Genomic DNA, 171580 nt, shown 5'->3' on the forward strand with positions numbered 1-171580 from the left:
GGTGCGGTAACCGGCCTCGGCCACGAAGGCGAAGATGCCGGCGATGACGATGGCGATCATCATCGTGCGCACGTCGTCGTTGCGGATGTGGGTGAGCTCGTGGCCGAGCACCGCCTGCATCTCGCGCGGGGTCAGCGCGTCCCTCAGGCCCGTCGTCACGGTGATCGCGTATTGCTCGGGGTTGAGCCCGGTGGCGTAGGCGTTGAGCGCCGGATCGTCGGCGATCAGCAGGGCCGGCATCGCCATGCCGCGAGAGATGCAGAGCGGTTCCAGCAGCCGGTAGAGATCGGGTGCCTCCTCACGCGCCACGGGATGCGCGCCGACTGTCGCCGAGATCATGGTGCGGTGTGCGTGATAGGCGACGAACAGCCAGACGAAGGTCACCGCGAAGGAGAGCGGGCCGATCCAGAGCAGATCGTGGAAGGCCGCGTGCAGATAGGCGGAAAAGCCCGGCCGCGCCCCGGCCGGCAGGTTCGCGCTCATGCCCCGCAGGATCAGGGCAATGCCGTAGGCGAGGACGAGGTTCAGCCCGAACAGCCCCGCCACGAGGATACGGGAGCGAACCTCGTTCTGGCGGATATGCGTGTAGAGGCCGAAGGCAGGCAGCATCGAACTGCCCTGGCTCGCGTCAGAACTTCACCGAAGGCGCCGTGTCGAGTTGGGCTCGGGCGCCCTCGCCGACATCGAAGAAGGTCTGCGGACGGAAGCCGAGCGCGCCCGCGAAGAGCACGGCCGGGATCGAACCGATGGCGGCATTGTATTCGGCCACCGCGTTGTTGAAGAAGCGCCGCGCCGCCGCCAGCTTGTCCTCGATCGAGGAGAGCTCGCCCTGCAGCGCCTGGAAGTTCGTGTTGGCCTTGAGGTCGGGATAAGCCTCGCTCAGGGCGATCAGCCGGCCGAGCGTGCCCTGAAGCTGCGCCTCGTTCTGGGCCATCTGGGCCGGGTCCCGCGCCGCGACGGCGGCATTGCGCGCCTGGACCACCGCCTCGAGCGTGCCCTTCTCGTGCGCGGCATAGCCTTTGACCGTCTCGACCAGGTTCGGGATCAGATCGTGCCGCTGCTTCAGCTGGACGTCGATGTCGCCGAAGGCCTGGGCCGCTCGCTGCCGCAGCGTCGCCAGCCCGTTATAGGTGACGACGAACCAGACCAGCACGACGGCCAGGACGATCACAACGATCCACGTGCTCGACATGGCTCACCAAGAGAAAGAGAGGTTCGGCAAAAGACGTCCGAAGGACAGCCGAATCGATGGCGCTTGGCCAACCGCCGGCTTCTTTACAGGCTGTCATGAAATTCCGACAGCGGCGCTGAAATGCTCGACTTCCCTTGCCAGTCGAGCGGAGACACCGGCCAAATTCAATATCCGCAAGACATTCGCCGAGCGCTCGGCCACTATCCCGGTGCGACGTGAGGCGTCCGACGAAAACGCGCGCGCTCCCCAAAAAAGCCCCAGGCTCATGGCTCCTGCCCTGCGCTTGCTAATCCCCGAGACCGGGTCCATCCCAACCTCATGCTGAAGACCGCCTTCGTCGCCGCGCGCGACCGTCAGCGCCTCTCGGAGATCGCCTCGGTCCTGATCGGCTTCGGCCTGAACAAGGCCGTGGACCGCCTGGGCCTGCGCAACATCCCGCTGATCCCGCGGCGAACGCCGCGGGTCGACGTGACGCGGCTGTCTCAGCCCGAGCGCCTGCGCCGGGCCATCGAGACTCTCGGTCCGACCTTCATCAAGTTCGGGCAGATCCTGGCGAGCCGGCCCGACCTGCTCTCGCCGATCTGGACCGACGAGCTCGAGAAGCTCCATAGCCAGGTCAAGCCGATCCCGTGGGAGATGATCGGGCCGCAGCTCGAATCCGATCTTGGCGCGCCGCCACAGGAGGTCTTTGCCGAATTCGACGTGAACCCGATCGCCTCGGCCTCGATCGCCCAGGTCTACCGGGCACGGCTGAAGACCGGCGAGGAGGTCGTGGTCAAGGTGCTGCGGCCGGGCCTCAAGAAGGTCATCGAGGCCGACCTGCGCCTGATGGGTCACGGCGCGCGCATCGTCGAGAGCGAGTGGCCGGAAATGGCCCGCTACCAGCCCCAGGAGCAGATGAAGCACCTCGCGGCGGGTATCAACGGCGAGCTCGACCTGCTGAACGAAGCCCGTAACTGCGAGATGATCGCCGGGATCTTCGAGGGCCGCGACGACATCCTGATCCCGAAGATCCATTGGGAATGGTGCTCCGAGCGGGTGCTGGTGCAGGAATTCGTGCACGGCGTCTCACCGAACGACGCCGCGGCACTCCGCGCCATGGGCGCCGACAAGAAGGTCCTGGCCCAAAAGGGCTGCGACGCCTTCCTGCGCATGGCGCTGATCGAGGGCGTGTTCCACGCCGACCCGCATCCCGGCAACCTGTTGATCCTGCCCGGCAACCGCATCGGCTTCATCGATTTCGGCATCGTCGGACGGCTCTCGCAGAAGCGCCGCCAGCAGCTCCTCGTGCTGATCGGCGCCATGCTGAAACAGGACGTCGACGGCCTGATGGCGACGCTGCTCGACTGGACCGGCCCCACCGCGCCGGACCTGACCAAGCTCGAGCAGAGCGCCCAGAACTTCGTGCAGACCCACTCGTCGATCCCGCTCAATCTCGGGTTGGTGCTCACCGACTTCATGACCATGGCCCGCGAGAACGATCTCGCGATGCCGACCGACCTCGCCATCCTGTTTAAGGGCCTCGTCACGGCCGATGGCGTGATGCGCCAGCTCGACCCGAACTTCGACCTGTTTTCCGCCGCCGGCCCGACCGTGCGCGCTTCCATGCGGAGCGTGTTCTCGGCGCGCGCCCTCCTGAAGAAGGCCGAGGCACTCGGAACCGGCCTCTACGGCGCGGCTTCCGAGCTGCCGACGCTGATCCACCTGCTGCTGGTGCGGCTCAAGCAGGGCAAGGTCACGGTCGAGATCGAGCTGAAGGGCATGGACAAGCTCGTGCGCGGCATCGAGCGGGGCGCTGCGCGCGTGGCCGTCGGTCTCGTCGTCGCCGCCTTCGCCACGCAGCTCGCGCCGCGGCTGATCGACCTCGGCACGCCGGTCTTCGTCCTGATCGCGCTGGCCGTGTCGGTGGTGGGCATCGGCTGGCTCGTGTTGCTTGGCCGCAACCGATAGGGCGTCAGGATCGTCACCCGAGCCGTGCAGGCACATGGAGCCGCATGATGTCGTGCGGCCGCTTTCGAAATCGATTCGGCAAGTTTGCGCTACAACAATGCCGACGAGAGTCGAGTCCTCACTCTACAGTATCCAACGGCAACCTTGGCTGCGGATAAGGCTTTTTTGCATTTACGAAAACTTTAGACATCACTTGCCGAGTCACAGCATCGTGATATGGTCACTTATCAACCGACTCGCGGGATGCAATAGGTAGCGCGACGGGGTGAGAAGCGGGCGTCAAGCCGTCAGTCCCCTCGAAGCTAGGTGAGCAGATCCCCATCCGCCCGTCGGCGCGTGATGCGCTGCGGCCGATCGATTCCATCGTAGGCCAATGCGCCGAACCCGGGGGGCTTCGGTGCTCGAGACAACGATCGTGTCGACGGGCATGTCCCGTACCAGTCGAAGAGCCATTCTCGAGGCCGAGAATGCGTATCTTCGCAAGCTGCTCGCACAGCGGCCTCTCAGCGCAAACGACATCTACGTGAATGCGGAGCGGCGCCATGCGGATGAGCTCGGCGTGGGCCGGTCCACCATGGCACTCCGGAGCGGGTCGGAGGCCGAGGTGATGCGTGCTGCGGAATCCGACGAAATCAATGCCGAGCTGCGCGCGACCGAGGAGTTCAACCGCCGCATCCTGGCCTCGACGACGGATTCCATCAGCGTGCTCGACATCGATGGCCGTCTGATCTCGATGAACGAGGTGGCGATCCCGATTTTCGCCAAGGCCGGCTTCGCGCACGCCGTCGGACGCCCCTGGTCGGACGCCTGGAACCTGCCGGAGAGCCGCGACGCCGTGCTCGCCGCGCTGGAGGACGCCCGCGCCGGCCGCACCTGCCGCTTCCAGGCCGCGCTCGACATGGGCGGCGCTGCCGACGCGCCGCTATGGTGGGACATCGTCGTCGCGCCGATGAATGGCGATGACGGCCGCCCCGAGCGGCTACTCGCGGTCTCGCGCGACATCACCGAGTTGAAGCAGACCGAGAACCGGCAGACCGTGCTGATGCACGAGATGGCGCATCGGGTGAAGAACACGCTCGCCATGGTGCAGGCGGTGGCGACACAGACTTTGCGCAACGCGCATTCGCTCGAAGACGCCGGCGACGCACTCGGCGCACGCCTGCTGGCACTGGCTCAGGCTCACGACGTGCTGATGCAGGGCTCTTGGTCGAGCGCAGACTTGCGCGGCCTCGTCGATACCGCGGTCGCGCTTCATGGCGACGGCGAGCCGGGCCGCTTCGTGGTCTCCGGCCCCGACGTGACGCTCGGGCCGCGTCCGGGGCTCACGCTCGCGCTGATCCTGCACGAACTCGGCACCAACGCCACGAAATACGGCGCGCTCTCCAAGTCCGAGGGTCATGTCGAGATCCACTGGGACATCGTAACGGTCGAAGGCGAGGAACGCCTCAGCTTCCGCTGGGAGGAGATCGGCGGCCCGGCGGTGAAGCCACCGACGCGCATCGGCTTCGGCAGCCGGTTGATCGAGCGCAGCCTGGTTCACAGCTTCGGCGGCAGCGCCAAGCTGGACTTTCCGGAAGCCGGCGTCGTGCTGACGATGCAGGCCCCTGCCGCCAACGTCGTCGTGGCAGTGCCGCTCAATCTGATGGGCTGACGCCGGGACACCGGGCGCCGCGGCCATCAGGGCGCGGCGCCGCCGTCCTTCCGCGCTCACGGCGCAGGATTCAGCGGCGGATCAGCACGACCCCGCTCATCAACAACACGACGCCGAGGAGCCGCGGCAGGTCGACCGAGCGTTGCTCCAGGCCGAGCACGCCGAAATGGTCGAAGGCCACCGAGGCGATCATCTGACCCGAGACGAGGAGCACGATGAAGGTCGCAGCGCCGATCTGCGGCACGAGGAAGACGGCGAGCACGATGAAGATCGCGCCGAACAGACCGCCAAACCAGCCCCACCAGGGAATGCGCGACGCAATCGCCGCCGACGGCAGCGGATCGCGCAACGCCAGTGCCAGAACGGCCATGCAAGCCAGGCCGACCAAGTAGCTGGCAAAGCCCGACCACGCCGCCGAGTTCAGCGCGATGCGCAGGTTCGCATTCAGCGCCTGCTGCACGACGATACTGACGCCGGCGAGCGCGGCCAGAGCCGAGGGAAGCAGGATCGGCAGCATCGTCCGGTCGCCCAAGCTGTAATCGCGGCCACGCGCCGCCTCTCACCACTTGACACCACGGCCGCCGCCATGCCGTCAAATGCCGCATGATGCCCTGTCCATGCGAATGAGGCATGATGAATCCGACGCATGTCGACCTGTTTCGCGCCGTTCTCCGCCACGGCGGCATGACGCGCGCGGCCGTCGCCCTCGGCATCGGCCAGCCGCATATCAGCCGGGCCATCGCGCAGCTCGAGGCCGATATCGGCTTTCCGCTGTTCTTGCGCGGGCATGGCAGCGCGCGCCCAACCCCGGAGGGCGAGGCCTTCGGCCACGAGGTCGAGCAGACCTATGCCGGGTTCGATCACCTGCGCCATGCCGCCCGGCAGATCCGTGAGCGCGGCACCGGCACCCTACGCGTCGCCTGCCAGCCGTCCCTGGCCTCCCGACTTCTGCCGCGCGCGATCAGGCGCCTCAACGAAGAGCTGCCAACGGCCCGCGTGTCGATCCACGTGCCGAGCCCGGATACAATCTGGTCCTGTGCCTCGTCGGGCCAGTGCGATATCGGCCTGGCACGCCCGCGGACGGGCTACAACGACGTCGAGGCCGAACCGTTCATGACGGTGAAGGCCGTCTGCGCGATCCCGCGAAAGCACCCGCTGGCGCGCAAACGCACGCTCTCGGTGCAAGACCTCGCGGCCGAGCCGATGATCTCGGGAGGCGCCGGCGTCTTTCAGCAGTCGGTCGAGGCGATCTTCGCGGCTGCGGGCGTCGCGCCACGCTTCGTCTTCATGGCGGAGTACACGGCGGCGCGCTGCGGTCTCGTCGCCGAGGGGATGGGGCTTGCCATCGTCGATCCGGTGCCGGCCCGCGAATTTTCGGGCGCCGCCCTCACCCTGCGGCCGTTCCAGCCCGAGTTACCGATCGAGACGATGCTGCTTCGTCCGGCGGGACGGCCGGTGAGCCAGCTTGCCGAGCGGCTGATCGGTCTTCTGAAGCAGGAGCGCGACGCGCTGGGGTAACGCCTGCCTTCCGACCCATGCCGGAAGGCAGGCGCGGTCACTCCGTCATCGCAGCAACTGCGCAGCCTCGGTCGCACCGCGCTTGGTGATGCGCCACTTGATCGGGCCGGGCTGCTCCTGGTCCTCTCGATCGACGAGGCCCTGCATCCAGAGCTGAAGCATGGCGAGATGCTCGTCCTGCGGCTCTTGCCCCGTGAAGATCACGGGGCTGCGCCGCAACGCCAACAACAGAAACCGCTGTTTCTCGCTCAGGTCCATATCGCTAGGACGAGCGGGACCGGGCCGGATTTAGAGCCGAGAGCGATCGTCGGATGATCGATTCCGGCGTCCGAACGGTTAGCGCCCGGCATCAATCATCCGCGACCGGCGCGCCGCCAGGTGCAGCTCGCGGCCAGACGGAAGCTCGATGTCGCCGACCAGCCATCTCGCCCTGATCAACCTGTTCATCGGAGACATCCAGGGCGGCCTCGGACCGTTTCTCGGAACCTGGCTCGCCGAGACGGCGCATTGGAGCCCGACTCGCATCGGGTTGGTGACCACGCTGTCGGGCATCGGCGTGTTGCTGCTCAGCGGGCCGTTCGGTGCCCTGGTGGACCAGTTCGGCCGGCCGCGTCTGCTGATTGCGGCATCCTGCGCCGCGATCCTCGGAGGCACGTTGCTGCTGCTGCCAGCCCAGGGATTCTGGCTGGTGCTCGCGGCGCAGTCGCTGGCGGCGGCGGGAGGCACGTTGCTGCTCCTCGCCGTGAACGCACTGACGCTGGGGCTCGTCGGCAAGAAGGCCTATCCCCTCCAACAGGGGCGCAACCAAGCTTTCAACCATGTCGGCATCCTCGCAGCGGCGGGGATCATCGCCATCGGCACGCCCTATTGGGGCGCGGCGATCTCGCTCTGGGTGCTCGGCGCCATGGCCGCGGCAGCGATCATCGCGACGGCGACGATGCCGGGCGGCGCCTGGGAATCGCGACGGGCGGTCGGCTGGGAGGATCACGAAGGCGAGGACAAGCCCCGGCGCTCCTCAACGGCGGAGGCGCTCCGCAATCGCCGGCTGCTGATCCTGGCCGTGGCCCTGGCGCTGTTCCAGCTCGGCAATGGCGGCATGCTGAGCCTGCTCGGCCAGAAGCTGGTCTCGGTCTCGCCCTACGGCACCGGCTGGACAGCGACCTACGTGATGGTGGCGCAACTGGTCATGGTGCCGGTGGCCTACCTCGCCGGGACCTTTGCCGACCGGAAGGGGCGGCGATGGATCCTCATCATCGCCTGTCTCGCGCTGCCTCTGCGTGCCGTCCTCTGCGCCTTCATCGACGATCCCCTGTGGCTGATCGCGGCCGAAGTGCTCGACGGCATCGCATCCGGGATCGTCGGCGTGGCAGTGCCGGTGGTGGTCGCTGACCTGACATGGAAATCCGGCCGCACGCAGACGGCGCTCGGCACCCTCAACGCGATCCAGGGCGCCGGAGGGGCGCTGTCGGCCTGGTATGGCGGCCTCGTGCAGGGCTGGCTCGGCTGGCCGGGAGCGTTCCTGGCGCTCGGCCTCGCGGGCGTCGCCTCGGCCGTGATGGTGATCTGGCTCAATGCGACGGCGGAAGAGAACCCGCGGCGCAAGCGAAAGAGAGCGGCGGCCGAGGGTCGAGCGCAGGAGGGGTGACGATCAGGGCTGGGCGTGACGGATGAGAGAAACTCTCCGCGAAAATCCACTCCGAACAGTACGTAGATCGTGAATTCGACTTGGACCACGATACTCTGTTTGGTAGGCCCACACCGAAGTCGTTTTTTATTCGAGGAATCCAATCATGATGAAGGCGATCACGGCAATTTGCGTCGCTTTGATTGCGGCCGTGGCCTTCGTCGGGACCTCGGACGAAGCAAAGGCCGGTTGCAGGAAGTGTGGGCCGGTCTCTCCCGTGTATCACTACAAGACCGTCAACAAGGTCTCGAACCGGACGCAGTATCGGGACGTCAACCGCACGCATTACGATCACAAGACGCGCTACATTTACAACGTCACGCGTGTGCGCCCGATCGTGCAGATCCATACCGTGACGCGCGTTCACCATCACACTGTGCCGGTGATCCACAACGTGAACGTCTCCAGCGTGCAACGCCTGCCGGCTCAGTACTACCGCACCAATAGCGTGCAGAATTACTATCACGGTTGCGGCTGCCGCTGAGGCCAGCTCGAGCTGATCGTCGTCTGTCCGGGCGCATACCCTCCCTCCGCTCACGGAACGATGGGGACACGCGCCGACGGGCCGATCGAGCGGCGCCGTCAGTCGCGGCTGGTGGTTCTCGGGACGGCGGACAGACAAGCCTTCGGGCAGACCGGCGCACGCCCGAGCAGGCGCTCGAGCGCAGCTTGCGGTTTCTTCGCGCAGAGCCGGGTGAGGAAGCCCTTGTCCTCCGTGCCGATATCCGGAATGCGGCAGGACGAGGCCATGGTCCGCTCCGCCTGACCCCATAGGGTCAAAATGGCGGCGGCGGTGTCGGGACGTGTCAGCCCGTCCCACGCTGCCGGATCGTTCTCCGCCGCCTCGATGTAGAGCGCGACGAAGCTCATCAGCGCCGCGAGGCCGTCGCGGTGCGAGAGCTGGACGTCCGGGTCGCGGCGTCTATCGAGCGCGATCGCAGCGTCGAGGTCGTGCGTGTAGGCGTTGAGCTCGTCGAGCAGATAGCGAAAATCCGTCGCCGAACTCGCGCTATCCTTGCGCAGATAGGTGTCGACGAAAAGACTCGGCTGGAACTGCCGTGCGATCCGGGCGGGCGCGAACAGAGCGCTGCTCTCGCGCGGGCGCTTCACCGCCCCACCCCCGATCAGCGGATAGGCATCGGTGTCGCCGGTGATCATGTGCACGGACTCGTGCACGGCCGTCGCCAGCGCATACTGCGCGTCACTGCAATCGAGCCACGCCCGGAAGAAGGCCTTGTCCTTGACCTGCCGAAAGATCGCGTAGCCGTTCGACGAACCAGCCTTCAGCACCTCGACGGCCTGGGCCGTGCAATCGCCGGCCGCCACGGGACCGGCGCAGAGCAGCGGCATCGCGAGAAAGGCTGTTCCGCCGAGAAGCGCACGAACGGTCTTCAGCATCGGCCCGCATCCCGAGAGATGCGGATCTTGTCGTGCCTATGGTTAAAGAACCGTCCCGACGCGGCACCGTCGCGGCAGCACACGTCCCGGTCGCGAGTGGCCCGGATGCCCGAAACGCGGCTGCCGGTTCCCCGAGACCTCGGGGAGGATCAGGCGATCTGCGTCGTCATGTCGACGACCTTCGCCTCGCCAGCCTGCTTCACCAGCGCGATGGCGTGCTCGCAATCCTCGCGACGGACATAGCCCTCGCCGGAATCGGCGATCACGTTGCCGTTCTGAACCCGCAGTCGCCAGCGCCACTCGCCGCCGGCATCCCGATACAGTTCGAAGCGCATGAGCCGTCTCTCCCGGCCGATAAGGCCTGAGCAAAAACATGGGGCCGCCGAGCCCGAGCGGCAACGCTCGGACCCGACGGCCCCTGATTGATTTGTCAGACCGGATCAGGAGCGCGGGGAGCGGTCCAGCCAGCCGATGTTGCGGCCTTCGCCTCCACCACCGCCACCGGCGGGACGCGGGTTACGGCCCTGCGCCGGACGGGCATCGCCCCGGCGATCGTTGCGGCTGTCGGTGCGCTGGCCCTGGTGACCGGCGGGACGGCCGGAGCGCTGGTCCTGACGTTCGCCGGGACGCGCAGGACGCTGATCCTGACGCTCGCCCTGGCGTCCATCCGGACGCGGACCGCGGGCCTGCTGGCCACCGGCATCGGGGCGAGCCTGGCGACCGGGCTCCTGGCGCTGGCCGGGACGGCCGTTGCGGCCGCCGGGAGCACCACCGCCGGGACGGCCCTGGCGCTGGCCGGGACGACCCTGCGGCTGGCGGGGCGGACGGCGTGCCTCTTCGGCCGCCGTCTCGCTGGCTTCCTGACGCGACGGAGCGGTGAAGCCCTCTGGGAAGGCGCCGACCGTAATCTTCTGGCGGGTGGTGCGCTCGATGTCGCGCAGGTAGGCCTTCTCCTCGTCGTTGCAGAACGAGACGGCGAGGCCGGCCTTGCCGGCGCGGGCCGTGCGGCCGATGCGGTGGACGTAGCTCTCCGGCACGTTCGGCAGGTCGTAATTCACGACATGGCTGACCGCCTCGACGTCGATGCCGCGGGCGGCGATGTCGGTGGCGACGAGAACGCGGCACGAGCCGGCCTTGAAGGCGGCGAGCGCCCGCTCGCGCTGCGGCTGCGACTTGTTGCCGTGGATGGCCGAGGCGTTGACGCTGGCCTTCTCCAGCCCGCGCACGACACGGTCGGCGCCGTGCTTGGTGCGGGTGAAGACGAGCACGCGCTCGTAATCCGGGTCACGCAGGATGTGGTTGAGCAGCGCCTGCTTCGCACCGGTATGGACGAAGATCACCTGCTGATCGACGCGCTCCGCCGTCGTCGCCACCGGAGTGACGGCGACCTGGATCGGATCGCGCAGATACTGCTCGGCGAGGCCGGCGATATTCTTCGGCATGGTGGCCGAGAAGAATAGGCTTTGGCGCTCCTTGGGCAGCATCTTCACGATGCGCTTGAGGGCGTGGATGAAGCCGAGGTCGAGCATCTGGTCGGCCTCGTCGAGGACGAGGATCTCGACGCCTTCGAGCGTCAGCGAACGCCGCTCGATCAGGTCGATCAGGCGGCCCGGCGTGGCGACGAGGATGTCGACGCCGTTGGCGAGCGCTCGCTCCTGGCGGCTGATGGTGACGCCGCCGAACACGACGGTGCTGGTCAGCGGCAGGTGCCGGCCATACTCGGCGAAGTTCTCGGCGATCTGGTTGGCGAGCTCGCGGGTCGGCGAGAGCACCAGCACGCGGCAGCCCTTGCGCACGGCACGGGTGCGCTTCAGCGAGAGGCGGTGCAGGATCGGCAGCGCGAAGGCCGCAGTCTTGCCGGTGCCGGTCTGCGCGATGCCGCAGATGTCGCGGCCAGCCATGGCGGGCGCGATGGTCTGCGCCTGAATCGGCGTCGGCGTGGTGTAGCCGACCTCTTCCAGCGCCTTCAGAACGGGCTGGGACAGGCCGAAATCGATGAATTGGGTCAAGGGTGGTCTTTCGGGCAGCAGGACCGCATCTCGGCAGCCGTCATCGGCGCGAGGGTTCGTTCGGTCCGTTGTCGGGGACAGCCCGCGTGATGGGGCAGTCAGGTGCATGCACGTTATGAAGAGAGGGGCCGGAACGCGTCCGACGCGATGCGCGGACATGGACCGTCACGCAGCCCTCTCAAGCGGACCCCATTCGGCCGCTGACGCTGCGCTTGCGATATGCGCATGTTGCAACGCAAAGTCAATGGAACTCATGCGGTACTCGCGAGGCGACCTGTCGAAGCGGCACAGCGACTGCAACGGCGTGGTTGCAGGAGCCCTGATGCAAAGTTCATGTCCGGAAACGGCACGGTCGCGACCGATCGGCCTCCGCATGGCAGTCGCCGCGTTTCGAAGCGGGATTGATCACGAGCCCGTGCTACACGGTCGGGTGACGAACCTACGCGGCGGATCTCCACCGCACCGGCACGTCGCCGCCCGAGGACGCGGATGATCGCGCGCCATACCCTGACCTATGTCGGCTCGCGGGCCGTCGCGGCGGCGCTCAACATGGCCTCGCTGGCCGCTTTCACGCGGCTGGCGCCCGTCGACATCTTTGGCACCTATCTCCTAATCCTGTCCTGGTCGATCGTGCTCTACGGCGCGACCTGCCAATGGCCGAAATTCGCTTTCTTCGCGCTGTACGACGAGGCGCGCGGGCCGACCCAGATCGCCACGCTGGTGCGGATGCTCGCGATCCTGCTCGTGCTGACGGCACTGGCGATGGGCATGGCCGCCGTGCTCGGCTTCATCGACCCTCGTTTTGCCGCCGCCATCGTCGCGGCCACGGTCGGCATCACACTCTTCGAGGGCATGAACGAGATCGCGCGCACACGGCTCGCCGCAGAGGCCGTCGCGATGTCGGTGGTATCCCGCGGCGTGCTGGTCCTGGCGCTTGGCAGCGCGGCCCTCGCCTATACCGGCGACGCCCTCGACCTCGTCCTGGCTTTCGGGCTCGCCAACGCGCTGGCAGCCATACCGGCGGCCCTGTCGGTCTGGCCCCAGATCCGCGGGGGACGGGGCAGCCTGACCGAGGCGCGACGGCTGCTCGCCTATGGCTGGCCGCTGGTGATCTCCTTCGGCATCGCCGCGCTGGCGCAGACGATCGACCGGCTCATCATCGGCAAGACGATTGGCACCGAGGATCTCGGCGCCTACGGCGCGATCGGCGACTTCCTGCGCCAGAGCTTCGTCGTTTTCGGCGAGAGCATCGCCCTGTCGATGATCTCCATCGCCAAGCGGGACGCCCGCGGCGGCGGCATGGAGGCTGCCAATCCGGTCCTGCGCGATGCGGCGCGCGCGCTCACGCTGATCGGCGCCTTCGGTGCGGTGTTCTTCCTGACCTTCGACGACGTTGTGGTGTCGATCCTGCTCGGCCCGAGCTACCGCGCCTCGGCGATGGCGGTGGCGCCCTACCTGATCGTGGCGAGCATCTGCATGATGTTCCGCGCCTATTATTTCGGGCAGGTGATCTACTTCAACGGATCGAGCACGCTGGACGCGGTCGCCTCCGGGGCGCTTCTCGCCACGACCGGCGGACTGTCGCTGCTGCTGATCCCGCATTACGGGGTGAAGGGCGCCGCCATCGCGCTCGCTGCCGGGCAGGCGGTGGCCTGCCTCGTCTACATCGTCGCGGGGAAAGGGCGGATCCAGATGCCGGTGCCGGTCCTCGACATCGTCACGATCGTCGCCTGCGCGCTTCTGGCCTATGCCGCGACTGCGGCGCTCGATCTCGTCGCGGGCGGCCGCACGCCGGTCCTGCTCGTGCTCAAGGCCGCCATGATCGGCGTAGCCGCCGCTGGCGCGGCCTGGCACTTCAACATCATCGGCCTCGCGGAGATCCTCACGCGCCGGGCGCGGCGCCCCGCCTGATGGCGCACGCGGCGCGAACCGCCGAGGGCCTCGTCGTCGCAGCGCTTCCGCTCGACGCGGCGTCGCCCCTTCTGCCGGCCTGGCGCGAGCTCGCCCGCGATCCGCTGGTCGAGAACCTGTTCTTCGAAGCGGAGTTCGCCCTGGCGGCGGCGGATGCCTTCGGCGGCGGCATCCGGCTCCTGACCGTCAGCGACCAGCCGCCGGAAGCGCCGGGCGCCCGCCTCCTCGCGCTCTGGCCCTGCCGTGTCGTCCGCCGGTGGGGCGTGCCGATCCCCGCTCTAATGGGCTGGACGCACGGCTTCTCGATCTTCGGGCCGCCGCTCCTCGCGCGGGACGAGGCCGCTCCGGCGCTGCGAGCCCTGTTCGACGCGCCGGGCCATCTCGGTCTGCCACGCCGCTTGCTGATGCCGTACCTGCCGCTCGACGGCCCGTTTGCGACGCTGCTCAACGACACCTTGGCCCGGACCGGAAGCCGCCGCGCCGACTTCTGGGCGCACGAGCGCGGCTTCCTCGACCCGGCCGCGGGACGGGGTGGGACGCGGGACGCCTATCTCGGCGCCCAGCTCTCGGAGCGCAAGGCGCGCCAGCTCGGCCGCCTCTTCCGGCGAATCTCGGCAGAGGCGCAGGCTGAGCACGAGATCATCCGCGACCCCAACGGGCTGGCGGAGGCGCTCGACGACTACGTCGCCCTCGAATCCGCCGGCTGGAAGGGACGGGCCGGCACTGCGGTCGCGAAACGGCCGCGCGAGGCGGCCTTTCTCGCCGGCCTCGTCCGATCCTACGGCGCCGGCGGCCGCATGCGCATCGACCGGCTGCGCCGCGGTGGCCGCAGCCTCGCGGTCTCGCTCTCGCTGGAGACGGGCTCGACCTTCTGGTTCCTCAAGATCGCCCACGACGAGACCGAGGCGAAGAACTCGCCGGGCGCGCTGCTCGTCGAGCGCGTGACCCGCTCGCTGCTCGCGGATCCGCGCATCATCGAGGCCGATTCCTGCGCGCCCCCGAATTTCTCGCTGATCGAGACCTTCTGGGGCGAGCGCCGGCGGCTGGCCCATGGCCTGATCGAGGCCAGCGGCGGAGACCCGCTGTTTCGGCCGGCCGTCGCGCTGGAGGGTTTGCGGGCTCAGGCTGTCCGGGTGCGGACCTCCAGGTCCAAGCCGTGATCGCCGCTTCGGCGCGAGAAGCGGTCAGCCCCCGGGTTCGTCGAACCGGCTCCAGCGGAAGACCTCGCGGCCGGCGCCATCGATGACGCGCACGGCCTCGGGGCGCTGCTCGCTGCGCTGAGGCGCGCGGGCTCGGGCGAACAGCCGTAGGGCGCGCTCGGTGGCACCGTCGAGACTGCTCGTGCGCATGCTGACGCGCTGCTGGACGGGTGCCGCAGCGGCGCCGTCGTCGAGCCCCAGGAGCTCGATGTGGAAGGTTTCGCGGACGGTCAAAGGCCGGGCGGCTCCGGATCGGGGTGGGATCGGATCACCACATAGGACGTCGAGGCGGCCGGCGGCAGGGCCGATCGCGCCGGCATCCACGGCCCGTATCCGATCACCGGCATGTGAAGTGAATGGTGGCACGCGGGGGCCGGAACGCGATATGGGGCTCGACAGCCTGCGTCCAAGCGCGGCGTGCATGCCCATCCCGGATGTGGTTGATTGCGCTGGACAAGGAGCCGAACGAGAGCAACCATGGCGACACCGCCTTTCGTCACCCCAGAATGGCTTGCGGCGCGCCTCTCAGCGCCGGACATCGTGGTGCTCGACGCCTCCTGGTACCTGCCGGCACAGGGGCGCGATGCCGAGGCCGAGTTCCGCGCCGCGCATGTCCCGGGGGCGATCCGCTTCGACCTCGATGCGATGAGCGACGAGACTTCGCCGCTGCCCCACATGCTGCAGCGTCCCGACGTGTTCTCCTCGCGCATGCGTGCCCTCGGCGTCGGCGATGGCGCGCAGATCGTCGTCTATGACGGCATGGGCCTATTCTCGGCGCCGCGCGTCTGGTGGATGCTGCGCACCTATGGCGTGCGCGACGCCGTCATCCTCGAAGGCGGCCTGCCGGCCTGGCTGGCGGCCGGCCATCCGACCGAGGACGGGCCCGGCCGAACGCGCGAGCGCCGCCACTTCACCGCCCGGCTCGATCACACTGCGGTGGCCAACGCGAACGACGTCGCGCGCGCCCTCGACCGGAACTCGGCCCAGGTGGTCGACGCCCGCTCGGGACCGCGTTTCCGTGGCGAGGAAGCCGAGCCGCGCCCGGGCGTGCGCCCCGGCCACATGCCCGGCGCCCGCAACGTGCACTACGCGGCCCTGCAGGCGAATGGCCGGCTCAAGGACGAGGCCTCGCTGCGCGCGGCCTTCGCCGAAGCCGGGGTGGATCTCGACCAGCCGATCGTCACCACATGCGGCTCGGGGGTCACCGCCGCGATCGTCGCCCTGGCTCTCGAAACCCTCGGGCGGCCCCCGAAGGCACTCTACGACGGGTCGTGGGCCGATTGGGGCTCGGACCAGGCACGGCCCGTGGCTACCGGGCCAGTCTGAGGCTTCCAAGCGCGCCACCACGCCCGGAACACGTGGCACGACGCTCCCGAACTGCTGCGAGACCTTCGCTCTAGACGTGGCTGACCTTCCGCGTCGCTCAGGGCATCAGAGAGGGGGCAGAGCGTCGCGTCGATGCGCTTCTGCAACACCGGGCAGGCCTCGTCCGAACGCCCGCGATTTGCGCTTGTAACATTATCACATTCGCATGATGAAACATTGTAACGTTTTATCGGCGAGGCGTGATGCGTGGTGCTTTTTGGTCGGAAGGACGGCGTGCAACCCTCCTCTATGGAACGGCCCTTGCCACCGCCCTGCTTCCGCTCGGAGCCGTCGCGGCACCGCAGGCGGAGGTGTTGGATGAGATCAGCGTCACCTCGGTGAGCCCGGTCCAAGCCAGGACGACACCGATCGCCAATCCCGGCTTCGGCGTATTGCCGGTAGCCACCGACACCTTCTCGCCAGTCACGGTGGTCACGCAGGACCAAATCGCTCGCAACCAGCCGACCACGCTCGGCGATGCGCTGGCCGACCGCCCCGGCCTGTCCTCATCGAGCTACGCGCCAGGCGCCGCCTCGCGGCCGATCATCCGTGGCCTCGACAATGCGCGGGTGCGCATCCAGGAGAACGGCGTCATCACCGGCGACGTGTCCGACCTCGGCGAGGATCACGGCGTGCCGATGAACCCGCTGGTCGATCAGCGCATCGAGGTCATCCGCGGCCCCGCGACGTTGCGCTACGGCTCGGGCTCGATCGGCGGGGTGGTCTCGTCTGAAAACAACCGGGTGCCGACCTTCATTCCGGCCAAGGGCTATTCCGGACAGGTCACCACCGGCTTCTCGAGCGTCGACGCTGGCCGGCTCGGCGCCGCAACGGTCGATGCCGGCGGCGACGGCATCGCGGTCCACGCAGACGGTTTCGCCAGCGCAACCGACAGCTACGCCATCCCCGGCGGCATCCAGCGCAACTCGGCGACGCAGTCGCAGGGCGGCTCGGTCGGCATTTCGGCGATCGGCGATCGCGGCTTCGTCGGCATCGCCTTCAGCCACTACGACGCGCTCTACCAGATCCCCGGCGGCGAGGCCGAACAGGCGCGCACCCGCCTCGACCCGCGCCAGGACAAGGTGACCTCGCGCGGCGAGTACCGGCCGACGGAAGGGCCGTTCGAGGTGATCCGCTACTGGGCCGGCGGCTCGGTCTATCGTCACGACGAGATCGGGATCGGCGAGAACGGCATCGACGGACTCCAGGCGACCTTCAAGAATCGCGAGGTCGAGGCACGCGTCGAACTGCAGCACGTGCCCGTCACGCTGCCCTTCGGCACGCTCACCGGCGCCCTCGGCCTGCAGAGCGGGCGCCGTGTCCTGAACTCGGCACTGGAATCCTTCCTGCCGCCGACGGATTCGCGCAGCAACGCCGCCTACCTTTTCGAGGAGCTGAACGTCGGCAACGGTCTGCGCTTCCAGGCAGCCGGCCGCATCGAGGGCGATCGGATCGCCAGCACCGCAACGCTGTTTCCGTCGGATTACCTACCGGTGCCCGGCGAAGACCCGGAGCAATTTCGCCTGACCCGGCGCTTCGCTCCGAAGAGCGCCAGCGTGGGCGCGCTGCAGGATCTGCCCTACGGTTTCGTCGCGAGCCTGAACGGCTCCTATGTCGAGCGCGCACCGACTGGCTACGAGCTGTTTTCGCAAGGCCCGCACGACGCCACCGCGACCTTCGAGATCGGCAATCCGAACCTAAAGCTCGAGCGTGCCCGCACTGCCGAGATCAGCATTCGCCGCGCCGAAGGGCCGTTCCGCCTCGACGCGACAGGTTATTACACGCGCTATACCGGCTTCATCTACCGCAACTACACCGGCGCCCTCTGCGACGACGACTTCGCCTCCTGCGGCAGCGGCAGCGAGCTGCGCCAGATCGTCTACCGGCAACAGAACGCGACATTCTACGGCGCCGAAATCGGTGCTCAGATCGATCTGCTTCCCGTCGGCAATGGCTGGGCGGGCATCGAGGCGCAATACGACTTCGTCCACGCTCAGTTCGATGACGGCAGCTACGTGCCGCGCATTCCCCCGCACCGGCTCGGCGGCGGCGTCTTCGTCAGGGCGGACGGCTGGTACGCGCGGGTGAACCTACTCCACGCCTTCGATCACACCGAAATCGCGGCCTTCGAGACCACGACCGCCGGTTGGAACGACCTGCGCGCCGAGGTCAGCTACACGAAGTCGCTCGACCCGGCCCTCTACGGCGCGAGCGAGGTCACGCTCGGCCTCCAGGGCCGCAACCTGCTCGACGACGACATCCGCAACTCGGCCTCCTTCAAAAAGGACGAGATCCTGCTGCAGGGCCGAAACGTGCGGCTGTTCATGACCGCACGCTTCTGAGGCTCAGCCGTGGCAGCTGCAGCCGGCGTGGTTGCAGCCGTCATGGTCGGGATGCCCCTTCGCGCATTCGTCGCAGCAGAAGGCCTTGCCCTCGTGCTGCACCGCCTTCGCGACCGAGACCACACAGACGCAGTCCGGGCAGGCACATTTCACCATCTCGACGTCGACGCTGGCCATGTCGGTCTCCTCGAGTGCAGATCCGCGGCGGAAACGGCGCAGATCGAACAGCCAGCGTAGAACGAAAAAGCCGGACCCGCGAGGAGCCCGGCTCGATCGATATTTCGTTTCGAGGGGGGGGCTGCGCCGACGTGTCGGCGCGCGTCCAATCAGCGCTTGATCTTTACGCGAGCCTTGCGGGCGGCGTAGCGCGCGTCACGTGCGGCCTTGCGTTCCTCGGTCTCCTGGGCCTTGCGGGCGGCGAGTGCGGCGGCTTCCGCCTCTTCGCGCTCGATCTGGGCCTTGAGCTCGGCTTCCTCGCGAAGCCGCTTCTCCTCGGCCGCCTTGCGCTCGGCCTCGACGCGGGCGCGCTCGCGCTCGCGGGTTCGGTCCTCACGCGCTTTGGAGACCTCGGCGCGAGCCTTGGCCTTCGCGATCATCTCGGGATCGTCGAGGGCCGGCCGGGACTTGAACTTCTCAAGCAGGGCCGCCTTGGCATTCTGCGAATTCTGGCGGCGGTCGTCGAAATTACGATAGTCGAATGCGCCCATCTGACCTTTCTCGTGTGATGACCTGAAACCCCGCCGGGGTCTGAGCAGATTTCCACGGCAGGAGGGACCCGGATCGGAGCCGGGCTACGCAACGGCGCAGCCGATGCACGTTTGCGCCGCAACAATCAACGTGAGACTCGCGCCTCGCATGCGCGCCGTGGACAAATTTCCGCAAGCGTTGCGCGAAATCTTCAAAGACGCCTAACGCCGACCTTCGCCGGCGTCAGCCGGCCTGCAGGTTCACGGCAGCGGCCTTGCCGCTACGCTTGTCGTTCTCGACGTCGAAGCTCACCTTCTGACCCTCGGCGAGGCCGCGTAGGCCAGCTGCCTGGACGGCGGAGACGTGAACGAACACGTCCTTGCCGCCGGTATCGGGCTGGATGAAGCCGTAACCCTTGATCTCATCGAACCATTTCACGGTGCCCGTCTGCATTCGGTCATCTCCGTTTGGCCGACCCTTTCCGCGAACGGTGTCGAGCCTCGATCGAGGCCGATGCATCCGTCGCGGCGGAAGTCGTCATTCGGCCGCTGCACTCAGTCTCGTGGACGTTTTCTGGCGAGGTGGCCGTGGGTCGCGCAATGGCCTTGAGTTAGGTCGCGCCCGCCGGAGCGGCAAGAGTCCACAACCTGTTGGAATCTCGCCCCACGCTCTCGTCAACCGTAGGGAAGGGAGGGCGAAAAGGCAGCCAAGGTTGCCCCGACCCCCACCTTGCGGCTAGGCTTGGGCATAACGAAAGCCGCAGAACAGCGTCCGGTCCGAGCCTTTCGACGGCTCGTCCCGACGCCCCGAGCGGCATATCCGTCGAGGGGTGAGCAGATGGCAGACGGTTCGTTGGACATTCGCGGGCAAAGCTCCGGTGCGCTGACGCACACGACTGGATGACCATCGCGATCCAGTGCTTGTCCTGACCCCGTCGTGGGCCCCCAATTTCCCTAGCCACCGTTTCAGCCGCCAGTCCGTCTGGGCGCTGGCGATTGCGTGCATAGCCGCCTTGGCCGTGCCGCAGCCGGCGTGCGCCTTCGATTTCTTCGGCCTTTTCGGCGGCGAGGAAGAGCCCCCGCCGCCGAGCGCGACGGCTCTGCCCTACACGGTCCGCATCACCGGCGTCGACGACAACGACGTGGTCCAGGCGCTCCAGGACACGTCGACCCTCTACCGCCTGCGCCAGGAGCCGCCGCCCGATGGCGAGGGGCTGGTGCGCCGTGCCGAGGCCGACCAACGCCGTCTCAACGAAGTCCTGTCGGGATACGGCTACTACCAGGGTACGGTGTCGATCCGCGTCGATGGCGTGACCGTGACCGGCGAGTCCTCGCTGGCGGCCGCGGCGCGCACGGCGGAAGGATCTCGCAGCCGCGCGCTGGTGCCGGTGAAGATCGTCGTCGATCTCGGGCCGGCCTACACGGTGCGCTCCGTGACCGTGCGCGATCGGGCCGGGCGCAGCTTCCCCGGCGAGGTCCTCCCGGAAAAATTCGTCCGCACCGACGACGACGCGCCGGCACGCTCGGCCACCGTGCTCGCCCGCGAAGCCCGGATCGTCGATCGCTTTCGTGCCCTCGGCCATCCCTTCGCGAAGGTGGTCTCGCGCGATCCCGTCGTGGACGATGCCGCCCATGTCATGGACGTCGCCTTCACGGTCGATCCCGGACCGAAGGCAGGCATCGGAGAGGTCACGGTCTCCGGCGGCGAGGGCATCGACCCGGCCGTCGTGCGGTCCTTCATCTATGCGGAGCCCGGCGATCCCTATTCGCCGAAGGCGATCTCGGATATCCGCCGGACGGTCGCCAAGGTCGAGGGCGTCGGCTCGATCCGAGTGCGAGAGGGCGAGACCCTCGACGCCAACGGCAACCTCCCGGTCTTCGTCGAGATCGGCGAGCGAGAGCGCAACCTGCTCGGCGTCTCCGCTCGCTATTCCACAGTCGATGGGCCGGGCGTGCGGGCCTACTACGCCAACCGCAACCTGTTCGGCGGCGGCGAGACCTTCCGCATCGATGCCGACCTCTACTATCTCGGCCTCGGCTACGACCCATTCGCGCAGCAGCGCAAGTTCGCCGGCATCGACACGACAGGGCTCGGCGGCCGGCTCTCCGCGACGTTCGTGAAGCCCGCGCTCGAAGGCACGCGCAACGACCTTCTCGCCAACGTCTTCGTCACCCGCGAGGTGCAGCAGAGCTACCTCGTCGACGCGGCCGGCGCCTCGGTCGGCCTGCGCCACCGCTTCTCGGACAGCTTCTCGGCCCAAATCGGTCTCGACGGTCAGGTCGGCCGGTCGCAAGATGCGCTCGGCAAGGTCGATTACCGCCTGTTCGGCGTGCCCCTCTCGGTGAATTACGATTCGACCGACAGCCTGCTCGATCCGACCAAGGGCGTGCGCCTGTCGGCCTCGGCGACGCCCTATCCGAGCTTCCTCGGCTCCGATCCGGGCATCTTCGTCGCGAAGGCGCAGGGATCGACCTATTACGCCCTCGATGAGGACGCGAACTACATCCTCGCCGGCCGCATCGGCTTCGGCTCGGTCTCTGGGGCCTCGCTCGCGGAGATCCCGGACAATTTCCGCTTCTTCGGCGGCGGCGGCGGATCGGTGCGCGGCTTCGCCTACCGGACGCTGGGCCCGCGCGGACCGTTCAACCTGCCGATCGGCGGCCGCAGCCTGCTGGAGGCCTCGATCGAAGCCCGCATCAAGGTCACCGACACGATCGGCGTAGTGCCGTTCTTCGATGCCGGAACGGCCTTCGCCTCGTCCCTGCCCGATTTCGATGAGCGTATCCGCAAGGCGGTCGGCATCGGCCTCCGCTACTACACGGGCATCGGCCCGATCCGTGTCGACCTCGCTTTCCCGCTCGACACGATCAAGGGTTACCACGAGCGCCCGGTCGCCCTGTATATCAGCTTAGGGCAAGCGTTTTGATGGTGGTTGCCGGAACGGCACGAAGCCGCGCGATCGCGGCGTTTCTCATCCTGCTGCTCCTCGCAGTCGCGCTCCCGGTCGGCCTGTCTCGTGCCGCCGACGGCGAGAAGACGATGCTCGGGGGTCTCCTCTCGAAAACGCTCTCGACGCCCGCCTCCAAGGTGACGATCGGCGGTGTCGACGGCGCGCTTTCCTCCGATTCCACCATCCGCGACGTCACGATCAGCGATCGCGACGGGGTCTGGCTGAAGCTCGACCGCGCCCGCCTCGTCTGGAGCCGTCTCGCGCTTCTGTCCGGCCGCCTCCAGGTCGACAGCCTGGAGATCGGCCGGCTCGAGGTCATGAGGAAGCCGCTTCCCGATCCGAACGCCGTGCCGGCCGAAGCACCCGACGGCAAGCTGCTGCCGGACCTGCCGGTGAAGGTCGAGGTGAAGGGCTTCAAGCTCGGCGAACTGGTCCTCGGCGAGCCCATCGCAGGCCAGCCTGCGCGGCTTACGGCCGAAGGCAAGGTCAAGCTCGGCAACCCCTCCGAGGGCCTCGACCTCGACGTCGACGCCCGCCGCCTCGACGCCACAGGGCGCTTCCTCGCCAAGCTGCTGTTCGTGCCCAAGGGCGAGACGCTGGAACTGAAGACGAGCCTCGTCGAGGAGGCGCATGGCCTGCTCTCGAAGGCTGGCGGCCTGCCCGGCGAGCCGCCGATCAACCTGAACCTCGAAGGCCACGGCACCCTCGATGCCTGGAACGCCCGGCTCGATTTCGACGCCGGCCCCGACATCGGCGCCAAGGGCACTGCCCGCATCTCCCGCATCGGCAAGGAAAGGCGGATGAGCCTCGACCTCGCCTCGCGGATCGAGGGGCTGGTGCCGGGTCCGGCCGCGGCGATTCTCTCTGGCACCACGAAGCTCGAAGGCAGCCTCGGCTTCGCCGATAGCGGCGCCTTCCGCATCGACCGGCTGGAGCTGACCTCGCGCACGGCCCGGCTGGCGGCCACCGGCGGCATCACCGCCGACCGCGTTGCCGACTTGGCGATCCAGGCCCGCGCCGTCCCGACCGAGGGCGGCGTCACCAAAGCGAACGAGACCGAGCTGCAGACCCTCGTCTTCGACGGCAGCCTCAAAGGCCCCCTCGCCTCCCCCGTGGTGAAGGGCGCACTCAATGCCGCCGGCCTGCGCACCAGGGAATCGTCCCTCGACCGGATCGAGGCGAAGATCGGCGCGGAGCCGATCGGCAACGATCCCAAGGCTTCCCGCTTCGGATTGATGGCGGATGCCAAGATCGACGGCCTGCGCCTCGCCGATCCCGCCCTGCGCCGGGCCATCGGTTCGCGCGCCACCCTGACGCTGCGCGCCGCTTCTACAGCCGACGGCAATCTCGACGTCTCGACCCTGACCCTCGACGCCGACACGGCCCGGCTGACCTATGCCGGCCGCATCGGCCAGAACACGCTGACCGGCACCATCGAAGCCGCGCTCGCCGATATCGGTGCCTTCTCGGGCGTCGCCGGCCGCACGCTTGCCGGTCGTCTCGACGCCAAGGCCGCGCTCAGCGGCGACCCCGCCCGGAAATCGGTCGCGGCCGATCTCGACCTGCGCGGCCAGGGCCTCGTGCTCGGCATCGACGCCGCCGACCGTCTGCTCGGCCGCGAGCCCACGCTCACTGGCCGCGTCTCGCAGGCCTTCGACGGCTACGGCTTCGACCGGCTGAAGCTCACCGGCGCCACGATCGCCGCGACCCTGCAGGGTCAGGCGACGCAGTCCCAGGCCGACGTCACCGGCCGCATCGATCTCAGCGACCTCTCCGCCCTCGACGAGCGTCTGAAGGGCCACGCGGGTCTCGACGCCCACCTCACGGGTTCGCTCCTGTCGCCGGCTCTGACCGCGACCATCGCCGTGCCGGAGGGTTCGGCGAATGCGAAGCCGATCAGGAACATGCGCATCGACGCAGCCCTCGCCGACCTGACGAACGCGCTCAACGGCACCGTGCGGCTCAGCGGCAGCGTCGCCGAAAAACCGCTGACCGGAGAGGCGCGGATCGCGAGGCCCGCTCCGAAGGAATTCTCGCTCGATCAACTCGCCTTCGCGCTCGGCTCCGTCACGGTGGACGGCCGCGCGGCCGTGAACATCGGCACGCTGCTGAGCGAGGGCCGCATCGCGCTCCGCGCCGGCAATCTCGGCGACCTCTCGCCCCTGGCGCTCGCGCCGATGGGCGGCAATCTCGACGCGGCGATCACGCTTTCCCGCGAGGGCGGCCGCCAGGACGCCGCGATCCGCGCCACGGGCGCCTCGCTGCGCTACGACCGCTACGGCCTCGCGCGGCTCGACGCCGACCTGACGGCGCGGGACGTCCGCGCTCACCCCTCGCTCGATGGCAGACTCAATGCGGACCGGCTCGTCGCCGCGGGCCAGACCATCGACACCGTGCGGCTCGCCGCGACCGGCTCCCAGGCGGCGAGCGACGTGACCCTCACCGCCCAGGCCCGTGGCTTCGCCCTCGACGGGGCCGCCCGGCTGGTCCCGGGCGACGCGACACGGATCGAGCTGCAGCGCTTCTCGGCCATCCGCGGTGGCGACAAGGTCACGCTCGCAGGTCCCGCCAGCGTGACCATCGAGGACGGCGCGGCCGTGATCGATGGCTTGAGCATCGCAGCGGGCTCGGGCCGCGTCAGCGTGCAGGGCCGCGCCGGCAAGACCCTCGACCTGAAAGTCGGCATCCGTGCCCTGCCATTGGCCATGGCCCGCATCGCCTCGCCGAGCCTCGCGCTCTCGGGCACCGTCGAGGGCGATGCCGACATTCACGGCTCGGCGCAGCGCCCCGAAGGCCACTATGCGCTCACCGTCTCGCGCCTCGTCGCGCCGGAGACCCGCAAGGCCGGCTTGCCGCCGATCGACGCCAAGGCGAGCGGCACGCTGACCGACGGCGCTGCGAGCATCGACGGCCGCATCTCGGCCGGGCGTGGCGCCGAGGTCACGATCGCCGGCTCGATCCCGATCGAGCCCGGCGGCGCGCTCGCGCTGAAGGCGCGCGGCAGCCTCGATGCGGCGATGGCCAATTCCATGCTCAGCACGGGCGGCCAGCGCGTCGGCGGCCGCGTCGCCCTCGATGCGGGCGTGACCGGCACCATTGCCGCACCGCGCGTCGAAGGCTCGGCCACGCTGACGGGCGGCAGCATCACCGATCCGCTGAACGGCATCCGCCTTACCGACATCCAGGGCCGCGTCACCGGCCAGGGCGAGACCATCGTGCTCGAACGCCTGACCGCCGCGACCCGCAACGGCGGCCGCCTCTCGGTGGATGGCCGCGTCGCGATGCAGCCGGCCTCGGGCTTCCCCGGCTCGCTGCGCATCACCGCCGACAAGGCCGAGCTGGTCTCGAGCCCGCTGATGACGGCGGTGACGAACCTCAACCTCGCGCTGAGCGGTCCCCTCGCCCAGAAACCCAAGATCGGCGGGCGCGTCGACGTCGTCTCGATCGACGTCTCGGTGCCGGATCGGCTCCCCGCCACGGTGCAGCCGCTGCCGGGCATCCGGCACGTCAATGCGACGCCGGAGATCCGCGCCCGCCTCGCCAAGCGGGCCGACCGCAAGGCGCAGATCGCCGCCGCCGGCCGCAAGGGCAAGCCCGCCGCGCCGTTCGACGCCGCGCTCGACCTCGTGATCAGCGCGCCCAACCGCATCTTCGTGCGCGGACGCGGCATCGATGCCGAACTCGGCGGCGAACTGCGCGTGACCGGTTCGTCCCGCGATCCGCGCGCCAACGGCGATTTCGAGATGCGCCGCGGCAAGATCAGCATCGTCGGCCAGCGCCTCGACTTCACCCGCGGGCGCCTCAACTTTGCGGGCGACATCACCGCGCCCGACCTCGACTTCATCGCCGAGACCAAGGCGTCCGACGTCACCGCCCGCGTCGCCGTCAGCGGTCCGGCGAACCAGCCTGTCTTCGCACTGAGCTCCGACCCGGCCCTACCGCAGGACGAGGTGCTCTCGCGCATCCTGTTCAAGAAGGCCTCGGGAAGTCTCTCGCCGTTCCAGGCGCTGCAGCTCGCCCAAGCCGCCGCCCAGCTCTCGGGCGCTGCCGGCGGACCCGACGCGTTCGAGGCGGCCCGCAAGGGACTTGGGCTCGACAGCCTCGACGTCTCCACCGGTGCCAGCGGAGGTCCGGCGGTCGGCGCCTCACGGTACATTGCCAAGGATCTCAGCGTCGGTGTGAAGGCGGGCGCCAAGCCCGCCGACACCGCGGCGACGGTCAATTACGACCTCACCCGCCGGATCAAGCTCAACGGCGAGGCCGGCAGCGATGGCCGTACGTCGCTGGGCGTAGGCGCAGAGTGGGAGTGGTAGCGGGCCACGCCCCAATTCGGATCGAAGCAAGGCCGAGAGGTTCGAGGCCACATCTCCTCGCCGGCAAGGCAGATGCGCGTCACATCACAGCGTTCGCGAGGCCCTCTCGGGGAGCCGAGCCGTATCTCGTCGGTATCGGCACGACGTGTTCCGCGGCGAGGCTCGACTCGCGACGCCTTTCGCGCGAATGCGCGGGCAACGGTCCGAGCCGCTGAGTCGCCTGCATCGGGTCGGAAGCGCCGAATGGTGGAAACCATGCCCTTCGTCAGTGTCACGCGGTTGAAGCTGCGCTCGCTGCGTTTCCTGCCCAGGTTCGCGTGGATGGCGTTCCGCACGTCTCGCCAGGCACGAGGCGCACAGGGTTTCCGGGCCGGCTCGGTGCTGAGGGATCGCGCCCTGACATTTTGGACCCTGACGCTCTGGGACCAAGAGGAGAGCATGCGCCGATACATGACGGCTGGGGCGCACCGCGCCGCGATGCCCCGTCTCATCACGTGGTGCGATGAGGCCTCGGTCGTGCACTGGACCCAGGCCGAGGAATCGGTGCCGTCTTGGCAGGAGGCGGATCGGCGAATGCGCGCGGAGGGGCGGCCGTCGAAAGTCCGCCATCCGAGTCCCGATCACGCCTCCCTCGCCTACCGACCGCCTCGGACGGACCGAGGTAATTCGATCTGAGAGATCCGCGCACGAAAAAGGGGCCGGTTTCCCGGCCCCTCGACAGCAAGACTGTCTTCGAACTCAGTAATCGTAGCCGCGGCGATAGCCACGATCGTGGTCGCGGAACCGCTGCTGACGATAATAGCTGTCCTCGCGGTCGCGGCGGGCGTACTCACGGTCGCGCTCGCGCTGGCTGCGATTGCGCAGATCCACGCCCGGTCCATCGGGACCAATGGTGATGCGTTGCGCGGAGGCCGGAACGGTGGCGCCCATGGTGGCAGCGAGAACGGCGCCGGCGAAAATGATTTTCATGGTCTTCACGATAAGACCTCCTTTCTCATGCTGTAGGTTGTGAGGCCAACACATCGCAGCCGGCTTCGTTCCGAAAAAACTCGATCAGGCAATTTCGGCACATCATTCCACGCAAAATGCCAATATGCCGAACGGCATGCACAATCGAAAATCTTTCCGGATCTGAGATCGATTGTGCCGCCACCGGCGTGGCGGTCTCCATCCCCCACGAATAGTGAACGGCTTCCGCAAGACATGCCTGCACGCGATCTGATCATCTTTCCCGATGCTCGATTGAGCACCGTCGCAGCAGAGGTGGCCACGTGGGATGACGCGCTGCGCGCGCTCGCCGAGGATCTGCTCGACACGCTGCGCGGCGTCGGCGCGCTCGGGCTCACGGCCCCGCATATCGGGGTGCCAGCCCGCCTAGCCGTGATCCGCCTGCAGCCCGATCTCCCGCACACCATCTACGTCAACCCGGAGGTCGTCGAGGCGTCACCGGAGCGGGCGCCGCAGCGCGAGGGCAGCGTGTCGATGCCCGGCATCATCGAGCCGGTGGAGAGGGCGGTGCGCATCCGGGTGCGCTATCGCGACCTCGATGGTGCCCCGCATGAAGAGGAAGCCGAGGGCTTTGCCGCCGCCTGCCTCCAGCACGAGATCGACCAGCTCGACGGCATCTTCTGGACTGAGCGGCTGACGCGGTTGAGGCGCGAACGCGCGATGAAGCGCTACGCGAAGCTACGGCGCACGGGTGGGTGAGCGCATAGGTCGTCTCGCTCCCCGTGCGGACGCCGTGCTAAGGCCCAGGCAGCATCTCTCGGACAGGCCGATGCGCGCCTCTTTCGCGACCGCTTTTCTGCTTCTCGCCGCCTCGGCCCTGCCGAGCACGGCGCAAGCGCCCTCCCGACCGGGCGACGTCCCGGCCACCACCGGGACGGCCGCCGCGCCGCCTGTCATCGCCTGCGCCTCGCTCGCCAACCTGCGCTCGGTCCTGCGCGGCGCGAAGGACGACGCCAAAGCGGCGATTCAGCTCGTGACCGATCCGAAATCCGACCTCGGATGCTCCGTCCTCGACAGGAAGGCCGTGACGGGGATCGCCGATCACGTCGCCTTGAACGGTCGTGCCTACGAATGCCTCGGCCTGCAGAGCACCAGCATCTGCCAATGGACCGTGGCCGGCTCGGCGGCTCCGCCCGCTGCCGCCTCGACGCCAACGCGAGGTGCAGGGGCCTCGCCGGCTCAGCCGAAAACCAAACGCTGAAACCGGCCGCGGCCGCCAGACTGGGCAAGACCGGCAATCGGCCTAGTTTGAGCGGTCGTGCCGACACTCCGGAGATGCTGTCTTGCGGCCGTTCCTGATCCTATGCCTGTTGCTCACCTCCGCCAGCGCCTTCGCCGAACCGTCCGCCACGGTCGTCGGCTGCGACAACCTCGTGACCCTACGCCGCCTGAGCATGCAGAGCCCCGACGGAACCGACATCCCGGCCGAGTTCGGCGGATGCCATGCGATCCCCGCCGACCGGGTTGGCGAGGTCGAGAAGCGCTCGATGATCGGCGACGTCCCCTACGAGTGCAGAAGCGTCAAGGAGGCGTCCTGCCTCTGGCTTCGACCGTAAGTAGACGGACATGCACGGTGCGCTCAGACGTCACGCGGCTTCGGCCGCCGGGATGACCGTCTTCGATTCGTTCGTCCCCCCCCCGAGCATCAGCCCAAAGATGAACCGTTCGAGGACGATGCAGGCCTCCAGAGGAATCATCGCGGACGGCGATGCCGTTCAGTCTTCCGCCCCTCTTGCGGAGTCGCCGCCGCATCGTTCAGACGGTGACGTCGCGCCTTGCCACGAGCTGGGCGCGAGAAGCGGACCCAGTTCCGCAGATCGAGAGAGCGAGGGAGCCGTCCTGATGCAGCGTCACGCCGCCCGCCTGCGAGGGCCGCTTTTGCCCGACCGGTTCCGTTGTCTCGGTGCGATGCTGTTCCTGGCCGTCGTGGGTCTCTCCGGCGCGGCGCAGGCCGAGGAACCGCCGATCACGAGTCTGCAGGATGCCGCCTGCCGTGCCGAGGCGAAGGCCAAGGTGTTCGCAGTGCCCGATCCGCTCAATCTCGGCCTGCGCGAAATCGGAAAGCAGCTCTATTTCGGCTGCATGAAGCGCTCGCCGCACGCCGCCCATCACAGCAAGAAGAAGCGCCGGCATCGCCGGCGCTGAGGCCGGTCAGTTCGCGAGAGGCGCCCCGATCCGGGCGCGGAGCTGAACCCGCAGGCTCTCGCTGACCGGGCTGGCTTCGGCCTCGATCGCCCACATCAGGCGCAGCAGCTTGCTGATCGGGAGAGCCTGATTGCGCAGCGCGTCCGCGACCTGCTGCTGGAGCGCTCCGTTCGCCTTGATCGAAGTCGGCTCGGCTGTCGTCTGCATGCTCGGTCCCGCTCGGACGTGTCTCGCCGCGGGCCTTTAAGGCCATCTGCCGCATCGCGCCATAGCTTTGCCGACTATCCCCAGGCCTTGCACAGCCTGGAATGCTTCCATGCAACACCGCCATGCAAGGAGCGATGGGCGGCACCGCATTTCAACCGACCTCGGAAACGCGCGAGGCCCGCCGCACGGGAGCCGAGCGGCGGGCCTCGAAAGTCTCATGCGGCGCGTGTCAGTGGAGGGCGATGCCGGCCTCTGACGAGCGGGGGGCCTTCTTCGGCTTGGCGGGGGCCTTCGCGGCGGCGGCCTTCGGAGCCGACTTGGCTGCGGCAGCCTTGGCCGGGGCCTTTGCGCGAGCAGGCGCCTTCTTGACGCTCGCCTCGGCGGCGGCAGCGGTCTCGACGCCGGCAGCGGCGATCTCGATCTCGGCCTGGATCCAGTGGGCCTCCGCCCGGCCCACGACGCGGCCTTCGCCTTCCCAGATGTAGTAGGCGCGCTCACGCACGCGGTGCTCGATGGTGTCCATGACGCTCTCCTGTTGTCCGTGCGAGTCGAACGATGGGAGGGCATGGTTAAGAGAGTGTTAAACGGCGTGCGCCGCAATATTCGCGTGGCGGCACAGCCGCGGCGCGTCACTTTCGGGCCACGGGGCCGCCGCGGCTCAGCGCGAGCGCGACAGCCGGCGCTGGTTCGCGCGGACCTTGCGGCGATAGCCGGAGACGATGCTCTGGGTCGAACCGCCCGTCGCCATCGTCATCGCGGCCTCGCCGGCCGCGAACATCTTCTCGCTGACCATGCGCTGCGCCTCGGCCTGTGCGCCCGCACCGCCCGCGGCGAGCTTCGCCAGCCGCAGGCCGATCACCGCCTGTGATTCGAGGGCGAGCATCGCGGTGTCCATGCCGAGCTTCCACCACGGTCCGAACATGCAAAAGGGCTCCTGAGTTGAGGCTCTCGTAAAGCCCCGCTTGCTCGAAACGTTCCCGTCCAGCGCCCGGATCGCGCGCCGGCAGGCTCAATCGAAGTCGAAATTGCGACCCTTGGCCTGCGATCCGCCGAGGCTGATCTTCTTGGCCGGAGGCTTCGCCTGCGCGCCGCCGAGGCTGACCTTCTTCGGCGCGGGGGCCGCGGCCTTGGGGTCCTCGACGACGGGGGCCGGCTTGAGCGAGGCCTGGCCGTGGATCACCGAGCCGATCTCGCCGACGGCGCGGATCAGGTCGTCGCGTTCGCAGGCGCGCGCCACCTTGAGACCAAGCTGGTGCATGTGGCTCTTGCTGTAGAGGTAGCCCGCGAGCCGTGCCCGCGTCAGCGGCGGGATCTCCTCGAGGATGTAGGGCAGGTCGTAGTCGTCGGCGCGATAGACCTCCCCCAGCAGCTCCATCGAGACGGGGCATTCCTTGTCGGGTTCGGCGCCGGTCGTCGGATGGGCCTGGCTCATGGATCACCTGCTGGGACGGTGGACGGGTCTGGGATCGCTCCGGTGGCGGAGACATCGGACGCCGAGCCTCGAACGCCGTCCGGAGGGGCGGGAGCGAGCGGCTTCATGCATCCGGTGCATACCGAAGCGATGGCGATGCGTGCCCGACGGTCGCTACGCGCCCACACCGACTCCCGCAAGGCCCTTGCCCGCGCCGCCACGGCCGCATCGTCGTTCGGGCGGATGCGCAGGAACAGCGGCTCCTCGGCGGAAGCCGGCGACGCGGCAAGGACCGCGCCGGCGAGTAGGACGGGGAGGAGGCTTCGCACGCGGCGCCCTCGCTGCTGTGTCCGGAAGCGGGCAGGATCGGCCGCCATGGTTAAACACGGCTTAACCATACACGACCGGAAGCGATGACGCAGCGACCGAACGCCTGATCGACCCGGGCCGCCGTCGCGGTTCAAGCAGGCGCATGGAGATGCTGCCGCTCGGATTCGCGCCCCTGTCGCTCATGGCGGCCGCCCTCGCCTATTCCGGCTTGATGATCTTCGCCATGCGGCGGTGACGGGTGCGCGCCCTCTGCTTGCCGCCGGACCGGACCCTGCGATAGAGCCGGGGACCACTCCCCGGGCTCCAGAACGATCGACATCCCCATGACGGGCGACAAACCCAAGGCGCGGCTGCCCCGCGGCTTCCTCGACCGCAGCGAGAGCGACCTCGCCGCGCAGGGACGGATGCTGGAGACGATCAAGCAGGCCTTCGAGCTCTACGGGTTCGAGGCGCTTGAGACGCCGTTCATCGAGTACACCGAGGCGCTCGGAAAGTTCCTGCCCGACCTCGACCGTCCGAACGAGGGCGTCTTTTCGTTCCAGGACGACGACGAGCAGTGGCTCTCGCTGCGCTACGACCTGACCGCGCCGCTTGCCCGTCACGTCGCCGAACACTTCGATGCGATCCCGAAGCCCTATCGCAGCTACCGGAACGGCTACGTCTTCCGCAACGAGAAGCCGGGTCCGGGCCGCTTCCGCCAGTTCATGCAGTTCGATGCCGACATCGTCGGCGCCGGCAGCGTGGCGGCGGATGCCGAGGTCTGCATGCTGATGGCCGACACCCTCGACCGGCTCGGCCTCGCCGGCCAATACGTGGTGAAGGTCAACAACCGGAAGGTGCTCGACGGCGTCATGGAGGCCTGCGGGCTCGCGGGCGAAGACAAGGCCGGCCAGCGCCTCACCGTGCTGCGCGCCATCGACAAGCTCGACCGGCTTGGCGCCGACGGCGTGCGCCTCCTGCTCGGCGCCGGACGCAAGGACGAGAGCGGCGACTTCACGAAGGGCGCGGGGCTCTCGGCCGACGCGATCGATCGCATCCTCGCCTACGTCTCCTTCGAAGCCGCGCCGCACCAGGGCGGCGACCGCATGGCCTTCTGGGAGAAGCTGTTCGGCACCTGGCACGACGTCGTCGGCGAATCCGAGACCGGCCGCGAGGGCATCGCCGAGCTGCACGCCATCATGCGGCTCTGCACGGCCGCCGGATACGGCCATGACCGCGTCCGGGCCGATCCAAGCGTGGTGCGCGGCCTCGAATACTATACCGGTCCGGTCTACGAGGCCGAGTTGACCTTCCCCGTGCAGAACGAGGATGGCCAGACGGTGCGCTTCGGCTCGGTCGCGGGCGGCGGGCGCTATGACGGCCTCGTCGGCCGCTTCCGCTCGGAGCCGGTGCCGGCCACCGGCTTCTCGATCGGTGTCTCCAGGCTGTTTTCGGCGCTGCAGCTCACGAACAGTCCCTTGCTCCAGGGCACCGCCAAGCCCGGCCCCGTCGTCGTGCTTGTCCTCGACCGCGAGAACATCGCCGAGTACCAGGCCCACGTTGCGGCGCTCCGCAATGCCGGCATCCGGGCCGAGCTCTATCTCGGGTCATCGGGCATGAAGGCGCAGATGAAATACGCCGACCGTCGGCGCTCGCCCGTCGCCCTGATCCAGGGCTCCAACGAGCGCGAAGCCGGGGAGATCCAGATCAAGGACCTGATCGAGGGCGCGAAGGCCGCCGAGGACATCACCAGCAACGCCGAATGGAAGGCCTCGCGGCCCGCCCAGTTCTCCGTGCCGGTCGCCGAGATGGTCGAGCGCGTCCGCGAGGTGCTGGCGCGGCATTTCGGATAGGGCGCGGCCAATTCCCCTCCTCCGTCATTCCGGGGCCGCGGAGCGGAAACCGGAATGACGGTGCGTGGTTAAGCCGTCGTTTACCATACACTCCGACAGTCCTTCCGCGTGTCGCGGGAGAGGACGATGGATCGAGAGCGGTGGGAGGCCGCGTTCCGGGCGCTGGCGCTGCTGTGCCTCGGCCTCTCGCTCGGCTTCAGCGCGACCGTCTTCGCCGCCGACTACCCCGAGATCATCGACGAGCCGGCAGCGGCTTCGGGCCCCCGCTACTTCCCCCGTGGCGACGTCGACACCGCGCTGGTTGCCCCGTTGCCTGCCCGGCGCCGCATCGCCGGCTGCACGCCCTGGCGCGTTCCGGTTCCGACCGATGCCCTGGACGATCCGAGCTATGTCGGCTCCGCCTTCGGCCTCGGAAAACCGAGCTACTACGGCAACCCGCCGGCTTTGGGCCGTGACGACCCGTTCGGCCGGCCGCTGCGCTATTGTCGCTGAGCCTTCGCCGTCTTTGCGAGAGCAGCGGCTCAGTCCTCGCCCAGCACGAACGGAAAGGCCGCTTCCACCACATAGGGGCCGCCGCCGCGCGAGGCCCGCGCGGAAAACAGCGCGACCCGCATTGCGGTGAAGCCGAACCGGGAGAAGATGCCGGTCTGGGACATGTAATGCGCGACGGATTCCGCGCCGATTCCGCGGCCGAGCCGGGCCAGCGTGACGTGTGGCGTGAATTTTCGCGGTTCGGGCTCCAGCCGCGCATGACGGGCGATCCGCTCGTGCTCGGCATGGAGATCGTCGAGTTCGGCACTCGCCGCGACGGCGGCATAGACGGCACGCGGCTTGTCGCCACCGAAAGTGGCCAGCGCGTCGAGCACGATCTCGATCGGCGCACGCGGCCGTGCCTCCTCCAGCATCGCGTGCACCTCGTTCGCCGTCGCGATGTCGACGTCGCCGAGAAAGCGCAGGGTGATGTGGAGGTCGCCATCATCGACCCCAGCGCGCACCGGGCAGGCCGCCGCCGTAAGAGCCGAGGTGCTCCGCCACTTCGGCCGGAATCTCCAACCCCGTGAACAGGCGCGGCATTCAGCGCCCGCCGCCCTGAAGCCGTCCGAGGAAAGTCTCCGCCGATGGCAGGATCTCCTCGACGATCCGCTGGACGCCCTTGGGGTTGGGATGCAGCTTGTCGGCGAGGTTGAAAGCAGGGTCCCCCGCGATGCCCGTCAGGAAGAACGGGTAGAGCACCAAGCCGTATTGCTTGGCGAGATCGGGATAGATCGCATCGAACTTGGCGATGTAGTCCGGCCCGAGATTGGTCGAGGCGCGCATCCCGGCGAGCAGCACGGGGATGCCACGCGCCTTCAGGCGCGAAACGATCGAGTCGAGCGCCTTGCGCGTCACGGCCGGATCGGTCCCGCGTAGCATGTCATTGGCGCCGAGTTCGAGGATGACCCCATCGGTCCCGTCCGGCACCGACCAGTCGAGCCGGTCGAGGCCGCCGGTCGAGGTGTCGCCCGAGACGCCGGCATTGCTGATCGCGACGTCGTGCCCTTTGGCCTTGAGCGCCTTCTCGAGTACGGCCGGAAAGGCGGCGTCGGCCGGCAGCATGTAGCCGGCGGTCAGGCTGTCCCCGAAGGCAACGAGCTTGAGAGGCGTGGCGGCACGGGGCGCGCTCATGGGCGCGGCCAAGGTGACTGCGGCAAAGAGGAGCACGAGCGTGGCCATGCGTGAGGCCCGCCGCCACCCCACATGCCGACCGCGACGAAGCCACGAGGCCTCGCGCGCGAATCCGATGCGTGACACAAGGCGCGCGACGATTCCCGCTTCAACCCGCACTGGACCAGTCCTTCCGCCGATGACACTTCATCCATCCGCGCACAGATCGGTCGCCCAGTCGTGAGCGACAAGGCCGTCTCCCTTTCCGAAATCGATCTCAGCCTCGGCCGCGGCCCATCGCGGGTCCATGTGCTGCGCGGCATCTCCCTCGACGTCGAGAAGGGCGAGGCCGTCGGCCTCGTCGGACCGTCGGGCTCCGGCAAGTCGACGCTGCTCATGGTGATGGCCGGTCTGGAGCGGCCGGATTCCGGGCGGATCACCGTGGCCGGCACCGATCTGGGGAGACTCGACGAGGACGCGCTCGCCCGGTTCCGTGGCCGCAGCATCGGTATCGTCTTCCAGGCCTTCCATCTGGTGCCGACGATGACGGCGCTGGAGAACGTGGCGCTGCCGCTCGAACTCGCCGATGCGCCGGATGCCCAGGCCCGCGCCGCGGCGGAACTGGAAGCCGTCGGGCTCGGGCATCGGCTCAACCACTACCCGGCCCAGCTCTCGGGCGGCGAGCAGCAGCGTGTCGCCGTCGCTCGCGCCCTGGCGCCGAACCCGGCGATCCTCGTCGCCGACGAGCCGACCGGCAATCTCGACGAAGCGACCGGCCGCGGCATCGTCGACCTGCTGTTCCGGCTGAAGCGCGAGCGCGGCGCGACACTGGTGCTCGTCACGCACGACCCCGGCCTCGCGCAGCTCTGCGACCGCACGGTGCGGCTGCGCGCCGGCCTCGTCGAGGAGCCGGTGGCGGCGTGAGCGCGACTCTGTCACCCACCGATGCCTCTCCCAAAATTCCACCTCATCCTGAGGTGCGAAGCGAAGCGAAGCCTCGAAGGAGGGTTCCAGATGCCTCCCGATCCCTGGAGCCCTTCGTCGAGGCTGCTTCGCAGCGCCTCAGGACGAGGGGGATGGGTGGGATCGCGCGGCGTGGCATGGTGGAGCGCTGAGCCCGTGCACGGCACACTCCCATCCTCTCTTCCGGGCCGTCGCCGCGGCTTCGGCCTGCCTCTGACGGTGCGCCTCGCCCTGCGTGAACTGCGCGGCGGTCTGTCGGGCTTCGTCGTGTTCATCGCCTGCATCGCCATCGGTGTCGCCGCGATCGCGGGCGTCACCTCGATCTCGCGCTCGCTCGGCGACGGGCTCGGCCGCGAGGGCCGGCGCATCCTCGGCGGTGACCTGACCTACAGCCTGATCAACCGCGAGGCGACGCCGGCGGAAACCGCGATCCTCGCCGAGCACGGTCGGCTTTCGGTCATCGCGCGGCTGCGGGCGATGGCGGTCGCCGCGGATGGCGGCGCGACGCTCGTCGAATTGAAGGCCGTCGACGGGACTTACCCGGCAGTGGGTCATTTCGCGACGGACCCGCAGGCGCCGGCAGCCGATCTGCTCGCGACGAAGGACGGTGCGTTCGGTGCCGTGGCCGATCCGGCCCTGCTGATCCGCCTCGGCCTCAAGGTGGGCGACCGTCTCACGGTTGCGGGAAAGCCACTGGTGATCCGGGCCTCGCTGGTCAGTGAACCCGACCTCATTTCGGCCGGGATCGGCTTCGGCCCACGCCTGATCGTCTCGATGGAGGCCTTGCGCGCCACGGGCCTGGGCGAGCTGGGCAGCCTCAACCGCTGGATCTACCGGCTCCAGCTCCCCGGCTCCTCCGACGCCGACCTCGAGACCGCAAGCCACGCCATCGGCAAGGCGCTGCCGGATGCCGGCTGGGAAACCCGCTCGCGTCTCAATGCCGATCCGCGCTTCGCCAAGAGCGTCGAGCGCTTCACGCAATTCCTGACGCTGGTCGGGCTGACGGCGCTGATCGTCGGCGGCGTCGGTGTGGCGAACGCCGTGAACGCCTTCGTCGAGCGCAAGCGCGGTTCGATCGCAACGCTGAAGAGCGTCGGCGCGCCGGGATCGCAGGTGGTGGTGCTTTACCTGACGCAGGTGATGATGATCGCCGGTTTCAGCATCGCGATCGGGCTGACCGTCGGCGGCGCCCTGCCCTTCCTGATCGATGCGGTGTTCCACGAGCAGCTCCCGCTTCCGCTCGAGCCGACGCTCGCACCGGGCGAACTCGCACTCGCGGCCGCCTACGGCCTGCTCACGGCGCTCGCCTTCGCGATCCTGCCGCTCGGGCGAGCCCACGACATCCCGGTCTCCGGGCTGTTTCGCGATACGGTCGACCCGTCGGCCCAGCGGACGCGGCTGCGCTACAAGGCCATCCTCGTCCTGACGCTGCTGGCGCTCGCCGGGCTCGCCCTAGCGACGGCCTTCGACCGGCGCGTGGCGCTGATCTTCATGGCGGCCGCGGCCGTGTCGTTCGGGTTGCTGCGCCTCGTCGCATCCGGGCTGATGGCGGCCGCGCGCCGACTGCCGCATCCGCGCGCGGCAGCCCCCCGCATGGCGCTGGCGAACCTCCACCGCCCCGGCGCGCTGACGCCGGCCTTCACGCTGTCCTTGGGCCTCGGGGTGACGCTGCTCGTGACGCTCAGCGTGATCGACGCGAACATCACCCAGGCGCTCACCCGCTCGCTGCCGGCGAAGGCGCCGAACCTGTTCTTCCTCGACATCCCCTCACGCGAGTCCGACGCCTTCACCACCTTCCTCGGCGGCAAGGCGCCGACAGCCAAGCTCGAACGGGTGCCGATGCTGCGCGGGCGGATCATCGCCCTCGACGGCGTCCCCGTCGAGGCGATCAAGCCGCCGGAGGAAGCGGCCTGGGTGCTCGACGGCGACCGCGGCATCACCACCGCGGACGCCGTCCCGGACGGATCGACGCTCACCGAGGGCAAGTGGTGGACCGAGGAGGAGGGCCGCATGCCGAAACTCTCCTTCGAGGCCGATCTCGGCAAGGCGCTCGGCCTGCACATCGGCAGCACCGTGACCGTCAACGTCCTCGGTCGGACCCTCACCACGAGCATCGCGAATTTCCGCAAGGTCGAGTGGCGCTCGCTCGGCATCAATTTCGTGATGGTGTTCTCGCCCGGCACCTTCCGCGGGGCGCCGCATTCGGACCTCGCCACGCTGACCCTGCCGAACGGCGTCGATCCGGCCGCCGAGGCTGCGATCCTGCGCGACGTGGCCAAGGCCTTCCCGTCGGTGACGAGCGTCCGGGTGAAGGATGCGCTGGAGACCGTCGACAATCTCGTCCGCAAGCTCACCCTGGCGATCCGGGGCGCGAGCGCGGTGGCCGTGGTCGCAAGCCTGCTGGTCCTGGCCGGTGCCGTCGCGGCAGGGCACCGGGCACGGCTCTACGATGCCGTGGTGTTGAAGGTGCTCGGCGCGACGCGGCGCCGACTGATGCTGGCCTACGGCCTGGAATACGGCGCCCTCGGTCTCGCCGCGGCCCTGTTCGGGCTTCTCGCCGGCACGCTGGCGGGCTGGGCGATCGTCACCCGGGTGATGCGGCTCGACTTCGCCCTCGATCTCGGAGGAGCCTCGCTGGCCGCAGGAGGCGCGGTCGTACTGGCGTTGCTGATAGGGCTCGGAGGCACCTGGCGCATCCTCGGCCAGAAACCGGCTCCCTACCTGCGTCAGGTTTGAGGGCTCGGACCAACGCAGATCACGGCGACAACTTGATCAACTTCGGCACTGACGAAGTTTTAATCCCGTTTTCAGGGATGAAATCGATGCATGAACCGTAACTCGATTTCGTACCGGCAAGCTCGACGGGGCTCTTGTTTATGACGCGCCGACCGAACATATTTCGGCATGAGGCGCCGTCCGCGGCCGCCGAAGGTATCGCGTGAGCCTACTCAACCCACGCTGAGAGAGCTTCCGAGGGAAACTTTCATGGCATTCGAAAACAGTCCGTTCCGACAGACCGCACAGCCTCAGGGCTACGCGGCTCCTCAGGTCGAGGTCGACCAGGGCCTGCGATCCTTCATGCTCGGCGTCTACAACAACATGGTCGTCGGCCTCGGGATCTCCGGTCTCGTCGCCCTCGGCATCAACATGGCCGTGACCTCGGGTACGGCTGTGCTGAACTATAAGGGCGTGCCGCTGAACCAGCTCGGCGTGGCCCTGTACATGGGTTGGTTCAAGTGGGTTCTGATGTTCGCCCCGCTGGCCTTCATCTTCGTCTTCTCCTTCCGGATGGACCGGATGTCGGCCGCGTCGGCGCGATCGATGTTCTGGGCCTTCGCTGCGGTGATGGGCGCCTCGATGTCGGTGCTGCTGATCGCGTTCACCGGCGCCAGCGTCGTACGGGTGTTCTTCATCACCTCGGCGACCTTCGGCGGACTCAGCCTCTACGGCTACACGACCAAACGTAGCCTGTCGGGTATGGGCTCGTTCCTGATCATGGGCCTGATCGGCATCATCATCGCCTCGCTGGTGAACCTGTTCCTGGCCTCTTCGGCCCTGCAGTTCGCCATCTCGGTGCTCGGCGTGCTGATCTTCGCCGGCCTCACTGCCTACGATACGCAGAAGCTGAAGGAGATGTATCTCTACAGCGGCTTCGACGGCGAGGCAGCCGCCAAGATGTCCATCAACGGCGCGCTGACGCTGTACCTGGACTTCATCAACATGTTCCAGTTCCTGCTTCAGCTCTTCGGCGATCGCCGCTGAGCGAACGGAACGGACCAGACGAAAGAGGCCCCGACAGCGATGCCGGGGCCTTCTTCGTTTGTGGGATCGGCTTGTCCGCCGTCATTGCGAGCGCAGGGAAGCAATGACGGAACTCGCTCACCCTACCGTCCGCCCTTCTCCATCAGCGCGGCGCGGGCGCGGGCGGCGTCGATGTAGCGGCCGATCATGTCTGCGTAGGCTTGCGCCTTCAGACCGCGCGCGCCCATCGTGTTGAGGCTGAGGATGCGCCTGCGCCGGTCGAGGCTCGCCCGCAGGCGGGCTGCGGGCACCGGCAGGGGTGCCTCGTCGAGCAGCTTCAGGGCGAGCGTCAGACTGCGCCCGGCCGTCACGCGATAGGCCTCGATATCCGTCCAGGCGACGGGATCGCGCAGGTAGGGAGACGCGAAGCCGTCCGGCGTCAGGGTCAGGAACGGCGAGGTGCTCCGGCGCAGCATCCACCAGCCATACAGCGCCGCAAGCACGATGATGGCCGCGAGGACGGCCAGGATGATCGCCTGCGCGTTCGGGTCGTGACCGATTCCGATCTGCCGGGCGAAGAGCACGATGCAGGCCCCGAAGGCGGCCATGATCACGATCAGCGCGCCCATGGTCCAGGCGATGACGCGCCCGTTCTCGTGGAGTTGCGTCGTCTCCGTCGAGATCGCTGCGGCCGTCTCCTTCAGGAACGCGGTCTCGGCCGCGAGATGGCGCTCGGCGTTGACGAGGAACGCGGAGCTGAGCTGTCGGCACAGGCGCGGCCAGTCGGCGAAGAACGAGACCGGCAGATCTCGCTCGGCCTGCCCTGGCTGGCGGGAGGCATGGGCCAGCAAGGTGCCGTCGACCGTGACGCCGAGCGCCTCGATGCGCATCCGGTCGGGCGGATGGCTGTCGGTGGGGTGCGGCTGCCGGTCGTCGAGATGGGCACTCGCCTCGCCGAATCCGCGCGCATCGGCGAGCCGGCCGATTTCGGCGACGATGTCGGGATGGGCCTGCGCCGCGCCCTCGAAGGCCTGCTGGAGCCCGGCGCCGATGACCGGAGCGACGACGCTCGTGCGCAGCAGCGCGCTCGCCGCGGCATCCACCCCCGGAACGGTCGCTCCGAGCCGGTCCGCCTCCAGCTCGCGCAGACGGCTCCACCGGCCGACCGCCGCATCGAAGGTCTCGAGCGCATGGAAGCCGAGCCTTACCGCGGGGAACAGGATGAAGGTGTCGGTCTTGTCGCGCTGCAGAGCCATCATGGCCCGGCGCAGCCCCCTGTAGATCGGCGAGAAGCGGCGGCTGTAGACCGTGTCCTGTCCGGAGAAATGCGCGAGCTCGTGCCCGATGATGGCAGCGAATTCCCGGCCATCCAGCAACCCGAAAAACGGCGCCGGCAGGTAGAGGGTCCGGCCTTCGAGCAACCTGTCCTCCGGCAGCAGGCGAACGGGCGCCTCGGTCACGAAGAATCCCTCGGTGAGCCCGACGGCGATGACGTCGGGAGCAAGACTGTCCTGTCGGCGCGCCAGCTCCCGCACGAAACGCCAGAGGCCCGGCGCCTCGGCTTGGGTGACCAGGCGACCGTTCACGTCGATCGGATCGGGCGTCTGCAGCGCGAAGACTTGCCGCAGACCACGCACGGCGAGCAGGGCACCATAGGCCGCGATGCCGGCGAGGATGATGCCGGCGCCGGCGAGCTTGATGGCGTTGCCGGACAGGTGGTCCATGAACCACAGGCCCGAGGCCTCGAACGCCGTCGCCGCGAGGGCGCAGACGGCCAGGCCGAGCAGCTGGAAACCGAGCAGGAAAGGCAGCAGGCCGCGGATGGCGGCGAAGCCCCAAACCAGCCAGTCGCGTGATCGCCGGGCCGCGATCCCCGCGCAGGTGCTCAGCACCAGACCGACGAGCCCCGCGACGAGCGCCAGTGCGGCACCGAGAACGACCGCCCAGGCCATTGCCGGCCGCGCCCGCGCGATGGCCTCGTCCCGATTCACGGACGGCAGGGCCTCCTCGAAGCGTTTGAGATCGAGCCGGGCCGAGAGCATCGGCGCATCGACGAAACCGGGTCTGGAGCCCGGCTTCGGCGCTGCGGCCTGCCTCGCCCGCTCGATGGCGGTCGGCAGCGTGGCCTTCAATTGGGAATATTCGGACGCGGTCTCGGCGCCGCGCTGCTGCTCCCACAGCCCCAATCCGATGAGGCAGAGCGGCAGGAGGACGACCCAGGCGATCAGGCCGAGGGCAGGAGGATATCCGCGACGGCGATGGCCCGCTTCGGCATTGGCCTGCATCCGATCTCCCTTCGCCATCCGTCCGCCCGATCCGCGTGCCGCGGATCGCCGGCAGATCCGGACGGCGCACGAAGCGTCATCGCCGGTTGTTCGGGCGGATCGGGAAAGTCAATCGCGCCAGCGATCACGTTAGACGGAGCGAGACCGCAAGACTGCTCGTGTCAGGGCTGCCAAGCCGGGGCCGGCGCCGCCTCTTCCTGTTCCGCGATATCCGTGCCGATCGCGGCCTGGATTGCCCGAAGAGCCTCCGGCACGCCCTGGCCCGAAACCGAGGAGAGCACCAGCGGCGTGCACTTGGCCGCGCGCTTCAGCCGGTCCTTCTGCTTCTTGAGCGTCTCGGGATCGAGGGCATCGGCCTTCGAGAGCGCGACGATCTCGGGCTTGTCGGCCAGGCCGTGGCCATAGGCTTCGATCTCGCCGCGGACCATCTTGTAGGCCTTGCCGGCATGCTCGGACGTACCCTCGACGAGGTGCAGCAGCACGCGGCAGCGCTCGACATGCGCCAGGAACCGGTCGCCGAGCCCGACGCCCTCATGCGCGCCCTCGATCAGTCCCGGAATATCGGCGAGCACGAATTCACGCTCGTCGGAACGCACCACACCGAGGCCCGGATGGAGCGTGGTGAAGGGGTAGTCGGCGATCTTGGGCTTGGCGGCGGTGACGCTGGCCAGAAAGGTCGACTTGCCGGCATTGGGCAGACCGACAAGGCCGGCATCGGCGATGAGCTTGAGGCGCAGCCAGATCCACATCTCCGTGCCTTCGAGGCCCGGATTGGCGTGCTTTGGCGCGCGGTTGGTCGAGGTCGTGAAATAGGCGTTGCCGAAGCCGCCATTGCCGCCCTTGGCGAGGCGCACCTTCTGGCCGACTTCAGTCAGGTCGGCGATCAAGGTCTCGCCGTCCTCGGCAATGATCTGCGTGCCCTCGGGCACCTTGAGCAGCACGTCGTCGCCCTTGGCTCCATGGCAGTTCGAGCCCATGCCGTGCTCGCCCTTCTTGGCCTTGAAGTGCTGCTGGTAGCGGTAGTCGATCAGGGTATTGAGCCCCTGCACGCATTCCACCCAGACATCGCCGCCACGGCCGCCGTCGCCGCCGTTCGGGCCGCCGAATTCGATGAACTTTTCGCGGCGGAACGCGACGCAGCCGCGCCCGCCGTCGCCGGAGCGGACATAGACCTTGGCTTCGTCGAGGAATTTCACGGCTGTCTCGTTTCAGGCTGCGCTGTGGCGGCATTTGCCGCCGAGGTTACGGTAGCGCACGCTGCGCAGGCCCGCCTCAAACCAGTTCGAGCCGGGCTTCTTCGGATCATACTCGTAGAGATTGATCTGCATGGAATCGTCCGGCGAATGCAGGATGGCCGGACTCTCCCCGCCATTGAACGACCATTGCGGGCGAGGCGCGGCCGGCCCACCGAAATCGTCGGTGGTGCCGTCCTGCTCGCGCTGGAAGATCTGCGAATAATCCGGCTTCGCCGCATCTCCATCGATCGTGAAGTAGAAGCCGACCAGTGGCGTGCGGTCGGCGAAGTTCGTGAACTCGCAATAAAGCGTCGGGACCGCAGCCTTCGCTGCAGCCTCGGATTTGGCGGTCTCCGCGCGATCGCCCTGGTTCGGCTGGTCACGATGCGGGCGCAGCGCGAACGTCGTCGCCACGATGGCCGCGATGGCCGCCGTCCCGATCACCGTGAGCCCGCGCCGCTTCATTCGATCACCCGTCGCTCCGATTGGCCGACCACTCGGCGCGCTTGAGCCGAAACACATCGACCTCGCGCTCGCCGCCGCGCGCGGGAAAGGCGTGTCGCTCCGAACCCTGCCGCACGAACCCGCATTTCTCCAGTACCCGGCGCGAGCCGCCGTTCTCGGTCATCGCCGACGAGCACAGCACATCGCCGCCCGCATAGGCGAAATAGGCATCCACCATCGTCGCGGCCGCCTCGCTCATCAGGCCCGCACCCCAATGGGGCATGCCGAGCCAATAGCCGAGATGCGCACCCGGTCCCGCCGGATGGGGACCGATCGAGACCACGCCGATCAGGGTGGCGGGAGCCGAGCGAAGCGCCAGCGCCATCACGAGCCCCTCTCCCTCCGCATTGCCGCGCCGCGCATCGATGACGAAGGCGTCGGTGCCGACGGGATCGATCGGGTGCGGGATCTGCGAGGTCATCTCGGCGACCGCGCGCTCACCGGCGAGCCGTACGATCGCCTCGGCGTCGCGGGCCTGCGGCCAGCGCAGCCAGAGCCGGCGGGTCTCGATGCGGAAGACGTCGTCTCGGGTCAGATCGGGGAACATCGCGTCCTCTCCTCGGGCGCCTCCTCGCGGAGCACGACCCCCTGGAATGACGAAGGGGAGGATGGTGCCCATCCTCCCCGGCGTTCCGATCTGCGCGTCTCGCGTGCTGCGCCGGTCCGCCGGTTCGGTGTGGGACACCGGCGGGACGCGCTGTCGAGGCGTCCGCCGTTACTCTGCGGCTTCTTGTACCGGTACCACGGCCACGAAGGCGCGGCCGCGTTTCGTCTGGAAGTCCACGCGGCCGTCGACGAGGGCGAAGAGCGTGTGGTCCTTGCCGATGCCGACATTGGTACCGGGATGCCACTTCGTGCCGCGCTGGCGCACGATGATGTTGCCGGCGATCACGGCTTCGGAGCCGAACTTCTTGACGCCAAGGCGCTGGCCGGCGGAGTCGCGGCCGTTGCGGGACGAGCCGCCTGCTTTTTTGTGAGCCATTGGGCTACTCCAGGATCTCTAAGGGTTCTGCGGGCGGACGGATCAGGCTTCGGCGGAGGCGACCGCAGGGGTCTCTGCCTTCGCAGCCTTCGCCTTCTTCGGCGCGGACTTCGAAGACTTGCCGCCGGCGCTGATCTCGGTGATCCGCACGGTGGTGAAGTGCTGGCGGTGCCCGCGCTTGCGGCGCGAGTTCTGGCGGCGGCGCTTCTTGAAGGCGATGACCTTCTTGGTGCGGCCGTGATCGACGATCTCGCCGGTGACCGTGATGCCCTCGAGGAGCGGAGCACCGACCTGAATGGCGTCGCCATCCGTGAGCAGCAGGACCTCGCCGAAGGTCACGGCCGAACCGGCCTCACCCTCGATCGTGGCAACGGAAATGACGTCGTCGGCGGCAACGCGATATTGCTTGCCGCCCGTCTTGATGACTGCGAACATCGTTTGTCTCTCGTGTTCTCTGCCGGCCTCCCGCACCGCAAAGCGCATGGGCCGTCTTCTTGTTCAGGTCATCCGCGCCGTGATCGGCGCGAACGCGAAACGCGCGGACTTCGTCGAGGAAGCCGCGCGTTGTGCAGGCCGATAGTGGCTTGGCCAGCGGATGTCAATGAACGGCGCGCCTGGGGCAGCCTACGGGCGCGAGTTTCCGCAGAGCTAGTCGATCTGCGCGTTCCTGTCGGCCTCGTCCCGCGGGTGGGCCACGTGACCGATCTGCCCAAAGAAGAGATTCTTGTTCCCAGGCAGATCGCCATCTCTCTTCTCAAGATATGCGATTCGCCGCAACAGATTAGTTCGGCGATACATGGTTAATGATATTAGGAACTCGCTATTATTTTATTGAAAGCGATTGTTAACATCTTGAGATCAACAGTGTGAGGCGCCCCATCCCTCCTCCTCACGGGGCTTAACGGCCGCCTTGATGCGACACCTCGCCCTGTCTCGCGCGATCTGCGGGCGCCTCCAGCGCTTCCGATCAGCCTCGTCCGGCGCGACCGCCGTCGAGTTCGCCCTGGTCAGCATCCCCTTCTTCGGCATGCTGGCTGCCATCATCCAATGGGGCTTCATCATCTGGGCCCAGATGAATCTCGACACGGTAGTCGAGAACGCCACCCGGAGCCTGTTCACCGGCAGCTTTCAGACGGCCAATCCCGGCGTCATAGACCCGGCAACGGCCCTCGCGAAGCTGAAGAGCTCGCTCTGCGGGTCAGGCGCAACGGCCACCCCGACGCTCTTCAGCTGCGGCAGCATCAAGATCAACGTCGCGCCGTCGACGAACTTCAGCAGCGGCTCCTATGCCAATGCCTACAATTCCTCGACGAAGACGATCGACCCGAACTTCGAGGGCTACACCTGCGCGAAGCCGCGCCAGATCGTCGTGGTAACGGCCGCGGTGACCGTGCCGGTATTCTTCGGAAAACTCCTGCCGGGGCTGACCGGCATGGCGGACGGCTCATACCTGCTGCGCTCGACCAACGTGTTCCGCACCGAGCCCTACTCGACCTCGAGCAACGGGGCCTGCTGAGAACAGCCATGGACCGCACAGCCCTCCCTCACCTCCGGTCGAAGTTCTGCCGCGATGCGACCGGTGTGTCGGCGGTCGAATTCGCCCTGATCCTGCCTCTGATGCTGGCACTGTTCATCGGCGGCTCCGAACTGGCGCGCGCCATCGACAATTCGCGCAAGGTCACACTCGTTTCCCGAGTTCTCGCCGACCTCACGTCGCAGGGCGATACCGTTAATCCCATGGCGGCAGCGACGATGCAGGACATCCTGTCGTCGGCCTCACTGGTTCTCGCGCCGTATAACAGCAACAGCACCAGCATCGTCATCAGCGCCGTCGGCGTCTACGCGACGAATCTGACCCGCCCCTACATCTGCTCGAGCACGACCCTCAACGGCGTCGCACGAACGGCCAAAGCCAACGCGACAGACATCACGGTGCCGCCGACCTTCCAGCTCCCGGGCATGCGCTACGTCCTGGCCGAGGTCAGCATGCCCTACCAGCCGATCTTCGGCTCCGCCGTCATGAAGACCTTTACCGGCGCTGCGGGCCTCACCTTCAAGGTCGGAATGCCGTGGCCGGTCCGCGCCGGCAAGGTCGTCAACAGCACCTACTCCGAAGTCATCTTGCCAAGCGGCGTCGCATGCCCCCTGACACCCTGAGAACCCGCTCACCGCACTAATTCTTTCGCTGCACGAGCAGCACGGATACTCACCATGCGCCTCGAAAATCTTCGCAAATTCTGGTCGAACCGCGAGGGCAACGTCGCGATCATTTTCGCCGTCGCCAGCATTCCGCTGATCGGCTTTGCCGGGGCTGCGGTGGATTACGGGAGCGCCACGCGCTTGAGGACCAAATTGCAGGCGGCCGCGGACGCCTCGGCGCTCATGCTGTGCCAGACGCCGTCTGCAACAACGGCCGTTCTCCTCAATCAGCAGGCCCAGCAGTCCATGTCGAGCTACATGGGCACCAGCGTCGGCCTCTCGGTCGACTCGCTGGTGATCACGAGTTCGCCGCGCAAGATCACCCTCTCGGCAAACGCGAAGTCGACCATGGCCTTCGGGAGATTCCTCGGCTGGACGAACATGTCGGTCGGGGCAAAGGCGCAGTGCGCGACCCCGCTGCCGAAGACCTTCGAGATCGCCCTCGTCCTCGACACGACGGGCTCGATGGCGAATTCGGGCGGCGGCGGATCGAAACTGTCGGCCGCACAGACCGCAGCGAACAACTTCATCGACTACGTCAAAGGCAACGATGCCTTCGCCGCGGATACGCGGATCTCGATCGTTCCATTCGCCGCATCGGTGAATGTCGGGTCTGCCTACGCCGCCGCGAGCTGGGTCGATACGCTGGGCAAGTCCAGCTACCACTGGACCAACGTCGATAAAACGCAGGCTAAGGCCGCCGGCTTTACGAGCCGATTCAACATATTCACCCAATTGGCGACGAAATATTCAGCTTGGGCTTGGGGCGGTTGCTTCGAAGGACTTCCGTATCCGTACAACACCCAGGACGGCACGCCGACCGGCGACGATACTCTCTACGTGCCGATGTTCGCGCCGGACGAGCCCGGTAACGGCACGACCGGCACCGCGACATTCAGCGGGAATTACAGCTACAACAGCTACATCGACGACAAGACGAGCGCCGGCAACTGCAACACCACTCCTTCGAGCTTCACGGCCGCGGAAAGCCGTGCCTGCAAATACGTCGCGGCCAGCGGAGCCTCGTATTCGACGAGTGCCGGCGTGGGCATTCCCAACGGACCGAACTTCCTCTGCACGAGCAAGCCGCTTCAGCGGCTGACAACCAACACTGCGACGCTGAAATCGCTTGTGAACTCGCTGACCGCCGTCGGCTCCACGAACATCCACGAGGGGTTCATGTGGGGTTGGCGCACGATCTCGCCGAAGAGTGTCTTCGCCGATGGAGCCTCCTACGACTCGACCACGACGAACAAGGTCATCATCCTGATGACGGACGGCGCCAATAGCTGGAACGACAACTCTTCGAGTTACAATAAGTCGCTGTATTTCCCGATGGGATATTTCGTCAACGCCGATGGCTCGACAGCGAATGGCCGTCTTCCCTCGGGATATCAGAACCTCGGCAACTCGACCGACGCGCGGAATGCACTCGATCAATTGACCCTTCAAACCTGCAAGAACGCACAATCGACCGGCATCTCCATCTATACGATCGGCTTCAGCGTCAGCTCCGATCCGATCGACGCCCAGGGCAAGACCCTGCTCTCGAACTGCGCCTCGGCGCCAGGACAGGCCTACGTCGCCAATACCTCGGCAGACCTGATCCAAGCCTTCGACAACATCGCAAAAAGCATCGGAGCCCTGCGGCTCAGCCAGTAAGAGCCGCAGAGACCGCGCCGACAGCTACCCGCGCTGGCGAAACGTCAGCGCTTGGTCAGCCCACCCAGCACGTTGCGCAGGATCGCGTGGCCGATCTGGGTGCCGACGCTGCGGGCCATCGAGCGGGCGGCATTGGTGATGACCTGCTCGGTGAGGCTCGGCTTGGCGCGGCCTCGGGCCTTTCCGGCGGGTGCCGGGGTCGAGCCGCCGCCGAACATGCCGCCGATGCTGTTGAGCAAGCCGCCGAGTCCGCCCTCGGATTGGTTGGCGGCCTCAGCGGTATCACTGTCGAGGTTCTTGCGCTTGGCCAGGATCTCGTAGGCGCTCTCGGCGTCGATTGGCTCGTCGTACTTGCCCTTGAGAGAACTCTTGGCGATCAGCTCGGCCCGCTCGGCGGGCGTCAGCGGCCCGACCCGGCCCTGCGGCGGGGCGATCAGCGCGCGCTCCACCAGGGACGGCGTGCCCTTCTCCTCCAGGAACGAGACCAGCGCCTCGCCGACGGCGAGTTCGGTGATCGCCTTCGAGACGTCGAAATCCGGGTTCTGCCGGAAGGTCGCGGCGGCGGCGCGCACGGCCTTCTGGTCGCGGGGGGTGAAAGCGCGCAGGGCGTGCTGGACGCGATTGCCGAGCTGGCCGAGCACCGTCTCCGGCACGTCGAGGGGGTTCTGCGTCACGAAATAGACGCCGACGCCCTTGGAGCGGATCAGGCGCACAACCTGCTCGATCGCGTCGAGGAGGGCTTTGGGCGCGCCGTCGAAGAGCAGATGCGCCTCGTCGAAGAAGAAGACCAGCTTCGGCTTGTCGAGGTCGCCGACTTCGGGAAGCTGCTCGAATAATTCGGAGAGCATCCACAGCAGGAACGAGGCGTAGAGCCGCGGCTTCTGCATCAGCTTGTCGGCGGCGAGGATGTTGACCATGCCGCGCCCGTCACGGTCGGTGCGGATGAAATCGTGCAGGTCGAGCGCGGGCTCGCCGAGGAACTTGTCGGCGCCCTGCGTCTCCAGGACGAGCAGCCCGCGCTGGATCGCGCCGATCGAGGCGGCGGCAATGTTGCCGTATTTCGCGCCGAGTTCCTTGGCGTTCTCCGACAGGAAGGTCAGGACCGCGCGCAGGTCCTTGAGGTCGATGATCGGCCACTGATTCTCGTCGGCGACGCGGAAGGCGATGTTGAGCACACCTTCCTGCGTGTCGTTGAGTTCGAGCAGCCGCCCGAGCAGCAGCGGCCCCATCTCGGTGACCGTGCAGCGGATCGGGTGCCCCTGCTCGCCGAAAATGTCCCAGAAGGTCACCGGGAAACGGTCGGGCTCGTAGGTGATCCCGAGGTCCTGGGCGCGCTTCACGAAGGCCGGCTTCGACTCGCCGGCCGCCGCGATCCCCGAGAGGTCACCCTTGATGTCGGCGGCGAAGACCGGAACGCCGGCATTGGAGAACCCCTCGGCCATCACCTGCAGGGTCACCGTCTTGCCGGTGCCGGTCGCGCCGGCGACGAGTCCGTGCCGGTTGGCGAGCTTCAGCGCCAGCACCTCCGGCTTCGGGTTCTTACCCGTGCTCTTGCCGACCAGGATCGTGCCGTCGCCCGCCATGCCGTGTCTTCCTCTCGCAATGCGCCCACTCTAGGCCGGAAGCGCGACGGTTTTCCAGGCGGCCGCAGGGGCGCACCGGCTCCCGGACTCTTGATTTCGGCACCCACCCGTCGGAAGGACGTCCGAACCGAGGAGAGGACACCCCATGGAAGAGCTGATCGCCCGCATCACCAACCGCACGGGCGTCGATGCCGAGACGGCGAAGACCGCGATCGGGCACATCCTCGCCTTCCTGCAGAAGGAGGGCCCGCCCGAGGACGTGGCACAGCTCCTGGCGAAACTGCCCGGTGCTGACGCGGCCATCGCCGAGTCGAATGCCGAAGAGGGTGGCGGCGGCCTGATGGGCATGCTCGGCGGCCTGGGCGGCGGTGTCATGGCGCTCGGCCAGAAGCTGATGTCGGCCGGCGTCTCGATGGGCCAGATGCAGCCCCTCGGCCAGGAACTCTTCGCCTATGGCCGCGAAAAGGCCGGCGAGGACACGATGGGCCGGATCATCGGCGCGATCCCGGGCATCAGCCAGTTCGTCTGAGGCTCGACGGCTTCTCCCCTCTCCCCTCTGCGGGGGAGGGTATGCCCGGCGGCCAAATCCTTAGCCGGTTTCATTCGGCGGCTATGATTGTGACTGTTCCCGGCGCAGCCGATTTTGCCGGGCAAGCAAGCGCCTAAGCCACTGTCCTTACTCGCTTTCCTATGTCATAAAAGCGTGCGCCCTTCGTGGTGATGTGCGCGGATCAAGGCCGGATCGGCCTCGTGGGGCGGACAGGGACATGGTGCCGAATTTCTCCGGGCGTGATGCCTCGGCGGCGTGGAAGACGGGTTGGGAAACGCACGTCCAGGCGCCCTTCGCCGGCGGCATTCCGGGCCTCGCGCTGCCGGGCAACGCGCCGATCCTGCTCAAGCCCTGCATGCCGAAGCCGGAGCCCGGCCTCGGCCCGACACTCGGCCGCATCGGCAATCTCGAAGTGCGGCTCGCGACGAAGAAGTCCGAGGTCCGACGCGCCCAGCGCCTGCGCTACAAGGTGTTCTACGAGGAGATGTCGGCGATCCCCTCGGCTATGGCGATGCTGAAGCGCCGCGACATCGACGTCTACGACACGCTCTGCGACCACATCCTCGTCATCGACCACGCCGCCGTGAAGGCGAAGCCATTCCGTAAGCCGCGTCCGAAAGTCGTCGGCACCTACCGGCTGCTGCGCGGCGACCGGGTCGATGGCGGCGCCGGCTTCTACTCCGCAGGCGAGTTCGACATCGGGCCGCTGCTCGACCGTCATCCCGGCAAGCGTTTCCTCGAGCTCGGCCGCTCCTGCGTGCTGAAGCCCTACCGCACCAAGCGCACCGTCGAACTGCTCTGGCACGGCATCTGGACCTACGTGCTGCATCATCGCATCGACGCGATGATCGGCTGCGCCAGCCTGGAGGGCACCGATCCGGACCGGCTTGCCCTGCAGCTGAGCTTCCTCCACCAGCACGCCCGCGCCCCCGAGGCCTGGCGGGCCAAGGCACTGTCCGACCGGTTCGTGGCGATGGACCGGCTCGCGCCCGAAGCCGTGAACCCGAAGCTCGCGCTGCAGAGCCTGCCGCCCTTGATGAAGGGCTACCTGCGCATCGGCGCGACCTTCGGCGACGGCGCGGTGATCGACCATCAGTTCGGCACCACCGACGTCTTCGTCGTTCTGCCGGTCGAGGCGATTGCGGCCCGCTATATCGGGCATTTCGGCGCCGAGGCCGACCGGCACGCCGCTTGAGCGATGAATCCCCGCCGCGCTTGGCGCTCGGGTGGGGGTTGCAAGGCCCGATCGAGGCCTCGACAGCCGGCGCATTCGTGACGATGTGACGGCTCTGCCCATCCGCGCCTGCAGCGCCCCCTCAGCCCCACCGTGTCGATGCTCGCCCCCGCCCCGTCCGCTCACCGCGACCGCCTCATGGCGATCGCCGCGGCGATCACCTGCGTCGCCGTGGTCGGCATTGGTCTCAGCCTCTCGATCCCGCTGCTCTCGCTGGAGATGGAGCGGATGGGGGCCTCGAGCTTCCTGATCGGCCTGAACACGGCCGTCGGCGGCTTCGCCAGCATCATCACCGTGCCCTTCGTGCCTAGGCTCGCCGCGCGCGTCGGTGTTCTGCGGCTGCTCCTGCTCTCGATCGGGCTCGGAGCGGTGCTGCTCGTCGGGTTCCGGGTCTTCTATGACCTCACTTGGTGGTTCCCGCTGCGCTTCCTGTTCTCGGTGACGCTCGGCGCCCTGTTCGTGCTGTCCGAGTTCTGGATCACCCAGGCCGCGCCGCCCGAGCGCCGCGGGCTGGTGATGGGCATCTACGCCACTGTGCTGGCCGTCGGGTTCGCAGTCGGACCCGGGCTGCTGGTGATCCTCGGGACGGACGGGTTCGCCCCGTATCTCGCCGGCGCAGGCCTGTTCATCCTGGCCGCCATCCCGATCGCCCTAGCGCGCGGCGTGTCACCGAGCATTCCGCACGAAGGCCAGAGCCTGAATTTCTTCAGCTATCTCCGCGTGGCGCCGATCGCGACCTTCGCCGCCCTGCTCTACGGCGCCGTCGAGACGGGAGGCTTTGCGATCCTGCCGCTTTACGGCTTGCGGCTCGGCTTCGACAGCCAGACGGCGGCCGGCCTCGTCAGCGTGGTCGCCCTCGGCAACGTGCTGTTCCAGATCCCGGTCGGATGGCTCGCGGACCGGACCGATCGCGGGCTGGTGCTCCTGGCGAGCGCCGTCGCAGGGGCGATCGGAGCGGCGCTGATGCCCATGGCGAGCGGCTCGCTGACGACGCTCTCCATCCTGCTCTTCGTCTGGGGGGGCGTGGCGGGCACGCTCTATACGGTAGGCCTCGCCCATCTCGGCGCGAGCGTGCGCGGTCCCGATCTCGCCGGCGCCAACGCTGCCTTCATCGCGCTCTATGGCGTCGGCCTGATGCTCGGGCCGGCGATGATCGGCGGCGGCATGGATCTCGTCGTGCCGCAGGGCTTCGCCTGGACGCTCGCAGGGATGTTCGCGGTCTATGCGGCCATCGTCGTCTTCGTTATCATGAAGGGTGTTCCTGCGTCGGAACAGGCGGAGCGGCTTCTCCGTTGACGGACGAGAAGCTGCGCTGCTTTCGGCAGCACGTCGCAGAACGGAGCATCGTCATGAGCTTGATCGGACGCATCGTCACGAAGATCCTCGGCAACGAGGACCGCCCCGTGGTCCGCGACGACCGCAATTCCGGTTCGAGCACGCCGATCGGGCGCCTCGTCACAAAGATCCTCGGCAAATAAGCGTCGGATAACCGATCTCGATCGATCGGTTAGTCCGCTTCGCCGTCATTGCGAGCGCAGCGAAGCAATGACGGCTGAAAGCATTTCTGTCCGGTCGTCGGATCAGCCCGTTCGGCCGCCCCGATTGCTTCCCGGCCTCAGCGTCCGGCCGCCGCTTCCATGAGCGTGGTGGTCGGCGATCCCGAGACGCTGTGCTGCCAGAAATGGCCGGTGCGGCCCTTCTCGTATCCGGCATTGTAGAGGTTGCGCATGTAGGCGGTGTCGAAGCCGCGCGCCGCCGTCGTGCTCGGCCCGCTCTCGTCGATATAGGTCAAGTTGAAGCCGATGCCGCTGCGGCGGCTGATGGCCTCCGTCGCAGTGAGCGTGGCGCGGGTGCGCGCGCGGCTCGCGGTGGTGAAGGAGCGGCCGGCGATCGCCAAGGCGTTGTTCTGCGTCACCGCGAAGTCCGGATCCAGGCGTCCGTTGATCACGACGAAGATGTCCGCCTTGCCCTTGCTGCGCAGGCGCTCGTCGCGGGCCAGGAAGCCCTGCGGCAGGGTGAAGACCGGGATCACCACCGATCCGTCGACATGCATCTCCTGGAAGGCGTGACCCTCGGCCTGCACGTCGACGAGTTGCGGCGGGAACACCGCCGGGACGCTGGCCGACGCGGTCAGCACGTCGCGGAACAGGTTCGCAGCGTTGGGGGCACCGCTCGCGGCGATGGCGCCCATGTTCCAGATCACGGCGCGCTGCTGGTCGAGATTCGTCGTCACGACGTAGAGGCGCTTGCCCTTGGCGTGCTCCTCCGCGATCGCGGCGAGCAGGTCCGGCGTGACGTAGCGGCCGATGATCTCACGCAGCTTGCCGTCGCCGAACAGGCCGGAGCCGAACAGCACGTTGGTGATGCTCGGCGCCTGCACCAGCGATTCGGCGATGCCGCTCGTGTAGAAGTCGGTCAGGTAGGCGTCGTAGCCGGAGCCGAGGAAGGCGAAGGGCGCGATCAGGGCTCCCGTCGACACGCCGGAGACGACGGTGAAATCGGGCCGGGAGCCCGAGGCGCTCCAGCCGTTGAGGATACCGGCGCCATAGGCGCCATCGCCGCCGCCGCCCGAGAGGGCAAGATAGCTGAAGCCATTGCGCCGTCCCTCGGGCCGGGCCGCGACGGCCGCGATCTCGGTCGCCGTGGCATCCGCATAGGCCCGCACCGGACCCATGCCGGGCACGGTGGCGAGCGACGCCTCCTGCGCAGTGTAGGGCGCGCGCGGCAGCGAGGAGCAGGCCGCAAGGCCGCCCGCCAGCAGCAGGCCGGACAGGGCGCGCGCGATGCGCGGGCAGGACAGGAACGACATCACGACGAGGCCCGGACCAATGGCTAAGCTTGTACCGAACGAGCTTGGCCGTCTCTCGTTCCCGCTGAAGCTTGGCTATTTCGAGGCCATGAGGCCGCTTGGCCCGGACTGTGTCATCCCGGTCTCACCGGTTTCAGTGCACTGCCCTCGACCGAACACACTGAAAACGCGTGTCTTCCGCCGAAGACAACACATGTTTGCCACGGTTGCGCGCCAACGGATTGCGCATGGTACGGTGGCGGACGAGGGACGCCCGAAACCTGGGCGGAAAGGCCCTCTGATGCTCAACGGACCGGCGCTTCTGCGCGTCTTCCTGGTTGTGATCGCCGCTGCTGTCCTGACCGCGCTCGTCCAGCACTACTGGATCTTCGACAGCAGCGCGCCGGAACCTTCGAAGCCGGTGCTGCGCCCGACGGCGCAGAACACTCCCGCCATCCGCCAGCCGGAGCCGCCTCGCGTCGCCGCAGCGCCGGCCCCGGCCTCGCAGCCTGCCCCGACCCCGCAACCGGCTCAGCCCTCCACATCGCAGCCGAAGGAAGCGCCGAAGCCACCACCGCAGGCGCAGATCCCTGCCCCGGCTACGACACCGGAGAACAGCAGCGCAGAGCCGCCGAGCCCGCCGCCTGTCGCCGCCGATCCCGTCGTCACGCAGCCGGCGCCCGCTGCGCGGTCGACGCCGCCGTCCCCAGCCGCACCGATGGCCGAGCAAGCCGAGCCCCCCCCCGACGATCCCGTCGAGCCGGCGGATGCGCGGGCGGTCGATCTCGTCGATCTCAATACCGGCTCGCTGACGGAGCTCAACGCGCTCAAAGGCGGCGGGACGATCGGGCGCGCCATCATCCAGCACAGGCCCTACACGTCGACGGACCAGTTGCTCTCGAAGCGCGTGCTCAGCCGGACCACCTATCAGCGCATCAAGGGTCAAATCACGGTCCGCTGATCGGATCTCGCGGTCCGACGCTCTGGTGCCCGGCCTCCCGACTTCGTAAGAAGGGTCGGGCAAAAGACCTGAGAGCCGAGGCATCCCATGCAAACCACTGCCGGCGCGCCGATCCTGCGCTCGGAACTGGGCGTCGAGGAAACGAGCGAGTCCGACAACGTCGTCCGCTGGGACGGGGAGCGGCTCTACGTGGAGCACGACGTCTACCACAACGGACAGCTCGTCCACCGCAAGTACCGCCGCACGGTCACCGAGCCCGTCGCCCGGGCGCTGCAGGCGATCATCAACCGCGCGCAGCAATGACGCGGAGCGGATCGTGACGGCCCGCGCCGCGGTCGTCCTGGCGGCGGGGCTCATCCTGCCGCTGCCGGCTGCAGCCCAAATCAGCGTCGCCTTCGTCGCGCCCGAGCGTTTCACCGACGCCGAGAACCGCTTCGGATCCGGTCCCACTCTGCGCGTGACCCTGGCGGAGATTCGGCGCCTCTTCACGGAACTCGGCGACCGCGTGCTCCGACCCGGCGAAAGCCTGGCGGTCACCGTGCTCGACATCGACCTCGCCGGCGACGAGCGGGCCGCCGGATTGCCGACGAGCCCGCGCATCGTCTCCGACATCTCGCCACCGCGCCTGCGCCTGCGCTATGTCCTGAAGGAGCGCGGTCGGACCGTGCTCGCCGCCGAGGAAGTGGTGACTGACATCACCTTTCTGTCGCGCCATGCCCGCAGCTTTGCCGGCGGCAGCTTCACCTACGAGCGCGAGCTGATACGGGACTGGCTCCAGGCGCGGATCGTGCGGCGAGAGCCGGCGCGTGGCTGACCCACGGCTCGATCCCGGACAATCGCTTGCGACGCATCGCGCATATCTCGGACCTGCATTTCGGCTGCACGAATCCCGACGTGGTCGAGGGGCTGATCGCCGAACTGAACGCCGACCGGCCCGACCTGATCGTGGCCTCGGGCGACTTCACCATGCGTTCGCGCCGGGCGGAATATCGGCAGGCCCGTGACTTCCTCGACCGGCTGACCTCCCCTTGGATCGGGGTGCCCGGCAACCACGACATCGCCTATTTCCTGCTGCCGACACGCTTCATCCGGCCGTTCCGGCGCTATCGCCGCTTCATCGCCGACGAGACCGAGCCGACCTTCGTCGACGACGAGATCGGCGTCGTCTGCCTCAACACGGTGCGGACCTGGGCACCGGATCCGGACTGGTCGCAGGGACGGATCGGCCGCGATCAGATCCGGCGGGCGGAGGCCCGGCTCGCCGCTCTGCCGCCGCAGGTCTTCCGCATCGTCGTCGGCCACCATCCCTTCGCGCCGCCGCCCTGGAATGAGAAGGCGCGCCTGGTGGGGCGGGCAGCGGCGGCGCTCGACGCCTTCCGCCAGCATCGCGTCGGCCTCACGCTCGCCGGCCATCTCCACCGGCACTATTCCCGATTCGTCGAGCCGGACGGCGCCCGAGAGGATGCGGCTTCGGCGGCCGGCGGGCAGCGGCTGCTCGCGGTTCAGGCCGGCACGGCCACCTCGACGCGCCTCCGCGGTAGGGAGCCGAACGCCTATAACCGCATCACCGTCGAGAACGGCGCGGCGACGGTGACGGTGCGGCTGTGGAACGGGACCGCCTGGGAGGATGCAGCGCGCCCAACTTGAGTTATTCCAATTGTCGGAGGATCGGCCGGGCCCGTGGAATGCGCCATAAGCGATGAAACGGGCTGCGCCATGAAGTCTTCTCTTGGATCGATCAGATCGATTCGTTCGTACCGCGGCGGGGCCGAGATGTCGGCACCCAGGTTCTTTTCAACCTGAAGTTTCAACGCGCAGTCAGGCGACGCAAAGCCCAAAAACCATGAACCCCGTCGCCCTCTTCGTCATGGCCGCGATCACCATCGGCTACGTCGCGGCCATGCTCGTCGCGTTGAATACCGGCACCGGCTGGGTCGTGGCGCTGCTCGCGATCCTCGGGGTCGCCCTCTTCGTGCGCTGGCGCTGACGGGCGCGGCCCGGTTCCACCTGCGAACAGGCCGGATTTCACAGCCACCGGCTCCGGCAGCCTTGACAAGACCGGACCGATTGGCCCGTCCTGCAGCCGCTTCTCGCAGCCGCCAGGCTGGCCGGATGCAGCGTCGCTCCTGCTCGTAAGCGGTATGATCGCCGGACCCTTCCCGATCCTCACGTGCATCCCGGCCCCGAGCGGCCGGCGTGGAGCACATCCGTGAAGCGGACCATCGCGGCGATCCTGGCGGCCGACGTCGCCGGCTTCTCGCGTCTCGTCGCGGAGGACGAGGACGACACGCTGCGCCGCCTGCAGGACTACTCGCGGGTGTATCGCGACGAGGTCACGCGTGTCGGCGGCCGCGTCTTCAACACGGCGGGGGATGCGATCCTCGCCGAGTTTCCGAGCGCGGTCGAAGCCCTGCGCGCCGGCATCGCCATCCAGGAGCAGCTTCGCAGCGCCAACGCGGATCACCCGCCTGAGCGCCGCATCCTGTTCAGGATGGGCCTGAACATCGGCGACGTCGTCGAGACGGATCGCGGGGACATGCTCGGCGACGGCGTCAACATCGCCGCGCGGCTCGAAGGCCTCGCCGAGCCCGGCGGCATCTGCCTGTCGCGCTCCGTCCACGAGGCGATCGCGGCACGGGTTGCCGTCGCCTTTCGCGACATCGGCCCCCAGACCCTCAAGAACATCCCGCGCCCGATCCACGCCTTCCGCGTCGTGCTGCCCTGGGACGGCCCGGGCGAGACGGAGAAGGCCCGGCGGCGTTGGCCGCGCCTCGTCGCCGTCGCCGCGGCGATCCTGCTGCTCCTGGCCGGCGGCGTTGCCCTGGCGGTCAAAGGCGACCTGTTCAGCAAGGCGGAAAGCACGGCCGAGGCGGAGCCGCTGTCGCCGGTCGCGGCGCGCGAAGCCCTGGAACGGGCAGATCTCCTCTCCGTCGCCGTGGTCCAGCCGCAGCGTGCCTGCTTCAAGGAACAGGTCTGGCTGTCCGGCACCGTCGTGCCGCGAAACGAGGTCGAGGTCGGCCCCGACGAGGATGGCCTGCGGATCCTGCGCGTGCTCGCCAAGCCGCTGGACAAGGTCGCGCAGGGCCAGGTCCTCGCCGAGCTCGCGCGCCCGGACCAGCCGGGCCAGGTCGCCGCGACGCTCCGCGCGCCCGTCGCCGGCTCGGTCGGCCAGAGCCAGGCCCATGTCGGCGCGCTCACCGGGCGAGCCCAGACCCTGTTCAAGATCGTGCCGCAGGGCACCTTCGAACTCTCCGCCGAGGTGCCCGTCAAAAGCCTTGGGATGCTCGCGGCAGGTCAGAGCGTCTCGGTAAGCCCGCTCGGATTGCCAGAGGTCGCCGGCCGTGTGCGCAGCGTCTCGACCGACATTGATGGCGCCACGCAACTCGGACGCGCCCGCGTGTCCCTGGTCGGCAATGCCGACCTTCGGCAGGGACAGTTCGCGCGCGGTGTGGCAACGGTCGGCGAACGGTGCGGCATCGGCCTGCCGGAATCTGCGATCCTGCGCAGCGCCGAGGGCAGCGTCGTTTTCGTGAGCAATCGCGGCCACGTCGAAGGACGCCTCGTCACGACGGGCCTCAGCTCGCACGATGCCGTCGAGATCCGCAGCGGGCTCGACGGCGACGAGGCGGTTCTCCTGCGCGCCGGCCCGTTCGTCAGGGAAGGCGATCTGGTCAACGCCCTGCCGGCTTCCGAACGAGCGTCGAACTGATCGGCGGCTTTCCGTTCGGGCGACGGGCTGCCGGTATCGCGATCCCCGGGCGCTGGAAGCGGAAGGACGGCGCCCGGAGCCGGTGCGACTCGTCTCCGCACGCGGCTTTGAGGCGCTTCGGCGCTGTGTTAACGAGACGCCGATTTTAACCCGAGGCGATCCCGCATGGGGCTCGATCGGGTCGGACGACCCTCGACACAGGACACGAAATTCAGCCGATGCCGCCTGACGCGCCTACCGCCTCGGATCACGACAGCTCTTCCGCCGAGGGAGCAAACACGCCGGTGCGCGCATCGAGCTATTCCTACGAAGAGTTGCTGGCCTGCGGCCGTGGCGAACTCTTCGGTGCAGGCAACGCCCAGCTGCCGATGCCGCCTATGCTAATGTTCGACCGCATCACCTCGATCGGCAAGGAAGGCGGTCTCCACGGCAAAGGCCATGTCCTCGCCGAGTTCGACATCCGGCCTGACCTCTGGTTCTTCCCCTGCCATTTCAAGGGCGACCCTGTCATGCCGGGCTGCCTCGGACTCGATGCGCTCTGGCAGCTCGTCGGCTTCCATCTCGGCTGGCTCGGCGCTCCGGGACGCGGCCGGGCTCTCGGCGTCGGCGAGGTGAAGTTCTCCGATCAGGTGCTGCCCACCGTGAAGCAGGTCGTTTACGGCATCGACATCAAGCGGGTTCGCACCGGAAAGCTCGTGCTCGGCATCGCCGACGGCTGGCTCGAAGCCGACGGACGGCGTATCTATGAGGCGAAGGATCTGCGCGTCGCCCTGTTCCAGGCTTGAGCGGCTGAGCCGTATCGAGATCCTGCTGTTGAGATTGGACGCGCATCATCCTAGGTGACGTCACGCGGCGCGGTTCGGGGCGTCGCGGCGGAGAAGCCAGGCCATCATGCGGCGCGTCGTGATCACCGGGATGGGCATCGTCTCGTCCATCGGCAACAACACCCAGGAGGTCTTGGCCTCCCTGCGCGAGGCGCGCTCCGGCATCGACCGCGACGCCTCGTACGCCGAACACGGATTCCGCAGCCAGGTCTCGGGTGCCCCTGACCTCGACGTCGAGTCCGCCGTCGATCGCCGCGCCATGCGCTTCCATGGCGGCGGCACCGCCTGGAACCACGTCGCCATGGATCAGGCGATCCGCGACGCCGGGCTTGAGGCGAACGACGTTTCGAACGACCGCACCGGCATCATCATGGGCTCGGGTGGCCCCTCGACGCGCACCATCGTCGAATCCGCCGCCATCGCGCGTGAAAAGGGTCCGAAGCGCGTCGGTCCCTTCGCCGTGCCGAAGGCGATGTCTTCGACCGCGTCGGCGACGCTCGCGACCTGGTTCAAGATCCGCGGCGTGAACTATTCGATCTCCTCGGCCTGCGCGACCTCGAACCACTGCATCGGCAACGCCGCCGAGATCATCCAGGCCGGACGTCAGGACGTGATCTTTGCGGGCGGCTGCGAGGATCTCGACTGGACCCTTTCGGTGCTGTTCGACGCGATGGGCGCGATGTCCTCCAAGTACAACGATACTCCGTCTCGCGCCTCGCGCGCCTATGACGCCAACCGCGACGGCTTCGTCATCGCCGGGGGTGCCGGCGTTCTGGTCCTGGAAGAGCTGGAGCACGCCAAGGCCCGTGGCGCCCGCATCTACGGCGAAGTCGCCGGCTACGGCGCCACCTCGGACGGGCACGACATGGTCGCTCCTTCGGGCGAAGGCGCAGTGCGCTGCATGCGCCAGTCGCTGGAGGGCCTGAAGGGCGTCAAGATCGACTACATCAACCCGCACGCCACCTCGACGCCCGTCGGCGACGACAAGGAGATCGAGGCGATCCGCGAGGTGTTCGGCCGCGGTGACGCCTGCCCGCCAATCTCGGCGACGAAGTCGCTCACCGGCCACTCGCTCGGCGCGACCGGCGTGCAGGAAGCGATCTACTCGCTCCTGATGATGAACAACGGCTTCATCTGCGAGAGCGCGCATATCGACGAGATCGACCCGGCCTTCGCCGACATGCCGATCCTGCGCGAGCGGCGCGACGGGGCGAAGCTCGGGCACGTCATGTCGAACTCGTTCGGCTTCGGCGGCACCAACGCGACGCTGGTCCTCAAGAACGTCGACGCCTGAACGGCCAAGCTAAGGCCCGGTCAAAGACGGCAGAGCAGCGGTCCGAGCAAGCTTTGCCGCAACTGCAAAAGCATAGCTTCGCAGTTGCGAACGTTGCGGCCAAGCTAGATCCAGAGCAGCCCGAACTCTTGGTTTGACCTCAGGTTGGGAACCAGACGATCCAAAAGGCGTTTGTCATTCGATCCGCAGGACAGATGCTGCCATGCTCGTAATGACCATCATTGTTCTGGGAGGTTTGGCGCTCACGGCAGGCGTTGCGGCTTTCGCGAAGCAGAGCCTCATCGAGGATGCCCGGTCGGCCACGAAGGGCTATTTCTGACGCCTCGCAACATTTCATCGCCCAGTCTTTCTGAGCCCCGTTTTCGGCCAACGTCGAAACGGGGCTTTCGTTTGTCGGCGAGCCTGTTTGCGCCCTCTTGCGTGGACAGGGCCGCCGCTCGCACGCTAAGCGTCCCCTTCGAGACCGGGGCTCCGAGACCCGGCGCGGGTTTATCGGTCGGGCGAGGCGGCGCTGCATGACGGGTCTGATGACGGGTAAGCGCGGCCTCATCATGGGCGTCGCGAACAACCATTCCATCGCCTGGGGCATCGCCCAGGCTCTGCATGTCCAAGGGGCCGAACTCGCCTTCACCTACCAGGGCGATGCTCTCGGCAAACGGGTCGCTCCGCTTGCCGCCTCGATCGGCTCGGATCTGGTGCTGCCCTGCGACGTCGAGGACCTCGCTTCGGTCGATGCCACCTTCGCAGCCCTGGACGAACGCTTCGACGGCCGGCTCGACTTCGTGGTTCACGCCATCGGCTTCTCCGACAAGGCGCAGCTCAAGGGTCGCTACGTCGACGTCACCACGCGAGACAACTTCGCGCGCACGATGACGATCTCGTGCTTCTCCTTCACCGAGATCGCCCAGCGCGCCGCCAAGCGCATGCCGGAGGGCGGTTCGCTCCTGACGCTAACCTATGGCGGCTCGACCCGCGTCATGCCGAACTACAACGTCATGGGCGTCGCCAAGGCGGCGCTCGAGGCCTCCGTGCGCTACCTTGCCATGGATCTCGGGCCGGACCGTATCCGCGTGAACGCCCTCTCCGCCGGCCCGATGCGGACGCTGGCAGGTGCCGGCATCGCCGACGCCCGGCTGATGTTCAACCACCAGAAGGCCCACGCCCCCCTGCGTCGCACGGTGACGCTCGACGACATCGGCGGCTCGGCGCTCTACCTGCTCTCGGACCTGTCGAGCGGGGTGACCGGCGAGGTGCACTTCGTCGATTCCGGCTACAACATCATCTCGATGCCGAGGCCCGACGTGCTTCAGGCGCAGGACGAGGCCGGGGTCGTTGGCGACGCGTAGCGCGCCGGACGCTCAGCGATTGTCTTCGCTCTCGTAACTTTCGAGGGTCGCCGTCCTCTGCGCGATGATGCCGGCGCGGCAAACCGGGTAGGACAGGACCTGTCCCTCGGGGCCGAACGAGCCGGACGCGTAGAAGGTGCAGCTCGTATCCTTGAAGCGGATCCATGCCCGCTGCTCTTCGAGCAGATCCTGCAGCTTGGTTTCGCGGTCGAGTGCATAGACGCGCTTCCAAGCCGCATTCAGCCGCACGTCCTCACGCGCGATGAGAGCGCCTCCGCAGGCCCCGAACGCCATGTTGGTCCCGTCGGATTGGTCGACGCAACGCCGGTACTCGGCATCCCCGTCATAATTCCACTCGGCCACCTTGGGTGCCGCCACGTGGACGACGCCCTTTTCGACGGGGATACGAACGGTCTGGACACGCTTCGGTGCGCCGAGGGCACTCGGCGCCGGCCCGACGATTTCGGGGGTCGCGGTCCCGGCTTCGGCGCTCCTGGCGGGCACGCTCGACAGATAGGCGCCGATCATGATGCCGAAGGCGAGCGCCAGAAGGGCTGCCGGGTGGGCCCTGGCGCCGCCCCGGCCGGCCGGGATGTCGTCGATCCGCTGCATTGTGGTCTCCCCATCGCAATGCGCCCTGCGGCGCGGCGTCTGATGATGAGGTTGTCGCCTGCCATACGCTCGGAGGCGACGAGCAAGTTCGGCCTGTTTCGGCCAATCGCGAGTCCGGTCGCCGCCTTCTGTGCGGATTTGTGCGGAAGACGGCCGGCTCAGTTGTACTCGTAGGCGCGCTCGCCGTGCGACGCGATGTCGAGGCCCTCGTATTCGGCCTCGGCATCCACGCGCACCGGCGTGACCAGGCCGATCAGCTTGGTCAGGCCGTAGGTCACGGCGCCCGACCAGACGAGCGTCACGGCGATCGCGAGCAACTGGACGCCAAACTGACGCACGGCGCTGCCGGTCTCGCCGAAGCCGATGCCGCCGAGAGCCGGCAGCGCGAAGACCGCGAGCAGCAGCGAGCCGAGCATGCCGCCGACGCCGTGCACGGCGAAGACGTCGAGGGAATCGTCGATCTGCAGACGCTGCTTCACGTAGAGCGTCGCGTAGAAGCAGACGATGCCGCCGGCGAAGCCGATCATCAGCCCGGCGCCCGGAGCCACCATGCCGGCGGCCGGCGTGATGGTGGCGAGCCCGGCCACGGCGCCGGTGACGATGCCGATCGAGGTCGGCTTGCGGATCTTGATCCATTCGGCCGCCGTCCAGGCGATGGCGCCGGCCGCCGCCGAGAGATGCGTCGCGATGATCGCGTTGGCGGCGCTGGCATCGGACGCCAGCGCGCTGCCGCCATTGAAGCCGAACCAGCCGACCCAGAGCATCCCGGCGCCGGCCATGGTCATGCCCGGGCTGTGCGGCGGCGTCATCTGCGCCGGGAAGCCGCGGCGCCGGCCGATCATCACGGCGAGAACCAGGGCCGCGATGCCGGCTGTGGTGTGCACGACGATGCCGCCGGCGAAATCGAGCACACCGAGGCCGAACATCCAGCCGCCGCCCCAGATCCAGTGCGCCACCGGCACGTAGACCAGCATCAGCCAGAAGGCGGAGAACAGCACGACGAAGGGGAACGTCACCCGCTCGGGGAAGGCGCCGATGATGAGTGCCGGCGTGATCACCGCGAACGTCATCTGGTACAGCGCGAAGGCGCTCTCGGGCAGCAGCGTGGGTGCGCGCACCGCGTCGAGCCCCGCCAGGAACGCCTTGCCGAGGCCCCCGATCACGGGAGCATTGCCGTCGAAGACGAGGCTGTAGCCGCAGATCGCCCAGAGAACCGAGGCCACGCAGCAGATCGCGAAGCACTGCATCAGCACCGAGAGCACGTTCCGCGCATGCACGAGGCCGCCGTAGAACAAGGCGAGGCCGGGCAGCGTCATGAACAGCACGAGCGCCGAGGCGGTGAGAATCCAGGCGGTATGTCCGGGATCAGTTGCCGTCGCCGCGAAGGCGGGCGTGACCAGCAACGCCAGGGTGAGACCGGCGGAGCCGCACAGAGCGAGACAGCGCATCGCGGAAACTTTCGAAACGGCCAAGATCGATCGACTGCTCAATACGCAGTCATTCCGCCGATTCAAGTGACGTTTCTGCCTAATTTGTGGTCAGTTCGCCTGAAACGTCGCCGGCCGGTCGCGGATCAGGGCGACCACGTCCTCCCAGCGGGAGACGAAAGCGGCGACGCAGGCCGGATCGAAATGCGTGCCGGCCTGCTCCTCGAGATGCTCGCGCGCCTTCTCTGGCGTCCAGGCCGGCTTGTAGACCCGAGCCGAGATCAGCGCGTCGAACACGTCGGCCACGGCGACGATGCGGCCGGGAAGCGGAATCTCGTCGCCCTTGAGCCCCTGCGGATAGCCTTTGCCGTCCCAACGCTCATGATGCGTCAGGGCGATCTCCGAGGCGAGCTGGAGCAGGCGCGACGGGCTGTCGTGCAACATGCGGTAGCCGCGAAGCGCGTGCTGCTTCATCTCCTCGCGCTCGGCATCGGTCAGCGGGCCTGGCTTCAGCAGGATGCCGTCGGGAATGCCGATCTTGCCGATGTCGTGCATCGTGGAGGCGAGCGCGATGTCGTTGGCTTCGGTCTCCGACAGTCCCAGCCCCTCGGCGACCGCGATGGTGCAGCCGGCAACGCGCGTCAGGTGATCGCCAGCCTGGTCATCGCGGAACTCAGCGGCCAGCATCAGGCGGCGCACGATCTCGCGCTCGCGGGCGGAGACTTCCGCGACGGCGCGCTCGACCTGCTCGTTCATGACCAGCGCCTGCCGGTCGCGGTCCCGTCGGGCGGCGGCGAGTTCGATGAGGGTCCTCAGGCGGATCTGGAGATCGAGGGTGTCGATCGGCTTCAGCATCACATCCGTCGCCCCAGCTTGGAGCGCGGCGCGCCGCTCGGTACGACCCTCGCCCGCGGCAACGATCAGAATGGGGGTGTGCGCCAGGACGGGGACGGCTCGCAGCGACCGGGTGAGCGCGAAGGAGTCCATCACCGCATCGTGCTCGATCACGATCACGTCGGGCGGCTGCGCGGAAAGGTCGGCGAGCGCGGCATGGGCGGTCTCGATGACCCGCGTCGTGCAATCGAAGGCGCGAAGCGCGAGGACGAGCTGGATCGGGGTCTTGGCCGCAACGACCGCCACGAGGGCGTTGCCACTCTTCGCACTCAGCATATCCGAGTTCCCGTCGGCCGATACCTGCCGAGCCAATGCCCCCCGCATCGCAACGACTGGCGAAATCTAGCCGAGAGCCGTTAACCGTGATTGAAGCCGCGGCGATCGGAACCTCCGCGGTGCGGGCGAGGTCAGCCTCGCGCGATGGTCAGCGGCGCCCGCTCGAGCCAAAACCTCCGCCGCCCCGCGCGCCCTCGTCGCCGGGCCGAGCCTCTTCGACGATCTCGAATTCCGGCTGCGCCACCCGCACCACGACGAGTTGGGCGATCCGGTCCCCGGGCTCGATCACGATGTTGGCCGGCCGCCGACCAGGCGCGGCGGCGGGGTTGCGGTTCCAGACCGAGATCAGCAGCGGCCCCTCGTAATCGGCATCGATCACACCGGTGCCGTTGCCGAGTACGAGTCCCTCACGATGGCCGAGGCCGGAGCGCGGCAGAACGAACCCGCACCAGTTGGGATCACGGATCATCACCGAGATGCCCGAGGGGATCAGCACGGCCGGCACCTGCGGCTCCAACAGGAGCGGCGCGTCGTGGCAGGCGAACAGATCGAGGCCGGCGGAGTGGACCGAGCCACGGCGCGGGAAGCCCCAGGCCGTGACACGCGGATCGAGCACACGGACGGCGATCCGCATCATGCCGCCGGGGTGTCGTGCGGAAACCCGGTCACCGTCATGGTCCATCTCTTCGTTTCCACGAAGCGTGCCGATACCGGCGTCCGTCGCGTGCCACAACCATGCACGGTCGACGGAATCGCGCGACCCGCCCTAATCTCCGCGCCGTACAGGCGCGTCACGAACCACGGAGCGGTCCATGCCCAAGATCGATCTCGATACGGTGCCCGCGCCCAAGGGCTCGGGCTATCCGGCCCCGTTCGACGCGCCTTGCGCCATGCGCATTCGGCGGCGTCTCGGGGATGCCGGCGGCCTGCGGGATTTCGGGATCAACCTGATGCACCTGCCTTCCGGCGGATGGTCCAGCCAGCGCCACTGGCACACCTACGAAGACGAGTTCGTCTATGTGATCGGGGGCGAGTTGGTCCTCGTCGAGGATGGCGGCGAGACGATACTGCGAGCCGGCGATTGCGCGGCTTTCCCAAGAACAGCGGCAATGGGCATCACATGATCAACCAGTCGTCGGCGGAAGCGGTCTATCTCGAAATCGGCTCTCGCGACATTGAGGATGTCACCACCTGCTCGGACGTCGACATGAAGAGCGCCAACAAGGACGGACGCTTCGTGCGGAAGGATGGCACACCGTATCCGTTGCCAGAAGTGGCACGCAGCTGACGGAACCGCCCGATGCCGCGCTGGATCGCTGGTCTCGATGGATGCCGCGGCGCCTGGGCCGGCGTACGGCTCGACCTCGATGAGCCCGAACGATTCCGCGCCAAACGCTTCGTGACGGTCGCAGATCTGCTCGACGCGCCGGAGGCACCGGCCGTCGTCGGCATCGACGTGCCGATCGGCTTGCTCGACAGAGTGATCGGCAGCGGGCGGACGGCGGATCGAGCCGCACGCCTATTTCTCGGAGCACAGCGTTCCAGCGTCTTCCCGGTGCCGCCGCGATCGGCGGTCCATGCCCCGGATTACGAGGCAGCCAAGGCGCTCTCACGGGCCCATTCGGATCCGCCCTTCGCGCCGTCGATCCAATGCTGGAACATCCTGCGATACGTGCGCGAGGTCGATGCGCTGCTGCTCCGGCGTCCGGAGATCCGCGCGCGACTGTACGAAGTCCACCCGGAGGTGGCCTTCTTCCGCCTCAACCGTGACCGCCGGCTGCAAGCCGGCAAGAAGGGGCCTCGCCGACAGGAGGGGCTCGAAGAGCGGCGCAGGCTCCTGATCGGTGCCGGTCTTCCCGACGTCCTGGTACGGTCGGACCCGCCGCGCGGTATCGGCCGGGACGACCATATCGATGCCATGGCGGCATTGATCGTCGCCCGTGACATCGCTTCTGGGCATGCATTGCCGCTGCCGCCGACGATCGAGCGGGATGCGCACGGCCTGCCCATCGTGATCTGGGCGCCGGGCGATCTTTCCTGATAGGGCTCGACCATGACCTCCGATTCCCCGCTCGCCATCCGCCACATCGCGCGCGCCCTCGTATTCGATCCGGCCGACCGGCTTCTGTTGATCGAGTACAAGGCCGTGCGGCCGGCGCCCTCGAACCCGGATTCGAAGAACTTCTGGTTCATGCCGGGCGGCGGGTTGGAGCCGGGTGAGAGCCACGAAGAAGCCTGCCGGCGCGAACTCGGTGAGGAGATCGGGGTCCACGACGTCGCGCTCGGTCCCCAGGTCGCGCTCTGCGACGGACCGTTCCTGCTGTTCGACAAATCCCGCGATGCCCGCGAGCGCTATTTCCTGGTCCGCCTGCCCGACGACCGCGTCGACACCAGCCGCCTCGCCGAAACGGAGGACAATCCGGTCGTCGGCACTCGCTGGTGGCCGCTCGACGAACTCGCTTCGGCAGAGGTGCGGGTCGAGCCGGCCGGCCTCGCCGATCTCGCGCGACGGATCGTGCGGGGCGAAGTGCCGATCACGCCAACGGTCTTGCACTGGCACGGAGCCTGAGTGATCTCTCGTCACGTGATCGGCTCAGAATAAAGAAAGCCGAGAGGAGAGAGCGACGATGTTTCCGGCCGTACTGACAGAAGGTTACCGTAGCTTCCTGGGCGAGCGCCTTCCCCAGGAACGCAAGAAATACCAGCGCCTCGCCGAAGGCCAGAACCCGGACGTTCTGTTGATCGGCTGCTGCGACAGCCGGGTCGCGCCCGAAGTGATCTTCGATGTTGGCCCCGGTGAGATCTTCACGATCCGTAACGTCGCCAACATCGTCCCGCCCTTCGAGGAGGGCGGCGGGTATCACGGCACGTCTTCGGCGATCGAGTTCGCCGTGCAGGGGCTGAACGTGAAGCACATCGTCGTTCTCGGGCACGCGACCTGCGGCGGCATCAAAGCTTTTGCGAAGGGTGCGAAGCCGCTTTCGCCGGGGGACTTCATCGGCAAGTGGGTCAGCCTGGTCGAACCGGCCGCCAAGGCTCTCGAAGCGCGGGGAGCCTCCGCCGACGCCCCGGACTACCTGACTCGCCTGGAATTCGCATCGATCGCTCAGAGCCTGGAAAATCTGCTGACCTTCGGCTTCGTGCGCGAGCGGGTCGAGCGCGGTGAGCTGCACCTGCACGGCGCCCATTTCGGGATCGAGAAGGGCGAGTTGCTGATCCGCGATCCGGAGACCGGCGAATTTCAGTCCGTCGTGGAGCGCGACGGCAAGAGCTTGAGGCCATCGGCGTTGATCGGCTGCTCGGAGCCCTGATGGTTCGGTTTGGCCGGGCCTGACCGGATACGGTCAGGCCGCCCGGTCATCGGTGCGCTGTGCGAGATCCTTGTTGAGTTCGAGCAGAGTCATGTCGAGCAACACCCGCAGGCGAAAGGATGCGTTCGACGGCAGCTGCTTCTTCGCTCTGCGGCAGAGTTCAATGACAGACTCGATCCTTTCTCGTTCTTTTGTATCCAGAATAACCTCCTCAGTCGTCCGACCTTACCGTACGATAAGATGATTTTTGACAACTCGTTCACTCTCCACAACGATCAAATTTTTGGCTTAAAATCGACATTCGTCAAAAATATTAACTAAAGTTATTTTGCTCGTCACTCCTCAATGGCTTCTCACGGCGTCGAGCCGCTGAAAGTTGTAGAAACATTCTTTCTCGTTGCCAAGACGTGCACGCAATACTCGCATATGCACCTGTCTCGTCTGCAATGATCCAGAAATACGGCTTCAGCTTCATCGTCTTGTTCAGAGCTTGCGAAGCCGTCGGTCCGAGAGAAAAAACTCGGAGAAGTACGTGCTCGCGTTCCCCCGCGCCCGAAACCGATCTAGCCTCTACGACGTCTCATGGAGGGTTTCGTGTCTTGAAGACTCTGCTGGTTCCGATCGCCCTGCATGATGCGCTGCCCTCGGTGTTCGAGACGGCACTTCTCGTCGCCCAGCGCTTCGGCAGCCTGATCGAGGGCGTGTCGCTGCGGCCGGCCCTCGCGGAATACGTGCCCGTCGACATGGTCGGAGGCATGACCTGGCTGAGGGACGAGGAAGCCGACCGGGCCGAGGCCGAATCCGCAGGCCAGCGCTTCGCCGCCTTCATGGAGGCCGCCGGATTGCCACGCCGCGATCCCATAGGCTCCTGCACGCCCGAGGCGGCCGCGAGCGCCGGCCCCCGCTTTCGCTGGCGGACCGATGCGCCGCCTGGCGACGCCTTCCTCGGCCAGTACGCCCGTCTGTTCGCGGCCACCATCGTCGGCAGGCCCGGCACGGACGACGCGGCACCGCGCATGACCACCGTCGAGACGGCCTTGTTCGAGAGCGGCCGCCCGATCCTGCTGGCGCCGCCGCGGCCGCCCTCGTCACTCGGCGAGACGATCATCATTGCCTGGAACGGCTCGACCGAGACCGCGCGAGCCGTCGCGTTCGCCATGCCGTTTCTGCGGCGCGCCCGGCGCGTCATGGTGCTCAGCGCCGAGGGCGGCATGGTGCCCGGCCCCAGCGCGGAGGAAGTGGCACGGTCGCTCGCGTGCGAAGGAATCGAAGCCGTCCACAAGGCGTTGCCCGCCGGCCGCCTCACCCCCGGAGAGGTGTTTCTCGACGAGGCTGCGAGCTTCGGCTGCGACCTGCTGATCAAGGGCGCCTACACCCAGAGCCGACTGCGCCAGATGATCTTCGGCGGCCCGACCAGCCACATCCTGTCGCATGCCCAGATTCCGGTGCTGATGGCGCATTGAAGCGAGACATGCCTGCCGAACGCTCGGCATGCGCGCGGCGTGAGGCTGCCCCACGATTGCAAACGGGCTCTCCGCGATCTAAACTCCTGATAGAGCTGAACTTTTTAAATATTCTAAACTGCAGTCGAGATGCTGCGCCGGCTTGGAATCGCCATGAAGTCGAGACATCTCGGCGCCAAGGCCTTCCCGGCGAGCACAACTCGATCGCCCCCCTGTCCGACGAGCCCGCGACTGACCGCATGATCGTCTGTTCCTGCAATATCCTCTCGGATGGCCAAGTCCGCGGCTGTATCACGCCGGGTCCGGGCTGCCCGCGAACGCCTGCCCAGGTTTATGCCTGCCTGGGATGCAGCGCGAAATGCGGGCGCTGCGCGCGCACGATCCGCTCCATCATGCAGACGGCCCTGATGGAGGCGGGCGGTGATGCACACGCGTCATGCGCAACCGCCTGCTCCGCCCCTTGCAGTTTGGGACAATTCCAAACTACAGAGGGCCTGGAAGAGGTCGCAGCTTAGGACGTCCCGTCGATCCAGCTACGGCCCTCGCATAAAAGAGGAGAGTAGCGGATGAAGGGCGATGCCAAGGTCATCGAGTATCTCAACAGGGGCCTGCGCAGCGAGCTGACCGCCGTGAGCCAGTACTGGCTCCATTTCCGCATGCTCAACGACTGGGGCTACGTCGACCTCGCCAAGTTCTGGCGCAAGGAATCGATCGAGGAGATGAACCACGCCGACAAGTTCATCGACCGGATCCTGTTCCTCGACGGCTTCCCGAACCTGCAGGAGCTCGATCCGCTGCGGATCGGCCAGAACGTTCAGGAGATCATCGAGAGCGATCTCGCTGCCGAGAACGAGGCGCGAGCCCTCTATCTCGAAGCCGCGCAGTACTGCGAGTCGATCAACGACCGTGTCTCGAAGAACCTGTTCGAGTTGCTCGCGACCGATGAGGAAGGCCACATCGACTTCCTCGAGACCCAGCTCGACCTGATCGGCCAGATCGGCCTGCCGCTCTACGCGCAGAAGCATGTCGGCGGCCTGGAGCAGCTCCAGCCGGAGGCGTGAGGAGAGGGCGTGCGGGTGGTCCATTCCGCCCGCACATCATTCCGCCAGGACGCGCCGGCCCGATCCCTCGTGTTTGGCGGATGCTCTTCCCGTCGCGGGACCTCGTCGGCGACGGAGGAGGGCCGCCCGGTCGCGATGTAGCGCGAGCGGCCCCGGTATGCGACATCGGGCCGGTGCTTCCCGGTGCAGGGGGGCCTTTCGCCGTCATGCCTCTGAGATCCCGAGCGAGCCCCGTGTGAGCAAGCGCAAGCCTGCGTCGAAACCGTCGAGGACGCCCGCGCCTTTCGAGGATGACGACGCGGCCCCGTCGAGCAATCCCCTGCTCACGCCCGAGCAGCGCTCTGACGACATCGACCAGTCAATCCGCCCGCTCAGCCTATCCGAGTTCATCGGGCAACGGGCTGGCCGGGCTCAGCTCAAATTGGCAATCGACTCGGCGAAGGCGCGCAAGGACGCCCTCGACCACGTGCTCTTCGTCGGCCCCCCGGGCCTCGGCAAGACGACGCTGGCGCAGATTGTCGCGCGCGAACTCGGGGTCAACTTCCGCTCGACCTCCGGCCCGGTCATCGCCAAGGCGGGCGACCTCGCCGCGCAGCTCACCAATCTCGAAGAGGGTGACGTCCTCTTCATCGACGAGATCCACCGCCTGAACCCGGCGGTAGAGGAAATCCTCTATCCGGCGATGGAGGATTACCAGCTCGACCTGATCATCGGCGAGGGCCCGGCGGCCCGCTCGGTGAAGATCGAGCTCCCGAAATTCACCCTCGTCGGCGCTACGACCCGGGCGGGTCTGTTGACCACGCCGCTGCGCGATCGCTTCGGCATCCCGATCCGGCTCGAATTCTACGACATCGACGAGTTGGAGCAGATCGTGGCCCGCGGCGCGCGGGTGCTCGGCCTGCCGATGACGGCGGAGGGCGCCAACGAAATCGCCAAGCGCGCCCGCGGCACCCCACGCATCGCCGGCCGCCTGCTGCGCCGGGTGCGCGATTTTGCCGTCGTCTCAGAGGCCGAGAGCGTCACGCGCGCCATCGCCGACAGAGCGCTCAAGCTCCTCGACGTCGACCCGGCCGGGCTCGACGTGATGGACCGCAAGTACCTGACCATGATCGCGACGTCCTTCGGCGGAGGCCCGGTCGGGATCGAGACCATCGCCGCGGCGCTCTCCGAGCCGCGCGACGCCATAGAGGACATCATCGAGCCCTATCTGATCCAAAAGGGCTTCGTGCAGCGCACGCCCCGCGGCCGTGTGCTCACTGCGCATTCCTTCCGTCATCTCGGATTGGCAGAACCGAAGCGCGATCCCGGCACGCAGTTTGGGCTGTTCGGCGGCAGCGACGACCCCGACGCCTGAACTGGCTCTTCACGGCTCCATGCAAAGTATCACGGTCGCAAGGACCGGATTGCGCTTAGTCGGCGAATTTCCAATATAGCGCCCGATAATACAGTTCAAATCCAACAATACGTGATCAATATAGATTTAAAATCTACTGATATTCAATACTATGAATCAGAAATTAATATAATAGCGGGTGATTAGCGGATTTTTCAGTATTTGACTCGAAAAATGGGCCGTCGTCTCCAGTTACGGTCCCGCGATGAAGCGTCCCGACATCCGTCTCGGCCTGCGTCTACAGATCGCACTGTTGGGCATGGGCGGTGTCCTGCTCCTCGGGCTCGTCTACATGATCGGGTTGAGCCGGCAGGAAGCGCTTCAGGAAAAGCCCGATGCCGGAGCGCGCCTGCGTTCGGCCATCGTCGCGATCCACGGCGATCTCGGCTCAGCGCGGCAGGTGGAAACCGAGTTCCTCCTCAAGCGGCGGGAAAGCCTGATCGGCAAGCGCGAAACGCTCGTCGCCCGGATTGCGGAACAGCTGAAGCAAGTCGAGCAGGCCGTCGCAGAGCTTCCGGCCGACGCGCCTCTGAAGCGCGCCGAGGCGATCAGGGCCGGGCTGAACCTCTACATGACCCGGTTCCAGAACGTCGCCGCCGCACAGCGCACCCTCGGCCTGACCGAGAAGGACGGCGTCCAGGGCTCCCTGCGGGAGGCTGTCCACGCCGTCGAGAAGAGACTGTTCTCCTTCGACGAGCCGAGGCTGTCGGTGCTGATGCTGATGATGCGGCGCCACGAGAAGGACTTCATCCTGCGCGGCGAGGACAAGTATGTCGACGAGCTGCGCGACCGCGTCCGCGAATTCAAACCGGCACTGACCGCATCTGCTCTGTCGCAAGAGGTCAAAACCGAGCTCGGCACGCTCATAGGATCCTACGAGGCCCGCTTCATGGCCTATGCGGCGGGTGCCTCGACTCTCAAGGAAGAGGCGGACGACCTCGCCTCCATCTTCGGCCGGCTCGATCCGCTGGTGGCGGAGGTGGAGACGGCGGTCGAGCAGGAGGATGCCGCGATGCAGGCCGAGATCGCCGCCACCCGCAGCCACACGACGCTGGCCATGTGGGCGATCATCGCCGCGACCGTGCTCTGCGCCGGCGCGCTTTCGCTCTAGGTCGGCCAGCGCCTGTCGGGGCCGCTCACAGCGATGGCCGAGACGATGACGCGGCTCGCCTCCGGCGACCTGCAGACGCGGCTGCCCGCGCTGACGCGCCGGGATGAGATCGGCTCGATCGCCCGCGCCATCGGCGTCTTCCACGCCAAGCTCGTCGAGAACCGCGAGCTCGTGGGCGAACAACAGGCCACCCGCGAACGCAGCGAAGCCGAACGGCGCAGCGCCATCCTTCAGCTCGCCGATCAGCTCGAAGACGAGATCGGGCGAGCCGCGCGGGATCTCTCGAGCGCCGCCGACGCCATGAGCGAGACCGCCGGCACCGTCTCCCATGTCGTCGACGAGACCCGCAGTCGCGCCTTCACCGTCGCCGCCGCCTCCGAGCAGGCCTCGATCAACGTCCGCATGGTCGCCTCGGCGGCGGAAGAACTCACGGCGTCCCTCAGCGAGATCAGCGCACAGGTCGTCCGCTCCACCGATATCGCCCGGCATGCCGCCTCCGACGTTGCCCGGACCGACGAGACCGTCCGAGCGCTCGAAGCCGCAGCCTCACGGATCGGCGACGTCGTCGGCCTGATCGCGAGCATCGCGGGGCAGACCAATCTGCTCGCTCTCAACGCCACGATCGAGGCGGCCCGCGCCGGAGAAGCGGGCCGCGGCTTTGCCGTCGTCGCCGGAGAGGTGAAGGCACTCGCCGCTCAGACCGCGAAGGCGACCGACGAGATCCGCTCGCAGATCGATGGCGTCCGCGACGTGGCCGGTCGAACCGTGCACGGATTGGCCGAGATCGGCGCGACCGTCCGCGAGATGGACGCCATCGCCTCCTCCATCGCGGCGACCGTCGAACAGCAGCGCGCGGCCACGCAGGAAATCGCGGCCAACGTTCTCGAAGCCGCACACGGCACGGAGGACGTGACGCAGACGATCACGGTCGTCGGTCAGGATGCGGAACGCGCGGCCGGAGCCGCCCAGGACGCCCTCGGCGTCGCGCGGCGCGTCGCCGGCCAGTCAAGCGAACTCGAGACGATCGTCGGCCGCTTCCTTGCACAGGTTCGGTAAGGCTCAGCCCTGCCGCTGCGCCTGCGTCACCGCCACGTGGATCAACTCGGCCAGGGTGCGCACGCCGAGCTTCTGGCGCATTTGCGAGCAGGCATTGGTGACGGTCTTGTAGCTGACCGACAATTCCGAGGCGATCGTGCCGTAGGACTTGCCCTGAGCCAGGCGCGACAGGATCTGCTGCTCACGCGGCGTCAGCTGCGTCTCCGGCGTGCGGCGCGGATCGGCCCTGAGCATCGCCACTTCGGTAGCGAGCCGGCGGTCGAGATAGACCTCACCGATGCGCACCGATTCGAAGGCCTGGAACAGCTCGTTCGAGGCGTGGTCCTTCAGCACGTAGCCGAGCGCCCCGGCTTCCAAAGCCCGCGAGACGATGACCGGATCGTTGTGCATCGAGAAGACCAGGATGCGCGTGCTCGGCTCGACGGCTCGCATGCGCCGGATCAGGCCGAGCCCTGCGAGGCCGTTGCCCTGGAAGGTCAGGTCGCAGATCACCACCGGCGGTCGTAGCCGGAAGAAGGCGCGATAGCCCGAGACGACGCCGGTCGCCTCGGCGACGGTCTCGATACCGGCATCCTCCAGCACGCGCCGGCATCCTTGCAGCACGATCGGATGGTCGTCGATGACAAGCACCGGAAGGACGGCGCGGCTACGGCTCGGGTCGGGACGGGTCAGGGCGTTCATGATGCTGGCGCGTTCAGGACGAGGGCGGGGCTGGCGGATGCTCGGACCGGACATCCTCGGCTACCTCGGGCTCGATGGGGATGACAATCCGCACAACCGCTCCGGGAGCCGCATTGTCAAGCGCGAAGGTGCCGTCGAGGGCCTCGACGCGCTCGCGCATCCCGGACAGTCCGAGCCCGGTGCCGTGTCCGGGCGTCAGTCCGGCACCGTCGTCGCGGATCTCGACATGCAGGGTCGCGGCGCTTCGACCCGGTTCCCGGCTCTCGCGAGCCTGCGCCGAGACCCGAGTCGCGCTCCCGTGGCGCACGGCGTTGGTCATGCTTTCCTGGATGCAGCGGAACACGGTGAGGTCGACGAGATCGCTGTAGCCCCGGGCCAGCCCGTCGAAACGGCCCTCGAACACCGTGCCGGGATGCCGGCGCCCGAAATCAGCGAGCAGGAGGTAGAGGCAGTCGGCCAGCGGCACCTGACCGAGCGCATGCGGGCGAAGCCGGTTCAGCAATTCGCGGTTGCGCGCCTGGACCTGACCGACGATGCCACCGATCTCGGCCGCGCGCGACGCGAGCTTGCCTCGGTCCGGGGCGCTCTCGCCTTCCGCGATCCGTGCGACGGAAGCCGCGTTCGCCTCAAGCGCGAACAGGCACGGACCGAACTCGTCGTGCAGTTCCAGCGCGATGCGCCGTCCCTCGTCGTCCTGCGCCGTCAGCAATTGCCGGTTGAGGCGGCCGTTGGCGTCGCGAGCCTCGCTGAGGGCTCCGGCCACGCTGTTGAAACGCTCGGCGATCACCGCGAGCTCGCGCGAGGCGGGCGGGTCGAGATGGGCGGTGTAATCGTGGCGCTCCAGCCGGGTCAGGCCGTCGGCGAGGCGTTCGAGGGGCTTCAGCACGCGACCGAAGGCGATGGTGAGCGCGGCGAGCACCGCGAGGTTGAGGATCAGGCTCGCCAGCGAGAGCGAGACGGCATAGCCCCAGACCTCGTCGATCTCATCCAATGGCTCCGCGGTGACCACCGCCTTGCCGATCGGATTGCCGTTCACGACGATCGGCAATTCGTGCTGCTCGGGTGGAGGCGCGATCAACGCCACGAACCAGGCCGGCGCGGTGTGGTCGTCGCGCCGCAGGTTTGGCAGCACGAAGCCGATGCGCTCGCCTTGCGCGTCGAACACCGCGACACGCACGTGCCGCAGGGTCTGGAAGCGTAGATCGAGAGTGTGGAGCAGGGTCTCCGGCGACGGGTTGCGCGCCATGCGGATGGTGTCGGCGACGAGCGGCTCGACGGTCGCCCGCGTCGCGTTCATCTCCACTTTCACGGCGGAGCGCGCGTTCAGCACCATCACCGCGCAGCAGACGATCGCGGCGATCAGATCGATGGCGAGCACCACGACCACGAGCCGCGTGCGCGTCGGCAGGCTCGCCCAGATCGAAGCGCGGCGGTGCATCGCATCCCGCTCCGTGGCCCGCAGCTCGAACTCCGCGCTCTTCGGCATCATGTTCATCGGCGCGGCAATTAGATGGTCGTCCCGTCCATCCGCGCAGACCAGCCGCTCGGGATTTTTCGGCAATAGATCATCGAATAAGTCACTCGAACTTTTGCTGTTTCCGCTCCTTCTGCAACCTCGCCGATCATTTGGGGGATGTCTATGTCGTGGGTCGCCCGCACGCACTAATGATTCTCTTAAAATCACCCGCGAGGCGGTCGGGCCGGCCATCGGCATCGAGACCGGCACGGAGTCGAGGCCGGCACTCTGCACGCTGCCGAGAGTCTCGCTGCGCCCCATCTCGGGATCACCCAAGTGCTGGCCGGTGACCCTTCCTTAATTGTGACGGCCTAGATCAGTTTTTGTGTAAATGCTGAGCCGCGACGACTTCGCTCGGCGCTTCAGACATCTTGTAGCCGCAATGTCGGGGTCGGGTCGTTGCCATCATACAACGTTCGAGAGTCCGATCTGATGACGGTGAACATCGATCCGTCCGAGGTCCGAGCCGGCACCTCCGCCAAGCCGACCACCAGCATGCCGGCCACCGCCAAGGGCCGGCTTCGACTTCCGCTACGCACGATCCTGATCGGCGGCATCGGCGGCATCGGACTGGTCGCCTTCACCGCCGGGGCCTTCTCGTTCTTCTCGACGCTCGCCGATCCGCGCACTCGCCTGCCGAAGCCGATGCAGGCGGCGGCCTCCATGCCCGACCTGAAGGACGGGTTGCCGGCACTGGTCGACGACGCCGGCCGGACAAAGGCGACGACCTTCAATCTGCCGCGCCCGCAGGCGACGGAGCCTGCCGAGCAATCGCAGCCGCCCGTCCAGCAGGCCGGCGTCGCGCCCCCCGTTAGCGAACCGGCGCCCGCGCCGGCCGCCAAGACGGAGGCCGTCGCCAGCGCCGCGACCTTCGACCCGCAGGCGCCGGCGCTTCGCACCGGACCGAACCCGCCTCAGATCCAGAACGCGGCGACGGTTCCCGCCGCACGGACGGCCGCGATCGTCGCGCCGCCGGCCCGTGCCGTCGCCACCATCGCACCGGCTCGCACCGAGACGGTGAAGGCAAAGCCCGTGCAGGCCGCTGCCATCGCGGCCCCGAGCCGCGAGCTGGACGCGCAGTCCGAGCCGACATCCACCGCGACCGTGACGGCCCCTCCCCCCGCGCAGCCGGCGCATAAGCCTGTCGCCGCCAAGCCTGCGGTGCAGAAGGCCGCCGCGCGCAAGGCCACTGCGAAAACCGCCTCGGCCGAGCCGGACGAACCTGCCGTGGCGACGCCTGCTGCCGCGAGCAGCGACGATTCCGATATTCCGGGCGCCCGTCAGTTCCGTGCCGGCGTCAAGGCGATCACCGGTATCTTTGGCGACAACAAGGAAGACTGAGCCGGCCCTGACGGCTCAGTCTCACCGGACGCGCTCAGCCGTGCTGGCGCTTCGGTTTTCCGACCTCGCGGCGGTGCTTGCTGGCACGAGGACTTTGCTTCTTCGGCGGCGGAGCCCCCTCGCCCGCCAATCTCTCAATGGCGACGTCGGGCGAACCGCGCTCGAAGGCGGCCGCGAAGTCGGCAGCGGCCGTGCCGCGGATTTCGAACTTGGTCTCGCGCTCGAAGATCCGGATCGCGCCGATGTCACCGCGCCCGATCTTGCCGCGACGGGTCAGCATCGGCAGCAGCCGGCGCGGATCGGCGGAGTCCCGGCGGCCGAGATTAAGCCGGAACCAGACCGAGGGGCCGTCGTCGCCGACGCGGGGCGCACCGACCGGCACGGCGCCACGCTCGTCCGCGGCGGCCTTGCGCTGGCTCTGGCGTGACTCCGTGGAAAAATTCGGATCGCCGACCTCCTCGGGGGCCGGGATTCGGGCGCGGTAGGCGCGGGCGAGCGCGGCGGCCAGCTTTTCGGGGGGGAGCTTGGCGAGCAGGGCATCGGCCCACTCCCGGTCCTCCTCGTTCGGCTCCTCGCTGAAGGAGGGGTCGTCCAGCATGCGATCGCGGTCGAGGACGCGGACTTCCTCCGCGGTGGGCGGCCCGCTCCACTCGTAGCTGACGCCGGCAATGGCCAGCATCTGCTCGGCGCGGCGGCGCCGCGAGCCCGCGACCAGCAGGACGCTGGTGCCCTTGCGGCCGGCGCGGCCGGTGCGGCCGCTCCGGTGCTGCATCACCTCGGCATCGTGCGGCAGGTCGGCATGGATGACGAGGTCGAGCCCCGGCAGATCGATGCCGCGGGCGGCGACGTCGGTGGCGACGCAGACCCGCGCGCGGCCATCGCGCAGGGCCTGGAGCGCCGCATTGCGCTCGCCCTGGCCGAGTTCGCCCGACAGCGCCACGGCAGTGAAGCCGCGCTCGATCAGCGAGGCCTGAAGATGGCGCACGCCCTCGCGGGTATTGCAGAACACGATCGAGGTCGGCGCATCGACGTAGCGCAGCACGTTGACGACGGCGTGCTCAATCTCGCGCGGATAGACCCGTACCGCCCGGTACTGGATGTCCGCATGCCCGCGCGAGGCGCCGGCCACGGCCAGCCGCAGGGCGTCGCGCTGGTAGCGCTCGGCGAGGGCGGTGATGAGCTTCGGCAGCGTGGCGGAGAAGAGCAACGTGCGTCGCGTCGGAGGCGCCGCGGAGAGAATGAACTCAAGGTCGTCGCGAAATCCGAGATCGAGCATCTCGTCGGCCTCGTCGAGCACGACGGCCGCGAGCGTCTCGGTCTTGAGGCGGCCGCGCTCGATATGGTCGCGCAGGCGGCCGGGGGTGCCGACGACGATGTGCACGCCGGCATCGAGCGCCCTCGCCTCGCGGCGCGGATCCATACCGCCGACGCAGGGCACGACGCGGGCACCCGTCTCGGCGTAGAGCCAAGACAACTCCCGCTCGACCTGCAGCGCCAGCTCGCGCGTCGGCGCGATCACCAATGCGAGCGGGGCACCGGGAGGGGGCAGCGTCTCGTCGTCCCCGAGCAGGCGCTCGGCGACGGCGATGCCGAAGGCCACGGTCTTGCCCGAGCCGGTCTGAGCCGAGACGAGCAGGTCGCGCCCCTGGGAGGCGGGATCGAGCACGGCCTCCTGAACCGGCGTCGGCTCTTCGTAGCCGCGTGCGGCGAGCGTCCGCGCGAGCGGGGCTGGGAGTATCGGAAACGGCACGGCAATCGACCTTGGAGTCTTGGGGCGGGCTACGCTGGGCGGCCCGCGATCCGTCCGGCGGCAGGCCGGTCTCGGATGAGAAGCAGACATGCTTCCTACGCTCACCGGGACCGGAAGGCCACGGCCCGCGACGCATGCCGCTCGTGCGATGCGGCACGTCCCGGACAGCAATGGAAAATCGCCCGTGGCTTCATCGGGTTGTCGCGCCGACCGACGCATGCCACGAGACGCTGTCGCTAAGGGGAAGGGAGAGGATGGGAACGGTTCTGCGCTTGGTGGTTGCCTGGGCGAGCGTCGCGGCCTTCGCGATGTTCGGTGCCGGCTGGCTCGGCGATCTGTCCTCGCCTCTCTGGGCTACCGGAATCTTTCTCTGGCTGTTTCTCGTGATCATGTGGTCGGCTTTCGGCGTCGTGCATGAAGCCGAGGACCTCGCGCACCGTCTCGGCGAGCCGCTCGGCACGCTGATCCTGACGCTCTCGATCGTCATCATCGAGGTGGTGCTGGTCTCCGCCGTGATGCTCTCGGCCAAGGATGCGCCGACTCTCGGCCGCGACACAATGTTCGCCGTGCTGATGATTGTGCTGAATGGCGTGGTCGGCCTCGGCCTGCTGATCGGCGGCCTGCGCCATCACCAGCAGCGCTACAACCTGAAGGGCGCCGCTGCCTTCCTGTCGGTGATCATCCCGCTCACGGTGATCGCGCTGATCATCCCCAACTTCACGACCTCGACGACGAACGGCTCACTGACCAAGTTCCAGGCAATCTCGTTCTCGATCTTCACGATCGCGCTCTACGGCGTCTTCCTGCTGATCCAGACCAACCGGCACAAGAGCTTCTTCCTGGAAGCCGAGGCCGAGGAGAGCGATGCCGCGGCCGAGGGCCAAAAGGGCGAGGCCTCCGCCAAGGCCGTGCTGATCCATACGGCACTGCTGCTGGCCAACATTTTGCCCATCGTCCTGCTCGCCAAAAGCCTCGCCAAAGTGCTCGATCACGGGATCGCCGCGCTCGGTGCGCCTCACGCCCTCGGCGGCGTGCTCATCGCCGGCATCGTGTTCACGCCCGAGGGCATCAGTGCGCTCAAAGCCGTCTCGCGCAACGAGCTGCAACGAGCGATCAATCTTTGCCTGGGCGCGGCCACCTCGACGGTGGGCCTCACCGTGCCGGCGATCCTCGCCGTAGGGCTCATCACGAACCAGACCGTCATCCTCGGCCTCGCTCCGACCGAGATGACGCTGCTTGCGGTCACGCTGATCCTGAGCACGCTGACCTTCTCGGGCACACGCACGACGGTGCTCGAAGGGGCCGTGCATCTGGTGCTGTTCTTCGTCTACCTAACGCTGATCTTCTCGCCGTAAGTCGACGGGAGAACGCACCGTTTCGTCATTGCAAGCGAAAGCGAAGCAATGACGGTAGCGACGGCGTCAGCCGCCGAATCGCTCCGTCCGGATGACGCCAGGCTTCACCCCCGCATCGACAAGGAGATCCGAGACAGTGCCGACGAAGGCATTGCCGCCGCAGACGAAGACGTGGCGGGGCTTGCCGATATGGTCGAGGGCGGTCTCGATCATCACCCGGTCGATGCGGCGCCCGGCCGTGGCGCCCGCTCGGGTCGTCAGCAAGGTGAGATCGAAGCCCGGTTCGTCGCGCGCACGCGCCTCGAGCTCCTCGCGCAGGATCGCCTCCGCCGCCTCGCGCACGGAATAGATCAGCAGCATCGGCGCCTCGCTGCCGGTCTCGGCGCGTGCGCGCAGCATCGACAGCAGCGGCACCACACCGGACCCTCCACCGATCAGGAGGACGGGGCCGCCATCCTCGGGCGACCAGACGAAGGACCCGCCGATCGGCCCGCGCAGCTCGACCTCGTCGCCAACTTCGGCGACGTCGGCGAAGTAGCTCGACACTTCGCCGCCCGAGAGCCCCTCGATCATCAGCTCGAGCCCGTTGGCGTCACCCGGGGCGGAGGCGATCGAATAGCTGCGCTGCGCCTGATAGCCATCTGGCGCGGTGAGCCGGAGCTCGACGTGCTGGCCTGCCCGATGCGCCCCATCGAGCCCCATGAAACGCACGCTTTTCACGCGCGGTGTCACGGGCGTGATCGCGCCAATCCTGGCTTTGCGCCAGGCTACCCTGTCTGCGGCCACGTCAGTCTCCGGTGAAGCGCTGCTCGCGCCAAGGGTCGCCATACATGTGATAGCCGCGCAGCTCCCAAAAACCGCCCTCGTCCTTCCGGGTGAAGCGCAAGCCCTTCACCCATTTCGGGCTCTTCCAGAAATAGAGATGCGGCACGAGGAGGCGGGCAGGACCGCCATGGTCAGCCGGGATCGGCTTGCCCTCGTAGGAGGTGGCCACCATCGCCTTGCCGCCGCGCAGATCGGCGACCGGAACGTTGGTGGTGTAGTCGTCGAAACCTTCGAACAGCGTGTAGTTCGTCGGCGGCTCGATCCCGACATCGGCCAGGATATCGTCGAAGCTCACGCCCTCCCACGCGGTGTCGAACTTCGACCACTTGGTGACGCAGTGGATGTCGCCCTTCCAGCGGGTGTGCGGCAGCCGCGCGAACTCGGCCCAGCTCCAGCTCTTCAACGGCCGAGGCCCGTCACGTAGGGTGAAGCTCCAGGTCTCCTCCGTCACCCGGGGCGTCGGCCCGAGCTGAAGCACGGGGAAATCCTCAGTGAGGTACTGGCCCGGCGGCAGACGCTCGGCGACGTCGGCCTTCGGCGGGCGGCCCGTAAAGCCCCGTGTCACCATCGGTCTCTCCCCTCGCTTGCGACGCCCAGCATCAGCGCCCCGGTATGCGCTCGGGGCTCGCGGAGTTCAAAGGCCGCATTCGCGAACCCGACTACTTGGTTACGGGAGGACCATAGGGCGGACGCGGGATCGCACGATGCGCGGCGCGCAGAGCGGCGGACCAGCGCTCGCGCAGGTCATGGAAGTACGGCTCGCCGGCCTCGATGCGGTGGTCGACTTCGAGGGTCAGGGCATTGCGGCGCAGGACGGCGATGTCGATCGGCAGGCCTACGCCGAGATTCGAGCGCATCGTCGAATCCATCGAGACCAGCGCGACCTTCAGCGCATCGTAGAGGTCGAGCTTGGACGTCACGGCCCGGTCGAGGATCGGCTTGCCGTATTTGTGCTCGCCGATTTGCAGGAACGGCGAGTCCCGCCCGCATTCGATGAAGTTGCCGGCGGAGTAGATCATGAACAACCGCATTTCGCCGGTGCCGATCTGCCCACCGAGCAGGAAGGAAACCTCGAAGCGAAGGTTGGCGCGCTCGAAGCCGTCGCGCTCGATCTTGTGGACCTGGCGGATCGCGCGTCCGACGAGTTGCGCCGCCTTGAACATGCTGGGCATGTCGGCGAGCTTCTCAGGCTCCTCACCCTCGACGTCGTCGACGCCCTCGCGGAGCAGACTAAGGACGGACTGCGTCACCGAGAGATTGCCGGCGGAAGCCAGCATGATCACGCGCTCGCCGGGCGCGTTAAACATCTGCAGCTTGCGAAAGGTCGAGATGTCGTCGAGCCCCGCATTGGTGCGGGTGTCGGCGATCATCACCAGACCGTCCTCGACCAGAACTCCGACGCAGTAGGTCATCGCGGCAGAGGCCTCGTCACGGGGAAGATCGGGCGCCCCGATCGCATATCGGGCCGTCGCCGCGCAAGACCGTCGATCGGCGCGGGCTCCTCAGCCCTGCGACTGGCTCTGCCGGCCTTGGCTCTGGCTTTGGCTGTGCGACTCGATCCCCCCTTCGACGCGCAGGCGGACCTCCAGACCTTCCTTGCCGCCGCCGATGCGGCTGCCACGGATCGGCGCCGCACCGAGATAGTCGAGGCCGATCGCCACGCGGATATGCGCCTCGGTCGTCGAGATGCCGTTGGCGGCATCGAAGCCGACCCAGCCGAGACCCGGAACCAGCGCCTCGGCCCAGGCATGTCCGGCGTGCTGATCATCGACCCCGTCGTCGCGCCGGAAATAGCCGGAGACGTAGCGGGTCGGGATTTCGAGGTGGCGCGCCGCGGCGATGAAGATATGTGACATGTCCTGGCAGACGCCCTTGCCCGCTTCGAACGACGCCGCAGCCGTCGTGCTGGCGCTGGTCGGCCCCGGCTCGAACACCACACGCTCGGGGACCGCAGTGAGCAGCTGGTGCAGCACCGAGAGGCGCTCTCCCACGCCGCCCGAGGTCGCCTCCTCCGCGAAAGCCTGGATCTCGGGGCTCGGCTCGGTCAGCGGAGTCTCGCGCAGGTAGAACGGCTCGGGCAGCCGTTCCATGGCGCCGCGCACGATGCCGGCGGTGTCGAAGGTCTCGACCTCGCCGGTGACGCGCACGGTGAGAGCGTCGGCCGCCTCGTCGGCGGTGAACCAGTGGACGATGTTGCCGAAGCCGTCCTCGCGCGCCGTTAGCCGTCCGTCGGCCGAGGGTTCGATCCGCCACTCGCGCACATGCTGCCCGTCATGGTCGCGTGGGGTCAGGCGAAGCACCTGGATCAGGCCGCGGGCGGCCTGCTCGTAGGTGTAGATCGTGTCGTGAACGACGCGGATGCGCATACCTCGGTCCCGGATGCGTGCGTGAGCGGAGAGCGATTGGGGCGAGCCTATACCAGATACTGGTCGCTGATCGCCGCCCCGAGCTTGTTGTTCTCGCCGATGAAGGCCTCGATGAACTCGTGAAGCCCCGAGGCGAAGATCCGGTCAATGTCGGCGTTGTGCAGGTAGCTGCGCAGGTTGCTCGCCAGCCGCTGGCTCTCGCCGCGGCGACCGTAGGAATCCGCGATCAGGTCGAGGTGTTCCATCAATATGCCGACGCAGTTGGTCAGCGAGCGCGGCATCTGGCGATTGAAGATCAGCAGGTCGGCGACGAGCACCGGCTTGATGCTCTCGCGGTAGACCCAGTGATAGGCATTGAAGGCGGAGACCTCGCGCAGGATCGTGGTCCACTGGAAGTAGTCGAGGCTGCCGCCGACCTTCTCAGAGGCCGGCAGGAGGATCTGGTACTTCACGTCGAGGATGCGGGCCGTGTTGTCGGCCCGCTCGATCGCCATGCCGAGCCGGGTGAACCAGTAGCCGTCGTTGCGCAGCATGGTGCGGTAGGCCGAGCCGTCGAAGGCCAGCGAGACCTGCTTCACCCAATCGAGGAACTGCGAGAACTCGTCCCGCGAGAGCTCGCGCCCTTCGTAGCTGCGCAGCTCCAGCCACGCGCCGTTGATGGCATCCCACATCTCGGTCGTGAGCGCCGTGCGGATCGAGCGGGCATTCTCGCGCGCCGTCTCGATGCAGGAGCGGATCGAGGATGGGTTATGGCGCGAGAAAGCCAGGAAGTCGCAGACCGTGTGCTCGTTGACCGCGTCGTAGTGCTTTTTGAATTCGTCGGTATCGCCGGTGGATTCGAGCGCGGACGCCCATTCGTTGCTAGCCCGGCCGCCATAGCTCGACGGCAGGGCGGCTAGGCGATGCGCGGCGTCGAGGATGCGGGCCACGAAGTCGGCACGCTCCGCGTAGCGAGAGAGCCAGTAGAGGTTGTCGGCGGTACGGGACAGCATGGCTCAGATCACGGCTGTGTCGGGCCAAGAAAGGCCGATCTCGGGAAAAGGGCGGCGGTGTCGTCGCAAGATGCGGCCGGAACCGCCACCCCGCAACGCGCAATTGCTTGCGAAACGGGCATCTGCCGGACGAGCGCGCATCCGCATCGGCGCGCACAGCCGGCATGTGCCCGGAAAATATGCAGTCCGGTCAAGCGTCGAGCACCCAGGTGTCTTTGGTGCCTCCGCCCTGGCTGGAATTGACGACGAGCGAGCCCTCTTTGAGCGCGACGCGGGTCAGGCCGCCCGGTACGATGCGGATCTCATCCGCGCCGGCGAGGACGAAGGGCCGAAGATCGACGTGGCGCGGCGCAACGCCCGAGGCGACGAAGGTCGGGCAGGTCGAGAGCGACAGCGTCGGCTGGGCGATGAAGCCATCCGGGGCGTGGCGCAGCCGCTTGCCGAATTCCTCGATCTCGCGGCGCGTCGCATGCGGGCCGACGAGCATGCCGTAGCCGCCGGAGCCGTTGACCTCCTTCACCACAAGATCCTTGAGGTTGTCCATCACGTACGAGAAGGACTCCTTCTCGCGGCAGCGATAGGTCGGCACGTTATGTAGAATCGGCTCCTCGCCCGTGAAGAACTTCACGATTTCCGGCATGTAGCTGTAGACGGCCTTGTCGTCTGAGATGCCTGTGCCGACGGCGTTCGACAACGTGACGTTGCCGCGCTCGTAGGCGTTCATCAGACCAGGCACGCCGAGGACGCTGTCGGGCCGAAAGACCAGCGGGTCGAGGAAGGCGTCATCGAGGCGGCGATAGATCACGTCGACCCGGCGCGGCCCCTCGGTAGTGCGCATGTAGACGACGTCGTCCTTGGTGAAGAGGTCGCCCGCCTCCACCAGTTCGACGCCGAGTTTGTCGGCCAGGAACGAGTGCTCGTAGAAGGCCGAGTTGTAGCGGCCGGGCGTGAGCAGCACGACGGTCGGGTCGCGGCTGGCCGATTGCGGCGCAAGGCTGCGCAGGGTCGCGAGCAGCGCATCCGGATAGTTCTCGACCGGCGCGACGCGGTGGCGCGAAAACAGCTCCGGAAAGAGCCGCAGCATCACCTCGCGGTTCTCCAGCATGTAGGAGACGCCCGACGGGGTGCGCGCATTGTCCTCGAGGACGAAGAAATCCTTCTCGCCGGTGCGGACGATGTCGATGCCGGCAATGTGGACATAGAGGTCGTGCGGCACCCGGAAGGAGCGCATCTCCATCTGGTAGTGCTGGTTGCGATAGACGAGATCGGCCGGGATCACGCCCGCCTTGATGCACTCCTCCGCCCCATAGATGTCGTTGAGGAACATGTTGAGCGCGGTAACGCGCTGCTTCAGTCCCCGCTCCAGAAAATCCCATTCCGGCTTGGTGAGCACGCGCGGAATGATGTCGAACGGGATCAGCCGCTCGGTGGAATCATTGGAGCCGTAGACGGCGAAGGTGATGCCGATGCGCCGAAACAGCATTTCGGCCTGGCTGCGGCGGGTGTTGAAATGTTCGGGCGGGGTCTTGTCGAGCCAAGCCTTCAGAGTGTCGTAGGCGTCGCGGACCGGCCCTCCCGCCGGCAGATCTCCCGGTCCCGTCATTTCATCGAAGGCTTTCGCCAGCGCCATCCGAAACTCCCCTTGCTCCCAGTTCACCTAGGCAAGAGGCAGGCCATGGGAAGACCTGAGGTTCACGACGATCTCAGATCAGCTTCAATCCCTTGAAGCTCGCATGGCCGTCGCGGCCGAGGATGACGTGGTCGTGCACGACGATCCCGAGGGGGGCGAGCACGGAGACGATCTCGCGGGTCATCTTGATGTCTGCGCTGGAGGGCTTGGGGTCGCCCGATGGGTGGTTGTGGGCGAGGATGATCGCGGTGGCGCCGAGTTCGAGGGCGCGCTTGGCCACCTCGCGGGGATAGGCTGGCGTGTGGTCGACGGTGCCGCGTCCCTGCACCTCGTCGCGGATGAGCTGGTTGCGCTTGTTGAGGAACAGCAGGCGGAACTCCTCACGACCTGAGAAAGCCATGGCCGAGCGGAGATATTCGACGAGCGCACTCCAAGACGACATCACCGGGATCTCTTCGATCACGCTGCGGGCAATGCGCTGCCCGGCAACGGCGACGAGCTTCAGATCGGCGGCGACGTTGTCTCCAATACCTTTGATCTCCGCCAATTGGCTCGGTTCGGCTGAAAGAACCGCGGCATACGACCCGAAGCGGTCGACCAACTTCTTGGCGAGCGGCTTCACATCCTTGCGGGGTATCGAACGAAAAAGAACGAGTTCGAGCAACTCGTAGTCAGGCAGCGCTTCAGCGTTCTTGAGGAAACGCTCACGCAGGCGGTCACGGTGCCCGATGTAGTGCGGCTGTTCCGGCTTGGCCGCCGGCTCGGCGCCGAGCAGATCGGGCGTCGAGGACGACGGCACTCGGCTCTTCATCGGCGCGGGCCTTCGCTCAACCCTGGGGCTGCGGCTGGTCGAGCCCCTTGGGCGACAACGTGAAGATCTCGTAGCCGGTCTCGGTCACCCCGACGGTGTGCTCGAACTGCGCCGAAAGCGAGCGGTCGCGGGTCACCGCGGTCCATCCGTCGGAGAGCACCTTCACCAGGGGCCGGCCGAGATTGATCATCGGCTCGACGGTGAAGAACTGGCCCGGCCTGAAGGGCACATCGTAGCTCGCCTCGACGTAATGCAGGATGGTCGGCGCGTCGTGATAGACCCGGCCGAGGCCGTGGCCGCAGAAATCGCGTACCACCGAGCAGCGCTCGGCCTCGGCGTAGCTCTGGATGGCATGGCCGATATCGGTGGTCGAGCCGCCGGGCTTGATCGCCTGGATGCCGCGCATCAGCGATTCGTAGGTGATCTCGCAGAGGCGCTGAGCCTTGCGCGGCACCTCGCCGACATAGGCCATGCGGCTCGAATCCCCGTGCCAGCCGTCGACGATCAGGCAGATGTCGAGATTGACGATGTCGCCCTCGCGCAGGGGCTTGTCGTTGGGGATGCCGTGGCAGACGACATGGTTGATCGAGGTGCAGATCGACTTCGGATAGCCGCGATACATCAGCGAGGCCGGATAGGCGCCGTGATCCATCGCGAAGGTGAAGGCGAGCCTGTCGAGATACTCGGTGGTGACGCCGGGATGCGTCGCCTCGACGAGGAGGTCGAGCGCCTCGGCCGTGAGACGGCCGGCCCGGCGCATTCCCTCGAAACCCTCCGGCCCGTGGATCGGCGGCTCGGGCGAGCGCCGGCTGCTGGCGGCGACGGCCTGGTCTTCTCGGCTCATGGATCTTTGCTTGGAAGCGTCTGGTCGAGTGTCTGTCTACGCCCGGTTACAGGTGCCGCCAACCCTGCCGAACTTCAATAGAGCGGCGGCAGTGCGACGTTCGGAATCGCGAAAGGTCCGAGCATCAAACGGCCTCCGGCGAGCTTCACGGTCGGGATCGGCTGCAGGGCCGGATCGCCCGCGGCCGTGCCAGCCCCGGCCTCGGGCTCCCGCTTCTTCATGCCGCCGAGGAACTGGCCGACGAGGTTGCCGATCAGCGCGCCGCGGTCGTTGCCGAGCCGCTTGCCCATAATCTGACCGACCAGGTCGCCGAGGCCGGCCGCGCGCACGTCGAACTGCCCCTCCGGCCGGTGCGCTTCGTCGAGCCCGACCTCACCCTTGGCCTGGACGCGGCGATTGCCCTTGATCAGCGAGAGCGAGGTCACGTCGAGCTGGCCCTCTGCCAATCTCCAAGCCTCCAGCTCACGCTCGATGGCGCGCGTGCGCAGCACGGTGGCCCGTTCCAGGGTGGCATCGAGGGCCGCATCCATCGGTTCGGCATTGCCGAGGAGCGGATCGAGCAACGGAAACACCCCGTCGGACAGGCGCAGGTTGAGATCGACCGCGCCGTCCGACTCGAAGCGGCCCGGCGTCGGCCGGGCATGCATCTCGAGGTGCTTGGCCGAAAAGTCGACCTGGCCGGGCAACCCGCCGCGCACGCTGCCCTTCGGCCCGTCTACGACGAGGGAAACCCTCTGGAATCCGTCGGAGGCGCCGTGGAAGCTGCCCTCGAGCGACGCCCAATTGACGTCGCCAGAGAGATCTCCCTGATCGACATGGAACGGTCCCGTCGCCTCCAGGATGGCGTGCCGCGGCTGGTAGACCTGCACCAACACCGTCAGCGGTCCGAGCGTGAACCCGCCATCCGAGCGTGCGAATTTCAAGGACGCGCAGCGCAGCTCGATCCGGAACGGAAAGCCGGTGATCGTGCGGTCGGCGCAAGTCCAGTTGCGCCCGGCCGCCGCCTCGCGGCCGAGCCAGGCATCCATCTCGGACGCGGCCTTGCCGCGAATCCAGAACCAGCCGGCCGACCAGAGCAGCGCCAGCACGAGCAGCAGGACGTAAGGAAGGAACAGCCCGAGCCGCGAGCGGCGGCGCCCCGGCGCCGGTTCGGTCTTCGGCTCGGATCCCTGCGCCATCACCGTCCCTCGGCTCTGCCCGGACATCGCGGGCGGGCCGTCTTTGACGACAGGAGCTCGGCCGGCGCAAGGCCGGCGCAACGATCGCCGTCCTTGAGCAAATTCGCCCCGATCAGTTCAGGGCCGAAGCCGGGATGTCCAGATCCTGCAGCACGGCGCGGCGTTCGTCCTCGGTTTGGGCGAGGCGGTGGACGTGCATCTCGGTCGCGCCGCGCCGGGCGACATGCGCCAACCAGCCGCGCTTCAGGCGCTCGCGCGGGCTCTCGCCGGAGGTCGCCACGCAGACGGGCTGCGCGATGCCGGCCCCGTCGCGCCGCACGGCGATCACCACGGCATCGCGCATCTCCGCGAGATCCGGCTCCCCCATGTCGTGCACGCCGACGACGTAGCGCCGCCCCGATCGGCCACGCCAGGCGCTCAGGGTCAGGGCCGGCGTGCCGCGAAGACTCGCCACGGTTCTCAGTCGCTCCTCGGCCATGCGCGCTCTCCCTGATCCGCACCCTGCATCCGGTCGGCCCATCGACACGACCCGAAGCAATGTTCCTGTTATGTTCTTTTTAGCGAGAGCCGCGAGGCGGCGTCAAGCCGATCACGAAACGAGGCCTTTCCCTGGATCATCGGGTCGTCGCTCTTCGGCGATCTCCGGGGCCTGCCGCCCCTCTTACTGCAGGTCCGTACGGACGCGTGTCTCGTCGACGACTCCCGGCGCTCCGCCGCGGAGGCCGGCGTGACGGTCCGGCTCGAAATCTGGCAAGGCATGCATCACGTCCTTGAGCTCGACGGCGCGCATATCGAGAGCAGCCGCCGGGCGCTCGATCGGGTCGGCACCTTCCCGCGCCGCGCCTTCTGCCGCTGACACGCGACGGCCGGAGTCCAAAAAAAATACCGCGCTCCGCGGCGTCGACGCGGGCGCGCGGATATCGACGAACGATCCGCCTATCTGTGCTGCTTGCTCTTGTCGGCCGAGGCCGCGTTTTCCTGCATGGACTTGTCGGTCTTGTCGCCGCTGCTGCCGGAATTCGCGAAGGTGCCGCCCGCGCTCGTCTTGCCTTCCTCGGCGAAGGCGGCGGGCGCCGCGATCACGCCCGGTGCGAGTGACCCGATCCGATCACGCGGGCGAAACGGCCAGCCGGCACAACACGGCGATCTGGGCAGGTCCGAACAGAACGCCGTCGGCCTCGATCCAGGGGCGGGCGTTGCCGTGGGGCGAGGAGACTTTCGCCTTGTCCAGCGCGTCGGAGAACGACGCGCAGGACGTCGTATCGAGAAGCCGGAGGCTCGCCCGGCTGGGCTGGTCCGCCTCCGTCATCCAGAAGAGGCTGATGTCCGAGGATTCGGTGGCTGTCGTCACGGCGCGTCGCTCTCTGCTTCGCGGCGAGGGTAGGCCGACAACTGCTACGGTGGGAGAGTCCCGACCGGAATCAACGAAGTCTGTGGACGAAATCAGATTTCACGAGCCGGAACGAAGCTTCGGTTCGGGTCACGGGCGCGCGTCGCTCCAGCGACGACAGCAGGGCTATCGGCTGCTCGCCTCGATATTGCCCGGCGGACCGCGCCAACCGGTCTCGACCGCAAAATCCGCGCCCTTCGCCGCATCGGAATCCTCGCCGACGAAGACGCGGTAATCGCCCGCCTCCACCACCAGCGTGCCGTCCGCCTCGTGGAAGCCGAAATCGCGGGACGGGATGCGGAAACGCGCGACCCCCGTCTCGCCCGGCGCCAGGGTCAGAGGAACGGCACCCTTGAGCAAGCGCAGGGGGCGGCTGCGGCTGGCCACGGGTTGGCTGAGATAAAGCTGCGCCACCGTGCGGCCGGCCAGCGTGCCGGTGTTGGTGACAGTGGTCCTGACCTCCAGCGTCGCCTCGTGGCGGTCTCCGACGCCCACTTTCGGCGTCAGCACCTCCGGCTCGCCATAGGCGAAGTGGGTATAGGTGAGGCCATAGCCGAACGGGAACAGCGGCGAGATGGTCTCGTCGGTATAGCCGAGCGTCCAGCGCGCGCCGTCGATATGCGGCCGGCCGCCGGGGCGGCGGTCGTAAGTCAGCGGCATCTGGCCGACGGTGCGCGGCCAGCTCAGCGGCATCTTGCCGGAGGGCGCGGCGTCGCCGAACAAAGTCTCGGCCACCGCCGGGCCGCCCTCTGTCCCGGGGATCCAGATCATCATCGCGGCCTGCGCACGGTCGATCGCCTCGTGCAGTTCGACGGGACGGCCGCCGAAGACCAGTATCACCAACGGCTTGCCGGTGGCGGCGACCTCCCTGATCAGATCCTGCTGCACGCCCCGCATGCCGAGGAAGGCGCGCGAGGAACCCTCGCCGGACTGGTCGCGTCCTTCGCCCACCACCGCGATAACGAGATCGGCCGCCTTGGCCGCCTCCACCGCCTTCGCGATGTCGCCGCGGTCGGCACACATGCGGTCGCAGCCGGGGGCGAAGTCGAGGGTGACGCCGGCCTTCTCGGCCCGCTCGGCGAGGCCGGCGCGGATCGAGATCACGTCGTCGACCTGGCCGTTGCCTTCGTGCGGGCCGACCTGATCCCATTTGGACTCGGCGAAGGGGCCGACCAGTGCGATCCGCTTGACCTTGGTCGGGTCGATCGGCAGCAGGTCGCCCTGGTTCTTGAGCAGCACGAAGCTCGCTCGCGCCACTTCGCGGGCGACGGCGCGGGTCTCACGCGTCAGCAGCTTGCCATCCGCCGTCGCCGGGTCGAGGAGCGGCCGGTCGAACAGCCCGAGGCCGAATTTCAGCCGCAGCACCCGGCGCACGGATTCGTCGAGGGAGGATTGCGAGATCCGCCCCGCTCTGACCTCCTCCGGTAGGTGCTTCACGAACAGCCCGCTGGTCATGTCCATGTCGACGCCGGCCGCGAAGGCCTTTCGGGTCGCCTCGGCACCATCCTTGGCGACGCCGTGCTTGATCAGGCTGGCCACCGCCTCCCAATCGGCGACCAGCACGCCCTTGAAGTTCAATTCGCGCCGCAGGATCTGCGTCATGAGATGCGGGTCGGCGGTGGTCGGCAGACCGTTGAGCGCGGTCAGCGCGGTCATCACAGAATCCGCGCCTGCTCGGATGCCGTCGCGGAACGGGGGCAGGTAGGTGTCGTAGAGCTCGGTCGGGGGCACCCAGGTCACGTCGTAGTCCCGGCCGCCGAGCACGGCGCTGTAGCCGGCAAAGTGCTTCAGGGTGGACGCGATGCCGCCATCGCGAAATCCCTCGACCTGCGCAGCGGTGAGCTGGCCGGTCAGCCAGGGATCTTCGCCAAGCCCCTCGACCACCCGACCCCAGCGCAGATCGCGGGCGACGTCGGCCATCGGCGCGAAGGACCAGTTGACCCCGACGGCGAGGCTCTCGCGCGCCGCAGCCGCGGTGGCGCGCCGTACGAGGCCTGGATCGAAGCTCGCCGCCATGCCGATCGGCAAGGGCAGCACCGTGCGGTAGCCGTGAACGATGTCGAGGCTGACCAGCAGCGGGATGCCGAGCCGCGATGAGCGGGCAAAGGAATCGATGTTGGAGGAGAGGTGCTGGTTCGAGAAGTTGATGACGGCGCCGACCTCGCCGCGCCGGACGCTCTCAGGGTCGAAGCCCGGCTCAAGTGAAACGAGATTGAGCTGGCCGGCCTTCTCCTCCAGCGTCATCCTGGCGAGCAGCGCCTCGACGCGCTCGTCGACGGTCTCGGCCCGCACGAGCGATGCAGCGCAGACGAACGCCGTAGCCGCGAACAACCCTGCGCCGATCCGAAAAGCCTTCGCCCGCATCATCCCCTCCCCGGTCGACGGCCACAGCTCGAGGCGGTGTTTCGATCGACGCGGGCAGACAACTCGCTGATCAGGATGGCTTAATTGCGCCGAACCGGGTCGAGGGCATCAGGCCGCGACCGTGCGGCGTCCGCGCAGCACCATCCAGGCGATGCCAAGGATCGCGAACCAGACCGGCGAGGCCATCAGCGCGAGCCGCGTATCGGCCTCGAAGGTCAGCAGCACGATGATGAAGGCGAAGAAGGCCAAGCACACCCAACACATCAGCACGCCGGCCGGCATCTTGTAGGCCGAGCGGACGTGCAGCTCGGGCCTGTTCTTCCGGTAGGCGAGATACGAGAACAGGATCATCGCCCAGACGAACATGAACAGCACCGCCGACAACGTCGTCACCAGCGTGAAGGCCTCGCCGAGATCAGGCACGAGGTAGACGAGCAGCACGCCACCGAGCAGGCAGAACCCGGTGAAGTAGAGTCCGATCGAGGGCACCCGTTGCGCCGAGAGGCGGCCGAAGGCGGCCGGCGCATCGCCCTTGTCGGCGAGGCCGTAGAGCATGCGGCTCGTCGAGAAGATGCCGCTATTGGCCGAGGAGGCCGCCGACGACATCACCACGAGGTTCACGAAGGCCGCCGCCGCCGGCAGGCCCGCGAGCACGAACAGCTCGACGAACGGGCTCTTGTCGGCGCTCAGCGTCTTCCAGGGCGTCACCGCCATGATGACGGCGAGCGCGCCGAGATAGAACAGCAGGATGCGGATCGGGATCGCATTGATGGCGCGCGGCAGGGTCTTCTCCGGGTCGCGCGTCTCGGCCGCCGTAGTGCCGACGAGCTCGATCCCGACGAAGGCGAAAACCGCGATCTGGAAACCGGCGAAAAAGCCCCACAAACCCGTCGGAAACAACCCGTCGCGGGCGATGTTGGCGAGGTCCGCCTTCGCGCCCGAGGGCGCGGTGAAGCCGGTAGCGACCAGCGCGATGCCGACGAAGATCAGCGCCAGGATCGCGACGATCTTGATCATCGCGAACCAGAATTCGAGCTCGCCGAAGGCCCGCACGTTGACGAGGTTCAGTCCGAGCAGCAGTCCGACGCAGGCGAGCGCCGGAATCCAGCTCGGCATGAGTGGAAAGAAGAACTTGGCATAGGCCGCGATGGCGACGACCTCGGCGATGGCGGTGACGATCCAGCAGAACCAGTAGGTCCAGCCGACGAAGAAGCCGGCCCAGGGACCGAGCAGGTCGTCGGCGAAATCGGTGAAGGACTTGTAGGCGAGGTTCGAGAGCAGCAGCTCGCCGAGCGCCCGCATCACGAAGAACAGCATCACGCCGATGATCAGGTAGACCAGCAGAATCGAGGGGCCGGCGACCGAGATGGTCTTGCCCGAGCCCATGAACAGTCCGGTGCCGATGGCGCCACCGAGCGCCATCATCTGGATGTGACGATTCTCGAGACTGCGCTCGAGACCCCGACCCGTTCCCGCCATCGCTGCACCCCCGCCCAAGCTTGGCTCTGCAACACCTTGTAGACGAGGGAGCCTCGCCGCAGGAAGCACATCGCTCGTGCATCCGGCCTAAATCTTGGGACGGCCGTCCCTTTCAGGCGGCGAGCCGGTGCGGCGAGGGATCGGCGACGACGACGCGGCCGCGACCGGCTCGTTTCGCGGCATAGAGCGCGGCGTCGGCCCGGCGCATCAGGTCGTCGAACGCGGTGGTCTCGCCGGGGCTCGTCGCGGCGACGCCGACGCTCACCCCGATGCGCAGCCGCGGATAGGCGGCCACCGAGACCCCGGCCACGGCATGGCGGACCCGCTCGGCGATGCGCGCCGCCTCGCCGGCGCCGCAGCCTGACAGGGTACAGGCGAATTCCTCGCCGCCCAGGCGTCCGAGCACGGCGTCCGGCGGCAGCAGGGCCCCTGCCAGATGACTGAAGGCCACGAGCGCGCCGTCGCCGACGGCATGCCCGTAAGTGTCGTTGACCGCCTTGAAGTGATCGAGGTCGAACAGCAGCAGCGCGACGGGCTGGCCGCCTGCCAGCTGCCGCTGTGTCCGCCGGACGAAGGCGCGGCGGTTGGCGAGCCCGGTGAGCGAATCCGTTTCAGCGGCGAGCCGCTGCTGCAACTCGGCGCGCTCCTTGGTCATCGCGATCAGGACGAAGGCGATCGCCACCGTGAAAAGAACGCCGGCGAAGCAGAGGATGGCGATCCAGGGCGATTCCGGGATGCGGGCCGCCGGCATCGACGGCACGAATACCGCGAGCGGCACGCGGATCCAGTACAGGCCCGCATAGAGCGACATCAGGATGATGGCCGACCAGCGCGAGGCCAGGGGCTCGGGGCGCCCCCGCAGGATCTCTCGGGCGCACAACGCGCAGAACAGCCCCGCGATCGACGAAGCGAGCGCGATGCGCGCGGGCAGCGACGCGTAGAACTGAGGCACCAGGCAGGCGAGAAGCCAAAGCAGGCCGCCGGATACGGCGAGGCGGTAGGACGGCGCCCGGCCTTCGAACGCGCGCACGCCACTCCAGATCAGCCCGTAGGCCGCGAGCATCAGCGCGTTGGCGGCGCCGATGGAGAGGGGGTTCGGAATGGACCCGCGCAGGCACAACAGCGCAGAGGCGACCGCTCCGATGATGTGGGCGATCCCCCAGATCGCCAGCGGGCGCGACGTCCGGTCCTGACTCCAGGACAGCAGGAAGAGCACGCCGACCATGAAGGTGACGACGACCGTCATCAGGAAGAGGGTCGGCGTATCGAGGCGCATCCGTCGCGGTCTATCCCTCGCCGCCGTCTCCCGGGGCGGCACGATGACGGGATTGTTGACCCGCAACCGCCAAAATTGCGTTTACGCAACGTGAGGTCTTCTCGCCGCACCCGTGCCCGTCGAAGCACGGCGACGAGGTTGCGCGACGATCGGCCCGAAGGAACGATTCCGGTGGTCGATGCGGCGCTACTGGGGAGGTGACGGCGATGCCGGGCTCCGCGCCCTTCGGCCAGGCTCATTGAAGAGCAGTCCGCGATCACGCGGGACTGCGTCTCGACAGGTCGACGACGTCACGTTCGGCCAGACACGAGCCTCAAGTCACCCCATAATATCTGCAAGTCTGGCGCTTGCAGCAGACCAAGCCCTAACCCATGATTTCTCGTCAGCTTCCGTGAATATTGTGTGATTCGTCAGCACCACCGGGAGGCAAAGATGGGGTATGTTACATTTTTCTCGGAAAAGGGAATACCTCACGCAGGCATCCTGATCGAATACAACAGTGGCTCGTCAGAATGGCTGGGATTTTTCCCCAACCCATACAAGGGCCGCAGTGGCGCTGTCATGCTGGACGATCGAGAAAGTGAAGTCGATTGGTATGTCAGATATCCCGGCGTAGATAATTTTATTTCCAAAGTGCGGAATTTCGTCGTCGCGGATTATTATTCGGAGATCTATCAAATGCTGACATCAGATTGCGTCACATTTGCCATGGATTTCGCCGAACAATTCGGGCTGGCCGTTCCGCCTCGACCTCATTTTTTCCCATCGACGTTGGTATACGGCATATACAGAGACAACGGCCATATTGGTGAATACGGCCAAGCTCCCTTCCCATGGAAGGTCAAAAGAAAATGATGATTTAGCGGGACTTCACCGGGCCCTCGGAACCGAAGCCATGCATGGGCGAGGAGGCCGAACCTCGGAGACTGCCGTCCAAGCGCTCTCACACATCTGGACCGAGCGTCGGATTTCCAACACGAGGCCGGTTTGTCTCGGGCCGCCGGCTCGGTCTATCTTGGCCGTATGAGCCTGCTTCGCCATTCTCGCCGCGTGATCTGCTGGGCCGTCTGCGTCGTGGCCGGCAGTTGCGCAGCCTGGGCCAACCCTGCCGCTGCGCAAGGCTACTCGCCCTTCATCGGCTTCGGATCGCTGCCGGCTTTCGCCTGGCCGCAGCCGGCCACGGTCGACGACAGCCGCTGGGCCGGCTCCTATGCGGCCATGTCGGCGGGCTACCAGGTCTCCTCCTCGAAGCATTTCGGCAGCTATTCCGGCCCGACGATCGGGTTCGAGGGCGGCCGGATGTGGCAGGAGGGCCGCTTCGTATACGGCATCGTCGGCGGCTTCGATTATCTCTCGGCGGTCGGCGGAAGCCTGAACCCAGGCTTCGGGCGCCTCGCCTATTCGCGCGACTTCGCCGGCGCCCTTCAGGTCAAGGTCGGCGCGCTCGTGACGCCCGACGTGCTGGTCTACACCAAGGTGGGCGCCCTGGCCGTGCACGAGCAATGGCGCGTCGGAGCGACCTCGGTGTCGCAGCCCTTCTCGCGCGACGACATCGCGATCCGGCCGGATGCGCGTGTCGGCGTCGAATGGGCCGTCACCGATCGCCTCTCGCTAGCGGTCGAAGCCGGCGTGACCGGAAGCGGGATCCGCTGAGCGACCGGTCTAATCCGCTCGCCTGATCATGCAGTTGGCGACGGCGTAGGTCACGGTCGCACCCCGTGCATCGAAGGCGTGCAGCGCGCGTCTGAGCTGCCCCACGGAGCCGGTCGCCGCTTGGTCGGAGGGCGTGTGCGCCCCGATCGCCTTGAGCGCGCGCAAGAACGTGGCTGCGTCGGCATGGGACTCGCGTACATCCTCCAGCCCGATCTCGGTGCTGCAGCCCTCGAAGCGCATAACCCGGAGGGTCTCGATCGACGGATAGGCCGGCGTCGCCGAGATCCGTCCCACCGAGTCCTGCGCCGCGTCCCACTCGCGGAACGTGCCGGCGGCGAGAGTGGTGACGGCGAGCAGGCCGCCGGGACGCAACAGGGCGGCGAGCTCGGCCAAAGCGCTCGGCAGATCCGCGAACCATTGCGCGGCGAGGCTCGACGCGATGAGGTCGAACCCGGCTGCCGCGGCGGGACGCTCGGCATCCATGACGGCGAAGTGGAGATCGGGAGCCTCCCCGATCCGCTTCCGGCACCGCGCGATCATCGCCGGGGCGATGTCGCTGGCGAGCATCGGCCCGACCGAGACTCGGCTCCGCAACGCCTGCGTCAGGAACCCGGTGCCGCAGCCGATCTCCAGGACACGCGGCGACGGCGCGAGCGGCTCGGCGGCAATCGCGGCTGCGAGACCTTCGGCCACCACCGCCTGGATGCGGGCAGCGCCGTCGTACTCGTCCGCGCGATCGAAGGCCCGCGCGACAGCCTGTTTCCACGCGGTCATTCTTGTTCGAGATGCGATCGTCCAGCGGCTCGCGCCCGCCCTAACCTGCCGGGGTCACTCTCTCAAGCCGGCGCGATGCAGGCTTGAGAGAGTGACCCCGAGGATCCATTCTGATCGGCAGTGCCGCTTCCGAGCCAATCTTGTCGTAGACGCCTGATCGCGCGGTTCCCGAAAGCGGACGGACCTTCCGCCATCATTTCGGCGGTAGTGCGCGCAAACCGATCATCTGGAGTTGTCCGCTACGCTCACGAAAGCGGACACGCTTCAAAACGTCAAGGGAATGGTTCAGATCGCGCTAAGCGGCTCGCCGAAAGAGCCTTCCGCCACGGCGCGATACTCCGATTCCCCGATGAGTGTCGCACTTTGGCCCGTGGCTGTGCCATCCTTGACGAGCGCTGGACTGCCAAGCTTGATGGCAACCATGAGCGGTTGCCGCATTGCTCCACGTTGCCGCGATCAGTCCAAGACACAGAAACACGAAGCGCAATGTTCGACTCCGGCGAAGCGTTGCAATGATGAGAGTTCGGATTTAGTTCGAGCGTATTCGGAAATCGCAAGTCATCAAACTCGACGCTTTTAGATAATCTAAGTTATGACGGGATACTTCCGATGAAACGTTGCAGACTCGTAGTCGTTGGCCATAGCTAAAAGATCAGATTCGCTCCAGAGCCGCCCGACGAATATGAGATTGAACGGCGATCCGGAGGCGTAGGCGCCTGCAGGCACTGTAACGCCCGGCAGGCCGGCAATGTTGATTTCACAAACCGTCGTCTCGAGCACCGTTCCCGGTCCTTGTAGGGGCGGCAATTCGGCCCGCATCTGCGGGAAGACGAGAGCATCGAGCCGGTGAGCCGCCATGACCTCTTCGAACTTCGCGAGATAGGCCTCGCGAACGGCCAGGAATTCGGACAGGTCCGGCGGCGACGTCGGATCGGCCACGCAGGCCGCGAAAGGCCGGATATGCTTCATGAACGACAACACGCCGCTTGGGCCGAAGGCGTCCTCGCTCTTCGTCCGCTCCGCAAATTCCGCAAAGCTTTTGACGGTCGCGTCAGGCCCCATTCTTTCGAGATACTGGTGCGTATCGTAGAGGATCGACTCGAGCCCCCGGGCATCGAAATAGGCCAGTCCAGGCGTCGGTTCGGCAAGGTCGGCAAAGCCCGAGCCCGCGAAGGGATCTCCGACGAGCGTTGCCCGCCTCGACTCGAGCTCGCCCTGAGCGCGCTCGTAGAGCGCAGCCGCTTCGGCCGACAGAGGCAGGTCGCGCCAGCCCGGACCGTAGAGACCAAGCCGCTTGCCTCTGAGCGCCGTCGTGCTCAGGGCTGCCGTGTAGCCTTTGCTTGGCAGCTTGCCGATGGCCGCAACCGTCTTTGGGTCTTCGGACCCGTAGCCAGCCAACGCGTCGAGAACCAGGGCCGCATCCCGAACGCAGCGCGCAATCGGACCCATGACGTCGCGCGTGCTTCCGGCCAGCGGCATCACACCGGTATTTGGCACGAGACCGAAGGTTGGCTTCACGCCCACGAGACCTTGCGCGGAGGCGGGGTTCTGGATCGATCCGCCGGTTTCCTCGGCGAGCCCCAGGACAGCGTAGCTCGCCGCGACGGCCGAAGCCGTGCCCGCACTGCTGCCGCCCGGCATGCGATCGGGCACCACGACGTTCAGTGTCGGGCCCGCCCAGCTGTCATTCGCATGGCTTCCCGTGTGGCTCAGGATCGGAACGTTGGTCTTTCCGAGGATGACGCAACCGGCAGCTCGCATCCGGGCGACCACCGCGCAATCGGTTGTCGGGATGAGATCCGTGCCACCTGCCTTGGAGCTGAAAAAGTGCCAGCCGCCGGTGCTCGGCGCTCCGGCCATGTCCATCGTGTCCTTGATCACGATGGGCACGCCTGCGAGGGCTCCGAGCGTCTCGCCAGCTGCTCGGCGTTGATCGATCGCACGCGCGTCGTCGAGTGCATCCGGGTTCAGCGCGACGATCGCGTTGTAACGCCCATCGAGACGCGCGATGCGCTCGAGGCAGGCCGCTGCCATCGCCTCGGCGGTCACGCCGCGAGCGAACGCTCCCTGCACGTCCGCTACGGTCATTTCAGCCACGTCGACCGATTCCTGCGTCATGATCGCTCCCATCGGGATGACGGTGATGGAGACGGCGTCGATCCGGTCCGCCGTCTCGATGCCGCGTGCTGGAGTGGGCCGCGCGACCTGCGCGGCCCGGCTCTTTGCCTTTGTGTCGTCCTCAGCCTGGTGCGAGGCCGAGGAGGGTTCCGATCGGGACGATGAGGGTGAAGCCGCCGTACCAGCCGTCCTTGGGGCGGCGCGCGGTATAGGGATCGAAGAAGCTGTTGCCGTTGACGAGGTACTGGACGGCCGGCTCGAGGGCGATGCCGCGGCCGAAGTCGAAGTGGGCATTGGCCTCGAAGATGAACTTGTCGCGAGAGAAGCCCCGGCCGGTGCCGCCTGCGGTGAGGTTGGCCTGGGACAGGAAGGTCGCGTAGTCGTCGGCGATCCGCTGGTAGTTCATCTTCAGGCCGTAGGTGTCGTTCGGCCGGCTCTGGTCGGGCGCCTGCAGCATGACGCCGAAGAACGAGTTGAACTGGATCGGGATCGTCGAGTCGAGAGCGCCGCCGGTCCCGGTATAGAGCACCAGCGCCGTGGGATGCGGGTTGAGCTCGAGGCCGCCATCGGCGCGCCAGACCGTCTGGCTGGCGGTGAGCACGATGCCCGAGGTGCCCTGCCTCTGCAGCACCGGGGCACCGGGGTTGAGGCCCTTGGCCGTGCCGAAGATCGTGCGGAAGTTATCGTCGTGATCGGCGGTGTTGTAGAAGCCGGTCAGCGAGATCCGGGTCGGATAGGCCTCCTGGGTGTAGTCGGTCTTGTAGCCGATCTCGGACATGACCAGCGCACCGGCGATCTGCTCGTAGCCCCAGTCATAGCCGGACAGGAAGTTGGTGCCCGGGTTCACGGTGAAGGCGCCGGCCTGGATGTAGGTGTTCTCCGAGAGCTTGTAGGAGACGTTGCCGCCCCAGACGCCGAACAGCGGCGAGGTGAATCCGGCATTGAAGTAGAACAGGTCCTGGAAGCAGGTATTGATCGAGTTGCAGTTCGGGAGCCCGTAATAGCGACCCGGATGGGTGCGGCCGAACTCGACCACGAGGCGGTCGTCGAGCAGCTTCTGCTGGTAGGTCAGCAGCGACAGGCGGGTGTCGTTGGGGGTGAAGGGCGGCTGGTAGCCCATCGTGGTGTCGCCGATCGCGCCGGCGAGGTTGGTGTTGCGCACCAGGCCGAAGAAGGTCTCGGTGAAGTTGATCGAACCGCCCGCGATGCCGGCGAGCTTCTGCATGTCGGCGGTCATGCTCAGCACGAAATAGGCCGAGTTGGACTGGTTTCCGGTTCTCAGGCCGGCCGAGGGATTGGCCTGGTAGAAGTCGTACATGTTGACGTCGAAGGTGAAGCCGGCCGCGGCCATGCCGTTGGCCCAGTCGGCCAGAGGACCGACCCGGACCGGAGCCGCCGCCTTCTGAACCTTCGCCGGAGACGTCCGAGGCGCCGTCTGCCTGCTCGCTTTCTCAACAGCAGATGCCGTTTGGGCGTGGGCTCCCGGGGCCAACAGGCCCAAGGCGGCAGCGGCAACGAACCCAATCAGGCGCTTCCTTATCGGCGAGCGCGTTGAGCCGTGATCGATTTTTCGACAAATCTTCATTGTGCCAAACCCTCCAGAAGATCGACCAGACAGCCGTGATCATTGCCCGATGCTGCAGAGCGCAGCGCCGGATCGATCCGTCTCCCTTTTGGTCGTTTGGTGCTTCTCTGGATGGCTGCCCCGTCACGCCTGCTTTCGCGGTTTGCGCGAATTCAAGAATGAACACACATCCGAGTTTATTCCACCTGTGGCTGCACAGCCTAGGTACACATTGCATCAAGCAATGCGCTGATTGGCCAGCATGACTTCAAAGTTCGCACCGCAAGGTTTGAACGGTCAACTGCCTACTTCTGCGCGCGCTGTGGCAAAGCTCATCTCTTGCAAATATGCCACGCTATATTTGCAGGTGCCTGTTTTTCGCGCAGCGAAAGCATAGCGTTTCTCCAGGCTGCGCGTTGACGGGTTGCCCCCCTCATGTCAGCTTTTCTCATCAAGACAAAATAGTGCCGGAGACGCAACGCCTGTTGGCTCGCATTGCGCGGGCTGCTGCCGGCTGTCTTGCAGGAGACGAAGATGGACATCACGCGTCGTAGAATATTGAAAGGGTCGACGCTGGCTGCGGCAGCGGTCGCCGCCCCGCATCTGTGGCTTCCGACATCTCGCGAAGCCTGGGGTGCGACACTCAAGAAGGGCGAACCGATCAAGGTCGGCCTGCTGTTCTCTCTGACCGGTCAGCTCGCGGTGCCGGAGGAAGATTCGACCCTCGTGATGCAATACGCGATTGAGGAGATCAACAAGAACGGTGGCATTGCCGGCCACGAGATCAAGCCGATCATCATCGACGCGAAATCAGACTTTAACGTCTACTCGGAGAAGGCGAAAGAGCTCATCCTGCGGGAGAAAGTGATCGCGCTGTTCGGCTGCTACACCTCGGCCAGCCGCAAGGCGATCCTGCCGATCGTCATGCAGCAGAACAACCTGCTCTACTACCCGACCTGCTACGAGGGTGCCGAATGCACCCAGAACACGATCTGCACGGGTCCGCTGGCAAACCAGCATTCGAAGGACCTGATCCCGTTCATGGTCAAGAACTTCGGCAAGAAGTGCTTCTTCGTCGGCTCGAACTATGTCTGGCCGAAGGAGTCCAACAAGAACGCCAAGATCTGGCTTCAGAATGCCGGCGGCGAGCTGCTCGGCGAAGAGTACATTCCCCTCGGCAGCTCCGAGTTCGGTCCCGTCCTGAACAAAATCCGCGACGCCAAGCCGAACTTCATCTTCTCGACCGTCGTCGGCGCCTCTGACATCGCATTCCACAAGCAGTTCAAGCAGGAGGGTTTCAAGGTCGACTCGATGCCGATCGCCTCGCTCACCACCGGTGAGATCGAAACCAAGGCGATGGGGGCCGATGTCGGCGCGGGTCACTTCCTCTCGGCGCCGTACTTCCAAACGCTCGAAAATCCGACGAACGTGAAGTTCGTCGAGAACTTCCTCAAGAGCAAATACGGGAAAAACGGCAGCACGCACTACAACATGGAAGAGACCTACCTCTCGGCCTACGTCTTCAAGTATGGCCTCGAGAAGGCTCTCAAGAAGACCGGCAACATCGAGGAGGTCACGTCTCGTATGATCCGCGACGTGAGCGGCGGTATCCGGGTCGAGGACGACATCTCGCCGGAAGGTCTGATCTGGATCGACGGTGACAACTTCAACACCTGGCTGAAGCCCAAGATCGGCCAGTGCCAGGCCGACGGCAGCTTCAAGACCGTCTACCAGGCTGCCGAGCACGTCGCCCCGGACCCGTATTCGATCTACCCGAATTCCGGAAAGTGCACGGCCGACGGCCTCGTCGCCCCCGACGGCAAGGCACGCAAGAACGTCATCTGACCATCAAAAGCACAGCCGCCAGCCTCGCGGGAAACCCTCCTGCGAGGCTGGCGCAGGCCTGATCGGCATCGTTCTTGCCGGTCGAATTCAAGATACAATTGCGGAGGCAGCGTGCCCCACATCGAATTCGCGTCCGTCGTGAATGCGCTGATCCTCGGTTTGAGCATCGCCAGCATTTGGCTGATCGCGGCGATCGGACTGACGATCATTTACGGAACCGTCGGCGTCATCAACATGGCCCACGGCGAATTTCTCATGCTTGGCGCCTATACGTCGTACGTGCTGCAAAGCTTCTTTGGGCTGCCCTTCCTTCTGTGCATCCCGGCCTCCTTCATCGTCGTGGGGGCAATCGGGTTGGTGATCGAAAGAGGCTTGATCCGATATCTCTACCATCGCCCGCTCGACACGCTTCTCGCGACATGGGGCGTGTCTCTGGTCCTGATGCAGGGCGTGCGCATCCTCTTCGGCAGTGACCCGAAATACGTCTCCGTCCCGGAGATCTTCCAGAGCAACGTCGAGATCGGCTTCGTGAGCCTCTCGGTCTTCCGGATCTTCGTCTTCGGTTTCACGGCGGCAGTCGTCGCCGGCACCGTCTACCTCTTCTACCGGACACGGTTCGGCATGCAGGTGCGTGCCGTGATGCAGAACAAGGAGATGGCGGCCTCCTTCGGCATCAACGCGGATCGCGTCTACATGACGACCTTCGCCATAGGGGCCGGCCTCGCCGGCATGGCCGGGTGCCTGTTCGGCGTGCTGGCGATCGTCCTCCCGACGATGGGCACGGCCTATGTGGTTCAGGCCTTCCTCGTGGTCGTCGTCGGCGGCGGAACTCTGCTCGGAAGTGTCGCCGCCTCGGGCCTCACCGGTGAGTTGCACTCCATCTTCGCGATGGTCTCGAACGACACCTTCGCACGCTTCCTTCTCTACGTGCTCATCGTCGTCTTCCTGCGGTTTCGGCCGCGCGGTCTCTTCGCCGTCGCCAAGGCGCGTCGTTGAGTTCTCCGAAAGATCAGTACAGATCGATGACCAACAACCTCTTCCACAACAGGACGGCTCAGTGGGCGGTCTACGCCGCCTTCTTCCTTGGCCTCGCAGCCATTCCGACCTTCGTCAGCGATGGCTTTCTCCTCAATCAGTTCGCTACCTACGGCGTCTACGCGATGCTGGCTCTGTCGATCAGCCTGTCCTGGGGCTTCGGTGGCATCCTGAACCTCGGTCAGGGTATCGCCTTCGGGTTGGCCGCTTACGGCATGGCCATGACGATGCAGATGCAGTCTCAGGACGCATCGAACCCGCTGCCGCCCTTCATGGCGAATAACAGCCTCGAACATCTGCCGTTCTTCTGGGAGCCCTTCTGGAACACGGGCTTCGGCATCTTCCTGGCGCTGTTCGTGCCGACGCTGTTCTACGTGATCTTCGGAAGCCTGATGTTTCGCGCCCGCGTCTCGGGACCGTTCATCGCGATCATGACGCTCGCGATGCTTAGCGCTCTCAACACGCTGATCCTCGACATGCAGCCCTACACCAACGGCGTCAACGGGATCTCGCCGCCGGCCGCCCTGCAGATCTTCGGAACCGAGATCGATCCGTACAGCTCCAAGGCGTACTGGACCGTCCTCATCCTGCTCATCCTGACGACCGTCGCCTCGAAGTTGCTGACGCACAGCAAGTTCGGGCTCGTCGTCCAGGCACTCCGCGGTGACCCGGAGCGCGTGCGCTTCCTCGGCTACAACGTCGCCCTCTACGAGACGGTCATCTACACCATCTCAGGGCTGATTGCGGCGATTGCCGGCTGCCTCTGGGTGATGCTGGTGCAGTACGTGTCGCCCGCCCAGCTCGACGTCACCTTCAGCATCACCATGGTGATCTGGGCCGGGATCGGCGGACGATTGTCGTTGCTCGGCGCCATCCTCGGCGCGCTGATGATCCAGGGAGGCCAGAGCTATCTGGGCGACCAGTTCCTCAACACCTGGCTCCTGCTGCTCGGCGGCTTCTTCATCCTCGTCGTGCGTTTCCTGCCGCGCGGCTTGGCGGGGCTGCTCGAAAAGATCCTCGGCATGGCGGCAAGCCGCCAACCGCGGCAACCCGATCCCATTGCGCCCCCCCACGCCGTCGGCGCTCCGGCCAAGTGAGGACAAGACGATGGGTGTTCTCGAAATCCACAACCTTCACAAGAGCTTCGGCGGCACGCACGTCATCAACGACTTCAGCCTCGACGTGACGGAGCTCACCTTGTGCTGCCTCGTCGGACCGAACGGCGCCGGCAAGACCACGACGATGGACCTGATCACCGGGCGTCAGAAGCCCACCTCGGGCAAGATCGTCCTGCGCAACGACGACATCACCGGACTGGGCGAGCACGAAATCGCCCAGCGCGGCATCGGCAGAAAGTTCCAGGTTCCGGCGGTCTTCCGGGAACTGAGTGTGCGCCAGAACTTCGAGGTCTCGTATTCGCAGGAGGTCAATCCCTTCCGGAACATGTTCCGGCGACAGCCGGCGGGCTTCAAGTCGCGGCTCGACGAGGTCGCGACGTTGACCGGGCTGAAGGACCGGCTCGACGTTGAGGCGGGCTTTCTTTCCCATGGCGAGACGCAGTGGCTCGAGATCGGCATGGTCCTAATGCAGAACCCGGCCATCCTCCTGCTCGACGAACCCGTTGCCGGGATGACCGAGTCCGAAATCGAGAAGACGATCGTTTTCCTCAATCAGCTCAAGAAGAACCACACCCTCATCGTCGTCGAGCACGACATGAGCTTCGTGCGCGAGATCGCGGACGTGGTGACCGTGATGCACATGGGGAGCTTTCTCGCCCAGGGGAAGCTCAGTGAAATCGAGAACAACCCGAAGGTGCGGGAAGTCTATCTCGGCGAACCGGAGATCTGACCGTGCTGCTTTCGCTCGGAAACGTCACGTCCTATTACGGCAAGACGCCGATCCTGAAGGATATCGGCTTCGATCTGCCGGAAGGCGAGTGCCTCTGCGTCCTCGGCCGCAACGGCGTCGGCAAGACGACGCTCTTGCGCACCATCATGGGCCTCACGGACCGCTCGAACGGCGAGATCCGTATCTCGGGCGATGCGATCGGCCAGGCCCCGACCTACAAGCGCGCGAAATACGGCCTCGGCTACATCCCGCAGGGGCGCCAGATCCTGCCGCACTTCACGGTGAAGGAGAACATCCTGCTCGGGACGTTCGCGCGTACCGACGGCAAGGAGGAGGTGCCCGAACTCTGCCTGAGCCTCTTTCCCTATCTCGCCCAGAACCTGCACCGGAAGGCAGGTCTGCTCTCGGGCGGCCAGCAGCAGCAATTGGCGATCGCACGGGCGCTCGCGACCAACCCGCGGATTCTCCTGCTGGACGAGCCGACGGAAGGCATTCAGCCGAACATCGTCGCCGAGATCGGCCAGACGCTCGGCCGCCTGAACAAGGAATTCGGCATCACGCTGATCCTGACCGAGCAGCACATCAAGGTGGCGCGCAAGCTCGGCGATGCCTTCCTGATGATGGAGAACGGCCGCATCGTCGCGCGTGGTCCCATCGGCGACATGACGGACGAGCTCATCAACCGGCACATGACGATCTGACCGAGATTGCCGTCCTTCTGGGGACGGCAGCCACGGTCACATGCGGTCGGTCGGCCGTCCCGGCCTCGGGCTGCTCACGGCGGCCGGCCGCGGGACGCCACCGCGCCGGCTCATCCATGGCGGCAGGATGAAGCGCTCGGTGTTGTAGGGCTCCGGCGCGATCATCGAGAGCGGCTTCCGGTGGTCGTGGATCTGGTAGAAAATGTGCGGCATCCCGAGTGACGGGTCGTGTGTCACGACCGGGTATGGCACGGCGGCCTGCCAGTCGGGATGATACCGGATCGTGCCGTGCACGCTCCGGTAGATCATGCCCTTGAGTGCCCGCGCGACCTTGCGGTTCTGCTCGAAATGGCCGGGAGCCCCCGAACCTCCGGCCATGGCGGCGGCGACCGCATAGTGGTGCATGTTGCTGTAGGATTGGCAGCCGATCGTCGCGCTCGCGCCTTCGCCGAAGCGGGCATTGTAGCGGGCCTCGAAACTCTTCCCGACCTCGTCGCGGAGGAGACCGATCACGGACGACACGATGATGCCGACGCTCGCTTCCTGGGCGATGTCCGCGAAGGTCCGGTGCATCGCTCCGTATTGCAGGTAGACGAGGCAGTCGATCGGGTTGTCCATGAACTGCCGTTGGAAATACGCGAGATCGCCGGCGTAGAAATGCGTGTTCGCGACGACGGCCGGGTTGGTGGCGCGAACCTCCTCGATGATCTCCCGCCACTGCGTCGTCGGCGTCTGCACGATCTTCGGGCCGAAGCAGAGCCGCCAGCCGTAATCGGCCGCCGCGGCCGCCATCGATTGCGCAATGACGATACTGTACGGCTTCGACCCGGCAATGATGGCCAGTCGGTCGGAACTCGGCGTCCATTGCCCGGTATCGCGAAGCCACGAAATGAACTTGATGAAGCCGGGCCCGTACCAATAGTCGGCCGGGTCGGCCATGAAACACCCGAAGTAGCGCTCCGGATCGCTCATCACCGTGTCGTGGTGCTGCAGCAGCGTGTTGGCGTGGACGTAGATGATCCCGGCGTCGGCGATCGGTTCGTATTCGGAATTCTGGGGGCCGATATTGTAGCCGCAGATGATCGCATGCACCCGATGCTTCTCGATCAGCATGCGTGCCGCCCCGACGACCTCCTCGGCGGTCTGCCGGCAGGTATCGACGAAAATCGGCTGGAACTTGCGCCCGAGCAGGCCGCCTTGGGCGTTCAGTTCCTCGACGGCAAGGATCATCCCATTCCGGAACTCCGCGCCGTCGGCGGCGGAGGGCCCGGTCAGTGGGATCATGCTCCCGATCGGGATGGGCGGCAGTTCGACGGACACTCGCTTGGCCCCACGCTCATCGATCAGTCCGGCCGGCGGACTTGTCCCGGCTCGAACAGGAGATTGTGCATCAGAACGCGCAGACGTGGCGGGCTCGCCGGCTTGATCAGAACCGGCAGTCCAGCCTCGCGGATACCCTCGAGCACTTTCGGTTCGGCATCGGCGGTGACGATGAAGGCTGGCGTCTCCGCGCCGAACGCCTTTCGCAACTCGCGCACCACCTCGACACCCGTCCGGCTGGTCAGGTTGTAGTCGGCGACGATCAGGCGAACCCGCGTGCCGCCGCGCGCCAATCGCAACGCCTCGTCCTCGGTCGCGGCGGCGTGAACCTCGATTCCCCATCGCTGGAGCAACTGCGTCATGCTCCGGCGCAAGATGTCGTCATCCTCGACGAGCAGCACCGGAACGCCGACGAACTCGCCGGCCACGGCCTCGCTGATCTCGGCATCCCCGCCTTCGCTGTGCCAGATGTTGCCGAAGGGCACGGTGACCGAGAAGATCGAGCCGTGGCCCGGGCGGGATCTCAGCCGCACGCGCAGTTCTAGCAGGTCGGCAAGCCGCTTGACGATGTTCAAGCCGAGGCCGAGCCCCGTCTTCTCGCCGCGCCGCTCGTCCGTGACGCGATAAAACTCGTCGAAGACGCGCTCACGATCCGCGTCCTTGATGCCGCGCCCGGTATCGACGACCTCGATGCGCAGGAGCTTTCCCTCCTTGCGGCAACCGATCAGGACACCGCCGACATCGGTGAAGCGGATGGCGTTGGCGACGAAATTGCTGAGAATTCGTTCGAGCAGGGCCCGGTCGGTGGCGATCGTGTCGCGCGGCGTGACGAAGCGCAGCCGCAGGCCCTTCTCCTCGGCCTGGTGCCGGAACGGGATGTCGAGCCGCTCGAAGAGCTGGGAGAGCTGGAAGCTCGTGATGCGCGGCTTGATCCGACCTGCATCGAGCTGCCCGATCTGGAGGAGCGCACCGAGCAGGTCCTCCATGATCAGCGCCGCGACGCTCATCGCGTGCAGCATCTCGGCGCGGGCGTCCTGGTCGGCTTCGCGGATGCAGCTGTAGATGAGGATCTTGAGGGAGGCGAGCGGCTGGCGAAGGTCGTGGTTGGCGGCTCTCAGGAAGCGCGACTTCGCCTCGTCTGTCGCCTCCGCGGCTTCCTTCGCTTCGCGCAGAGCCTGCTCGTTGCGCTTCATCGCGGTGACGTCGGAATAGGTCGCCGATAGGCCGCCGTCGCGCGTCGGACGCTGCGTCACGTTCATGACGAGTCCGGCGGCGAGGATGTAGTCAGCAGACTTCTCGATCCCGAAATCCGCGATCTCCTCCCGTACCCAGAGATCCGGATCCGCGAGCACGACCTCCCGGGAATGGGCGAGGCGACCCATGAAGTCTTCGAAGAGTTCGCCTGCCGTCGGTGTGATGCCGAGCGTGCGCCGCAGCGTTTCGTTGGCATAGGCCAGACGTCGATCGGGCCGCCAGATGGCGATGCCGCTCGGCAGCGCATCCAGTCCCGCCAGAACAGTCGGGTCCAGGGCGAGGCGGCGATCCGTTGCGAGATCCGGCTCGTCAGCCACGTTCCGTCGCCGCCAGCGGGCCGAAATGCCTGATCGCGTAATGCACGGCTTCCGCGCGATCCCGCATGTTCAGGCTCTTCATGACGTTACCGAGATGGACGCGGACCGTATGGCTGCTGAGATCGAGTTCCGACGCAATCCGCTTCACGGAGTAGCCTTGGCCCAACAACAGGAGAATGTCCCTCTGACGCTCGGTCAGCATGCCCATGTCGCGCTCGACCGTTTGCCCCTCCGATAAATGCTGGCCGTTCTGCGGCGTAGCCGAAGGTGCGGCGGCGCCGCCAGACCGCTCGATGATGCGTCGGGGAAATGAAACCTCGCCCTCCAACACCCGTTCGAGCGCGCGCTCGATCTCCTGGCCCCCGGACGATTTCGGGATGTAGCCGATCACACCGTGCCCGAGCGACCTCATGACGTGGTCGACGTCCTCGTGAACGGAGATCACGACGACGGGAACGTCGGGAAACGAAGCGCGCAGCCGGCGCAAGCCGTCGAAATCCGAGAAGCCGGGCATGACGAGATCGACGAGCATCAAGTCGACATCGGGATGCGCTTCGAGGAGCGCCTGGGTCTCGTCGAACGTCTCTGCCTCAAACAGTTCGAGCGATTGTCGCAGGCCTCGCAATACTTGCTTCAGGGATTCTCGCACGACCCAGTGATCGTCGGCGATGAGGATCTTCATGCGAGCAGGACCGCCCCTGTCATACGCTGTGCCCTAAGCGACGGCGGCACCTCCCCGGGACCGCCAATCCAACAGCCTTACCCGCCATGACAGTTTGCTGCCAAGGGGTGATGGACAGCTTGAGCGACCATCCGGATGAGTTGGCTCGCAAAATGCACGCCAGACCGTCAATACATCTAGACGATTCGGCCAGATGGCTAGTGGAACAGCGGCAAGGTTGATGATGGCCGACAAAGCCTTGGCCGAAGCGCGGCATACCGGGACGACATTGAGCGAAACGCGATCGGTTACCTTTGGGACGCTGGGCTCGGCGCTCGGCAACGTCGGGGAGAGGATGTCAGCCAAGCCCAAAGACCTGGAGGTGATGAGCGCGGTCGAGCCTCACCGCCCCACTGCACACTCTCAAGCCTCAATGCACAGATCCTGAGCATAAACTGCCTGCCAAAATGTCTAGACGAAATAGCTAGATGGATTGACGATACGTCTAAACCGAGCGTAGTTTAGAATTCGCAGAGATAAACAGAAGGAATCACCTCCTCTGCAAGCAACGGCCGCGCTTTGCCCGGTCGTCCCATGACCGCGCCTCGTCTTCGAGGCGCCTCAGCCAAGAGGATTGCAATGGAACCGATTCCGAAGAAGGGCACTCCGGAGCGCCAGCGTCTGATCGACGAGCACAAGGCGTGCATGGATTCCATGAAGGGCGTGGCGGGCAACTCCGTCCTGCTGTGTGGAACTCCCGGCGACACAACAGTGGTGACCGGCGGTGTGCACGCGGACCCGGTTCTCAAGCGGGTTCTGCTCCGTATGCGTGGCGAAAGCCCGAAGGGAAAACTGATCGTCATCTGCACGAAGATCGAAGCGGAGTGGCGGATTGGCCGGTTGTCGGGGGTTCGGGGCGTTCCGCCCGAGTTCGTCAACGACAAGATCTACACCGACGAGCAGGAGATCCAGCACGAGATCTTCCTGATGCGTCTGGATGAGCTCTCGGACAGCTACGGCTTCCCGGAAGATTTCCACGAAGGCTGGAAGCGCAAGGACGACAACTGGCCGATCACCTGATTTGCCGCCCGTCTTCTCTCCGCCACCATAACCGAATTTGGCCGCGCTCAAGGCCGGCGAAGGCGCGCCCGCAAGGCAAGTCCGCGCTTCATCGAGGATTGGTCCGATGAGTTACATGAGGTTGACCGGATACGCCGACAAATTCGGTGTTCATCCCGGTGATACGATCAAGTTCTACGTCAACTGCGATGGTCCGGCCGAGTACAAGGTCGAGATCGTCCAGATCATCAACGGCGACACCAACCCGCGCGGCCCCGGCTACATCGACAAGCCGATCGAGGCGTCGGTGAACGGCACCTACAAGGGCCAGAAGCAGATCATCCACGGCGGCTCCTACGGCTATGTGCCGGATGCGAAGGCCTTCAACGTCGAGAGCTTCACGCTCCAGTGCTGGGTCTGGCCGACGGCTCCCAAGACCCATCCGCGCTACTGGAAGCACGGCGCCCAAGGCCTCGTCACCAAGTGGTCGGACGATTGCGGCTACGGCCTCTTCATCAACGAGGAGGGCTGCCTCGAACTCCGAATCAACGAGCACCGGATCACCACCGGCGTGCCGATCCGCGATCACGCCTGGCACTTCTGCGCGGCCACCTTCGATGCCGCGACGGGCGACGTCGTCCTCTACCACGAGCCTCAGGTGGTCTACGCGCTCGACCCGGAGATCGCGCCGGTCGAGACGAACTTGAAGCTCGCCATTGCCCACGCTCCGGTCCCGGTCGCCCTGGCGGCCTATGTCGAGGAGCTGGCGCCGGAAGATCCGCTCGCCCAGTCCTCGAAGCCGGCCGGCGTGGTCTTCGCCGGCAAGTATAACGGCAAGATCGACAGCCCGCGCATCTGCAATCGTGCGCTTTCGCGCGCCGAGATCGAGATGATGAAGGCCGGTGCGCAGCCGGGCCTCACCGAGCGCCGCAACAGCGGTCCGACCGGCAAGCTCTCCGAGTGCATCGTCGCCGCCTGGAACTTTTCTGCCGGCATCGACACGCTGTTCTGCAAGGACGAGGGCCCGTATCGCTTCGACGCGACCCTGGTGAACTGCCCGAACCGGGCCATGACCGGCTACAATTGGTCGGGCCAGAACTTCGATTGGAAGCACGCTCCGCAGGAATACGGCGCGATCAGCTTCCATGACGACGACGTCGACGACGCACGCTGGGTGTCCGGCTTCGAATGGACGGTGCCCGAGACCGGCGTGAAGAGCCGCTTCTACGGCGCCAAGCTGACGACGGCCGACGGTGACGAGGACTTCATCCCGTTCTGGGTGGTGCCGCGCGTGGGTCAGGAGACGGCCAAGATCGCCGTCATGGTCCCGACCATCAGCTACATGGCCTATGCGAACGAGCACGTGGCCTGCAATGCCGGCGGCGCCGAGCTGTTCATCTATCGTGTGCCGATCATGCAGGAGCAGAACATGTTCCTGTCCGAGCACCGCGAATACGGCGGCTCGATCTACGACACCCACACCGACGGCACCGGTATCTCGATCTCGTCGCGCCTGCGGCCGATCCTGTCGATCCGGCCGAAATACGATCACTTCCTCGCACAGGCGCCGTGGCAATACCCGGCCGATCTCCACCTCATCTGCTGGCTGGAGACGATGGGCTACGACTACGACGTCTTCACAGACGAAGACATCACCTATGACGGGCTCGCACGGATCGAGAACTACAACGTCATCATCACGGGCTCGCATCCCGAGCACAATTCCGGGCCGCAGCTCGACGCGCTCCACAACTATACGCAGCGCGGCGGTCGCCTGATGTATATGGGCGCGGACGCTTGGTACTGGGTCCACTCCTACCATCCCGGCTATGCCGAGAAGGGCCGCGGCATCGTCACGGAGATGCGCCGCTGCGAATCCGGCATCCGGACTTGGCGCGCGGATCCCGGCGAGTATTACCACCAGGGTACCGGTGAACTCGGCGGCATGTGGCGCTTCCGCGGCCGCTACCTGCACTCCGTCGCGGGTGTCGGCATGTCCTCGGAAGGCTTCGACGTCTCGTCCTACTTCTCGCGGACACCGGACAGCCTCGATGAGCGCGTGGCCTGGGCCTTCGAAGGCATCGGCTACGACGAGAAGCTCGGCAATTTCGGTCTCGTCGGCGGCGGCGCCGCCGGTCTCGAGCTCGACATCGTCGATACCATGCTCGGCTCGCCGCCCCATACCCTGGCAGTGGCGACTTCAGCAGGGCGGCACACCGAGGCCTACCTCCTCGTCATGGAGGATTTCGGCTTCAACCAGCAGGGCCTCGACGGCACGACACATCCGCGTGTGCGGGGCGACATCGCCTTCCACGAGACGCCGAACGGCGGTGGCTGCTTCGCCTTCTCGTCGATCGCGTTCTGCGGCTCGCTGCCCTGGAACAACTGCGAAAACAACATCTCGCGGCTCGTGAAGAACGTGCTCGATCGCTTCTCGACGGATGGGCCGCTGCCCGCTCCGCCGGCGAGCTCCATCAAGCATCGGGGCCGCGCGGATTACGATCCGAACCCGGTCGAGCACCAGAGCCGCAAGGCTCGCGGCGAGCCTCTCCCGGCCTGATCCTCACGATCGATCTCCGCGCTCTCCCGGGAGGGCGCGGGGTGAGGACGGGAGGGGTGCAAGCCCCGCACGCCTCTCGTCCAATTTCTCTTCGCCTGCGCTGTCCTTTGGATGCCCTTCCAGGAACGCCGATGTCTGTCAGATCGCACCCGGCTGCCCCCCAAACCATGCCCGCGGCCGGCTTCATCGCGGACCGGCCTGATCTCGGCCACGCCGCTGATGGATGGGATCTCTCCGATGCCTCCTTCTTCGCCGCGGCGCTGAATCCCACCGAGCCGCGGCATCTTCCGCCCACGGCCTATCGCTCCCTCGCCTTCGCCAACCTCGAGGACGATGCCGTCTGGACGCGGAACTGGGTGTGCATCGGGACGCTGGAGGAAATCCCGAGGACGAACGACCTTCTGCCCTTCACCGTCGGGCATCATGGCATCCACGTCCAAAAGCGAGCCGATGGTGGCCTCGTCGGACGCTTCAACAAGGCCCAGCACGGTGGCTGCCGAGCGGTGCCGCTTCAGTGCCAGACGGGCACAAAGACGCGCTGCTCCTTCACCGCCTGCGGCTACAGCCGCGACGGCCTGCCCATCGCGGCCACGTCGGATGGTGGCCCGACGCCCGCCATGCACCAGTATCTCGGTTTGCGCCCGGAACGGCTGCTGCCGGTCGCGGTGCGGACTTCGGGGTCGATGATCTTCGTCAACCTGGACGTCGGCGCGACCTCCGAGCCGCTCCAGAACCTCGCCTTCGAAGACGAGAGCTCCGGCCCCATCGGGACGATTCAGACCATTCGCCGCGAATATCCGATCAACTGGAAACTGCTCCTTGGAGCGTTCGCAGCCGGCGACGTCGCCCTGCCGACGAGCGACAGCCTCTGGCTGACGACGCGGTTGAAGGATGGCACGGCAGCCGAAGCGCGGGTCCTGTTTCCGAACCTGATCCTGTTTTCGGCGCGCGGCGAGACCTGCGCCGTCATCGTCCAGCCGACTGCCCTCGGTGAGACCCTGTGCCGGATTGCCCTGTTCGGGAGCAGGGCACGCAGTGCGGTCGACTGGCTTGCCGAACTCGACTCGCGCTCTCGCCAGGCGACCGAGCTTCAAAGAGATCTGCTGGACTCTCCGGAGACCAGCGTGGCGCCCCATCATCCGTTTCCGAACGCGGCCGAGCGCTGGCTCCATCGGCGGCTCGCTGCCGCGGTCCGAGCACGGCCGCAGATCGACACGACCGAACCTCTTTACGCGACAGCTTTAGGCAGGAGACGCTGAACCCATGAGCATGTCATCCGCACGGGCATGTCCGACGCCATCCGTCGACGAAAATCTCGCAAAGGCCATCGAGGCATTTCGCGCCGGCGATTACGCCCAGTCGCTCGCGCAATTGCGACCTCTCGCCGAGGCCGGAGCGGCCGAAGCACAAGCATGGCTCGGAGCGCACTACGCCAACGGCTTCGGCGTCGAGTCGTCCCTGACCGAGGCATTCGGCTGGTATCGGCGCGCTGCCGAGCAGGGCAACGTAGCGGCCGCAACCAATGTCGGTGCCATGCTGGCCATGGGCCAGGGCGTCGCGCAGGATCGCGGCGAAGGCGCGCGCTGGCTCGAACAGGCGGCAGCGGGCGGCGACGTGATGGCGCAATACAACCTCGCAACGATGCTGACGAAGGGCGACGGCCTGCTGGCAGATCCGGCACGCGCCGCCTCGCTTTACCGATCCGCGGCCGAGGCCGGACATTACCCCGCACAGGCGCGTCTCGGGCATCTCTACGCGAACGGCATCGGTGTCGAGAAGGACCGGATCGAAGCCTTTGCCTGGCTTTCGCTGGCCGCGCAGCACGGCGTCGGCACGGCGCTCAACGCCCTCGAAGCCGTCATCAAGGAGATGTCGGCGGAAGAGAAGCGCGCTGGCATGACGCGTGCACAGAGCCGCCGCATCGGTCCAGCCGATGCCCGCATCAACCCGATCCCGGGCTGAGCCGATGGTCTACAGCGTCCAGCAGATCAAGTTCGAATTCATCAGCTACGTCAAAGAGTTCGGCGCGGATTTTCGCGAATGGTCGGTCGGCGTCGCGGACGATGCCCGTCGGGCGCTCTTTCTGGAGAACGGTGTCGACGAGGCGGGAGACGTCTGGCTCTGGAAGCCGGCGCTCACGCCTGCTGCCGCCGCCATGATCCGGTCCTGGCTGGTCGATCGTCACGGTGTGACGAATGTCTCTGAGGGGACTTCGGGCGCTGAGATCTTCCTGTTCAAGCGGCTGACCGCGGAACGTTGACAGGCGTCCGTATGGGCGCCCGTCTCTCGGCTCGGGTTATGCAAGAGGCGGCAGCCGACCAGACCAATCGACGAAGAGGCTATCGATGCGGGTCATCGACCGGATCTTGGGAAGACGGGACGACACCGAGATCGCCCATCGACTGCATCATCTCGAACACCACCATGCGGTCGACGTTCTCACGATCCCGAGCAGCGATGTCGCCCGCCGACGGCTGAGGGCGACCACGGTCGGCGGCGAGGAAGTCGCTGTTGCTCTCTCGCGGGATCAGACCCTGTTCGATGGAGCCGTCCTCGTTCTCGACGAGGGCCATGCCCTGGTGGTCCGGGTCGGAGAGCAAAGCTGGCTCCGGCTGGTCGCACGCGACAAGGCCGATGCGCTGGAACTCGGCTATCACGCCGGCAACCTGCACTGGCGCGTGCGTTTCGACGGCGAGGCACTGCTCGTCGCCCTCGACGGACCGGTCGATGACTATCTGGTCAGGCTGGGCGCGCTCGCCACGGACGGCCGGTTGACCCATTCCGTCGTCGACCCGGTTCAGGCGCATTGATGCTGGCAGCTCTGCTCGCCCTCCAGCATGCGGATTCCGCCTTTCCGAGCGGAAGCTTTGCCTTCTCGAACGGCATTGAGGGGCTTGCTGCCCTCGAGCCGAATTTCGGCGCGGACGGATTGGCCCGAGCCGTTACCGCGATTCTGCGCCATCGCTGGGCACGCAGCGAGCGCGTCGCCCTGACCCTCGCGCATCGCGCCACCGGCGACTTCGTCCGGCTGGCAGCTATCGACGAGGCCATCGAAGCCGCGACCCTGGCCGAGACGATGCGCCAGGGCAGCCGCCGAAACGGGGCCTCGCTCCTCGTGACGCATGCGCGTCTCGGAACGCCTGGCGCCGCCGAGCTGCGCGCTGCCTTGTCCGCCGGCACGGTGTTCGGTCATCTCGCTATGGTCCAGGGTGTCCTGTGGCGCGGACTGGGACTGGACGAGGCCGCGGCAGCTCAGATCTCCGGGTACCAGACCCTGGCAGGACTGGTGACCGCCGCGATCCGCCTCGGTGGAGTCGGTGCCATCGAGGCGCAGCGCGTCGTCGGCGAGGTGCTGCCGGTGCTGGCCGAGGTGCTGGCCGAGCCCGTCGAGACACCGGCCACGCCGGATGCGATCCGCCTGGAATCCTTCACTCCCCTCGTCGAGATCGCGGCCGCGCGTCATGCGCGGGCCGATCTGCGCCTGTTCGCCAACTAGGAGGCCGTCAGCGATGCTGCTCACGCCGACCGAACTGGAACGCCTGACCATCTTCACGGCAGCCGAACTCGCGCGGAAGCGGCGCGCGCGCGGCCTGAAGCTGAACTACCCCGAGGCGGTCGCGATCATCACCGATGAGATCCTCGAAGGGGCGCGCGATGGGCGCACCGTCGCCGATCTGATCGGATGGGGCTCGACCATCCTGACGACCGGCGACGTCATGCCCGGCATCGCCGCGATGATGCACATCCTGCAGGTCGAATGCGTCTTTCCCGACGGCACCAAGCTCGTGACCGTGCACGAACCGATCCGTGCCCCCGAGGGCGCGGAAGCCGACACCCTGCATCCAGGCGAGATCCTGTCGCTGGACGGCGAGATCGAGCTCGCCGCGAGCCGGCCCCGAACGGAGATCGAGGTCGTCAATACCGGCGACCGGCCCGTCCAGATTGGCTCGCACTACCACTTCTTCGAGGTGAACCGGGCGCTCGATTTCGATCGCGCGAAGGCGCTCGGCTTCCGCCTCGACATCCCGGCCGGCACCGCCGTTCGCTTCGAGCCGGGGCAACGCAAGACCGTCGCCCTGGTCGGCTTCGGAGGACAGCAGGAACTCACGGGGCTCAACAACCTGACGCAAGGTCGTCTCGACAGCGAGCCAGCGCGCGCCGCGGCTCTGGCGCGCGCGAAGGCCCGCGGCTTCAAGGGCGCCTGAGGAGGACGCGATGGTTTCGATCCCACGGCGCGACTACGCGGCCCTATACGGCCCGACCACCGGCGACGGCGTTCGCCTCGGCGACACATCGCTCATTGCGGTCGTCGAGAAGGACTACGCGGTCTACGGCGACGAATGCCTCCACGGCGGCGGCAAAACGCTCCGCGATGGGATCGGACTGGCGCCAGGGATTACGAGTGCCGAGGGCGCGCTCGATTTCCTGCTCTGCAACGTCATGGTGATTGATGCGGTGGTCGGCATCGTGAAGGGCGATCTCGGCATCAAGGACGGGAAAATCGTCGGCATCGGCAAGGCCGGCAATCCCGCGATCATGGACGGCGTCGACCCGCGCCTGATCGTCTCCGCAGGCACCACGGTTCGGGACTGCGAGGGACTGATCGCCACGGCCGGCGCCATCGACGTCCACGTTCATTTCGACTCCGCCGGCCTGCCCGACCACGCCATTGCTTCGGGCATCACGACGCTTCTCGGCGGCTCCCTTGGTCCGATCACCGTTGGCATCGATTCCGGCGGCCCCTTTAACACCGGAAAGATGCTCCAGGCGGCCGAGGCCTGGCCGGTGAATTTCGGCTTCTTGGGGCGCGGCAACACGCATCGGCCGGCCGCGCTCAAGGAGCAGCTCGAGACCGGCGTGCTAGGCCTGAAGATTCATGAAGACTGGGGCGCGATGCCGGCTGCGATCGATGCCTGCCTCGGCTTTGCGGACGAGTACGACTTTCAGGTCCAGCTGCACACCGACACGCTAAACGAGTCCGGCTTCGTCGAGGACACGCTGGCGGCGATCGGGGGCCGCACGATCCACATGTACCACACCGAAGGCGCCGGAGGCGGCCACGCGCCGGACATCATCCGCGTCGCCGGCTTGTCACATTGCCTGCCCTCGTCGACGAACCCGACCAACCCCTACACGGTCAACACCTTCGACGAGCACCTCGATATGACGATGGTGTGCCACCACCTCAATCCGGCCCTGCCGGAGGACGTGGCCTTCGCCGAGAGCCGGATCCGCGCGCAGACCATCGCCGCCGAGGACGTCCTCCATGACATCGGCGCCATCGCCATGCTTGGCTCGGACAGCCAGGGCATGGGACGCATCCACGAGGTGATCTGTCGAACCTGGCAGCTCGCCTCCAAGATGAAGGACCAGCGCGGCACGCTGCCGGAAGACAAGCCGGGCTTAGGCGACAACGCCCGGATCAAGCGCTACATCGCCAAATACACGATCAACGCCGCCCGCACCTTCGGCATCGCCGACCACATCGGCTCGCTGGAAGACGGCAAGATGGCCGATATCGTCGTGTGGCGGCCCGCCTTCTTCGGCATTAAGCCGGAGCTGGTGATCAAAGGGGGCTTCATCGCCTGGGGTGCGATGGGCGATTCAGCTGCCTCCCTGATGACCTGCGAACCCATCCTAATGCGCCCGCAGTGGGGTGCCTTCGGCCTCGCCAAGCAGGGCCTGTCCGCCTGTTTCGTACACCCCCTCGCGGTCGAGGGCGGCCTGAGTGGCAGGCTCGGCCTGCGCAAGGCGCTGCTTCCGGCGCGCGGCACACGCACGCTGACCAAGGCCGACATGCTCTGGAACGACCTTTGCCCCGACATTCGGGTCGATCCGCAGACCTTCGACGTCTTCGTCGACGGGCAACTCGCGACCTGCGAGCCGGCCCGAGAGCTTCCTCTCGCCCAGCGATACATGTTGCGATGATCCAGGCTCTGAAGTCCGAAGCCGCCCTTGGCCCCCCCTCCCTTGCCACGGCCGCCCGCATCGGCATCGGTGGTCCGGTCGGCTCGGGGAAGACAGCGCTGATCGAGCGCCTGATCCCGGTGCTCGCCGGTCGCGGCGTTGATCTCGCGGTGGTGACGAACGACCTCGTCACGAAGGAGGATGCCGAGCGCCTGCGCCGGTCCGGGCTAATTGACCCCGAGCGCGTCTCGGCGGTCGAGGCGGGAGCCTGCCCTCATACCGTGATCCGGGAAGATCCGACGCTCAACATCGCAGCCGGCGATACGCTCGAGGGCCGGTTCCCGGGCCTGGAACTGCTCATCTTCGAGTCCGGCGGCGACAACCTCGCCTCGACCTTCTCCCTCGATCTCGTCGATTGGTGGATCTTCGTCATCGACGTGGCGGGCGGTGACGACATCCCGCGCAAGCGCGGCCCCGGCGTCCTGCGCTGCGATCTGCTCGTCGTGAACAAGACCGACCTCGCGCCCCACGTCGGAGTCGATCTCGATTCCATGCTCCGGGAAGCAAGGGGGGTGCGGAGCGCGAAGCCGGTGATCGCGACGAACGCCCGATCCGGGCAGGGCGTCGATGCCGTTGCGGACGCGATCTGTCGGGCAGTGCTGTTTGCGCCCTGAGATGCTCCATACCGGACCGATGACGGCGGGAGCGGGTCGACGCTCGCAGGCGACGCTCGTCTTCGCGAAGGGCGGCGGCAAGACGGTGCTGACCCGTCAGACCGTGCCGTACCCGTTTCACATCACGCGGCTCTTCCAGTTGCATCCGCAGAAGCCGGATCTGGCGACGCTCTTCCTGCAATCAGCTTCGGGCGGCCTCTATCGCGCCGACCGGCTCGGTCTCGACATCGAGATGCGAGGCGAGGCCCACGCCCATGTCACCACCCAGTCGGCGACGGTGGTGCACGATACCGGTGCATCGCCCGCGAGGCAGGAGACGCGGCTCGACCTCGCATCCGGAAGCCTCTTGGCGCTGCAGCCCGATCCGCTGGTGCTCTTTCCCGGTGCTGCGCTCGAACTCGATACGCGGATCGTTCTGGACCGGGGAGCCAGCGCGATCGTCACCGAGAGCTTTGCGAGCCACGATCCCCGCGGCGAAGGGCGCCCTTTCGAGAGCATCTCGATCGCGCTCGAGATCACCGATCGTTCAGGGCGGCGACTGGCGACCGAGAACGCCGTGGTACACGGCGAGGATTTCGCAGGGCCTTCGTCGCCCCTGGGATCCTATCGCGCCTACGGCTCGATGCTGATCCTGGCGACCGAGGCCGCTCTGCCCGACATCAATGAGCTGCATGACGCGATGGGTGCTGCCAATTGCCTCGGCGGCGCGAGCCGTCTCCCGAACAATGCCGGACTTTCCCTGCGGCTTCTCGCTCCCGATGGCGGCCACCTCGCCAGAGGCTTGGATGCTGCTTTCGCAACCGCTTTCAAGGCGCTCTCGGGCCTCCAGCCCGGTCGGCGTCGGAAATGAGCGCTCCCAAAGTTCGCGGTGAACAAAGTGGGAGGAAGGTTTCGAGCCCTTAGTAGCATTGCAAATCGGCCGTTTCAGGCTCCGCCCTGGCCACAGGGCCGGGATCCACTCGACGGGAACCGGCCCGTGTCGGAACGTTCTTACGATTTCTGCCGTCGTTGGATCGAAGACCCGGACGCCGTCCAGCAGAGATCCGGTTGATCATCTACGCGAATGTCAGGACGGCGGAATGTCCGATCGATGGCAGTCCCAACGAAGCTGCGGCTTAGTCTCAGTCTGTCCGCACCACTTCTGAAAGGGATCGAGCGCCGCATTTCTACACGTCGGGACTGGCAGCAGCCTGTCGACTTTTTGGCCAGCTCCTGCCGTAAGTCGACGTTTGCTTGTTGAACCTAGCGCCCGAAAGCGGACCGGCAGGTGTCCAGCCAACTCGAACATTCCGAGTGGACATCGAGCGTTAGACCTCGATCACTCGCGCAGCCTCACGGCAGCGCGAACACCGTGAGTTGGCCGCCGGGTGCGGTGTATTGCGAGAGCGCCGCGTAACCGCCAACGGCCCCGGAGCCGTCGGACGGGTCGGTCAATCCGGCCGCGAGGCCGATCCCCGCCCAGCCGCCGACGCCGGAGAGGACGGCGATGTATTGCCGGCCGTCATGCAGGAAGGTCATCGGGTTGCCGACGATGCCGGAGGGCGTCTTGAAACGGTAGAGTTCGTGGCCGTCGCGGGCATCGACCGCCTTCAGCCAGCCCTCCAGCGTCCCGTAGAACACCACGCCGCCCGCCGTCGCCAGCGCGCCCGACCACACCGAAAAGCGCTCCGGGATCGACCAGGCGATCCGGCCCTTCACACCGTCCCAGGCGATGAAGTTGCCCGTCCGGTCGGAGCCGGGCGGCGGATAGAGCCCAAGCGTCGCGCCGACATAGGGCTGGCCCGGCACGTAGGTCACATGGAAGGGCTCGTAATCCATGCAGAGATGGTTGGTGGGCACGTAGAACAGGTGCGTGTCCGGGGAGTACGCCGCCGGCTGCTGGTTCTTGGCCCCGAGCGCGGAGGGGCAGATACCCTTCATCACCTCGTCTTCGCCGGTCGTCTCCGGCGCGTGATCCTTGTCGACCACGGGGCGCCCATAGGTGGGCGAGGCGCGGTCGCGATCGATCGCCGAGGCCCAGTTCACTGTCGGATCGAATTTTTCCGCCGTGATCAGCTCGCCCGTGGCGCGGTCGAGGGTGTAGCCGAATCCGTTGCGGTCGAAATGCGTGAGAAGATGGCGCGGCCGGCCGTCGACCTCCTGATCCGTCAGGATCATCTCGTTGACGCCGTCATAGTCCCACTGGTCGTGCGGGGTCATCTGATAGAACCAGGCCGCGCGGCCCGTGTCGGGATGGCGCGCCACGATCGACATGGCCCATTTGTTGTCGCCCGAGCGCTGGGCCGGGTTCCAGGTCGAGGGATTGCCGGTGCCGTAATAGAGGAGGTCGAGCGCGGGATCGTAGGAGAACCAGCCCCAGGCGCAGCCCCCGCCCATCCTCCACTGGTCGCCCTCCCAGGTCTTCAGCGAGGAATCCCGGCCGATGGGCTTGCCGAGTTCGGTCGTTTTTTCCGGATCGACCAGCATGTCCTCGTCCGACCCCGTCGCGTAGGCGCGCCAGAGCCGCTTGCCGTCCTTGAGGCCATAGGCGGTGACGTGGCATCGCGCGCCGTATTCGCCGCCCGAGATGCCGACGATGACCAGATCCTTCACGGGCAGCACCGTGGCCGTGTTGGTCTCGCCCTTAGACGGGTCGCCGTTCCTCACCGACCAGTTCACCCGTCCGGTCTCGGCATCGAGCGAGACCAGGGTGGTGTCGTTCTGGTGCAGGAGGATCGCTCCCTGTGCGTAGGCGAGGCCGCGGTTGACGGTGTCGCAGCACATCACCGGCACGACGTCGGCCGCCTGCTTCGGCGCGTATGTCCAAAGGATGCGGCCGTCGTGGTCGAGATCGAGCGCGTAGATAGTGTTCGGAAACGGCGTGTGCACGTACATCCGGTTGCCGATGACGAGCGGCGCGCCCTCATGGCCGCGCAGCACCCCTGTCGAGAAGGTCCAGGCCACCTTGAGCTGGGAGACGTTGCCGGCGGTGATCTGGTCGAGCCGCGAAAAGCGGGTGTTCGCGTAGTTGAGCGTCTGCAGCGCCTGTTGGCCGGCATCGGCGAGCCTGGTTTCAAGATCGGTTTTTTCAGGCTGGCCGACGGCGAAGGCCGGATTGGCGAGAGCCCAGAGGAGCACCGGCAACAGAAGACGCTTCATTCGAAAATCGCTGTGTCCGAGAACCCGTCAGCCGTCGTTCAACGGGTGCAGGTCGCGCACCATGCTCTTGAGGCGATCGTCGAGCACATGGGTGTAAATCTGCGTGGTCGAGATGTCGGCGTGGCCGAGCAGCTCCTGGACGATCCGCAGATCCGCACCGTTGCGCAGCAGGTGGCTGGCGAAGGCATGGCGCAGCACGTGCGGCGAGATCCGGTCGGCGCGGATGCCGGCCGCCGTGGCCGCCACCTTGAGATCGCGCGCGAAGGCCTGCCTGGTGAGATGCCCGCTCTCGCTATCTGCCGGAAACAGCCACGGGCCATCGCCCGGAACGTGCGCCAAGTGCTCGCGCATGGCCTCGCGGGCGACTTCGGTCAGCGGCACCAGCCGCTCGCGCCCGCCCTTGCCCTTCACGACGAGGTAGCGCTCCCGTGTCGAGGCGGCCGAACGCGGCAGTGCGATCAATTCCGACACGCGCAGGCCCGTGGCGTAGAGAAGCTCCAGAAGGCAAAGCATCCTCTTGGCCCTGCCGGCCTCCGCCGGGATCTCCGCGACGGCGATGCGCTGGCGGGCCGCCGACAGCAGGCCGTCGACTTCGGCAATCGAAAGTACCTTCGGCAAGGATTGCGCGCGGCGAGGCCCGGCCACCGGCGCGCTCGGATCGGATTCCGAAAAACCCTCGGCGTAGAGAAACTTGTGGAAGCCGCGGAGGCAGGAGAGACGGCGCGCGGCCGAGGAAGCCTTCAGGCCGCGCGGCTCGAGATCGGCGATGTAGGCGCGCAGAGTCGCTGCATCGGCGTCGACGGGGACGATGCCCTCGGCGGCGAGGTAGGCGAGGTAATCGTCGAGGTCGCGCCGATAGGCCGCGAGGGTATTGGCGGCGGCGCCCCGCTCGGCCGCGAGCATGTCGAGATAGGGCTGAGCCAGATCGGCGGGAGGCGGTTCCGACCCGCTTGCGGCGGCCGGCGCCGCCACCGGGCGACGTCCTCTCCGTGATGGGCCAGGACGGCTCCCGGTCACTTGCCGCTCGGTTGGAGCTTCGATGCGGGGATGGTTACGCTCATCTCCCGTTGGGTCGGCTGCACGAAAGTCGCCAGGGCGAAGATTCCGGCGAAGACGGCACCTCCGAGGATGGCCAGGATCGCCAGGAAGCGGAACAGGGACGGCACGGCGCGCGAACCTTTCGGACGAACTCTACGATGCGCGCGGCAGGGCCGCTTGCGCCTGTCGGACCGGGAGGATCTGGTCCCATGCGTGGCGCGCGAAGGCAAGGTCCACGAAGCCACAGGCAGAGCTTGGCGAATGGCTTCGCCCGCTCTCGAAAACCGTCTATGACCGCGCGATGACCGACCCCGACGCCACGGGCTCAGAGCCGGACGACCCGATCGAGGCGCGCATTCGCCGCGCCCTCGGCGCGCGCTCGATCGTGCTCGTCGGCCTGATGGGTGCGGGCAAGAGCACGGTCGGCCGCCGCCTGGCGACCCGCCTCGGCCTGATGTTCAAGGACGCCGATTCCGAGATCGAGGCGGCCGCCAACCTCACCATCACGGATCTCTTCGCGATCTATGGCGAGGAGAGTTTTCGCGAAGGCGAGGAGCGCGTCATCGCCCGCCTGCTGCGCCAGGGGCCGATGGTGCTGGCCACCGGCGGCGGCGCCTTCATGCGCAACGCCACGCGCGAGCGGATCACCGAGAGCGCCGTGTCGGTCTGGCTTCGCGCGGAACTCGACGTGCTGATGCGGCGCGTGAAGAAGCGCGGCACGCGCCCGCTCCTCCAGACCGCCGACCCGGAGGCGACGATGCGCGACCTCATGGCCGTGCGCCACCCGATCTACGGGCAGGCCGACGTCATGGTCCTGTCCCGCGACGTCTCGCATGACCGCGTGGTCCAGGACGTGCTGGAAGCTCTCGACGTCTGGCTGACCCCGCCGGCCCAGGGCGTCGCGGCGCAGTAAAGTTCGAGCGAGAGAATGAGCGAGCGCCTCACCGTCCACGTGCCCCTCGATCAGGGCCGCGACTACGACATCCTGATTGGCCGCGGCCTGCTCGACGAGGCCGGCGCGCGCATCGCCGCCCTCGGCGGCCGGGCGGCTGCCATCGTCACGGACGACACCGTCGGCGGCCTCTATGCCGAGCGCGTCCGGGAGTCGCTGGAGGCCGCAGGGCTGCGCTCGGGTATCGTCAGCGTTCCTCCGGGCGAAGCCTCGAAGAGCTATGCGCGCTTCGCCGAAGTCTGCGACGGCCTGCTCGGACACCGGATCGAGCGCGGCGATCTCGTCGTAGCGCTCGGCGGCGGTGTGGTCGGCGACCTCGCGGGCTTCGCGGCGGCCTCGCTCCGCCGGGGCGTGCGCTTTGTCCAGGCGCCGACGAGCCTGCTCGCCCAGGTCGACTCCTCCGTCGGCGGCAAGACCGGGATCAACTCGCCGCTCGGAAAAAACCTGATCGGCGCCTTTCACCAGCCCCGCCTGGTCCTCGCCGACACTGCGACGCTCGACACGCTGTCCGAGCGCGAGATGCGCGCCGGCTATGCAGAGGTCGCCAAATACGGCCTGATCAACGATGCCGGCTTCTTCGACTGGTGCGAGGCGAACTGGCGGGGGATCTTCTCCGGCGGCCCGGAGCGCGATGAGGCCGTCGCAATCTGCTGCCGCTCGAAGGCCGGCGTCGTGGTGCGGGACGAGCGCGAAGACGGCGAACGTGCCCTGCTCAATCTCGGCCACACCTTCGGTCACGCGCTGGAGCGGCTGACCGGCTACGACTCGGCCCGTCTCGTCCACGGGGAGGGCGTTGCGATCGGCCTCGCCCTGGCCTTCCGCTTCTCCGCGCGGCTGGGTCTTTGCCCGGGCCAGGATGCCAGACGCGTCGCCAATCACCTCGCTCTGGCCGGATTGCCGACGCGCCTGAGCCAGGTTCCGGGCGGGTCGGGCGGTGCGGACGCGCTGCTCGATGCCATGGCGCAGGACAAGAAAGTGCGCGACGGGCGGCTGACCTTCATCCTCGCTCGCGGCATCGGGCAAAGCTTCATCGCACCGGGCATCGACGCCGCCGACATCCGCGCCTTCCTCACGGACGAACTGGCTGCCGTGTAGGCCAACCGACCGAGGCTACGGGCCGCCGAGGGCTGCGCGGGTCATGGCATCGGCACCGATTTCGCCGCCTTTCTCGATGCCGAGCACTTCGGTGAGCCGAAGCCTTGCGCGGCTCACACGGCTCTTCACGGTGCCGACGGCAACGCCGCAGATCTCGGCCGCCTCCTCGTAGGTGAAGCTCTGCGCGCCGACGAGCACCAGGGCCTCGCGCTGGCTGTAAGGCAGCAGATTCAGCGCGTCCTGAAACTCGCGCAGTTCCAGCTGCACCTCCTGCTCGGGCAGGCTGGTCAGCTTGCCCGCCATCACGCCGTCGACATCCTCGACCTCGCGCTTGCGCTTGCGCAGCTCGGAATAGAACAGGTTGCGCAGGATGGTGAACAGCCACGCGGTGAGGTTGGTGCCGCGCTGGAAACTATCCGCCTTGGTCCAGGCCCTCACCAGCGTGTCCTGGACCAAGTCGTCGCTGCGATCGAGATCGTATGTCAGCGAGTAGGCGAAGGCTCGCAAAGCGGGGATCGCCCCGAGCAGCAGAGACCTCATCTCAGCGTCGGCTCCGGGCGGCGTGCTCGACGGCGCCAGCGTGGCGATTGCAATCGGGGTCATCGTGTGCCCTCCGTGCTTCGATCCTGGGCGGCAAGCTCGTCGACGAGCCGCGTCAATCTCTCGGGCAGGGGCTGGTTGAGGACGCCCGCATAGAGAAGGCGTAGGTCGCGCCCGATGCGTCGGCGCGCCTCGGCTGCAACGCCGCTGGCCGGAGACCTCTCCGCATTCGGGCCGGATGCGCGAGGTGCCGCCCGTCCGATCTGGAACTGGTCGCGCTCGTGATCGCTCATCGCTCCCCGCCATCGTGCCTGCCTTGAGGGCCACGGCCGACATCGGAGCTTGCGGAAATCCTGAGACCGGCGCGCTCCCGTCGGATGGGGCCATCACTGAGGTCGACGTGCTAGGTCACGGCGATTTAACCGCTTCTGAAATTGGTATTCAGTTGTTTTTCAAGAAGCAGAAACGATCGGAAACAAGCACAAGATCGCTGTTATAGCCAAGTTTATCACTAGCTTGACTACCAACCGCCGTGAACTGCTTCATAAGCTCGACAAGCACCACAACCCCGGCCGCGGCATCTCATTCGTACAAGGTGCGGAGTTGAGCGGCCCGATCGCTGGATCTGGTTCTCGGTGCAGAAGCAATCACAGGTTTCAGCAGCGGGCTGCGGACCCGTGCACCGGCTTGCATGGTGCCGAAGCGGCTGGTAGCCCATTTCCCCGATGCCGGTTTAGCTCAGCTGGTAGAGCAACCGCCTTGTAAGCGGTAGGTCGCGAGTTCAAGTCCCGCAACCGGCACCACTCTATCTCCCTCGAAAGACAGGCTTTTCTGAATTCCAGAAGCCGCCGCCGAGCGCCCTTCGAAGGCCGTGGTTGCACGGTGGTTACATCGAAGGCTGGATCGACGAAGCGCAGACAGTGTGCTCGGCGATGGCAGCATACTGCTGCCGAGTCGCCCATACGCGCGTGCGGTTCACTGCTTGAAGCAATGTTCTCGGTGCCAAGCGAGGAAATGCGGATGCGGTCGGTCGAGTGCCCTGAGGGGCGCAAGGGCTCGACCTGTCTTGTTGATGAAATTGCGGATCCCATCCGGGTCGTTCGTTTGACGCGAAATCAGGATCTCAAGGTCGTCGGAAAGGCTGATCAAACCGCGATCAAACATCCAATGCGCGGTGCCCGACAGGGCAAGCCCATTGGTGACGATGTCGGGACCGTTCGCTTCAACCGATCGGATATGCGCCGCAGCGACTTCGGCACGCCCGCCACCGTTCAACAATTTCAATCCTGTTAGCACACATCTCTCGCCATAAGCGGCGAGAACGACTCGCCGAAAAACTCGATCCCGCACGATCCGTGAGGTGATCTGGGCAACGCGCTCGCGCGCCTCGTCGAGACCAAATGGCACCTGAGGCTCAGCAAAGCCGGGATCGGCAGCGCGCTCACCGACGCGCGGCAGCACAGCGTTCTCGTCATCCAGACCACGGTTCAGAATGCGATCGAAATCAGTTGGCGAAATCGACCGTACCGCGGCCTGCGCACGTCCCGAGATCCGCCCCTGTTCGTTCAGAACACCCCGCTCGAGAACACCGCCTTCATCTGCAAATGGGACTGGTTGCGCAAAATCGAGGTAGCTACCTGGCTCAATGAGCGCGACAAACATGCCAACAACGGAAGGATCTGGAATGATGTCTTCGACACGGGCGATTGCGAAATAACCGCGCGTGCCTGCAAGTTTGCGCGGCTCGTAATAGACAATCCAGTCGCTAAGACATGCCTGAACACGACTCAGGTACTGCTTTGGAAATTGATAGCGTTCGGCAGGGCTGTCATCATAAATCGAATCTGCGCGATGTATAAAAACGCCAAGGGTCATTCACAGACACTAACGGGTTGCGCGCGCCAGCGGCAATCTCGGCGCGATCGATGTGATCTACCATCGCTACGTCGTCATGCAATACGACCACCTCGATGGCGTTGCGCCCAAAACGCTCACTCAGGTCAATCGTGCGAACGCTTCGAGGCGGACGTTCCAAGAGCTGCAATTGCAGTTGTGGATCGCGCCAGAAGCAGATGTTGGCCTCCTGCTCGCAAGCGGACTTTCCGGACCCGACCCAACAACGTCGTAGGAGCCTTCCCAAGCGGCATTCGAAAGCGGCCGCTCTCAAGTCTGCGTTTTCCGCTGCGACCGTGCGAATTTAGGACTTTTGGCACGCTCGATAATACTGTCGGAGGCGCATTCCGCCTGTTTCCACGGGCCGCACGTGGCAATTGCCGGGCACGATCGGGAAAGGCACACTTCACCCGTGCCAATCAGCCGCTCCGATCTAGCCGATTTCAGCTACTTCCTCGCCATCGCACGGCATCGCAGCTTCCGCCGAGCCGGGCTGGAAGTCGGGGTCAGCGCGTCCGCGCTAAGCCACGCATTGAAGGGGCTGGAAACGCGGCTTGGTGTCCGCCTGCTCAACCGCACCAACCGGAGCGTCACCCTGACAGCGGCCGGAGAGGCGCTGTTCGCGGCGATCGAGGCACCTTTCACGGCGATCGGGTCGGCCGCCGAGGTGCTGAACCGCTACCGGGGCGAGCCAGTGGGGCGTATTCGTCTCAACGTCCTGCAACACGCCAGCGCGCTCCTTCTCGCGCCGGTGCTCCCCGTTTTCATCGAGCGGTATCCCGACATCGAGGTTGATGTGCAGGTGTCCAACCACCTGCTCGACGTGGTGGAGGCAGGAGCCGACGCGGGCATCCGCTACGGCGGCACGGTGCCGGAGGACATGATCGCCCAGCGGCTGTCGGCCGATATCCGGTGGGTGGTGGCAGGCTCCCCGGATTACCTCGCCCGGCATGGGGTTCCCGCGCACCCGACCGATCTGCTCGTCCATCGCTGCCACCGCATCCGCCTTGGCAATGACCGCATCTATCGGTGGGACTTCGAGCGCGGTGGGGAAACGCTCGCGCTCGACGTGCCGGGCGCGATCACCATCGATGACACGCCGTTCGTCGTATCACTGGCAACGGCCGGTGCCGGGCTGGCCTACCTGCCTGAACCGGTTGTCGCGCCGCTGGTGGAGCGGGGCGCATTGCGCATTGTGCTTGAGGAATGGTCATCCACGGGGCCGGGCTTCCACATCTATTATCCGAGCCGCCGCCAGCTCCCGACCGGCCTGCGCCTCCTTATCGAGCTAATACGCGAGCTGCGCCCGCTCGATCTTTGAGCGCCATCCCGCGCTTATAATGAGCCCAGCTCATCGTCGCGTTGATGCGTAAGCGGCTTACCCGCCTCGCTCCGACCGCCTACCTTCAAGCTACGAACACGCCAGCCGATCCGCTTTAGACTGTTTTCGCCGGCAGGGCGAAGGTCAAACGCGCGGGACAGTCCAAGCACATCCACCCAAGAACAAGGAATAACATTATGCCGAGACCTGATCGCTTCACTGGCAAAGTCGCTTTCGTCACTGGGGCTGCGGGCGGCATCGGCCGCGCGGCGGCCATCGCCTTCGCCGTCGAGGGCGCGCGCGTCGCCATCCTAGACCGTACCGAGGACGCGCTACGGAGCACTGAGGCGGCGGCGAAGGCGGCAGGCGGCGAAGTGCTGGCCATCACGTGCGACGTGTCCCGGCCGGAGCAGGTGGAGGCGGCCGTCAACCAGGTGGTCGAACGGTTCGGGCGGCTGGACGTGGCGTTCAACAATGCTGGCGTCGAGAACAAGGCGGCCCCGCTCCACGAGATCGAGCTTGAGGAGTGGGATCGCATCCTCGGCATCAATCTGCGCGGCACCTTCGTCTGCATGAAGCACGAGCTGGCGCAGATGGTGCGCCAGGGCGGGGGCGTGGTGGTCAACACCGCGTCGGGTGCAGGGATCTGCGGTGTCGCCGGCGGGGCTTCCTACGCCGCTTCCAAGCACGCGATCATCGGCATGACGAAGTCTGCCGCGCTCGACTACGCCAAACAGAACATCCGCGTGAACGCCGTCCTGCCCGGCAACATCGAGACGCCGATGATGGACCGCTTCACCGGCGGCGACATCCAGAAGGCGATCGACCTTGAACCGGTCGGCCGTCTGGGAAAGCCGGAGGAGATCGCGGAGGCGGTGCTGTGGATGGCTTCCGACCTTGGCGGCTTCGTCACCGGCGCAGCGACCGTGATCGACGGCGGCTGGTCGCTGTGATGGCCCGGTTGCACGCACCACGCGGGTTGTTGTCCCTCGCGCTCACCACAACCCTGGCGGCAACGTGTGAGAGCGGGCGCGCCGAGTCCACGCCCAGCCGGGCTGGCGCGGAGGGAAGGAACGCCGTGACCATGATCGAGATCGTTGCCGGTGATCGGCGGTGGAAGGCGCGCATCGACTCCACCCCGGCCGGGCGCGACTTCCTCGCTCAGCTACCGCTGGAGCTGACGCTGAAGGATTTCGGCGGCAACGAGAAGATCGCCGACCTGCCCCGACCGCTCACCCGCAAGGATGAGCCCGTGGCCGCGACGCCGCGCGCGGGCGATGTTGCGTTCTATGCGCCATGGGGCAACCTCGCCATCTTCTACCGGGACGGCCACCATTCGCCCGGCCTGATCCCGCTGGGCCGAATCGAGGGAAGCGCAGCTCCGTTCGAGGAGCGCGGGCCGGTCAAGGTTTCGATCCAGCCGGTCGCAACAGCCCCGTCAAAATAACAGAACGCCACGCAGATATCTTCCTCGACACTTTACGCTGTCGCTCATCTTCAAATTGCGCTCCGGCAGATGCTGTCAGTTCGCTCCCGACCGCAGCCCCATAGAACGCCGTTCACAAACAGCCGGTTGTCAGCGCCGCTGCGACCAGGATCGCCCACCTTTCCGGACAGCAGTGGTGCAATCCGCAGCCATTGCTCCTCGCTCAACTCGTATCGCTTCACGCCTATCGATCCACTTCGAACCGTAAAACTCGGAGACGACTTGATTCAGCACACTGCCCTCAGGGAAACCCTGAATGTGAATTGGTCCCAGCTCGCTGTCGCATTGGGTCTCACCGCTTGCGAAACGTCTACTAATTCACTTTTGCGCTCCAAAGCAGACCATCCCAAATCCACCCAACCAAGTCGTGCACCGCCGCCGCTACGCGCCACAAACGGACCATCGCAACTGTCCTAACGAACGTCTGCACACGAAGAAAGAACAGACGCACGTGTCTTAGGCTAGCGGTCACCACATCCTTGTTGTAGGGCCGCTCGGCGACCTCGTCCGCGAACATGCGGAAGTAGTCCGTGACGACCGCAGCGACCTCCGCCGAGGATCAACTTGTGCAGCTTTGAGGTAGCTGGGCGCTTCGGTTGCTAGAAATTCCCTTCGAAAGCGGGCTCTCGGTCGTCAACGGCTAGCTGTAGCTGTGGAGTGGTTCGGGGGCGGGTATCCTGGCCGCTTAGGAATTCTCCCCGATTCGTCTCCGAGAGCGTCGTCGAGCATGTTGATCCGATTGTGGGGAAATTGGCTTGGGGCAAGTGATGTTGACAGGGCGGTACGTGCGGCGGGAAACCCTTTCGCCTCGCCTGCGCCGGTCACCTTCCAGGTGATGAGCGAGACCAAGCTGCTGCTCGATGCTTGCGTGCGCCTCCTTGCCTATTCGAACCAGATTATTGCTCAAGGCATCCCGGTCCGTCTCGTGTTCGAACTCGGCCCGGCGATGGGCTACCTCGACCGGATGGGGTTCTTCGATCACCTCACGCCTGAGGTTGAGGTATTCCCGGATCGTCCTGCTGTGTCCGGCGCGTATGTGTTCGGAGGCAACAACCGGGGCCTCGTGGAAATCTGTGCCATCCGTCCGGGGATGGATGCCCACGACCTGATCTCCAAGCTGAAGGGAACCATTGGCGCGACCTGCGGGGGCCGGACCGATTTTCCGCAATTCGAGGATGCGATGACAACGATCCTCTCGGAGCTAATGGACAACGTGTACCTGCACGGTGGTAACGGTGCGACCGGTCATGCTGCCTTCCAATCGTACCCAGCCTCCAACAAGGCGCGTGTCGTGGTCTCCGATAACGGGCGGGGGCTGATGCAGACCATCCGCCCCCCCTTGGAAGATCGAGACCCGAGCTATCGCCACGTTCGGGACGTTGACCTGCTCGTGGAGATGTTCCGCGATGGCCTGTCGCGATTCGACGACCCCTCTCATGGAAATGGTCTGAAGGGGTGTGCGACCAAAGCGATCAAATATCGCGCCACGCTCGATGTGCGGCTCAGGTCGCAAGCGGTGACGCTGGTGCCGTCGGGGGAGGCATACATCCAAAATACCGCCTTCCTCTCATCGGATTTACCGGAGCTCGCCGGAACTCACATCGCTTTCGAACTGTCTCTTGTCTGACGCCATCATCACCGCTTAAATGACGGACATGAACCAGGTGCTCCGATGATCGTGCTTCGCGATATGATGCCCAAGTCCGAGGGCTGGGGCCGGGAGATGGGTCGACCGGTTTTCTCGAAGCTCGTCGAGCATGTCGAGCGCAACCCCGACCAGACGATCTTCCCAATCTCCTTCAAGGGCGTGAAGCAGGTCGACTACTCCTTCGCATCAGAGACGGTCGTTCAGCTCGCCCGTCGCTACAAGGGCGAGAAGGGCTTCTACCTGTTCGAAATCGCCACGCCTTACATCGAGGAAAACATCGACGCGGCCGCCCGTCGTGTCGAGCAGCCGCTGGTCATCGGCGATGCGAAGGGCCATCGGTTTATCGGCGCCGAACCCAGCACCGGATCGAAGGCCGCGCTCGATTTCGTCGTCGCACGCTCGCACGCACGTACCGCCGAAATCGCTGCCGGCATTCATGTCACGGTGGCGAACGCTTCCATGAAGCTCAAGCAGCTATGGTCGAGCGGCTTCCTTCTGCGGCGGGAAAGCGTCGCCGATTCGGGCGGTGTCGAGTTCGTCTACCAGCGCATCGCATAGGTCGTCGGGGTTCGTAGTAAACGAGCCCTTGACGACATTCGGCCACATCACCATAAATGGCTTCACTTAAGGAGATTGGCGAGCCGCCCATCTCATTGGAGATGCCCATGTTCGTTGATCATCGCTTAGCCCATCGAAAGGCCTACATCATCAACCTGCTCGCGCGCATGTGCGCCGAGCTCGACATCACCGAAAGCCGGCTCCAGCAGGCTAAAGAGCGCTACGAGGGCGTCGCCCGGTGGCTTGCCGCTGGCGACCACTTCCTGCTGCACGACCTCTCCATCTACCTGCAGGGCTCCACCGCCCTCGGGACGTCGGTGCGCCCCGTCGGCAAGAACGAGCACGACGTCGATCTCGTCGCATTCTTGCCCGAGGGGTCCACAGCGCAGACGCCCGCCTACATTAAGAAGGTGATCGGCGACCGCCTCAAGGCGCACGCGACCTATGCCCGGCTGCTGGAGGAGAAGATCCGGTGCTGGCGGCTGGTCTACACGAACGAGTTCCACCTCGACATCACGCCGGCGATCCTGAACCTCGCCTGCCGCAACCAGGGGGAGCTCGTCCCCGACAAGAGCCTGCGGGAATGGAAGGGCAGCAACCCGCGCGGGTACCGCGAGGCGTTCGAGGCACGCGCGGCGCTGGTGCCGCTCATCAAGGTTACGAAGGCCTTTGACGAGTCGATCCAAAGCCGCGCCGACATCGAGCCGTTCCCCATCACCTCCAACGGCCGCAGCATCCTGTGCAGGATCGTCCAGGTGGCCAAGCGGCACCGCGACGTCCACTTCGAGGGGCAAGATCTCGCCCTCTGGCCGATCTCGGTCATCCTCACCACGCTGATCGCGTGGAGCTATGAGCGCTGCGTCAAGGCGGGGGTCTACGAAACCGAGTTCGACCTCATGATCGCCGTCCTGAGGGGGATGCCGGACTTCATCCGCCGGACGCTGCCGGACGGATCCCCGGGCTGGCACATCCCGAACGAGACCACCATCGACGAGAACTTCGCGGAGCGCTGGAACGACGACCCGGACAAGGCAGGTGCCTTCTTTACTTGGCACGCCAAGGCGGTGGCGGACATGGAGAACCTCTCGCGCGTCGATGGCGCCGACCAGGTGCGGAAGGGGATGGACGAATCGTTCGGGCCCCGTCCGGTCGGCGCCGCCTTCACCGCGCTGGACAACGAGATCGCCAATGTCCGCCGCTCCGGCCTGTTGAAAGTGGCGCCGCTCGTCGGCCTCACGGCCGCGCCGTCCGTCGCGGCTGCTGTCCCCGTCAGGAGCAACACGTTCTTCGGGCGGGACTGCGGATGAAGCCCCCCGTCCGTCCGCGACGCTTGACGCTCGCCCAGCAGCACGTGAACCTCAAAGGCAGCCCCATGACCCAGGGCGATGGCGGCATCGCGGGCGGCGCGTTGACGTGGCGGTTCCAGGCCTCGCCGTCCCCAATCTCACGCATGTACGACCTGCGCCTGATGTACCGGCTCAACGGGGTGCCAGCCGCCTTCGTCGATCACCCTGATCTGACCTCGCTCGCGAAAGGGGTGAGGATTCCTCACCTCTACTCCGAACAGCCCGCGCGGCTCTGTCTGTACCTTCCCAGCGCCTACGAGTGGCGGTCCTCAATGCTGCTGGACCGCACCATCGTGCCCTGGGCTGTCCTCTGGCTCTGGTACTTCGAGGACTGGCTGGCGACCGGAGAATGGCGGGGTGGGGGCGTGCATGTCTCGCCCGAAGTCGAAGCAGAGATCGTCGCCACCAGCCCCGGGCTCGGTGAGGTCTCTCAATCTGGAAAGGAGGCCGCGTGATGGAACCCGGCATCGACGGTCCCGAATTCCGTAAGATCCTCACCCTCGATGGCGGCGGCATCCGCGGGGTCTTTCCGGCCGCTTTCCTCGCCAAGCTCGAAGAGCATCTCAACGAGCCCATCGGCCGCTACTTCGACCTGATTGTCGGCACTAGCACCGGCGCAATCATCGCCGCCGGACTGAGCCTCGGCCTAACCGCCGGGGAGATCCTCCGCTTCTACGAGGAGAAGGGGCCCACCATCTTCGACCAGCATCGCGGCCCCTTCGCGAACTGGATTACCAGACAAGCGCGGTCGGCCCGCCATTGGATGGGCACGAAATACTCCAACACGAGCCTTCGGGAGGCGCTCGACGAGGTGCTCGGCACTCGTCTGATTGGGGAAAGCCAGACCCGTCTGATCATCCCGGCTTGGCATCCTGTTCTGGAGCGCGTCTACCTCTACAAGACCGCCCATCACCCGCGTTTCGAGACCGACTACCTTCAGCCGGCGGTCGATGCCGCAATGGCGAGCGCGGCAGCGCCGACTTTCCTCGACCCCTACCTCACGAAGGAAGAGGTCGAACTCGTCGACGGCGGCGTCTGGGCAAACAATCCCATCGGGGTGGCGGCGGTCGAGGCGGTGGGGGTGCTGCGGTGGCCGGGCGATCGGCTCAAGATCCTGAGCATCGGAACGACCAACGACGTGAAGGCGCCCAGCCGGATCGGAGGCAAGCTAGGTGCGGCGCCGAACCTCGCGCGGCTCTTCATGGCGGGTCAGTCCCACAGCGCTCTCGGCGCCGCGAAGATCATCACAGGCGATGTGCACGACCGCAAGGCGATCTGGCGGATCGACCAGACCGTCCCGTTGGACCGCTACACGCTCGATGACGTCTCGCGCATCGCCGAGATGAAGAACCGGGCCATCGTCGAGGCGCGTGAGCAACTTCCCGAACTGCGCCGTCACTTCTTCGGAGAGGTCGCCTTAGAGTTCGAACCCTTCCACCGGCTGCCGGCTGTGAAAGCCGCGGCGTGAGCAATAGCAGTCCAGGCCAAGGGCGCTGCGAAGGCTGAAGCCCCTTACGTGCGGGCGTGGGAATGCTCGACGCCTGCCTCGCAGGCCAAAACCGCCCCGATCTGCTCCCGGTTTTCCAATTTGAAGCGGAAGGCATCAAAGGGGCGGGGCGGCCTGTATCAAAGCTCCCCGGCCAAGAAGACAATTATCAGCGTCTGAATGTTGCTCGCGGGCTGCGGCTCTGAGACGGACCGCGCCTCGACGGACAACGCAACTTCCCGACGTTATGGCAGCCCGCAAAGCGTCTGCTTTGAGGCGTGAAGCAGCCCTCCAGAAAGGCGGCGTGCGAGGTTAGCTCTGGGTCATCTTCAGGCGTTCGTCTGCGCCGCACTATTTGGCCGCTTCAACGCCCTATCGTCCGGAATCCGACGGGTCGCTTTCAGGCAGTCTCATTCGGCACAAATGTATTAGCCGCATAACCACAACAGCTCTTGCCGTTCTGTAAGCGCACTTCGCGGCCGTGATTGCGATGCTCGTGTTGCGTATCCCATTGCGCGCCAGCAGTTTCACCATGCGCACGAAGATGCGCCCCGTTTAACGAAACGCCGCGCATGTCTTGCGCGACATACAGCCGACTGACAGCTGCACGTCGCGCTTCAAGCATGTTCAGCTACGATATGCCGCCACTATTGAGAGCTTCAGCGGCAATACAAAGGTTACTCAACGATCATTTCGATGCGATCTGGGGCTCACCATACAACCCACCTATCGCATCCAACTTCTGGTTTATCGTGTCATCACGGACGATTAGATACTTTGCCCGAAGAGCTGTCGTGACAGCATGCGCAAGAGTTAGCCCGACATAGCTTTCCGAGAAATTCTCGTATTCGGCTGGCGTTACGAACGACGCCCTCCAATTCGTTGAAAATCTCATAATAGTGAAGTGCCCCGAGAAATGCTTTCTTGCCATTTCCTCGAACAACTCGATGAGTTCTACTTCCATTCGTGTCATAGAATTTTCCTTTAATACTGCATTAATATAACTACTCAGAAAATCAGAAGTTTCGACACAATGGACTCATAGAAATTCCTGTGGTAAAGTCTTGCGTTTCGGTGCGCGCTAGCAGCCTCTTGGTGCCCCTGCAGATGCGCAACGGGACACGAGCCTCCCCGCACACCGAACGCGACATTCGACCAACTCGCCGCGCGAAACGCGGCGACATACCAATTTGGCAGAGGGTCAGCCTCGGAAGTTCCGCCACCCGCGACCAGCGCCACGCGCGTTGCCTCATGCGCCGCTTCTGTCAGTTCGGGACACAGCTTGGCTGCTGCAGCCTCATGCGCGAGAGCCGCCTCCCCGTGCGCCTCTGCCGCCATCGCGTGGCGCGAGAGGACTGCCTCATGCTCATCGCCAGGGCCGGCCTCGGTCGAGACCTGCGCAGCGGTGATCATCTCCTTCTCTCCCCTGATTTGCACGCGTGACGCGAGACCCGTTGCGTTCGGATTAAGCGGCAAAGGCGCGGTCGAGCGCGTCGCGCGCCACGTCGCTATTCCGGACGGCTTGCGTGTAGTGGCTCAGGGTCACGGCCGGGCTCGCATGGCCCGCGATCTTGGCCACGAGACCGACTTCGACGCCTTCGGCTTGCAGGGTCGAGATGAACGAGTGCCGGGCGGAGTGCGGCGTGACGTAAGGGAGGCCAGCGCGCTTCAGCAGCACTGCCCAGATTCGGGTGCGGAAGTTGGCGTAGAGGTGGACTCCTCCTCCCCCTATCCGTGGCAGCGGCCACGTCTGCCGCGTCCCGAGACCGGGGAACACACGGTGCGGCTCGCCCTCTCGATGCGGGCAGATCTTGCGCCACGCGGTCAGCATCGCGCGCAACCGCGCCGACATCGGGATTGAACGGCGCCCCGCCGCCGTCTTCGTCACCTCAGAAACGGTGCCGTCGATCTCCTGCATTCGGCAGATGCGGATTATGCCGGCCGCGAAGTCTACGTCCTCCCACAGCAGCGCGAGCATCTCACTTGGGCGGGTGCCGGCGAGGAACGGAAAGGCGACGAAGATGCCTTTCTCTGGATCGGCATCGGCAACGGTGAGGAGGCTCGTCACCTGCTGAGAAGTCAGGATGGCCTTGACCGGCTTCGCACGGCCCTTGCCGAGACGGGTCGGCATCGCGGGGGGTCGGACGCCAAGGTCCTCCGCAGCCAGCGCGAGTGCGCCACCGAGGTATTTTCGAGCGCGATTGGCGGTGGAGGCGCCCACTTGCTGGACGAGGAGCTTGTGCCAGCTCCGGATCTCGCTCGTGGACAGTCGGTTGAGCTTGATCGCACCGAGGGTCGGCTTGAGCGCCGAGCCCTGCGGCACGAGACCAGACTCCGTGTAGGCGCGGCGCTCCGCAGGGGTTGCGTCAGCTAACAGCGGATCGGTGATGTAGCGTGCCGCCTGCACGTAGCCGAACAGCGTGCGGTCCTTGACTTCACCGCGGCGGTTCTCGAGCCAGAGCGCAACGGCTTCGCCGACCGTGACGACTTCGCGTTCGGGCACGTAGGTCCGTGCCTCGACCGCGGCAGCGATCTCGTTGCGTCGAGCAATCGCCTCCTTCTGTCGCTCGAAGAAGAGCTGGACGCGCGCACCGGTCTTCGGGTCGATGAAGTTTAAGACCCAGCGCGTGTTGATAACAAACTCGCCAGAACGCAGCTTGCGCCGCCGATCGCGCTTGGTCAGGCTGATGTTGAAGGGGTTCGAGGCCGGCACGGCCGATACTCCACTGTTTGGCCAAAACAGAAAATCACGCGGTTACTGCGGGAACAATTATTCGCGCCAATGCCGTAAGTTGGGCAGTTAACGAACCAACAACGTTGGATAGATCAAGACGTCCATCGATTCAGCACCGCATCTGTAACCACGAATGTAACCGCAGCGAAATTTGAACGTTAGGATCGTTCCAGAAATACGAGCGGTCGTATTCGGGCATATTAGGAAATACGACGGCTAGAGCCGACATCATCATGATTGAATGGTGCGATAGCGGTAGGTCGGTAGCGGGTAGCGTCGGTAGCGCGCATACACCTCAGTCGGAGTGACTTACGGTCAGGCTGCATGCAGCTGAGGACAGCCGGACCCAATAAAAGACCCGCTACCACCCGCTACCGCTACTAGATTGGGATTGGAATGCTATCAGGATCGACATTCAATTCGAATTTGTCTTCGGATATCGAATAACCTTTCATCACCTTGCCTTCACATTTGATGTTCTGTGGGCCTTCCCATCCAATCTTTCGCATAAGCTGCGCGAGACGCTTGTTGAAGTACTGCGGCATCGCGCGAGGTTCCAGCTTGAGAACCTTTTCGAAAATGTCGAATGTTGATATCCTATAGTACCCACCAGTTTTTATGACATATTCTGAGGCATGAGCCCGTTCCCAATCTAATCCACGACCTATATTTTTGAGATGATCGAGCCAAGGGTCATCTTCCATTCGATCGTTTTGCTGCTCCGCTGCTGCTGCCCAGAGAGCTTCATCGAGTACAATCGATAGGCCATGCGCCTCTGACGCGGCGGCTTCTGCCCAGAGCTGATCTCGATCGGCAGCTAAAAGGTCCAGCGCGATCGCCCCCGTCCTAACTGGCCAGAAACGTCGATTTCCGGTCTGGTCCCGCAGATACTGATCATCGTTGGTCGTTCCGACGAAAACATTCTGCCGTGGCCTCGTTTCACGGAAGCGACCGTATGCTGGTCTTGCCTGGTCAACAGTACGGGAAGCAAACGCCTTGACCTTATTCATGTCGGCTCGCGTCAGCCCCTCCAGTTCTCCCAGCTCGTAGATCCACACGCCCTCGACGGCCTCCATCTGCGACTTCGGATCAAGTGTGAGAATGTCCTGATCGGAGAAATTCTGATCACCGGCGAGGATCCGCAGGGCAGTTGATTTTCCAGTACCCTGGCTGCCTTCAAGAATGAGGATCGTATCGAACTTGGTGCCTGGCTGCCGAATGCGTCGCACGGATGCAATGAGAACGATGCGTCCGAACGCACGATTCAAGGGCGTATTTTCCGCTCCCAAATACTTGACGAGCCAGGAATCGATCCGGGCCACGCCATCCCACCGCAAGCCATCCAAGTAATCCCTAACAGGGTGAAAGATATTTTCCAAGCAAAGCGTATTAGCCGCTTCGCGGGTATGGTCCTTTCCAGGGTCAAAATTGTACTCGCGCAAGATCTCATGCCGAAGTACAGCGCAGCCGTCGTCACTGAGTTCGCCTTCAAAGACCTGAAGAGCTTGACCACCAATTTTCTTGCGTCGATGAAACTCGTCATATTCGCAACGAAGGCCCAGACGAGCGATCGCCAGCAACGTGTTTCGCAACGTAGGACGGGGCCCGAATTTGCTCATATCCGGCCAGCCACCGTTCACCGTGGCAATGGCCCGATCGGCTTGCCGGAGTGCATGACGCTGCGATTGTACCTTCTCCCGGATTGAAGCCGATATCCCGTAGTCAGCATTCAGGAGAATGCCCGCGATCTCGTGTTGTGCGCATCCAGATCGTGCCAATGCTGTTGCTACTGCGAAAACCGCTTCGCTGCGTGACGGAAAGTGGGCTCCGGGCCGACCTATGGGGTTCTCAGCATCATCACCATGTATGATCAGCTTTCGAATCTTTTCCGGTATCGAAGCTTTGAGCGCCTCAATGGAAACAGGCTCAACAAGTGCCTTCCCGCTTTCTAAGGTAAGTCCGCCACTCAACTCAGCGACAGGCGCTTCATTGAACTGATCAAGATCATAAGAGAGGTGCTGGCCTGGAACATCTTCGACGACACGGGCAAGGGTAGGAACACGTCCCGCTTCGCGCTTCTTCTTGTTTGGAACGTTGATCGTCCACGGCAGGCGCATCACCCGATCGCAGTTGTGACAATTATCGCCGCCCAATGCTCTTGCGAGGGCCTTATTACAGCGCTCAACACGGTCGAGATCCGATGTGACAGAATTCAAAAGCCAGAGCCCCTGAAAGCCGCCTCCGGAAAAGATGACAGAAGTCGGCGCTGGCTCGTAGGCACGAATCTTTTCGAGCGCCGCCGGATCGTCGATGTCGACGTGAAGCCACATAGTGCTTTCGACGTCCTGCTTTTTTGCTTTCTTGTTCGCTGCAGAGCCGCGCAATTTTGCTACGCTGTAGTATATATTGTGACTACCCTGCTTTGACTCGATCCATAGCACTGCCTCCTGCCGCTGAGCCGCCTCGAAGGTGCGTGCAGTGGGGCGGCCATCCGGAGGCATTGCTACAAGATGGATTCGATCGCCGTTCTGCTGTTTGAAGGCAAAATCGACGGCTTTTACGCTATTGTGTTTATTGGACATGACGCAGCAACTCGCAGCGCGCGTCGCCGCGCGGCTCTCCAGCATGTTGAAAGGATTAGATGAGAGATCGATAACGCTCTCAGTTCGAGCGCATCAGCTCTTTGATCTCGGACGCTTTCACGTACGAGCGACTATTTAAGAGCTTGTAGATTGGGATCAGGCCGAGTTTTGCTGCGCGCTGGATCTTGAAATACGGAACATTGAGCGCTGTCGCGGCCTGCCGGAACGTAAGATACGGTTCAGGCGGCTCTGGCCTTGGCTTGTCTGTCATCATCCTCGTGTCTCCCGGCTGCGTTCGTTGCTGCCGGGATCTCAATTACGAGGGATCGAAGCCCATTTCCCCCAGACCCTCAGGGTCTGATTTCACAGGAGTCGAAATTTTTTGGCGGTTAGGGGCGGTAGGACGCGACGCGTAATTAGAGGATGCTCAATCATACGCTCCAATTCGATGTCTGTAAGTTTCATATAAGTGGATTTCAGCAGACCATTGCGTTCGGTACGTCCTGTAAGCTTACTTTTCTCGGTTTGCAAAAGACAGCTAAACCATTTTACTGGATATGGTCCCCAGGGCGCCCGAACGGCGTGTCTAATTTCTTCAAGCAGTTCGACTAACTCACCGTTAGCGTCTTCTCTATTCGCTCCCCCGTTGCGTTTCGCGTTTGCTATCCAATGAGCATACCAATGTCTTTGTATGATAGTGGAATCAGCAATAGCCATCATCGTCTGATGAAATTGCTTAAAATACTCATCGCGATTTCCAACGTATAGCTCAAGATAAACTGCGTGATGGAAGTGCAGACTCGCCCAATTGTTGAAAAACTCGGCCGACATTTTCCGTGCTTTGATCCCTTCTTCAACAGCTATCCACAGCCCGGGCTTTCTTACAAAACCAGATGGTCGCTCTTCTTCATCACCGCTCAGACAACCTAGCGTGTTGTTCAGATCGACTAGCCGTTCTCTTTTTTCCCAGTCTACGACACTAATGTATTCCCAACTTTTTATCTTAGCCATATGATCGCTTTCGATCATTCCATATGTCACATCACTGAGCTTACAACGCTCAAGATCATCATCGGTCATGACGTAAACTGGGATGTAACTTAACTTCATTTCGTCGAACTCTCGCCGAATTTCATCCCAATCAATTTTATTGCCTAATGATTTCGGCACGGCTTGGCTCCCAACACGTTTGCGCATGGTGCCAAGCCGTGATTGATTGTTTATTACTTTAACGTGGGCAGAGCTGCTGCCCTCCAGACATATTGCTTTCGTTATTTGGCGAACTGCGGCGACAGCAATGTCATCATGTCCTTACTGCGAAGGCGTACGGGTGGCATTCCCCCCAAACGTATATCGCTCGCATCAAGCGAAATGCGCACGTGCCGAAGACGACCTCGAATGCCCAGAGATGCTTGTCACGCTTGCGACTTAACGGAGCACGGGTCGCCGGTTACGTCTGGTCAACAAACCAGCGAAGGCGCCTCTCATGCTCATCTTTAAACGCCGGACTGGCGAGATAGCCGAGTTCAAGGTGACGCGCCCTCGGGCATGATCACGACACTTTCCCGTTCAGCAGTTGCGGCACCTATTCGCCACCCCCGACACCCTTCTCGGCTTGGCGCTGCTGTCGAAGCTGATCGGCAGAGTAGCCGTGATCTCGTCCTCTGCGTCGCCGGGAATGTTGCTGGGAATGGCTGGAACTGGGCTCGCAGCGCGGACAGCCGCAAGTGCGATCGCGTCGAGGTTCGGCTTGCCCGAGCTTCGCGCAACGACGGGATTGGTGACCCGGCCTATTCGGTCGATCGTCATCTTGATCAGGGCCGTGTGGCGTCCTCTCGGCATTTTGTCCGGCTTCCTGGCGTCACCGAAGGGTCGGATGTGGTTTGACACCTTAATCGGCCAGGGGATGTTCTCCGCCCTGACGGTCGAAGCGGCGCCGGCGAACATCGCAAGAACGACAACGATTGCGGTGACACGCGTCATCTCGGATCTCCGACGACTGCTTCCGCAACGAAACGGAATCAGTGATCAAGCTAGCTCACGCTTGATAAAGGCACTAATATAATAGAGCTTTTACAATTTATTATTGCCTGTCTAGGTTCTTAACCGAAGCCATTTTCTACTAGCAGTCATTGGTACTTTAGCTGCCGACCTCACCCTGCTTATAGCGTAGCAAACTCGGCGCGTTTGTCAGGTTCGCCAGCGTTGCTGGAGTGAACCCGCGCGGGCTCGGCTATGCACCCGGCGAGAGCAGCAGCGCAAAAGGTTAATCGTTTTATATCATATAGGTCACCGGCGGGCGTGTCCGGGCGTCTCGGGATAGATCGATTCAACTATGCCCTCTGAGCACAATTCAAGCCGAATAGATGAAGTCGCTGACCTAACGGTCTCGCTGTGCAATGCAGTGCTCCACGCTCATCTCTCCGGACGCGGAGTGGCGGACGAACAAGTGCAAGCACTCGCAAAGGCCGCCCGGCTCTTCCAAGACGAACAGACACCATGGCCTCCGATCCTCGAACAGGTGCTCCATGAACTCACTCGTAGTGTGACCGAAGACGAGGCCGTACCACCGGCAACGCAAGAAGCTGACGAGGTGGACATGACTGCCGAGGAGGGTCCGAGCAAGGATGAAAAGGGTGTGAAACGCTTCCTCAGCGCCTTAAAGAGGAAGAAGGACTAAAACCCCGAATGGCGCCGCGCACCTTGCCGACTTGCGAAGTTCAAATCGCGGTGCCTGGGTCCTACTGCCCGCGGACGACGCTCATCGCTTGCCGTAAAGCGCTGCCCTGAATGCCACGGAGCCGTAGCAACCGCAGGCGTCCACACGCCAGGCGGAAAGGTCAATCTGGAGCATCGGAAGACGCATGATGGCTGCCCCCGACTTGGAAGTCGATACACAGGTCGGCCGTCTAGACATCCGATACCTCTGTCATAGTCGGAGCTGTCCGCTCGCTGGCGCAAGCGTCTGGCTGGATGATTCCTTGATACCACCGCCAACGTGCCTTCCCGACGCGCTGAGGCACACCATTGGCGTCAAGGAACGTGCCAATCGTCACCTCGTCTGGATCAAGACCTAGAAGGTAGCAATAGTTGCGCGCCATCTGAATGGCTACGCTTTGCTCCAGTAGCCTTTTACGTTCCATGATCTCTCATGCCGATGTGAGCCGACCCCGCCAATCGTTCGGAGCTAGACATTCTTAAGGGGCAGCCGCATTTGGCAGCCTTGCGCCCATCGCAGCCGTTCCTTCAGCGTAGCTGACCTGACCGCCTCGAAACCCGGACATTGCTCGAGATTGCCGTCAGCGGGCTATGACCGCGGCACTCGGTGAGATCTTGGCCGCAGAAACACAGTTAGGCTATGGGCTGGCAGGCGCCGGGTTGGGTCTGGGTGTTGGGTATGGCCTCAGCGGGTACTATGGCGATGGGTGCGGGTACGGCTACGGCGCCTATGGCACGCCGTACTGCGGCAGCTACTACGGCTACGGGTACTGAGCACAGGCGCTCACCTCACCCGAATTTTGAACACGACGACCCCGGTTCGCACACGCAGCCGGGATTTCGTTTTTCCGGGCCGCACGGTGACGCGCGAGCGGTCTGCTTAGGGGGGCTTTGAGCGAACCCACGGCGTGCAGCCATCGCTCGTCGCGGAGGACGGCCTAACCCATCTCGGTCAGTGAGGCGCTGCTTGCCCTAGCAGAGCCGTGACACCTCGTGCCCGTCTGAAGGCAAAGAGTGCTCTGCGGCGCTCTTCGTAGGCCTCACGCAAGCGCGAGTTCGCTTCACCCTTTCGCGCTGCCGGTTGCAGCTCTTCTTCGTCGAATGGATAGCCCACGTTTAGCGCAAGCTCGTGCAGCCAAGCAGCATCCGCCACGGCGAACTCAAGCTCCGTTCGCATCAGGCATTCGTCGTTCTGCGGCATGCCCCCCTGCTCAGATGCGCTGGCTCTCGATCTCTAGGCGAAGCATTTGGAGCAAAACCCGGGTTCGAAAGGACGCCGAACCCAGAGCCCTATTTTCGAGCACCGCCAGCGCTTCGAGCACATTGGGCTCAGTAAGAGGCGCTGCCGCAGTGCGCATGAAGTGTACGGGTCTGTCGGTAATATCGATGAGCACGCCAAACCCGTGCCGCAGACCATCGGCCTGCTTTACGCTTTGGCCAAGGTCCAGAAGCCGACGGGTTTTGCCGGCTGGCGAACGAACACGATACTCCGCCGAGAAGATACCGCCCACTCTCGCAAATTCATCGATTTCCGGTCTCACCCAATCCCGGTCATCGGGATGAAGCCCGCTCAGCGTCTGACCCAGCGTAATAGAGTGACCAGCGAAATCCTGGTCTCCTAAGAGGATTTCCGCTGCACCACCATCGAGCACGACGTTGCCAGATACCAAGTCATGCTCCCAAGTGCCGACGAAACCCGAGGCGGACAGGGCATTGGAGAGCAGTGTCGCTGCGGCATCTGCTTGATGGATCATTCGTGTTCCCCCAACATCGCGTCCCCGAAGCGACATCGCAATTGATCTCAAATCATGCGCATCTTGCAAGCGGATGGCTTTGGAGATTGTCCGAGGTGTTAGCTCTCGCCCGGTTTCGCGTGGCTTCTGTCTGGGAAAAGGTTCTTGAGGAGCTTCTCCTGGCGCTCACGCCTCTCGGCCTCCTCCCGATTATGTGTGCGCACGGCTCGCCAGCGGTCACGGACGGTGATGATCGAGTGCGGCCAAAGCGAAACCGCGCGGTCGAAGGCGGCGCTCGCAATCTCTAGATGCCATACCCGGCCGACCGACATCTCCCTGGAGCCGCGTGCCGTCCAGATATCGATGTCGAAAGAGTTCGTCGGCATCACGGCTTGGTCGAGGTCGAGTTCAAGCGGCACCAAGAGCTGCGCGGTACAGGGGCGCTCGGCACACCGCGAACGCATTAGCCCGAGGAAATCGCGGAGGGGGCGGTTCTTTCCGTGTCGGGCAACCAGTCGCTCTAAGCTGTAAGACCCGCAGCGGCGGCAGCGCTCGCATTCAATCAGCAGGCGCCGGGATGGCACGTCTCCGAGGTTCTTCAAGCTGCTCGTCAACCTTGGTCGAAGGTCCCTCGGGCATAGCCGTAAGAGATAAGCCGTCGCTGTTCCCTACTCCGCCGCTCGGACTCGCATAGGTCCGCCAGAGCGTCCCGGATGACCAGCCTCAAGGCATCCATCGGATTGCCGCGGGCCTTCGCAAGGTAGGCATCGACAATGGCATCTGCCTCGCTTGGCAGCCGCGCCGGCAAGCCCATGAGTCGTCCTTCCGTTGGTGAGAACGGAAAGAGAACAGACAGGGGGCCTCAGGGTCAATACGACTAGCGGAAAGGGATGTGCAAAGAGCGCTTCGCCTAGCCCAGTCCTACGCCCAGTTCCACCTCGGCCAGCACCTCGGCCTTCACGCTTCGCAGGTAGCTCGTGAGCCGTTTGGCTGCCTCAACGTCGGCACACTGGACCCAAAGGCTGGAGGACCGCACGTCCCTCCCGAGGCTCCTCAGGACGGCCTCGGCGGGCCATGCCGCCTTCCGCTCAGATGAGCTAGCGAGGTGGCGGAGACCGTATGGCGTGCCGATGATGATCAGGACGCGTGCTGAGTCAGTCATCCTCGGAGGCTAGCCGCGAGAAGCTGGGCCGGGAAGGTCTGGGTTGCTGGCGCGAAGGTCGCACCCATAACCGCGTCGTTCCCCAATCGGCTCAGCCGGTCGGCTCGATGTGCTCGATGAACCTCAGGCCATCCCAAAGCTCGACCGCGTGTTTCTCCGCCATGACCCGAGCTAAGGATAGAGCGGCGGCGTCGTCGGCTGCATTGAGCTTGATCGTGTCGAGCACGAGGCCACCCGCGGTCAGAGCCGTCAGCCGATACCGGGTTGGAGACGCTGATCTGGGCTGCGTCATCATAGCCGGGCATCCTTCGTTGCGTGAGAGATACCGACCCCGCGCTGCACGGAAGTGCGTGGCGGCCTGTCAGCGAACGAAAACTAGGCCGCGATCGTTGGGTGGGAAGGTCGTCGACGCGCGCAAGCTGGTTGCTCCGACGTTCCCAGCCGCCGTGCCGACCTGATGCCGGGCAGCACGAGCAATGCCAGCAGCGCACTGCCCTATTCTGGTGCTTCGCTACGTTGCCCGTGCGCATTTCTGCCTTGGTCCCCTCAGTCTAAGGCCAAAGAGCTAGGGAATAGCCGCACGTCGCCGTCCGGGTGCGACTCGGCGCCTTCGGAACAACCAGTCTGCAACCCTGTTGGCAGGGCAGGCGCATAGTTTTCGCGACTAACGCCGCGCTTACGTATGCGCAAGACGAGATAACGCGGCCATAATCGCCTAGTATGAAAAGGAAACGGCCATGGGTCTTTTCACAAAAGACATCAAGACGTTGGACGATTTATTCGTTCACACCCTACAAGATATCTACTACGCCGAAAACCAGATCACGAAGGCATTGCCCAAAATGATCGACAAGGCGACCAGCCCCGAGCTTAAGCAAGGCTTTCAAACGCACCTCGGTGAGACCGAAAATCAGATCAAGCGGCTGGAGCAGGTTTTCCAGATGCATGGGCAATCGCCCAAGGCCGTGACGTGCCCCGCAATCAACGGCATCATCGAGGAAGCCAATGAGCTGGCGGGGGACGTTGCCGACAAGGACGTGCTGGATGCAGCACTTCTGGCCTCAGCTCAGGCAGTCGAGCACTACGAAATCACGCGGTACGGCACATTGATCGCGTGGGCCAAGCGGCTCGGACGCGATGACTGCGCTGGTGTGCTCCAGCAGAACCTCGATGAAGAGAAGGCGACAGATGAGAAGCTGACTGTGTTGGCTGGTAGTCAGGTCAATCGACAAGCCGCCTAAGTGTTTGCTGGGAGGAGGACACATGGTTGTCCTCCTCGCTCCTCTCTTCTGCTCATCCCGAGCGTAGCTTTGGCGCTTTTTGGCCTTCTGTTCTCGCCACTCTGCGAGGTTCACCATGTTCAGCGCCGTGAGCATCCGGCCTAGCATCCGACCAAAGGCAGCAAACATCAGGCTTGACGCCCTAAGCTCGGCCTCAACCTTCTGCGCCTCTGCCTCGAACATCTTCCTGATGCCAGCCGCCCCGCCAGACGGGAGCTGTTCGTCGGGATGCACACCGCTACCCATTAGACTCGAAGCAGCGCGCCGAGGAAGCCTTCGACAAATAGGTCCGCTCGATGCGGGAGCCAATGAGAAGACCGGGACCGAGGCGGTCGCAAGAGGAGCCTTAGTACGAGAACGACGTACCGGGGGAGCGCGAGCCACGGCATCGAAGGCGGCCAATACATCCACTTTACGGCGCCCGGCGATTGGGCTGGCGCGCGCGGGCCTTGAGGGCATCGCGTATTGCCTGACGGGTTTATTCGGGTGGCAGTGACGACGTGCAGCTCCGCGCCGTAGCGAGCCTGGGCTATCTCTCACCTCTCCGCATCACCCATCTGGGGGATAAGCAATCTTCGCTTGTATCGCTGTTAATCACTCACATCCCTCATTGCAGATCGCTTAGGTTAACGGTTTATTAGCTCGTGAATGTAATCACGGGCCCTTGTGATGCAAGAAACAATACGACTTGATTGCAAGTCATCGAATAAAAAGCGTGAACGCATCAAATTCAAGCGGGCAATGCCGTTCTCAGACACTGCGGATTTTCTTTCTCGCCTCCAGATGCATGATCGCCGCGTGCGATCGGGGGAGGAAAAATCCTTGAAGATACTTTCAGATCAACTCAGAAAAGCGCGGGCGGCCGAACTGCGCGCACCTGTGGCCTGGATCAGGGCTCGCGGGCTGTTGTTCGATGCCGTCCGTGAGGTCGATGCGATGCTCGCGCCTCTGAGCCTCGGGCTCAGCATGGCGGACGATGTCACCAGCCCCGATCTCACCGGGGCCGTCGAAGTTCGCCTCTACCGAATGGGGGGCGGGCTCCCACGGTCGATGCTCGACATCACGGTGGACCTGGACGGCCACCACCGGACGCGGGTGTTCGACACACGGTTTCCCGTGCAGGTCCAGCTACCTTCAGTCGCGAGAGTGACGCAGGAGCAGTACCGCGCGGCGCTGATGGCTTTCGTTCACGACGTGATGCGGACCACCGAGCCACGGCAAGCCCAACAATGCCCACACTGTGCGCAGCCGACGCTATCGCTGTACCGGGTCGGCAGCATCTCCTTCGACGACGACGAAGAACCCGAAAGTACCTAGTTGCCGTACCGATCGGCGGTCTTCACGCCGATCTCACGGCCCTCCAGGCGCCCGATCTCCCTTGCTACGCGCGACCAGTATCTGTCGCCCTCTCCGAAGCCCACGCTGCGGGCGTTTCGGGCGCGACGACGGGCCTCTTGGTAGGCGAGGCCACCGTGCTCCGCGATGAGTTCCTGGGCGCTTTTCGCTGCCGTCCGCTTCGTTCGTCCGCGCCCGAGCAGACGGCGAAAGATGCGCCAAGCCAGCCCAGTGCGAGGGGCCGCCGGGTCATCGGCCGCCCGGTTTGACGCTACGACCGGAAGCACTACGCCGCATCCTTTTCGATCAGGCGCGGGTCGTCGTCGTTTCCGACCTTGTTGACCCGCTTCGAAACCGGGACTTCCTTTAGCGCGCTCTCCTTGGCGGGCTGAAGGATTTCGGTGCCGGCCGATCCATCGAGCCACGCATCGATCTGTTTGCCGTCCAGGATTACCGGCATGCGATCGTGATAGGGCTCCATCCAGTCTGACGGCTCGGTCACGATCATAGTGCACGAGAGCAGTTCTTCCCCGTCAGGATCGGTCCAGCGATCCCACAGCCCGGCGAGCGCCAGCACCGGCGCATCGTCGGCCGCGGTGAACAGATGCGGCTGCCGGTCCTTCTTCTCGCCGGTCCACTCATAGAAGCCGCTCGCCGGGATGATGCAGCGTCGCTTCTTGAAGGCGTCGCGGAACATGGGTTTTTCGGCCACCGTCTCGGCGCGGGCATTGAAGGTCGCTGGCACCTCCTTGAGGGGTTTCTTCCACCAGATCGGGACCAATCCCCAGCGCATAGGGGCAATCGTGCGTCCCTCCTCGCCCTGGCGAACCGCCTCCACCATCGTCGTCGGCGCGATGTTGTAGCGGGCGCGAAGGTTTCGGCGCGGGCCGATGATGCTCATCGCCTCGTGGACCTCGGCCCAGGTGGGATATTGGGTGAAGCGTCCGCACATGCCGGTAGTTTGCCTCCGGTCGGGATCGAACACCATGGATCGCGCTGCGGCCATCCACGATTGATGCCGGAGGAGAGCGCCATAGCCGCGAGCACAATAAAACTCACCCCAGAGATCCCGAATGGGATCGCCCGCTACATTGCGGCTCACGAGGGCAGCAGAGCCCGAACGAGATGGACAACGCGATCCTGGTACTGGCTAACGCAGGCGGCCACCCTTAAGTCGGTCGCGTGCTGGCCTGAGGTCGCAGCCAAAAGCGAGTGCGAGCAGTAAGGGCCGGGATCAAACGGCCAGCGGGCAATCACCCCGGGTAGGCAAAGTAAGCTCTACGCAGGTTTTCCGCCCACCGCTTCGGAAGTACCTTTTTGATCGTTTGCCCGTCTTTCTTGTCGGATCCTGCGCCGGCCGGATTGAAGACATCTGACACGTCCGTGTGATCATGTTCATCTACGCCCTCGCGATAAGGAAGCGTTGTATGAATGAGTTCATGAACCAGTGTCGTTCTCGTCCGATTTAGAATTTTTGTCGAGAGGATGCAGTACGGAGGCCAGCCAACATCGCCGTTTGCATTGACGTTTCCCGTCTTGAACGTCTCTCCAAAAATATTATCGTCTTCCATAACTCCAAATATTATTGGAATACCCACACCGACTGGGAGGGCCTGATGACATTTATATCGGACGGCGCCGGGCTCGCCTGCACGCGAGTTTATAGGGCCTTGATGAGGAATACCGATTGGATCGCCCGCCGGAAAGCTAAGTTTCATGTTGTGCGGTTTGAGCAAATCGTTTCCGCCATCGATAAGTGGCTGGTAGAGCTTCTTCCAATCAGCGTCCGTCGTCTTGAAAAAGACGAGCTTCAGTAGCGTGGGCTTGCCTACCATCGTTATTACACCCTTGCTTGCGAAGCGATGACTCTCTCGGAGGTCAGCCATGCCGCTTTACCGAATTCACATCACGTCGAATGACGGAGCAATTGACAATCTCGATGAGGAGGGCGTCGAGCTAACAGGAGTTGGCGAGGCTCGAGCGCTCGTCGTCGAGACGTTGCTCAAAGCTGCCCAGGAGCGGATACCCGCCGGACAGACACGCATCGTGATGGTGCGAGCCTATAATGAGGTCGGACAGGCCATCTACGGCGACGAGGTGGTGCTAAATGGCCCCGCTATCTCCGCGGAGACGCGCGATCTGTGGCGGGCGATGGCAGCGATGAACGCTTGACCTACGGCTTGCGGCACCCCGACCGTGCCGAGCCGTCCTGTTGGCATTTCGTGGAGCGTGACGACGTGTACCTTGTTCTCCCACCGAGAAGAGAACATCTAGAGAACATGCGGGCGCTTGACGAACGGTTCAGGCCGCATCGCTTGGTGGAAATCAGGGGCCTTCGTGGCGATCAAGACGACGTATCTCCTCCAGACCTTCGTCATCAAACGGAAGCGGCTGGTGCCTGGGGACCGTGAGATGGCGCCGACCGAAAGTGGCGCGCAGAAAAAGGCTGAGGCGATGGCTAAGCGCATCCCCGGCACAGCCGCGATCCGGGTAATGGCCGATGACGAGACCGGTGAACTGGAGAGCGTGACGATCCTAGGCCAATTCGGAGAAGTGCCAGACGATTTCGCCGAGAGCCTGCAGGGCGGCTAGCCGCAGAGGAGAGCCGTTATGGCATTCAAGCCGAAATCAACCGCTGAGACCAAGGCGCGCGACCTCGGGGTGGCGCTCGCGCGGATTGCCGAGGCTGACGGCGGGTCAACCAATGTCAGCGTGGACCGGCTACGGATGGCCAACCCGCGTCTCACGCCACTGGCCATCGGACAGCTCGTACGCCGCGAGCGGGACACGGTCGAGGCGACGCTGGCCGAACGCGGTCTCACCCTCGTCGACTATGCGGATCAAGGGCCCGGGCGCGGCATGGAATTCGCGATCAACGCGGCCGCCTGAAGCTCTCTCGGCCCCGCGTCCCGATATAGTCGCGGAACGGCAGGGGAGCTGCAAATCCACCAGCGGATCGAGCCGATGCGCGACTTGGCTCGTCGGTGCGGGGTTTCTGCCGGAAGTTAAGATGGGCTCTGCCGGACAATCGCGCCGATGCGGTCGACGCTGTCGGGCGCCATCAGGACATCGACCAGGGCGGCGTCATTCCCGGCAAGCCAAGCGCGGTCCGCCACGTTGGCGGCCTGGGTCAGGAACGATACGCCCCCGATCGGGCTACCTTTAAGGCCTGCGCCGGCAACAGCATCTCGTCGGCTTATCTGTCGGCTGGCATCGCCTCAGCGACCCCTTCGAACACAGCCACGACCGCCCTCGCATTGGCCTCACGGATCGCCTCTACATCCGCCATTTCAGCGCCTGGAATGACGACATCGGTCATCTGATCGCTGAGGCTCCGCCCGAGCGCTCTTACACGCTCGGCCGACAGCCCACTCTGCCCGAAGACCAGCACCGCCATGGTCTGCACGAGCACGCGCTGAGCCGAGGCTTCGGCAAACCGTTCCACTGTTTCCTGACTGATCGCCATCAGCACCACCTATCCTAAGGCGCGGCCATGCCCGAACCAGCTTCCCCTTGGCAACCACACTGGATCATCCGAGCATCTCGTCCGTTGTTCATCGTGCCCTCGGACAGTCAGGATTGCCGCGATGCCGAACCGCCTGGCTCAGACCGAATCGACGCTTGCCACCACCGATCGCCTGTGGCGGGCTGAGATGAAGCGGCATTTTGGACCTGACGGCGTGCTACTCCACGGGTTCGGCCCTGACGCAAATGGGTTGGAAGGCACGCAGCTTCGAACAACACATGAGGCTCGCCAGCGCGCGATCGTCGAATGGCGGCACGAGCGACGCTCTTAGTCGTGCTTCTTTATCTCAGCCCTCCCGACTATTTTGGACGACGGGCGATCTGTAGCCGTTGATAGGAAAGCTTTAGGGATCAAAAATGTGCAATCCTCACACTCGCGTGGGGAATGGCCGGTTGGTTGTGAAAAGTATTTTTTCGGTGCATGGGCTTTTCATGGGGGATTGCTAGCTCATCTGAGCTTTTAGTTGAACTGACGGACAGTCTAAAAAGACGGACATTATGACCGCACAGACCACTGACGCGGTTTCGCTCGCGGCCAACATCGTTGCGGCATACATTTCGAACAACTCGCTTCCGGCTGGCGATTTGCCCGCGATGCTCGTGAACGTACACCGGGCAGTGGCCGCATTGACGGGAAGCGGAGCGACTGACTCTGCGGCCGCCGCACAGCCGGACGAGGTCGAGAAGCCGACGTCGGGTCAGGTGCGCAAGTCGATCACGCCCGACGCGATCATCAGCTTTATCGACGGCAAGGCCTACAAGACCATGAAGCGCCATCTTGGCACCCATGGCCTCGATCCGCACTCCTATCGCCAGCGCTACGGCCTGCCGAGCGACTATCCCATGGTTGCTCCGAACTACGCCGCGCAGCGCTCCGCGCTTGCCAAGTCGATTGGTCTTGGCCGTCCGGGCAATATGGCACCCATCGAAGAAGCGGCCGAAGGCGCATCACAGGCCCGCAAGCCGCGCGCCCGCAAGGCCGCTTGAGGCGCGCCCGCTAGGGCCAGTCACTGTCATACAGACCGTGATTGGCCGCGCTTAGTCGGCTATTTCGCCAATTCCTTAGCAATGCCAGCGAGCCCAGCGTCGTAGACCCCTTCGATGTCAGCCGTTGCCTCGGCATCGCTCATGCCGGCGGCGTCGAACGTCGCTGTCCAAACCACCGTTGAATTCGCCCCGGTGGGGTGCACAGAGATCGTTGCATTATAGGCCCGCACCGGAAGCGGTCCCTGCACGAAGGCGTAGCTATAACTCATCGCCTTCTCGTTGCGCTCTGTTTCAACCTCGACAATCGTCCCTAAGCCGCCCGCCGTCACAAGGCCCCGGACGGCAACTGTCTCGCCCTCCCCCTCGCTCGAATCCGACAGGATGCAGCGCTTCACTTGCGGGTGCCACATCGCGATTGCGCAGAAGCCGCCGACCATTGCCCAAACGGCGGCCGGAGAAGCTTCAATCTCACGGCTCCTCGAGACCTCCAACGCAGAAGCGCAATGCGAAAAAAGTACGGTCGTGGCCAGGGCCCAAATAAGCGGATGAAAGCAAATCGAAGCGGTTGGATGTCGCTGCGGCTTGTGATCGACGCCTCGGGCGACAATTCGGAACGGATCAGCGATCCCGTCAGGCTGCATGGCGACTTTCTTCACAGCAGACACGCACTTTGGCGATGCTACGCTCGTTCAGCGTCGCCGCAGCATGTTCGGTTCCGTTGAGGGCCATGATGAAGCTCTAATTGCTCGTTGGAACGACACGGTCGCGGAGGGAGACGCGATCTGGCACCTCGGCGATTTCGCTGCTGACGCGACCCGTGAGCACTGCGCTGCCGTGTTCCGCCGTCTCAATGGGATTAAGCGTCTCGTGCGCGGCAATCACGATACGAACCGCGTGTTGGAGCTTCCGTGGGCCGAGGTCCCGGTAGCGACCGCTCGGATTACCGTAACGGATGCCGACGGTCAGCCGAGGCGGCTATTCCTCTCCCACTACCCGCATCGGAGTTGGCCGGGTTTCTGGCGGGAGACGCGGCACCTGTACGGTCACACGCACGCCTTCCTGCCTGACACCAGCCGCTCATCCGACGTCGGAGTGGACGCCTGCGACTACCGGCCCGTCGACCTCGCTTTCATCATCGGGCGTCAAGCCAACGCAAAGCAGGCGCCGGAAGAAATGGCGCAGCGCGGCATACGCTAAACGGTGCTCTACGACGAAGACAATTGACAGTTATTTGGGAGGTGTTTTCCATGAGAGGTGCGCCACCGAACTAGAATGTCACGGCTTTGGCGAACAAGTTGCCCGGGCAACTCGGGATCGTGGCCAGCTAGGCGCATGATCGTTTCGACGAGTTCGCCCTGCCCTCGCGTGAGCGGCTGCCTCGGGCATGCAGCCACCGACCAGCTATTAAGGGTTCCGCTGTCGCACCGTCTGAACATGCGTTGGCTTGGATGGTTCGTCATGGAGGAGAACCTCCATGCACACCATGAAAATTGTTGCCGCTGGGCTGTGGCTCAGCGTGCTCTACACCAGCTTGGCCTGCGCGCAGAACGACGGAAACTTGGACGAAGGGATGGCCCAATCCACCCAGCGCACCACCCATACCGCTAAGCCTCAGCCTTCGCGATTGCGTAAACGCCATGGGACCTTGAAAATGAAAGATCCAACTGGCCGCATCAGGGGCGAGACGAGTGGAATTTCTATCAAAAGTATTTGTATCGGGTGCAATGCCCGGTGAACTATCTTGCTTCAGCGTTCTCTGTCCTTCGACCAACGTCATCTAGACGCGGCCGAGTTCAATCAGGAGCACCAAGGCCGCGGAGGACGCGTTGGGTCTTATTTCGTGAAGCCGAACTGAAGGCCGTCGTGATGCAATCCGCTACCACCACCATTGAAGCGGCCGCTAAAGCGATCAGCTCCATCCTAGACGCGCTGGAACGCGACCCAACAGATCCGGCTGCAGTAGCCCTCAGGGCCGCGCTTCGTAGGAAGGGTACCGAGATCGCCGAGGCCGGTGACGGCATCACCCTGCAGAACGTGCACGAGCTTGTCTGTGGCGTGGGTGACAACCGGAATGAGCGCCGAGCGGCCGAACTCGATGCGGCATGGAAAGGTATGCCGCAATGGTCAAGCGACGCAGCATGATGCGGTCCCTCACCACGAGCTTCGCGGCTCCGCCCCCGACCGTGCCTCAACCTGAAGCATCGTTCGCCCCAACTTGGCGTGAACTCGCCCCTACAGTCGCGGCGTTGATCGGCATGCTTGAGATCATGGAGACCTCACCGGCGAAGGGGCCGGCACAGAAGGCCCACCGGTCCACAATGCGCCGGCACGGCGCAGCTGCCGCTGCGGTTGGGGGCAGCGGGGCGATGGAAGAGGTCCTGCGGCAGGTTGCGGAGGCAGATACTTCGCGAGCCGAGCGGCGGTCTCAGCTCATCCGTGAGGCTTGGACTGGGCTTTCTGGATGGGGGGCATAGCCTCTTCAGCCGACGACACTGTTGGTCCGGCACCCAGTGCCGCCACTTACTGAACGGCTTCCTCACTTTGGTGACTGGTCAACGCGTTGGCACTGGCCGACTGACCGGATCCGAGACGCTTTCTCTCGATGTGCTTCCGCTACGTCCGTCAGACGGCTGAGCTAGCGCAACCAAGCCTACAAACAGGTCCAAGGCAAAGGCGGTTACTGGCAGCGGCGGCGTCATCGCCTTGAATTGACGGAAGCCACGAATCGCGACGCAGCCCGTGGCAAAGGTCGCAGCCAGTAGTATCGGGAGGCCGTTCGCGCTCACGGCAGCTTGCCAAGGCAGTGGGCCTATCGCGCGTCCGCTTTTTCCCCCGGCTGCTTCGATCGCCGAGCAGTCGCCGACCTGATACGATGACCTGTATCGTTTGGCGTCGTCCACGGACGATCGTATGCTGGCCCCGCGGGAGCTACGGTAGTTGGTTCTCTGCCCTGCTGATTTCGTGAGGGCTCCGCTCTTGGTCCTGCATCGGACCGGTGGCCATGAAGAGTGAGCCGATGACGACCACCCCGAGGAAGATGAGCGCGATTAGAGCGAGGAACGGGCGCGGCATAGCGATTAAGCCGCGGTCAGCCGCTTTGTATTAGTTGCGACGTGTTCGCGATATCGAGCAATCACTGTTTCTGGCGAGCCGCCGCCCATCAGTGTGGTGGCAGCTTCCATGCCAGCATGAACCTTTTCGATCACCATGGCCTGCATTTCGGCTCGGCCTTCGCGACCGCCCCAAGACAGACGAACAAGCCGTAGTTCGACGACCCGTTGCGATTCCAGGGCAAGCATTGAGAGCGAAAACGGATTGAACATAGATTTTTCCAATTTAAGCGATCGGCAGTCATCACCGCGCATGACAAGGGGGCGGTGAACACACCGCCCCGAGTATTGATTAAGCCAAGTGCACGCTACCAGTTCAACTGTAGCTGATGCTCTCAGCGTGGTTGCGAAGCGTTGGAGAAGGACTTGCTCGCTTCATCTGCGGCCCGGGTTGAAGCCTCCGCAATCACCTTGCTGTCTTCCATCATATGCTGAAGCCCGTCCCGCAAGAGATCGCTCTGGATTGTCATGGCTTCCTGAACCGAACTTGCGCGGGATAGCTTGGAAAACCCATCCAAATTGCGCTGGAATTGCTTCTGACCGATGTCAAGAAAGGTTCGCGACGCATCCTGGAAAGCTTGACTCAAAACAGTGCCGCACCGAGTCACTGCTTCGATGTTTTGCTTAGATTGAAGGGCGAACCGATCGCCATCCTTTCCTGAGAAGCCGAGCTTTTCCGAAAAGCGTCCGGCCGCCTCACGAGCCTGCTGAGACGCTGTTTCGACGCTGTTCTGTAAAAGATGTTGGGTTGTCTCAGCTGCCTTCTCGCGCAGGTCAGCGAGCTTGCTGGCACCTTCGCGCGCAACTTCGACGAATTGCTTACCCTGATCAGTGGCGCGCGACGCGCTTTCATCGATTTTCCCTTTCGAACTCTCGGAAGGAACAGCAGTGTTGCTTTGGCGTCCGTGGTCGTTACTATGATTGTTCGACATAGGAAGTCCTTCAATCTAAATGGCTATCGACAAAATAAAACAGATGATTCTATCCGCTTAAATTCGCCATCGAAACAATCTGCTAAATTGTTGCAGCGCGATATGGCGCTTGTATGAAATAAAACGCAAGAAATATATCTGAAAAATTATCAAATAATATTTCTATATGATTTGAGATATGAACTAGGAAGCGATTAAATTACTGCTTTTGTTGATTAATTCGAGGCTTTTCGAGCAGCGAAACAGCCCAGATTCATGCTGCACGATCGAAGACCAGCCAGTTCGCTGCCCATCAATCTCAGTCCTGACTTCCGAGGGAGCAGGAACCTTTCATGTGGTTCGCAATTGCGGTCATTAATGCGTCAAGGGTTTTATAATGGTGCGAGATGCCATTCAGGCGGCCAGTTGATTCAACCACAATCTCGAAATTTGTCCCCCGCCTCACCGTGCCCAGGCTACGGCCCAAGGGGTCTTTCAGCGTCCATAACCGCCCATCGGATCCTGTCGGTGAGAGAATGACGTCCACGGTTTGATAGCGCTCCCAAGCAGCATAAAGGATATGAATGTCGGGCTCAGCTGAGCGACGCTCAATTGTAACGTCTGTAAGCAAAAGTCGTTCTTTTTAAAATTAATGTTTTTCTTGAGAAATCTGATCCTGTTGACCTGTAGACCCTGTCTAGCGATTGTCGGGCGCGCGTGACATGATGGCAGGCATGACAGTCACATCGACCCGACTTCGAGTTTCGGTGGGCCAGACAGGGCAGCCGCTGTCGCCATGGTGCTGGTCAATTCATCGCTACGGCACCAAGGAGCCATTCATGCGGTCGACGGCCACGTTTTCGAGGCGATCGGAGGCTGAGGGCGCGGGTCGGGAAGCCATCGCCAAACTGCACCTCGACAAGCTTCGCGAAGAGCGCCAGGCTCGCCTTTAACGACCGGCACCCTTCAGCGGCCCCCGAAGCTTCACAGCTCGGCGGGTGCTTTTGCGGCCAGCTAGGCTGCAGACGAAATCCCTATGCCGGAGCGTCAATATTGAACGCCATACGGACTGTCATCACGACGGAGTCGGGTGCGTAGCGGATCACGACAACGACAGCGCCTCCATTACCGCCCACCATGCTGGGCCTCAGCGCGAATAATCCTGCGATCTGCACCGCTTCCATCTTCGCCGCTTCCAGATCAGGCAGCCTCTGTCCTAGACTGTCCGTGACGTGGATGCCGTCGTGGATGTCGAAAAGAAGTAAGCCACGCTGCAGCTCCGGCCGTCCGGCGGGAGCACGCGTCGCTCAGTCATCGACGTCAACGACGAGCCGATGATGTCTTGACTTAGGCGCAGATGCTCTCGATTTCTTCAAAGTATATTGGATTTCTGACCAACCTGAGACAAGCGCCTCGGCAACCTTCCTCTAAGACCGTCGAGCTGCATGCTGACAGCACCTCTCCAGGTCCGCGCCCGTAGGCGTTCGCTCGAGCTCGGCCCCGCCGCCCGATCTGCTCACGGGCTGGCGAGGCGTGTCCGATGTTCGCGGCGGAGTAGGCCACGACGACCCACTACGGCGCTACGCGCGTTCTAGAGCTGCTCCGGCCAGTTCGCGTTGGCAGCAACGAGCGGTCCGTCGTCGAGATCGCTCGGCGGTTCGCCGGGCGCTTCTTCGCCATCCGACTGGGGCTCGTCCTTGACCGGTTCGCGGCTCTCGTCTTCCGACTCCTGGATCGGCTCGTTCGTGTCGGGCTCGTCGGGAAGTCTGGACATCACGCACTCCGGTTCTTGGAGCAACGCAGCGCGCGTCGGAAAGGTGCCGTCGCTTGTCCGGGTATGGACGCCCTCATGACCCGCCGCGTCAAAGACGCCGGCAACGAGTTCGTGAAAGGAGGGGAGTGCGGCGACGCGAGAAATCATTCGGAAAATTGACCGCCGACAAATGGCAGCCGGTTTCGTTAAACGGGAGAGTGATCAATGCAGCGGCTGTCTGCGCCTGTCGTCCTATTCACGGCCGTCACATTGACGTCGCCCGCGCTCGCCAGAGGCACATATTTCGTTCCCGAGCCGGGTGATAATTCCCTCAAGTCGAAGTGCCGTTCGGAAGCTTCCATGATGGGCTACGGCGGCAAAAGCTTTACCGTGCACATGGAAGAAAATCGGGAGCTTCGGCGTCGGTATTTCCGGGATTGCATGCACCGCGGCGGCTGAAGCCGCTCTCCCCTCCCCGCCCGATCCCGCATAACCTGCGGCATGACTGACAAGGTCGGTGTTAAGCGCTTGTCAGACCAAGCGTGCTAGTCTGCGCCATGCGCATCTTTACCACTGCCCTCATCGTCACGCTTTTCGCTGGGCCGGCGCAGGCAGACCCGATCTCGGATGCACTGTTCGGACGGCCATTCTCCGAAGGTGTCGTGACAAGCGGTGCGTTCGGGTATTCGGGCGCTGATTACTACCGCGATGAAGTTGCAAGTAGACCGCGGGCTCTTCGAATTCCGGCGAACCGTGTGTCGGGCGCGAGCCGTCAACGGCAAGCCCACCCTGTTCATCCTGCGGCAAACTTCGCACCGGTTGTGGTACATCCCTACCGCCCATAACCTACAGCATGGCCGAATCCCCAGCCCGCCGCCGCACCGTGATCTTCGTGCTTCTCGCCAGCCTGTTCGTGGGAGCGAGCGTTTTGCCGATGGCTTCGTGACGGCACGGGCGATTGGGTTGTGGTGAAGGAGCCCTTCGGCCCGAATGATTCTCCAGCCGCCCAATTCGAGCGCTGGGAGAAAGCGAACCTGATCCCCGAGCGCTACACCCGTCCGACGAAGGTCAGACCTTTCCATCCGTATCGGGATGGTCCGGCTTGGGGGTTAGCGATCGTGGTTGTTGGTCTCGTTGGGTATTGGCCGGCCGGTATGTTGGGCTGGCGATGACGATCTAGCTGCGCGCCGCAGCGAGCCTGGATTGTCCATCAAACTAATCATCACCCATCCGGGGGATTGACATAATATATCTCCGTCGATCTGTGAAGATCGGGGAAGCATTGTTGCAATCAATTAGATTTTAATACTTACTCATTGCGTCCAGTGGCGTAAGTGAGTTGACGTAAAATGCCAGAACATTCGTCTTACCGCCTTAACAATCCCTCTGATGAAACACTAATTCATCTGACCAACGCTCTTCGAAGTTTGGATCGCTGGCGTGCTGCCATGCAGCCGATGTTCGATAAGGCCTTCAACGATCTCAAGGCCGAAGGCCATCTGTCGACAACATTCGCGGACGCACTCGACGATTTTGGAAATTATGTATTGTCGAAGGCGAGTGAAGTTAGAGCTGAACGTAAACGGCTTGGCATCGGCGTACCTAAGAAGCTTCCCCCGGCGAAATACTAGCGATGGAGCCGCCTATGCCCTCATCGCACATCAACCCAGCCGAGATTTCCGGGCCAGTCGCTGGAGATGCCACGTTTTATCTGGCGCTGCGCTCGCTGCCCATCTGGCAACACGCGCTCGTGCCGGCCTTGAGCGCGGCCGTGGACACGATGATTGAGAGCGGAGATCTGTCCGTCGCAACGGCCGAAGCGCTCGATGACCTTGGCCAGTTCTGCCAGAGGCTCGGAGCAGCAATCATCGACGAAAGAATCCGCCGCGGCCTCCCGATGCCATCGGGACCCGACGATTGACCTACGTCGCTTTGGTGCTGTTCAGCCTCAGGATCTGGTTTGCGACCTTGCTCCAGAACGGATCCTTTGGCTGACCGTAGCGCAGAGTGCTCCTGGCCAAGGTGCGAGCTGTCCCGTGGGCAGCCGCACCCAATTCGACTAGTAACCGCTGGGCTTCCGCCGCGATTGCCGCTCTCTGTCTGGATGGCAAGAGCACTGCGTTATTTCTCTTAGGTTGCGTTTGTGACATGAGCGTCGCGTTTAAATCACCTAGAATGTATCCTCATACATCCGCGTGGAGCACTGGGAAAGCTTCAAGGTCTATCCGTCGGCACCAATCGTCTCGCGCGCCACAATCACTTGCCCGCCGTCCGGCAAGGGCTGCGGCAGATCCTTAGCTTCAGATCAATCGGCGCGGAGAAGCTTAGCAATCAATAGGTCTGAGCTTGAGTGCTCATTTGCCAATTTCATTTGACGAGACCGAATTCAGTTAATCAGTTTATCGCTGGCGAAATGTGATTCGGAGGCGGGACAGCCATGGGGCTTCTTCTTTTTGTATTCTTTGTTGTCCCTTACTTTGGGCTGGCATTCTGGGTTTGGTGGGAGACAGTTGGCGTTGAAGGCGCTCGGAATGCGCTGCTTGGAACAGCGGCTCACAGGGCACCTTCGATCGATCCGCTCCATTGAACATAGCGCCCACTGGCTCCAAAAGCGCCTCCGAGGACGCTGCGGTGGGCGCTACTCCTTCGGCCCATCGCCTTTCTTGCCTCTGGCGACGATGTCCGCGTTGCCTGGGGCGGCCGTGAAGGTCATGCTGAGCTCCAATCCATGGGGTCGAGAGGTTCCAAGCGAGCGCCGAGGCGGCCAACACGCTGCTGTGGGGGGGATCGCGGGAGGCCGTGATCGCTCGATACCGTGAGCATGTAGCGGCGAACACGAAGCGTCTGTCAGCTGCCTAACTGATCCAAGATCATGCTTGCTGCCAACGACAATATGCCGGCGCCGATATCGTCCGGGATCGAAGCCTGGGGCGCAACGCCCGATGAGCAAAAGAGTCGCTTCGGCGAATTATGCGAAAACCTTCCGGCAGAAACATTTCAACTTTGCGATGCTGCGGTCGGCAAAATAAATGTAACAGATTTGACCGCATAACGAGCCCGCCGGCACGTGGGCGATTAGTCTAAGTTCTAGTGGCGCCCCCCGACAACTGCACTGCCGTTTGAAGTAAAAAGCACTCGCCGCTGAGCGTTGCCATCCGCTACTTTGGCGCTCTATCCGATAACGATGATGGTTTCGGCACCGCTGGTGCCTCGGTGATATTAAAATCGATACGGAACAGCACGAGGTCGGCGTCGTCAGTAACCTCTAGGCGCCACTCTTCTCCGAGCTTCACTTCCCGGCCCTCCTCCTTCAGCAGTTCACCGGCCATTCGAAGCGCTGTTCGACGGGCCGCGTCGTAGTCGGGCAATTCGGTGCCGTTGGGATCACGCGCAGTGAACCCGTCGTAGATGTGGAAATGGAACCGGGGCACGCGTTGCTCGTCGTTCGATGGGCGCCGGAGACCCATGCCCCCACCCGCCGACGCCCGATCTTGCCGGCCGGCGATAGGCGTCAATCGTAGTGACGGGGTGTGGTTCCTGAGGCGAAGGCGGCTAGCCGTCAATTCTCTCAGCGGGCGTATCCCATGCCGGTCAACGCACGAGCCCTCGCATCGCCCGCCATCTGGGCAGCCGCCTCAGTAATGAAGGAATTAATGGCGTGTTCCGAATGGCCCCCGCCTTCGGCGATGACGATCCAGCGGAAGCGTCCGGTGTTGATCGAACACGGGCGAACAAAGGCTTTGAATGTTCTGGTCTGCGGTTTGTCCATCTGGCACCATCGCATGCACCCGTGAACCTATTAAGGCGGCAGCTTTCGAGGCATCGACAGCGGATAGAAGCTGGAACGCAACCGCTCCGGTCGCTCCCATGCTAACCGTCGCGCGCGCTATTTCCCTGCATTTCTGAAGCCCTTAGCCCTGTATCGCCTTCTGGGTCTCCCGGTCCGACCGCGCTCGTCTCGCCTGTTGGACCAGGTGCTCCTGTTGTGCCGTTGGTTCCGGCAGTGCTTGCGGCACTCGTTGAGGACTTTGATCCGTGGGGGCCGGGCGGTCCGGTATATCCTTTTTCACCATTTAGCTTTGCAGTGGCAGAGACGCCCTAAGCATCCGTTTCACCCTTCGTATCTGCAGGGCTCGGGCTGCCCGTGACACCTGTCGGTCCAAATGGGTCAGCAGGGCTGCTTTGACCGATTGGCCCTTGCGATCCCTATGGACTTGTCGCGCCCGCCGCTCCGCGGTCTCCAAACAAGCCAATTGCGCGCGTAGAGCCGTTTTCGCTAGGCGAGCCAGGTGGTCCTTGTCGCCCGACATTGTCGTGTTCATCCCTCGCGTCAGATAGACTAACCGAGACCGAAGGCCATTGTTCAGTTTGCATGCCGAGGGTCCAAATCTCCCAGCATTCTGCGTGTCCTTAGCACCTCTGTCGAACGATCCAGGCAAGGACTTTTGATCTGACACCTATGCCGCTAGCGCGAGCTGCTACCCGCTCTATGTGGACGGAGTCGAAGCCCACTCCCACTCCTGCTTTTTGAGCAATCCATCGTGACCGGCTCCCAAGCAGACATTCGCAATTGGCTGCTCGCCGCTCTCCCGGCCGAGGACTTCGAGCTGCTGCACCCCTTGTTCGAGCGTGTGCCGCTAGCGCTCGGCAAGATCTTGGTTGCGGCGCACGACCCCATCCGTCACGGGAGCCTTGAATCATGCCGCTTCCGGACAAGCCAACTTTATGGGTCCGGAGCCTAAGACGAGGCCATGTTTGATGCCCATTCAGCTACGACGGGCCGCTTTTTTGAGGAAAACCTTTGCCTCTAAAAGTGCTTAGACTGTGCAGCTTTACTAGGCCGTCCATCCCAGCCAGCTCTCGTCGAACATCAGCTAGTGGAATTTGGCGTCAGAGATCGGATGGTCCGCGCGCCAACCAACGCGGTCGACCAACACTCAATGTCAATGACCCAAAAGCTGGCGGTTCACATCCGAACTCATATGAGTACCGATCCAGAGCAGCTCAATCATGCAAGACGCAGTGAAACTAGGATTTTAAGTTGAAAAATTTCGACCGAACGTCCGAAACGTCTTCCTCGATACTAGCATCGGCGAGGCGAATATCATCGCTCTGTCATGAAGTTCCTACAAAATCGCGGCGCCACCTCGATCAAGCGGCCACAGGTGTTCTACCCAACGCTTCGCCCACCGTACGACGCAGAGCATCCAGGCAGCGTGCCAGCAAGCGCGAGAGAGGGGAGCGCCATAGGCCGAATCCATCGTCGCAAAGCGGGTCGTTGACCACGGGACTCCCGTCTCGGCCGACAAGAACATTCCCGACGTTCGGATCGAGCCCACGCGGAGAGACTACACGCAAGGTGGCGACGTACGCCTCGTAATCGGGCCACGCGGCCCTAAAATCCTCTCGGATACCGTCGAAGCTCGCGTGATCGACGAAAGGCTCGTGCGCGGGCCATTGCGCCTTGAACCGGTCGCGGACGCCCTCGTCCATCTCGAAGCCAGGATGGTCTGCGATGACGGCGTGAGCATAGGCCAGCCACCAGACGTCGCGCGTCGGAGTCGTCAGGCGTGAGCCGACAGTCATCAACGCGCCGCAGGGGCTGACGTACAGGTCGTGGACACGCGGAGCATGCGGCCCGTCGGAGCCCGCAAATCCTTTGCGAAGCAGGGCCGCATAATCGCCGAATCCGTCGGCCTTGCGTGCGAAGCGAACGACGACGTTCGGGTGGTCCAGGTGAGCATGGACCGTGCCATGGTACCCGAAACCAATCTCGGTCCAACCTGTGGCGATGAGCGAGGCATAGGACTTTTCAGCCGACCGTTCCGCGATGCCCAAAGCGGCAAGTGAGGGATTCGACGTGCTCGCCTGATTCTTGAATCCAAACATCGCAGCCACTCCTTCCTGCCAGTCGACGTCCCGACGCGACGATCTCTCGGCCGCCGCACGCGTGCAGCAGCTTGGAGAAGCCGGACGGGCAGGTCCGGCAGAGGTCAGGGCGACCGTGTCGATGTCGGGAGCAGCATGACGATGTCGTCATCCCACTGTCATGGAATGATCGGTGTCTCGGGAAAGTTCAATAGCGTCAGGAGCGTAAATCAGCGGATGACGCAAATGCGTTGTCCTGACGCATCATGCGCCGGGCCGCGGCCATCCCCGCCAGGAGGGTGCGGGCTCGGATCCCGTCCGCTTCACAGAGCCCATGCTCTGCAACGGGCCGGACATGCCGTCCCGCATGGGCGGGACCGACCTCGACGTCGTCGAGGACGAGATAGTGCATGATGTGATTTCGGGTCGCGTGCTCGGCGATCTCTTCGCCGCGCCCCGCTTGCTCGGCGGGGTGCATCCCGCCCGTCTGCGCATCCCAGCTCGCGGGCAGAATGGCTGTACGCCAGTCGGCATGAAAGCAGTCCCCGGGTAGGCCGGCTTCGACGAGCGTCGGACGGCAATCGGCGATGCGCCATGTCGATGAAACGACGACCCGAGCATCGAACTCCCGTACCAAGGCGGCGACCAGGCTAACTCTGGCAGGATCAAGCACGTCCTTTCCTGCCTGCCGTTGATATCCGACCGTCGTCACAACGCCGTCCACGTCCAGGTAGACCGCGATCGGCCGTGCCAATCCATCTTCGTTCAATGGGCGCCCCGTTCCGCATAGCGACCCTGCATGTGCCGCTGCGCGCCGATAGCGCGCGGTTGCAGCCGCCCAGCGTCTGTTGAGTTCTTCATTTTGCTGCTTTCTTGCCCGCACTCGACGAGGAGCAACGAGACGGGCAATCGATCTTGACCCTTGCCATCAGGAGAGGCGAGTTGCGTGCCCAGCTCACCGAGGCGCTAAAACATTGCATCGAACTCGCTACACGTCGAAGTGCAAGAGGCTGATGCTTACCGCGACGCGAGGCTAAGCGGAGACTGAGGGGTTACGGCGCACGTGCGCGAAAACACGGGCGCAAGCTGACCCCTCTGCGCTATCTAGGCTGCGTGAATGCTACGTCCCCCTCGGTGCACCCGCGAGGCGACGTTAAACAACTGGATGGGCGCGAAACCGTCCAGCCATTTCGGTCAGGCGAACATCCACTCATCTGGCTTAGCCTCCCGACGGCAGACCGGCAAAGACTCACCTAATCCGGTCATCAAGCACTTGGAATTTATGTCCTTTGCTCGGAAGCGGACGTCGGACGATCGCGGCCCAGCCCGTGCCGGCGCTGCGGCCGACGATCCTCGCGCGCTTGGTCGAGACCAACCTGAACCGCCTTATCTCGCTTTAGCATACCGATGCCGACCTCGGCGGCCCCATCGAGGTGGTAACCGACATGGGCAAAAGCTGCCGCCTCGGCTTCCTCGACTATCAGCCGACAGACGATTTCTTTTTCGACCTGTTCCGGCATCTCGAGGCCGCGCACGTGATCCCGTAAGCCCACACCCAGCCACCCTGCATCTTTCTCTAGGAAGCGAGTCTGCGTCTCAAGCATTCGATCTCAAAATCAGCTATTCTACATTCGGCGAAACCATGCTGGCCTCCGCGCCCCTCTCAGTTGCATACGGTGAGCTCACGTATGCTTCTGATCTGACGTCACGACTTCGCGCAACGATGGTCGGGCGGCATATCTTGCGGACGCCCTAGACGAACAAGTTCCCCGGCGCTGTTGGCGCCGGGGAGAAGTTTGCAGATGGCCCGAGACGCGGATTACGGCTGCAAGACGCCATTGATGACGTGGATCACTCCGTTGGACTGCATGACGTTGGCGATCGTGACGGTTGCAGTGCCACCTTTGGCGTCAGATACGAAAACCTTCTTGCCCTTCGACTGGATCGTAAGGGGCTCACCCTCGACCGTCTTGAGCTGGCCTCTGCCGCCGCCATCTCTGGCGAGCTTCATGAGATCGCTGGCGGTATAGGTGCCCGCGACCACGTGGTAGGTCAGGATCTTGGTTAGCGTGGCCTTGCTTTCAGGCTTGACCAGCGTCTCGACCGTCCCGGCCGGGAGTTTGGCGAAGGCCGCATTCGTTGGCGCGAAGACAGTGAATGGGCCTGGTCCGTTGAGAGTATCGACGAGACCCGCCGCCTTGACAGCGGCGACGAGCGTCGTGTTGTCCTTCGAGTTAACGGCGTTCTCGACGATTGTCTTGTTCGCATACATCGGTGCGCCGCCGACCATGGGATTTCGCGCCATCGCCGTACCCATCAGGGCCAAGCTGAGGCCCAGGGAAACAACTGCTACGCGCGCGACAGACAAGCGATGATCTGAAGTCATTCGGATAAATTCCTTAAGCTGAAGCCAAAGTGGCGTCGACTTTCACTACGGTACCGAGGACGATAGAGTTTCAAAGAATTTGCGGCTCTAAAATAATACCACCATCAGTTTCGCAATGATCCGGCCTTCTAATTTGGAATTTTTCGGCCAAGAGCATGCAATCGGTGATTATGCCGCACCGTTCTACCGGAAATATTATGGTTTGAACGGAGTTGAGTTTTGACCGCAAATTCAGCGGCTCGGAGCAAGCCGTGTACAATCTCTTTTTCTCGACAGTGATGTTGGCTTTGGAAGCTCAGAAGGTCATCGAACAGCGGCTGGTACGCCTCGCCTGGGGAGGCGAAGATGGCGAGGCCGAGATGCAGTCGATGGTGGTCGAAAAGATCCACGCGAGCTTCGAGGCCACCAACACACTGTTATCAGGCGGCACGTTAGAGACGGTGATCGCTCGATATCGCGAACACGTCTCTGTTAACACAGAGCGTCTGTTGTCTCTTTGATTGATTCAAGTTTATGTCTATTGCGCATAACGATAATATTCCACCGACGACGCCATCCAAAATCGACATCATCACGCCTGATGCGCAAAAACAGCGGCTTCGCGATCTTTGCGAGACGCTGCCGGCTGAGGAAGTTGCTCAGCCGGATCCTCAAGACGTTCCTGAACGACCGTTCGAAAAACCAGATCCCTCGAAAA

General features: G+C 65.1%; 176 protein-coding genes, 1 tRNA gene and 5 pseudogenes (1 of these 182 running past the window's edge). 95 read left to right on the top strand and 87 right to left on the bottom strand.

What is annotated here, in order from left to right; translation table 11 throughout:
* Both GGR33_RS20175 and GGR33_RS20180 read right to left on the bottom strand, forming a co-directional pair.
* On the bottom strand, positions 1 to 609 hold the 5' portion of the coding sequence (locus GGR33_RS20175) for a M48 family metallopeptidase (protein ID WP_183508588.1). It extends 384 nt beyond the left edge of the window; only the first 609 of its 993 coding nucleotides appear in the window; it begins with the start codon at positions 607 to 609; its stop codon lies beyond the left edge, outside the window.
* Positions 610 to 628: 19 nt separating this feature from the next.
* Positions 629 to 1192, bottom strand: coding sequence for a LemA family protein (locus tag GGR33_RS20180; RefSeq protein ID WP_183508590.1), 564 nt, complete (start codon positions 1190 to 1192; stop codon positions 629 to 631).
* 318 nt (positions 1193 to 1510) lie between these two features.
* Between GGR33_RS20180 and GGR33_RS20185 the strand changes: the two genes are divergently transcribed.
* A complete protein-coding gene (locus GGR33_RS20185; RefSeq protein ID WP_183508592.1) occupies positions 1511 to 3142 on the top strand; it encodes an ABC1 kinase family protein in 1632 nt (543 codons plus the stop codon).
* A 574-nt stretch (positions 3143 to 3716) separates the two neighbouring features.
* Positions 3717 to 4793, top strand: coding sequence for a sensor histidine kinase (locus tag GGR33_RS20190; RefSeq protein ID WP_246413320.1), 1077 nt, complete (start codon positions 3717 to 3719; stop codon positions 4791 to 4793).
* Positions 4794 to 4863: 70 nt separating this feature from the next.
* Here GGR33_RS20190 and GGR33_RS20195 read toward each other — a convergent pair whose 3' ends face one another.
* Positions 4864 to 5310: a DMT family transporter gene (locus tag GGR33_RS20195; RefSeq protein WP_183508597.1), complete on the bottom strand. Its 447-nt coding sequence runs from the start codon at positions 5308 to 5310 to the stop codon at positions 4864 to 4866.
* A 113-nt stretch (positions 5311 to 5423) separates the two neighbouring features.
* Between GGR33_RS20195 and GGR33_RS20200 the strand changes: the two genes are divergently transcribed.
* The gene (locus tag GGR33_RS20200; protein WP_183508599.1) at positions 5424 to 6311 is read left to right on the top strand and encodes a LysR family transcriptional regulator; all 888 of its coding nucleotides are present in this window, start codon (positions 5424 to 5426) and stop codon (positions 6309 to 6311) included.
* A gap of 45 nt (positions 6312 to 6356) precedes the next feature.
* On the opposite strand, the gene GGR33_RS20205 is transcribed toward GGR33_RS20200, so the two are convergent.
* Positions 6357 to 6530: a hypothetical protein gene (locus GGR33_RS20205; protein ID WP_183508601.1), complete on the bottom strand. Its 174-nt coding sequence runs from the start codon at positions 6528 to 6530 to the stop codon at positions 6357 to 6359.
* Between the two features lie 187 nt (positions 6531 to 6717).
* Between GGR33_RS20205 and GGR33_RS20210 the strand changes: the two genes are divergently transcribed.
* Complete coding sequence (locus tag GGR33_RS20210) at positions 6718 to 7956, top strand: MFS transporter (RefSeq protein WP_183508604.1); 1239 nt, start codon at positions 6718 to 6720, stop codon at positions 7954 to 7956.
* Between the two features lie 145 nt (positions 7957 to 8101).
* Positions 8102 to 8479, top strand: coding sequence for a hypothetical protein (locus GGR33_RS20215; RefSeq protein WP_183508606.1), 378 nt, complete (start codon positions 8102 to 8104; stop codon positions 8477 to 8479).
* A 98-nt stretch (positions 8480 to 8577) separates the two neighbouring features.
* Here GGR33_RS20215 and GGR33_RS20220 read toward each other — a convergent pair whose 3' ends face one another.
* The 3 genes from GGR33_RS20220 to GGR33_RS20230 form a co-directional block, all read right to left on the bottom strand.
* On the bottom strand, positions 8578 to 9393 hold the full coding sequence (locus tag GGR33_RS20220) for a hypothetical protein (protein WP_183508608.1): 816 nt from the start codon (positions 9391 to 9393) through the stop codon (positions 8578 to 8580).
* 149 nt (positions 9394 to 9542) lie between these two features.
* Entirely contained in the window at positions 9543 to 9728 is a 186-nt protein-coding gene (locus GGR33_RS20225) for a YegP family protein (protein ID WP_183508610.1), read from the bottom strand.
* Positions 9729 to 9833: 105 nt separating this feature from the next.
* Complete coding sequence (locus GGR33_RS20230) at positions 9834 to 11402, bottom strand: DEAD/DEAH box helicase (protein WP_183508612.1); 1569 nt, start codon at positions 11400 to 11402, stop codon at positions 9834 to 9836.
* A gap of 489 nt (positions 11403 to 11891) precedes the next feature.
* Between GGR33_RS20230 and GGR33_RS20235 the strand changes: the two genes are divergently transcribed.
* Complete coding sequence (locus GGR33_RS20235; protein WP_183508614.1) at positions 11892 to 13313, top strand: lipopolysaccharide biosynthesis protein; 1422 nt, start codon at positions 11892 to 11894, stop codon at positions 13311 to 13313.
* A complete protein-coding gene (locus GGR33_RS20240) occupies positions 13313 to 14473 on the top strand; it encodes a GNAT family N-acetyltransferase (RefSeq protein WP_183508616.1) in 1161 nt (386 codons plus the stop codon). The genes GGR33_RS20235 and GGR33_RS20240 overlap by 1 nt, the downstream gene beginning before the upstream one ends.
* A 24-nt stretch (positions 14474 to 14497) precedes the next feature.
* Here the strand turns inward: GGR33_RS20240 and GGR33_RS20245 are convergent, their stop codons facing one another.
* Complete coding sequence (locus GGR33_RS20245) at positions 14498 to 14746, bottom strand: hypothetical protein (RefSeq protein ID WP_183508617.1); 249 nt, start codon at positions 14744 to 14746, stop codon at positions 14498 to 14500.
* A gap of 243 nt (positions 14747 to 14989) precedes the next feature.
* Here GGR33_RS20245 and sseA point away from each other — a divergent pair, with 243 nt between their 5' ends.
* Both sseA and GGR33_RS20255 read left to right on the top strand, forming a co-directional pair.
* Entirely contained in the window at positions 14990 to 15838 is an 849-nt protein-coding gene (gene sseA, locus GGR33_RS20250; protein WP_183508619.1) for a 3-mercaptopyruvate sulfurtransferase, read from the top strand.
* 242 nt (positions 15839 to 16080) lie between these two features.
* Complete coding sequence (locus tag GGR33_RS20255; RefSeq protein WP_183508621.1) at positions 16081 to 18219, top strand: TonB-dependent receptor; 2139 nt, start codon at positions 16081 to 16083, stop codon at positions 18217 to 18219.
* 3 nt (positions 18220 to 18222) lie between these two features.
* Here the strand turns inward: GGR33_RS20255 and GGR33_RS20260 are convergent, their stop codons facing one another.
* The 3 genes from GGR33_RS20260 to GGR33_RS20270 form a co-directional block, all read right to left on the bottom strand.
* Complete coding sequence (locus tag GGR33_RS20260; RefSeq protein ID WP_183508623.1) at positions 18223 to 18396, bottom strand: metallothionein; 174 nt, start codon at positions 18394 to 18396, stop codon at positions 18223 to 18225.
* A gap of 149 nt (positions 18397 to 18545) precedes the next feature.
* Positions 18546 to 18926 (bottom strand): DUF6481 family protein, encoded by a 381-nt coding sequence (locus GGR33_RS20265; RefSeq protein WP_183508625.1) that lies wholly within the window; start codon positions 18924 to 18926, stop codon positions 18546 to 18548.
* Between the two features lie 223 nt (positions 18927 to 19149).
* Entirely contained in the window at positions 19150 to 19359 is a 210-nt protein-coding gene (locus GGR33_RS20270) for a cold-shock protein (protein WP_183508627.1), read from the bottom strand.
* A gap of 559 nt (positions 19360 to 19918) precedes the next feature.
* Here GGR33_RS20270 and GGR33_RS20275 point away from each other — a divergent pair.
* From GGR33_RS20275 to GGR33_RS20285, 3 genes are all read left to right on the top strand, one after another.
* Positions 19919 to 21832 (top strand): autotransporter assembly complex protein TamA, encoded by a 1914-nt coding sequence (locus GGR33_RS20275; protein WP_183508629.1) that lies wholly within the window; start codon positions 19919 to 19921, stop codon positions 21830 to 21832.
* Complete coding sequence (locus tag GGR33_RS20280) at positions 21832 to 26169, top strand: translocation/assembly module TamB domain-containing protein (protein WP_183508631.1); 4338 nt, start codon at positions 21832 to 21834, stop codon at positions 26167 to 26169. Before GGR33_RS20275 ends, GGR33_RS20280 begins: the two co-directional genes overlap by 1 nt.
* Before the next feature lie 255 nt (positions 26170 to 26424).
* Entirely contained in the window at positions 26425 to 26844 is a 420-nt protein-coding gene (locus tag GGR33_RS20285; RefSeq protein WP_183508633.1) for a DUF3291 domain-containing protein, read from the top strand.
* A gap of 63 nt (positions 26845 to 26907) precedes the next feature.
* Here the strand turns inward: GGR33_RS20285 and GGR33_RS20290 are convergent, their stop codons facing one another.
* Entirely contained in the window at positions 26908 to 27138 is a 231-nt protein-coding gene (locus GGR33_RS20290; RefSeq protein ID WP_183508935.1) for a hypothetical protein, read from the bottom strand.
* Positions 27139 to 27372: 234 nt separating this feature from the next.
* Here GGR33_RS20290 and GGR33_RS20295 point away from each other — a divergent pair, with 234 nt between their 5' ends.
* The 4 genes from GGR33_RS20295 (at position 27373) to GGR33_RS20310 (ending at position 29322) form a co-directional block, all read left to right on the top strand.
* Positions 27373 to 27876 (top strand): peptide deformylase, encoded by a 504-nt coding sequence (locus GGR33_RS20295; RefSeq protein WP_183508635.1) that lies wholly within the window; start codon positions 27373 to 27375, stop codon positions 27874 to 27876.
* Positions 27877 to 27946: 70 nt separating this feature from the next.
* A complete protein-coding gene (locus tag GGR33_RS20300; RefSeq protein ID WP_183508637.1) occupies positions 27947 to 28378 on the top strand; it encodes a hypothetical protein in 432 nt (143 codons plus the stop codon).
* A gap of 82 nt (positions 28379 to 28460) precedes the next feature.
* Positions 28461 to 28733, top strand: coding sequence for a hypothetical protein (locus GGR33_RS20305; protein WP_183508639.1), 273 nt, complete (start codon positions 28461 to 28463; stop codon positions 28731 to 28733).
* Positions 28734 to 29019: 286 nt separating this feature from the next.
* Positions 29020 to 29322, top strand: coding sequence for a hypothetical protein (locus GGR33_RS20310; RefSeq protein WP_183508642.1), 303 nt, complete (start codon positions 29020 to 29022; stop codon positions 29320 to 29322).
* 6 nt (positions 29323 to 29328) lie between these two features.
* Here the strand turns inward: GGR33_RS20310 and GGR33_RS20315 are convergent, their stop codons facing one another.
* The 5 genes from GGR33_RS20315 to GGR33_RS20335 all read right to left on the bottom strand — a co-directional run bounded on the left by GGR33_RS20315 (position 29329) and on the right by GGR33_RS20335 (position 31269).
* Complete coding sequence (locus GGR33_RS20315; protein WP_183508644.1) at positions 29329 to 29529, bottom strand: hypothetical protein; 201 nt, start codon at positions 29527 to 29529, stop codon at positions 29329 to 29331.
* 229 nt (positions 29530 to 29758) lie between these two features.
* Positions 29759 to 30052, bottom strand: a complete 294-nt coding sequence (locus GGR33_RS20320; RefSeq protein WP_183508646.1) for a DUF2934 domain-containing protein — start codon at positions 30050 to 30052, stop codon at positions 29759 to 29761.
* Positions 30053 to 30187: 135 nt separating this feature from the next.
* On the bottom strand, positions 30188 to 30451 hold the full coding sequence (locus GGR33_RS20325) for a hypothetical protein (protein ID WP_183508648.1): 264 nt from the start codon (positions 30449 to 30451) through the stop codon (positions 30188 to 30190).
* Between the two features lie 87 nt (positions 30452 to 30538).
* Complete coding sequence (locus GGR33_RS20330) at positions 30539 to 30961, bottom strand: hypothetical protein (RefSeq protein WP_183508650.1); 423 nt, start codon at positions 30959 to 30961, stop codon at positions 30539 to 30541.
* Complete coding sequence (locus GGR33_RS20335) at positions 30958 to 31269, bottom strand: hypothetical protein (RefSeq protein ID WP_183508652.1); 312 nt, start codon at positions 31267 to 31269, stop codon at positions 30958 to 30960. The genes GGR33_RS20330 and GGR33_RS20335 overlap by 4 nt, the downstream gene beginning before the upstream one ends.
* 324 nt (positions 31270 to 31593) lie before the next feature.
* Here GGR33_RS20335 and hisS point away from each other — a divergent pair, with 324 nt between their 5' ends.
* Complete coding sequence (gene hisS, locus GGR33_RS20340) at positions 31594 to 33102, top strand: histidine--tRNA ligase (RefSeq protein WP_183508653.1); 1509 nt, start codon at positions 31594 to 31596, stop codon at positions 33100 to 33102.
* 126 nt (positions 33103 to 33228) lie between these two features.
* Positions 33229 to 33594 (top strand): hypothetical protein, encoded by a 366-nt coding sequence (locus GGR33_RS20345; RefSeq protein WP_183508655.1) that lies wholly within the window; start codon positions 33229 to 33231, stop codon positions 33592 to 33594.
* A gap of 29 nt (positions 33595 to 33623) precedes the next feature.
* Here GGR33_RS20345 and thpR read toward each other — a convergent pair.
* Together thpR and GGR33_RS20355 are read right to left on the bottom strand one after the other, a co-directional pair.
* Positions 33624 to 34176, bottom strand: a pseudogene (thpR, locus tag GGR33_RS20350) (RNA 2',3'-cyclic phosphodiesterase).
* Positions 34177 to 34767 carry an arylesterase gene (locus GGR33_RS20355; protein WP_246413321.1) on the bottom strand — a complete coding sequence of 197 codons (591 nt, stop codon included), beginning with the start codon at positions 34765 to 34767 and terminating at the stop codon, positions 34177 to 34179. It abuts the pseudogene before it with no gap.
* Between the two features lie 219 nt (positions 34768 to 34986).
* Between GGR33_RS20355 and GGR33_RS20360 the strand changes: the two genes are divergently transcribed.
* The 3 genes from GGR33_RS20360 (at position 34987) to GGR33_RS20370 (ending at position 39471) form a co-directional block, all read left to right on the top strand.
* The gene (locus GGR33_RS20360; RefSeq protein ID WP_183508660.1) at positions 34987 to 35670 is read left to right on the top strand and encodes an ABC transporter ATP-binding protein; all 684 of its coding nucleotides are present in this window, start codon (positions 34987 to 34989) and stop codon (positions 35668 to 35670) included.
* A gap of 195 nt (positions 35671 to 35865) precedes the next feature.
* On the top strand, positions 35866 to 38445 hold the full coding sequence (locus GGR33_RS20365; RefSeq protein WP_284211619.1) for an ABC transporter permease: 2580 nt from the start codon (positions 35866 to 35868) through the stop codon (positions 38443 to 38445).
* A 249-nt stretch (positions 38446 to 38694) separates the two neighbouring features.
* Positions 38695 to 39471 (top strand): Bax inhibitor-1/YccA family protein, encoded by a 777-nt coding sequence (locus GGR33_RS20370; protein WP_183508664.1) that lies wholly within the window; start codon positions 38695 to 38697, stop codon positions 39469 to 39471.
* Between the two features lie 122 nt (positions 39472 to 39593).
* Here GGR33_RS20370 and GGR33_RS20375 read toward each other — a convergent pair whose 3' ends face one another.
* From GGR33_RS20375 to rplU, 6 genes and pseudogenes are all read right to left on the bottom strand, one after another.
* Positions 39594 to 41753: a M48 family metallopeptidase gene (locus tag GGR33_RS20375; RefSeq protein WP_246413322.1), complete on the bottom strand. Its 2160-nt coding sequence runs from the start codon at positions 41751 to 41753 to the stop codon at positions 39594 to 39596.
* A gap of 143 nt (positions 41754 to 41896) precedes the next feature.
* Positions 41897 to 42931: a GTPase ObgE gene (gene obgE / locus GGR33_RS20380; RefSeq protein ID WP_183508666.1), complete on the bottom strand. Its 1035-nt coding sequence runs from the start codon at positions 42929 to 42931 to the stop codon at positions 41897 to 41899.
* A gap of 12 nt (positions 42932 to 42943) precedes the next feature.
* Entirely contained in the window at positions 42944 to 43435 is a 492-nt protein-coding gene (locus GGR33_RS20385; protein WP_183508668.1) for a hypothetical protein, read from the bottom strand.
* Between the two features lie 4 nt (positions 43436 to 43439).
* A complete protein-coding gene (locus GGR33_RS20390) occupies positions 43440 to 44021 on the bottom strand; it encodes a GNAT family N-acetyltransferase (RefSeq protein ID WP_183508670.1) in 582 nt (193 codons plus the stop codon).
* A 168-nt stretch (positions 44022 to 44189) separates the two neighbouring features.
* On the bottom strand, positions 44190 to 44456 hold the full coding sequence (gene rpmA, locus GGR33_RS20395; protein ID WP_183508672.1) for a 50S ribosomal protein L27: 267 nt from the start codon (positions 44454 to 44456) through the stop codon (positions 44190 to 44192).
* Positions 44457 to 44582: 126 nt separating this feature from the next.
* Positions 44583 to 44891: pseudogene (gene rplU / locus GGR33_RS20400) on the bottom strand (50S ribosomal protein L21); the annotation flags it as partial.
* A gap of 478 nt (positions 44892 to 45369) precedes the next feature.
* On the opposite strand from rplU, the gene GGR33_RS20405 reads away from it, so the two are divergent.
* Genes GGR33_RS20405 through GGR33_RS20415 form a run of 3 tightly spaced genes read left to right on the top strand, consistent with a single transcriptional unit; the run spans position 45370 to position 48317 of the window.
* On the top strand, positions 45370 to 45972 hold the full coding sequence (locus GGR33_RS20405; protein WP_183508676.1) for a TadE/TadG family type IV pilus assembly protein: 603 nt from the start codon (positions 45370 to 45372) through the stop codon (positions 45970 to 45972).
* A gap of 8 nt (positions 45973 to 45980) precedes the next feature.
* Positions 45981 to 46613, top strand: a complete 633-nt coding sequence (locus tag GGR33_RS20410; RefSeq protein ID WP_183508678.1) for a TadE/TadG family type IV pilus assembly protein — start codon at positions 45981 to 45983, stop codon at positions 46611 to 46613.
* A gap of 54 nt (positions 46614 to 46667) precedes the next feature.
* Positions 46668 to 48317 (top strand): pilus assembly protein, encoded by a 1650-nt coding sequence (locus tag GGR33_RS20415; RefSeq protein WP_183508680.1) that lies wholly within the window; start codon positions 46668 to 46670, stop codon positions 48315 to 48317.
* 44 nt (positions 48318 to 48361) lie between these two features.
* On the opposite strand, the gene GGR33_RS20420 is transcribed toward GGR33_RS20415, so the two are convergent.
* Complete coding sequence (locus GGR33_RS20420) at positions 48362 to 49900, bottom strand: helicase HerA-like domain-containing protein (RefSeq protein WP_183508682.1); 1539 nt, start codon at positions 49898 to 49900, stop codon at positions 48362 to 48364.
* Positions 49901 to 50045: 145 nt separating this feature from the next.
* Between GGR33_RS20420 and GGR33_RS20425 the strand changes: the two genes are divergently transcribed.
* The 4 genes from GGR33_RS20425 (at position 50046) to GGR33_RS20440 (ending at position 53162) form a co-directional block, all read left to right on the top strand.
* Complete coding sequence (locus GGR33_RS20425; RefSeq protein WP_183508684.1) at positions 50046 to 50429, top strand: DUF2267 domain-containing protein; 384 nt, start codon at positions 50046 to 50048, stop codon at positions 50427 to 50429.
* Positions 50430 to 50667: 238 nt separating this feature from the next.
* Positions 50668 to 51645, top strand: a complete 978-nt coding sequence (gene olsB, locus GGR33_RS20430) for a l-ornithine N(alpha)-acyltransferase (protein ID WP_183508686.1) — start codon at positions 50668 to 50670, stop codon at positions 51643 to 51645.
* A 138-nt stretch (positions 51646 to 51783) separates the two neighbouring features.
* The gene (locus GGR33_RS20435) at positions 51784 to 52980 is read left to right on the top strand and encodes an MFS transporter (RefSeq protein WP_183508688.1); all 1197 of its coding nucleotides are present in this window, start codon (positions 51784 to 51786) and stop codon (positions 52978 to 52980) included.
* Between the two features lie 53 nt (positions 52981 to 53033).
* Entirely contained in the window at positions 53034 to 53162 is a 129-nt protein-coding gene (locus GGR33_RS20440; RefSeq protein ID WP_183508690.1) for a TFIIS helical bundle-like domain containing protein, read from the top strand.
* A 137-nt stretch (positions 53163 to 53299) separates the two neighbouring features.
* Here GGR33_RS20440 and GGR33_RS20445 read toward each other — a convergent pair whose 3' ends face one another.
* On the bottom strand, positions 53300 to 54493 hold the full coding sequence (locus GGR33_RS20445) for a patatin-like phospholipase family protein (protein ID WP_183508691.1): 1194 nt from the start codon (positions 54491 to 54493) through the stop codon (positions 53300 to 53302).
* A 280-nt stretch (positions 54494 to 54773) separates the two neighbouring features.
* Between GGR33_RS20445 and GGR33_RS20450 the strand changes: the two genes are divergently transcribed.
* From GGR33_RS20450 to fabI, 9 genes are all read left to right on the top strand, one after another.
* Entirely contained in the window at positions 54774 to 55433 is a 660-nt protein-coding gene (locus GGR33_RS20450) for a ComEA family DNA-binding protein (protein WP_183508693.1), read from the top strand.
* Between the two features lie 87 nt (positions 55434 to 55520).
* The gene (locus GGR33_RS20455; protein WP_183508695.1) at positions 55521 to 55736 is read left to right on the top strand and encodes a hypothetical protein; all 216 of its coding nucleotides are present in this window, start codon (positions 55521 to 55523) and stop codon (positions 55734 to 55736) included.
* Between the two features lie 13 nt (positions 55737 to 55749).
* On the top strand, positions 55750 to 56247 hold the full coding sequence (locus tag GGR33_RS20460) for a DUF3016 domain-containing protein (RefSeq protein WP_284211612.1): 498 nt from the start codon (positions 55750 to 55752) through the stop codon (positions 56245 to 56247).
* Between the two features lie 26 nt (positions 56248 to 56273).
* Positions 56274 to 57080 (top strand): metallophosphoesterase family protein, encoded by an 807-nt coding sequence (locus tag GGR33_RS20465; RefSeq protein WP_183508697.1) that lies wholly within the window; start codon positions 56274 to 56276, stop codon positions 57078 to 57080.
* A 196-nt stretch (positions 57081 to 57276) separates the two neighbouring features.
* Positions 57277 to 57420 (top strand): hypothetical protein, encoded by a 144-nt coding sequence (locus tag GGR33_RS20470; RefSeq protein ID WP_183508699.1) that lies wholly within the window; start codon positions 57277 to 57279, stop codon positions 57418 to 57420.
* Positions 57421 to 57642: 222 nt separating this feature from the next.
* Positions 57643 to 59142, top strand: coding sequence for a permuted SH3 domain-containing protein (locus GGR33_RS26030; protein ID WP_183508702.1), 1500 nt, complete (start codon positions 57643 to 57645; stop codon positions 59140 to 59142).
* Between the two features lie 218 nt (positions 59143 to 59360).
* On the top strand, positions 59361 to 59927 hold the full coding sequence (gene fabA / locus GGR33_RS20480) for a 3-hydroxyacyl-[acyl-carrier-protein] dehydratase FabA (protein WP_183508704.1): 567 nt from the start codon (positions 59361 to 59363) through the stop codon (positions 59925 to 59927).
* Positions 59928 to 60033: 106 nt separating this feature from the next.
* On the top strand, positions 60034 to 61260 hold the full coding sequence (fabB, locus tag GGR33_RS20485; RefSeq protein ID WP_183508706.1) for a beta-ketoacyl-ACP synthase I: 1227 nt from the start codon (positions 60034 to 60036) through the stop codon (positions 61258 to 61260).
* Positions 61261 to 61775: 515 nt separating this feature from the next.
* Entirely contained in the window at positions 61776 to 62606 is an 831-nt protein-coding gene (fabI, locus tag GGR33_RS20490; RefSeq protein ID WP_183508707.1) for an enoyl-ACP reductase FabI, read from the top strand.
* Positions 62607 to 62618: 12 nt separating this feature from the next.
* Here fabI and GGR33_RS20495 read toward each other — a convergent pair whose 3' ends face one another.
* The 4 genes from GGR33_RS20495 to dut all read right to left on the bottom strand — a co-directional run bounded on the left by GGR33_RS20495 (position 62619) and on the right by dut (position 66497).
* Positions 62619 to 63218, bottom strand: coding sequence for a lysozyme inhibitor LprI family protein (locus tag GGR33_RS20495; RefSeq protein ID WP_246413323.1), 600 nt, complete (start codon positions 63216 to 63218; stop codon positions 62619 to 62621).
* Between the two features lie 158 nt (positions 63219 to 63376).
* Entirely contained in the window at positions 63377 to 64666 is a 1290-nt protein-coding gene (locus GGR33_RS20500) for an ammonium transporter (RefSeq protein ID WP_183508709.1), read from the bottom strand.
* Between the two features lie 90 nt (positions 64667 to 64756).
* Positions 64757 to 65815: an HD-GYP domain-containing protein gene (locus GGR33_RS20505; RefSeq protein ID WP_183508711.1), complete on the bottom strand. Its 1059-nt coding sequence runs from the start codon at positions 65813 to 65815 to the stop codon at positions 64757 to 64759.
* Positions 65816 to 65963: 148 nt separating this feature from the next.
* Entirely contained in the window at positions 65964 to 66497 is a 534-nt protein-coding gene (gene dut, locus GGR33_RS20510; RefSeq protein ID WP_425488803.1) for a dUTP diphosphatase, read from the bottom strand.
* Positions 66498 to 66627: 130 nt separating this feature from the next.
* Here dut and GGR33_RS20515 point away from each other — a divergent pair.
* The 10 genes and pseudogenes from GGR33_RS20515 (at position 66628) to GGR33_RS20555 (ending at position 75210) form a co-directional block, all read left to right on the top strand.
* Positions 66628 to 67103 (top strand): annotated as a pseudogene (locus GGR33_RS20515) (cupin domain-containing protein).
* 12 nt (positions 67104 to 67115) lie between these two features.
* Positions 67116 to 67856: a DUF429 domain-containing protein gene (locus GGR33_RS20520; protein WP_183508713.1), complete on the top strand. Its 741-nt coding sequence runs from the start codon at positions 67116 to 67118 to the stop codon at positions 67854 to 67856.
* Between the two features lie 12 nt (positions 67857 to 67868).
* On the top strand, positions 67869 to 68384 hold the full coding sequence (locus tag GGR33_RS20525) for an NUDIX hydrolase (RefSeq protein WP_183508714.1): 516 nt from the start codon (positions 67869 to 67871) through the stop codon (positions 68382 to 68384).
* A 58-nt stretch (positions 68385 to 68442) separates the two neighbouring features.
* Entirely contained in the window at positions 68443 to 69126 is a 684-nt protein-coding gene (locus GGR33_RS20530) for a carbonic anhydrase (protein ID WP_183508716.1), read from the top strand.
* A 599-nt stretch (positions 69127 to 69725) separates the two neighbouring features.
* Positions 69726 to 70589, top strand: coding sequence for a universal stress protein (locus GGR33_RS20535; protein ID WP_183508718.1), 864 nt, complete (start codon positions 69726 to 69728; stop codon positions 70587 to 70589).
* A gap of 239 nt (positions 70590 to 70828) precedes the next feature.
* Positions 70829 to 71104, top strand: a complete 276-nt coding sequence (locus GGR33_RS26035; RefSeq protein ID WP_246413324.1) for a (2Fe-2S)-binding protein — start codon at positions 70829 to 70831, stop codon at positions 71102 to 71104.
* A gap of 51 nt (positions 71105 to 71155) precedes the next feature.
* Positions 71156 to 71650: a bacterioferritin gene (bfr, locus tag GGR33_RS20540; protein ID WP_183508720.1), complete on the top strand. Its 495-nt coding sequence runs from the start codon at positions 71156 to 71158 to the stop codon at positions 71648 to 71650.
* A gap of 319 nt (positions 71651 to 71969) precedes the next feature.
* Entirely contained in the window at positions 71970 to 73004 is a 1035-nt protein-coding gene (ruvB, locus tag GGR33_RS20545; protein ID WP_246413344.1) for a Holliday junction branch migration DNA helicase RuvB, read from the top strand.
* Between the two features lie 244 nt (positions 73005 to 73248).
* Positions 73249 to 74154, top strand: coding sequence for a hypothetical protein (locus tag GGR33_RS20550; protein ID WP_183508724.1), 906 nt, complete (start codon positions 73249 to 73251; stop codon positions 74152 to 74154).
* Between the two features lie 12 nt (positions 74155 to 74166).
* Positions 74167 to 75210 (top strand): methyl-accepting chemotaxis protein, encoded by a 1044-nt coding sequence (locus GGR33_RS20555; RefSeq protein WP_281381196.1) that lies wholly within the window; start codon positions 74167 to 74169, stop codon positions 75208 to 75210.
* 3 nt (positions 75211 to 75213) lie between these two features.
* Here the strand turns inward: GGR33_RS20555 and GGR33_RS20560 are convergent, their stop codons facing one another.
* Positions 75214 to 75891 carry a response regulator gene (locus GGR33_RS20560; RefSeq protein WP_183508728.1) on the bottom strand — a complete coding sequence of 226 codons (678 nt, stop codon included), beginning with the start codon at positions 75889 to 75891 and terminating at the stop codon, positions 75214 to 75216.
* Between the two features lie 13 nt (positions 75892 to 75904).
* The gene (locus GGR33_RS20565; protein WP_246413345.1) at positions 75905 to 77329 is read right to left on the bottom strand and encodes an ATP-binding protein; all 1425 of its coding nucleotides are present in this window, start codon (positions 77327 to 77329) and stop codon (positions 75905 to 75907) included.
* A 510-nt stretch (positions 77330 to 77839) separates the two neighbouring features.
* Here GGR33_RS20565 and GGR33_RS20570 point away from each other — a divergent pair.
* Positions 77840 to 78748: a hypothetical protein gene (locus GGR33_RS20570; protein WP_183508729.1), complete on the top strand. Its 909-nt coding sequence runs from the start codon at positions 77840 to 77842 to the stop codon at positions 78746 to 78748.
* Positions 78749 to 78782: 34 nt separating this feature from the next.
* Here the strand turns inward: GGR33_RS20570 and GGR33_RS20575 are convergent, their stop codons facing one another.
* On the bottom strand, positions 78783 to 80498 hold the full coding sequence (locus GGR33_RS20575) for a DEAD/DEAH box helicase (RefSeq protein ID WP_183508731.1): 1716 nt from the start codon (positions 80496 to 80498) through the stop codon (positions 78783 to 78785).
* A 254-nt stretch (positions 80499 to 80752) separates the two neighbouring features.
* Here GGR33_RS20575 and GGR33_RS20580 point away from each other — a divergent pair, with 254 nt between their 5' ends.
* A complete protein-coding gene (locus GGR33_RS20580) occupies positions 80753 to 81853 on the top strand; it encodes a calcium:cation antiporter (RefSeq protein WP_183508734.1) in 1101 nt (366 codons plus the stop codon).
* Positions 81854 to 81919: 66 nt separating this feature from the next.
* On the opposite strand, the gene GGR33_RS20585 is transcribed toward GGR33_RS20580, so the two are convergent.
* The 10 genes from GGR33_RS20585 to GGR33_RS20630 all read right to left on the bottom strand — a co-directional run bounded on the left by GGR33_RS20585 (position 81920) and on the right by GGR33_RS20630 (position 90977).
* Positions 81920 to 82639, bottom strand: coding sequence for a ferredoxin reductase (locus GGR33_RS20585; protein ID WP_425488804.1), 720 nt, complete (start codon positions 82637 to 82639; stop codon positions 81920 to 81922).
* Position 82640: 1 nt separating this feature from the next.
* Complete coding sequence (locus tag GGR33_RS20590; protein ID WP_183508738.1) at positions 82641 to 83246, bottom strand: sulfite oxidase-like oxidoreductase; 606 nt, start codon at positions 83244 to 83246, stop codon at positions 82641 to 82643.
* A 91-nt stretch (positions 83247 to 83337) separates the two neighbouring features.
* A complete protein-coding gene (locus tag GGR33_RS20595; protein ID WP_183508740.1) occupies positions 83338 to 84090 on the bottom strand; it encodes a proteasome-type protease in 753 nt (250 codons plus the stop codon).
* A 90-nt stretch (positions 84091 to 84180) separates the two neighbouring features.
* Positions 84181 to 85044, bottom strand: a complete 864-nt coding sequence (locus GGR33_RS20600) for a transglutaminase family protein (protein ID WP_183508742.1) — start codon at positions 85042 to 85044, stop codon at positions 84181 to 84183.
* A gap of 47 nt (positions 85045 to 85091) precedes the next feature.
* Positions 85092 to 86036, bottom strand: a complete 945-nt coding sequence (locus GGR33_RS20605) for an alpha-E domain-containing protein (RefSeq protein ID WP_183508744.1) — start codon at positions 86034 to 86036, stop codon at positions 85092 to 85094.
* A 190-nt stretch (positions 86037 to 86226) separates the two neighbouring features.
* The gene (locus GGR33_RS20610) at positions 86227 to 87666 is read right to left on the bottom strand and encodes a circularly permuted type 2 ATP-grasp protein (protein WP_183508746.1); all 1440 of its coding nucleotides are present in this window, start codon (positions 87664 to 87666) and stop codon (positions 86227 to 86229) included.
* A gap of 73 nt (positions 87667 to 87739) precedes the next feature.
* Positions 87740 to 88477 (bottom strand): RadC family protein, encoded by a 738-nt coding sequence (gene radC / locus GGR33_RS20615; protein ID WP_183508748.1) that lies wholly within the window; start codon positions 88475 to 88477, stop codon positions 87740 to 87742.
* A 16-nt stretch (positions 88478 to 88493) separates the two neighbouring features.
* Entirely contained in the window at positions 88494 to 89321 is an 828-nt protein-coding gene (gene map, locus GGR33_RS20620; RefSeq protein WP_183508750.1) for a type I methionyl aminopeptidase, read from the bottom strand.
* Between the two features lie 74 nt (positions 89322 to 89395).
* The gene (locus tag GGR33_RS20625; protein ID WP_183508752.1) at positions 89396 to 90499 is read right to left on the bottom strand and encodes a DUF2125 domain-containing protein; all 1104 of its coding nucleotides are present in this window, start codon (positions 90497 to 90499) and stop codon (positions 89396 to 89398) included.
* A gap of 112 nt (positions 90500 to 90611) precedes the next feature.
* Positions 90612 to 90977, bottom strand: coding sequence for a hypothetical protein (locus tag GGR33_RS20630; RefSeq protein WP_210302123.1), 366 nt, complete (start codon positions 90975 to 90977; stop codon positions 90612 to 90614).
* Between the two features lie 249 nt (positions 90978 to 91226).
* Here GGR33_RS20630 and GGR33_RS26295 point away from each other — a divergent pair, with 249 nt between their 5' ends.
* Entirely contained in the window at positions 91227 to 91355 is a 129-nt protein-coding gene (locus GGR33_RS26295; RefSeq protein ID WP_281381193.1) for a hypothetical protein, read from the top strand.
* Positions 91356 to 91435: 80 nt separating this feature from the next.
* On the opposite strand, the gene GGR33_RS20635 is transcribed toward GGR33_RS26295, so the two are convergent.
* The 5 genes from GGR33_RS20635 to GGR33_RS20655 all read right to left on the bottom strand — a co-directional run bounded on the left by GGR33_RS20635 (position 91436) and on the right by GGR33_RS20655 (position 97008).
* Positions 91436 to 91582, bottom strand: coding sequence for a hypothetical protein (locus tag GGR33_RS20635; RefSeq protein ID WP_183508754.1), 147 nt, complete (start codon positions 91580 to 91582; stop codon positions 91436 to 91438).
* A gap of 25 nt (positions 91583 to 91607) precedes the next feature.
* A complete protein-coding gene (locus GGR33_RS20640; protein WP_183508756.1) occupies positions 91608 to 91850 on the bottom strand; it encodes a hypothetical protein in 243 nt (80 codons plus the stop codon).
* Positions 91851 to 92015: 165 nt separating this feature from the next.
* A complete protein-coding gene (locus tag GGR33_RS20645; protein ID WP_246413325.1) occupies positions 92016 to 94256 on the bottom strand; it encodes a glycoside hydrolase family 3 N-terminal domain-containing protein in 2241 nt (746 codons plus the stop codon).
* Between the two features lie 105 nt (positions 94257 to 94361).
* A complete protein-coding gene (gene cycA / locus GGR33_RS20650; protein ID WP_183508758.1) occupies positions 94362 to 95732 on the bottom strand; it encodes a D-serine/D-alanine/glycine transporter in 1371 nt (456 codons plus the stop codon).
* Between the two features lie 112 nt (positions 95733 to 95844).
* Positions 95845 to 97008, bottom strand: coding sequence for a GGDEF domain-containing protein (locus tag GGR33_RS20655; RefSeq protein ID WP_183508760.1), 1164 nt, complete (start codon positions 97006 to 97008; stop codon positions 95845 to 95847).
* A 402-nt stretch (positions 97009 to 97410) separates the two neighbouring features.
* On the opposite strand from GGR33_RS20655, the gene GGR33_RS20660 reads away from it, so the two are divergent.
* Entirely contained in the window at positions 97411 to 97863 is a 453-nt protein-coding gene (locus GGR33_RS20660) for a hypothetical protein (protein ID WP_183508762.1), read from the top strand.
* A gap of 168 nt (positions 97864 to 98031) precedes the next feature.
* Complete coding sequence (locus tag GGR33_RS20665) at positions 98032 to 98661, top strand: outer membrane protein (protein WP_183508764.1); 630 nt, start codon at positions 98032 to 98034, stop codon at positions 98659 to 98661.
* A gap of 9 nt (positions 98662 to 98670) precedes the next feature.
* Here the strand turns inward: GGR33_RS20665 and GGR33_RS20670 are convergent, their stop codons facing one another.
* The 3 genes from GGR33_RS20670 to GGR33_RS20680 all read right to left on the bottom strand — a co-directional run bounded on the left by GGR33_RS20670 (position 98671) and on the right by GGR33_RS20680 (position 103138).
* Positions 98671 to 99435 carry a methyltransferase domain-containing protein gene (locus GGR33_RS20670; protein WP_183508765.1) on the bottom strand — a complete coding sequence of 255 codons (765 nt, stop codon included), beginning with the start codon at positions 99433 to 99435 and terminating at the stop codon, positions 98671 to 98673.
* A 585-nt stretch (positions 99436 to 100020) separates the two neighbouring features.
* On the bottom strand, positions 100021 to 101553 hold the full coding sequence (locus tag GGR33_RS20675; RefSeq protein WP_246413326.1) for an amidase: 1533 nt from the start codon (positions 101551 to 101553) through the stop codon (positions 100021 to 100023).
* 121 nt (positions 101554 to 101674) lie between these two features.
* Positions 101675 to 103138 (bottom strand): carbohydrate porin, encoded by a 1464-nt coding sequence (locus tag GGR33_RS20680; RefSeq protein WP_183508767.1) that lies wholly within the window; start codon positions 103136 to 103138, stop codon positions 101675 to 101677.
* A 513-nt stretch (positions 103139 to 103651) separates the two neighbouring features.
* On the opposite strand from GGR33_RS20680, the gene GGR33_RS20685 reads away from it, so the two are divergent.
* From GGR33_RS20685 to urtE, 5 genes are all read left to right on the top strand, one after another.
* Positions 103652 to 104962: a transporter substrate-binding domain-containing protein gene (locus tag GGR33_RS20685; protein ID WP_183508768.1), complete on the top strand. Its 1311-nt coding sequence runs from the start codon at positions 103652 to 103654 to the stop codon at positions 104960 to 104962.
* A gap of 120 nt (positions 104963 to 105082) precedes the next feature.
* Positions 105083 to 105958 (top strand): urea ABC transporter permease subunit UrtB, encoded by an 876-nt coding sequence (urtB, locus tag GGR33_RS20690; RefSeq protein WP_183508961.1) that lies wholly within the window; start codon positions 105083 to 105085, stop codon positions 105956 to 105958.
* A gap of 26 nt (positions 105959 to 105984) precedes the next feature.
* A complete protein-coding gene (gene urtC / locus GGR33_RS20695) occupies positions 105985 to 107094 on the top strand; it encodes an urea ABC transporter permease subunit UrtC (RefSeq protein ID WP_183508769.1) in 1110 nt (369 codons plus the stop codon).
* 10 nt (positions 107095 to 107104) lie between these two features.
* Complete coding sequence (gene urtD / locus GGR33_RS20700; protein WP_183508771.1) at positions 107105 to 107845, top strand: urea ABC transporter ATP-binding protein UrtD; 741 nt, start codon at positions 107105 to 107107, stop codon at positions 107843 to 107845.
* Between the two features lie 2 nt (positions 107846 to 107847).
* On the top strand, positions 107848 to 108546 hold the full coding sequence (gene urtE / locus GGR33_RS20705) for an urea ABC transporter ATP-binding subunit UrtE (RefSeq protein ID WP_183508773.1): 699 nt from the start codon (positions 107848 to 107850) through the stop codon (positions 108544 to 108546).
* Between the two features lie 36 nt (positions 108547 to 108582).
* On the opposite strand, the gene GGR33_RS20710 is transcribed toward urtE, so the two are convergent.
* Genes GGR33_RS20710 through GGR33_RS20720 form a run of 3 tightly spaced genes read right to left on the bottom strand, consistent with a single transcriptional unit; the run spans position 108583 to position 112119 of the window.
* Positions 108583 to 109866: an ABC transporter substrate-binding protein gene (locus GGR33_RS20710; RefSeq protein WP_284211830.1), complete on the bottom strand. Its 1284-nt coding sequence runs from the start codon at positions 109864 to 109866 to the stop codon at positions 108583 to 108585.
* 23 nt (positions 109867 to 109889) lie between these two features.
* Positions 109890 to 111437 carry a hybrid sensor histidine kinase/response regulator gene (locus tag GGR33_RS20715; protein ID WP_284211829.1) on the bottom strand — a complete coding sequence of 516 codons (1548 nt, stop codon included), beginning with the start codon at positions 111435 to 111437 and terminating at the stop codon, positions 109890 to 109892.
* Positions 111430 to 112119 (bottom strand): response regulator, encoded by a 690-nt coding sequence (locus GGR33_RS20720; protein WP_183508777.1) that lies wholly within the window; start codon positions 112117 to 112119, stop codon positions 111430 to 111432. Before GGR33_RS20720 ends, GGR33_RS20715 begins: the two co-directional genes overlap by 8 nt.
* A 618-nt stretch (positions 112120 to 112737) precedes the next feature.
* On the opposite strand from GGR33_RS20720, the gene GGR33_RS20725 reads away from it, so the two are divergent.
* From GGR33_RS20725 to GGR33_RS20775, 11 genes are all read left to right on the top strand, one after another.
* A complete protein-coding gene (locus GGR33_RS20725; protein WP_183508779.1) occupies positions 112738 to 113178 on the top strand; it encodes a N,N-dimethylformamidase alpha subunit family protein in 441 nt (146 codons plus the stop codon).
* A gap of 115 nt (positions 113179 to 113293) precedes the next feature.
* Complete coding sequence (locus tag GGR33_RS20730; RefSeq protein WP_246413327.1) at positions 113294 to 115717, top strand: LamG domain-containing protein; 2424 nt, start codon at positions 113294 to 113296, stop codon at positions 115715 to 115717.
* A 167-nt stretch (positions 115718 to 115884) separates the two neighbouring features.
* Positions 115885 to 116976, top strand: a complete 1092-nt coding sequence (locus GGR33_RS20735) for a Rieske (2Fe-2S) protein (protein ID WP_183508965.1) — start codon at positions 115885 to 115887, stop codon at positions 116974 to 116976.
* A 10-nt stretch (positions 116977 to 116986) separates the two neighbouring features.
* Complete coding sequence (locus GGR33_RS20740; protein WP_183508967.1) at positions 116987 to 117679, top strand: tetratricopeptide repeat protein; 693 nt, start codon at positions 116987 to 116989, stop codon at positions 117677 to 117679.
* Positions 117680 to 117683: 4 nt separating this feature from the next.
* On the top strand, positions 117684 to 117977 hold the full coding sequence (locus GGR33_RS20745) for a hypothetical protein (protein ID WP_183508784.1): 294 nt from the start codon (positions 117684 to 117686) through the stop codon (positions 117975 to 117977).
* 85 nt (positions 117978 to 118062) lie between these two features.
* Positions 118063 to 118527 (top strand): urease accessory protein UreE, encoded by a 465-nt coding sequence (ureE, locus tag GGR33_RS20750; RefSeq protein ID WP_183508786.1) that lies wholly within the window; start codon positions 118063 to 118065, stop codon positions 118525 to 118527.
* Entirely contained in the window at positions 118527 to 119213 is a 687-nt protein-coding gene (locus GGR33_RS20755) for an urease accessory protein UreF (protein WP_183508788.1), read from the top strand. The genes ureE and GGR33_RS20755 overlap by 1 nt, the downstream gene beginning before the upstream one ends.
* A gap of 13 nt (positions 119214 to 119226) precedes the next feature.
* Positions 119227 to 119922 carry an urease subunit beta gene (locus GGR33_RS20760; RefSeq protein ID WP_183508797.1) on the top strand — a complete coding sequence of 232 codons (696 nt, stop codon included), beginning with the start codon at positions 119227 to 119229 and terminating at the stop codon, positions 119920 to 119922.
* Positions 119923 to 119932: 10 nt separating this feature from the next.
* Positions 119933 to 121645, top strand: coding sequence for an urease subunit alpha (ureC, locus tag GGR33_RS20765; protein ID WP_183508799.1), 1713 nt, complete (start codon positions 119933 to 119935; stop codon positions 121643 to 121645).
* On the top strand, positions 121642 to 122298 hold the full coding sequence (gene ureG / locus GGR33_RS20770) for an urease accessory protein UreG (RefSeq protein ID WP_183508801.1): 657 nt from the start codon (positions 121642 to 121644) through the stop codon (positions 122296 to 122298). The genes ureC and ureG overlap by 4 nt, the downstream gene beginning before the upstream one ends.
* A 1-nt stretch (position 122299) precedes the next feature.
* A complete protein-coding gene (locus tag GGR33_RS20775; protein WP_246413329.1) occupies positions 122300 to 123148 on the top strand; it encodes an urease accessory protein UreD in 849 nt (282 codons plus the stop codon).
* Between the two features lie 482 nt (positions 123149 to 123630).
* Here the strand turns inward: GGR33_RS20775 and GGR33_RS20780 are convergent, their stop codons facing one another.
* From GGR33_RS20780 to GGR33_RS20790, 3 genes are read right to left on the bottom strand one after another with little or no spacing between them, the layout of a single operon-like run.
* Positions 123631 to 125436: a methanol/ethanol family PQQ-dependent dehydrogenase gene (locus GGR33_RS20780; RefSeq protein WP_183508803.1), complete on the bottom strand. Its 1806-nt coding sequence runs from the start codon at positions 125434 to 125436 to the stop codon at positions 123631 to 123633.
* Between the two features lie 27 nt (positions 125437 to 125463).
* A complete protein-coding gene (locus GGR33_RS20785; protein ID WP_284211826.1) occupies positions 125464 to 126408 on the bottom strand; it encodes a site-specific tyrosine recombinase XerD in 945 nt (314 codons plus the stop codon).
* Between the two features lie 41 nt (positions 126409 to 126449).
* Positions 126450 to 126602: a histidine kinase gene (locus GGR33_RS20790; RefSeq protein WP_183508805.1), complete on the bottom strand. Its 153-nt coding sequence runs from the start codon at positions 126600 to 126602 to the stop codon at positions 126450 to 126452.
* A gap of 173 nt (positions 126603 to 126775) precedes the next feature.
* Between GGR33_RS20790 and GGR33_RS20795 the strand changes: the two genes are divergently transcribed.
* Together GGR33_RS20795 and aroB are read left to right on the top strand one after the other, a co-directional pair.
* Positions 126776 to 127387 carry a shikimate kinase gene (locus GGR33_RS20795; RefSeq protein ID WP_183508807.1) on the top strand — a complete coding sequence of 204 codons (612 nt, stop codon included), beginning with the start codon at positions 126776 to 126778 and terminating at the stop codon, positions 127385 to 127387.
* Between the two features lie 15 nt (positions 127388 to 127402).
* A complete protein-coding gene (gene aroB / locus GGR33_RS20800) occupies positions 127403 to 128521 on the top strand; it encodes a 3-dehydroquinate synthase (protein WP_183508809.1) in 1119 nt (372 codons plus the stop codon).
* Between the two features lie 15 nt (positions 128522 to 128536).
* On the opposite strand, the gene GGR33_RS20805 is transcribed toward aroB, so the two are convergent.
* Positions 128537 to 129124 carry a sigma-70 family RNA polymerase sigma factor gene (locus GGR33_RS20805; protein WP_183508811.1) on the bottom strand — a complete coding sequence of 196 codons (588 nt, stop codon included), beginning with the start codon at positions 129122 to 129124 and terminating at the stop codon, positions 128537 to 128539.
* Positions 129121 to 129354, bottom strand: coding sequence for a NepR family anti-sigma factor (locus GGR33_RS20810; RefSeq protein ID WP_183508813.1), 234 nt, complete (start codon positions 129352 to 129354; stop codon positions 129121 to 129123). The genes GGR33_RS20805 and GGR33_RS20810 overlap by 4 nt, the downstream gene beginning before the upstream one ends.
* A 434-nt stretch (positions 129355 to 129788) precedes the next feature.
* Between GGR33_RS20810 and GGR33_RS20815 the strand changes: the two genes are divergently transcribed.
* Positions 129789 to 129864: transfer RNA gene (locus tag GGR33_RS20815), tRNA-Thr, on the top strand.
* Between the two features lie 172 nt (positions 129865 to 130036).
* Here GGR33_RS20815 and GGR33_RS20820 read toward each other — a convergent pair.
* Positions 130037 to 130936, bottom strand: coding sequence for an HNH endonuclease (locus GGR33_RS20820; RefSeq protein WP_183508815.1), 900 nt, complete (start codon positions 130934 to 130936; stop codon positions 130037 to 130039).
* Between the two features lie 430 nt (positions 130937 to 131366).
* Between GGR33_RS20820 and GGR33_RS20825 the strand changes: the two genes are divergently transcribed.
* From GGR33_RS20825 to GGR33_RS20835, 3 genes are all read left to right on the top strand, one after another.
* Complete coding sequence (locus tag GGR33_RS20825; protein ID WP_183508817.1) at positions 131367 to 132275, top strand: LysR family transcriptional regulator; 909 nt, start codon at positions 131367 to 131369, stop codon at positions 132273 to 132275.
* Between the two features lie 197 nt (positions 132276 to 132472).
* Complete coding sequence (locus tag GGR33_RS20830; RefSeq protein WP_183508819.1) at positions 132473 to 133228, top strand: SDR family NAD(P)-dependent oxidoreductase; 756 nt, start codon at positions 132473 to 132475, stop codon at positions 133226 to 133228.
* Positions 133229 to 133359: 131 nt separating this feature from the next.
* The gene (locus GGR33_RS20835; RefSeq protein WP_183508973.1) at positions 133360 to 133722 is read left to right on the top strand and encodes a cyclophilin-like fold protein; all 363 of its coding nucleotides are present in this window, start codon (positions 133360 to 133362) and stop codon (positions 133720 to 133722) included.
* A gap of 98 nt (positions 133723 to 133820) precedes the next feature.
* Here GGR33_RS20835 and GGR33_RS26040 read toward each other — a convergent pair.
* A pseudogene (locus GGR33_RS26040) lies at positions 133821 to 133943 on the bottom strand (IS5-like element ISNeu3 family transposase); the annotation flags it as partial.
* Between the two features lie 653 nt (positions 133944 to 134596).
* Between GGR33_RS26040 and GGR33_RS20845 the strand changes: the two are divergent.
* The 5 genes from GGR33_RS20845 (at position 134597) to GGR33_RS20865 (ending at position 138781) form a co-directional block, all read left to right on the top strand.
* Positions 134597 to 135388, top strand: a complete 792-nt coding sequence (locus GGR33_RS20845) for a hypothetical protein (protein ID WP_183508821.1) — start codon at positions 134597 to 134599, stop codon at positions 135386 to 135388.
* A gap of 45 nt (positions 135389 to 135433) precedes the next feature.
* Complete coding sequence (locus tag GGR33_RS20850; RefSeq protein WP_183508823.1) at positions 135434 to 135967, top strand: hypothetical protein; 534 nt, start codon at positions 135434 to 135436, stop codon at positions 135965 to 135967.
* A gap of 107 nt (positions 135968 to 136074) precedes the next feature.
* Positions 136075 to 137274, top strand: coding sequence for a nucleotidyltransferase domain-containing protein (locus GGR33_RS20855; RefSeq protein ID WP_183508825.1), 1200 nt, complete (start codon positions 136075 to 136077; stop codon positions 137272 to 137274).
* Between the two features lie 23 nt (positions 137275 to 137297).
* Complete coding sequence (locus GGR33_RS20860; protein ID WP_183508827.1) at positions 137298 to 137768, top strand: type II CBASS E2 protein; 471 nt, start codon at positions 137298 to 137300, stop codon at positions 137766 to 137768.
* On the top strand, positions 137768 to 138781 hold the full coding sequence (locus GGR33_RS20865; protein WP_183508828.1) for a CBASS cGAMP-activated phospholipase: 1014 nt from the start codon (positions 137768 to 137770) through the stop codon (positions 138779 to 138781). Before GGR33_RS20860 ends, GGR33_RS20865 begins: the two co-directional genes overlap by 1 nt.
* A gap of 1026 nt (positions 138782 to 139807) precedes the next feature.
* On the opposite strand, the gene GGR33_RS20870 is transcribed toward GGR33_RS20865, so the two are convergent.
* The 6 genes from GGR33_RS20870 to GGR33_RS20895 all read right to left on the bottom strand — a co-directional run bounded on the left by GGR33_RS20870 (position 139808) and on the right by GGR33_RS20895 (position 146098).
* Positions 139808 to 140212, bottom strand: a complete 405-nt coding sequence (locus GGR33_RS20870) for a hypothetical protein (protein ID WP_183508830.1) — start codon at positions 140210 to 140212, stop codon at positions 139808 to 139810.
* Positions 140213 to 140264: 52 nt separating this feature from the next.
* Positions 140265 to 141512: a tyrosine-type recombinase/integrase gene (locus GGR33_RS26455; RefSeq protein ID WP_183508832.1), complete on the bottom strand. Its 1248-nt coding sequence runs from the start codon at positions 141510 to 141512 to the stop codon at positions 140265 to 140267.
* 401 nt (positions 141513 to 141913) lie between these two features.
* The gene (locus tag GGR33_RS20880; RefSeq protein ID WP_183508834.1) at positions 141914 to 144115 is read right to left on the bottom strand and encodes a VapE domain-containing protein; all 2202 of its coding nucleotides are present in this window, start codon (positions 144113 to 144115) and stop codon (positions 141914 to 141916) included.
* Between the two features lie 79 nt (positions 144116 to 144194).
* The gene (locus GGR33_RS20885; RefSeq protein ID WP_183508836.1) at positions 144195 to 144389 is read right to left on the bottom strand and encodes a MerR family transcriptional regulator; all 195 of its coding nucleotides are present in this window, start codon (positions 144387 to 144389) and stop codon (positions 144195 to 144197) included.
* Positions 144390 to 144478: 89 nt separating this feature from the next.
* On the bottom strand, positions 144479 to 145312 hold the full coding sequence (locus GGR33_RS20890) for a hypothetical protein (RefSeq protein WP_183508838.1): 834 nt from the start codon (positions 145310 to 145312) through the stop codon (positions 144479 to 144481).
* A 372-nt stretch (positions 145313 to 145684) separates the two neighbouring features.
* Entirely contained in the window at positions 145685 to 146098 is a 414-nt protein-coding gene (locus tag GGR33_RS20895; RefSeq protein WP_183508840.1) for a TonB family protein, read from the bottom strand.
* 451 nt (positions 146099 to 146549) lie between these two features.
* Between GGR33_RS20895 and GGR33_RS20900 the strand changes: the two genes are divergently transcribed.
* Positions 146550 to 146795, top strand: a complete 246-nt coding sequence (locus GGR33_RS20900) for a hypothetical protein (protein WP_183508842.1) — start codon at positions 146550 to 146552, stop codon at positions 146793 to 146795.
* Positions 146796 to 147785: 990 nt separating this feature from the next.
* Here the strand turns inward: GGR33_RS20900 and GGR33_RS20905 are convergent.
* The 5 genes from GGR33_RS20905 to GGR33_RS26305 form a co-directional block, all read right to left on the bottom strand.
* Positions 147786 to 148034 carry a hypothetical protein gene (locus GGR33_RS20905; protein WP_183508844.1) on the bottom strand — a complete coding sequence of 83 codons (249 nt, stop codon included), beginning with the start codon at positions 148032 to 148034 and terminating at the stop codon, positions 147786 to 147788.
* A 10-nt stretch (positions 148035 to 148044) separates the two neighbouring features.
* The gene (locus tag GGR33_RS20910; RefSeq protein WP_183508846.1) at positions 148045 to 148587 is read right to left on the bottom strand and encodes a PAS domain-containing protein; all 543 of its coding nucleotides are present in this window, start codon (positions 148585 to 148587) and stop codon (positions 148045 to 148047) included.
* Positions 148588 to 148685: 98 nt separating this feature from the next.
* A complete protein-coding gene (locus GGR33_RS20915; protein ID WP_183508848.1) occupies positions 148686 to 149168 on the bottom strand; it encodes a hypothetical protein in 483 nt (160 codons plus the stop codon).
* Positions 149169 to 149476: 308 nt separating this feature from the next.
* The gene (locus GGR33_RS26300) at positions 149477 to 149602 is read right to left on the bottom strand and encodes a hypothetical protein (protein WP_281381194.1); all 126 of its coding nucleotides are present in this window, start codon (positions 149600 to 149602) and stop codon (positions 149477 to 149479) included.
* Positions 149603 to 149819: 217 nt separating this feature from the next.
* Positions 149820 to 149954, bottom strand: coding sequence for a hypothetical protein (locus tag GGR33_RS26305; RefSeq protein WP_281381195.1), 135 nt, complete (start codon positions 149952 to 149954; stop codon positions 149820 to 149822).
* 511 nt (positions 149955 to 150465) lie between these two features.
* On the opposite strand from GGR33_RS26305, the gene GGR33_RS20920 reads away from it, so the two are divergent.
* A complete protein-coding gene (locus GGR33_RS20920) occupies positions 150466 to 150969 on the top strand; it encodes a YciE/YciF ferroxidase family protein (RefSeq protein WP_183508850.1) in 504 nt (167 codons plus the stop codon).
* Positions 150970 to 151677: 708 nt separating this feature from the next.
* A complete protein-coding gene (locus GGR33_RS20925) occupies positions 151678 to 152325 on the top strand; it encodes a hypothetical protein (RefSeq protein WP_183508852.1) in 648 nt (215 codons plus the stop codon).
* Here the strand turns inward: GGR33_RS20925 and GGR33_RS20930 are convergent.
* The 3 genes from GGR33_RS20930 to GGR33_RS20940 form a co-directional block, all read right to left on the bottom strand.
* On the bottom strand, positions 152322 to 152630 hold the full coding sequence (locus tag GGR33_RS20930) for a hypothetical protein (protein WP_246413333.1): 309 nt from the start codon (positions 152628 to 152630) through the stop codon (positions 152322 to 152324). The two genes, GGR33_RS20925 and GGR33_RS20930, sit on opposite strands and share 4 nt — an antisense overlap.
* Positions 152630 to 153331, bottom strand: a complete 702-nt coding sequence (locus GGR33_RS20935; protein ID WP_246413335.1) for an SOS response-associated peptidase — start codon at positions 153329 to 153331, stop codon at positions 152630 to 152632. The genes GGR33_RS20930 and GGR33_RS20935 overlap by 1 nt, the downstream gene beginning before the upstream one ends.
* A 265-nt stretch (positions 153332 to 153596) precedes the next feature.
* Positions 153597 to 154229, bottom strand: coding sequence for a hypothetical protein (locus GGR33_RS20940; RefSeq protein ID WP_183508854.1), 633 nt, complete (start codon positions 154227 to 154229; stop codon positions 153597 to 153599).
* Here GGR33_RS20940 and GGR33_RS20945 point away from each other — a divergent pair.
* The 3 genes from GGR33_RS20945 (at position 154228) to GGR33_RS20955 (ending at position 155232) form a co-directional block, all read left to right on the top strand.
* Complete coding sequence (locus tag GGR33_RS20945) at positions 154228 to 154515, top strand: DUF6894 family protein (RefSeq protein ID WP_183508856.1); 288 nt, start codon at positions 154228 to 154230, stop codon at positions 154513 to 154515. The genes GGR33_RS20940 and GGR33_RS20945 overlap by 2 nt on opposite strands.
* A 165-nt stretch (positions 154516 to 154680) precedes the next feature.
* Complete coding sequence (locus GGR33_RS20950; protein ID WP_183508858.1) at positions 154681 to 154935, top strand: hypothetical protein; 255 nt, start codon at positions 154681 to 154683, stop codon at positions 154933 to 154935.
* A gap of 18 nt (positions 154936 to 154953) precedes the next feature.
* Positions 154954 to 155232 carry an adenylosuccinate synthase gene (locus GGR33_RS20955; protein ID WP_183508860.1) on the top strand — a complete coding sequence of 93 codons (279 nt, stop codon included), beginning with the start codon at positions 154954 to 154956 and terminating at the stop codon, positions 155230 to 155232.
* A 307-nt stretch (positions 155233 to 155539) separates the two neighbouring features.
* On the opposite strand, the gene GGR33_RS20960 is transcribed toward GGR33_RS20955, so the two are convergent.
* A complete protein-coding gene (locus tag GGR33_RS20960; protein WP_183508862.1) occupies positions 155540 to 155809 on the bottom strand; it encodes a hypothetical protein in 270 nt (89 codons plus the stop codon).
* Between the two features lie 557 nt (positions 155810 to 156366).
* Here GGR33_RS20960 and GGR33_RS20965 point away from each other — a divergent pair.
* Positions 156367 to 156855 (top strand): Ros/MucR family transcriptional regulator, encoded by a 489-nt coding sequence (locus GGR33_RS20965; protein WP_183508864.1) that lies wholly within the window; start codon positions 156367 to 156369, stop codon positions 156853 to 156855.
* A 59-nt stretch (positions 156856 to 156914) separates the two neighbouring features.
* Here the strand turns inward: GGR33_RS20965 and GGR33_RS20970 are convergent, their stop codons facing one another.
* Positions 156915 to 157496, bottom strand: a complete 582-nt coding sequence (locus GGR33_RS20970) for an SRPBCC family protein (RefSeq protein WP_183508866.1) — start codon at positions 157494 to 157496, stop codon at positions 156915 to 156917.
* Between GGR33_RS20970 and GGR33_RS20975 the strand changes: the two genes are divergently transcribed.
* The 3 genes from GGR33_RS20975 to GGR33_RS20985 all read left to right on the top strand — a co-directional run bounded on the left by GGR33_RS20975 (position 157495) and on the right by GGR33_RS20985 (position 158997).
* Positions 157495 to 158052, top strand: a complete 558-nt coding sequence (locus tag GGR33_RS20975) for a metallophosphoesterase (protein WP_183508868.1) — start codon at positions 157495 to 157497, stop codon at positions 158050 to 158052. The genes GGR33_RS20970 and GGR33_RS20975 overlap by 2 nt on opposite strands.
* A gap of 277 nt (positions 158053 to 158329) precedes the next feature.
* Entirely contained in the window at positions 158330 to 158590 is a 261-nt protein-coding gene (locus GGR33_RS20980; protein ID WP_183508870.1) for a hypothetical protein, read from the top strand.
* Positions 158591 to 158721: 131 nt separating this feature from the next.
* Positions 158722 to 158997, top strand: coding sequence for a hypothetical protein (locus GGR33_RS20985; protein ID WP_183508872.1), 276 nt, complete (start codon positions 158722 to 158724; stop codon positions 158995 to 158997).
* Positions 158998 to 159932: 935 nt separating this feature from the next.
* Here GGR33_RS20985 and GGR33_RS20990 read toward each other — a convergent pair.
* From GGR33_RS20990 to GGR33_RS21000, 4 genes are all read right to left on the bottom strand, one after another.
* Positions 159933 to 160178: a hypothetical protein gene (locus GGR33_RS20990; protein ID WP_183508979.1), complete on the bottom strand. Its 246-nt coding sequence runs from the start codon at positions 160176 to 160178 to the stop codon at positions 159933 to 159935.
* A gap of 122 nt (positions 160179 to 160300) precedes the next feature.
* Positions 160301 to 160897 carry a phasin family protein gene (locus tag GGR33_RS20995; protein WP_183508874.1) on the bottom strand — a complete coding sequence of 199 codons (597 nt, stop codon included), beginning with the start codon at positions 160895 to 160897 and terminating at the stop codon, positions 160301 to 160303.
* Positions 160898 to 161910: 1013 nt separating this feature from the next.
* The gene (locus GGR33_RS26605; protein WP_425488806.1) at positions 161911 to 162153 is read right to left on the bottom strand and encodes a DUF6894 family protein; all 243 of its coding nucleotides are present in this window, start codon (positions 162151 to 162153) and stop codon (positions 161911 to 161913) included.
* A gap of 314 nt (positions 162154 to 162467) precedes the next feature.
* Positions 162468 to 162650, bottom strand: coding sequence for a hypothetical protein (locus GGR33_RS21000; RefSeq protein ID WP_183508876.1), 183 nt, complete (start codon positions 162648 to 162650; stop codon positions 162468 to 162470).
* 1328 nt (positions 162651 to 163978) lie between these two features.
* On the opposite strand from GGR33_RS21000, the gene GGR33_RS21005 reads away from it, so the two are divergent.
* The 3 genes from GGR33_RS21005 to GGR33_RS21015 all read left to right on the top strand — a co-directional run bounded on the left by GGR33_RS21005 (position 163979) and on the right by GGR33_RS21015 (position 165681).
* Complete coding sequence (locus GGR33_RS21005; protein WP_183508878.1) at positions 163979 to 164260, top strand: hypothetical protein; 282 nt, start codon at positions 163979 to 163981, stop codon at positions 164258 to 164260.
* Between the two features lie 14 nt (positions 164261 to 164274).
* The gene (locus GGR33_RS21010) at positions 164275 to 164550 is read left to right on the top strand and encodes a hypothetical protein (RefSeq protein ID WP_183508880.1); all 276 of its coding nucleotides are present in this window, start codon (positions 164275 to 164277) and stop codon (positions 164548 to 164550) included.
* Positions 164551 to 165501: 951 nt separating this feature from the next.
* On the top strand, positions 165502 to 165681 hold the full coding sequence (locus tag GGR33_RS21015) for a hypothetical protein (protein ID WP_183508882.1): 180 nt from the start codon (positions 165502 to 165504) through the stop codon (positions 165679 to 165681).
* A gap of 106 nt (positions 165682 to 165787) precedes the next feature.
* Here the strand turns inward: GGR33_RS21015 and GGR33_RS21020 are convergent, their stop codons facing one another.
* The 4 genes from GGR33_RS21020 to GGR33_RS21035 form a co-directional block, all read right to left on the bottom strand.
* Complete coding sequence (locus GGR33_RS21020; RefSeq protein WP_183508884.1) at positions 165788 to 166060, bottom strand: DUF6894 family protein; 273 nt, start codon at positions 166058 to 166060, stop codon at positions 165788 to 165790.
* Positions 166061 to 166197: 137 nt separating this feature from the next.
* On the bottom strand, positions 166198 to 166398 hold the full coding sequence (locus GGR33_RS21025; RefSeq protein ID WP_183508887.1) for a hypothetical protein: 201 nt from the start codon (positions 166396 to 166398) through the stop codon (positions 166198 to 166200).
* 1382 nt (positions 166399 to 167780) lie between these two features.
* The gene (locus GGR33_RS21030) at positions 167781 to 168518 is read right to left on the bottom strand and encodes a hypothetical protein (protein ID WP_183508889.1); all 738 of its coding nucleotides are present in this window, start codon (positions 168516 to 168518) and stop codon (positions 167781 to 167783) included.
* Between the two features lie 196 nt (positions 168519 to 168714).
* Complete coding sequence (locus GGR33_RS21035; RefSeq protein WP_183508891.1) at positions 168715 to 169266, bottom strand: HAD domain-containing protein; 552 nt, start codon at positions 169264 to 169266, stop codon at positions 168715 to 168717.
* A gap of 592 nt (positions 169267 to 169858) precedes the next feature.
* Here GGR33_RS21035 and GGR33_RS26055 point away from each other — a divergent pair.
* Positions 169859 to 170044: pseudogene (locus tag GGR33_RS26055) on the top strand (NAD-dependent dehydratase); the annotation flags it as partial.
* 272 nt (positions 170045 to 170316) lie between these two features.
* Here the strand turns inward: GGR33_RS26055 and GGR33_RS21045 are convergent.
* Entirely contained in the window at positions 170317 to 170883 is a 567-nt protein-coding gene (locus GGR33_RS21045; protein ID WP_183508896.1) for a fasciclin domain-containing protein, read from the bottom strand.
* A 278-nt stretch (positions 170884 to 171161) separates the two neighbouring features.
* Between GGR33_RS21045 and GGR33_RS21050 the strand changes: the two genes are divergently transcribed.
* Both GGR33_RS21050 and GGR33_RS25760 read left to right on the top strand, forming a co-directional pair.
* Positions 171162 to 171383 (top strand): hypothetical protein, encoded by a 222-nt coding sequence (locus tag GGR33_RS21050; protein WP_210302139.1) that lies wholly within the window; start codon positions 171162 to 171164, stop codon positions 171381 to 171383.
* Positions 171384 to 171396: 13 nt separating this feature from the next.
* The coding region (locus GGR33_RS25760; protein WP_210302127.1) for a hypothetical protein at positions 171397 to 171580 on the top strand (184 nt) is incomplete at its 3' end.

It is taken from the genome of Methylobacterium brachythecii, assembly GCF_014196345.1.
Taxonomy (GTDB): Bacteria; Pseudomonadota; Alphaproteobacteria; order Rhizobiales; family Beijerinckiaceae; genus Methylobacterium; species Methylobacterium brachythecii.

Excerpts from the sequence above, each read along its gene's own strand:
- GGR33_RS20180 (WP_183508590.1), bottom strand. The coding sequence starts at position 1,192 with ATGTCGAGCACGTGGATCGTTGTGATCGTCCTGGCCGTCGTGCTGGTC.
- GGR33_RS20185 (WP_183508592.1), top strand. The coding sequence starts at position 1,511 with ATGCTGAAGACCGCCTTCGTCGCCGCGCGCGACCGTCAGCGCCTCTCG.
- GGR33_RS20190 (WP_246413320.1), top strand. The coding sequence starts at position 3,717 with ATGGCACTCCGGAGCGGGTCGGAGGCCGAGGTGATGCGTGCTGCGGAA.
- GGR33_RS20195 (WP_183508597.1), bottom strand. The coding sequence starts at position 5,310 with ATGCTGCCGATCCTGCTTCCCTCGGCTCTGGCCGCGCTCGCCGGCGTC.
- GGR33_RS20200 (WP_183508599.1), top strand. The coding sequence starts at position 5,424 with ATGATGAATCCGACGCATGTCGACCTGTTTCGCGCCGTTCTCCGCCAC.
- GGR33_RS20210 (WP_183508604.1), top strand. The coding sequence starts at position 6,718 with ATGTCGCCGACCAGCCATCTCGCCCTGATCAACCTGTTCATCGGAGAC.
- GGR33_RS20215 (WP_183508606.1), top strand. The coding sequence starts at position 8,102 with ATGATGAAGGCGATCACGGCAATTTGCGTCGCTTTGATTGCGGCCGTG.
- GGR33_RS20220 (WP_183508608.1), bottom strand. The coding sequence starts at position 9,393 with ATGCTGAAGACCGTTCGTGCGCTTCTCGGCGGAACAGCCTTTCTCGCG.
- GGR33_RS20225 (WP_183508610.1), bottom strand. The coding sequence starts at position 9,728 with ATGCGCTTCGAACTGTATCGGGATGCCGGCGGCGAGTGGCGCTGGCGA.
- GGR33_RS20235 (WP_183508614.1), top strand. The coding sequence starts at position 11,892 with ATGATCGCGCGCCATACCCTGACCTATGTCGGCTCGCGGGCCGTCGCG.
- GGR33_RS20240 (WP_183508616.1), top strand. The coding sequence starts at position 13,313 with ATGGCGCACGCGGCGCGAACCGCCGAGGGCCTCGTCGTCGCAGCGCTT.
- sseA (WP_183508619.1), top strand. The coding sequence starts at position 14,990 with ATGGCGACACCGCCTTTCGTCACCCCAGAATGGCTTGCGGCGCGCCTC.
- GGR33_RS20255 (WP_183508621.1), top strand. The coding sequence starts at position 16,081 with ATGCGTGGTGCTTTTTGGTCGGAAGGACGGCGTGCAACCCTCCTCTAT.
- GGR33_RS20260 (WP_183508623.1), bottom strand. The coding sequence starts at position 18,396 with ATGGCCAGCGTCGACGTCGAGATGGTGAAATGTGCCTGCCCGGACTGC.
- GGR33_RS20265 (WP_183508625.1), bottom strand. The coding sequence starts at position 18,926 with ATGGGCGCATTCGACTATCGTAATTTCGACGACCGCCGCCAGAATTCG.
- GGR33_RS20270 (WP_183508627.1), bottom strand. The coding sequence starts at position 19,359 with ATGCAGACGGGCACCGTGAAATGGTTCGATGAGATCAAGGGTTACGGC.
- GGR33_RS20280 (WP_183508631.1), top strand. The coding sequence starts at position 21,832 with ATGGTGGTTGCCGGAACGGCACGAAGCCGCGCGATCGCGGCGTTTCTC.
- GGR33_RS20285 (WP_183508633.1), top strand. The coding sequence starts at position 26,425 with ATGCCCTTCGTCAGTGTCACGCGGTTGAAGCTGCGCTCGCTGCGTTTC.
- GGR33_RS20290 (WP_183508935.1), bottom strand. The coding sequence starts at position 27,138 with ATGAAAATCATTTTCGCCGGCGCCGTTCTCGCTGCCACCATGGGCGCC.
- GGR33_RS20295 (WP_183508635.1), top strand. The coding sequence starts at position 27,373 with ATGCCTGCACGCGATCTGATCATCTTTCCCGATGCTCGATTGAGCACC.
- GGR33_RS20300 (WP_183508637.1), top strand. The coding sequence starts at position 27,947 with ATGCGCGCCTCTTTCGCGACCGCTTTTCTGCTTCTCGCCGCCTCGGCC.
- GGR33_RS20310 (WP_183508642.1), top strand. The coding sequence starts at position 29,020 with ATGCAGCGTCACGCCGCCCGCCTGCGAGGGCCGCTTTTGCCCGACCGG.
- GGR33_RS20315 (WP_183508644.1), bottom strand. The coding sequence starts at position 29,529 with ATGCAGACGACAGCCGAGCCGACTTCGATCAAGGCGAACGGAGCGCTC.
- GGR33_RS20320 (WP_183508646.1), bottom strand. The coding sequence starts at position 30,052 with ATGGACACCATCGAGCACCGCGTGCGTGAGCGCGCCTACTACATCTGG.
- GGR33_RS20325 (WP_183508648.1), bottom strand. The coding sequence starts at position 30,451 with ATGTTCGGACCGTGGTGGAAGCTCGGCATGGACACCGCGATGCTCGCC.
- GGR33_RS20330 (WP_183508650.1), bottom strand. The coding sequence starts at position 30,961 with ATGAGCCAGGCCCATCCGACGACCGGCGCCGAACCCGACAAGGAATGC.
- hisS (WP_183508653.1), top strand. The coding sequence starts at position 31,594 with ATGACGGGCGACAAACCCAAGGCGCGGCTGCCCCGCGGCTTCCTCGAC.
- GGR33_RS20345 (WP_183508655.1), top strand. The coding sequence starts at position 33,229 with ATGGATCGAGAGCGGTGGGAGGCCGCGTTCCGGGCGCTGGCGCTGCTG.
- GGR33_RS20355 (WP_246413321.1), bottom strand. The coding sequence starts at position 34,767 with ATGAGCGCGCCCCGTGCCGCCACGCCTCTCAAGCTCGTTGCCTTCGGG.
- GGR33_RS20370 (WP_183508664.1), top strand. The coding sequence starts at position 38,695 with ATGGCATTCGAAAACAGTCCGTTCCGACAGACCGCACAGCCTCAGGGC.
- GGR33_RS20375 (WP_246413322.1), bottom strand. The coding sequence starts at position 41,753 with ATGGCGAAGGGAGATCGGATGCAGGCCAATGCCGAAGCGGGCCATCGC.
- GGR33_RS20385 (WP_183508668.1), bottom strand. The coding sequence starts at position 43,435 with ATGAAGCGGCGCGGGCTCACGGTGATCGGGACGGCGGCCATCGCGGCC.
- GGR33_RS20390 (WP_183508670.1), bottom strand. The coding sequence starts at position 44,021 with ATGTTCCCCGATCTGACCCGAGACGACGTCTTCCGCATCGAGACCCGC.
- rpmA (WP_183508672.1), bottom strand. The coding sequence starts at position 44,456 with ATGGCTCACAAAAAAGCAGGCGGCTCGTCCCGCAACGGCCGCGACTCC.
- GGR33_RS20405 (WP_183508676.1), top strand. The coding sequence starts at position 45,370 with ATGCGACACCTCGCCCTGTCTCGCGCGATCTGCGGGCGCCTCCAGCGC.
- GGR33_RS20410 (WP_183508678.1), top strand. The coding sequence starts at position 45,981 with ATGGACCGCACAGCCCTCCCTCACCTCCGGTCGAAGTTCTGCCGCGAT.
- GGR33_RS20415 (WP_183508680.1), top strand. The coding sequence starts at position 46,668 with ATGCGCCTCGAAAATCTTCGCAAATTCTGGTCGAACCGCGAGGGCAAC.
- GGR33_RS20420 (WP_183508682.1), bottom strand. The coding sequence starts at position 49,900 with ATGGCGGGCGACGGCACGATCCTGGTCGGCAAGAGCACGGGTAAGAAC.
- GGR33_RS20425 (WP_183508684.1), top strand. The coding sequence starts at position 50,046 with ATGGAAGAGCTGATCGCCCGCATCACCAACCGCACGGGCGTCGATGCC.
- olsB (WP_183508686.1), top strand. The coding sequence starts at position 50,668 with ATGGTGCCGAATTTCTCCGGGCGTGATGCCTCGGCGGCGTGGAAGACG.
- GGR33_RS20435 (WP_183508688.1), top strand. The coding sequence starts at position 51,784 with ATGCTCGCCCCCGCCCCGTCCGCTCACCGCGACCGCCTCATGGCGATC.
- GGR33_RS20440 (WP_183508690.1), top strand. The coding sequence starts at position 53,034 with ATGAGCTTGATCGGACGCATCGTCACGAAGATCCTCGGCAACGAGGAC.
- GGR33_RS20445 (WP_183508691.1), bottom strand. The coding sequence starts at position 54,493 with ATGTCGTTCCTGTCCTGCCCGCGCATCGCGCGCGCCCTGTCCGGCCTG.
- GGR33_RS20450 (WP_183508693.1), top strand. The coding sequence starts at position 54,774 with ATGCTCAACGGACCGGCGCTTCTGCGCGTCTTCCTGGTTGTGATCGCC.
- GGR33_RS20455 (WP_183508695.1), top strand. The coding sequence starts at position 55,521 with ATGCAAACCACTGCCGGCGCGCCGATCCTGCGCTCGGAACTGGGCGTC.
- GGR33_RS20470 (WP_183508699.1), top strand. The coding sequence starts at position 57,277 with ATGAACCCCGTCGCCCTCTTCGTCATGGCCGCGATCACCATCGGCTAC.
- fabA (WP_183508704.1), top strand. The coding sequence starts at position 59,361 with ATGCCGCCTGACGCGCCTACCGCCTCGGATCACGACAGCTCTTCCGCC.
- fabB (WP_183508706.1), top strand. The coding sequence starts at position 60,034 with ATGCGGCGCGTCGTGATCACCGGGATGGGCATCGTCTCGTCCATCGGC.
- fabI (WP_183508707.1), top strand. The coding sequence starts at position 61,776 with ATGACGGGTCTGATGACGGGTAAGCGCGGCCTCATCATGGGCGTCGCG.
- GGR33_RS20495 (WP_246413323.1), bottom strand. The coding sequence starts at position 63,218 with ATGCAGCGGATCGACGACATCCCGGCCGGCCGGGGCGGCGCCAGGGCC.
- GGR33_RS20500 (WP_183508709.1), bottom strand. The coding sequence starts at position 64,666 with ATGCGCTGTCTCGCTCTGTGCGGCTCCGCCGGTCTCACCCTGGCGTTG.
- GGR33_RS20505 (WP_183508711.1), bottom strand. The coding sequence starts at position 65,815 with ATGCTGAGTGCGAAGAGTGGCAACGCCCTCGTGGCGGTCGTTGCGGCC.
- dut (WP_425488803.1), bottom strand. The coding sequence starts at position 66,497 with ATGGACCATGACGGTGACCGGGTTTCCGCACGACACCCCGGCGGCATG.
- GGR33_RS20520 (WP_183508713.1), top strand. The coding sequence starts at position 67,116 with ATGCCGCGCTGGATCGCTGGTCTCGATGGATGCCGCGGCGCCTGGGCC.
- GGR33_RS20525 (WP_183508714.1), top strand. The coding sequence starts at position 67,869 with ATGACCTCCGATTCCCCGCTCGCCATCCGCCACATCGCGCGCGCCCTC.
- GGR33_RS20530 (WP_183508716.1), top strand. The coding sequence starts at position 68,443 with ATGTTTCCGGCCGTACTGACAGAAGGTTACCGTAGCTTCCTGGGCGAG.
- GGR33_RS26035 (WP_246413324.1), top strand. The coding sequence starts at position 70,829 with ATGATCGTCTGTTCCTGCAATATCCTCTCGGATGGCCAAGTCCGCGGC.
- bfr (WP_183508720.1), top strand. The coding sequence starts at position 71,156 with ATGAAGGGCGATGCCAAGGTCATCGAGTATCTCAACAGGGGCCTGCGC.
- GGR33_RS20550 (WP_183508724.1), top strand. The coding sequence starts at position 73,249 with ATGAAGCGTCCCGACATCCGTCTCGGCCTGCGTCTACAGATCGCACTG.
- GGR33_RS20560 (WP_183508728.1), bottom strand. The coding sequence starts at position 75,891 with ATGAACGCCCTGACCCGTCCCGACCCGAGCCGTAGCCGCGCCGTCCTT.
- GGR33_RS20565 (WP_246413345.1), bottom strand. The coding sequence starts at position 77,329 with ATGCACCGCCGCGCTTCGATCTGGGCGAGCCTGCCGACGCGCACGCGG.
- GGR33_RS20570 (WP_183508729.1), top strand. The coding sequence starts at position 77,840 with ATGACGGTGAACATCGATCCGTCCGAGGTCCGAGCCGGCACCTCCGCC.
- GGR33_RS20580 (WP_183508734.1), top strand. The coding sequence starts at position 80,753 with ATGGGAACGGTTCTGCGCTTGGTGGTTGCCTGGGCGAGCGTCGCGGCC.
- GGR33_RS20590 (WP_183508738.1), bottom strand. The coding sequence starts at position 83,246 with ATGGTGACACGGGGCTTTACGGGCCGCCCGCCGAAGGCCGACGTCGCC.
- GGR33_RS20595 (WP_183508740.1), bottom strand. The coding sequence starts at position 84,090 with ATGACCTACTGCGTCGGAGTTCTGGTCGAGGACGGTCTGGTGATGATC.
- GGR33_RS20600 (WP_183508742.1), bottom strand. The coding sequence starts at position 85,044 with ATGCGCATCCGCGTCGTTCACGACACGATCTACACCTACGAGCAGGCC.
- GGR33_RS20605 (WP_183508744.1), bottom strand. The coding sequence starts at position 86,036 with ATGCTGTCCCGTACCGCCGACAACCTCTACTGGCTCTCTCGCTACGCG.
- GGR33_RS20610 (WP_183508746.1), bottom strand. The coding sequence starts at position 87,666 with ATGGCGCTGGCGAAAGCCTTCGATGAAATGACGGGACCGGGAGATCTG.
- radC (WP_183508748.1), bottom strand. The coding sequence starts at position 88,477 with ATGAAGAGCCGAGTGCCGTCGTCCTCGACGCCCGATCTGCTCGGCGCC.
- map (WP_183508750.1), bottom strand. The coding sequence starts at position 89,321 with ATGAGCCGAGAAGACCAGGCCGTCGCCGCCAGCAGCCGGCGCTCGCCC.
- GGR33_RS20625 (WP_183508752.1), bottom strand. The coding sequence starts at position 90,499 with ATGGCGCAGGGATCCGAGCCGAAGACCGAACCGGCGCCGGGGCGCCGC.
- GGR33_RS20630 (WP_210302123.1), bottom strand. The coding sequence starts at position 90,977 with ATGGCCGAGGAGCGACTGAGAACCGTGGCGAGTCTTCGCGGCACGCCG.
- GGR33_RS20645 (WP_246413325.1), bottom strand. The coding sequence starts at position 94,256 with ATGATGCGGGCGAAGGCTTTTCGGATCGGCGCAGGGTTGTTCGCGGCT.
- cycA (WP_183508758.1), bottom strand. The coding sequence starts at position 95,732 with ATGGCGGGAACGGGTCGGGGTCTCGAGCGCAGTCTCGAGAATCGTCAC.
- GGR33_RS20655 (WP_183508760.1), bottom strand. The coding sequence starts at position 97,008 with ATGCGCCTCGATACGCCGACCCTCTTCCTGATGACGGTCGTCGTCACC.
- GGR33_RS20665 (WP_183508764.1), top strand. The coding sequence starts at position 98,032 with ATGAGCCTGCTTCGCCATTCTCGCCGCGTGATCTGCTGGGCCGTCTGC.
- GGR33_RS20670 (WP_183508765.1), bottom strand. The coding sequence starts at position 99,435 with ATGACCGCGTGGAAACAGGCTGTCGCGCGGGCCTTCGATCGCGCGGAC.
- GGR33_RS20675 (WP_246413326.1), bottom strand. The coding sequence starts at position 101,553 with ATGACGCAGGAATCGGTCGACGTGGCTGAAATGACCGTAGCGGACGTG.
- GGR33_RS20680 (WP_183508767.1), bottom strand. The coding sequence starts at position 103,138 with ATGAAGATTTGTCGAAAAATCGATCACGGCTCAACGCGCTCGCCGATA.
- GGR33_RS20685 (WP_183508768.1), top strand. The coding sequence starts at position 103,652 with ATGGACATCACGCGTCGTAGAATATTGAAAGGGTCGACGCTGGCTGCG.
- urtC (WP_183508769.1), top strand. The coding sequence starts at position 105,985 with ATGACCAACAACCTCTTCCACAACAGGACGGCTCAGTGGGCGGTCTAC.
- urtD (WP_183508771.1), top strand. The coding sequence starts at position 107,105 with ATGGGTGTTCTCGAAATCCACAACCTTCACAAGAGCTTCGGCGGCACG.
- GGR33_RS20720 (WP_183508777.1), bottom strand. The coding sequence starts at position 112,119 with ATGAAGATCCTCATCGCCGACGATCACTGGGTCGTGCGAGAATCCCTG.
- GGR33_RS20725 (WP_183508779.1), top strand. The coding sequence starts at position 112,738 with ATGGAACCGATTCCGAAGAAGGGCACTCCGGAGCGCCAGCGTCTGATC.
- GGR33_RS20730 (WP_246413327.1), top strand. The coding sequence starts at position 113,294 with ATGAGGTTGACCGGATACGCCGACAAATTCGGTGTTCATCCCGGTGAT.
- GGR33_RS20735 (WP_183508965.1), top strand. The coding sequence starts at position 115,885 with ATGCCCGCGGCCGGCTTCATCGCGGACCGGCCTGATCTCGGCCACGCC.
- GGR33_RS20740 (WP_183508967.1), top strand. The coding sequence starts at position 116,987 with ATGTCATCCGCACGGGCATGTCCGACGCCATCCGTCGACGAAAATCTC.
- GGR33_RS20745 (WP_183508784.1), top strand. The coding sequence starts at position 117,684 with ATGGTCTACAGCGTCCAGCAGATCAAGTTCGAATTCATCAGCTACGTC.
- ureE (WP_183508786.1), top strand. The coding sequence starts at position 118,063 with ATGCGGGTCATCGACCGGATCTTGGGAAGACGGGACGACACCGAGATC.
- GGR33_RS20755 (WP_183508788.1), top strand. The coding sequence starts at position 118,527 with ATGCTGGCAGCTCTGCTCGCCCTCCAGCATGCGGATTCCGCCTTTCCG.
- GGR33_RS20760 (WP_183508797.1), top strand. The coding sequence starts at position 119,227 with ATGCTGCTCACGCCGACCGAACTGGAACGCCTGACCATCTTCACGGCA.
- ureC (WP_183508799.1), top strand. The coding sequence starts at position 119,933 with ATGGTTTCGATCCCACGGCGCGACTACGCGGCCCTATACGGCCCGACC.
- ureG (WP_183508801.1), top strand. The coding sequence starts at position 121,642 with ATGATCCAGGCTCTGAAGTCCGAAGCCGCCCTTGGCCCCCCCTCCCTT.
- GGR33_RS20775 (WP_246413329.1), top strand. The coding sequence starts at position 122,300 with ATGCTCCATACCGGACCGATGACGGCGGGAGCGGGTCGACGCTCGCAG.
- GGR33_RS20780 (WP_183508803.1), bottom strand. The coding sequence starts at position 125,436 with ATGAAGCGTCTTCTGTTGCCGGTGCTCCTCTGGGCTCTCGCCAATCCG.
- GGR33_RS20795 (WP_183508807.1), top strand. The coding sequence starts at position 126,776 with ATGACCGACCCCGACGCCACGGGCTCAGAGCCGGACGACCCGATCGAG.
- aroB (WP_183508809.1), top strand. The coding sequence starts at position 127,403 with ATGAGCGAGCGCCTCACCGTCCACGTGCCCCTCGATCAGGGCCGCGAC.
- GGR33_RS20805 (WP_183508811.1), bottom strand. The coding sequence starts at position 129,124 with ATGACCCCGATTGCAATCGCCACGCTGGCGCCGTCGAGCACGCCGCCC.
- GGR33_RS20810 (WP_183508813.1), bottom strand. The coding sequence starts at position 129,354 with ATGAGCGATCACGAGCGCGACCAGTTCCAGATCGGACGGGCGGCACCT.
- GGR33_RS20820 (WP_183508815.1), bottom strand. The coding sequence starts at position 130,936 with ATGACCCTTGGCGTTTTTATACATCGCGCAGATTCGATTTATGATGAC.
- GGR33_RS20830 (WP_183508819.1), top strand. The coding sequence starts at position 132,473 with ATGCCGAGACCTGATCGCTTCACTGGCAAAGTCGCTTTCGTCACTGGG.
- GGR33_RS20835 (WP_183508973.1), top strand. The coding sequence starts at position 133,360 with ATGATCGAGATCGTTGCCGGTGATCGGCGGTGGAAGGCGCGCATCGAC.
- GGR33_RS20845 (WP_183508821.1), top strand. The coding sequence starts at position 134,597 with ATGAGCGAGACCAAGCTGCTGCTCGATGCTTGCGTGCGCCTCCTTGCC.
- GGR33_RS20850 (WP_183508823.1), top strand. The coding sequence starts at position 135,434 with ATGATCGTGCTTCGCGATATGATGCCCAAGTCCGAGGGCTGGGGCCGG.
- GGR33_RS20855 (WP_183508825.1), top strand. The coding sequence starts at position 136,075 with ATGTTCGTTGATCATCGCTTAGCCCATCGAAAGGCCTACATCATCAAC.
- GGR33_RS20865 (WP_183508828.1), top strand. The coding sequence starts at position 137,768 with ATGGAACCCGGCATCGACGGTCCCGAATTCCGTAAGATCCTCACCCTC.
- GGR33_RS20870 (WP_183508830.1), bottom strand. The coding sequence starts at position 140,212 with ATGATCACCGCTGCGCAGGTCTCGACCGAGGCCGGCCCTGGCGATGAG.
- GGR33_RS20880 (WP_183508834.1), bottom strand. The coding sequence starts at position 144,115 with ATGTCCAATAAACACAATAGCGTAAAAGCCGTCGATTTTGCCTTCAAA.
- GGR33_RS20885 (WP_183508836.1), bottom strand. The coding sequence starts at position 144,389 with ATGATGACAGACAAGCCAAGGCCAGAGCCGCCTGAACCGTATCTTACG.
- GGR33_RS20890 (WP_183508838.1), bottom strand. The coding sequence starts at position 145,312 with ATGCGCAAACGTGTTGGGAGCCAAGCCGTGCCGAAATCATTAGGCAAT.
- GGR33_RS20895 (WP_183508840.1), bottom strand. The coding sequence starts at position 146,098 with ATGACGCGTGTCACCGCAATCGTTGTCGTTCTTGCGATGTTCGCCGGC.
- GGR33_RS20905 (WP_183508844.1), bottom strand. The coding sequence starts at position 148,034 with ATGCCGCAGAACGACGAATGCCTGATGCGAACGGAGCTTGAGTTCGCC.
- GGR33_RS20910 (WP_183508846.1), bottom strand. The coding sequence starts at position 148,587 with ATGATCCATCAAGCAGATGCCGCAGCGACACTGCTCTCCAATGCCCTG.
- GGR33_RS20920 (WP_183508850.1), top strand. The coding sequence starts at position 150,466 with ATGGGTCTTTTCACAAAAGACATCAAGACGTTGGACGATTTATTCGTT.
- GGR33_RS20925 (WP_183508852.1), top strand. The coding sequence starts at position 151,678 with ATGCAAGAAACAATACGACTTGATTGCAAGTCATCGAATAAAAAGCGT.
- GGR33_RS20935 (WP_246413335.1), bottom strand. The coding sequence starts at position 153,331 with ATGGTGTTCGATCCCGACCGGAGGCAAACTACCGGCATGTGCGGACGC.
- GGR33_RS20945 (WP_183508856.1), top strand. The coding sequence starts at position 154,228 with ATGCCGCTTTACCGAATTCACATCACGTCGAATGACGGAGCAATTGAC.
- GGR33_RS20940 (WP_183508854.1), bottom strand. The coding sequence starts at position 154,229 with ATGGCTGACCTCCGAGAGAGTCATCGCTTCGCAAGCAAGGGTGTAATA.
- GGR33_RS20955 (WP_183508860.1), top strand. The coding sequence starts at position 154,954 with ATGGCATTCAAGCCGAAATCAACCGCTGAGACCAAGGCGCGCGACCTC.
- GGR33_RS20960 (WP_183508862.1), bottom strand. The coding sequence starts at position 155,809 with ATGGCGATCAGTCAGGAAACAGTGGAACGGTTTGCCGAAGCCTCGGCT.
- GGR33_RS20965 (WP_183508864.1), top strand. The coding sequence starts at position 156,367 with ATGACCGCACAGACCACTGACGCGGTTTCGCTCGCGGCCAACATCGTT.
- GGR33_RS20975 (WP_183508868.1), top strand. The coding sequence starts at position 157,495 with ATGGCGACTTTCTTCACAGCAGACACGCACTTTGGCGATGCTACGCTC.
- GGR33_RS20970 (WP_183508866.1), bottom strand. The coding sequence starts at position 157,496 with ATGCAGCCTGACGGGATCGCTGATCCGTTCCGAATTGTCGCCCGAGGC.
- GGR33_RS20980 (WP_183508870.1), top strand. The coding sequence starts at position 158,330 with ATGCACACCATGAAAATTGTTGCCGCTGGGCTGTGGCTCAGCGTGCTC.
- GGR33_RS20985 (WP_183508872.1), top strand. The coding sequence starts at position 158,722 with ATGCAATCCGCTACCACCACCATTGAAGCGGCCGCTAAAGCGATCAGC.
- GGR33_RS20990 (WP_183508979.1), bottom strand. The coding sequence starts at position 160,178 with ATGTTCAATCCGTTTTCGCTCTCAATGCTTGCCCTGGAATCGCAACGG.
- GGR33_RS20995 (WP_183508874.1), bottom strand. The coding sequence starts at position 160,897 with ATGTCGAACAATCATAGTAACGACCACGGACGCCAAAGCAACACTGCT.
- GGR33_RS21000 (WP_183508876.1), bottom strand. The coding sequence starts at position 162,650 with ATGTCCAGACTTCCCGACGAGCCCGACACGAACGAGCCGATCCAGGAG.
- GGR33_RS21005 (WP_183508878.1), top strand. The coding sequence starts at position 163,979 with ATGCCAGAACATTCGTCTTACCGCCTTAACAATCCCTCTGATGAAACA.
- GGR33_RS21010 (WP_183508880.1), top strand. The coding sequence starts at position 164,275 with ATGCCCTCATCGCACATCAACCCAGCCGAGATTTCCGGGCCAGTCGCT.
- GGR33_RS21015 (WP_183508882.1), top strand. The coding sequence starts at position 165,502 with ATGCTTGCTGCCAACGACAATATGCCGGCGCCGATATCGTCCGGGATC.
- GGR33_RS21025 (WP_183508887.1), bottom strand. The coding sequence starts at position 166,398 with ATGGACAAACCGCAGACCAGAACATTCAAAGCCTTTGTTCGCCCGTGT.
- GGR33_RS21030 (WP_183508889.1), bottom strand. The coding sequence starts at position 168,518 with ATGTTTGGATTCAAGAATCAGGCGAGCACGTCGAATCCCTCACTTGCC.
- GGR33_RS21045 (WP_183508896.1), bottom strand. The coding sequence starts at position 170,883 with ATGACTTCAGATCATCGCTTGTCTGTCGCGCGCGTAGCAGTTGTTTCC.
- GGR33_RS21050 (WP_210302139.1), top strand. The coding sequence starts at position 171,162 with ATGTTGGCTTTGGAAGCTCAGAAGGTCATCGAACAGCGGCTGGTACGC.